Raw genomic sequence first — 222,467 nt, forward strand, 5'->3', positions numbered from 1 at the left:
GCCAGCCGAGGACCCCGGAGCCATACGAAGCGCAGCCCCACCGGGGCGAGCATCGGAATGGCGTAGGGCAGCCTCGGCGGCTAAAGAACTCTGACATCCACAAGCTCGAAGCCTTGCCGTACCGCGCCACCCCAGGAAACTGGATTTACGTCCCACTTCCTGGGGGCGCTTCAATCGGAAGGGTTTTTCGCCCTGAAGCCGCGCGCCCTACAAAAGTTGTCAGGGCTTTCGATAGGATTTATTGCGAATTGTGACGTTATAATTCCCGGCTGCTTGCATGGGGACGTTCCCCAGAAAGGAGCTCCCAGCATGGTAATGATGTTGCCTTTCCTGACTGGCCTGGTCGCAGTGTGGTTCGGAATGCTAGGCAGGCGCCGTCCTTGCGTGACCTTCTGGCTGCTGACGCTGGCGCTGTTTGCCGTCTGGTGCCAGTACCACATGAACAGCCCGCTCGCATTGTCGTTCTGAGGGCGGGGGCGATGATCTTCTCCCGCAATCCCGCGCGCGGCTCGCGCATCCTGAACGGCCTGGCGCTGCTGGGTATCACCGGCGCCCTGGCCATGGCTTTTTTCTGGCAGATCGCCTACGACGAGCTGCCTTGCCCGCTGTGCCTGCTGCAGCGCGTGGCGCTCTTGCTGGCAGGCGTGGGCTTTCTGCTGAACATGCGCCTGGGCCCTTCGCCCATGCACTACGCGATGAGTATCGCGGCCGCGCTGGGCGGCATGCTGGCCTCGGGCCGGCAGGTGCTGCTGCACATCGCGCCCGGAGACCCAGGCTACGGTTCACCGATGCTGGGCCTGCACTTCTACACCTGGGGGTTCATCGCCTTCAGCGCGATCATCGTGTTCTGCACGGCAATGCTGGCCGTCGACCGCAAATGGGGTGACAACATGCTGCGCAAGCCCGTCTCGCTGCTGGGTGTGCTGGTCATGGCCCTGTTTTTCCTGATGGCGCTGGCCAATGTAGGCAGCACCACGCTGGAGTGCGGTTTCGGGCCTTGCCCGGACAATCCCACCAGCTATCAGTGGCTGGATTCCGCCGCCGCTACCTAGGCGTGTTCCGGCGCCGGGTAAAATACCGGGTTTCGCGGCATCCGTCCGCGGTCCTTTGACTCTCCGCGGCGTTGTGCCGCGGTCTCAACTCTTTGACACCGGTTATGACAGCCAAGACTTCCGCAGCGGCAGAGGCCACCCCCGTGGTGGGCGTGATTATGGGTTCTTCCAGCGATTGGGAGGTCATGAAGCACGCGGTCACCATGCTGGAGGAATTTGGCGTTCCCTACGAGGCGCGCGTGATTTCCGCGCACCGCATGCCGCAGGACATGGCTGACTATGGCGCCGCGGCGCATGCCCGCGGCCTGCGCGGCATCATCGCTGGCGCCGGCGGCGCGGCGCACCTGCCGGGCATGATGGCCGCCCTGACCGAAGTGCCGGTGTTCGGCGTGCCGGTGCCCTCCAAATACTTGCGCGGCGAGGACTCGCTGCTGTCCATCGTGCAGATGCCCAAGGGCGTGCCGGTGGCCACTTTCGCGATTGGCGAAGCCGGGGCCGCCAATGCGGCGCTGCACGTGATCGCCACCCTGGCTGGCACGGACGCCGGCTTGCATAAGAAGCTGGTGGCGTTCCGCGCCCGCCAGACGCAAGCCGCGCGCGACATGAAGGTTCCGCCCGAGGCCTGATCAGAATGACTCAATCGACTCCTTTCATGATTGCTCCCGGCGGCTGGCTGGGCCTGCTGGGCGGGGGCCAACTGGGCCGCATGTTCTGCCACGCGGCCCAGAGCCTGGGTTACAAGGTCGCGGTGCTGGATCCGGCCGCCGAATGTCCGGCGGGCATGGTGGCCGACCTGCACATCCAGGCGGCCTATGACGACGAGGCCGGCCTTGAGCGCCTGGCGCATACCTGTCAGGCCGTCACCACCGAATTCGAGAACGTGCCCGCTGACAGCCTGCGCACGCTGGCCACGCGCTGCCGCGTCAGCCCGGCCGGTGATGCCGTGGCCATCGTGCAGGACCGCATCGCCGAAAAGACCTTTATCGCCGCGCAGGGCATCCCCGTGGCGCCGCATGCGGCCATCCGCAGCGAGGCCGATTTGCGCGCCGCGCCGCAGGGCTTGTTCCCCGGCATCCTGAAAGTCGCCCGCCTGGGCTATGACGGCAAGGGCCAGGCCCGCATCAGCACGCGCGAGGAGGCGCTGGCCGCCTTCGCCGAGTTCGGCGGCGTGGCCTGCGTGCTGGAAGCGCTGATGCCGCTGGACTACGAAATCTCCGTGGTCCTGGCACGCGGCTTCGATGGCGCGAGCGTCGTGTTCCCGGTGGCGCGCAACGTGCATCGCGACGGCATCCTGGCAGTATCGACCGCCGCGCCCGTGCAGCAGGACGCGGCCCATGCCGAACGCCAGGCGCGCGCCACGCAGGCCGCCCAAGCCATCGCGCAAGGCCTGGGCTATCACGGCGTGCTGTGCGTGGAGTTCTTCGTGCTCAAGGACGGCAGCCTTATCGTTAACGAGATCGCGCCGCGTCCGCACAATAGCGGCCACTACACCATGGACGCCTGCCTCTCCAGCCAGTTCGAGCAGCAGGCGCGCGCCATGGCCGGCTTGCCGCTGGGCGGTTCCGACCTGCTGGCGCCCGCGGTCATGTTGAACATCCTGGGCGACATCTGGTATCCGTCGGCCACCGCCACGACCCAGCGCGAGCCCGATTGGGCCGCGGCGCTGGCCGTGCCCACGGCCAAGCTGCACCTGTACGGCAAGCGCGAAGCGCGCCGCGGCCGCAAGATGGGCCACATCACCATCGTGGCGCCCACCCTGCAACAGGCTCGCGACGACGCTGCCCGCGTGGCCGCGGCGCTGGGCATGCAGGCTCCGGAGTAGGGCGCCGCGATTCCATGACCTCCTTGTCCCCGTCAGCTTCCGCCAGCGCCGCGGAGATCGCCCACGCCGCGCAGCGCATGCTGGACGGCGAGTTGGCCGCGTTTCCCACCGAGACCGTCTACGGCCTGGGCGCGGACGCGGAGAATCCGCAAGCGGTCGCCAAGATCTATGCGGCCAAGGGCCGGCCGTCCAATCACCCCGTCATCGTGCACATCGCGCCGCAAGGCGACCTGTCGTACTGGGCGGCGGAAGTGCCGCAAGAGGCGCGTCTGCTGATCGACGCGTTCTGGCCAGGTCCGCTGACGCTGATCCTCAAGCGCGCGGCGCATATCGCCGACACGGTCAGCGGCGGCCAGGACAGCATCGGCATCCGCTGCCCCTCGCATCCCGTGGCGCAGGCACTGCTGGCAGCGTTTGCCGCAGGCAAGCCCAACGGGCAGGGCGGCGTCGCCGCGCCCTCGGCCAACAAGTTCGGCCAGGTATCGCCAACGCGCGCCGAACACGTGCGCAGCGAATTCCCCGAAGAAGTCGCGGCCGGCATGCCCGTGCTGGAAGGCGGCGCGTCGGAAGTGGGCATCGAATCCACCATACTCGACCTGTCGCGCCTGGACCGCGGCGCGGGCCCGGTGCTGCTGCGTCCTGGCCACATCAGTGCCGCGCAGATCGAAGCCGTGCTGGGCGTGCAGGTTTTTGCCCCCGACGCAACCGCACCGCGGGCCTCGGGCACGTTGAAGGCGCACTACGCGCCGCGCACGGCGCTGGAACTGGCGAGTGACGCGCGCCTGCGCGACGTGGCGCAAGGACTGGGCTTGCCCGAAGGCAAGGTCGTGGTGGTTGCCTACGGCGATCGGCCGGCTGCGCTGGACGCCCGCGTGCAATGGCAGCCCGTGCCCGCCGATCCGGCGCGCTACGCCCAGGCGCTTTATGGCTTGCTGCGCGATCTGGACAAGCAAGGTTATGCGCGCATCATCGTGCAGGCGCCACCCGCCACCGACGACTGGCACGCCGTCAATGATCGCATCGGCCGCGCCGCCGCGGCCTTCACGCTGGACACGACGGACCTGTAAGTCCAGGGGCGGCGCGCGGGCTTGCCCCGTCCGTGGCCTCAGGCCACCAGGAACTCTCCGATTCTTTCCACGGCCTGCCGCAAGGGCGGCAGGAAGTCTTCCGTCAGGCGGCTCAGCGGCACCCGCGCCGCTTTGACGCTGACATTGACCGCGCCGCAGGCCTTGCCGCTGGCCGAACGCACGGGCACCGAGATGGCACGCACATTCAATTCCAGCTCCTGGTCGACGACCGCGTAGTCCTGTTCGCGGATGCGCGCCAGTTCGGCGCGCAGCTTGTCCTCGGCGATGACGGTGAATTCCGTGTACGGCTGCAGCTCCGTCGCCGCGAAATAGCGTGCCAGCCCCGGCTCCGGCAACTGCGCGAGCAGCACCCGGCCGATGGACGTGCAATAGACGGGCAGCCTGCTGCCCAGCCCCATCGACGTGGCCAGCAGACGGTGGACTTCCGAGCGCGCCAGATAGAGCATCTCGTGGCCTTCCATAATGGCCAGGGCGCAGGTCTCGTTGACCGTTGCGCTCAGCTCCTCCAGCACCGGCTGTGCCAGCGATACGAAGGGCGTGGAGGAGAAGTAGGCGTAGCCCAGGCCGAGGATGCGCGGGGTCAGCACATAGAGCCTGCCGTGCTGCTCGGCAATGCCCAGCAGGATCAGCGTATGCAGGCAGCGCTGCACCACCGCTCGGGGCAGGCCCGCGCGGCGGCTCAGTTCGGCCGCGGTCTGGGGATGGCGGCGCGTGCCGAAGGCGCGGATCACGTGCAGGCCGCGCGCAAGCGTCAGCATGTAGTCCGGATCGCCGCGCAGATGATCGGGATGATCTTCCGCCGCAAGCGGCGCGGCGTAGCCGGGCGGAGGAAGATTGGGCCGCATCAGGCTGCGCGCAATGGCGCGCCGGTGCGCGCCTGGAGGGCTGTCAGGGTCATGCCGTCGATCATATCCCGAACCAGCAGCCCGTCCGGCGTTACCTCGATGACGGCCAGGTCCGTGTAGATGCGATCCACCACGCCGGCGCCTGTCAGCGGATAGGTGCAGCGTTCGACGATCTTGGGTTCGCCGCTCTTGGAAGTGTGCTCCATCATGATGTAGACGCTGCGCGCGCCGACTGCCAGGTCCATTGCGCCGCCCACTGCCGGCGCTTCTCCCGGCTTGGCCAGCGACCAGTTGGCCAGGTCGCCATTGGCGGCGACCTGCATGCCGCCCATGACGCAGATGTCCAGGTGTCCGCCGCGCATCATCGCGAACGAATCCGCGTGATGAAAGTATGCGCCGCCTGCCAGCAGGGTAACGGGCTGCTTGCCTGCATTGATCAGGTCCAGGTTGATATCGGCTTCGGCGGGGGGCGGCCCCATGCCCAGGATGCCGTTTTCGCTGTGCAAGATGATCTCGCGGCCGGCGGGCAGATGGGCGGCCACCAGCACGGGCATGCCGATGCCCAGGTTGACATAGCTGCCGTCGGGAATGTCCTGGGCCAGGCGGCGCGCCATGGCCTCGCGGGTCAGGGGTTGGAACATGTGGACTCCTTCTGGGTTCGGGGGCTGCTAGCTCGAGAACGCCGCGTTGGCCACTTGGGTGACGCGCTGGACGAATATGCCCGGCGTCACGACGGATTCGGGGGATAGCTCGCCCAGCGCCACCTTGGCGCGCACTTGCACGATGGCGGTCTTGGCCGCCATGCACATGACGGGGCCGAAGTTGCGCGCGCTCTTGTTATAGGTGAGGTTGCCCCAGCGGTCGGCCAGGTCCGCCTTGACCAGCGCGAAGTCGCCGTGCAGGGGCTCTTCGAAGACATGGCCGCGGCCACCGATCATGCGGGTTTCCTTGCCGCGCGCGAGTTCGGTGCCGTAGGCCGTGGGGGTGTAGAACCCGCCCAGGCCGGCGCCGGCTGCCCGCAGGCGTTCGGCGATGGTGCCTTGCGGCACGCATTCCAGTTCGATGCGGCCTTGGCGGTAGAGCTCGTCGAAGACCCAGGAGTGCGAGGCCTTGGGAAACGAGCAGATGACCTTGCGCACCCGGCCGGCCTTGACCAGCGCGGCCAGGCCAGTTTCGTGGTTGCCGGCGTTGTTGCTGACCACGGTGAGATCACTTGCGCCTTGCACGATCAGTGCGTGGATCAGTTCCGTGGGCATGCCGGCGCCGCCGAAGCCGCTGATCAGCACGGTGGCGCCGTCGTGGATGTCCGCGACGGCAGACTCGGGCGTGTCGTAGAACTTGTCGATCATGGTTGGGCTCCGCGTTCAGTCCACGCTGATGCGCGCCTGCTTGATGATCTCGGCGTAGCGCGCCGAGTCGGTCTTCATCAGCGCGGCGAATTGCGCGGTGGTGCCGCTGGCCGGCAGGAATCCCGCGTCCAGGAATTTCTGCTTGACGTCGGGCTCCTTGACGATCTCGCTGATCTCGCGCGCCATGCGTTCTATGATCGGCGCGGGCGTGCCCGCCGGCGCCATCAGGCCAGCCCAGGAGCCGGTGACAAAACCGGGCAGGCCGGCTTCTTCCATGGTCGGAATGGAGGGCTCGGTCGGCCAGCGTTGCTTGCCCGTGAACGCCAGTGCCTTCAGCCGGTTCTGTTTCACGTATTGCATGGGAACCAGGATGGGATCGAAGACCATGGAGACTCGCCCGCCCAGCAAATCAGCCAGGATGGGCGCGCTGCCCTTGTAGGCGACGTGGGTCATCGTGATCTTGTTTTGCAGCGCGAAGTCGGCGCCAGTCAGGTGCGCGCTGGATCCGTTGCCGCTGGACGCATAGGTGAGTTTGTCTGGATTCTTGCGCGCATAGTCGACCAGTTCGGCAACCGTTTTCACCGGGATGTCTTCGGCGACGAACAGGAACAGCGGCAGGTCCGCCATCTGCACCACGGGCGTCAGGTCGGCCGGGCGATAGCCCAGCTTGTACAGATGGAAATTGATGATGTAGGCCGGCAGGATGGACAGGAAGGTGTAGCCGTCTGGCTCCGCTTTTGCCGCCACGGCCGAGCCCACGCTGCTGTTGGCGCCGGGCCGGTTCTCGATGATGATGGTTTGCTTCAGGCGCGCGCCCAGCTTGTCCATCACGATGCGGGTGACGATGTCGGTCGACCCGCCGGGCGTATAGGGCACGATGATCTTGATCGGCTTGCTGGGCCAGGCATCAGCGGCATGGCCGGTACCGCTGGCCAGTCCTGCCGCCGCCAGCGCGGCGGCCAGCAGGGTCTTGAAGATATCGCGGCGGGACTGCAAGAGGCTTGCACGGGTCATGGGTGGGTCTCCTCCATGAGTCGGCCGGTATCCACGCCCGGCCGTATTTTTGAGAGATCGCGGCTCCGGCAGCAGTGGGCCCGGAACGCGAAAAAAGTATGGCACGCAAGGCAAGCCCTCATCGGCGGCGGGCGAGAGGATAAAGTTCGTTCACCGGACAACGCCGGCATGGACTGGAAAGCCGCGCCCCGCTCCGGGTTTCCACTAGGCGCCGCCGCGTTGTTCACGCCGTGGACATCGCTTAATCTGGCGGCCGGCCCAGTAAGGCAGGGCTCGGTTTCAAACGCAGCCGGCTTACAAGCCGGCGCGGGCATCCATCTCAGGAGAAGTGATCATGAAGCGGTCCATCTTGTTTGCAGCCAGCGCCATTGCCCTGGCTTGCGCATCCCAGGCGGCGGTGGCGGGGCCCACCCTCGATGCCGTAAAGAAAAAGGGATACGTGCAGTGCGGCCTGACCGACGGCGTATCCGGCTTTTCGGCGACCAACAGCAAGGGCGAATGGGAAGGCATGGACGTGGACATCTGCCGCGCGGTGGCGGCGGCCGTGTTCGGTGATCCGACCAAATTCAAGGGCACGCCGCTGTCCACGCAGCAACGCTTCACCGCGCTGCAATCCGGCGAAGTGGACGTGCTGCTTCGCACCGTTACGCTGACGCAGACTCGCGATACCTCGCTGGGCCTGGCGGCCGTGGCCGCGAGCTTCTACGATGGCCAGGGCATCCTGGTGAACAAGAAGCTGGGCGTGAAAAGCGCCAAGGAACTCAATGGCGCCACCGTTTGCGTGCAGCCCGGCACCACCACCGAGCTCAATCTGGCCGACTGGTTCCGTACCAACAACATCGAGTTCAAGCCGGTGGTGATCGACAAGGTGACCGAAGTCGTGCGGGCCTTCGAGTCGGGACGCTGCGACGCGTTCACCGATGACGCTTCGCAACTGGCCGCGGTCCGCGCGACGCAGGTCGCCAAGCCGGACGACTACGAAATTCTGCCGGAACGCTTCTCCAAGGAGCCGCTGGGCCCGATGGTGCGCCAGGGCGACGAAAACTGGCTCGGGATCGTGCGCTGGACCTTGTTCGCGCTGATGGAGGCCGAGGAATACGGCATCACACAGAAGAACGTGGACGAAATGCTGAAGAGCAACAATCCCAATATTTCCCGCATCCTGGGCGTGACCCCGGGCGCGGGCAAGAACATGGGGCTGGACGAGAAGTGGGCCTACAACGCCATCAAGGCCGTGGGCAACTACAGCGAAGTGTTCGAACGCAACGTCGGCAAGGACAGCAAGCTGGGCTTGCAGCGCGGCACGAACGCGTTGTGGAACAAGGGCGGCGCCATGTATCCCTGGCCGATCCGCTAGAGCCGCACGCCAGTCAAGACGGCCCGGTATGCCGGGTCGTTTTTTGTCGCCGGGCCGCCCCAAGACAAAAAAGCGCGGCATCGCCATGCGATACGTTCGCACCGTAATGCGGTACGCTATGCGCTTTCCATTGGACGCCCCACGCGCCATGACGCAAATCCGAAACGCCGAGGATTCCCCTTTGTTCATTGCCGCGCTGGCGCGCGGCGTTTCCGTGCTCCGAGCCTTCAGCGAGGGCCAGCCTGCCATGACCTTGCCGGAACTGGCCGATGCCACTGGCCTGAGCAAGAGTTCGGTGCAGCGCTTCGCCCATACCTTGTGGACCTTGGGTTATTTGCGCAAGGATCCTCTGAGCAAGAAGTTCTCGCTGGGGCCCTGGTCGCTGGAACTGGGCATGAAGTACGTCCAGACCAGCCCGCTGGTGCTGGGCGGCAATCCGTTCCTGCACTCGCTCAACCGCAACAGCCAGGAAACTTGCAGCCTGGCCGAGCCCGACGGTCTGGACATGGTCTATGTGGCGCGCTTTGCCACCCACAAGGAAATGTTCGTGAACATGCCGGTGGGCATGCGCCTGCCGCTGTATTGCACGGCGGCGGGCCGCGCCGTGCTCGCCAGGCTGGATCCAGGGGTGGCGCGCGACCTGCTGGAGCGCTGTGACCGTAAGTCCTACACCGCCGCCACGATCACCGAAATGGACGCGTTGCTTGCGGAGCTGGACTTCGCGCGGCGCCACGGTTATGCGCGTTCGGACGGCGAGTTCTATCCCGGCGACATCACGGTCAGCGCCGCGGTGCTGGATGCCGGCGGCACGCCGGTGGGGGCGGTCAACGTGTCGGTGCCGTCCAGCCGTTGGTCATTCGAGCAGGCGCAGGCGGTGTTCGGCCCGCAAGTGGTGGAAACGGCGCACGCTATCAGCGCGTCGCGCACGTTGGGACGGTCGCGCCCGTTCTATGAAATGGAGCCGCCGGGCGGCGCCTTGCGCGACGCGATGCCGTTCGCAAGCGACGAGGGTTGATTCGCGGCTGCATTGCCGGGGCATCGCGCGGGCCGCTTTGCGGACTAATTTCATACTAAATAAGTAGGGTATTTATAAATCCGATTAGGGGAAACTCCCTAATTGGCCGGATGCTTGTACGCACGCTACTCTTATTTCGACATGATCATATCGCACAGCGATTTGATCGAATCTAAATAGTGATACAAACCCGGTTCGAGAGGACGGGTCGTCACACAGGAGCCGAGTTGTGCAGCAGCCAGCCGAAGTCTGTTTTCATCCCGTCGCGGGGTTCATGGGCCTGCCTTCCGCCCGCGCTACGGGCACGGGCGCGGCGCGCGCCTGCGTAGTGGGCATTCCGTTCGATTGCGGCACGCACCCGTTCCGTGTCGGTTCGCGCCAGGGACCGGATGCGATCCGCGAGCAATCCCGGCTGCTGCGGCCCATCGACATCTTCCGGCGCCATGGCATCGACAATCCGCCGGACTTCCTGCGTGCCATCGATGTCGGCAACGTGGCCTGCCATCCGGGCGATCCGGATGCCTCCTATCCGCTCATCGAGGCTGGCATCGGCTCCATTCTGGATGCGGGCGCCATTCCGATTTCCATGGGGGGCGATGGCGCGGTCACGCTGCCGCAACTGCGGGCCGTGGCGCGCCGCCATCCTGATTTCGTGGTGCTGCATTTCGATTCGCACACCGACACTTACCCCATACCCGGGTACAACACGGCGACCACGTTCACGCGTGCCGCCGAAGAAGGATTGCTGGACGTTGCGTCCAGCTTCCACGTCGGCACGCGTGGCAGTTCCTTCATGCCGGGCGTGCTGGAGTTCGGCCGCGAGGTCGGCTACACGATCCTGCCCTACGACGATTTCGACCAGGACCAGAAGGGCGCCCTGGCCGAGATCAAGCAGCGCATCGGCCAGCGGCCCGTGTACCTGTGCTTCGATATGGACATCTTCGATCCCTCCTGCGCGCCGGGCGTGTGCACGCCGGAGTGGGGCGGGCTTTCCGCCAAGGAGGGGCTGGCGCTGCTGCGTCAGCTGGCGGGCCTGAACTTCGTGGCGTTCGACGTCAACACAGTGTCGCCGCCGCAAGACGTGCAGGGGGCCACGGCCTTCCTGGCCGCCACCGTCATGCAGGAATTCTGCGCGCTGGCGGCGGTAGCGGTGCAGCAGTATCCGCAGGGGCGTCCGGCCTGAGCCGGCGCAAACCCTCCGATGACTTCATTCAAGGGGAAAACGATGAAACTCAAATCCATTCTGCTGGGTCTGGCCACTGCCGGCCTGCTGGCCCAAGCCGGTGCGCAGGCGCGCACGCTGGAGGAGATCCGCGCGGATCAGAGCCTGAACGTGGTGACCACGGCGTCCGCGCCGCCGCACGGCTTCAAGAATCCGAAGTCGAATCAGCTCGAAGGCATCATGGTGGACGTGGCCGCCGCCGTGGCCAAGCACCTGAAGGTCTCGGACAAACTGTCCGACGTGCCGTTCTCCGGTCTGATTCCCACACTGACCTCGGGGCGAGCCGACGTCATGTCCGCGCCGCTCTTCATCACCGAAGAGCGTGCACGCGCCATCGATTTTTCGGCGCCGGTCTATGAATGGGGCGAGGGCATCGTGGTCAGCGACAAGGCGGACAAGAAGTACGCCAAGTTCGAGGACATGAAGGGCCAGCGCGTCGGCGTGCTGGTGGATTCGGTGCAGTTCAACATGATCAAGGACATGCCCGGCACCAAAGTGTCGACCTACCAGGACTACTCCACGCTGCTGGCCGACGTTCGGGCTGGACGCATCGACCTGGGCATCGTGGATCCGCCCAGCATCATCTACCAGATCAAGACCAAGAACATCCCGGGCGTGAAGCTCGATACGGGCTACCAGCCACAGCGCAAGTGGCAGGTGGGCATGGCCGTGCAAAAGGGCAATGCCGCTTTGCTGGAGGCAGTCAACGGCGCGCTGGCGCAAATGAAGCAGAACGGCGAACTCGCCGCCATCGGGCAGAAGTGGGGTGTTGCCGACCTGATGAGCAAGTGACGCGGCAGCGGCACGGATAAGGAGCACGACGTGGATCTCGAAACCCTGCGCATGTACCTGACCCCTCTGGCCGAGGGCACGGTCTGGACCCTGGCGCTGTTTTTCTGTTCGGCATTCCTGGCGGTGGCCCTGGGCCTGCTCGTCTGTCTGTGCCGCCTGTCGCCGTCGCGGCTGCTCAGCCGGGGCGCCCGCTTCTACATAGATGTGATACGCGGCACGCCGCTACTGCTGCAGCTGTTCTACATCTATTACGGCCTGCCGGAAATGGGCGTGGTCATCAACGGCTTCGTCGCCGGCGTGCTGGGCCTGACGCTGAATTTCGGCGCCTACCTCGCGGAGCTTTTCCGCAGCGGCATCCAGTCGGTGGACTCCGGCCAGTACGAGGCGGCGCGCGCGCTGGGGCTGGGCAAGGTGCAGCGGCTGCGCCGCATCGTGTTGCCCCAGGCATTGCGCACCGTGTTCCCGGCGCTGGGCAACTACGCGTTGGTGCTGATCAAGGAAACGTCGCTGGTTGCCGTCATCAGCGTCTATGAACTGATGCGCGCCGGCGAGATGCTGGCGGGAGCCACCTTCCAGGCGCTGACCGTCTACACCATGGTGGGGATCATCTATTTCGCCATGTGCAGCGTGCTGTCCTACGTGTTCCGCCGTTCCGAAAAACGCCTGACCGTGCCGGGCTATTGGAGCGGCGCGGGCGAAAACCATGACATTTCCAAGGCCTGATGCGATGGATGGATTGAACTACGCCGCCCCTATCATCACGATGCAGGGCGTATGCAAATGGTATGGCGACTTCAAGGTGCTGGACGATCTTGCGCTGGAAGTGCTGCCGGGCGAGAAGCTGATCCTGTGCGGACCGTCAGGTTCCGGCAAGTCCACCACCATCAGGCTCCTGAACCGGCTGGAGGAACACCAGAAAGGGCGCATTGTGGTGGACGGCATCGAGCTGAACGACGATCTGAAGAATATCGAGCGCATCCGCGCCGAGGTCGGCATGGTGTTCCAGCACTTCAACCTGTTCCCGCATCTGACGGTGCTGGAGAACTGCACGCTGGCCCCGATGCTGGTGAAGGGAGTGCCGCGCGAGGAGGCCGAGTCCCGGGCCATGGAATACCTGGAACGCGTAAAGATCCCGCAGCATGCAGCCAAATATCCGGGCCAGTTGTCAGGCGGGCAGAAGCAGCGCGTGGCGATTGCCCGGGCCTTGTGCATGCGGCCGAAGATCATGTTGTTCGATGAGCCCACTTCCGCGCTGGATCCGGAGATGGTCAAGGAAGTGCTGGACACCATGGTGGCGCTCGCCCGCGATGGCATGACCATGGTGTGCGTGACGCACGAAATGGGTTTCGCGCGCGAGGTCGGCGACCGCGTGGTCTTCATGGACCAGGGGGCGATCGTTGAATCCGACACGCCCGACAACTTCTTCCGCGCGCCGCGCACGGAGCGCGCGCAGGCGTTCCTGGGGCAGATCCTGGCCTGAGGCCGCCTGCGAAAATTCCGCGTGGCGGAACCTGTGGAATGGTTCCATGACGGCGCCCTGAAATGGCTCTAGCCGGTTTCGGCTACGCTACCTATCATGCATGTCACGCGGGCGCGCATGCGCCCATGCACCGCCAATGGAAAATGATCAGGGAAAAACGATGAACGGCGCTGATAGTCTTTGCGATACCTTGCTTGCCAACGATGTGGATGTTTGCTTTGCCAACCCCGGCACATCGGAAATGCACTTTGTCGCGGCATTGGATCGCAAGCCCAAAATGCGCTGCGTGCTGGGCCTGTTCGAAGGCGTGGTGACGGGCGCGGCCGACGGCTACGCGCGCATGGCCGACAAGCCCGCCGCCACCTTGTTGCACCTGGGGCCGGGCCTGGGCAACGGCCTGGCCAACCTGCACAACGCCAAGCGCGCCCGCACGCCCATGGTCAACATCGTGGGCGATCATGCTACCTACCACGTCCAATACGACGCACCGCTGACGAGCGACGTGGAGGGCGTTGCACGCCCGATGTCGCACTGGGTCAAGCGCACGATGAAGGCCGCGGACCTGTCCGCGGACGCCGCCGAGGCGGTAGGGGTGGCGCGCCGCTCGCCGGGCAACATCGCCACGCTGATCCTGCCGGCCGACACGGCCTGGACGGAACTGCCCGCCAATGCGAGCGCACCGGTACTCGCCAGGCACGAGGCCTTGACCCAGACCTCGGCCGAAGCGGTGCGCGCGGCGGCTGCCGCGATACGTTCCGGTGAAGTCACGACCTTGATGCTGGGTGGCGCGGCGCTGCGCGAACGCGCGCTCAACGCCGCTGGCCGCATTGCGCGCGCCACCGGCGTGCGCCTGGTGTCGGAAACCTCCAACCGCCGCATCGAACGCGGCGGCTCGCGCACTCCGGTCGACCGCCTGCCGTATCCGATCGACCTGGCAGTGGCCAAGCTGAAGGACGTGCGGCATCTGGTGTTGGTGGGCGCGAAAGCGCCGGTCGGCTTTTTCGCCTATCCCGGCAAGCCCAGCCTGCTGGCGCCCCCGGACGCCAACAAGGTCGTGCTCGCCACGCCCGAGCAGGACCTGGCGCATGCGCTTGAGTGGCTGGCCGACGAACTGGGCATTGCGCCGGACGCCCCGCGCTTGGCTGCGCCGGCCGCCAGCTACGAAGTGCCGCAATCCGGCAAGCTGACCGGCGCCGCCGTCAACATCCTGATCGCGCACCATTTGCCGGAGCAGGCCATCGTCTGCGACGAGTCCATCACCCAGGGCCGCGAATTCCCCATCTATAGCGCCAGCAGCGCGCCCCACGATTGGCTGATGCTGACCGGTGGCGCCATCGGCATCGGCCTGCCCATGGCCACTGGCGCGGCGGTGGCCTGCCCTGACCGCAAGGTCGTCACCTTGCAGGCGGACGGCAGCGGCATGTACACCTTGCAGGCGCTGTGGACGCAGGCGCGCGAGAACCTCGATTGCCTGACGGTGATCCTGGCCAATCGTTCCTACGCCACGCTGCACGGCGAAATGAAGAACGTGGGCGTCATGGAGCCGGGACGCAACGCCCGGCGCATGCTGGATCTACAAGAACCGCACCTCGAATGGACGCATCTGGCGCGCGGCATGGGAGTCGAGGCGGTCAGCGTGGACACCGTGGAAGGATTTGCGCGCGCGCTGCAGGAAGGCCTGAAGCGCCGCGGCCCGTTCCTGATCGAAGCCGTGATCTAAACGCCCAGATAGCGCGTCAGCTGCTCGGGCTGCCGGGCCAGCGACGCGCTGTCGCCGTCTTGCACGATCTGGCCCTTTTCCATCACCAGGCACCGGTCGGTATGTTCCAGCACCGCGCGGTAATTGCGGTCGACGATCAAGGTGGACATGCCGCTGGCGCGGATCTGGCGGATGATCTTCCAGATCTCGGCCACGATCAGCGGCGCCAGGCCCTCGGTGGCCTCGTCCAGGATCAGCAATTCGGGATTGGTCATCAGCGCCCGGCCGATGGCCAGCATCTGCTGTTCACCGCCCGATAGCTGCTGGCCGCCATGGCCCAGGCGCTCCTTCAGCCGCGGAAATACGTCCAGAACCCGGGCATAGCTCCATTCCTGGCGTCCGTCCCTGCCGGCGCGCGCCGCCACTTGCAGGTTCTCGCGCACATTCAGATTGGGAAAAATGCCGCGCCCTTCGGGCACGTAAGCCACGCCCATGCGGGCGATGGCATGCGGCTGTGCGCGGGTGCAGTCGCGGCCATCCACGCGCACGCTGCCCTGGGCGCTCTTGACGTGGCCCATCAGGCTGCGGATCAGCGTGGTCTTGCCCATGCCGTTGCGGCCCACCAGGCCGACGGATTCCCCGGGCGCGATATGCATGTCGACGCCGCGCAGCACGTGGCTGGCGCCGTAATAGACATGCAGGCCGCCGGCTTCGATCAAGGCGTTCATAGGCTGGCTCCATGCGCTTCTTCGCCCAGGTAGGCGGTGCGCACATCGGCATTGGCGCGGATATCGGCGGGCGTGCCGCTGGCGATGGTGGCGCCGTTGACCATGACGGTAAGGGTTTCGGCGACGCGGAAGACTGCGTCCATATCGTGTTCGACCAGCAGGATGGCGTGACCGGGCTTGAGCGTTTCCAACAGTTCCAGGATGCGGTCGGTTTCCTCGGGGCCCATGCCGGCCAGGGGTTCGTCCAGCAGCAGCACCTGCGGCTCGCCCGCCAGGCACATGGCGATCTCCAGCTGCCGCTTGCGGCCGTGCGGCAGCAGGCCGGCCTCGCGCGTGGCCTCGTCCGCCAGACCGGTGCGCTCCAGCGCGTGGCGCGCAAGTTCCGCGCTGTGGCGACATTCCGAGGCGGGGCGCCACCAGTGCCAGAAGCGTTGGCGCCGCGCCTGGGCGGCCAGTCTGCAGTTTTCGAACACGCTCAGCTCGGGAAAGATCGTAGACCGCTGATAGCTGCGGCCCAGGCCCGCGCGCGCCCGGTCGGGCTGGCGCCACGCGGTGATGTCGCGGCCGCCCAGCATGACCTGGCCGCTGCTGGGCGCCAGTTCGCCCGACAGGATGTTGATCAGCGTGGACTTGCCAGCGCCATTGGTGCCGATGACGGCGTGGACCTGGCCGCGCTGCAATTCCAGCGATACGCCATTCACCGCCGTCAGGCCGCCGAAACGGCGCGTGACCGCCTTGGCGGCAAGCAGGATGTCAGACATGCGGTTCTCCCTGGATAGGCAGGCGGGCGGGGGCGGTGCTTGAGGCCGGAGCCGGGGCCCGCCCTGCGCGCCGCTGCCGCAGCTGCGCCGGCAAGCCGGCCAGGCCATTGGGCAACAGGGCCACCAGCGCGATGATGGCCACGCCCAGGGGCAGGTGCCAATGGCGCGCGTATTCGCCGAACAGTTCCTGCGACTGGAACAGCTCCTGCAGCAGCACCAGCGCCACGGTGCCCAGCACCGCGCCGCCCAGGCTGCCCATGCCGCCCAGGATCACCATCAGCAGCACCAGCCCGGACTGTTCCCAGGCCAGCAATTCCGGGGTGACGAAGCCATCCTTCAGGGCGAACAGAAATCCCGCCAGGCTGGCCAGCGTGGCGCCCACCACATAGGCCGCAAGCTTATAGGGATAGGTCGAGTAGCCCGCCGCGCGCATGCGTTGTTCGTTGATGCGTATGCCGGCCAGCGCGGCGCCGAAAGCCGAACGCCGCAACAGCGCCAGAAAGCCCCAGGCCAATGCCAGGCAGGCCAGCACGAAGAAGTAGAATGTCCTGGCGTCGCTCAGGTCGAAAGGCATCCAGCCGCCCACGGACAGCTCTGGGCGAAAGTACAGATAGATGCCATCGCTGCCGCCGCCGATCTTGGTGTCGTGGAACACGTAGTAGGCCATCTGCGAGAAAGCCAGCGTGACCATGATGAAGTACACGCCGCGCGTGCGCAGCGCCAGCGCGCCGGTCAGAAGCGCGTAGGCCGCGGCGGCAAGCAGGGCGGCGGGCAGCAGCCACCAAAGGCCGGCGGCTTCGGATTCGGGCGATAGCAGCGCCGCGGCATAGGCGCCGATGCCGAAGAAGGCGGCGTGGCCCAGGCTGACCAATCCCGCGCCGCCCACCAGCAGTTGCAGGCTGAGCGCGAAGATCGCATAGATCATGATCTTGATCGCCAGGCCGGTGTAGTAGTCGCTGCCGCTCCAGGAAAAGGCCGCCAGGGCCAGCAGCGCCGCAAGGGGCAATAGTCGGTTCAACATGGTCAGCCCTGCTTGAACAGCCCTTCGGGCTTGCAAAGAAGTATGAATGCCATCAGCAGGTAAACCAGCACGCCTGCCGCGGACGGAAACAGCACCTGGCCGAACGTTTCCACCACGCCCACCAGCATTGCGGCCAGGAATGCGCCGCGGATCGAGCCGATGCCGCCGATCACGACCACGACGAAGCAGATGATGAGCACCCCATTGCCCATGCCCGGATAGACGGAAGACACCGGCGCGGCGATGCTGCCCGCCAGGGCTGCCAGCGCCACGCCCGCCGCGAACACCAGGCGGTAGAGTTTGTTGATGTCTATGCCCAGCGAGCCGATCATTTCGCGGTTGCTCGCGCCTGCCCGCAGCATCATGCCCAGCCGTGTGCGCGTGATGACCCAGTACAACAGCAGCGCCACCGCAATGCCCACCGCCGAGATGAACAGCCGGTAGACCGGATAGGTCATCACATCACCCAGCGCGATGCTGCCTTGCAGCCACGCGGGCAGCGGCACACCGTGAACGTCATTGCCAACCAGGATGCTGCGCAGCTCTTCGAAGACCAGGATCAAGCCGTAGGTCATCAGCACCTGCTGCAGGTGGTTGCGCTTGTACAGGTAGCTGAAGAAGGCGGCCTCCAGCAGATAGCCCAACGCGCCGGCCGCCAGCACGCAGACGGCCAGCGTGGCGAGAAAGCCGCCGCCCAGCCAGCGGTCGACGGCCGGGCCCAGGGCGAAGGCCATGTACGCCCCTATCATGTAGAAACTGCCGTGGGCAAGGTTGATGATGCCCATGATGCCGAAGATCAGCGTAAGCCCGCTGGCCACCAGGAACAGCAGCAAGCCGTACTGGAAAGCGTTCAGGCTCTGGATGAGCAGGATGCTGATGTCCATGGGGCCTCCCTGTGGCGGATTGCAGCAGGTGTCAGAGCTTGCAGCCGCGGGCCGGATCGGCCAACTTCTTCACCGCGACGTCCACGACCTTGTTCTCCAGTCCGTCGACGCGGCGCAGATAGATGTCCTGCACGGGATTGCCAGCGCTGGACAGCGTGAAGGGGCCGCGCGGGCTATCCACCGTGGCGCCGCGCATGGCCTTGCGGAAATCCTCTTTCTTGGCGAAATCGCCCTTGACCGCGGTCAGGCCCGATTGCATCAGCTGCGCCGCGTCATAGCCCTGCACCGCATATACGTCGGGCTGCGCCTTGTATGCCTTGCTGTAATCGGCGCGGAAGGCATTGTCACGCGGCGTGTTCAAGCCGTCGGCGTAGTGCAGGGTGGTCAGCAGGCCTTGCGCTGAAGCGCCCTGGGCCTCCAGCGTGCCGTCGGTGAGAAAGCCCGAGCCGTACAGCGGGATGGTCTTGCCCAGGCCGGCCGCATGGTAGTCCTGCACGAACTTCACGGCTCCGCCGCCCGCGAAGAAGGTGAACACCATGTCTGGCTTCAACGCGGCGATCTCGGTCAAAAGCGGCTGGAACTCCACGTTCGGAAACGGCAGGCTCAGTTCCTTCACGACCTTGCCGCCGGCCTTCTCGAAGCCTTCCTTGAAGCCCCCGATGGCCTCGTCGCCGGCCGCATATTTCCAGGTGATGGTGACGGCTGTCTTATGGCCCTTGGCAAAGGCCACCGGACCCATGGCGTAGGCTGGCTGCCAATTGGTGAACGAAGTGCGGAAAATGCCCGGGCCGCACAGCGGACCGGTAATGGCGTTGGCGCCCGCGTTGGTCACGATCAGCGTGGTGTCGGCATCCTTGGCGGCCTTGGCCAGCGCCATCGCCACCCCTGAGTGCACGGTGCCGATCAGCACATCCACCTGGTCTCGTTTGATCAGGCGGTTGGCGTTTTCGGCGGCCTTGGCGGGGTTGGACTCGTCGTCCACCTTGAAGTATTCGATCTCGCGTCCACCCAGCTTTCCGCCTTGCTCGGCGACATACAGTTTGAAGCCGTTCTCGATGGCGTTGCCCAGCGCGGCGTAGGTGCCGCTGTAGGGCAGCATGAAGCCGACCTTGATCTTGTCGGCGGCCTGGGCGCCGGTGGCGGCGAGCGTCAGAGCCGCGGCAAGCGCAGCCCGGGTCAGGGCGTGGTTCATGGTTAGTCTCCGTGCTTGTTATGGGCCGACGCGAGGTCAGCGGGGTTGTGCCAGGCTGCCGACGAAGCCGGCGACGGCCTGGATAACGCGGGCCGGCTGATCCTTGTGCGGCGAATGGCCGCAATCCGGGATCTCCAGCAGTTCGGTCTGAGGCGCGAGCCGGCGGATGCCGCGTATCTGCGCCAACGTGCCGTATTCGTCGTCCAGGCCCTGGATGGCAAGCACCGGACAGGCAATGCGTGACAGGTATTCGTCCAGGTTCCAACGGCGGAAGGCCGGGTCCAGCCAGATGTCGTTCCAGCCCCAGAATGCCGAATCCGGGTTGGCGTGGTAGCGGCCCAGCCTGACGGGCAGGTCTGTCTCCAGATAGGCCTGGCGCGCTTGCGCGATGCTGGCGACCGACACGTCTTCGACCAGGATATGTGGCGCGGCGGCCACCACGCCGGCGACGGCGTCCGGATGCATGGCTGCATAAAGCAGGGCGATCGAGCCCCCGTCGCTGTGGCCGAACAGCACCGGTTTGTCCTGCCTGGCGTCCACCTCCAGGGCGCTCAGCAGCGCGGGCAGCACCTCGCCGGCCTCGCGGTGCATGAAATCCACCGCGCGTTTCTCGTCCGGGCGCAACGGCGTGGACTGTCCGTAGCCTTGGCGAGAATAGACCAACCCGCGGCAGCCGGCGGCTTCGCACACGCGCACGGGCCAGTCCTTCCACATGGACACCGAGCCCAGCCCTTCATGCAGGAACACCATCAGCGCAGCGCCAGGACGGTCGGACCCGATCCATTGGCATTCCAGGCGCAGGTCCCGTCCGCCAGCGTGCAGCTCGGCAAAGACGGTCTCGGCGATGTCGCACGCGCTCATAGCGTCGCCTCTTCCAGCTGGCGCAGGCGAAAGCGCTGAATCTTGCCCGTGGCGGTCTTGGGCAGTTCGTCGGTGAAGTTGATCTGGCGCGGATACTTGAACGGTGCCAGGTGTTGCTTGACGTAGCTTTGCAGCGCGGCTCCGGTCTGCGCGTCGGGTTCGAAGCCTGGGCGCAGCACGACGTAGGCCTTCGTTTTGACCAGGCCGTCATGGTCCGGCACGCCAATCACGGCCGCTTCCAGCACGGCCTCGTGCTGTACCAGGATGTTCTCAACCTCGACGGGCGACACATATTGTCCGCTGACCTTGATCATGTCGTCGCTGCGCCCGGCATACGTGTAATAGCCGTCCGCGTCGCAGATGTATTTGTCGCCGCTCTTGAGCCAGTCGCCCAGGAAGCACTGGCGCGTCTTGTCGCGGTTGTTCCAGTACATCAGGGCGGCGCTCGGCCCCTTGATGTAGAGATCGCCGATGGCGCCGGGCGGCACCAGGGCGCCGCTTTCGTCGCGCAATTGCACTTCGTAGCCCGGCACCGGCTTGCCCGTGGTCCCGTAGCGCAGCTGTCCGGTCTGGTTGGAGATGAAGATATGCAGCATCTCGGTGGAGCCGATGCCGTCCAGGATCTCGCAGCCGAAATGGCGCGTATAGCGTTCGCCGATGTCTCGCGGCAAGGCTTCGCCGGCGGACGTGCAGATCCGCATGGCCACCTGGTCGCGGGAGGGCAGGTCGGGCGAAGCCAGCATGCTGGCGTATAAAGTGGGCACGCCATAGAACACCGTGGGGCGATGCTGGGTAAGGCGCTTGAAGACCGCTTGCGGCGTGGGGCGTTCACCCATCAGGATGACGGTCGCCCCGACCGACAGGGGGAAGGTCAGGCCGTTGCCCAGGCCATAGGCGAAGAACAGCTTGGCGGCGGAGAACACCACGTCATCCTCGCGGATGCCGAGCACCGGCTTGGCATAGAGTTCGGCGGTGTGCCACAGATTGCCGTGGGTATGGACCACGCCTTTGGGCTTGCCGGTGGAGCCGGATGAATACAGCCAGAAGGCGATCTCGTCGGACAGGGTGCGCGCAGCCGGAGCAAGCGGCGCCGCCGCCAGCAAGGATTCGAATTCGCGCGCGGCTTCGGGCAAGGGGCCGGCGGGTTGCGAAACCACCAGATGTTCCACATCGGCGCCGGCTTGCGCGAGCGCTGTCTGCGCCGCGGGCAGCAAGGCGCCCGACACGAACATCGCGCGCACACGGCTGTGGCCGATGATGTATGCATAGTCGTCCGCGGTGAGCAAGGTATTCACGGCTACCGGCACCACGCCCGCGTGCAGCGCGCCCAGGAAGACCACCGGCCAGTCGACGGTGTCCTGCATCAGCAGCAGGATGCGCTCCTCGCGCCGCAGGCCCAGCTGGCGCAGGGCGCCGGCCATGCGGGCCACGCGTTCCGCCAGTTCGCCGTAGCTGATCTGGCGGGTGTCGTCGATGTAGGCCGGCTTGGCGGCGCGCGGCGCATTGAGCGCCGCCAGATGACTGGCAAAGTTGAGTTCGGCGGGACAGGTGTTCACGGTTGTCTCCTGATGTCCTGTGGGTGGGGGCCGCGCTGTGTGTGTTTTTCTGGCGGCGGGGCGGCGCTAGGACCGCGTGAATTCGATGGCGCCGCCCGGCAGCAGGTACAGCACCAGCGCGCGGCCGCCGCTCACGGTCGGGCTGTGCGCGCTGCCGGGGCCGTAGACCAGCCACCCGGCGCCGTGTCCGTCGAAGCGGGCGCCCTCGGTCAGCGGCATGATCATGTCGATCTCGCCATTGGGATGCGCGTGATGGGGGCCGGCCAGATCGTTCATGTCCACGACGTCGACCGAACAGTCCGCCAAGTCCGGCGCGGGCTTGATGACGCGGCCGTAGCGGATGCCGCCGCCTTCCCGGCTGCACATCCAGCCCTCGGTCACGCCTTGCCTACAGGCGGCGTATATCTCCTGGAAGAGGGCGCTGTGCGGTCCGGCTTCGCGATTCAGGCTTTCCTGCAGCGCTGCGTCCAGTGGCTGGCCCGCGGTAAGGCGCGTGACCTCGCGCATCAGGGCATGGAATTGATCGGGCGTGCTCACCTGGCTCCTCCTTTACACTGTCGGCGCTTCAGAATCGATATGAAATCGACTGCTGTTTTTTTGCATATGAGCCGCTTTCGGCTCGCTGAATGGAAAAATAGTGCTTCCATTGATTATGGTCAAGCACTATAGTGCATAAAGCGTGGTAATCAGGGTTTTTGCGGAGTCACGTAAACATGAATCAAGCGCTAGACGCGGCGCCATCCGAACCCAGGCGGGAAGCCTTCCTGGTGGCATTGGGCGAGCGGGTGCGCCGCCTGCGGGCCATACGCGGAATGACCCGCAAGAGCCTGTCGCAGGTAACCGGTGTGTCGGAACGCCACTTGGCCAACCTGGAGCACGGCGTAGGCAATGCCTCCATCCTGGTGTTGCTGCAGATCGCCCGGGCCTTCAACTGCGCGCTGGCCGAACTGGTGGGCGACGTGACCACCGAGTCACCCGATTGGCTGCTGATCCGGGAACTGCTCAGCGGCCGCACGGAATCCGACCTGCAGCGCGCACGCGAGGCCCTGACCCAGTTGTTCGGCGTAGGCGCAGGGGCGCAGCGTCCCAACCGTACCCAGCGCGTGGCGCTCATTGGCCTGCGTGGCGCGGGCAAATCCACGCTGGGCCAGATGCTGGCCGACGACCTCGGCTACCCCTTCGTCGAGCTGAACCGCGAGATCGAACGCGTGGCCGGGTGCAGCATCCTGGAAATCCACAATCTGTACGGTCCCAACGCCTATCGCCGCTACGAACGGCGGGCGCTGGAAGAGGCCGTGCAGATCTACCCGGAAATGGTGCTGGCGACTCCGGGCGGGCTGGTTTCCGAGCCGGCCACCCTGAACCTGTTGCTGGCGCACTGCTATACGGTGTGGCTGCGGGCCACCCCCGAGGAGCATATGGGCCGCGTGATGGCGCAGGGCGACTTCCGCCCCATGTCGGGCAACAACGAGGCCATGGCCGACTTGAAGCGCATCCTGGCCGGCCGCGAGGCCTTTTATGCCAAGGCCGACCTGACCTGGGTTACCAGCAACCTGGACGTGCAGGAAAGCTTTGCGGGCTTGCGGACCCAGGTGCGCAAGGCTTGCGGCCTGCCGCTGTAGGCGGGTTTCGACGCCTGCCAGGCAGGCAATATGCATTTTTGTGCATGCCCCGCTTGACGGGGCTTTTTTTGTCCTCTAATCTGCACAATAATTCATGTAGTGCAGTATTTTTCCTGTTTTGGCAGGCGTACGAGGAGACACACAATGAGCAGCACCCTCAACCGGGTTGATTTCCGGACCGACCCCGAGCAGTACCGCCACTGGCGCCTGAGCTTCGACGGCCCGGTTGCCACGCTGGCCATGGATGTCGCCGAGGACGGCGGCTTGCGTCCGGGCTACAAGCTCAAGCTGAATTCCTACGACCTGGGCGTGGACATCGAACTGCACGACGCCCTGCAGCGCATCCGCTTCGAGCATCCGGAAGTGCGAACCGTTGTCGTGACCAGCATGAAGGACCGGATTTTCTGTTCCGGCGCGAACATCTTCATGCTGGGCCTGTCCTCGCACGCCTGGAAGGTGAACTTCTGCAAATTCACCAACGAAACGCGTAACGGTATCGAGGACTCGAGCCGCCACAGCGGTTTGAAGTTCATCGCCGCGCTCAACGGCGCTTGCGCCGGGGGCGGCTACGAGCTGGCCCTGGCGTGCGACGAGATCATGCTGATCGACGACCGCTCTTCCGCCGTGGCCTTGCCCGAAGTGCCGCTTTTGGGCGTGTTGCCCGGCACCGGCGGACTGACCCGCGTGACCGACAAGCGCCGCGTGCGGCACGACCACGCGGACATCTTCTGCACCCTGGTCGAAGGCGTGCGCGGCCAGCGGGCCAAGGACTGGCGCCTGGTGGATGATGTGGTCAAGCCGGCCCGCTTCGAGGCGGCCGTGCGCGAACGCGCGCAGGCGCTGGCGCAGGGCAGCGACCGCCCGGCAGGCGAGCAGGGCATCGCGTTGACGCCGGTGCAGCGCACGGAAAGCGCCGACGGCCTGTCCTACCGCTATGTGGACATCCAGCTGGACCGCGAGAAGCGCCAAGCCACCTGGACGGTGCGCGCGCCCGAGGGTTCAGTGCAAACCGAACTGCAGGAGATCGTCGCCGCAGGCGCGGCATGGTGGCCGCTGCAGATGGCGCGCGAACTGGACGATGCCATCCTGTCGATGCGCACCAACGAGCTGGACATCGGCACCTGGATCATCAAGACGGAGGGCGATGCCGCGCTGGTGCTGGCCGCCGACGCCGCGCTCCAACAGCATGCGGACCATTGGTTCGTGCGCGAAACCGCCGGCATGCTGCGCCGCACGCTGGCGCGCCTGGACGTTACCTCGCGCAGCCTCTTCGCGCTGATCGAACCGGGCTCCTGCTTTGCCGGCACGCTGCTTGAACTGGCACTGGCCGCCGACCGCAGCTACATGCTGGACAACGAGGACGAATCCGCGCCCGCGCAGATCGTGGTGGGCGAGCGGAATTTCGGCGCCTATCCGCTGGTCAACGGCCAGAGCCGCCTGCAACGCCGCTTCTATGAAGAGGAAGCGCCCCTGGAAGCGGTGCGCGCGCGCGCCGGCCAGCCGCTGTCGGCCACCGACGCGCTGGAGCTGGGCCTGGTCACCTATGCGCCCGACAACATCGATTGGGACGACGAGGTGCGCATGATGCTGGAGGAGCGCCGCGCGCTGTCGCCCGACGCCCTGACCGGACTGGAAGCCAACCTGCGCTTCGGCGGGCAGGAAACGATGGAGACCCGCATCTTCGGGCGCCTGACCGCCTGGCAGAACTGGATCTTCAATCGCCCCAACGCCGCTGGTGACAAGGGCGCGCTCAAGCTCTACGGCAAGGGCGAGCAAGCCGCATTCGACTGGAACAGGGTCTGACGGCCCGGCGACACCGCGCCGCGCACCGCGGCCACCCCCAAGGAACAGGAGCGAGACATGTCTGGCATCAACTACACCGATAAGATTCCCAACAACGTCAATTTGTCCGGCGACCGCACCTTGCAGCGCGCGCTGGAGCACTGGCAGCCCAACTACCTGCAATGGTGGCAGGACATGGGGCCCGACGGCTCCCATGGCTTCGACGTTTATCTGCGCACCGCCGTCAGCGTGCAGCCCGACGGCTGGGCGCACTTCGACCACGTCAAGATGCCGGACTACCGCTGGGGGATTTTCCTGGCCCCGCAGGATGGCCAGCGCAAGATCCACTTCGGCGAGAACATGGGCCGCGACGTCTGGCAGGACGTGCCCGGCGAGCACCGCGCCAACCTGCGCCGCATCATCGTCACGCAAGGCGACACCGAGCCGGCCTCGATCGAGCAGCAGCGCCACCTGGGCTTGACCGCGCCCTCGCAGTACGACCTGCGCAACCTGTTCCAGATCAACGTCGAGGAAGGCCGGCACCTGTGGGCCATGGTCTATCTGCTGCACCGCTATTTCGGCCGCGACGGCCGCGAAGAGGCCGACGCGCTCTTGCAGCGCAGCTCGGGGGACTCCGACAATCCGCGCATCCTGGGCGCGTTCAACGAGAAGACGCCCGATTGGCTGGCTTTCTATATGTTCACGTACTTCACCGACCGCGACGGCAAGTTCCAGCTGTGCGCGTTGGCGGAGTCCAGCTTCGATCCGCTGGCGCGCACCACCAAGTTCATGCTGACCGAGGAAGCGCACCACATGTTCGTGGGCGAATCAGGCATCTCGCGCGTCATCCAGCGTACCTGCGAAGTCATGAACCAGCTCAAGACCGATGACCCGGACTCGGTGCGCGCGGCCGGGGTGATCGACCTGCCCACCATCCAGCGCTACCTGAATTTCCACTACAGCGTCACCATCGACCTGTTCGGCGCGGACCAGTCGTCCAACGCCGCCATCTTTTACGGTTCGGGCCTGAAAGGCCGCTACGAAGAGAGCAAGCGCACCGACGACCATCAATTGAAGAACGACACCTACCGCGTGCTGGCCGTGGAAAACGGCAAGCTCCGCGAGACCGAGGTGCCGATGCTGAACGCCTTGAACGAAGTGCTGCGAGACGATTTCATCCGTGACTCGGTTGCCGGCATAGGCCGTTGGAACAAGGTCATTGAAAAGAGCGGCGTGCCGTTCCGCCTGCAGGTGCCGCACAAGGCATTCAACCGCCAGATCGGCACCTTGGCCGGCATCCGCATGTCGCCCGAAGGCGAGATCCTCTCTGAATCGCAATGGCAGGCCAACAGCCACAAATGGCTGCCCACGCCGGAAGATCGCGCATTTGTCGCGTCGCTGATGGGGCGCGTCACCGAGCCGGGTAAGTTCGCCAACTGGATCGCGCCTCCCGTCATGGGCATCAACCGCCAACCGGTGAATTTCGATTACGTCCGTTTCAACTAAAGCGGGGCGGCGGCCGCGCATGCGGCCGCCTACCGGAGCATGGGGAAGACCGAGATGAACGCTCCCTTACCAGCAGAAGTCCTGAAGCAGCATCTGATCGATCCCGAGATCTGCATCCGATGCAATACTTGCGAAGAAACCTGTCCGATCAAGGCGATCACCCACGATTCGAACAACTACGTGGTGGATCCCGATATCTGCAACGGCTGCATGGCTTGCGTGCCGCCATGCCCGACGGGAGCCATCGATAACTGGCGGCTGATGGTGCGCGCCGAAGCCTATGGTGTGCAGGAGCAGTTGGGCTGGGAGGAATTGCCGGGCGAAAAAGCCTTGCCCGAGACGGCGGCTGCGCTGCCGGCCGACGATGTGCCGGCAGCAACGGACCTGGCCGCGCCGGCGCCATTCAGCGCGCCCGGCGCCACCGTCCCGCCCTGGTCCGCCGCGCATCCCTACGTCAACTTGTACACGCACAAGACGCCGATGACGGCCACCGTGGTCGGCAATTACCGCGTGACGGGCGTCGACACGGAAAGCGACATCCACCATATCGTGCTCGACTTCGGCGAACTGCCATTCCCTGTGCTTGAAGGGCAGTCCATCGGCATCCTGCCGCCGGGCCTGGACGCGCAGGGGCGGCCGCATCACGCGCGCCAGTATTCGCTGGCCAGTCCGCGCGACGGCGAACGTGCCGGCTACAACAATCTTTCCCTGACCGTGAAGCGTGTCACCGAAGACCATGCCGGCGCGGCCGCCCACGGGGTGTGCTCGAATTACCTGTGCGATCTGGCCAAGAACGACAAAGTGCAGGTGATCGGGCCTTTCGGGCATACCTTCCTGATGCCCAACCACCCGCGCGCCAATCTCATCATGATCTGCACCGGCACGGGCTCGGCGCCCATGCGGGCCATGACGGAACGCTACCGCCGCCGCATCGACACCGGCGAAAACGGCCGGCTGCTGCTGTTTTTCGGCGCGCGAACCGAGCGCGAGTTGCCGTACTTCGGGCCGCTGATGAAACTGCCGCGCGACTTCATCGATATCAATCTGGCGCTGTCGCGCGAAACGGGGCAGCCCAAGCGCTACGTGCAGGACCTGATTCGCGAACGCGCGGCCTCGGTACGGGAATTGCTGGCGGATCGCAATACCTGCATTTACGTGTGCGGCCTGAAAGGCATGGAGGTCGGCGTGCTGGACGCTTTGCGCGATGTGACGGTGCAAGGGGGCCAGGATTGGTCTATCCTGCATGATGCGTTGCGCCGCGAAGGGCGCCTGCATTTCGAAACGTACTGAATCCACAAACATGCGTGGCAATCGGCGCGCCGTGGCGCGCCGATTGCATTTGCGGGGGGAATCCACACATGAAGTTCGCCGAGTTCAAGGACGGGATGGTCATCAAGGGCGGTCCGGTCGTCGTGACGGAAGCCGAGATCCTGGAGTTCGCACGCAGGTTCGATCCGCAATGGTTCCACACCGATCCCAAGCGCGCGTCGGAAGGCCGTTGGGGCGGGCTGATCGCCAGCGGCTGGCATACCTGCGCGCTGGCCATGCGCATGGCCGTCGACGCGGCGCTGCACGATTCCGAGTCTTTTGGCTCGCCCGGCCTGGGCGAGGTGCGCTGGCGCACGCCGGTGCGTCCCGGCGATACCCTGCGCCTCGAAGCGCGCGTGCAAGGCGTGCGCCATTCATCGTCGCGCCCGGACCTGGGCATCATCACCTGGGCCTGGACAGTCCTGAACCAGCACGATGAAGGCGTGCTGGAACTGGACGCGACCAGTCTGTTCGATCTCTCAGGCGACAGCTGAAGGCTGGCCGCCAATCAGGCTCTGCACGCTGCCGTGTCAGCCGGCCGTTGGCGCAAGCTTCGCAGAACCAACGCGCCGAGGGCGGTTGCGGTAGCCAACGCGGTGACGCCTGCCCAGCCCCACTGTCCCAGCGCCAAGCTGCCCAGCGCGCCTCCCGCCGCCATGCCGACGAAAACGCTGGTCATGAGCACCGCATTCAGCCGGCTGCGCGCGGCGGGATCAAGACCATACACGATGCTCTGATGGGCGATCAGCGACATCTGGATTCCAAGATCGAAGCCTACGGTGCTGGCGGCAATGAGCCATAGCGCGGCGGACGGGGGCAGCGCGGGCAGCAGCGCCATCGACGCGAACGAAACTGCCGTCAGAGCCGCGCCCTGGCGGGCCAGCGTGACTGGACCATGACGGTCGGCGAGCCGGCCGACAAACGGCGCCGCCAGTGCGCCCACGGCACCCGCCAGGCCGAAGGCGCCCGCGGCGTCCGCGCCTAGATGGAACGGCGCCCCTTGCAACATGACGGCAAGCGTCGACCAGAACGCGCTGAATCCCATGTACAGCAGTCCCTGGGCCATGGCGCTACGACGCAGCTCGGGGTACTGGTGCCACAAGGTGCCCAGCGACCGGAGTAGCGCCCGGTAGGGCAGCCGGCTCGTGGGTGCGAAGGCGGGCAGGCTGCGCCAGAGCGCCAGCGTCAGCAACAGGATCGCCAGCGCCGCGGACCAGAACATCACCCGCCAGCCGAAGTTGGCGGCCACGAATCCGCCGATCACGCGAGACAGCAGGATGCCCAGCAGCAAACCGGTCATCACCGTCCCGACGATGGCGCCGCGCTGTTGTGCGGGAGCCATCGTGGCCGCCGCGGGCACGATGTCCTGCGCCATGGTGGCGGCAAGGCCGACCGTGAAACTGGCGGCCAGCATCGAGCCCATGCCGGGGGCGAAGCCGGCCATCAGCAGGCTGGTGGCAAGCAAGAGAGATTTGATCAGGATGATGCGCTTGCGGTTGTACCGGTCTCCAAGGGGAGCCAGTAGCAATATGCCAAACGCATAACCAAGCTGGGTAAGCGTGGGAATCCAGCCCAGCGAGCTGGGCGTGGCGCCCAGCTCCGCGCCCAGCAGGCCCAGCATCGGCTGGCTGTAGTACAGGGATGCGACCGCCAGGCCGGCGGCGACCGCCAGTAGCGCGATGAGGCCGCGTGCAGGCGCGTTTTCAAGAGTATTCGACGAAGACATGATGGAAGTCCGATGTAGGGTGTGGCGCAGATTGTGGACGTCCCGGGCGCTGTCTGGTAGCCCGTCAGTGGGTAAATCCGTTATACGATGAGCGTATGACCAAGCCCCCATCTCCCGTATCCAGCACCGACCGCGTGCTTCTCATCGAGACGTTCGTGCGTATCGTCGAGGCCGGCAGCCTGTCGGCTGCCGCCGTGCAACTGGGCGGCACACAGCCCACCGTCAGCCGGCGGCTGCAACTGTTGGAGCGCATGCTGGGCGTGCGCTTGCTGCAGCGTTCCACGCACGCCATACGCCTGACCGAGGACGGCCAGCGTTGCTATCAAAGCGCCAAGAATCTCATCGCCGGCTGGGATTCGCTTGAAAGCGAGGTGCGCGGCGGCGGCGAAGAGCCCGCGGGCATGCTGCGCGTGGTTGCCCCTCATGCGTTCGGCCAGCACCAGTTCGTCGAGCCGCTCGCGCGCTATCTGCGGCAGTATCCCCAGATGCAGGTCGAATGGCTGTTGCACGACCGGATGCCTGATTTCATTGCCGAGAACATCGATTGCGCCTTGCGCGTCGGCCCGATCACCGACCCTTCGGTGGTCGCGCTGAAACTGGGCGAGGTGCCGCGCATCGTGGTGGCGGCGCCCGGTGTGCTGCAGTCGATTGAAAGTGCCGATGATCCCAGGCAGCTTGCCGCCTTGCCCTGGGTGGCGCTGCGCACCTTCTATCGCGATGAAGTCGTCCTGACGAATCTGGATACCGGTGAGGTTGCGCGTTTTGGCATCACGCCGCGCTTGTCCACGGACGGGCTGCATGCGTTGCGCCGGGCCGCGGTACTGGGCCTGGGGGCGGGCCTGGGCTCTGCCTGGGCAATGTCCGAGGATATTGCCCAGGGTCGCCTTGTGCACGTGGCACCGCGTTGGCACGCCGAGCCGCTGCCGGTTTATCTCGTCTACCCGCCCTCGCGCTACCAGCCGGTCCGGCTACGGCGCTTCATCGATGTCATGCGCGAATATCTCCCGGCAGAACTACGCATGGCTCAAGGGCCTGCGGACTGATGCATCACGCGGTCCGCGACATTGGCGCCGGCCGCCGTCAGGCGCGTTAGCGTTTGCCTGCCTGCTTCAGGATGGCCGCGGCGTCGGGGCCGGCCGCCGCCTTCCACGCCTTGACGGAATCCGCGGCCGCGTCCTTCAGCGCGCGGCGCACGGGCAGCGGCACCGAGGTATTGATCGCCACGCCGTTCTTGCGCATGTTGGCGTAGTTCTGCTGCAGGCGCCCGTCTATGCGCTTCCATTGCTCGGTCTCGGTCTGGGCTGCCGCCTGGTCGATGGCGCGGCGCGTGCGCGCATCCAGCGCCTGGTAGGCCTGCAGGTTCATGGTCGCCACCGAGATCGGCATGGCGTAGTTGATTTCAGCGAAGTTGGGCAGGTGTTCCCACAACTTGCGGCCCGCGCCGCCGTCGCCCGATGACAGCACCGCGTTCACCTCGCCCGAGGCGATCAGGGGCATCGCGTCCGCGAAGGAGATGTTGCGCGCCTGGGCGCCGGCTTTCTGCATGACGTCCTGCGACGTGGCGTCGTAGGTGCGTATGTTCAGGCGCTTCAGGGCGCCTACGCTGTCCAGCTTCTGCTTGGACCAGATGCCGGATGCCGGCCAGGGCGTGGTGTAGAGCAGTTTTTGTCCATGCGCCGCAAGCAGCTTTTCATACGCAGGCCGGGCCGCCTTGTTCAGGTTGCGGGCCTTGGACAGAGAGTCCGCCAGGAAGGGCAGGGAAGACACGCCGAACAAGGGGTACTTGCTGGCCAGCGCGCCGGCGAAGGCGTCGCCGGCATCTACCTGGCGTGCTTGCACCGCATCTATCATGTCGGCCGACTTGATCCCTTTGGACGCGTCATAGCTGGCATCGATGATCACCTTGCCCGCCGTCTTGGCGCGAACCAGGTCGGCAAAGGTGGACACGCCTTGCCCGGGCATGGATGTGGCCGGGTATTCGGTGGCCATCGTAAGAGTGGTGGCGGCGTACGCGCCGTGGGCGACGAACGCCATGGCGATACCCGCCATCAGGCGGAGGGACGGACAACCTTGCATGCGCGGCTCCTGGTCGAGGGGAAATCCTGGTCTGGACACGCGGAACGGCGCAAGGGGCGCCCGGGCCTGTGCCTGGCCGATGCCGCAAAGCGTACGGCCTGTGCAAGGACTCGCCTATACGGGCTTTCGGCAATGCGCGGACTTTTTTGGGGGGCTGCGGACGCGCGGTATTTACGCGATGGGCAGGCCGTGCATCTTCAGGAAAGACAGCTTGTCCCAGTACCCTCGTTGGAAAACGATCCGGCCGTTGCGCACGGTAAAGAACCCACAGCCGCGCAAGCCCAAGGGATCGCGCCACTCCAATGCTGCGACCTCGCCTGCGTCGTGGATCGTCTCCACGATGCAGGTCATGTCGGCCTGGGCGAACTCCCGTTCGAACATCGCCTTTATGGCATCGCGTCCGACAATCGGTTCCTGGGTGACCTGGTGGTTCACTGCCTTTTCATCGTAAAGCTCGGCCAGGCCGTCGGCGTCGGCGGCATTGAACCGCTCGACCCAAAGTTCGACAAGCTGCCGCGGAGTCATGTGTGTTTCCATTCTGGATAAGCCGGCTGATATTGCGTCGAATGCGGATGGCGCCCACAGGCGCCATGGATGCAGTATCGGGGAAGCCGGCTTGCAAGACCAGCGGAACCGCCAAAAAAAACCGCCCCGAGGGGCGGCTGGCTTTGGCCGGTCAGGCGATCAATAGAACGCCTGGATGCCGGTCTGCGCGCGGCCCAGGATCAGGGCGTGCACGTCGTGGGTGCCTTCATAGGTGTTGACCACTTCCAGGTTCACCAGGTGACGGGCCACGCCGAACTCGTCGGAGATGCCGTTGCCGCCGAGCATGTCGCGAGCCAGGCGGGCGATGTCCAGCGCCTTGCCGCAAGAGTTGCGCTTCATGATCGAGGTGATTTCGACGGCGGCGGTGCCTTCATCCTTCATGCGGCCCAGGCGCAGGCAGCCTTGCAGGGCCAGCGTGATTTCGGTCTGCATGTCGGCCAGCTTCTTCTGGATCAGCTGATTGGCGGCCAGCGGGCGGCCGAACTGCTTGCGGTCCAGGGTGTACTGGCGGGCGGTGTGCCAGCAGGCTTCCGCGGCGCCCACGGCGCCCCAGGCGATGCCGTAGCGGGCCGAGTTGAGGCAGGTGAACGGACCCTTCAGGCCCGACACGCCAGGCATCATCTGGTCGGCGGACACTTCCACTTCGTCCATCACGATTTCGCCGGTGATCGAGGCGCGCAGGCCGACCTTGCCGTGGATGGCCGGAGCCGACAGGCCCTTCATGCCCTTTTCCAGGATGAAGCCGCGGATCTTGCCGTCGAAGTCGCCGCCCACGCACTTGGCCCACACCACGAAGACGTCGGCGATGGGGGAGTTGGTGATCCACATCTTGTTGCCGGTCAGCTTGTAGCCGTCGGCCGTCTTGACGGCGCGGGTTTCCATGCCGCCGGGGTCGGAGCCGTGGTTGGGTTCGGTCAGGCCGAAGCAGCCGATCCATTCGCCGCGGGCCAGCTTGGGCAGGTACTTCTTCTTCTGCTCTTCGCTGCCGAATTCGTTGATGGGCACCATCACCAGCGACGACTGCACGCTCATCATGGAACGGTAGCCGGAGTCGATGCGTTCGACTTCGCGGGCAATCAGGCCGTAGCTGACGTAGTTCAGGCCGGCGCCGCCGTATTCGACGGGGATGGTGGCGCCCAACAGGCCCAGTTCGCCCATTTCGGAGAAGATCGCCGGGTCGGTCTGTTCGTTGCGGAATGCGTTCAGCACGCGCGGGGCGAGCTTGTCCTGCGCATAGGCGTAGGCTGCGTCACGCACCATGCGTTCTTCTTCGGTCAGTTGCTGGTCCAGCAACAGAGGGTCTTGCCAGTGAAAGGAAGGATTCGAGGACATGCTGGGTCTCCGCTATGGATTTCGGAATGCTAGAAAGTTTAAACCTAAAATAATTCGGGCGGCAAGCGGCGGATGGAGCGGCGGGCGCCGCCGCTCCGTCCCGCCTTCAGTGCTGCGCCTTGAGCGCTGCGTCGCGGATTTTCTCCAGGGTCGTGCCCGGGGTGATGGTTTCCGGATCGATGAAGCAGTGCAAGATGGCCGGCTTGCCGCTGGCCATGGCGCGTTCGAAGGCCGGGCCGAATTGTTCGGTGGTCTCGACGCGTTCGCCGTGCCCGCCGAAGGCGCGGGCATAGTCGGCAAAGTCCGGATTCTTCAGCTCGGTCGCGGAAATGCGGCCGGGGTAGTGCTTTTCCTGGTGCATGCGGATCGTGCCGTACATGCCGTTATCCACCAGCACGACGATGATGGGCAGGTCATACTGCACCGCGGTCGCGAATTCCTGGCCGTGCATCAGGAAGCAGCCGTCGCCCGCGAAGCAGATCACGGTCTTGTCGGGCGAGACGCGCTTGGCGCCGACGGCGGCAGGCAGGCCGTAGCCCATGGAACCCGAGGTGGGCGCCAATTGCGTGCCGTAGCGCGTGTAACGGTGGAAACGGTGCAGCCAGGTGGCGTAGTTGCCGGCGCCGTTGGTCATGATGGCATCGGCGGGCAACTTCTTTTCCAGATAGGCCATGACCTGGCCCATCTGCAGCGCGCCGGGCGTCGTGATGGCGCTGGGGTCGCTCCATTTCAGGTAGGACTCGCGCATGACCGGCGTGCCGGCCGCCCAGGCGGGCTGGGCAGGCGCCTTCAGGCCGGCCAATGCCTGCGCGAACGCGGCGGGGGAGGTGTTGATGGCCAGCGTGGGGCGGTAGACGCGCGCCAGTTCGGCGGAATCGGGGTGCACGTGCACCAGCTTCTGCCTGGGCACCGGGATGTCCAGCAGGGTATAGGCCTGGCTGGGGTTTTCCGACATGCGTCCGCCCACGAGCAGGATCAGGTCCGCATCGGCCACGCGCTTGAGCAGCGCCGGATTGATGCCCAGGCCCACGTCGCCGATGAAGCAGGGATGGTCGGCCGGGAACAGCATCTGGCGGCGGAAGGATACGGCCGTGGGCAGCGCGTGGCGCTGCGCGAAATCGGCGAACTGTTGCACCGCGCGGGCGTCCCAGCGCGTGCCGCCCAGGATGGCGACCGGGTTCGTGGCGTCGGCCAGCAGCTTTTCCAGGTCGGCCAGCTGGCCGGCCGTGGGGGCGGAATCGATGACTTCATAGCGGGGCGCGTCGGCCACCTTGGCGGCTTCGACCAGCATGTCTTCCGGCAGCGCGATCACGACCGGGCCGGGGCGGCCCGAAGTGGCGATGTGGAAGGCGCGCGAAACCAGTTCGGGAATGCGTTCGACCTGGTCGATTTCAGTGACCCATTTGGCCTGCGTGCCGAACACGGCGCGGTAGTCCATTTCCTGGAAGGCTTCACGTTCGCGCATGCCGCGCTCGATCTGGCCGACGAAGAGAATCAGGGGAGTGGAGTCCTGCTTGGCGATGTGCACGCCAGCCAGCGCATTGGACGCGCCGGGCCCGCGGGTCACCATGCAGATGCCGGGTTCGCCGGTCAGCTTGCCGTGGGCGTCGGCCATCATGGCCGCGCCGCCTTCCTGGCGGCACACCGTGACCTTGATGTCCGCATCGTGCAGGCCGTCCAGCACTGCCAGATAGCTTTCGCCGGGGACGCAGAAAACATGTTTGACGCCCTGCGCAACCAATTGGTCGACCAGGATGTGTCCGCCAAGGCGGGATTCTTGCTGGGACATGGGGGTGGTAGTCATGATGAGCCGAGGTTAGGACATCCGAGCATAATGTTCCTTGATCGCACAATGCAATTGATAAAATTGCACAATCTATTGACCCACCGGCACGACCTGCCATGCTGCGCCGCGGCAAGAACCGCGCGCCCAGGCGCGGCGGCGCTGCTTGCACCTGGCGGTTCCCGCTCCATGAGAAACGGCATTCCCAACCTGAGCGCCTTGCAGGCGTTTGAAGCTTCGGCCCGCCTGGGCAGCTTTTCCCGCGCGGCCGAGGAACTGTCCCTGACGCACAGCGCCGTCTACCGGCAGGTTGCCAGCCTGGAGGCGCGCCTGGGCGTCCAGCTGTTCACGCGGGTACGGCGGCGCATCGTGTTGACCGACCACGGGGCGGAGTACGCCGGCCGCATCCGTCACCATCTGGACCAGATCGAAAAGGACACCTTCGGCCTGGTCAGCCGCACCGGCATGGGCCGCAGCATCCACATCGCCGTGGTGCCCACGCTGGCCACCACCTGGTTGATACCGCGCCTGGCGGACTTCCAGCGCGAACACGGCGACATCACGGTCAGCCTGTCCGTGCGCACGCTGCCGTTCCAGTTCAAGGACCAGCCCTTCGATGGCGCGCTGTACCACGGGGACGGATTGTGGCCGGGCACGCAGGGCGTGCTGCTGTTTCCCGAACGTGAGCTGGTGCCGGTATGCGCGCCGGAATTGTCGCAGCGCAAGCCGGAACCGGGCGCCAGCGCGCTGGCGGGCATGACGCATCTGCATTTGGCGTCACGGCCGGATGCCTGGCGCCAATGGTATGGGGCTAACAGCCATCTGTACGGTCCTCACGCTGCCGGCGGGCCGCGCTACGAGCTTTTCACCATGGTGATGGCTGCGGTGCAGGCGGGCCTCGGGGTCGGGTTGATGCCGCGCTTCCTGGCCCAGCCTGCGCTGGACCAGGGCACGCTGGTGATGCCTGTGCCGCAATCGCTGTCGGTGAGCCAGGGCTATTACTTCGGCTATCCGCAGCGCAGTGAACGTTCCGAGGCGCTGAAGCTCTTCGAGAGCTGGCTGAAGACCGCCGCCGCGGGCGTGGGCGGACGCTGAGCCGTAGAATCCAGGCATGCCCGAAACCCGTCCGCCGCTTCAATCCCAGGCCGATATCGACGCCTTCATCGATGCCGTATGGCTCGAGGACGGCCTCTCGGCCAATACCCTGGCCGCCTACCGGCGCGACCTGACCGGCTTCGCCCGCTGGCTGGAAGACCCGGAGGCCTACGCGCGCGAAATGGCCGATCGCCATGGCGAGGCCGCGCAGGTTCACGCGCTGCCTGCCGGACCGGCCAAACCCTTGCGCGATGCCGGCAAGGCCGACATCGAAGCCTGGTTCGCCTTCCGCCACGAGGAAACGCGTGCCACCACGGCCAACCGCCGGCTGGCCGCGCTGCGCCGCTTCTATGCCTGGGCCCTGCGGGAGCACCGCGCCGAACGCGATCCCTGCCTGACGCTGATCGCCGCCAAGCAGCCGCCGCGCATGCCCAAGACGCTGTCGGAGCAGCAGGTGGACGCCTTGCTGCGCGCGCCCGACCTGGAGCAGGCCCGCGGCCTGCGCGACCGCGCCATGTTGGAGACGCTTTACGCTACCGGCCTGCGCGTGTCCGAGCTGGTCGGCATGCGCACGCTGGATGTGAGCCTGAACGAGGGCGTGGTGCGGGTGGTGTTGGGCAAGGGCGGCAAGGACAGGCTGGTGCCATTGGGCGCCGAGGCCGCGCATTGGATCGACCGGTACCTGAAGTCTGGACGGCCGGAACTGGCTGCCGGCCGCGTCAGCGACGCGCTGTTCATCACGGGCCGGGCCGAGGCGATGTCCCGCCAGGCGTTCTGGCAACTGGTGAAGAAATACGCCTTGCAGGCCGACGTGCGCGCGCCGCTGTCGCCGCATGTGCTGCGGCACGCCTTTGCCACCCATTTGCTGAACCATGGGGCAGATCTGCGCGTGGTGCAGATGTTGCTGGGCCACGCCGACATCTCCACCACGCAGATCTATACGCACGTCGCGCGCGAACGTCTGAAGGCGCTGCATGCGGCGCATCATCCGCGTGGCTAGCCCCCTGCGACGTTCTCACAATTCTTCTTTCACACATACTCATGAGCAAAGCCCGCCACGTTTCTGAAACCCCCGCCACGCAGTTCCTCAAGCAGAACAAGGTGGCGTACACGGAACACACCTACGATTACGTGGACCACGGCGGCGCGGGCGAAGCCGCCCGTCAATTGGGCCTGGATCCGCATGCGGTGGTAAAGACCCTGGTGATGGAAGACGAGTCCGCCAAGCCCCTGATCGTCGTCATGCACGGCGACCGCGAGGTTTCCACCAAGAACCTGGCGCGCCAGGCAGGCCTGAAGCGGGTCGAGCCCTGCAAGCCCGAGGTGGCGCAACGCCATTCGGGCTACCAGGTGGGCGGCACCTCGCCTTTTGGCACGCGCAAGAAAATGCCGGTGTGGGTCGAGGCTGAAGTACTGGATTACCCCGTGGTCTACATCAACGGCGGCCGGCGCGGTTATCTGATCGGCATCGATCCCAAGGTCCTGGTCAGTCTCCTGGGCGCCAAGGGCGTGTCCGTCGCGCTGGAGTAGCCGCCGACCCGCGTGTTGGCCCTCCGCGTGGTATCCCCATACCACCTCCCAGGCCGGCGGCCGCGCCACAATAGGGGCGTAGATCAAGAACCGGGCCCGGCCACGGGCGCTGAACCGGCTTTCCGCCATCCCTAGGAGACAAACATGAGCAAGCGACTGTTGATGCTGGTCGGCGACTACGCCGAGGATTACGAGACCATGGTGCCGTACCAGACCCTGCTGACGGTGGGGCACACGGTGCACGCGGTATGTCCGGACAAGAAGGCCGGCGACACCATCGCGACCGCGATCCACGATTTCGAGGGCGCGCAGACCTATACCGAAAAGCGCGGCCACAATTTCGCGCTGAACTACGACTTTGATCGCGTCGAGCCGTCGTCGTACGACGGCCTGGTCATCCCGGGCGGCCGCGCGCCGGAGTATCTGCGCCTGAATGAAAAGGTGCTGGACATCGTGCGCGCCTTTGATCAGGCGGGTAAGCCCATCGCGGCGGTCTGCCATGGGGCGCAGCTGTTGGCTGCAGCCGGCATCCTGAAGGGCCGCACCTGCTCCGCGTATCCGGCTTGCGCGCCCGAAGTGCGGCTGGCGGGCGGCACCTACGCCGAAATCGGCATCGATCAGGCCTACACCGACGGCAACCTGGTGACGGCACCGGCCTGGCCCGCGCATCCTGCCTGGATGTCGCAATTCCTGGCGGTGCTGGGCACCAAGATCACGCCCTGATTCTCCAGGAAAAAATGCCCTCGCGCCGTGCGCGATGAGGGCATGCAAAAGCGCCAGGGGCGGCATTTCTGCCGCCCCTGGCGCTTTTGCATCATCGTGTGCCGGTCAAGCGAAGTCGAGCACGACGCGGCCTTCGATCTGGCCGCGGCGCATGCGGTCGAACACGTCGTTGATGTTCTCCAGGCTTTCGGTGGACACGGTGGCGTGGACTTTGCCTTCCTCGGCGAATTGCAGCGACTCCTGCAGGTCCAGGCGCGAACCTACGATGGAGCCGCGGACGGTGACGCCATTAAGCACCATGTCGAAGATCGAGAGCGGGAAGTCTCCCGGGGGCAGTCCGTTGAGCGCCACGGTGCCGCCGCGGCGCACCATGCCCAGCGCCTGTTCGAAGGCCTTGGGAGACACGGCCGTGATCAGCGCGCCGTGCGCGCCGCCGATTTCGCGTTTCAGATAGGCCGCCGGATCGGTGGACTTGGCGTTGACCGTGACCTCGGCGCCCAGGCGGCGGGCGAAGTCCAGCTTGGTGTCGTCGATGTCCACCGCGGCCACGTTCAGTCCCATGGCCTTGGCGTACTGCACCGCCATGTGCCCCAGCCCGCCGATGCCCGAGATGACCACCCAGTTGCCTGGGCGGGTATCCGTCATCTTCAAGCCCTTGTAAACGGTGACGCCAGCGCACAGTACGGGCGCGACCTCGACGAAGCCGACGTTCTTGGGCAGCAGGCCCACATAGTTCGCGTCAGCGAGCGCGTACTCGGCAAAGCCGCCGTTCACGGAGTAGCCCGCGTTCTTTTGCTGTTCACACAGCGTTTCCCAGCCGCCCAGGCAGTGCTCGCAATGCCCGCAGGCAGAGTAAAGCCAGGGGATGCCGACCCGGTCGCCTTCCTTGACATGGGTGACACCGGCGCCCACGGCGACGACGTGGCCGACGCCTTCGTGGCCAGGGATGAAGGGTGGGTTGGGTTTGACGGGCCAGTCGCCTTCGACGGCATGCAGGTCGGTGTGGCATACCCCGCAGGCTTCGATCTTTACCAGCAGTTCGCCCGGACCGGGGCGGGGCACCGCGACTTCTTCGATTGCCAGGGGCTTGCCGAATGCTCGTGCAACCGCCGCTTTCATGGTTTTATCCATCACTGCCTCCGAAGTCTGATCAAGATTCCTTATGCTCGAACGTGGACGCATTCCCGACCATGATTTATATCAACAGGGCCGCTTGCGCATGGGCAGCGGAAACGTGTGGTTTCACAATGAGGCGGCAAGCTGCTGAAGTTCTGGGGCCGTCGCCGCGCCTTGCCGCGGGCGCGTCAACCGGCGTACAGTGAGCCGTAGCTATCCCGGCCCCGTTTCGAGTTCCAGGAGCTCCCATGTGTGAAATCTTCATCCGCGCCAGCGAGCAGTCGTACGCGCCCGAAACCCGTTCGTTGCGGCTGCACGGCGTGGCCACCAGCCTGCGGCTGGAGCGGCTGTTCTGGCAAGTGCTGGAAGAAATCGCGGGCCGCGACGGCATGCGCGTGACGCAGCTGATCGAACGTTTGTACGACGAACTGATCGAGTACCGCGGCGAGGCCGCCAACTTCACTTCTTTCCTGCGCGTGTGTTGCCTGCGCTATCAGTTGCTGCAGGCAGAGGGCCGCATTCCGCGGGATGCCGCTGTGCCGATCCGCTCGCTCAATCCGCAAGCCGTGTTGGAGGGCCTGCCGCCCACGCTGTATGACACGGAGCCGCTGCGTCCCAAGCGCAAGGCGGCATAACCCGCCGGCGGTCATTCCGGGCTGCGCCGGAAAAAGCAAAGGGCCCGACTTGTCGGGCCCTTTTGCCGAGGTCGCCGCCAACGGCGGTGGGCCTTCAGCCTCCGGACTGGATCGATGCCAACGCGACTTCGTTCTGGACGATGCGGCGGATGCGCACCGCATCGCCGATGCGCGACAGCTTGCCTTGCGAATCCAGCAATACGATGGCCAGGTCGCGGCCGTTGATGCGCGCCAGCATGACCAGGCATTCGCCGGCTTCATTGATGTAGCCCGTCTTGGACACCTTGATATCCCAATCGGGCTTGCGCACCAGCAGGTTGGTGTTGCGGAAGGTCTGCGTGCGGTTGTTGACCTCGACTTCGTACTCGGTGTCGGTGGAGTAGCGGTGGATCAGCGGGCGTTGGGATGCTGCGCGCAGCAGGCGGGCCAGGTCGTGCGGCGACGAGACGTTGTCGCTGGACAGGCCGGTGGGTTCGATGAAACGCGTGCTGGTCATGCCCAAGGCTTGCGCCTTGGCGTTCATGGCGGCCACGAAAGCGGGCAAGCCGCCCGGGTAATGGCGGCCGAGCGCGTTGGCGGCGCGATTTTCGGACGACATCAGCGCCAGGTGCAGCATGTCGCCGCGCGACAGCTTGGTGCCCACGCGCAGGCGCGACGTGGTGTGCTTGAGGCCGTCGACGTCTTCGTCGGTGATCTCCAGCATTTCATCCATGGGCAGGTTGGCGTCCACCACCACGACGGCGGTCATCAGCTTCGAGATGGAAGCGATGGGACGCACGACGTTTTCATTCTTGGCGAAGATGACCGTGGAGGTTTCCAGGTCTTGCACGTAGGCGGTGCTGGAGCGCAGCGCGGCGGCTTCGGCGCGCACCGAAGTAGCGGGCGGCGGCATGGCGGCCGAACCCAGCGCGGCGGCGGCAGCGGCGCGCTGCGCGCGGGAGGGCTTGTTCGGCTTGCCATTCTTGCCGGCGGCGGCGCCCTTCTTGGGCGGAGTGCCCTTGGCTGCGACCTGTTTGCCGCCCTTGGGAGCGGCGGCTTTCTTGCCGGAGGAAGATTTGGGGGGAGCCTTTTTGGCGGAGGAGGCGGCTTGTTTGCCCGAGGCGCTCTTGCCGGAGCTGGCCTTGGGGGCCGGAGCCTTCTTGGCTTGTTGCGCCTTGCAGGCCGACGATTTGGCGTTGGTCTTGCAGGGGTCGGTATTCTTTGCTGCTTGCGCGGCGGGGGGCAGGAGCGCGCACACCGCCAGCGCCGCAGGCGCTATCGCGTTCGCAATCGCACGTTTCCAGGAAAATGCCATGGTTTGAGCTGGCTTGTCAGTCTGTCAGTAAATGTTTCTTAAGCCGGCGTTTCGTCGGGCCAGGAAAAGTCCAGATGAATTAGAGGCTTACGCGTCGAATTTAAACAGCAATTTCAAGTCGTGCGCAAGACGATTCGCTATCATCGTCGAAAAAAATATTAGTGACGTATTGACGTCGCTTCAATTCGTCACAAGACAAGTCCGAGAAGCTAACGGCACGCCGCGCGTGAGCGTAGCCCGGATTAACCCTCATCTGGCTGAACGCGCGGCTTTTATCCCTGGGACCGGGACGGACACGCCCGCGGGCGAGGGATGCGCCATACGGGGGCGCGCTGCGTGCGCGGGGAAAAGAAAAGCGCCGGAATCGACGCTGGAGATGGCCTCGCCGGGTGGAATCGAACCACCAATTGACCCTTAGGAGGGGCCGGTTATATCCATTTAACTACGGCGAGACGATGTGGGATCTGGCGGCAGCGCGGGCCACAGGGGCCATGCCTGCTCACTAAGGCCTTGATATCGCTACGAAACTTCCGGGCCTGAGTTTAGCACTGGCGGCGCGGGCTTCGGCGCAGGACGCAAGTCTATCAGCAGGCGGCGCAAGCCCCAAATCCAGAGCCTCGGCTTCGATGCCCGGACCCGACCTTCAATGGGGATATTCCCGGAGTCCGGACGCTATTTGTATATGATGTCCGAGTCCCGCGCTGCGCGCCGGACCGTCCCGAGGAGGGGGCGACGAACCAAAACAACGAAAAACGGGTTTCATGTCTAGCCAAACCGATACGAATTTCATCCGTACCCTGATCGTGGGCACGCTGGTCGTGCTACTCGCCATGGGGGTGCGGGCCACCTTCGGCCTGTTCATGCAACCCATGGGCCTGGCGCAGGGCTGGGGGCGCGAGGTGTTCTCCATGGCCTTCGCGCTGCAGAACCTGGTGTGGGGGGTGGCCTGTATCTTCATGGGCGTCCTGGCCGACCGCTACGGCTCGGGCCGCACCATCGCCCTGGGCGCGCTGCTGTACATGCTGGGCATGATAGGCACGCGCTTCGCTACCGACGAAGCCACGCTCTACCTGACGGCCGGCGTGCTGGTCGGCCTCGGCCAGGCCGGCACGACCTTCCCGGTGATCCTGCCAGTGGTGGCCCGCGCGGTGCCGCCGGCCTACCGCAGCACGGCCATGGGCATCGCCAGCGCCGGAGGGTCCCTGGGCCAGTTCGCCGTGGTGCCCACCGGCCAGGTCCTGATCAGCGGCCTGGACTGGCCGGGCGCATTGTGGGTGCTGTCGCTGTTCGTCGCCTGCGGCGCGCCTCTTGCCTATTTCCTGCGCGGACGTCCCCAAGCCCACACCGGGCCGCAGCAATCGCTGGCCTCGGCGGTCAAGCAGGCGGTGCGCCACCCTTCGTTCCATTTCCTGTTCTGGAGCTATTTCGTCTGCGGTTTCCATACGGCCTTCATCACGCTCCACCTCCCGGCGTACGTCTCCGACGGCGGCCTGAGCGCGGGGCAGGGCGCAACCGCCATCGCGCTGATCGGGCTGTTCAACGTGCTGGGTTCGTTCTATGCCGGCAAGCTGGGTGGCAAGTACAGCAAGAAGCGTCTGCTGGCCGTGGTGTACGGCATGCGCGCTTTCGGCATCCTGCTGTTGCTGTGGCTGCCATTGTCGCCATGGGTGCTGTACGCGTTCGCTGCGTGGATGGGATTGTTCTGGCTGGGGACCGTGCCGCTTACACAGGGTCTGATCGGCCAGATCTACGGATTGCGCTACGCGGCCACCTTGTCGGGCATTGTCTTCCTGGGGCACCAGCTGGGCAGTTTCATCGGCGTATGGCTGGGCGGGTATGCCTACGCCAAGACCGGCAACTACGACGCAGTCTGGTGGCTGGGCGTGGCGCTTGCCATCATTGCCGCGCTGTTGTGCCTGCCGGTGCGTGAACAGCCGGTGGCCCAGCCCGCCGCTGCCTGATTCCAGGATCGCCAATGAAATCCTCCGCGCATTCCGCACCCGCCTCCCGCCGCCATCGCGGCTGGCGGGTCGCGGGCGTGCTTGCGCTGGCCGCCGTCCTGGGCCTGGCGTTCTGGGGCTACACCCTCCCCGAAATGCAGATCCACTGGGAAAACCTGGCCGCGCTCTGCGGCTTCTAGGCGCATTTTCCGATCTGCCTCGCGGTATCCTACGGCGGTATTTCTTCCATCATTGCGCGCCGCTACTCCGCGGCGCTCCGGGTGCCCATGCAGGACTCATCGCCTTCCTATCCCGATCTATCGCTGCCGGCCATCGGCGGCATGTCCGCCGCCGATACGCTCGTGCTGACGGTGAACAACCGGCTGTCGCGCCGCCTGACGCTGGAGCTGGCGGGGCTGCTGCGCCAGGAGCGCCAGGTCAGCGAATTGCCGCGCATCCTGCCCTTGTCCGCATGGCTGGCCGATGCCGCCAACGAACTTGCGTTCGAGGCAGATGACGAAGTGCCTGCTTACCGGCTGGACAGTTTTGCCACGCAATTGGTATGGACCGAGGCAATCCGAGCCGAAGAGGCCGAACGCGTGTTGCTGGATGCCAGCCAGGCCGCGCGCCTGTCCATGGATGCGGACCTGCTCATGGACGAATGGGAACTGCAGGTGCCTTCGGGGGCGGACACCGATGAGTACCGCGGCTTTGCGAAATGGCGCGCGCGCTATCGCCAAGTGCTGGCCGGCATCGATGCCGAGGACGCCAACCAAGGCTACGCGCGCGTGCTGCGGGCGTTGCAGGACGGGCGCCTGCCTATTCCGCAACACTTGGTGCTGGCTGGGTTCACAGACATCTCGCCGCGATTCCGCCGGCTGCTGCGCGCCTTCGAAGAGCAGGGCGCGGCCGTTGTGCAATGGCGGGATGCGCAGCGGATCGAAACGGCGGCGCGCCGGTTCGAAGCGGCGGATCAAGGCGCGGAATGGCGCGCCGCCGCGGCCTGGGCGGCCGAACGCCTGAAGGCGCATCCTCATGGCCGCTATGCCATCGTTTCGCCGCAGCTGGAGGCGGAGTCGCCTTTCGCCCGGCGCGTGCTGAGTCAGGCCCTGGCCGGACGCGGCGGCGAACCCGCCTTTGCGTTCAACGTGGCGGTGGGCCGGCCTTTGAACGAATGGCCCATGGCGCGCGCCGCGCTCGCATGGCTGCGCGCGTTGGCCGAATGCGCGCCAGGCAAGGGCTGCGGCGTCGAGGTGCTGGGCGCGGCGTTGCTGGGCGGACATTGCGCGGGCGATGTGCGCGACCGCGCGCGGCTGGCCTCGATTGATGCGCGCTGGCGGCGTCAGGCGCAGTTGCACGTCAGTCCGCAGGACTGGCGCAGGCTGTTGGCGGACCTGCCGCTGTTGGCGCCGGCCTGGAGCCAGGCCATGGAGATATGGACGCAGGGAGGCCGCCAGGCCACCTGCGATGTGTGGATGCTGCGCATGAAAGCCGCCCTGATGGCGTTGGGCTTTCCCGGCGAGGGCGTGCTGGATAGCGTCGGCTATCAGGTGATGGGCGCGTTGGGCGACGCGCTGGGCAGCTTTTCCGCGCTGGCGCCGGCCGCCGGCCGCCTTGGGGGCGTGGCGGCGGTGAACCTGCTGGAAAGCGTGGCGCGTTCCGCTTCTTTCCAGCCGCAGCGCGACCCGCTGGCGCGCCTGGACGTGCTGGGTTTGCTGGAAGCAGAAGGGGGCTATTGGGACGGCGTCTGGCTATTGGGCCTGACCGACGATGTGCTGCCCGCATCGCCCAAGCCCAATCCGCTCCTGCCGCTGGCCGTGCTGCGCCAGGCCAAGGCGCCGCGCGCCACGCCGGAACGCGAACGCGAATGGGCCGAGGGCATGTACGCCGCGCTCTGCCGATGCGCGCCCGAGATCATCGTCAGCCATGCCCACATGGATGGCGAACGTGAACTGCGCCCGTCGCCATTGATCGCGCTGGCGGAACTGACGGACTGGACGCCCGCTGTGGCGCAAGCCCAGGCCGTCTTGCCGCAAGAATCGCTGGATGACGCCCAAGGCCCGGCGCTGGCTGCCGGCAATCGGGGCGGCGGGGGGCTGGACGTGCTGGACACGCAGGCGCGCAATCCGCTGTGGGCATTCGTGCGGCATCGCCTGGGCGGACGCGAAATGGCGCCTTATGCCGATGCGGCCACCGTCAACGTGCGCGGCCAGTTCCTGCACAAGGCGCTGGAATTGGTGTGGGGCATGATGCCCGACCAGGACGCGCTGCACGAGATCATGGCCACGGGCCGTTTGCCTGCCTTGCTGGAGCAAGCGGTGGCGCAGGCCGCGGACGAAGAGCTGCAAGACTATGCGCCCGCCTTGAAGACGCTGGAATGCCAGCGCGCCCAGGCCGTGCTGGCGTCCTGGCTGGACATGGAGGCGCAGCGTTTGCCCTTCGCGGTGGCGCAGGTAGAAAAGAACCATCAATGGCAACGTGGCGCGCTCAGCCTGAAACTGCGGCTGGACCGCATCGACACACTGGGCGATGGCCGCAATGTCATCGTCGACTACAAGACCGGCGTGGCGGCAGCCAAGCCCGAACCGGACTGGTCGCGCAGCCGCCCCGTGAACGTGCAATTGCCGTTTTATGCGTCGGTGCTGGCGGATGCGGCTGGCGGCGAAGTGGCCGGCCTGGTGCTGGCGCAGATCCATGCGCGCCAGGTGGCCGCGCAAGGCCTGGCCGATGAGGACCTGGGCGTGCCTGGCGTCACGTTGGCAAGCGAGAGCAAGTACTTCGACGGCCTGAGCTGGGTGGAGATACGGCAGCGCTGGCGCACGGCCATCGAAGCCCTGGCCGACGAGTATGCCGCAGGTCATGCGGCCAACGTGGCGTACCGCCGCGACGATCTGAAATACTGCGATGCATTGCCGTTCCTGCGTTTGCATCTGGACGATGAGGACGCATGAGCCATGGCTGAACAAGAACGCTTGCCGCACGACCACGTGGCGCGCGCCGACGCGCTGGATCCGACGCGCTCGTTCCTGGTGCAGGCGCCTGCGGGCTCCGGCAAGACCGAGCTGCTCACGGACCGGATCCTGGCGCTGCTGGCGACAGTGAACCGTCCGGAAGAAATCGTCGCTATCACTTTCACGCGCAAGGCCGCTTCCGAAATGCATGCGCGCGTGCTGAGCAAATTGCGCCGCGGACTGGACGCGCCGCCCGAAGCCATGCACGAGCGCCGCAGCTGGGATCTGGCCCGCGCCGCGCTGGCGCGCAACGAAGCGCAGGGCTGGCATCTGCTGGATCATCCCGCGCGGCTGGCGATACGCACCATCGACTCTTTCTGCGCGGGTTTGGTGCGCAGCATGCCGTGGCTGTCGGAACTGGGCGGCATGCCCGAGATCACCGACGATGCGCGCGCCCATTACGAGGCCGCCGCGCGCGCCACCCTGGATCTCGCCGACGACTACGAAGCCGTGCGCATCCTGCTCAAGCACCTGGACGTGGACGTGCAGGCGGCCAAGGAGGCCATCGCCAGCATGCTGGGGCAGCGCGACCAATGGCTGCCGCTGCTGCGTCACGGATCCGACAGGACAGGCATGGAAGCCATGCTGGCCGAGGCCATCGGGGAAGACCTTGATGCGCTCTGCGAAGCGATGCCTTATGGCTGGGCCGAGGCGCTCTGCGGCCCGGCGCGGCTGGCCGCCACGAGCCTGCAGGATGTCGAAGGCGAAAACAAGCTGCTGGCTTTGCTGGACTGGACCGAAGAACTGCCGCCGGACGCCGACGCGCTTGATCAATGGCAAGCCGTCGCGCATCTGCTGCTGACCGGCACGGGTACCCTGCGCAAGACCGTCAACAAAAACCTGGGCTTCCCGCCCAAGTGCGCGCACAAAGAACCGTTCGTGGCCTGGTTGGAATCCGCCGACCCCGACGCGGCCTGGGTGCGGCGCCTGCATGCGGTGCGCGACGTGCCCATGCCGCATTTCACTGATGCCCAATGGGAAGTGCTGGGCGCGCAGCTCATGACCTTGGCGTTGGCGGTGGCGCAATTGCGGCTGCGTTTTGCCGACACCGGCGAGGTGGATTTCATCGAGATCGCGCAACGCGCGGCGGCCGCGCTCGGCAGCGCCGACGATCCGGGCGAACTGCTGCTGAAGCTGGACGCCTCGATCCGCCATCTGCTTATCGACGAATTCCAGGACACCAGCCAGACCCAGTTGGACCTGCTGCGCACGCTCACCTCGGGCTGGCAGCAGGGCGATGGTCGCAGCCTGTTCCTGGTGGGCGACCCGATGCAGTCCATCTACCGCTTCCGCAAGGCGGAAGTGGGCCTCTTCCTGGAGGTCGCGGACATAGGCGTGGGCGAACTGCAGCCGGATTTCCTTAACCTCACCGACAATTTCCGTTCGCAGGCGGGCATCGTCGAATGGGTAAACCAATCGTTTGCGCAACTGCTGCCGCGGCGCAGCGATGCGGCGGCGGGGGCGATTGCCTACAGTCCGTCCACCGCCTTTCACGAAGCGCTGCCGGAACCGGCAGTGCGTTTCCATCCGGCATGGTCGCGCGAGGGCGCGGCCCCCGCCGACACACAGGCCGAAGATATCGCGGTGGAACTGGTGCGCCAGGCCCTGATCGATCACAAAGGCGCCAAGCATCCCGTCGCCGTGCTGGTGCGGGCTCGCAGCCACCTGGGCAACCTGACCCGGAGGCTGGCCCAGGAAGGAATACGCTGCCGCGCGGTGGACCTGGTGCCGCTGGCGCTCAGGCCCGTGGTGGCCGATCTGGTGCAATTGGTGCGCGCCCTGTCGCACCCGGGCGACCGCCTGGCCTGGCTCTCTGTGCTGCGCGCGCCGTATTGCGGCTTGACGCTGACCTCTTTGCAGCGCCTTTTCGGCGACGATCACATCACGCCGGTGCCGGTGCTGCTGGAGCGCGCGCTGCGCATCCCGCCGCAGACTTCGTCGCAGGCCGCGCCGCCAACAGCCACCAGCGCGCCGCAGGGGTCCTTGTTCGACGCGGCGCCCGAATCGCCCGAATCGCCCGAAGCGCCATCTGCGCAGAGCGTGCTGGGCGCGGATGAATTCGAGCGCCTGCGCCAGGTGGCGGAAATCTTGCTCGACAAGCGCAATGCCTCGGGCGCCATGCCATTCGCGGCCTGGGTGGAATCGCTATGGCGCCGATTGGGCGGCCCGGCGCTATACGCCGGCCTGTCCGTCGCCAACGACGCGGAAAGCCTGTTCCAGCTGGTCGAGCGCCTGGCGCCGCACGGCGCCATCGACGTGGCGGCGCTGGATGCGGGCATCGCGCGCCTGTTCGCCGCGCCGGACGCGGCGGACGAAGACGCGGGCGCGGTCGAGATCATGACCATGCACAAGTCCAAAGGCCTGCAATTCGAAACGGTCATTCTTTACGGCCTGCACCGCGCGCCGCGCGGCGACCAGGCGCCGCTGGTGCGCTTTGAACAGAGCGGCGGCCGCGTGTTGTTCGGTCCGGTCAAGCCGCGCGCCGAGACCGAGGCGGATCCCTTGTCGCGCTACCTGGGGGCGCGCGAAGCGCGCCGCGCGTCATATGAAATCGACCGTCTGCTGTACGTGGCGGCAACGCGGGCGCGCAAGCGCCTGCATCTGGTGGGCCACGTATCGGTGGACGAGGCCAGCGGCCAGGCCAAGACGCCGTCGTCCTCCAGCCTGCTGGGACGCCTGTGGCCTTGCCTGACCGTGCCAGTCCCGCCGCCGCTGGACGGCGTAGCCATTGCGCAAGCGGAAGACGGCCCCGAGTGGCAGGGCGAGCCATTGCGGCGCGTGGACCGCGATGGCCTGGCGCAGCTGGCGCGCTTGGCGGACGTGGCGGTCAGCCCGGGCTTTGGCGCCGCGGCGCGCGGCGTCTGGGGCGAGGGCGGCGAACATCCCGCCTGGCAACTCGAAGCCGGTTACGACGCGGCCATCGGCACCTTGTCGCACGCGTGGCTGGCGCGCATCGGCCAGGACGGCGTGCAGGCCTGGTCCGCGGATGCGCTGGCCCAGCGTCTGCCCGCCATGCGCCGTCAATTGACGCGCGCAGGCATACCCGCCAGCCAGGCGGACGCGGCCTCCGAAGCCGTGCTGGAAACCTTGCAAGCGACCTTGGCGGACGAACGCGGCCTGTGGCTGCTGTCGCAATCCGGCGCGCGCCGTGAATGGCCCCTGATCGACGCCGCGGGCAAAGTGTCCGTGATCGACCTCGCGCTCAGCACCGAGGACGGCTGGCTCATCGTCGACTACAAGACCGGCCGGCCGCATCCAGGCGAGTCACCGGCAGCCTTCGCCGCGCGCATGCGGCAACGGCACGGCGACCAGCTGTTGCGCTATTGCGCGCAGGTCACGGCATTGGATGGCCGCGCCGCGCGGGCTGCGCTGTACTTCCCGCGGGCTCGCGCCTGGATCGACCTGTAGCGATAGAACCAAGCCCGCATAGACAAAGCAAGCAAGGCAAGCAAAGCAAGCAAGGCAAAGCGAAGCGAGCCAAAAGGACCAGCGAAGCGAAGTCCCACCCCCTCCCCCTCGGGGGGAGGGCCGGGGCGGGGGCGCACATATTGCCCCTCGGGGCCCGCCTGCCGAGATTCGAGCAAGCAAGCGAAGCGCAGCTCTGCTAGAATCTCGGCTGGCGGGCCCCTCCGCATGGTTCGGCGGTGAACCTGGTCAGGTCGGGAACGAAGCAGCCATAGTCGTTTAGGGTCAGTGCCGGAGTAAGGCTCGCCAACCGGATTCTTCAAAGCAGCGTGTCATGTCTATCCATGACGTTGCCGCTTTCAAGGGGGACGGGGTTATTTTCCAAGGATACGTTCCACGGGAATAAGCCCGTCCCCTTTGTGTTTCAGGCCGCGCGGAGCATGAATGCCCTGTTCCCGCGCCGAACCCCGGAAGCTGGACCGGCCATTTCGGGCCAGCTTGCGAAACAGGCTCTACAATCCACCCATGACTTATCTGGTACTGGCCCGCAAGTGGCGGCCGCGATCGTTCGATACCCTCGTGGGACAGGATCACGTGGTGCGCGCGCTGACGCATGCGCTCGACACCCAACGCCTGCACCACGCCTGGCTGTTCACCGGGACCCGGGGCGTGGGCAAGACCACGCTTTCGCGCATCCTGGCCAAGTCGCTCAACTGCGAAACAGGCATCACTTCCAAGCCTTGCGGGGTGTGCCGCGCCTGCACGGAAATCGATTCCGGGCGCTTCGTCGATTACCTCGAGCTTGACGCGGCCTCGAACCGCGGCGTCGAGGAAATGACGCAGCTGCTGGAGCAGGCGGTGTACGCGCCGGGCGCCGGACGCTTCAAGGTCTACATGATCGACGAAGTCCACATGCTGACCGGGCATGCGTTCAACGCCATGCTCAAGACGCTGGAAGAGCCGCCGCCCCACGTCAAATTCATACTGGCGACCACCGATCCGCAGAAGATCCCGGTGACGGTGCTGTCGCGCTGCCTGCAGTTCAACCTGAAGCAGATGCCGGCCGACTCCATCGTCGGGCACCTGCAGGCCGTGCTCGGCCAGGAATCGGTGGGATTCGAAGTGCCCGCCCTGCGGCTGATCGGGCAGGCGGCCGCAGGCTCCATGCGCGATGCGCTGTCGCTGACCGATCAGGCCATCGCCTATAGCGCCGGCAACCTGACCGAAGATGCCGTGCGCGGCATGCTCGGCACGATCGACCAGCGCCATCTGGTGCGCCTGCTGGACGCGCTGTCCACGGGCGATGCCAAGGGCGTGCTCGCGGTCGCGGACGAATTGGCGATCCGCGGTCTGTCCTACGCTGGCGCCCTGGCCGATCTGGCGGTGTTGCTGTCGCGCGTGGCCATCGAGCAGCGCGTGCGCGGCGTGACGCCCGCCGAGGATCCTCTTGCCGGCGACATCGCCCGGCTGGCACAGGCGCTGCATCCCGACGCCGTGCAGCTTTTCTATTCCGTGGCGGTGCATAGCCGCAGCGAATTGACCCTGGCGCCCGACGAGTACGCGGGCTTCATCATGGCCTGCCTGCGCATGCTGGCGCTCAATGGCGAAGCCGGTCCGCAGACCGCGTTGGAAGCGCCCGCCGCGCCCGCCCGCCAGACCGCCGATGCGGCTGCGGCATCCGCGCCGGTCACGGCGGCCGCTATTGTCCCCGCGGTTGCCGCAACACCGGCAGCGCCAGCGGCCGCTGCGCCGGTCCCGGCCTCTGCGGTTCAGGCGCCCGCGCCGGCCGAGGCCCCCGCCGCGCCCGTGATCAGCCCCGAGCAGGCGCCTGTACCGGATGTCGTCCCCGCGGCATCTGAACCGGACGCCGCGGCCCCGCAGACCGCCCAGGGCGATAGCGTGCCTCCCTGGGAAGATCTGCCCACCGCGCCGCCCGCGGCTCCCGAGGCCGACGCCGGCAAGGCTGCCGGCACTGCGGCGCTGGCGGTCACGCCGGCTACCGCCGCCGCTATCGCGCCTGCGCCCCAGGCCGACGACGCGGATGGTCCGCCTGCCTGGGTCGACGAAGAAATCCCGTTCGAAGCGGAAGGCGGTTACTCGCCTGACAGCGGCTTCACGTCGGATCCCGACGACGATGGTTTTGAAACCCTGGCCAGCTCGCCTTCGGCTGCGCCGCCGCCCACGGCCCCGGCTCGCCGCGAAGGCCCTCCGTCCGCGCGCAAGCGGCAGTCGCGCGCCCGCATGGCGGACATGACCTCCGACACCTGGCCTGAGTTGGCCGCGCGCCTGCCGGTCACCGGCCTGGCGGCCGAACTGGCGCGCCAAAGCGAATGGGCCGGCGTGCAGGGCGATGCCATCGTCCTGCGCGTCGCCGTCAAAACTTTGGCGGAAAGCGAAAGCCGCGTCCGTCTGCAGACGGTGCTGTGCGAACATTTCGGCCAAGGCATACGGCTGGACGTCGAGGTCGGCGCAACGGGCGAGGCGACGGCGCATGCCGTGGCCCAGGCCGAACGCGCGGCTCGCCAACAGGCCGCCGAGGACGCTGTCGCCGTCGATCCTTTCGTGCAGGCACTGGTTGCCGATTTCGGCGGCCAGGTCGTGCCCGGCTCGATCCGTCACGTCGATTCCCCCGCTGCCGCTGCTTGAAGCGGCGGCCATCTCTCATTCCCCTCATTCAAGGAAGCATCGATCATGATGAAAGGACAACTGGCCGGCCTGATGCGCCAGGCGCAGCAAATGCAGGAAAACATGAAGAAGGCGCAGGACGCGCTGGCCGAGATCCAGGTCGAAGGCGCCTCCGGTGGCGGCCTGGTCAAGGTCACCATGACCTGCCGCCACGACGTCAAGCGCGTTGCCATCGACCCGTCGCTTCTGGGTGACGACAAGGACATGCTGGAAGACCTGGTCGCCGCCGCGTTCAATGACGCACTGCGCAAGGCCGAGGCGACCTCGCAGGAAAAGATGGCGTCGGTTACCGCTGGCATGCCCTTGCCCCCGGGCATGAAGCTGCCTTTCTAAGCGCAGCCCCAAGGCCGCAATGGACCCGCTATTGCCTGAACCCGAGCCGCTCGTCTCGTTGATCGAGGCGCTGCGGCGCCTGCCTGGCGTGGGCGTGCGCTCTGCCCGGCGCATGGCTTATCACTTGCTGCAACATGACCCGCAAGGCGCGGACATGCTGGGACAGGCGTTGGCGGGCGCGGTGCGGGACCTGAAGCATTGCGCACGCTGCAATAGCTTCTCGGAAGAAGCGGTCTGCGGCACCTGCATCAACCCCAAGCGCGATCCCTCTCTGCTGTGCATCGTCGAGACGCCGGCCGACCAGAACATGATCGAGTCCAGTCACGGCTATCGTGGCTTGTACTACGTGCTGATGGGCCGCGTCGCGCCCCTGGAAGGCATCGGCCCGCGCGAACTGGATTTCGAGCGGGTGATCAAGCGCGCCACCGACGGCGTGGTGCAGGAAGTCATCCTGGCCACCAACTTCACGGCCGAAGGCGAGACCACCGCGCATTTCCTGGGCGAGGCGCTCAGCGAACGCGGCCTGCGCGTTACCCGGCTGGCGCGCGGCGTGCCCGCCGGCAGCGAACTCGAATACGTGGACGCCGGCACTATCGCGTGGGCCCTGATGGAGCGCAAGACCACCTGAAGATTACGCCCTCCGCCTGCTCGCCGGCGCGGGCCCCGTCAGTACAAAATCGTGAGCCTTCGGCAACGCATCGAGGGCCGCCTAAGCAAAAGCGAGGAGACAAACGATGTCAGCGCTGACCGGACTGAAGGTCCTGGAACTCGGCACGCTCATTGCCGGCCCGTTCGCCGCGCGCATCTTCGGCGAATTCGGCGCCGACGTCATCAAGGTGGAAACGCCGCATGGGCCTGACGGCTCGGGCGGCGGCGATCCCATTCGCAGCTGGCGCCATCTGCACGAAGGCAACTCCCTCTGGTGGACGGTGCAGGCCCGCAACAAGCAATCCATCGCACTTAACCTCAAGGACCCGCGCGCGCGTGAAATCGCTCGCCAATTGGCGCTGGACGCCGATGTCGTGGTCGAGAACTACCGGCCCGGCGTGCTTGAGAAGTGGGGCCTGGGCTATGAGCAACTGCGTGCCGTCAACCCTGCGCTCATCATGGTGCGCCTGTCTGGCTACGGGCAGACTGGTCCCATGAAAGACCAGCCGGGTTTCGGCGCCATCGGCGAATCCATGGGCGGTCTGCGGTATGTGTCCGGCCATCCGGACCGGCCGCCCCTGCGCGTGGGCATCTCCATCGGCGATTCCATCGCGGCGCTGCACGGCGTGATCGGCGCGATGATGGCGCTGCGCCACCGGGACGCCACGGGCGGGCGCTGGAACGGCAAGCAGGGCGCGGATTGCCAGGCGGGGCAGGGGCAGATGGTGGACGTGGCGCTGTACGAAGCCGTGTTCAACATGATGGAAAGCCTGGTGCCCGAATACGACGTGGCCGGCGTCGTGCGCGAACGCACCGGCGGCGCGCTGCCGGGCATCGTGCCTTCGAATACCTACACCACCCGGGATGGCCAGAACATCGTCATCGCCGGCAACGGCGACGCGATCTTCCACCGGCTGATGCGCGCCATTGGCCGCGACGACCTGGCGACGGACCCCGCGCTGGTGCGCAACGACGGCCGCGCCAGGCGCGTGGAAGAGATCGACGGCGCTATCCAGCAATGGTGCGGCGCGCGCGGCATCGAGGAGGCGCTGGGCATCCTGAAGGGCGCCGACGTGCCCGTGGGCAAGATCTACAGCGTGGCCGACATGTTCAGCGACCCGCAGTTCCTGGCGCGCCGCATGATAGAGCAACATCGCTTCCCCGACGGCACGCCCGTCAAGCTGCCAGCCGTGGTGCCCAAGTTGTCGGAGACGCCCGGAGAGACGCGCTGGGTGGGTCCGAGATTAGGGGAACATACCGAGGAAGTCCTGAAATCGCTGGGGTATGATTCAGCGGCTATAGAAGAGCTGGCGAAGACCGGCGCTATCGGTCTGCCCGACAACTAGGAGACAACCACATGTCAGTCACTCGCCGTGATCTGCTCAAGATGGCCGGCGCCGCCGGCGTCATGGGCATGGCGCCCGCTATCGTGCGCGCGCAGAAGCTGGAGAAGACCAAGGTCCAGATCGCCGTCGGCGGCAAGCCGCTGATCTACTATCTCCCCCTGTCCATCGCGGAAGCCCGCGGCTACTTCAAGGACGAAGGGCTGGACGTCAGCATTGCCGACTTCGCGGGTGGCTCCAAGGCCTTGCAGGCCGTGGTGGGCGGCAGCGCGGACATCGTATCGGGCGCGTTCGAACACACCTTGTCCATGCAGTCCAAGGGCCAGGCCTATCGCGCCTTCGTGCTGCAGGGCCGCGCTCCGATGATCGGCGTGGGCGTGTCGAAGAAGAACCTGCCCAACTACAAGAGCGCCGCCGACCTGAAGGGCAAGAAGATCGGCGTGACCGCGCCGGGCTCATCCACCAACATGGTGGTCAGCTTCTTCCTGGCCAAGCACGGCCTGAAGGCCTCGGACGTTTCCATCATCGGCGTGGGCGCAGGCGCAGGCGCGGTGACCGCCTTGCGTAGCGGCCAGATCGATGCCATTTCCAACACCGACCCGGTGGTGTCGATGCTGGAAATGCCCGGCGACATCCAGATCATCGTGGACACGCGCACGCTCAAGGACACCCAGGACATCTTCGGCGGCAACATGCCGGCGGGCTGCCTGTACGCGCCGCAAGCCTTTATCGACGCCAATCCCAACACCACCCAGGCCCTGGCCAACGCCCTGGTGCGCGCCGACAAGTGGATCCAGAAGGCCGGCGCCGACGAGATCGCCAAGGTTGTCCCGGAAACCTATCTGCTGGGCGATCCCGCCGTCTATAAGGCCGCCATTGCCAAGAGCCTGGAAGGCCTGTCGCCCGATGGCATGATCCCCGAGGACGGCGCGGCCACCGCGCTCAAGGCGCTGGCAGCCTATCAAGCGGACTTCGACGGCGCCAAGATCGATCCGTCCAAGGTCTGGACCAACGACTACGCGCGCCGCGCCAACGAGAAGTACCCCAATGGCTGAAGCCGCGCTGTCGCTGGAAAACATCAGCTGCACCTTTGTCTCCCGCGACGACCGCTCGCAGCGCTACACCGCCGTCAGCGACACTTCCCTGGCCATCGCGCCGGGGGAGTTCGTGTCGGTGGTGGGCCCGACCGGCTGCGGCAAGTCCACGCTGCTCAACGTCAGCGCCGGCCTGCTGGCGCCGTCGTCGGGCCGGGTGCAGGTGTTCGGACAGCCCCTGTCCGGCATCAACGAGCGCGCCGGCTACATGTTCCAGGGCGAGGCCCTGCTGCCTTGGCGCAGCGCGCTGGACAACGTGGTGGCCGGCCTGGACTTTGCCGGCGTGCCGCGTCCGCAAGCGCTCGAGCGCGGCCGCGAATGGATGCGCCGCGTCGGCTTGGGCGGCTTTGAAGGCCGCTATCCGCATCAGATGTCGGGCGGCATGCGCAAGCGCGCGATGCTGGCGCAGACGCTGATCCGCGACCCTGACATCATCCTGATGGACGAGCCGTTCTCGGCTTTGGACATCCAGACCCGCCAGCTCATGGAGAACGAGGTGCTGGATCTCTGGATGGCCAAACGCAAGGCCGTGCTGTTCATCACGCACGACCTGGACGAAGCCATCGCCATGAGCGACCGCGTGGTGGTGCTGTCAGCAGGGCCGGGCACGCATCCCATTGGCGAATTCACCATCGACCTGCCGCGTCCGCGCGACGTGGCCGAAGTGCGCACGCATCCGCGTTTCGTGGAACTGCACGCCGCCATCTGGGGCGTGCTGCGCGAAGAAGTCCTGAAGGGCTACGCCCAACAAAAGCGAGTCTGAGCATGCCCAAGCTGATCAAACCCGGTTCGGCCAGCCTGCGCTTGTGGCAGTTGCTGCTGCTCGTCGTCATTTTGCTGGTGTGGCATGTCGCGTCGCGCGACCCGAAAGTGGCGTTCTTCTTCGGCGAGCCGCTGAAGGTATGGGGGCGCATCTGGGCCTGGTTCGTCACCAACGCGGACATCTATACGCATCTGGGCGTGACGCTGACCGAGACCGTGCTGGCCTTTTTCATCGGCACGATCGCGGGGCTGGGCTTCGGCCTGTGGCTGGGGCTGTCGCCCGGCGCCAGCGCGATCCTGGACCCATACATCAAAGCCGCGAATTCGATGCCGCGCGTGATCCTGGCGCCCATCTTCGGCATGTGGTTCGGCCTGGGCATCTGGTCCAAGGTGGCGCTGGCCGTCACGCTGGTGTTTTTCATCGTGTTCTTCAACGTCTACCAGGGCGTGCGCGAAGTCAGCCCCACCTTGCTCGACAATGCCAGGATGCTGGGTGCGCGGCGGCGCCAGTTGCTGCGGCACGTGTACCTGCCTTCGGCCACCAGCTGGGTGTTCTCCAGCCTGCACACCTCGGTGGGCCTGGCCTTCGTCGGCGCGGTCGTGGGTGAATACCTGGGCTCTGCCAGCGGCGTGGGCTACCTTATCCTGCAAGCGGAAGGCACGTTCGACGTAAACACCGTGTTCGCGGGCATCATTGTGCTGACCGCATTTGCGCTGGTGCTGGACGCCGTGGTCGGCATAGGCGAAAAACGCCTGATGAAATGGCAGCCGAGATCCGGCGAAACCGAAAAGATCTGATTGGAGTTGTCATGGCCCGTCTACCGTACGCCGACCTGGCTCACCCTGAAGCGAAGCCCCTGGTCGATCGCATCGTCGCCGAACGGGGCAGCGTGCTGCACCTGTATCAGATGCTGCTGCACAGCCCCGCCGTGGCGGGCGGGTGGCTCAACTACCTCACCTCGATCCGCCAGCTCAGCACCTTGCCCGGCGACCTTCGCGAACTCGTGATCATGCGGGTGGCGGCCATCAATGGCGCACCGTACGAGGCTGATCAGCATGCGCCTATCGCCCTCAAAGAGGGCGTGTCCCAGGCGCAGCTGGACGCGCTGGACTCCTGGGAAAGCTCAGGCCTCTTCAACGACCGCGAGAAGGCGGTGTTGGCCTATACCGACGCCATGACGCGGCACGTTCAGGTGCCGGAACCGGTGTTCCAGGCGGCCCGGGCCGCCATGGGCTCCGACAAGCTCATGGTCGAACTGACCGCGACGGTGGCTGCCTACAACATGGTGTCGCGCTTCCTGGAAGCGTTGCAGGTGCATTCGCACGACCATCGTTAGGTTCCTCTGCGGGGCGCCAACGCCACCAGCGTCAGGATCTCGAACAGTATTTGCGCGCCCGCCTGGGCCGTAAGCGTGGAAGGATCATAGGCTGGAGATACTTCCACCAGATCGCCTCCGATGACGTCCAGGCCCGCCAGGCCGCGCACCAGCGCCAAGGCTTCACGCATCGTGAGGCCGCCCGCCTCCGGCGTTCCCGTGCCGGGGGCATAGGCCGGGTCCAGGCCGTCGATGTCGAAACTGACGTAGACGGGGGCGTTGCCCACCACCTCGCGGGCACGGCGCACAATGGCTGGAATGCCCAGCGCGCAGACTTCCTCCGCGTGGATCACGGTCATCCCCGAGTCATACGAGAATTCCCACAGGTATTCGGAAGAGCCCCGGATGCCGATCTGGATGGTTTTGATCGGATCCAGCACGCCGTCGAGGACTGCCTGGCGAAAGGGGCCGCCATGATGGAAGCGGCTTTGGTCGAACGGGCCGCCGGTGTCGCAGTGCGCATCGATATGCACCAACGCCACGGGCCGGTGCCGACCCAGGGCCCGCAAAATGGGCAGAGTGATCGAATGATCCCCGCCCGCGGATACCGGTATCACGCCGGCGGCGTGGAGCACGCGATAGGCGGCCTCGATGTCGGCGTGCGACTGCTCAAGGCTGAAGCGGCTGCTCAGAGGAACATCGCCGATGTCCGCCACGCGCAGCGCGCGCGTGGGCGCGATCCGCTGGACGTGGTTGTAGGGGCCGATGCGCTCGATGGCGCGCAGGGCGCGAGGCCCGAAGCGGCAACCGCTGCGGTTGCTGATGCCCAGGTCCATGGGGACGCCCAACAGCGCGGCCTCCAGGTCGCCGAAATCGGGCGCAGCCCAGTCGATGTGGCGGATCGGGGCATCCAGTAGCGTGGGGATACCGGCGTAAGGTGCTTGCCGCACCCCGCTCTCGTCGATGACGTCGCGCGCCACGGCGCGAAAATGTCCGTCGTGGATGACGGATTCATTCTCGCCTCCGTACTTGGCGCGCAAGGCTTGCAGGGCTTCAGGACTGAATGCCATGGATAGGTCTCCTTTTCAGACGGGGGAAATCGCTCAGACGGCACTGGCGTTGGCAGGCGCCGCATCCGGCTTGCCGTACAGGCTGACGGCGACAAAGCCCAGCAGTCCCGCAGCCAGCCCGCCATGGATCGGCCAGTTCGAATCCAGCCCGTCGGCGACCATCAGCACGATGGCCGCCGTGCAGCCCAGCATCATGCTGGCGATGGCGCCACGGGTGGTTGCGCGTTTCCAGTAGATAGCGCCCAGCAACGGGACCAGCATTCCGCCCACCAGCAGGTTGTAGGCGCAGGTGAGGGCGCTGAGCACGTCGTCCACCACCAGCGCAATGCCCAGCACGGCGATGCCCGCCAGCAGCGTATACAACCGGTTGGCGCGCACGTCGTGCGCGGCCGGGCGGCCAAGCATCCAGGGCAGCAGGTCTTCCGTGATGGTGGTCGAGGCCGCCAGCAGGGCGGCGCTTGCCGTGGACATCATGGCAGCCAGCGCGGCCGCGATCAGCAGGCCGCGCATACCGTCGGGCAAGGTGGCCCGCACGATGGCGGCGAAGGCGTTGTTGGCATCGGGCAGTTCGGGCAGCAGGACCCTTGCCGCCATGCCGATCAGCGCCAATGCCAGGCCGTACGCGATGCAGTACACGCCGGCCGCTGTGCCAGCGGCCCGCGCCACCGCGCCGCTGCGGGCCGTGAAGACGCGCTGCCAGATGTCCTGCCCCAGCAGGATGCCGAAAAAGTAGATGACGAAATAGGTGACGATGGTGCCCCAGCCTATCGACGTAAAGCCGAAACCGGAGGCCGGCAGCTTGTCCACCAACGCGTCCCAGCCCCCAGCCTTGAGCATGCACAGGGGAAGCAGGATGAAGATCAGGCCGACGGTCTTGATCAGGAACTGGACGATGTCTGTCAGCGTCAATGACCACATGCCGCCGATGGCCGAATACACCACCACGACGCCGCCACCCAACACGATGGCGATCCAGACCGGCAGGCCGAACAGCACTTGCAGCACGGTGCCGATCGCGATCACCGAAGTGGCGGCCAGCATCAGCGCATACGCCAGCATGACCAGCGCGCTGAAGCGCCGGGTTCGCTGGCTGTAGCGCCGTTCCAGCACCTGGGTGACGGTGTAGACCTTCAGGCGCAGGAGCGGCTTGGCCAGAAACAGGTTCAGCACGATGATGCCCAGGCCCAAGGCGGCGCATAGCCAGAAACCCGAGATGCCGTGCACATATCCCAGCCGCACGGTTCCGACGGTACTGGCGCCGCCCAACACGGTCGCGGCCATCGTGCCCATGTACAAGCCTGGCCCCAGGTTGCGTCCGGCCACCAGAAACTCCTCGCGCGTCTTGGCGCGTTTCATGCCGTGCCAACCCAGCAGCAGCATCGCCGCGGCATACGCAACGACGACAACGATATCCAGAATCATGCTTGTTTCCCCATTTTGTTGGCGGGACCGAGGATGCGCCGGACGCGGACATCGATGTCGCGAAAGCGTAGGCCCCGGTTCAAGTGCTTATCGGTATGGCCCGTGGCGTCACGGCGTCGTTACGCGTTAATCGTTCTTAGATTCGCGGGCGCATGGCGGCGGGCAGGTGCAGATCTTAGGAAAGCCGGTTATATCGATCCATGTTCAATTGGCGGTATGAACATGGGCCGTCGCCGATCTTTACCTTGGGTTTTCCTGCATGCTGACTTCGACCACCGACCTGGACATACGGCTGTTGCGCATCTTCCTTGCCATCGTGGATGCGGGCGGCGTTTCGGCGGCGCAGGGCGCGCTGGGCGTGGGCCAGTCGACAATCAGCGAGCAGTTGGCCACGCTGGAAGTTCGGCTGGGATTCACGCTGTGCGAACGCGGGCGGGGCGGCTTTCGCCTGACGGCAAAGGGCGAGCGCTTTGTGCGGATGGCGCGCGGTCTGCTGAATACGCTCAGCGATTTCAGCGCCGAGGCGCGCAACATGGACAAGCAATTGGTCGGACGCCTGACGCTAGGACTGTGCGGCCATTCCACCATGCAGCAGAACGTGCGCATGGCTCAGGCCATCGAGCGCTTTCGCCAGCGCGACGAAGCCGTGCGGCTGTCACTGCGAGTGTGCGGTCCGCGCGAACTGGAAGGGCTGCTGCTGCAGGGCGAGATCCAGGTAGCAATAGGCTATTTCTGGCATCGCGTCCCGTTCCTGGATTACACGCCCTTGTATGCAGAGCGGCAGGTTGCCTGTTGCGGGCCCTCGCATCCGTTGGCGGCGAGGGCGGGGCGGGCGACTCAGGAAGACGTCGCTCAGTGGGAGTGGGCGTGGCGGACTTATCCCGTGCCGGAGGCCGAATTCCCGGACTGGCAGGCGCGGGTCACGGCGGAGGCCGACAACATGGAAGCGGTGGCGATGCTGGTGCTGTCCGGCGCGCATCTGGGATATCTTCCAGAACACTTCTGCAGGCCGTATATCGAGGCGGGACTGCTCCATGCCCTGAACCCCGAAGTGCTGCACTACGACGTCACTTTCCGGATGGTCACGCGGCGGCGCGCTGCCCTGGACGAAGTAACGCGCGCATTCGTTGCCGACATGCGCGCGGGCGTCTAGCGGCCAGGCCGTCGGCGGCGCCGGCGGCCCGGTTCCGTCTCAGGCGCGTTGCGCCTCGATCAGCGCATCCAGCTTGACCGCGTCCGCCACGAACAGGCGGATGCCTTCCGACAGCTTTTCGCTGGCCATCGCATCGTCGTTGAGCAGGGTGCGGAACGTGACCTCGTCCGCTCCGATGCGCGCAATGTTGGCGGGGACGTCGTCGGCGCGCAGCTGCGCGGGCGCATCGCCCTCGGTGCTTGCCAGTTTGGTCAGCAGTTCAGGGCTGATGGTCAGCAGGTCGCAGCCCGACAGCGCCAGGATCTGGCCGACGTTGCGGAAGCTGGCGCCCATGATTTCGGTGGGAATGCCGAAGTGCTTGTAGTACTGATAGATCCGGGTAACGGACAGCACGCCCGGATCGCGAGCGCCCGCGTTGTCGGCCTCGACCCAGGTGGCGCCGGCGGATTTCTTGTGCCAGTCATAGATGCGGCCGACGAAGGGCGAAATCAGTTGCACGTGCGCATCGGCGCAGGCAACCGCCTGCGGCAGCGAGAACAGCAGGGTCAGGTTGCAGCGCACGCCTTCGGACTGCAACGCGCGGGCCGCCTGTATGCCTTCCCAGGTCGATGCGATCTTGATCAGCACGCGTTCGCGCGGCACGCCGGCGGCTTCGTACAGGGCGATCAGGCTGCGGGCGCGTTCGATGGTGGCGCGGGTGTCGAACGACAGGCGGGCGTCCACCTCGGTGGACACGCGTCCGGGGACGATGTCCAGGATCGCGCGGCCAAAGGCAACCAGCAGGCGGTCCATGAGTTCGGCGGTGGATGCGCCGCGGTGTTCGCGCGCGGTCTTTTCCAGCAGCGGACGATAGGCGTCCTGCTGGACGGCCTTGAGAATAAGGGACGGATTGGTGGTGGCGTCGGTGGGACGCAGCGCCTTCATGGCTTCGAAATCCCCCGTGTCGGCGACGACGGTGGTGTGGTTGCGCAGGGCGTCAAGTTGGCTGGACATGGACGATACGGCTCGCAGCTGGCTAGGGTTGAAGGTGTCCTAGCGTATCACTGAGGCCGTCCTGCCGCTGTCGGCCGGACGAGGGAGGGGGGGCAGCGGGGCGCGGAAAAACAGGCCAAAATGCCGTTTCCGGCCTTATTTGGCGCGGTTCGCCGGGAAAAACGGCCGCTCAAGGTATAATCCGAAGGTTTGATTATCGATTCTAAAACCGGGGTTTACTGTGCTGCCGCAACTCTTTCCCGAGGGGATCAACCGCTTCCCTCCTGCAATTCTGGCTCTGGCGGACGGTACCATTTTTCGAGGCGTGTCGATCGGTGCGCCTGGCCATACCGTCGCCGAAGTGGTGTTCAACACCGCAATGACCGGGTACCAGGAAATTCTCACCGATCCCAGCTACAGCGGCCAGATCGTCACGCTGACCTATCCGCACATCGGCAACACCGGCGTCAACGCCGAGGACGTGGAAGCCAAGCGCGTCTTTGCCGCCGGCCTGGTGGTCCGCGACTGTCCCGCCCGCGTGTCGAACTTCCGTTCCACGCAATCGTTGCCTGAGTACCTCTCCGAGCAAGGCGTCGTCGCCATTTCCGGCATCGACACCCGCAAGCTCACCCGCATCCTCCGCGAGAAGGGCGCCCAGGGCGCCTGCATCTTCGTCGGCACCGACGCAGAGCGCGCCGTCGAACTGGCCCAGGGCTTTGCCGGCATGGCCGGCCAGGACCTGGCCAAGGTCGTGTCGGTCAAGGACCGCGCCGAATGGACCGAAGGCACCTGGCAACTGGGCGAGGGCTTCTCCAAGCCCGACCAGTCCAAGTTCCATGTCGTGGCCTACGACTTCGGCATCAAGACCAACATCCTGCGCCTGCTGGCCGACCGCGGCTGCCGTCTCACGGTGGTGCCGGCCCAGACCAGCGCCGAGGAAGTCCAGAAGCTCAATCCCGACGGCGTGTTCCTGTCCAACGGCCCCGGCGACCCCGAGCCCTGCGACTACGCCATCGAGGCCACGCGCGCCTTCCTGGACAAGAAGCTGCCGGTGTTCGGCATCTGCCTGGGCCACCAGATCATGGGCCTGGCGCTGGGCGGCAAGACGCTCAAGATGAAGACCGGCCACCACGGCGCCAACCACCCCGTGCAGGACCTCCAGTCCAAGCGCGTGTTCATCACCAGTCAGAACCACGGTTTCGCGGTCGACGCAGCCAGCCTGCCGGCCAACGCGCGCGTGACGCATGTCTCGCTGTTCGATGGCACGCTGCAGGGCTTCGAGCTCACCGACCGCCCGGCCTTCTGCTTCCAGGGCCACCCTGAAGCCAGCCCGGGTCCGCACGACATCCTGGAGCTGTTCGACAAGTTCATCAGCCTGATGTCCGGCCAAAAGTAAAGATTGCATCATGCCCAAGCGTACAGACCTAAAAAGCATACTCATCATCGGCGCCGGCCCCATCATCATCGGGCAGGCCTGCGAATTCGACTATTCCGGCGCGCAGGCTTGCAAGGCGCTCAAGGCCGAGGGCTACCGCACCATCCTGGTGAACAGCAACCCCGCCACGATCATGACGGACCCGGAAACGGCCGACGTCACCTACATCGAGCCCATCACCTGGCAAGCCGTCGAAAAGATCATCGAGCGTGAAAAGCCCGATGCGCTGCTGCCCACGATGGGCGGCCAGACCGCGCTGAACTGCGCGCTGGACCTGGCCCACCACGGCGTGCTGAAGAAGCACAACGTGGAACTGATCGGCGCCAACGAGCACGCCATCGAAAAGGCCGAGGACCGCCAGAAGTTCAAGCAGGCCATGACCGACATCGGCCTGGAATCGGCCAAGTCGGGCGTTGCCCACAGCATGGAAGAAGCCTGGGAAGTGCAGCGCCGCATTGCGGCCGAAGTCGGCACCTCCGGCTTCCCCGCCGTGATCCGCCCCAGCTTCACCATGGGTGGCTCGGGCGGCGGCATCGCCTACAACGCCGAAGAATTCGAAACCATCTGCCGCCGTGGCCTGGAAGCTTCGCCCACCAGCGAACTGCTGATCGAAGAGTCGTTGCTGGGCTGGAAGGAATTCGAGATGGAAGTGGTCCGCGACAAGGCGGACAACTGCATCATCGTCTGCTCCATCGAGAACCTGGACCCGATGGGCGTGCACACGGGTGACTCCATCACCGTGGCGCCGGCCCAGACGCTGACCGACAAGGAATACCAGATCATGCGTAATGCATCGATCGCGGTATTGCGCGAGATCGGCGTGGATACGGGCGGCTCGAACGTGCAGTTCGCCGTGAATCCCAAGAACGGCCGCATGATCGTCATTGAGATGAACCCGCGCGTGTCGCGTTCGTCGGCGCTGGCGTCCAAGGCCACCGGCTTCCCGATCGCCAAGGTCGCAGCGCGCCTGGCCGTGGGCTACACGCTGGACGAGCTCAAGAACGAAATCACGGGCGGCGCCACGCCGGCTTCGTTCGAGCCCTCGATCGACTACGTCGTCACCAAGGTGCCGCGTTTCGCCTTCGAGAAATTCCCCACCGCCGACGCGCGCCTGACGACCCAGATGAAGTCCGTGGGCGAAGTCATGGCCATCGGCCGCACCTTCCAGGAATCGTTCCAGAAGGCGCTGCGCGGCCTGGAAGTGGGTGTCGACGGCCTGAACCAGAAGACCACCGACCGCGAGAAGCTGCAGGTCGAATTGGGTGAGCCCGGTCCGGAACGCATCTGGTACGTGGGCGACGCCTTCGCGCAGGGCTTCACGCTGGACGAAGTGCACGCCATCACGCACATCGACCCCTGGTTCCTGTCGCAGATCAAGGAAATCGTCGACATCGAGCTGGCGCTCGAACAGAAGACGCTGGCCGATCTGGACTACGCCACGCTGTGGGAACTCAAGCGCCGCGGTTTCTCCGACCGCCGCCTGGCTTTCCTGCTGGATTCCTCGGAATCCGAGGTCCGCAAGCTGCGCCACCAGCTGAACGTGCGCCCGGTCTACAAGCGCGTGGATACCTGCGCCGCTGAATTTGCCACCCGCACGGCCTACATGTACTCGACCTACGAGGAAGAGTGCGAAGCGGCGCCCACCGACCGCAAGAAGATCGTGGTGCTGGGCGGCGGTCCGAACCGCATCGGCCAGGGCATCGAGTTCGACTACTGCTGCGTGCACGCGGCGCTGGCGCTGCGCGACGACGGGTACGAGACCATCATGGTCAACTGCAACCCGGAAACCGTGTCCACCGACTACGACACCTCGGATCGCCTGTACTTCGAGCCGCTCACGCTCGAAGACGTGCTCGAGATCGTCCACAAGGAAAACCCGGTCGGCATGATCGTCCAGTACGGCGGCCAGACCCCGCTGAAGCTGGCGCGCGCCCTGGAAGCCAACGGCGTGCCCATCATCGGCACCAGCCCCGAATCCATCGACGTGGCCGAAGACCGCGAGCGCTTCCAGAAGCTGCTCAACAAGCTTGGCCTGCGCCAGCCGCCCAACCGCACCGCGCGCACGGAAGGCGAGGCCCTGGCCCACGCCGCTGAAATCGGCTATCCGCTGGTGGTGCGTCCCAGCTACGTGCTGGGCGGCCGCGCCATGGAAATCGTGCACGAGCAGCAGGACCTCGAACGCTACATGCGCGAGGCCGTGAAGGTCAGCAATGACTCGCCCGTGCTGCTGGACCGCTTCCTGAACAACGCCACCGAAGTGGACGTGGACTGCCTGGCAGACGGCGAAACCGTCTTCATCGGCGGCGTCATGGAACACATCGAACAGGCTGGCGTGCACTCGGGCGACTCGGCTTGCAGCCTGCCTCCGTATTCGCTGTCGGCGGAAGTCATCGCCGAGATCAAGCGCCAGACCACGATGATGGCCAAGGCATTGAACGTCAGCGGCCTGATGAACGTACAGTTCGCGATCCAGGGCGGTGACGTCTACGTGCTGGAAGTGAACCCGCGCGCCTCGCGCACGGTGCCCTACGTCTCCAAGGCCACCGGCCTGCAGCTGGCCAAGATCGCCGCGCGCGCCATGGCCGGCCAGACGCTGGCCGCGCAAGGCATCACCAAGGAAGTCGTGCCGCCTTATTTCTCGGTCAAGGAAGCCGTGTTCCCGTTCGTGAAGTTCCCGGGCGTGGATACCATCCTGGGTCCTGAAATGAAGTCGACCGGCGAAGTGATGGGCGTGGGCACCAGCTTCGGCGAAGCCTTCGTGAAGTCGCAATTGGCCGCGGGCGTGCGCCTGCCGGAATCCGGCACGGTGTTCATCAGCGTCAAGAACCAGGACAAACCCCTGGCCGTGGAAGTGGCGCGCGGCCTGCACGCCCTCGGTTTCAAGCTGGTCGCCACGCGCGGCACGGCCGCCGAGATCGAAGCCGCCGGCATCCCGGTGCAATTGGTGAACAAGGTCACCGAAGGCCGTCCGCACATCGTCGACATGGTGAAGAACGGCGAGATCTCGCTGGTCATCAACACCGTCGAAGAGCGTCGCAACGCCATCGCTGATTCGCGCACCATCCGCACCCAGGCGCTGGCCGCCCGCGTGACCTTCTTCACGACCATCGCCGGCGCCCGCGCCGCGGTCGAAGGCATGCAATACCTGCGCCAAGGCCTGGGCCTGCAGGTGTATCCGCTGCAGGAGCTGCACGCTTCCTTGCACGGTTAAGCCGGCTGGCGAACAATAGGGCACGCGAGAGCGTGCCCTATTTTTTTGCAACGCGATTCCGCAACGCCACTACAGGCATCAGGCAAACATGGAAAGAGTCTTCATCACCGGCGCCAGCAGCGGCCTGGGACGCGCCCTGGCGCAGCAGTACGCCTCCACCGGCGCCACCCTGGGCCTGGTGGGCCGGCGCGAGGACGCCCTGCGGGAATTGGCCGACAGCCTGCCCGGCGAGCATCGGTGCTACGCGGTCGACGTGCGCGACCGGCAGGCGCTGCATGCCGCTGCCCTGGATTTCATCGCGTTCTGCCAAGGGCGGGTGGACGTCGTCATTGCCAGCGCCGGCATCAGCGCCGGTACGCTGACCGAGCACGGCGAGGACTACGACGTCTTCAAGGCCATCGTCGATACCAATCTGCTGGCCACCGTGGCGACCTTCGAACCCTTCATTGCGTCCATGCGTGCGGCGGGGTCGGGACGGCTGGTGGGCATCGCCAGCGTGGCGGGAGTCAGGGGATTGCCGGGGGCGGGCGCCTATAGCGCGTCCAAGTCGGCTGTGGTTACCTATTGCGAAAGCCTGCGCCTGGAGCTGGCGGCCGAAGGCATAGACGTGGTGACCATAGCGCCCGGCTACATCAAGACGGCCATGACGGCGCACAACCCGTACTCCATGCCTTTCCTGATGGAAGCGGATGCCTTCGCCCGCCGCGCGCGCAGCGCGATCGAGCGGGGCACTTCCTATGTGGTGATTCCGTGGCAGATGGGCATTGTGGCCAAGCTGATGCGCCTATTGCCCAATGCCGTCTACGACCGGTTGGCGCGCAACGCGCCGCGCAAGCCGCGACGCGAGCGCTGAACGCTCAAGGCACGACGTCGTTGCCGACTTCGTCGGCCACGTGGCCCACGTCGCCCCAGTCCAGTACCTGCCACTTGCGGCCCTGAACGCCGACGCGGTTGATGCTTACGTTCAGCAAAGCGGCGTCGCGCGGGCCGTTCAGCGGCACGCCCGAGGCATGGCGCCAGATGATGTCCAGCACGCCGCCGTGCGTGAACATCAGGATACGTTCGTCGTCGTGCCGGCTGGCGATGTCGTCTACGGTGGAAATCACCCGGGACTGGAACTGGCCCAGGGTTTCGCCGCCGTCCAGCGGACGCAGCGGATCGCGGCTTTTCCAGGCCGCCGCGGCCTCGGGGGCCAGCACGTCGATGCGCTCGTGGTCCAGGCCTTCCAGTACGCCAAAACCGCGCTCGCGGATGCCTGGCTCCACACGGACACGCAGCCCCAGCTGTTCGGACACGGGCAGGGCGGTGGCATGGGCGCGCTGCAGGTCGCTGCTGTAGATGGCGTGGATCGGGGTGCGGCGGGCCTCTTCGCGCATGCGCGCGGCCAGCAGGCTGGCCTGGTTGACGCCGAATTCGTTCAGGGGAATGTCTTGCCAGCCTTGCAGGCGCCGCTGGCGGTTCCAGTCGGTTTCGCCGTGGCGGATGAACCAGATTTCAGTCATTACGATCTTGATGCAGGGATTAAAGCTGGGAGGGCGCGATGGGCGCGCGCGGTTTCCAGATGGTTTGAATGATCGAGCTTAACGCGACCAGCGCGGGCTCGCTAGCGCGCTCGTAGGGCAGGATGAATCCCAGCATGGCGTCCACGCGAGCCTGGCCCCAGACGATGAAGTCGTTCGAGGCCGCGCCCGCGAGCGCCGCTTCCTCGCGCAACAGGGCGCAACCGGCGCCGGCGCGCACCAGCGCGTCCAGGTTGGCCTGGTCGTCGTTCTGCATCACGATGCGTGGCGACAGGCCGTGGCGTTCGAACATGTCGCGCAGCAGCAGGTGCGTGTGGCTGCCGGACGGGCCGTCCAGCCAGGGCAGTTGCGCCACCTCGCGCCAGCCGCCGCGCTTGAGTACCGCGGCGTGCTCCCGCGGCATGGCGATCCTGTAGCGCACGCTGCGCAAGGGTTGCCAAAGCACGCCGCGCGGCGGATTGGCGGCGATGATCAGCGCAGCCGGCAGACGGCCCGTGCTGACCTGTTCCGCCAGCGTGGCGGCGGGCAGGGTCTGGGTCTTCAGTTCGACCAGCGGCAGGCGCTGGGTCACCGCCGACGCCAGCTCGCCCAGGCGCAGGAAATCGGGCTTTTCGCTGGGCACGCCCAGCTCCACCGCGCCATGCAGGCTGCCCTGTAGTTGCTGGGCCTCGGATTTGAACTGTGCACCCAACACCAGAAGCGATTCGGCCGTGGGCAGCAGCACCTCGCCAGCCTTGGCCAGTGTCAGCCGGCCGCCGCTGCGATCGAACAGCGCCACGCCCAGGCTTTGTTCCAGCGCCTTGATCTGCGCCGTCACGGCAGGTTGGGTCAGCGACAGCGCCTCGGCTGCCTTCGTCAGATTGCCCAACCGGGCGACCGTGACGAAGGCGCGGATCTGATAGATTTCCATGGGCCCGAGTTTAGGCCGCCAGCAGCCGTATTTGAGTAGGCTCAAGCCCGATGGAGACCGGAGCGCCGACCGGGAAGGCCGACAGCCCGGCCAGATGCGATTGGTCCGCGGTCAGCCGCTGTTCGCCGATCTGGACCTGGTAGCGCGTGAATTCGCCCAGGAATTCGCTGCTTTCCACGATGCCCGGCAGCCAGACATAGCGCGCGTCGCCCAGTCCGTCCGCCATTTCGATCTGCACCGTGTGGGGGCGGAAGCTGGCTGCCAGCCGCGAGGCATCCGGCGCTTCGCCGGACAGGGGCAGGTGTAAATCGCCCACGCCTTCCACTGCCAGCACCACGCTGCCGCTGGTGCGCTCACGCACTTCACCCTCCAGTACGTTCATCGTGCCCACGAAGTTGGCGACGAAGCGGTTTACCGGATAGTCGAACAAGGTGCTGGGCGCGCCGATCTGCTGGACCACGCCGTGGTCCAGCACCGCCATGCGGTCGGCGGTGGTCATGGCCTCTTCCTGGTCGTGGGTGACGAAGATGGTGGTGATGCCGAGCCGGCGCTGCAGGCTGAGCAGGTCCTGGCGCATTTGCACGCGCAGCTTCTTGTCCAGGTTGGACAGGGGTTCGTCCAGCAGCAGCACCTGCGGTTCGATGACGATGGTGCGGGCCAGGGCCACGCGCTGCTGCTGCCCGCCCGAGAGCTGATTGGGACGGCGCTTGCCATACTGGGACAGGCCCACCAGATCCAGCGCGGCCTCCACCTTGGCGCGGATCTCGGCGCGCGGGAGCTTGCGTTCGACCAGGCCAAAGGCCACGTTGTCCCAGACGGTCATATGCGGCCATAGGGCGTAGTTCTGGAACACCATCCCGATATTGCGGTTCCAGGGTGGCGTGCCGCTGATGTCCTTGCCGTCCACCAGCAGCTGTCCCGCGCTGTGCCGGTTGAAGCCGGCGATCAGCCGCAGCAGTGTGGACTTGCCCGAGCCGGACGGCCCCAGCAGCGCGAAGAACTCACCGGGCTCGATGCTGATGTTGACGTCCTTGAGCACTTCCGTCTTGCCGTAGGACAAGCGGATGTTGCGGCATTCGACGCTGACTTTCTTCATGCGGATTCCCCTTCATTGCGAGCCGGCCGCTGGCGCGCCTGGGCGCGTTCCACCAGCAGGTGCGATACATACGTGCCGATGGCCACCGCGGCCACCGCCAGGACGCCGAGCGCGGCGCCCGGGCCCCGGCCCGCCGCGCTCTGCATGTACAGATAGATGCCGTAGCTCATGGGCGCCTGGCTGTCCTTGGTCACCAGCATGATGGTGGCCGACAATTCCACTGCCGCCGTCACAAAGCTGGTCACGAAGCCCGCCAGCATGCCGCCGGCCATCAGCGGCACCACCACGCGGCGTATCGTGCTCATGCGGGTTGCGCCCAGCGATTGCGCGGCTTCCTCCAGCGAGATGTTGATCTGCTGCAGCGATGCCACGCAAGAGCGCAGGGCGTAGGGCAGCCGCCGCACCGAGTACGCGATCATGATGATGATCCACGACGAGGTGAGCAGGGTGCCCGTGCCGGGCAGTTCGATGCCACGGAAGGTGCGCAGAAAGCCGATGGCCAGCACGATGCCCGGAATCGCCAGCGCAGCCGAGGCCAGGAAGTCCAGCCATTGGCGCGCGGGCAGCCTCGTGCGCAGCATCAGGTAGGCGATGGCGGTGCCCAGGATTACGTCCACGCCCGCGGCCAGGCCGCAATAGAGCAGCGTGTTGGCGATCATGCCCTGGGATTCGGAGAACACCGCCGAGTAATGCGCCAGGGTGTAGCCGTCAGGCAGCGGCGCAAAACTCCAGACGCTGGCCAGCGATAGCAGCAGAACGCCCATGTGCGGCGATAGCACCAGCAGCAGCACCAGGATGATCCAGCCATAGGCCAGCACGCTTTCCATCGGACTCAGCTTGCGCTTCTGGATGGAGCTGCCGCCCTTTTGCAGGGTGGAATAGTCGCGGCCCTTGAGCACGCGCGCCGATAGCCACAACGCCAGGATCGAGAACCCGACCATGATGACGCTGATCACATAGCCCAGCGGATCCTCCAGCCCGACCTGCGTGATGCGCAAGTAGGCCTGCGGCGCCAGCATGTTGGTGGTCCCCAGCACAAGCGGCGTGCCCAGATCGTCGAAGACCTTGACGAACACCAGCGACGCGCCCGCTACATAGCCCGGTAGCGCCAGCGGAAAGATCACACGGCGGAACAGGCGGAACCCGCGCGACCCCAGGTTGAAGGCGGCTTCCTCCATGGCGCCGTCGATATTGCGCAGCGCGACGACCAGGTTCATCAGGATGAAGGGGAAATAGTGCAGCGCCTCCACGAAGATGACGCCATTCAGGCCTTCCATGAAGGGGATGGTGAAACCGAACCAGTCGTTGAGCAGCAGGTTCACGCTGCCGGAGCGCCCGAAGATCAGCTGCATCGCGACCGCGCCCACGAAGGGCGGCATGATCAGCGGCAGCACACCCAACGTCTGTATCAACAGGGCGCCGCGGAAATCGAAGCGCACCGTGAAGTACGCCAGCGGCACGGCGATCAGGGACGCCAACAGGGCCGACCAGCCCGCGACGTAGAGGCTGTTGAAGAAGGCCTCCTTCATCAGCGGCTGGTTGAAGAACGCGCCGAAATGGCCCATGGTGAAGCTGCCGTCGGCGTTCACGAAGGCGCTGTAGAACACCGTGCCCACCGGCACGGCCAGGAACAGCAGCAGAAAACCGAACACCAGTAGCGCCGTCAGCAAGGGGCCGACGGGCAGGCGCGAGTGGCCCGAAGAATTCATCGAGATTCCCGAAATCGTTGCCAGGGGGAAAGTCGCGCCGCGCGGACGGGACTGCTCCCGTCCGCTCAACGCGGGTCCAGCGATCGTCCTAGAGCGCGGCGGCCTGTTTGGCGAGCTTTACGGCTTCTTCGTAGTTCGCCTTGGAACGTCCGTTCCATTCGCCTTCCAGCTGGGTGATCTGCTGGTTCACGGCGGCGTCCTTCTTGTTGCCCGCGAAAATTGCCAGGAAGGCCGGATCGGCCGCCTTCTTGCCGTCCACCAGCGGTGCCCAGGTCAGTTTGCGGGCCTGCGCCAGCAGTTCGGCCGCCTTGCCGCTCTTGGCTTTGTCGCCCAGTTTGGCTTCAGCGTCGTAGATGGCCTTGGTGGCGGCCTGCAGTTCTTTCAGGCGGAAAGTGACCGTCTGGTCGTACAGCGATTGCACGACGTAGTAACGCGACTGCGACAGGTCGGCGTTGAACTGCACTTTGCTGCGCTTGGCGATTTCGGCGGGGTCGGGATAGCCCTGCGGAATCTTGCCGGCAAGGGACGAGTAGGGCAGTACCGGCAGGCGCGATATCTTGGGTTCCAGCAGCAGCTCCTGCCCGGCCTGGCTGAGCGTGAAGGCGATGAACTTCTTGCCTTCCTCGGTGTTCTTGGCACCCTCGATCAGCGCGATATTGGCAGGAACGATCGCAGTTTCCGAGGGGTAGACGAATTCCACCGGGAACTTGGAATATTTGCTGGACAGGCCGAAGAAGTCGATCACCGGTCCGGCGCCGAATTGGCCGTTGTTCACGCCGTCCGGCACGCCGAACGAGCGCTCGGTGACGGCGCTGCTGTTGCCCGACATGCGCAGCAAGGTGCTCCAGCCCTCGTCCCAGCCTTCGCCCTGGAGGATGGTTTCCACCGTCAGGTGCATGGTGCCCGAGCGCGACGGCGAGGTGATGCCGACGTGGCCGAACCACTGTGGCGACAGCAGGTCTTTCCATTCCACGGGCGCCGGGATCTTGTGCGCCGCGATATATCGGGTGTTGTAGATGATGCCGTAGCCGGCCAGCGCCTGTCCCAGGTACATGCCGCCCGGATCGTTGATGGGGTAGTTGCCGATCTTGTCCGGCACCTGTTTGTTCGCTACGTCGGCGGAGCTAGCCAGCAGTTTGTCGCGGCCCAGCACTTCGAAGGCGTCGGGCGCGCTGGCCCAGAACACCTCGGGGCGCTGGCCTGCGGGCGTTTCGCGCACATACGCGATGCCTGACACTGTGTTCTTGTTCAGGATTTCCAGCGTGATGCCGGGGTTGGCCTTTTCGAAGGCCGTCTTGTAGGCCTGGGTCAGGTCTTTGGGGAACGACGTGATCACCGTGACGGTGCCTGCGAGGGCAGGGGCCGCGCAAACGGCCAGTACCGCACCTGCAAGGGCTGTGCGCATTGCATGCATGGTTTGTCTCCGTAGTTTTAGATTTGTCCGGAGACAGTACTGGCCGGCCTGGGCAGCGTCCAATCACAAATTTTGATGCGCGCCATCAATGCGGGCGCCCGGGCCGGGGGGGGGGGGGCGCCGTGTCTTGCCCGCTAGGCCCTGGCGGATACGCCGCCTTGCATGGCCCGGGCCTGCTGCTCCATCACTTCGGTGATCTGCTGCTGGATCTGCATCGCCTGGGCATTGAGCGCCATCAGTTGCTGGGCCTTCATTTCGGCGGGCATGCCGCTGGCCTTGACCTTGGCGATCTGGTCCATCACGCGCTTGAGCTGCTTCTGCAGTTCCTTGATCTGGCGCGTGTATGCATCGTCGTTGCTGGAGTCCTCGGTTTCCTTGGCTGCCTGCGTACTGCCCATTTTCAGGCCGCCGGGGGTGCTGACGCGGATCTTGCCGTCCGCGGACACCGTGCTCGCTTCCGCATCCGAGGCGCTCTTGGCTTCCTTGTTGGCCTGGATCTTCTGGGCCCAGAGGTCGGCCAGGCTGTTGATTCGGGAACTGCCGCTGATGGGGTCGATCGCCATGATTGCTCCTGCCACCTGTGAGGATTTCGGGGTTTTCACTAGTACGGCATTCCGGCAGTGAACTTAAGCATTGCCCCCGGTTTGCGGCCCCCTTTACACTGGCGCCCGCTCACACCCAACACCTACTTTGGGATATCCATGTCCAATTCCTACTTTCCGCGCTGGCGCCTGGCGGATGACGCCGAGCCTGGCGTCATCATCGCGCCCGACGAAAGACTGTCCTGGCCCAAGAACGTGGCCATGGGCGCCCAGCACGTCGTCGCCATGTTCGGCTCCACCGTGCTGGCGCCGCTGCTCATGGGCTTCGATCCGAACGTCGCCATCCTGATGTCAGGCATAGGCACGCTGATCTTCTTCCTGTTCGTGGGAGGCAGGGTTCCTAGCTATCTGGGTTCCAGCTTCGCCTTCATCGGCGGCGTGATCGCGGTGACCGGCTACGCGGGCGGCGGGGCGAACGCCAATATCGGCGTGGCGCTGGGCGCCATCATCGCCTGCGGCCTGGCCTATACGCTGATCGGCCTGGTGGTCTGGTACGCGAACGCGCGCGCCGGGGGCGGCGCGAACTGGATCGATACCTTGATGCCGCCCGTCGTCACGGGCGCGGTGGTTGCGGTCATCGGCCTGAACCTGGCGCCTATCGCCGCCAAGGGTGCGATGGGGGCATCGGGTTTTGACAGCGTGATGTCCATGGTCACCATCCTCTGCGTGGGCGGCATCGCCGTGTTCACCAAGGGCATGGTGCAGCGCCTGCTGATCCTGGTGGGCATGATCCTGGCCTGCGTGGTGTACGGAATCCTCGCCAATGGCATGGGGCTGGGCAAGCCGATCGACTTTTCCGGGCTGTCCGCCGCGGCCTGGTTCGGTCTGCCGCATTTTGCCGCGCCTGTGTTCAAGGCCGAGGCGATGGGCCTGATCGTGCCCGTCGCCATCATCCTGGTGGCAGAGAACCTGGGCCACGTGAAGGCCGTCAGCGCCATGACCGGGCAGGACCTGGACCGCTACCTGGGCCGCGCCTTCGTCGGCGACGGCGTTGCCACCATGGTGTCCGGCGCGGTGGGCGGCACGGGCGTCACCACCTATGCGGAGAACATCGGTGTGATGGCGGTCACGCGCATCTATTCGACGCTAGTGTTCGTGGTGGCCGCGGTGATCGCCATCGTGCTGGGCTTTTCGCCCAAGTTCGGCGCCTTGATCCAGATGATTCCCGCGCCCGTGCTGGGCGGCATGTCGGTGGTGGTGTTCGGCCTGATCGCGATTGCCGGCGCCCGCATCTGGGTGGTCAACCAGGTCGACTTCAGCGACAACCGCAACCTCATCGTGGCCGCGGTCACGCTGGTGCTGGGCGCGGGCGACTTCACGGTCAAGCTGGGCAATTTCACGCTTGGCGGCATCGGTACCGCCACCTTCGGCGCGATCATCCTGTACGCCTTGCTGCGCCGCAGGAAATAGCCGGCGCGGCCATGCGCGGGCGCCGTCGCGCCGCGCATGGAGGCCTGGCGCCCCTAGGTGCGCGCCAATCTCGACGCCGGGGCGGCACGCGGCAGTTCCACTGGCGCCGCTTCGATCACCTGTCCCGATTGCGTCTTGAACACCGCGGTGGCCTCAGCCAGGCGCCGCGCCTGTTCCTCCATCGCGGCCGCTGCGGCGGATGCTTCCTCCACCAAGGCGGCGTTCTGCTGCGTCACTTCGTCCATCTGCGTGATCGCCAGGCTCACCTGGTCGATGCCGCCGGCCTGTTGGGCCGAGGCCGCTGAAATCTCGCCCATGATGGCGGCCACGCGCTGCACCGACTCCACGATTTCCTGCATGGTCTGTCCGGCGGCGGCGACCTGGGCCGAGCCGGCGGCCACGGTTTCCACCGAGGTCTCGATCAACGTCTTGATCTCCTTGGCGGCCTGAGCGGCGCGCTGCGCCAGCGAGCGGACCTCGCCCGCAACCACCGCGAAACCCTTGCCTTGTTCCCCGGCGCGAGCAGCCTCCACGGCGGCGTTCAACGCGAGGATATTGGTCTGGAAGGCGATGCCGTCGATGACCGACACGATGTCCGCAATCCGCCGCGAACTATCCGAGATGCCGTGCATGGTGGCCACCACCTGCTCCACGTTCTGGCCGCCGCGCTGCGCCACGTCCATGCTGACCGCGGCCAACTGATTGGCCTGGGAGGCGTTTTCCGCATTCTGTTTTACGGTGACTGCCAACTCTTCCATGGTGGACGCGGTTTCCTCCAGGGCGGCGGCCTGTTCCTCGGTGCGCACCGACAGGTTGGCATTGCCGGCAGCGATCTCCGCGGCGCCCACGTTGATCTCATCGACCCCCTGGCGCACGGATGTCACGGTGCGGGTCAGGCCTTCCTGCATCCGCTTGAGCGAGGCGAAAAGGACACCGATCTCATTGTTGGAGCGAGCCTCCACGCGTTGAGTCAAATCGCCTGCCGCGATGCGGTCAAAGTGTCTGCCGGCCTCCTGCAGCGGACGCAGCACGGCGCGCCGGATGAAGGTCCAGCACAGCGCCGTCAGCAGCAGGGCGGCAGATATCAGCGCGACCGCCGAGATCCGGGCGGTGGAGTAGGTTTGCTCCGAGCTTGCCAGTACGCCGTCGCTGCGCTCCTGGACCCGGGCCAGGAAGGCTTGCATGTCTTTCATGAAGTAGGCGTCGGCCTGGGGAAGCCGCCCCTCGTCCTGGCGGTACTTGGCGGGCGAGCGTTCCTTGAGGTCGGACTCCAGTGTGTCCAGGATGGCGGCGTATGTGGTGAAGCGCCCCTGCAGCGTCTGGGCCAGCTCCTGACCGCGCGGGCTCTTGGGCACGGCCATATAGCGGGCGAAGCGCTCGCGCGCCTGCTTCAGATGGCTGGCGGCTTCCTCGCCGGCCAGCCCGGCCTGGTCCATGCCGCCAGTCTGCATGGCAGCCATGCCCGCGCCGAGCGCCAGCCGCGCGCGCAGCAGGGCTGCGTTGGCTTCATAGAGCGGGTCGACCTGATGGACCGCGACATTGTTGAGGTCCTTGATCTCGGTCACGCTTTTTTCGGCGTTCATCCAGCCCAAGCCGCAAGCCAGCGCCAGGGCGACGACGAAGCAGCCCAGAACCAACAACATTCCAGTACGGACTTTCAATTTTTCCAGCATGAGAGCTCCTCGTTCTCGAACGCGATCCGCCGCGAGCGGAGGCGGCCAAGCCGCCTGTCCATGCGTGGCGGAACGGCGAACGTCGCGCCGGATGGCTGCGATGCGTTCGCCACCACTGCAAACACCCGTAAAAAGACAAGCCCATTGCGTCCGGCTTTTGCTGGGCATGCCAGCGCCAGCGGGACGATCGTTCATTGAAAACCATCGTGTATTAATTTGTTATCAATGACACAATTTGTTGTTTTATCCTGATTCTGGCTGGTATTTCCAGGCATTTTTTCGAGCCTTACCCGAGCCGCGTTGAAAAAAACTATCTGAAAGTAGTTTTTACGCAACACAGGCCGGAGCCGGTCGCGCAGCCGCAAACCATGCCAATGGCGGCATAGGCTGGCTTCGAAAGAATTTGGAAGAAATGACGGGTTTTAGCGGGTTACGGCAGCGAAATGCGGCGAAAACGGCGTTTTCTCCAGCGGCTTGCAATTCCCGTGGACTTTGCCCACAATATGACCTTGATTGCCCCGGTTCCGACCCGAGCCGGGGTTTTGTTTTGGTCGTTCGAGCCGCCAGTCAGTTTCGCTACATCCGATTGCCTGTGCGCGCCCAGGTAACGACCTTCACCGAGAACGCTCCGTCCGGGGCGTTTTCTACTTTTGTTTGGGAAACGACATGTCTGCCATTCCTTTGACCGTGCGCGGGGCCGAGCGCTTGCAAGAAGAGCTCCAGCGGCTGAAAACCGTGGAACGTCCTGCCGTTATCAACGCGATCGCTGAAGCGCGTGCGCAGGGCGATCTGTCGGAAAATGCCGAGTACGACGCTGCTCGCGAGCGCCAAGGCTTTATCGAGGGCCGCATTGCCGAGCTTGAAGGCACGCTTTCCAATGCCCACCTGATCGATCCTACCGCCCTGGATGCCGAAGGCCGCGCCGTGTTTGGTGCTACCGTCGATATCGAGGACCTGGATTCGGGCGATCGTGTGACGTATCAAATCGTCGGCGACGTTGAAGCCGACATCAAGTCGAACCTGATTTCCGTGTCGAGCCCCGTGGCCCGCGCGTTGATCGGCAAAAGCGAAGGCGACGTGGTCGAGGTCAAGGCCCCGGCTGGCATTCGCGAGTATGAAGTCCTGAGCGTCCGCTACATCTGACGCCAACGTAGTAAGCTGGAAACTGTCAAAACACCATAGTCAGAACCGTGCGTTCGACTGAATTCCGCGGTTTAATGCGGATCGCTATGGTGGACCGGGCGCGTAAAGCGCCCGTTTTTGTGCCTGCGCTTACCTTTTCGTCGTCTTGCGGCTGGTGCCGCTGCGTGCGCCGGCCCGCAGGCTGAGCGCGCTGCCGGCGCGGCGGGGAATGCCGTGACCGCTGGCGGAGGCTTTCTTGGTGCTGGGACGCATGGGCTTGCCGTTCTTGTTGAGCTGGTCCTGGGGCACGAAGCGCGTTTTCGGCTTGGGCTCTTCGGATTCGCTGCGGCGCGGACGCTTGGCGAGGGTCTTGCCTTCGGCGGCCAGCTTCTTGGGCGTATGCGGCTCGGAGGCGCGGCGCTTGGCAGGGCGCTCGGGTTCCATGGCGGCCAGCGCGGCGGGCTTGATATTGCCGGCCAGCGGGCGGAACAGGATCAGGGTTTTGCCCAGGTGGTGCACCGGCGCGCAGGAAAGCGTATCGCAGATGGTCGACAGCATTGCGTCGCGGGCCTCGCGGTCGTCGCCGCCGGCACGCACTTTGATAAGGCCGTGCGAGGTCAGTGCCAGGTCGATTTCCTTGAGCACGGCTTCGGTCAGGCCATTGTCGCCAATCAGGACGACGGGGCGCAGAGGGTGAGCGGCGGACCGAAGGTCGCTGCGCTCACGAGAGGTAAGTTCTAATATAGGCATGCGTGGAATTGTACGGTAATGGCCAAGAATAAATTCTCCAAAGACTGGATTCACCAGCACATCAATGATCCCTATGTGAAGCTGGCGCAACAGAAGGGCTACAGGGCCCGCGCCGCCTTCAAGCTGATCGAGATCCTGGACACCGAGAAGCTGATGCGCCGGGGCGATCTGGTCGTCGACCTGGGGTCGGCGCCGGGCAGCTGGTCCCAGGTCGCGCGCGAGCGCCTGGCGGGGCCGGGCGGGGTCGTGGACGGCCGCATCATTGCGCTGGACCTGCTGCCCATGGAGCCCGTGGCGGGCGTCGAATTCATCCAGGGCGACTTCCGCGAAGATGAAGTCTTGAAACAATTGGAAGACATGGTCGGATCGCGGGCGGTGGACCTTGTTATTTCCGACATGGCCCCCAACTTGTCCGGGGTGGGTATTGCCGATTCCGCGCGCATCCAGCATGTGTGCGAATTGGCGATGGAATTCTCCTGCGCCCACCTGAAGCCCAACGGGGCGCTGATCGTCAAGGCTTTCCACGGCAGCGGCTTTTCGCAGATCGTGGAGTCTTTCAAACAGCGCTTCAAGCGGGTGGTCGAACGCAAGCCGAAGGCATCGCGGGACAAATCCTCCGAAACCTTTCTGGTTGCGCGCGATCTGAAGTAGCCCGGGTTCGGGGCGCGTCGCCCTGAATCCGAAAAACTCACAGCCTGCCGGGATAACGACCAGAAAATTCGCGAATCAGACAAAACTTAGAGGGGCTCAGGGATCCCGGGACGCAATCTGGTCTGACAGGGTAGAATGAGCTATTGACATACTTGTGACTGTGCCATATGCGGGTGCGCGGTCGCCGGTCGGAATCGAAAGCAGGAGATCGACCTTGAATAATTCATTTTCGAAAGTCGCTGTCTGGATGGTGATAGCCCTCGTGCTGTTCACCGTCTTCAAACAGTTCGACGGACGCGCTCAGACCCAGGACGGCGTGACCTACACGCAGTTCATGGACGATGCCAAGGCGGGACGTATCCGCAAGGTCGACGTCCAGGGCGACGTGCTGTACGTCACCCCTGATGCAGGCCGTGCGTATACGCTGACTTCGCCGGGCGACCTCTGGATGGTCTCCGATCTGCTGAAGTACGGCGTCCAGGTTTCGGGCAAGCCGCGTGAAGAGCAATCGCTGCTGATGAGCATCTTCGTCTCGTGGTTCCCCATGCTGCTGCTGATCGGCGTCTGGGTGTTCTTCATGCGCCAGATGCAGGGCGGCGGCAGGGGCGGGGCGTTCAGCTTCGGCAAATCTCGCGCCCGCATGCTCGACGAAAACACCAACCAGATCACCTTCGCCGACGTTGCCGGCTGCGACGAAGCCAAGGAAGACGTCCAGGAACTGGTCGACTTCCTGCGCGACCCTAGCAAGTTCCAGAAGCTGGGCGGACGCATTCCTCGCGGCGTGCTGATGGTCGGTTCCCCCGGTACCGGCAAGACGCTGCTGGCCAAGGCCATCGCGGGCGAAGCCAAGGTGCCGTTCTTCAGCATCTCCGGTTCCGACTTCGTTGAAATGTTCGTCGGCGTGGGCGCGGCCCGCGTGCGCGACATGTTCGAAAACGCCAAGAAGCATGCTCCCTGCATCATCTTCATCGACGAAATCGACGCGGTCGGCCGCCAGCGTGGCGCCGGCTTGGGCGGCGGTAACGACGAACGCGAACAGACGCTGAACCAGATGCTGGTGGAAATGGATGGCTTCGAGTCCGGCCAGGGTGTCATCGTCATCGCCGCGACCAACCGTCCCGACGTGCTGGATCCCGCGCTGCTGCGTCCGGGTCGCTTCGATCGTCAGGTCGTGGTGCCGCTGCCCGATATCCGCGGTCGCGAGCAGATCCTGAAGGTCCACATGCGCAAGGTCCCGCTGTCGCCCAACGTCGACGCGACCGTGCTGGCACGCGGCACGCCGGGCTTCTCCGGCGCCGACCTGGCCAACCTGGTCAACGAAGCCGCGCTGTTTGCCGCGCGCCGCAACGGCCGCACGGTCGACATGTCCGACTTCGAAAAGGCCAAGGACAAGATCATCATGGGCGCGGAACGCCGCTCCATCGTGATGCCCGAAGAGGAACGCAAGAACACGGCGTATCACGAGTCCGGCCACGCGATCGTCGCCCGCATGCTGCCCAAGACCGACCCGGTCCACAAGGTCACCATCATCCCGCGCGGCCGCGCGCTGGGCGTGACCATGCAGCTGCCTGAGACCGACCGCTACAGCATGGACAAGGGCCGTCTGCTGTCCACGATCGCCGTGCTGTTTGGCGGCCGCATCGCCGAAGAACTCTTCATGAACCAGATGACGACCGGCGCCTCCAACGACTTCGAGCGCGCTACCGCCATCGCCCGCGACATCGTCACTCGCTACGGCATGACCGACGAGCTGGGTCCCATGGTCTATGCCGAGAACGAAGGCGAAGTGTTCCTGGGCCGCAGCGTCACCAAGACCACGCACATGTCCGAAGCCACCATGCAGAAGGTGGACACCGAGATCCGCCGCATCATCGACGAGCAGTACGGCGTGGCGCGCAAGATCCTGGAAGACAACCGTGACAAGGTCGAAGTGATGACATCCGCGCTGCTCGAATGGGAAACCATCGACGCGGACCAGATCGACGACATCATCGAGGGCCGTCCCCCGCGTCCCCCGAAGACGCCTCAGGGCCCGTCGGACACGTCCGACACGCCGCCCACGGGCCTGGCGGCAGGTGGCAATACGGCTGCCGCTGTCTGAGGCTGCTCATCCTGAGTTATGGCAAATAACTTCCTTTGCGGGCGCTTCGAGTTTGATCTCGAGCGCCCGCTTGTCATGGGTATCGTCAACGTCACGCCGGACTCTTTTTCCGATGGCGGCCAGCACGACGATACGGATTCCGCGGTAGCGCACGCGCGCCAATTGATTGCCGAAGGCGCCCAGATCCTGGACCTGGGCGGCGAATCGACGCGTCCCGGGGCCGATCCGGTCTCCGTGGCCGACGAACTGGCCCGGCTGCTGCCAGTGGTGGAGGCGCTGCGCGATTGCGGCGTGCCGCTGTCCATCGACACATTCAAACCGGAAGTCATGCGCGCCGTGCTGGACGCCGGCGCGGACATGATCAACGACATCTACGGCTTCAGGCAGCCTGGCGCTGTCGAAGCAGTGGCGCATTCGCGCTGCGGATTGTGCGTGATGCACATGAAGGGCGAGCCCCGCACCATGCAGGCCGCCCCGCCCGAGTACACCGACCTGATCGGTGAAATCGGGCTTTTCCTGGGGGCTCGCGCACATAAGCTGCGCGCGGCCTGGATCGATCCTCGCCGCATCGTGCTTGACCCCGGCTTCGGCTTCGGCAAGACAGGCGACCAGAATTTTCAACTGCTGCGCCGGCTGTCCAGCCTGCGCAGCGCCGGTTATCCATTGCTGATCGGCCTGTCGCGAAAATCCATGATCGGCCAAGCTACCGGCCGGCCCGTGGGCGACAGGTTGCCCGGCAGCATCGCCGCAGCGCTTGCTTGCGTGGCGCGTGGCGCTTCCATTGTGCGTGTGCACGATGTGGCGGCCACGGTTGACGCGCTCAAGGTATGGCACGCGGCAGAACAAGGAGCAATCAGTTCATGATTCGACGCAAATATTTCGGTACCGACGGTGTACGTGGCGAGGTCGGCGGTCCGGTGATCAACGCCGAATTCGCCCTGCGCCTGGGCTACGCGGCCGGCCGCGTGCTGGCGCGCGAGCACGCCGTGCGCGGCGGCAGCCGCCCGCAGGTGGTGATCGGCAAGGACACCCGGATTTCCGGCTATATGCTGGAATCCGCGCTGGAAGCCGGCCTCTCGGCCGCGGGCATCGACGTGCTGCTGGCCGGTCCCGTGCCTACGCCGGCCGTGGCCTACCTGACCCGGGCGCTGCGCCTGGTGGCCGGCATCGTCATCAGCGCTTCGCACAATCCGTACCATGACAACGGCATCAAGTTCTTCTCGGCACAGGGCATGAAGCTGCCCGACGAGATCGAGGCCGCCATCGAAGCCGCCCTGGACGAGCCGCTGGGCTGCGTCGCCTCGGAAGCGCTGGGCCGCGCCCGCCGCATGGGCGACGCGCAGGGCCGATACATCGAGTTCTGCAAGAGCACCTTCCCCAACGATCTGGACCTGAACGGCATGACGATCGTGGTGGACGCCGCCCACGGCGCCGCCTACAACATCGCGCCCCATGTGTTCCGTGAGCTGGGCGCCGAAGTGCACGCCATCGGCGTCAACCCGGATGGTTTCAACATCAACAAGGGCGTGGGCGCGCTGCACCCCGAATTGCTGGCCAAGGAAGTCCACGCCCGCGGCGCCCAATTGGGCATTGCGCTGGATGGCGACGCCGACCGCCTGCAGATGGTGGACGGCGAGGGCCGCATCTACAACGGCGACGAGCTCATGTACGCCATCGTCCGCGAACGCATGCAACGCGGCAAGGTGGACGGCGTGGTCGGCACGCTGATGACCAACTTCGGCTTCGAGCGCGAAATGAAGCGCCTGGGCGTCGGCTTTGAGCGCGCCAACGTGGGCGACCGCTACGTGCTGGAACAAATGCAGGCCCGGGGCTGGCTGTATGGCGGCGAAAGCTCAGGCCATCTGCTGTGCCTGGACTGCCATTCGACCGGCGACGGCATCGTGGCCGCGCTGCAGGTCCTGACCGCGCTGCGCCGCAACTCGGTGGGCCTGTCGGAGTGGGTGAGCGATCTGCGCATGTACCCGCAAAAGATGATCAACGTCCCGCTGACGCCGGGCCAGGATTGGAAGACGCACGAGGGCCTGAGCGCCGCGCGCAAGGCCGTGGAAGCCGAACTGGACGGCCGCGGCCGAATCCTCATCCGCGCGTCGGGCACCGAGCCCAAGCTGCGGCTGATGGTCGAGGCCGAGGACGAGGCGCTTGCCGTGTCCTGCGCCGAGAAGCTTGCGGCCAGCCTGGGGTAAATGCCGACTTTCCAATGCCGAAGCAAGGCCACCCGTCGCGCGACGGGTGGCTTTTGTTTGTTCAAGGTCTGTATATTTTTGTAAAGTTTTGTCGATTTCGGCGGGCGATTGATATGTCTGCCCCGAACTAAACTTCATAGTCACGTAACATATTGGTCAAGTCTTTGACATACAGGGCGTCCACACTGACTGGACTCTCTAGGAGCTTCGCGCAATGCTGGAATTAGCACGCATCAATCCGAGCCGTAATGCCGCAGAACCTTGGACCGGCGCCGCCGCCAAGGTGCTGGTGGTGGGCTTGGCGCGCACCGCTGAAGAAATCGAGCAGATTCAACGCCTGCGCTACGACGTCTTCACCGAGGACATGGGCGCGGTGTTTCCCGATGCGCAGGACGGCATCGAGCACGACCGCTTCGATCCGTTCTGTGAACACCTGATGGTCCGTGAACTGGATACCGGCCGCGTTGTCGGCACCTACCGGATCCTGACGCCGGAAAAGGCGCGGGAGGCGGGCGGATACTACTCGCAGTCCGAGTTCGACCTGTCCGGACTGGGCCCGATCCAGGACGAGCTGGTCGAGGTTGGCCGCTCCTGCACGCACGCGGACTACCGCGGCGGCGGCGTCATCATGCTGTTGTGGTCCGGCTTGGCCGAATACCTGCGCCGTGGCGGCTATCAGTATGTGCTGGGCTGCGCCAGCGTCAGCCTGCGCGACGACGGCGTCACTGCCGCCGAAGTGTGGCGCACCATTTCCAAACAGCTGCCGCAAGGGGACGAACCCTGCGTGACGCCGCTGCATCGCTATCCGGTGGAGAAGCTCAACAGCACCTTGCCGGCTCGTGTGCCGCCGCTGATCAAGGGGTATTTGAAGCTGGGCGCCAAGGTCTGTGGCGAACCCGCTTGGGATCCCGATTTCAATGCCGCGGATTTCCCGGTCCTGCTCAAGATGGACCGCATGGACGAGCGCTACCGCCGTCACTTCGGGCTGGACCAGCCCGCCACCGCCACCGCCCAGCGCTGAGCATCATGCGCCGCCTGTTCCGCCGCATGAAGATCAGGCTGATACGGCGGGCTACGCGGCCCTTGCGCATGGAGCTCAAGCGGCTGGATCGCGAAACCGATCTTTCACCGTTCTAGCGTTTGGCGGCGCCGGCCGAGGCGGCTCAAGGGCCGCCCGGCCTGTTGCTCAGAACTCCAGCAGCTCGAACGAAAACCCTACCTTGTTCCACTCGGCTTCTTCCGCGCGCAGCGTGAAGTCGCTCAGGGGATGCTGCGCCAGCCATTCGCGGTTGACCCGCACCACGATGGAGTTGTCGCGCACCGATGCCGTCAGCGGCAGCGGTTCGATTTCGTTGCGGCGGCGGAACAGCAGCACCGCCAGGCGCAGGCTGAGGATGGCCTTCCATTGCGCGCGCGAGCGCACCAACGGTTCCAGTTTGGTCAGCTTGCCTTGGTGGCCGAGCGCCAGCAGCGCCAGCAGTTGCTGGTCCGCGCGCGAGAAGCCCGGCATGTCGGCGTTTTCCAGAACGTAGGCGGTGTGCTTGTGATACGCGTTGTGGGCGATGGACAGGCCCACTTCGTGCAGATCGGCCGCCCAGCCCAGCGCGGGACGCAGCTCGGCGCGTTCCGGGCCGTCCGGGAACATTGCGTCGAACAGGGTGAGCGCGGCGTGGCGCACGCGCCGCGCCTGGTTCACATCGACGTGGTAGCGCTTCATGAACTGGCGCACCGATTCGTCGCGCTTGTCATGTTCGTCATCCCGGCCCAGCAGGTCGTACAGCACGCCCAGGCGCAGGGCGCCGTCGCCGGTATGCATGACGTCGATGCCAAGTTCGTCGAACAGCGCGCTCATGATGGCCAGCCCGCCGGGCAGCACGTCCGCGCGTTCGATCTTGATGCCGGGCAATTCGGACGGAATCACGCGGCCCGACCGCACGATGCGGTCTTTCAGCTTGTTCAGGCCGGCGCGCGTGATGCCTCGGTCTGAAAAGCGGCATTCGGTCAGGATCGCAAACAGCGCCTTGGCCGTGCCGGAAGAGCCGTAGGCCTCTTTCCAGCCCATCTTGCGGTACTGCTTGGCGATGACTTCGATCTCGCGACGGGCAGCCAGCTCGGCCTGCTTCATCTGGTGGGCATCCACTACGCCGTCGGAGAAGAACTGGCGGCTATAGCTGACGCAGCCCATGTAGAGCGAGGACATCAGGCCGGGCTCATGACCCTTGCCGATGATGACTTCGGTCGAGCCGCCGCCGATGTCGATGACCAGGCGCTTATTGGGCGAAGGGGGCAGGGTGTGGACCACGCCCGAGAAAATCAGGCGCGCCTCTTCGCGGCCGGCGATGACTTCAATGGGAAAGCCCAGGGCGGCTTCAGCTCGCGGCAGGAAGTCGCGGGTGTTGCGGGCGACGCGGAAAGTGTTGGTGGCGACGGCGCGGACCCGGTTGGGGTGGAAGCTGCGCAGGCGGTCGCCGAAGCGTTCCAGCACGGCGATGGCCCGGTCGATGGCGTCATCGCCCAGCCGTTTTTCGGAATCCAGGCCGGCCGCGAGCCGGACGGTTTCCTTGAGGCGGTCGATCTGATAGATCTGGGGCGTACCGTCCTGCTGAACGATGCGTCCGATGGAGAGGCGGAAGCTGTTGGACCCGAGGTCCACCGCGGCCAGAAGTTGATCCATGCGGCTCGTAATATTGTCTGTGAGAGTGGCCCGATTATAGATACCCCATGTGACAGCGCCCGGCGATGCGATTTTTTTCTTACGGAACAGTGGCTTGCAGCGCGCAATGGCCCTGCTATATGTCCCGGTTTTAGCGTACGCTACGTTTTTGGCGTTGTGTCATGGAACCGTCACTTTTTTGCAGTAAAACTCCACGCTCTCCCTACGTATGGAATCCGGTATGCCTTCACGCCCTCCTGCCGAGCCCTTGCTTCTGAACCGCGAGTTGTCGCTGCTGAAATTCAACGAACGCGTGCTGGCGATGGCGGAGAATCCCAAGACGCCCCTGCTGGAACGCCTGCGCTACGTGTGCATCGTCAGTTCCAACCTGGACGAGTTCTTCGAGATCCGGATTTCCAGCCTGAAGGAGCAGCAGCGCCAGTCGCCGAACCTGGTGGGGCCGGACGGCATGACGCCCGACCAGGCGTTCGACAACGTCCAGCATGCGGTGCACGAGCTCGTCAACCGCCAGTACAACCTCCTCAATGACGAGATCCTGCCGGCCATGCACGCCGAGGGTATCTCGCTGCACCACGCATCTGAATGGAACCCGCAGCAGCAGGAATGGGCTCGCGAGGTCTTCAACCGCGATGTGATGCCGCTGCTGACGCCGATCGGGCTGGATCCGGCGCACCCGTTTCCGCGCGTCTACAACAAGAGCCTGAATTTCATTGTGTCGCTGTCGGGCGCCGACGCCTTCGGTCGCCAGGCTTCGATCGCCGTTGTGCAGGCGCCGCGCGCGTTGCCGCGCCTGATCAAGATGCCGCAGGAGCTGTCGGGCCAACCCGAAGGCTACATCCTGCTGACCTCGCTGCTGCGCGCCTTCGTGGGCGAGCTGTTCCCGGGGCTGGAGATGCTGGGGTGCTACCAGTGGCGGGTCACGCGCAACAGCGACCTGTTCGTGGACGAGGAAGAAGTCACCAACCTGCGTCACGCCTTGCAGGGCGAACTGTCGCAGCGCAACTTCGGCGCCGCGGTGCGGCTGGAGATCGACAAGCTGACGCCGGTCGAACTGGAGCACTTCCTGCAGCGCGAGTTCTCGCTCAAGCCCGAGGACACCTACCGCGTGCCGGGCCCGGTGAACCTGTCGCGCCTGATGCAGCTGTGCAATTCGGATTCGCGGCCGGACCTGCTGTTTCCCGATTACCGCGCGCCCGTGCCGGCGCCGTTCGACCGGGTGGGCGACAAGCCGGCTGAATTGTTCGAGGCCGTGGCCGAGCAGGACCGCTTGCTGCACCATCCCTATCAGTCCTTCCAGCCGGTCATCGATTTCCTGACCGCCGCCGCGCTGGATCCGGACGTCATGGCGATCAAGCAGACCATCTACCGCACCGGCGAGGATTCCGAGCTGATGAAAATCCTGCTTGCCGCCGCGCGCGCCGGCAAGGAAGTCACGGTGGTGGTGGAGCTGATGGCCCGCTTTGACGAACAGACCAACATCAACTGGGCCTCCAAGCTGGAAGAAGTGGGGGCGCACGTGGTGTACGGCGTGGTGGCGCACAAGACGCACGCGAAAATGGCTGTGGTGTTGCGCCGCGAGAAAGGGCGCTTGCGCCGCTATGCCCACTTGGGCACCGGCAATTACCACCCGCGCACGGCGCGCCTGTACACGGACTTCGGCCTGCTCACCGCCGATCCGAAGCTGTGCGAAGACATGGACAAGGTATTCGCGCAGCTGACCGGACTGGGCGCGCGCCGTTCCCTCAAGGCGTTGATGCAGTCGCCCTTCACCATGCATGACGGCATGGTGGCGCTGATCCGCGCCGAGGCCCGCGCGGCCAAGGCCGGCAAGCGGTCGCGCATCATGGCCAAGATGAACTCGCTGCTGGAAGAGCAAATCATCGAGGAGCTCTACAAGGCCGGTCAGGCCGGCGTGAAGATCGACCTGATCGTGCGTGGCGTGTGCGCGCTGCGGGCGGGCGTGCCGGGGCTGTCCGAGAACATCCGGGTGCGCTCCATCGTCGGCCGCTTCCTGGAACACTCGCGCGTCTTCTACTTCTACGCCGAAGGCGAGGAAACCGTGTACCTGTCGTCGGCCGACTGGATGGACCGCAACTTCTTCCGTCGCGTCGAGATCGCGTTCCCGATCTACGACAAGACCTTGAAGAAGCGCGTGATCGACGAAGCCTTCACCTATGCGCTGCGAGACAACCAGTTGGCCTGGCAGCAACAGCCCGACGGCGACTACGCCCGAGTCAAGAGCCGTCGCGAGCCCTTCAACGTGCACCAGTACCTGATGCAGAAGCTGGGCGTGTAACCACGCCCGCTGCCCCCTCGCAGGGCGGCGACCTGAAACGGGGCCGCTGCTTCCGGCCCGCTCCGTTCCTTTTTCCAGGGCGGCATCCGAGCCTAAAGCGTCTCCTGGCCCGCCCTGTCCCTCTTTCAAGGCCGAATACGGGGGCAAAGCGCCCCCCAAGTCCATTTCCAGCCGGCATTCGAGCCAAAGCGCCTCGCAAGCGGGGCCGCGCGGATCCGGCGGCGCCGGTCCGCCACCGGCGCCCCCTGGGGGGAGGCGCTTAGCGCCTCGGAGGGGATCATGACTGTCACTATCCTGTCATGTAGGGCTTCTAATATTCGAGGGTCGCTGAAAGACAGGCAGTTTTCCAAGCCTGCCAGACTCCTCCAACGAGCACAGAAGGAACCCAGATGTTCAAACGTGTCTTCAAACAAGTTTCCCTGGGCGTCGCGCTGAGCGCCGCCGTGTTTGCCGTCCAGGCCGCCGACGTGACCGGCGCCGGCGCTTCGTTCCCGTACCCGATCTACGCCAAGTGGGCCTCCGACTACAAGGCCGCCACCAACAGCGCCGTCAACTACCAGTCCATCGGTTCGGGCGGCGGCCAGCAGCAGATCATCGCCAAGACCGTTGACTTCGGCGCCTCGGACGATCCCATGAAGGCAGCCGACCTGGAAAAGAACGGCCTGCTGCAATTCCCGGCCGTCATCGGCGGCACGGTGGCCGTGGTGAATATCGACGGCATCGAACCCGGCAAGCTGAAGCTGTCGGGCAAGGTCCTGGCCGACATCTTCCTGGGCAAGATCAAGAAGTGGGATGACGCCGCCATCAAGGCCCTGAACCCCGACCTCAAGCTGCCGTCGGCCGACATCATCGTCGTGCACCGTTCGGACGGTTCGGGCACCACCTTCGGTTGGACCAACTACCTGTCCAAGGTGTCGCCGGACTGGAAGTCGCAAGTCGGTGAAGGCAAGGCCGTGAAGTGGCCCGTGGGCCAGGGCGGCAAGGGCAACGAAGGCGTCGCCGCCTACGTCGGCCAGCTGAAGAACTCGATCGGCTACGTGGAATACGCCTACGCCAAGCAGAACAAGCTGGCCTGGACGCAGCTGCAGAACAAGGATGGCAAGTTCGTCCAGCCGGAGCAGAAGGCTTTCGCCGCCGCGGCCGCCAACGCCGATTGGAAGAGCGCGCCGGGCATGGGCGTGGTCCTGACCGACGAACCGGGCGCCGATTCGTGGCCCGTCACCGCCGCCACCTTCATCCTGGTCCACAAGTCGCAAGACAAGCCGGCGCAAGGCAAGGCCGTGCTGGAATTCTTCGATTGGGCCTTCAAGAACGGCGCAAAGTCTGCCGAAGCCATGGACTACGTGCCGCTGCCGGAAGCCGTGACCAAGGAAATCCGCGCCGCTTGGGGCGAAGTCAAGTCCGCCGACGGCAAGGCTGTCTGGCAGTAATGGGTTGAGCGTGGGGCGGGCCCGGCAGGGACGCCAGCCTCTCCCGCGCGCAATCATCAGCGGCCGCCGCTGGCGTTCCGGACAAGGAACGATAGTGGCGGCCCGCCGCAAGACCTTCGAAGTTTCTCCCCTGGTTTCCTAAGGAAAGTCCATCCATGAGCGCGGTAATGGATAATAGTGTGCCGCTTTCGCCCAGCGGGGCGGACTCCGTGACTACCGGCACGCCTTCGCCTATGAAGCAAAACAACAACGCGCTGATGGATGCGCTATTCAAGAACCTGACCCGCCTGTTCGCCTTCCTGGTGTTCATTCTGCTGGCGGCTATTCTTGTTTCCCTGATCTACGGCAGCCGAGAATCGCTGGCCAAGTACGGCCTGTCGTTCCTCTGGCTGAATGACTGGGATCCGGTCAATTCGAACTACGGGGCCGTGGTGCCCATCATCGGCACGTTGCTGACCTCGGCCATCGCCCTGATCATCGCCGTGCCGGTGTCCTTCGGCATCGCCATCTTCCTGACCGAACTCTCACCGACCTGGCTGCGCCGTCCGCTGGGCACCGCGGTCGAAATGCTGGCGGCGATTCCGTCCATCATCTATGGCATGTGGGGCCTGTTCGTTTTCGTGCCGGTGTTCCAGCAGTACGTGCAGCCCTTCCTGATCGCCACCCTGGGCAGCCTGCCCGTGATCGGCGGTATCTTCGCCGGTCCGCCCTTCGGTATCGGCATTTTCACGGCAGGCCTGATCCTGTCGATCATGATCATCCCGTTCATCGCCGCCGTCATGCGCGACGTGTTCGAGCTGGTGCCGGCGATGCTCAAGGAGTCGGCCTACGGCCTGGGAAGCACGACCTGGGAAGTGATGTGGCGCGTGGTGCTGCCCTACACCAAGTCGGGCGTCATCGGCGGCATCATGCTGGGCCTGGGCCGCGCCCTGGGCGAAACCATGGCCGTCACCTTCGTCATCGGCAATGCGTTCAAGTGGTCCGGCTCGCTGTTCTCGCCGGGCAACTCGATCGCCTCCGCGCTGGCCAATGAATTCAATGAAGCGGGCGGCATACAGAAGTCGGCGCTGCTGGAGCTGGGCTTGATCCTGTTCCTGATCACGACCATCGTGCTCGCCCTGGCCAAGATGCTGCTGGTCCGCCTGTCCGCCAGCGAAGGCAAGAAAACCTGACGCGCCGCGAGCACAAGGAAAAGATCATGGCTGTATCCGTACTCAATATGCAGAACGGCACCTATCGCCGGCGCCGCGTCATCAATCGCGTCATGCTGACCGTGTCGCTGGGCACGCTGTTGTTCGGCTTGTTCTGGCTGTTCTGGATCATTCTGACGCTGCTGCTCAAGGGCGCGCCGGCGTTGTCGTACACGCTCTTCACCGAGATCACGCCGCCGCCGGGGCAGACCGGCGGCCTGATCAACGCCATCTTCGGCAGTGTGATGATGGCCGGCGTGGGCACGCTGATCGGCACCCCCGTGGGCATTCTTGCTGGCACCTACCTGGCCGAATATGGCCAGCGCGGCTGGCTGGCGCCCGCCACGCGCTTCCTGAACGACGTGCTGTTGTCGGCGCCGTCGATCATCATCGGCTTGTTCATCTACGCCGTGTACGTGGCCCAGGTCGGGCATTACTCGGGTTGGGCCGGCGCCATCGCGCTGTCCATCCTGGTGATACCGGTCGTGGTGCGTACCACCGACAACATGCTGCTGCTGGTGCCCAATAGTCTGCGCGAGGCCGCTGCCGCGCTGGGTTGCCCCAAGTGGCGCATGATCACCATGGTGTGCTATCGCGCAGCGAAGACCGGCATCATCACCGGCGTGCTGCTGGCCATCGCCCGGATCTCCGGCGAAACCGCGCCGCTGCTGTTCACGGCGCTGTCGAACCAGTTCATGTCCTGGAACATGAACGGCCCGATGGCCAACCTGCCAGTCGTGATCTACCAGTACGCCGCCAGCCCCTTCAAGGACTGGAACAACCTGGCATGGGCCGGCGCCACGCTGATTACGCTGCTGGTGCTGGGCATCAACATCATCGCCCGCAACATGTTCCGCAAGTAAAGATCGCTTTGCCGGCGCGCAGGGCGCGCCGCAGCCTAGGGAAACCAAATGGAAAACACCGCTACCGCCGTCAAGAACAAGATCGAGGTCAAGAACCTGAACTTCTACTACGGCAAGTTCCACGCGATCCGCAATGTGAACATGTCGATCCAGGAGAAGAAGGTCACGGCCTTCATCGGCCCGTCGGGCTGCGGCAAGTCGACGCTGCTGCGCACTTTCAACCGCATGTTCGAGCTGTACCCCGGCCAGCGCGCCGAGGGTGAGATCATCCTGGACGGCGAAAACCTGCTGACGGCCAAGACCGACATTTCGCTGATCCGCGCCAAGGTCGGCATGGTGTTCCAGAAGCCCACGCCGTTTCCCATGAGCATCTACGACAACATCGCCTTCGGCGTGCGCCTGTTCGAGCGCCTGTCCAAGGGCGAAATGGACGAGCGCGTGGAATGGGCCCTGAGCAAGGCCGCCCTGTGGAACGAAGTCAAGGATAAGCTGCACCAGAGCGGCAACAGTCTATCGGGCGGCCAGCAGCAGCGTCTGTGCATCGCGCGCGGCGTGGCCATCAAGCCGGAAGTGTTGCTGCTGGACGAGCCGTGCTCGGCCCTCGATCCGATCTCGACCGCCAAGATCGAAGAACTGATCGCGGAACTGAAGAACGACTACACCGTCGTCATCGTGACGCACAACATGCAGCAGGCCGCGCGCTGCTCGGACTTCACCGCCTATATGTACCTGGGCGAACTGATGGAATTCGGCCAGACCGACCAGATCTTCGTAAAGCCCGCGCGCAAGGAAACGGAAGACTACATCACGGGCCGTTTCGGCTGATCGCCGGAATTCTGCCGTCCGTCAGAGGGCGCATGACGCGCGGAAAGCGTCATTTGCAGGCTGGCCATAGGCTGCGCGCCCGGTATCTGGTATAGTTGCCACCCTTCGGGGCGTAGCGCAGCCTGGTAGCGCATCTGCTTTGGGAGCAGAGGGTCGTGAGTTCGAATCCCACCGCCCCGACCAAGAAATGAAAGGCCGTTAGTGATAGTACTCACTAACGGCCTTTGTCATTTTCGCCGCCGTGGGGCAACTCATGGGGCAACCATCTCATCCTGCGTGCAAACCGTGCGTTCTGCAGTTGTTTCAACGTTTAGTTACACTGAGCGAAAATTCGATCTTCGGCCCTGATCGGCCGGACGGTCATTATCAAAACGGACGCTGGTGTGCGCGCCGGCATGAACGCGCCGATTGCAGGGTGGACATAAGATGAAGCTAAAGTACTACGCCTATTACTTCGAGGACCTGGCGGGACGACAGAGGATACGAATGTCGCTGCGCCAATTCTTCACGCAGTTTTGCGAGTTTGAGCACTCTGAATTCAAGAAGGGGTTCTCGCACAATGAGGAACGCGTCTTTCTCCTCCCAGTGGACGGGAATTTCTTCTTGTTCGTGAAGGCGAAGGACACGGAGATCGTCAAAGCGATTGATGTCTCCGCAATCGCCTCTAAGGACATATCTGAACGGTTGATGGAGAACGAGAGCCTTGGGTTCTCATCCTATGTCTTTGTCGCCGATAGCTACCTCGCGTTCGCCGCGACGCAGCTCGCACCTACAGTTTCGGCATTCGCGACGTTCGTCAATGAGCTACTCTATAAGATCGGATGTAGAGACCATAAATTCTGCGTGACGGCTTTCACCGAAACTGTAAGCAGAGATGATGCTCTTCGGATGAGCTTCATCGGTGCGACATCGATACGGGTCACTAGGAATAGCGGACTTTTTGAGCAGCTAGGCGGAGTATTTGGCAAGGATATTGACGATCTTGATGCGCTGGGAGCTTTTGAAGTTACGCTTAAGCCAAAGCCGCGAAAGGACATAAAAGCTGTCAGCAAGGCAATTATCGGTGGAAACGTTCAGGGCATCGAGAGGATCGCCATTAGAGCTCGAGCTGAGCTTAATGATCGTTTGACTGACTTCCGCGTGGACGGCCTCGGTGCCATCCACGATGCGGTGTCTCCTCGTGTTGGCCAATCGATACTCGAATCAATTTTTGAGCTGATTCAAGCTAACGATGTTGTTGCTGCGAAGGTGAGAGTCCATGAACAAGATGACGAATTTCAGGCGCGCCGGATTGATGCTATTGCTGAATTCGATAGCGCCGATCATTGGCGTGCTAAGTTGGGTGATCTATAAGTTTGTCGCACGCCAAAGTTGGTTCGTACCTCTGTCCTTGGGACACAAGAAGCTCGAAATATCGACAATGGTTTCGGGCTTTTCGTACACGACATTAGGCTTGCTGGCAGCGGTAATTGCTATTCTGTTCTCCTTTGTTGATCGGCGAACGTTCAAGCGCTACAAGAATCACGGCTTCTTAAGCATTTTCATGTCTCTGTACCTTGTGACGATACTGAGTTTGGTTGCTACTGCCTTTCTCGCGCTATACAACTACTCACCGAGAGAGACTGGGGCAGTTTTTAACCTGATGCTCGTTTTTTTTGCTACTAATGTCATGCAAGCGCTGTTCGTGATAGTGATCATTTTCACCCTAACGTACAAGGCGCTTTCCGACGAAACCCCCAGATCTGCTCCCGTTGGGGCGGGTTGTTGAATGCAACGGGGCTGCTATTGAGCAGCCCCATTCTCACTTTTCCCGTGGCTCCCGTCAGAGGAAGGCTGGGGGATTCTAAGGGTCAGTCTAAGGATGCTCCCTTGATCGTTTGATGGCCTGCGCTATCCACGCTTCGACTTCCGAAGCAAGCCAGACCGACGTCCGCCCGTTCTTGATGCACTTCGGGAATTCTCCAACCTTGATCTGCTCGTAGATCTTGGTCTTACCCATTCCAACCCGACTTTTAACCGCGCTCAGAGGCAGAAGAGATTCGCCATGCTCACGCATCGCTACCTCCTTCGTCTTCGAACAGTGCTTCCAAATTGGAGCGGGCCCGGCGCGCTGCAGCTGGATCCCTTCGGCCGGGTGGGCGATTGGCCGGGTGGCCGTAGGCCGTTTGGGGCAAGGCGGCCGGGATGTCGCTGCCTTCGAGAGGGCTGGCTGCCGCCACGACGCGCCGAGCATCGTCCATAGCGGCATTCCATCCACGCACGTATACGCGGATTTCGGCATCCACATGCTTCGGCAGCAGCAGGCTCCAGACCACATCGTCCTGCTTGGTGAGCTGGTTGCGCTTCGTATGCGCACCGCAGCCTGGCCACTGGCGTTCGAGCTCTTGAATCAGAAGTGCGCGGCGCCTTTGGTTGAGGAGTTCAATGATGGTGATCACCTCGTCCCCTCCATGACGGGGGCGCGTCCCGCAGTGTTCAACAGGTTGCGCGCCGCGGTGGCACTGGCTTTCAGGTGTGGATCAGCCGAGGCCTCGAGGATGCTGGTCGTGATCTCCAGCGCGCTTGCGAGAGTCGCGCATCGCTCGCGCATCGATGCCGCCTCGCCCTTGGCCTCGGACAGTTCGGCCGTGGCCTTGTCGTACAGACGGACGTAGAGCGCCCGGCCGCGGACGGCTGCCGCCAATTGCTCGGTGGGGGTGCGGTGCTTATGCATGGCGCGCCTCCACAATGATCGACAGATGGTTGGCGAGGTCGCGCGCCTTGGCGCTGCCGATCTGGGCAAGCGCGTGGAGCGACACGCCCTCCGCTTTGTCGAGCGGCATGAGCTCGTCCAGAGCGTCAAGCAGAGCTTTGACCTCCCAGGCCATGCCGACTAGATCTGGCGACACGTTCGGTTTGCGTTGATGCGTCATGCTCCACCTCCGGCCTTCAGGGCGTCCAGATTGCTGTCGACCTCCTCAAGGTGATGGCCCAGCAGATCGCGGGTGGCGTCGATGAGGATGTCAAGGTCGGCAATGTCGTTGATGGGCAGCTTGTCGGCCGCATCCAGAATGGCGAGGGCGTGCAGAATGCCCTGGCGAGCCCGATTCAGGTAAGCGATGCCTTTGGGGGTGCTCATGCTTCACCTCCGGCGGCGAGAAGTTCTTCGCGCTCGAGGTCCTCGGGGCCGGCGCGCAAAGGCCTTAGTGTCACGTCCGCGCATGCGAGACGATGAGTCACGAAGGTCTCGCCGTCGCGATAAGTGACCTCAGGAGCCCCATGGAAATCCACAATCCAGTCGCGTCGTTGGGCCTCGGCCAGATCGTCGGGATGCGAAAGCGCGCTCGCCAGCGCGCTGGTGGTGCTGCAGACAATGACTCCGATGCGACCAACGCGTGCGGCGACATTGCTTCGCACGAGCATCACTAGGTCGCCGACTTGGCAGCGATGGGAAGCGTTCATTCTTCACCTCGCTCAGTGCGATGGCGCAAATACACCGCATGCTCAAGAAGCTGTCCGGCTTCCGCTGCGATTGCGCCTAGAGCCGACACGAAGTCGCCCATGACGTCGGCCGGGATCGGCTCCATGCCATCAGCCGGGATGAAGCCAAATGGCGCAGCCAGATCCTTAATGCGTGCAACGCGGTCCGTAGCGGCCGAAATCAAGACCGCCGGCGGGGCAAGGGGATTTGCGGCCAAGGCGTCAGCGGCGTCAATGTCATTGGGGCCGGCGCCCACGCAAAACCGCACGTCACGGCCTTCACTGCGAATGATCAGAGGGGCATTCATGCTGCACCTCCGTTGCCCAGCAGACGACCGGTGACGATCCGATGCAGCTCGGCGAACCGTTCCACGTACCAGTGCGGCTGGGTTTCCCGGGGCGATGCGGGGTTGGTCAGGTTCTTGCCGTAGGCGAGACCCTTCTCGGTGATCACCCAGAAGTGCTTCTTGCCATTCGGAGCGGACGTACTCTTGCGAGTGCGCTCCTCCAGCATGCACGCATCGCGCAGCAAGACGTTGTACGCCGCCACGTTCGTCGTGATGCCGTGTTCCTTGAGCAGGGCCGTCAGGGATGCGGTGGGCATGCTGCTGCCCGCCGGCCCATCGTCCGCAGCATCCACCACGTAGGCAGGGAGGAATGCGCTGCTCAGTCCGTTGTCGCGGGCGATCTGTTCGAGCATGGCGACTTGAGACGACGGAGCGGGGCGCAGGAGGCGAACATAGCATTCCATGATTGCGAGCTCGCCGGGTAGCTTCTCTGTGGCCTTGCTCTGGTAGCCGCCGGTCTTGCGGATGGATGGGAGGACTTCGCCAGCGACCCACTTCTGCATGGGCAACGCCTTGGGCTTGTCGGAACGGTTCAAGAAGAAGTACAGGCCTTGTTCACTGAGAACCGACATTTGCTGGAAGCCGCCAGGGGTGTGAATCCGTTTCACCCCCTTCCATTCGTCCGGGACCTTGTCGATAAGGCGGGCGTTCCATTCATAGCCCAGAGCCTCGGCTACATCTTTGGCGACAACCTTGGCACCATCAGCTTCCTCTACAACCCGAATGGGCGACTTTTCGAAGATGAACGGGATGAGGTGGTTCATTGAGCACCTCCTGCTTGCGAGCGGTACGGGGTGGCGAACTCTTCGAACCGCTCGCGGCCGCAATTTGCGCCGTTGGCTATATCCGAGGCAACATACGCGCCCATAGCGGCCAGCTTGGCAATCCTGTTTAGCTTTATCAGGGGAGTCAAATGCTCCTGTTCCTGGGTGATCCCCTGAATCGCTTTGAGCAATTCCTCAAGCTGTACCAGCGTGTCGACGCAAGTGCCAGTCCATCCCACGAGGTCGCTATCGACAGCGAGCAGTAGCGTTGACAGGTCAATTTGGTTGACAAGGAGTTGACCGTCAACTAAGGTTGCAGGCGTAGAAATCCCCTCCACCCCGGTGGGGCGGATACTTTGCTTGGACATGGATCCCTCCAGTTAGTAGTCCAGGTTCGGGGCGTTGCGGTTGCAGCCGCATGGCCCCAAATTAAGCCCCTGGTGAAAGCCAGGGGCTTTGCTTTTTGAGCACTAGCTTACAAAGCTTAGCTAATGGCTAAGCATTCGTCAACATGTGTCGAAGCTTGGGCTACATAATCACTGAGGCGGGATATCTCCGAAAGCTCCCCAGGGCGGCTCGGTGGGCACCTAGCGCGCGAAGTGAGTTCCTTACTTGTTGCGTGCTCACTGAGCTGGCTGAGTACTATTCCTGATCCCACTGTCGCGTCCAATCCTCAATTTTCTTCGAACTTTGAAGATGGGAGCATTTCGTGAGCATGTCTCGTGCGAACGCGGCTTTACTTGCATACCTCGATGGATCGTTCTTCCATTCGCGCCAGCAATCCTTGATGAATTGCTTCTCCCGTTGTCTTGGGTCGTTTTGAAGGCGGGATAGCGCCCCCTGCAATGCTATTTGCCGGCGAGCTTCCTGCATTCTGTCGGTACGGTTCGCGATTGTTTCCGCGTTGAAAATCGCTTCTGCTGCAGCCAAGGCGGATGAGACCGCATCCCGGCCGTCAAAGAACATTCCTATGTAAGCATTTTCGATTTCGATCAGGGCCGCAAGGCAAAAGGATGTTCTAAACATATCTGCCAGGAACTCGTCACTGATCGGGCCTTTAGCCGTTCCCATGCCCCAGCACATATCCAAGATTTGAGACTCAGGGAGATCTTTGATCCAGTCTGGATTCGCGTCACCTCCATCGGGTGTTACTGCGTGAATTGTGCCTCCGACTATGGATGCATAGATTCCACGCCGTGCATCATCCAGAAAGGCGTTAAATTCCGCTAACTCAGCGTCAAATTGGTCGACAGAAGCCATTGGTTGTAGCAGTGAATACGCACGTTCGCCCAGGCGCCAAAGGGCCGCTGTGTCCGGATTGTCTCCATGAGGTCGACCAACTTGTTGGGCTTCCTTACCTCCGCGGGCCTTAAAGATGCGACCTTCATTCGGCTGCCCGTATGTATAAAACGGGTGGAGCGTTAGGAACTGATATTTCGAAGCTGGGACTGGATTGTCATTCATCCTTGCTGTGCTCCCATTCTTCAATTAGTGCAAGGATTCGTTCTTCGACTCGCCCCTTTATCCGGTCAGGAAGGAGATCGAACCGCTGTTGCGAGATGCTCGTGAATGGCCAAGTTGAGGGGGGCACGTCGGGAGGGGTGTCCATCCAGCCTTGTGGCTTACCCAGGACAGCTTCAATCTTACGGGCCATGGTGGGGCCCATTTCTTTTGGTCGTCCCGTCGCGGAACTTAGAGACCCGTTCAGTATTTGAGAGTACGTGGAGTCGCGCTCCTGTTTGCCAGTGGCGCGATTCAGCGCGGCGATAGATCCGAACTCCTTGACCAACATGCGAAGGCGTTCGAGACGGACTTGAGCGGCAGTTTTCATGCATAAATTATAGCTGCCAGCTAAAGAGTTTAGTCAATAGCTATTGACTAAAAGCTTAGTCTACAGCTAAGCTTTGATTATGAAATTAGCTCAGCTCTACCCCATGCTTACGTCTACGGAGCGCATAGCCCTCGCTTCGGCTGCTCGTTTAGGAAACGGCTACCTGTGGCAGATCGCAACGCATTGGCGGGGCAAACGCCCAAGCCTCGATGCGATGGTCAGGCTAGCCGACGCTGATCCCAGACTCACCCTGCAAGACCTGGCTGAAGAATTTTCAAAAGGGCCTCAGCGAGCGACTCGCGAGGCCGCTCATGCCTAACGCCGATTCCACCCACATCGGTCCCGGCGAGTCGTGTGTCGCGCAGGCGCCGTGCGGCCTTGAAGCTGCCGCAGGCGTTCGTGAACTCGAACGGGTATGTGACGAACTCGCGCAGGCGTTACTTGAAGATTTTCCCGAAGCTTCGTTTGAGCTGATCCGCGATTTGCTTCTTCGCGCTCTCGATAGCGGAGCCATATGTGCCGGAAGCGCCACAGCCCTTGCAGGTAATGGTGTCGCTGGGCTTGAGATTCGCCTGGACACCGCTTGGGTAGTCGAATTCCTTGCTTCCGCACTTCGCGCAGGACAGGGTAATCGTGTCGCTCATGGTCAGCTCCTTTCGGAAACGGTTGATGTTGATGAGCGCCAATCATATCCGGCTGGGGCCGACCGCCAATTTGACGGAGAGGGCAATGTCTGACGCCTGCTCTCCTCACTACGTCAAAGCTGAGCGTAGACCCGTCGCATGGTTTCGTCTGCTGGTCCGTAGCCCTGGCGCGGGCCAGGGAACGTTTTCTGCCTCTCAACGGCCTGGGCAATTTTCCCAACCTCGAACAGCCGGAATGCTGGCCGATCCATTGGCTTACGCGCATTCGATTGCTGCCAGGCGCGCAATACCAGATTCCCTGCAGTACTCACCCCGTAGCGGTGGGGTTCGATTAGGCGCGGGCCTGTCCCGTCGTACCAAATCTCCAGAACACGGCGGTCTCTAATGGCATTGCGAATCAAATCGTCCCATCTCATGGCCTGCCCCCTTCCGAATGTCGGTGAACTTGAGAGCACCCATTCTAAAGCGCTGGGGGCTGACGACAGCAGCTTGCCTGGACACATCGCGCACATCCCAGGCGACACCATGACCCCGCCGGCGCCAGACGCCATTCCCATTGGCCCGGTGGACTGCTGACATGGCCGCCTTCGACTTCCTCATTCTTGCGCTGGTGCTGGCTGTGCTGGCGCTGGGCAACTGGCCGCCGACGATATGAGCACCGCTATTTCTATCCTGATCTTGGTCGCGTCCTTCACGTGGCTGCTGATGCTGATAACTGGCTGCTGCGTAGTGGGCTGGCTGCTGTGGCGCCGCCGCGGCATGCGGAAGTGGATAGCAGATTTCGAACGCGGCCTGGAGCGCGAAGAACGCGCGCGGGTCAATTTTCAGCGCCGCCACCGGTTCAGACCGTAGGCGGATAGCGGTGTGCACGCGCCCGGGTAGCTCCCGCAAGCCGGACTCCTCCACCCGGCCCGGCGCTGTGCCTTTTTTTGTGGAGTGTTGGAGGCAAAATGCCCGAGCAATTCCTTTTCGACTTCGCCGAACTCGATGGCGGTCGTCTGTCTGTTTATCTTCGGACCCATGAAGACAGGGAACCCTGGATCGTTGTTCGCGACGAGCAACGCCGCCCAGTGCTGGATTTCAGCGCCGCAGCATTGTTCCGGATCCAGATCGCCGGCGAGCAGGTGCGCCAATGCATCGGTGACGGCCCCGAGATTGCCACGCTGTCCGGCAGTCGGGCGTATCAAGCCGCTGAATTGGCCCTTGAGAAGCTCGCCGATTCCCGTAAAGGGGTGTTCCAGGTCGTCTGGGTACCTCACGGTTCTGCGCCGTTTTGAGAGACGCGAATGGCAACTGATGCGCGTCTTGCCGTGGGCTTGGCCACGCACCCGAAGACCAAGAAGCTGGTTCGCCGCCTGGGCGGGGAGGGCGCGTGGCGCCTGGTCTGCCTCTTCCTCTGGTGTGCCGCCAATAGGCCCAATGGGAATCTGGCGGGCCTATCCGATGAGGACATCGAGCTTGCCGTCGACTGGACCGGGGGCGAGGGAGAACTCGTCGCCACGTTGTGCGATGTCGGCTTTCTGGATGGCGATGAATTCCGCCGGACGCTGCACGATTGGGAGGAGCACAACCCGTGGGTAGCCGGCTCCGAGGCGCGAAGCGATAAGGCGCGTTGGGCTGCCCTATGCAAGAAGCATGGCCGAAATGAGGCCGCTCGTCGCATGCCAGAGTATGCCGAACGCATCGGGGTGGCAGGCGGCAAGCATGCACCGGAGTGCCCGGCGCACACTGTTAGCGCGGATCCCGCAGTGCTAGAAAGTGCTAGTAGCACACCTGTAGCAGCGCCAGATAGTGCCAGCAGCATGCCACTAGCGGAATCTAGCACTGCCCCGTCTCTGTCTCCGTCTCCGTCTCCAAATACAAAAGATAAAACCACTTCGTCGGCTGGCGCCGACCTGCCAGCCCGTTTCTCGGAGTTCTGGGCAGCTTGGCCGAACACCGACCGCAAGGTGGCGAAGGCAAAGTGCGCGGAGAAATGGCGCAAGGCCAGGCTGGGCGAAGAGGCTGATTCCATCCTGGCGCACATCCGCCAGGAAAAGGCGAACAACCGGCAATGGCTTGACGGCTTTGAGCCAGCACCGCTGACGTACCTGAACCAGCGCCGCTGGGGGGATCGCTCCCTCGCGGGAGATAGCACCGCACCGGGCGAAGAGGCCGATGCATGGGACGTGCTTGCCGCATTGCGCAGCAGGTTTCCCGGCGCCGAAGTCAAGCTGCTTGGCGACGGTCGCTACCGGGTCGGAAATCGCTTTTTCGGTCCCGACGGCAACCCGGAGCCAGTCCTGTGAAGACCTTCAACGACTTTGGCATCGATCTGCGTGGCCGTACTGGCGTGGAGTTGAAGACCACATGCCCCAAATGCTCGCCGTCGCGTCGGAAAAAGAACTATCCCTGCCTGTCCGTCAACACCGAGAAGGGCCTGTGGAACTGCCATCACTGCGGCTGGGGTGGATCCTTGGGTCACGGCGAAGAGCGCCGGCCCGAGGCCCCGAAGATCTACCGCAAGCCGGAGTATGTGCTAAATCGCACCGACCTGCCCCAGGCAGTCGTGGACTACTTCGCGGGTCGAGGCATCAGCCAGGGCACGCTACTGCGCAACTGCATCGGCTACGGCTCGCAATACTTCCCCCAGGTCGAGGAAGAGCGCACTTGCGTCATGTTCCCGTACCTGGACGGCGACGAGGTGATCAACGTCAAGTACCGCACCGGCGACAAGATGTTCCGGCTGGTGTCGGGGGCGAAACGGGTGTTGTACGGCCTGAACGACGTCGACGCGGTGCTGATCTGGGTCGAAGGTGAAATGGACAAGCTGTCGGTGGAAGAGGGCGGCTTCAAGAATTGCGTTTCGGTGCCCGACGGTGCGCCCACGCCGGACACGAAGAACTACGACAGCAAATTCGATTTCCTGGATTGCGAGCAGTTGGCCAACGTTCGCGAGCACATCATCGCCGTGGACGACGATGCCCCGGGCCGTCGCCTGCAAGATGAACTCATCCGCCGTCTTGGCCGTGACAAGTGCTTGATCGTGACTTGGCCGAGCGGCTGCAAAGATGCCAATGACGTGCTGATCAAGCTCGGGCCTGATGCCTTGCAAAAGTGCATCGAAGATGCGCAGCCGGTGCCGATCGAGGGTACGTACTCGGTGATGGACTTCCGCTCGGAGATTCTGCGCCGCTACGAAGGCGAGACGAGGCGCGGAGTATCCACGGGCTGGGAGTGCATGGACGGGCATTACACCGTGTTGGAGGGCGAATGGACTTTGGTGACAGGCATCCCCGGGCACGGCAAGTCCGAATGGCTCGATGCGCTGGCCGTCCACCTTGCGCAGCATCATGGCTGGAATTTCGGGGTTTTCTCGCCTGAGAACTTTCCGGCCGACTATCACAGCGAGAAGCTGATGGAAAAGTACATCGGCAAGGCGTTCGCCGCCGGCCAGAATGAGCGCATGGATGTGGCTGAGTTGGATATGGCCATGGATTTCCTCGCCGACCACTTCACTTTCATGATGCCCGAGTCGCCGAGTTTGGACGCCCTACTGGAGCAGGCCAGTAGATTGGTGACTCGCAAGGGCATCCGGGGATTGATCATGGACCCGTGGAACGAGATCGAGCACGGGCGAGCCGCAGGCCAAACGGAGACCGACTACATCTCGTTGGCCCTGTCCAAGATTCGGAAGTTCTGCTGGGCACATGGGGTCCACGCCTGGGTGGTGGCCCACCCCGCCAAGCTCTACAAGGACAAGGATTCTGGCGACTACCCCATCCCTACGCCGTATGACGTCTCGGGGTCTGCCCACTGGCGCAATAAGGCTGACAACTGCATCACGGTGTACCGGCACGTCAAGGACGAGAACAAGCCAGTCGAAATCCACGTGCAGAAGATCCGCAAGAAGTTTGTCGGGCGCGTGGGTATGGTCGAACTGCACTATGACCGGGTGACAGGCCGATATCAGGATTACGCGCACTTCACGCGTGCGCCTATCTATTCAATGCAAAAGCGAGAGGCGGCTTAATGGCAACCCGTGCTGTTCGAGTGTCGGCGGAGAAGAAACTCGCCGGGCGCATTCCCAAGGCTCCCAGCGCGCTGGAGGAGCGCTTCGCGCGTGACTTGCGCGCTTTGAAGGTGCTTGAGGCGCAGCGCGAGTACCGGTTCGCGCCCCCGCGCATGTGGCGCTTTGATTTTGCTTGGCCCGAACAGCGGTTCGCGGTCGAGATTGAAGGCGGAGTTTGGACGAACGGGCGCCACACCAGGGGCTCCGGTTTCGTCGCTGACACCGAGAAGTACAACGCCGCGGCCCTTGCGGGCTGGAAGGTGTTGCGCTTTACCGAGAAGTCCGTCCGAGACGGCTCTGCGGTTGAGCTGGTCGCGCAAGTGTTGCGCGTCCCTCCCTACAACCCTGGAATCGTTTGAGGAACTGATCATGCTCGATCAACAAACTGAAGAAGTCTGGACCGAACTATCGCACCAGCTGCCCGCTGTCGCACAGAGAAACGCAGGTTTCGAGCGACCGCGTGCGCTCGACAGCGCGCGCCCCGCCGCATACGGGTGCCAGTGCTGGCGGTGCCAAGGCGGTTGGATCGCCCTGGCCGACCGGCCGGTATTGGACAAGATCCTGGCTAAGCACCTGATGCGCATGAGCGAGTCCGAGCGGGGCGAATGGATGGTCAACTGGGCGGCACAGCCCAAGCATCGGAAGGTGGATCAGGACCAGCTGAACGCCTGGCTGCGCATTGTTGGCGGCAGCGATGAGCCGGCGCCCGTGTATCCGGTCTACTCGGTTCCGGGGGCGGCATGACGGAGCGGACGACACCATTTCCCCGCCTTGCGGTGGCGCTGGCCTACGCCTTCAGCGACGAGCGGCACACCACCAGCCGGCCAGCGATGGCCCGCGCCGCGGACGCGCGGCTGGGTGAGCCTGGGCCGCTGGCCGGCATCGATGGCGCCGCCGAGATTGCCAAGCTCAGGCAATTTTTGGAGCGTGGCCTGAATCCGCTGCACCTAGCGGTGCTGTATGCCCGCTACGGCCAGCGCAAGGCCTACTGCAAGTGCTGCGGTAGCGAGGGGGACCACCCGGACTGGTCGGGGGCGCTCCATCGCATTGCGGGGGCGCTGGGTGCGTATCTTTCGATGCGGACCGCCCATAGCGCACTGCTGTATGCCTTGGTGCGCCGTCATTACGACACGGGCGGAATGCGAACGCTCCAGTCTCTGGCCGATGAATACGGGTGCAAGGTCCGCAGCGTAGAGCGGGCGAGCGCTAGGGCAGGGGACTGGCTGCGGGGCACCCGGGAGAAGAAGGGCGCGGAACCAATCTACGGCGTCGAGCAGGCCGCACACTCTGCAGCGGAGAAACTGCTGCGGGAGGCCGGATTCATCCCGTAGGGTGTTCCTCGTGTTAAAACGAGCCCGCAGGATTAATTGCCATTCCACGGAGTCTGAAAGATGAAAATGTACGAGGTCGAGGTTTCCATCACGGACGGAAATATTTACATCACGCAGCAAGACAACACCAAGGACGAGCCAAATGCTGTGCTGATCACATCGGATCAAGCAGACATGGTTGCTGAGTGGATCAAGGACGCGGCCGCCTCTTTGCGGAAGTCGGAGAATATTCGCCCGCTGTAGTCTTGACTATGCGGAAGTTCGCCGCCATAATCAGCGATAACGGATTTCCTCAGAAGTCCGCCCCAAGAAACCCGCCACGCGAAAGCCGGCGGGTTTTTGCTTTGTGCGATGCCTGAGTGGCCGAAAAGGTGGCTCCAAGATTGCGCAAAGCCTGTTGGGTACAGCGTGGACTCTCGCTACACTTGGAAAAGTTCAAGAGGAAAGGTTCCAGAGTTATGGCGCAGCGGCTGCTGTACTCCGAGTTGTCAGCTAAAGATAGGAAAGTGATAGATCGAGTCATTCGATCTCACGACTACCTCAGGGGGCCAACAGTGAAGCGGGAGCTTTCTGAGCTTGGAATCGAAATCCCGCTTTGGACCCTGTATCGCCGAATGGTTCAGTTGCGGGATATGGATGCTGCGGCGCCTATGGAGTCCGGCGCCATAGTGCAAATCATTGACCGAAAGATGGGCACGATGAAAATCATTGAGGTTGATGTGGCTGCCTCGCGTGTGGAGACCGCCGTGCTTCGCTTGGAGCGTCACGCGAAAGCTGGAAGGTAGCGATTCGATGTACGCATGCCAGAGCCGGGCAAGCCAAACCCGCCACGCGAAAGCCGACGGGTTTTTGCATTTTGCGGGCGTTGGCGCGCTAACTAAATGTGCCGCGTGGATGGCATTGGCAAGCCCTCTGCTGCTGCGAGCTTTTCCATAGCGACCTCCAAGATGGCACGTGCCTGGCCTGCGGCTCGCTGCAAATCGCTGTGCAACTGAGCATCGTCCGCACTGCGAGATGCACATTGGGCGCTGTAGCGTTCAAAGCTTCCCACCATCATCAAAAGGTCCGCCAGATGTTTTGGGCATTCACAAGCCAAGCCACTGCCGGACGCCATGATGGTAAGAAGTGCACTCTCGTCAAACCGGATGTCGGGCATTGGGTACTGTTGGTGTGGAGGAAGACGTTCTCCTGTAAGGGCTGACTGGCACAAGAGCACGAGCTCGTTTACATCGGCTGGAACGCGCGCCACTAAGCAGTCCAGGGCGCGGAGGGCTCGAATAGTCGCGCTGGCGCAGAAGCGATAGAGAACTACAACAGCGACTGCGCCCCAAATATTCTTGACTTTAGCGATCAGCGGGACCGCACTGTCGTGCAATTCTGATTGCTCGATGACTAGAACCTCCACGCCGGCATTTGGCGGCTCCTGCACTGCTTGCTCAAGCTGAGAGCAGCTGTATTCCAGCACCAGATCCGCTTTATCGCGTGCGCTGCCAGAAATGCGCTTCGCAAGGTTGCTGCCAATTACCCCGATTCGAATTGGTCCGACTGTATCAGGTTGCGTGTAGCCAGCATTAGCGAGCTCTTGAAGTTGGCTATCAGGCATCAGGGCGAGCACGCCAATAGCATGTCCCTGATCCACCAATTGCTTCAACATGCTCAATTTGCGGACCTGTTCTGCGGAATACAAGCGTTGTCCTCGCTCGGAGCGCTCAGTATTGGAAAGGTTGTACCTGCGCTCCCAAACACGCAGTGTTTCTGGGGAAAGTCCCGCCAGACGGGCGGCCGCGCCGCTGCGATAGGTCACGTGCTGCTGTTCTGAAGAAGTCTGATGTCCCATATCTACGTTACCCTTTGTTGACCCGATATTGACCCGCTTTGTTTGTATTTTAGCGGGTCATTTTGTGGACTGTAGAGGTTTTGACGCGTAAATTCATCTCCAAGCGGTTCAAGTAACTCACTCGATACCGCGTACCGGGGGGCACCGACTTCATTGTGCAGCCCCCTCATCAATTCAAGGAGTCGATTATGAAGCGCGTCCTGACCACCCTAACGTTCGCTCTGGCACTTGGCACTGCGCAAGCTGCCGACATCGTGGATACAGCGAAGTCTGCGGGTTCCTTCAATACGTTGGTTACTGCGGTACAAGCCGCGGGACTGGTCGACACACTCAAGGGGCCTGGTCCGTTCACCGTGTTTGCGCCGACCGATGACGCATTCGCCAAGATTCCCAAAGACAAACTCGACGCACTGCTGAAAGATAAAGCGGCATTGACCAAGGTTCTTACTTACCATGTCGTGCCCGGAAAAGTGATGGCCAAGGACATCAAGGCGGGCCCAGTGAAGACTGTCGAAGGCGATTCGTTGACAGTGGCTGTGAATGGGGGGCAAGTTAGTGTCGACAATGCCAAGGTAGTGAAGGCGGACGTGGCAGCGGACAACGGAGTGATTCACGTAATCGACACGGTTGTGATGCCCAAGTGACGCGCTTCTAGCTTTGGTGGTCATTGCCCCGAACTCCGCAGCTGTATGTCGGAGCCCGTCAAGCTAAGCGGTAAGCCGTATTTGTGTCCCTGAACGCTGGTTGTTTTTTGCCCTGTGCGAGAAATCGCACGGGGCCTTTTTATTTCCCCTCCCGCTACCGAGGGCCGCACGCCGGGCATGGCGTGTGGGGGTTGGGTCATCGCGCCGGGCGGTGTGCAGTAGGTAGCACCCGGCACCAATTCAAAGAGGTCAACTATGGCACGAGTTCCCGAAAGCACGCCGCCAGCGCCGCCGCCCAGGCTGCGCCAGAAACCGCGCTATGCCATCTCGCATCATGGTGGGCGCACGTCAGTAGAGGTGGACGGTGTACCCGTTCGCCATTTGGTTGCCGTGAATGTGGAATTCGAACAGCAGGCCTTGCCCAGGTTGGACCTGACCTTGTCTCCACTGGGTGGCGTAATCGCCTTGGATGACGCGCAGCTCGCAGTCGATGTGGTGGACCTGCCGGAGCCGGTAGCGCGGGCGCTGTATGAGCATTTGCGCGCCAAGTATCAGCGGGTCCATGATGACGCGGCGCTGCTGCACCCGCGCGAGAAGAAGTAGGAGCACGGCCAATGTACGGCAAGACCGGCAGGATCCGGCAGCGAGGTGGCAGTGCATTCGCGCACCTGTATGGTACGGCGCGCTGGCAGCGGACGCGTAAGGCGCAACTGGACCGCGAGCCTTTGTGCTTGTTCTGCGAGCGGCGCGGCCTGGTGGTCCTGGCCAGCGTGTGCAACCACGCCAACGGGCACCCTGCGGGCGAGACCGAACAGCAGTTCTGGGAAGGCCCATTCAACAGCCTTTGCGCTGACTGCCACAACTCCGATCAGGCCAGGCTTGAGCGCGGAGCGAAGCAGATACGGGGATGCGACGAGGGCGGCTGGCCTGTGCCGTGATTGGGGGTGTAGCCGCCTTTTCCCGGCTCTAGAGCGCGCCCAGAGCCGCGGAAATGCGGCCGCAGAGGCATCGCCCCCCCGGGGGGGGGGCAAAAACATAGGGGCGGCGTCGGCCTAGACCGACCGTTCCCGAAAACACGCGCATCCACAATTCGCCGGACGACCCTAAACGCTCCGGCTTTGATCAACAAATGAGCAGATAAATGGCCCGTTCCCGACTTCCTGTCGACAAGGCTGCGGTGTCCGGCGCAGCAGTGAAAAATCCTGGCCGGCACGCCGGTCGGACCAAGCCGAAAGGCACTCGTCCGCTTGGAGTTCCCTACAAACAGATGACCGCCACGCAGAAGAAGGCGTGGAAGGATTTCGCTGCGGAGATGCCGTGGCTGAACTCCTCGCACCGGGTGCTACTGCGACTCGCCTGCATATGGGTGGCTCGGATGGATGATCCGGACGCTGAGTTCGGCGTGTCGGCAACCCAAGCCCTGAGTTCGATTCTTTCCAAGTTGGGGGCGACCCCGGTAGACGAATCCAAGGTAGCGCATGACCCAGGCGGAGACGAAGACCCGGACGAGGCGTTCTTCAAGCGAAAGTGATCGAACCAAGGCGTACGCCGAGGCGGTCGTAGCTGGAGAGATAGTGGCCGGGCCGCACGTGCGTAATGCGTGCAGGCGCCACCTTCTTGACCTGGAAAGAGGGCACGAACGCGGCCTGTACTTTGACCAGGACGCCGCGGACTACGCATTCCGGTTTTTCGAAGGCGTTCTGCGGCTGTCCGAAGGTCAGTTCGACGGCCGGAAGTTCGAGCTGCAGCCGTCGCAGGCATTCATAGTGGGATCGCTCTTCGGCTGGATGCAGGAGGATGGCACGCGCCGATTCCGGCGGGCCTATGTCGAGCAGGGAAAGGGCAACGGAAAGAGCCCGCTGGCCGGCGGCCTTGGGCTGCTCGGCATGACTGCTGACGACGAGGCCGGCGCGCAGATCTATTCCGCCGCGGCGAAGAAGGACCAGGCGGGCATTCTGTTCGCCGATGCCGTCAAGATGGTCAAGCAGTCGCCGGCGCTAGCTAAGCGCGTGGCGTTCTCGGGAGGCGAGGGCCGAGAATTCAACATGGCGCACCACGCCAGCGGCAGCTTCTTCCGGCCGGTGTCGCGTGACACGGGTCGCACCGGATCTGGGCCGCGTCCGTACTTCGTTCTGGTGGACGAGGTGCACGAGCTGCCCGACCGCAAGATTATCGAAATGCTGGAGCGTGGCTTCAAGTTTCGCCGCGCGCCGTTGCTGTTCATGATCACCAATTCTGGCAGCGACCGCACGTCGGTGTGCTGGGAAGAGCATGAGCATGCTGTGAAGGTGGCCGCCGGCCATACCGAAGCGGTGAACGATCCTACATTTGTCGGCAGCGTCATTGATGACCGCACGTTCAGCTACGTGTGTGCATTGGATGAAGGTGACGATCCGCTGGAGGATCCATCCTGCTGGATCAAGGCCAATCCGCTGTTGGGAGTGACTATCTCCGAATCGTATCTGGCTGACGTGGTAGCGCAGGCAAAGGCGTTGCCCGGCGCGCTGAACGGAATTTTGCGTCTGCACTTCTGTGTGTGGACTGATGCGGAGACGGCCTGGATGACGCGCAGCACCCTTGAACCGGCCCTGGCCGACTTCGATTTGGCAGATCATCACGGCGCCAACATTTTCCTTGGCCTGGATCTGTCGCAGACCCGAGATATCACGGCGCTTGGCGCAGTCGTGAAAACAGGTTCCGTCGATGTCGAAGTGGAAGTAGACGGCGAACGCATGGTCATCGGCAAGCCGACCTACGATGCTTGGGTTGAGGCTTGGACGCCAGGAGATACCGTGGCTGCCCGCGAACTACGTGACAAGCTGCCATACGCGGTCTGGATCCGCCAGGGGCACCTGCATGCACCAATGGGGCAGACGGTCAGCTATCGCCATGTAGCACAGACGCTTGCCGAATACGACAGAGATTTCGTGGTGCGTCTGGTGGCCTACGACCGCTACGCCTTCAAGAAATTCGAGGAAGACGTGGCGGCGCTGGGTCTATCGATTCCCTTCGCGGAGCATCCGCAGGGCGGTTTGAAGAAGGGTAAGCCGCTGGAGGCGGCGGTGAAGGCCGCCGAGCAAGCCGGTCGGGAGCCGCCGGAGGGCATGTGGATGCCAGGTTCGGTGCGGATCCTGGAAGAGGCGCTGCTGGAAGGGCGCATACGCATCCGCAATAACCCGGTGCTGGTATCCGCAATGATGTCGGCGGTAGCTGAGCAGGATAAATGGGGAAACCACTGGCTATCCAAGCTGCGTTCGGTCAACAAGATCGATGCGGCGGTGGCTCTCGCGATGGCCTTGGGCGCCGCGAATGCACTTGTGGAGGATACCGCCGGACTGGATGACTACCTTGAAAACGGATTTTTTGGGCTGATCGGGTAATGACTACATTTCGTTGGTACAACCCGCTGACCTGGCGCATGTTCGGCTACACGGACCCGAAAACGGGCGATTACGTGGAAGTGGATATGTCTGTCGGAGGGAAGCGGACGCAATCCGGCGAGCGGATCACGCCCAAAAAGGCGATGACGGTTCCAATCATCTGGACTTGCGCCAAGATCTTGAGCGAGTCGGTGGGCGGTCTTCCGGCCCCACTGTATGTCGAGGGGACGGGTTTGAAGGCCGCGGGCGAGACCGCGGCAGTGCGGCGCGCGCTGCGCCTGCTGCGTAAGCCCAATCCGTATATGACGCGGCTGACATTCCTAAAAACAGCCGTCGTCAACATGGCGTTGGTCGGCAATTCGTACAACCTCATTGAGCGCAATGCTCAAGGGGATTGGCTGGGACTTACCCCCTTGCCGTGGGATGCGGTCGAGATCGATACCGAGACGGCCGACCTTCTGTACTGGGTCACGCTCAAGGGGCAGCGGTTCCCGGTTTCACCCGAGAACATGTTGCATTTCAAGCTATTCAGCGCGGACGGCATCTGCGGCCTGTCGCCGGTGGAGTTTCAGGCGGAGTCCATGGGCCTGGCCAAAGCGGGACAAAACTGGTCAGCCCGCTTCATGCGCAAGGGCGGATTCACCGGCGGGTACGTGATCTACGAGCAGTTCCTCACGAAGGAACAGCAGGCGCAGGTGATGGCACGTTTCCCGGACGTACGTCAGGGCGATGCCGCCGATATCGGCAAGATGGCAGTCCTGCAAGGGAATCCCAAGATCGTGCCGGCGGGGCTCAGCCAGAAGGACAGCCAGTTCATTGAATCGCAGCAGTTCCAAGAGGAGGCCCTGGCTGGAATCTGGGGCGTGCCGCTATGGCTCGCGAATCGCGCCAGCAAGACTTCGATCATGGGGTCGAACCTGGAACAGCAAAAAGGCGCATTCGTCACATTCGGCCTCAAGCCATACATCGATGCCATTGAGGACGAGATCAACGAAAAGTTGCTTTCCAAGTTGGGTCTGTTTCTGGAATTCGTGGTCGAGGGGTTGCTGCGGGCAGATAGCTCGGGGCGTGCCCAGTACTACCAGGCGGCACTGGGCGGCTCGAACGGCTCTGGCTGGATGTCCGTCAATGAGGTCCGGTGCAAAGAGAACTTGGAGCCTCTCGTCGGTGATGAATACAACCGGGTCACCCGGTGGGAGATGAGTGCAAATGCTCAGCAAACTTGAATGCCCGTTTGAAGTCAAGGCAGTAGATGATCAGGGCAACTTCGAAGGGTACGCCTCGGTTTTCAACAATGTGGACCTCGGTGACGACATCATCCTTCCGGGGGCGTTCATCAAGGTCAAGACCACCCGCGCGGGCCAGCTCAAGCTGGCCCTTTTTCATGACCTGCGCAAGCTCGTCGGCACGGCGGATTTCACCCAGGATTCGCACGGCCTGCACCTCAAGGGCCGAGTGAATCTGAACGTCAGCTACGCAAAAGACGCCTATGAACTGATGCGCGATGGAGGTCCCCTCGACTCCATGTCGATCGGATTCAACACCATCACCGCGGCCTACGAAGAACGCTCGGGCCGCACCGTCCGGGTGATCAAGGAAGCGGAATTGTGGGAAGCCTCCCTCGTGCCGTTCGGCATGAATCCAGAAGCGCAGATCATCAGTGTGAAGTCGGATATCCGGCTTTTTGAATCCGCCCTGCGTGATCGCATGGGCCTTTCCCAAAAGGAGGCGGCAGCCGTCGCCTCCCTCGGCTTTCCCGCCATCCGCCGCGACGGCGCGCCGGCGGCCACGGAGATCGTGGACGAGCTGAAGTCTCTCTCTCAAACCTTTCAAGACATATTTGGAGCGTCGAAATGACCGATGTGAAAGAACTGCGTGATTCGCTGGAAAAGCAGCTGAAGGACGGCTTCGCCAGCCTTCAGCAAAAGTACGACAAGGCGTCGGAATCCATCCAGAAGGGGGAATCCGTCACGGCCGAACTGAAGAGCGCCATCGAGAACCAGAAGGGCGAACTGCAAAAGATCGTCGACAAGGTTCTGGAAATGGAAGAAAAGGGCGTGCAGCTGCGCGGCCGCCAGCCCGAAAAGAAGGGCTTCATCGACTTCGTGAAGGATCACGGCGAATACAAGGCCCTGCGCGAGAACGGCAAGGCTGCCGCCGAGATCGAGGTTTCCAAGGGCGACCTGGCCGCCATGCAGGAAACCAAGGTCACCAGCGCCGGCTTGGTCGTGCCTCAGTTCGACCCCACCATCCAGGCCAACCCTCGCCAGGAACTGCGCATCCGCGACCTGATTCCCTCGGTGCCCGTGACCGGCCAGAGCTACACCTATTTCAAGGAACTGCTGCACACCCGCGGTGCTGCGCCGGTAGGCGAAGGCGCGACCAAGCCGCAAAGCAACGTCACCTTCGAACAGAAGACGGACCTGGTCAAGAAGATCGCAGTCTGGATCCCGGTGTCCGATGAGGCCCTGGACGACGTGCCGCAACTGTTCGGCTACCTCCAGCAGCTGCTGCGCTACGACCTGAAGCTGGAAGAAGAAGAACAGATCCTCAAGGGCGACGGCACGGGCAACAACCTGCCCGGCATCATGACCCAGGCCACCGCGTTCAGCGCCTCGCTGTCCAAGGCCGGCGACACGTCGATCGACACGGTGCGCCGAGCCATCTATCAGGTGCGCAAGCAGGCCAAGCTGGCAGCCGATGCCACGGTCATGACCGAACTGGACTGGATGGACATCGAACTGCAGAAGGATTCGCAGAATCGTTACCTGTTCGCCAACCTGCAGGGCTTCGTGACCCCGATCCTGTGGGGCCGTCCGGTCATCACGTCCGACAGCATGGACGAAGGCAACGGGACGGACACCGGTGGCGAATTCCTGGTCGGCAACTTCCAGCGCGGCGCGACCATCTATGACCGCATGTCCTTCCTGTTCAAGGTGGGCATGATCAATGACGACTTCATCAAGAACCAGCGCGCGCTGCTGGTGGAAGAACGTCTGGGCCTGGCGGTGCGTCGCAACTACGCCTTCGTGAAGGGCCGCTTCGCGGCCTAAGCCACTACCGGCGGGGGGGCGCACTCAGTGTGGCCCCCGCCGCGGATCTATGGAGAGAACATGAAAATCAAGGCACTGTGGGGCTTTCGTGGAGATCCCGCGAAACTCGGCAAAGGCGATGGCCGCGTCCGCGCCGGCGAAATCTTCGACTACGTGAACCCCGAGTATGGCCATGCGCTGGTCGGCAAGGGTTTGGTCGAAGAACTGGACGGTGGCAAGGTTTCGCCGCAGGCGTCCGACCGCATGACACCCGCGCAGCTGAAGAAGGCGTTGACCGAGAAGAACATCGCCATCCCCGAAGGCGCGACCAAAGAGCAACTGGTGGCCCTGCTCGTCGGCGCGGAGGCGCAGTAATGGATATGGACCAGGTGAAGGCGCACCTTCGCCTGGATCCGGGGTTCACTGATGACGATGCGCTCATTCAGGGCTACATCGACGGCGCTGTGGCGCACGTGGAGCAGCACTGCGACAGGAAGATCGTCACGGGGGATCCCTCCGGGCCCGGCGAGATGGCAATGACCAAGGACGTCGAGCAGGCTGTCCTGCTGCTGGTGGGCCATTGGTACTCCAACCGCGAAGGCGTTGTGGTCGGTGCGGTGGCGAACCAGGTGCAGCTTGGCGTCGAACGGCTCCTCTGGTACCGCAAACAGTTCTAAGGGAGGCACCATGCTCCAAGCAGGAAGCTTGAACTGCCGCATCGTCATCTTTCGACGCGACAAGGTGCGGTCCCCTGGTGGGCAGGTCGTTGACGAATGGGTGGAGCACGCTCGCGTCTGGGCGAATGTGGCGAAGCTGACGGGGCTGGGAACGATCAAAGCAGAAGGCGATGTGTCGCTTGTGAAGGCGAGCTATCGCGTCCGGTACCGGCGCGACGTGACCGCGGCGATGCGGCTGGCCCACGATGGCGCGATTTACGACATTAAGGCGGTCCTTCCCGATCACGCACGGCGGGAGTACGTGGACCTAGTGTGTCAGTCCATTCCAGGCGAGACGGCATGAAAATTTCCACCACGATGACGGGCGACATAGAAGGCAGTCTGATGGCGCTGGCCGAATCGCTGGAGCAGCGTGTCGTGCGGCCGGCGGCGCATGCGGGGGCGCTGGTCTTCTACGACCGCGCCCGAGAACTGGCGCCGCTGTATGTCGGCCCGGAAAAAAAGGGGATTAAGCCAGGGCAGTTGAGGGGGGCGATCTACCGAGTGTTCTCGGAAGATCGCTCATCCGACGACCTGAAGGTTTACCAAATCAGCTGGAACCATACCAAGGCCCCTCACGGCTACTGGATGGAGTACGGCAACAGCCGGCACGGTCCTAAGGCCTTTATCCGGCCAGCTTTCGATTTCTACGAAAGAGCGCTGGACGCCTCTCGCATGCGGGCGCGCGAACTGACGGCGGAAATCATCGCGGAGCATTCCCATGGTTGAAGAAGACATTTTCGCGGTACTGGGGCCGCTCGTGAGCGACGAGGTATATCCGGGAGTTGCGCCGCCCGAGGCAAAGTCGCCTCGGATCACGTACCACTGGATAGGCGGGAAGCCGCTGAACTTCCTGGCGGGCGTTCCCGACAAGCGCAATGGCCGGTTGCAGGTTGATGTCTGGGCAAAGCTGGACACCGAGGCGGCCAGGCTCATCCGCCTGGCGGAAGACGCCATCCGTCTGGATCCGCGTCTGCTCGGAATGTCGGAGTCGGGCGCGCAATCCGATCACGAGCCCGACACGGGCCTCTACGCACGCAAACAGACTTTTTCCATCTGGTTCAAAGACTAGCCCGCCCTGGGCTTTCAACACAGCCGCCTCCGGGCGGCTTTTTCTTTTTCAGGAGGCCCAAATGGGCGTGAAACTTCCCAACGGCGCAATCTTCTCGGTTGCGAAGACCTATGCCGCGGTTGCTGGGGTGACTGCGGTGACCAACGCGGTACCGGCGGTTGTGACGGCGGCAGGCCATGGCGCGGCTGATGGTGACATCGTTGAAATGGTGTCCGGCTGGACGGCGCTTGATGGCCGTGTCGCTCGAGCTGATGCCGTGGCGGCCGATAGCCTCGCACTGGAAGGCATCGACACGACGGACACCAAGCGCTATCCCGCTGGCACGGGCGGCGGCAGTGTGCGGCGCGTCATCGACTGGACCCAGATTTCGCAGGTGATGGAGTCGGCGAGCCAGGGCGGCGAACAGCAGTTCTACAACTACTCCTTCCTGGAAGATACCGGCGACGAGCGCCAGATTCCGACCACCCGTAGCGCGCGGTCGATCACCCTCACGATTGCCGACGACGACACGCTGCCGCACTACGCGGTTCTGAAGGCCGCAAACGACGACCGCGAACCGCGCGCGATCCGGTTCCAGCTGCCCAACGGCTCGGTCATTTACTTCCGCGCATATGTCTCGTTCAGCGAGATGCCCACTACCACCAAGAACGAAGCCATGACGCTCCAGGTCACCCTGGCGCTGACCGGCGCCCCGACCCGCTACGCGGCGTAAGGACCAGCTATGTCGAAACAGACCAATGAGCAAGTTTTTTCCCTGGACGCGCCGAAGACTTTTTCGGCCGTCGTAGACATTCCGCGTCCTGGCGCGGAGCCCGCGCCTTTGCGACTGGTATTCCGTCATCTGACCGGCGAGGGGCTGAACGCCTGGCTCACCGGCTCCAAGGAAGCGAAAAGCGATGCCGAATGGCTGGCGGGCATCGTCGAGGGTTGGGAGGGGGTGAGCGCAGAGTTTTCCGTCGACGCGCTGGCGAAGCTGGTCAACAACTACCACGCGCCGGCCGTCACCGCCATCGTGGACAAGTACCTGGCCGAATTGACGGAGGTGCGGCGGGGAAACTGATCGCGGCGGCCCAGCGGCGGTATTGGCGTCCGCCGCCGCCAGAGGAGTACGCGTGGCTGGGATTGACGCTCCAGGACATCGAGCCGGTGCCGATAGCGCTGCTGCCGGAAAACCGCCTGCCGTTTGATGTGTTCTGCGCCTTGGACACGCAGTGGCGTGTAGGCCCTAGCGGGGCATCCGGTTTGGACTACGGCGTACTGCCTACCGTGTTGCGGCTTCTGGGCGTCAAGCGGTCGCAATGGCCGGAAGTGTGGGACTCGGTGCGCGTGATGGAGCGCGCTGCCCTGGAAGAAATGCACAAGGATTGACATGTCAGACGTTGTAGGCAAAGCCACCCTGGAATTTGGTGCGGACAACAGTGGCGTCAAATCCGCGGTGCAGGAGGTCGGCCGCGAGGTTAGCGGCATGGCGTCCGTCGCTGCCGCTGCTGCTGTTAAGGCGTCGGGCAGTCTCAAGGGCATCGGAGTGGCGGGCGAGGGGGCCGCGCAGAAGCTGAGTTCGGCGCAGCAGCGTGCGCGGCAGTCGTTGGAGCGCTTGGCGAACACCTTGGGCCGCTCTCGCGCGGAGGTGGCCGAGTATCGCGCGCAGGCGGCAGGGCTGCCGCGGGATGTGTATGAGCCACTGGTGGCCAAGATCCGCGAAGCGGAAGCGGCGATGGGCGGCCTTAGTGCCGGTCAGCGTGCCGTGGCGGCTAGTGGGGCCCAGGCAGCTCAGTCGGAGGCTCAGACGGCCGCGCGATACCGGGATATCGGCCAGGCCGCAGTGGAGCGCGCCGCCGCTTTGCAGCGCCAGGTCGAACACGCTCGCGCTGCGGCTGTCGCCGAGCGGGAACTGTCGGCCGCCACATCTGGGGCGCCGCGTGGCCACGGGGCGGGCGCCCTCGCCGGCCAGAATCGCGGCTTCCAGGAACTTACCCGCGATATCAATGAGGTCAATGCCGCGTTGGCCGCTATTGAGCGCGGAGCGGGCTCGCAGGCCGCGATCCAGGCCCAGACCGACAAGCTGGTGTCCCTTTGGAACCAGGGCCGAATCACGGCGGAACAGTATGGCGCCGCCGTGAAGCGCTTGGACGCCTCGGAAGCTGCCTTGGCGCGTTCCAGTGCCCAGGCTGCGGCACAGGGCGATAGATTCATCGCGGGCTTGCGTGAGCAAGCGGAAACCGCCGGCATGACGGCCCGGCAGCTGCTGGAGTACCGCGCCGCTCAGCTGGGCGTGGGCGACCGCGCAGGCCCGTTGATTGCGCGGCTTGCGCAGGTCAACAAGGACCTGGACGGCACCGGCATTTCCGCCCGCCAAACGGCTGCCGCTATGCGGATGGTGCCGGCGCAGATGACCGACATCGCGACCCAACTGGCAGGCGGACAAAATCCGTTCCTGATCATGATCCAGCAGGGTGGCCAGCTGAAAGACAGTTTCGGTGGGCTCGTCCCGATGTTCCGGGCGTTGCTGGGAATGGTTACGCCATTCTCGCTCGCCGTGGGTGGAGTGGGGGCGGCGCTGGCTCTAATGGGCACAGCGTTCTACAAGGGGTCGAGCGAGGTCCGAGATTACGGCAATTCGCTGATCCTTACGGGCAACTACGCGGGACAGACCGCGCAGAGCCTCGTTGACATGTCCCGGCGCGTCGGCGAGGCTCGCAGCACGGTCGGCCGTTCGGCTGACGTGTTGAACCGGTTGGTAGCCTCGGGCCGTGTGGCTGGCAGTTCGTTGGAAATGGTGGCCAGCTCCATCGTCAATATGAGCGAGACAGGCGCCCGGTCAGTGGATGACCTGGTGGCCGAATTCATGCGCTTGGGCGAAAGCCCGAGCCAAGCGGTCGCCAAGATCAACGAGTCCATGCATTTTCTGGACGCTGCCACCTATGACCGTATCCGGGCGCTGGAGCAACAAGGGCAGAAGGAGCAGGCGGTTGCGCTGGCCCAGGCAACTTTGGCCGACGCGACCAACCGGGCTGCCGACCGCGTGCGTGCCAGCGCCGGTACGCTGGAGCGCGGTTGGCACAGCCTGGGCCTGGCCGCGCGCCAGGCTTGGGACGCGATGCTTAACGTTGGCCGACCCACGCCCATAGGCGAATTGCGCAAGCAGCTTGCCGAGCTGGAGCGCCAGGCGGAAGGTCTTCAGAATAACCAGGGCTTCCATACAACCGATGGGGGCGCCGCAGTCGGCGCAGGCAGGAATCGCTCCGCGCAGCAGTTGAAGCGACTGCAAGCTGATATCGCGCTCCGAAGGCTGGAGCTTGAGCGCCAGGAGAGGGCCGAGGCGGTCGCGCGCGGCGAAGCGCTGCGTGGCCATGCCATGCAGGAGGAGATCGCTGCGGGCGACCGTCTGCGCGAATTGATGAAGTCGACCCGTGATCGCGCGCAGATCCGTGCCGACGAGATCAAGCAGATGCAGGACGACGCCAAAAAGGCGAATTGGTCCGCTCAGCAGATAGCCGAGGCCGAGAAGCGCATCAACGAAAAGTACAAGGACCCGAAGGGAGCCGGGGGCGCGTACAAGGACGATGCGGCTACGCGCCGGCTGGCGCAGCTGCGGGAGCAAGAAGCCTCATTGGCCGCGCAGTTGGCCGGAGAGCGAAAGCTGACCGACGCCGGGAAGGCGCGCGCCCAGTTTGAGCAGGAGATTGCCGACCTCAAGGGTAAGTCGATCCTGACGGCTGAACAGCGGAGTCTGCTGGCGAATCAGGACGCTATTCGAGCCCAGTTGGAGAAGAACGAGGGCCTGGCGAAAGAGCTTGTTGCAAAGCAGGAGATAGTCAGGCTGGAGGAACGTTCGGCTCAGATTCAGCAGGCCATGGCGTCCGCTGGAGAGTCGCGCCGCGAGCAGTATGAACGGCAGTTGTCTACGGTTGGTATGGGCCAGCAGGCCCGTGAACGAGCCGAGGCGGAGCGGTCTGTTCGTCAGGAGTTTCGGCGCTACGAAGACCAATTGGCGAAGGCGACGCCCAAGGATCAGCTTGGTTCCGAGCAGTACCGCGAGGCGCAGTTGAAAATCCGCGAAGCCCTACAGGGTGCGCTGGAGGATCAGCGGGCCTACTACGCGCAACTCGATTCTCTGAACGGCAATTGGCGGGCAGGGTACTCGGAAGCGTGGGCGGACTATCAGGATCAGGTTCGTAACGTTGCCCAGCAGTCGCAAAGCGTGTTTGCCAATGCATTTAAAGGGATGGAAGACGCGCTGGTGAACTTCGCAATGACTGGCAAGCTCAAGTTTCGGGAGTTCGCATCGTCCGTCATCGCCGACCTCGCGCGGATCGCTGCGCGCCAGGCAGTGATCGGCTTGGTAGGCAGCTTAGTTGGTGCGCTGGGCGGCGGATTTTCTTCGGCCAAGGTCGGCGGCTCAATGACTGGCAACTTGTCAGGCATGAGCGGGAGTACATGGAACGCAGGGACAGCTGTCCTTGGCGGGCGTGCTATTGGCGGCCCAGTATCCGCCCGCGGGATGTACGAAATCAATGAACGGGGCCGCCCTGAAACGCTGAACTCCGGGGGCAAGCAGTTCCTGCTGATGGGATCACAGTCCGGATTCGTATCGCCGTTGGCTCCGGTATCGGCGGGATCCTCCGCAGGCGGGGAGGGTGTGGCGCCCGTAATCAATGTGAGTGTGACGGTCGCTAGCGACGGTCGAGACTCCAGCGTATCCAGCAATGAAGATATGGGCAGGTCCCTAGGCGATGCCATCGCGGCAACGGTACGGGACCAGATCCATCAGTCCTGGCGCCCTGGTGGGCTGTCCCACAAGCATGCAACCGCGTTGGCTGCCCGGAGGTAATGCATGGCCTTTCAAACATTCACGTGGCGTGTCGTTGGAGACGCGATGGGCACATACACGCCTGCCATCCTCTCTGCGCAGTTCGGGGATGGACTGGAGGCAACGGCGCTTGATGGCCCGCGCCTTCAGGCGCTACGCACTCGCTGGCCGATTACTGTGGTTGGAAGCAGAGACGAGGTGCAGCGCGTCCATGACTTCCTCGCGGACAACATGGCACGCCGATTCATCTGGACCGACCCATTTACCGGCAAGCGGCGCCTCTGGCGCTGTAAGTCTTGGTCGGCCGCCCACAAGGGTGGCCCTACCTGGACTCTGGCCGGCGAGTTCGCCTATGCCGGAGAGCTTCCGGCTTAATCATCCTGGCGCCACTCTTACCGGTGGGCGCCAGCCCCATTCTGGAGCTTTCAATGTCCAAACTCTATGCGCAGGTACAGAAACTTGACGTTGGAGAGCTGGTAGACCTGTACGAAATCGACCTGACGCCGCTGGGCGGCGAGTTGCTGCTGTTCCACGGCTATATGCAGATCGGGCCTATCCTCTTCGCGGGCAAGGAGTACCAAGCCTGGCCAATCGTTATTGAGGGCGTCGAGCAAACGTCCGAAGGTCCCCAACCATCCCCCACGCTGGCTGTGTCCAATATTGGCTCGGACGTGAACGGCGATGCGCTACCTGGCATCGTGTCGGCGCTCTGTATCCAGTATCAAGACATGGTTGGCGCATTCGTCACCATGCGCCGCACGCTGGGGCGCTTCCTGGACGCCGCCAATTTCCCCCAGGGGAACCCTGAAGCTGACCCCTCGCAGCAGTATCCCGCGCAGCGCTGGCGCATCGAGCAGAAGCTGTCTGAAGACAGCAGCGTGGTTACCCTGCAACTCGCCAACGCATTGGACGCTGAGGGGCGGCGCATCCCGGACCTAACGGTCCAGGTGAGCGTGTGCGCCTGGACGCGCAAGGGCGGTTATCGCGGCCCGTACTGTGGCTATGCGGGCGCAGCCATGTTCGACATGGATGACAACCCGACCACCGACCCTGCTAAAGACAAATGCCCCGGCCTGCTCAGCTCCTGCCGCCTTCGTCAGTCCGGATTCCTGGATGGTGTGCTCAATTTTATGGCCTGCCCAGCGGCAGATCGGATTACCTCATGATCACCAAGATAGCCCTTCGTGCCATGCGCGCCCACGCCGAGGCTGAGTACCCGAAGGAAGCCTGCGGATTCCTTGTGCGCGGCGTTGACATGGAAGTCACGTACCGCCCGGCGAAGAATGTCAGTCCTACGCCTGAAGCCAAATTCGAGGTGGACCCGCTTGAAGCCTTCGCCGTGGAGGGCGAGGGCGAGGTTTTGGCCATTGTCCATTCGCACCCTGAAGGCCCTGATGGTCCATCAACCGCTGACCGCGTGGCATGCGACATGGGGTCGATCCCGTGGTACATCGTGCCGGTTTACCTGCGTGGCGGCTCGCCGCGCGCCGATGCTGCAATCGGCATTGCCCCGTCAGAGACGCGCGCACCGCTCATGGTGCGCCCCTTCGTGCACGGCGTCTTGGACTGCTACACGCTAGTGCGGGACTGGTTCAAGCGTGAGCGTGGTGTTGAGCTGCCAGACCACCCGCGCTCTGACGAATGGTGGTTAAAGGGCGGAAACCTCTACGTGGATAACCTGGCCGCTGACGGCTGGCGCGTGTTGGATGAGAGCGAAGCGCTCAAGCCGGGAGACATGATCCTCATGCAGATCGGCTCGCCCGTCCCGAACCACGCCGCTCTCTACTTGGACGATGAGCAGCTGTCCGAAGGGGGATATATGCATCCCATGAAGGGCGCCATGATCCACCACATGCATGGTCGCCCGTCCGAGCGCGCCCTTTACGGCGGAATGTACAAGTACTGCACGGCGCTAGTTGCGCGGCATAAATCGCAGGAGTAACGCTATGGCCATGCTGGCACAAGAAACCATCCACACTATTCGCCTTTACGGCGAAATGGGCAGACTGTTTGGCCGCGTGCATGAGCTGGCTGTGTCGAGCGTGGGCGAGGCGCTACACGCGCTTTGCCAGATGATCGATGGGTTCCAGGCGTATCTGACGAAGGCAGCGGCTGCTAAACAAGAATTTGCCTGCCTATACGGTGAGCGCCGCATTGGCCAGGACGCGATGCGCGAGCATCTGACCGGAGACCTGGATATCAGAATTGCTCCGATTATCCGCGGTCACAAGCGCGGCGGTTTGTTCCAGATCGTGCTGGGCGTGGTCATGGTGGCTGCTGCTGTCTTCACAGCGGGCACGGCCGCGGCTGCGTTCGCTGCGTCTGGCTGGGTCGGCACCGCCGCTTGGATGGGCTCCGCCATGGTCTTGAGCGGCATTGCCGCAGCGATATCACCAACACCGGCCGGCCTCAGTGGTGGTGACAAGGTGGAAAACGGTACCTCCTACGCATTTAACGGACCGGTGAACGGGCTGGCCCAGGGAAACCCTTTCCCGATCGGGTATTCGGATAACGACGGTTTTTTTTGGGCGGGTAGCGCCGTCATGGCACAGGCCATCTATTCTGAGGACACGCAGTAATGACCGAAAAATCCATGCATGCCTATGTGCTGCGAGGTGAGGGTGGAAAGGGCGGCGGTGGCGGCCGCGTGGCCAAGGAGGCGCCTGACAGCCTGCACAGCACGCAGTGGGCGCGCATCCAGGAAGCCATTAACATCGGTCCTACGGGCGGCCTGTATTCCGGCCCTGGAGCCGAGGGGCGCGACGTTTTTCTAAATGGCACGCCGATCATTGGAGAGGACGGCACGGTTAACTGGCCTGATGTTGAGGTCCACTTTCGCCCTGGGACGCAGAACCAAGATCCCATTCCTGGATTCCCAGGTTCCGAGTCGACGACGGCCGTGGGCTTTGATTTGAAGTTCGGCACGCCGTGGACCCAGCTGATTACGGGCGATGATTATGATGCCGTGCGTATCACGCTCTCCACTGACCGGCTGACCGAGCAGAACACCAAAAACGGCGACCTGAACGGCTATTTCATCGACTACGAGATCCAGCGCCAGCAGGCCGGTGGCGCTTGGGAATCCGTCATGACCAGCTCCATGCGGGGCAAGGCCACCAAGCGCTACACACGCACGCACCGCATAGAGCTGCCGCTGCGCACCGGACCCTGGAGTATCCGCGTGCGCCGCACATCGCCGGACTCCACTGGATCCCACATTTCTAGCAAGCTATTCGTTGACGCCTTCACTGTGGTGACGGACCAGCGCATGCGGTTCCCCAACATTGCCATGATGGGGTACAAGATCCCGGCAACGCTATTCTCGTCCCCTCCGGTGCGCGCTGTCCGCGCCCGTGGCCGCGAGATTCGCGTTCCTTCTAACTACGATGCGCGCACTCGAACCTATAGTGGCGCGTGGAACGGCACGTTCAAACTGGCCGTTTCCTCGAATCCGGCTTGGGTATGGATGGACATCGTTCTGTCCGATATTTTTGGGCTTGGAGATCGGATCACGATTAACGAAATCGACCGCTGGAGCCTGTACCGCATCGCGCAATATTGCGATGAGCTGGTGCCGGACGGTCTGGGCGGTATGGAACCGCGATTTCGCGCCGTTGGTCAGATCGGCAGCGCGCAGGAAGCCATCAAGGTTCTGCAGGATATCTCCACCATTTTCCGTGGGGCGACGTTCGCAGGAAACGGGACGGTGCTAACTACGGCGGATATGCCCGCGTCACCGGTTTACACGTACAGCCGCGCCAATGTTCTGGGTGAGTTCCAATACTCCAGCTCCGGCCTGAATACCCGTTACACGACCGCCCAGGTCTCGTATAGCAATATGGATGACTTCGGTCGCCAGAAGGTCGAGCCCGTGGAAGACCCTGTAGGTCTTTATCGTTACGGAGTGCGCCCCACGTCCACTACCGCATTCCTATGTGTCAGCCGCGGTCAAGCGCACCGAATGGGCAAATGGACGCTTCTGACTTCGACGGAGCAGACCCGCGCTGTCACCTTCAAGGTGGGTCTGGACTACGCTGTAGTAATGCCTGGCGCTGTGATAGAGATTGCCGATAACGTGCTTGCTGGCGCGATGATTGGCGGCCGTATTGCGTCCGTGCAGAGTGCTAACGGGTTGACGCTCGATCGCCGCGCACGCGTCAAGCCTGGGGACTTCATCACGGTAAACATGCCCTCCGGATTGTGCGAGACCCAGCGCATCCTGTCCGTTGCCTATGGTGAGGAAACCATCCAACTGACCACCACGCCGTTCAGCGAGCCGCCGCACGCTGAAAGTGGGTGGAGCGTTTCATCTGATGACTTGAAGCCCATGCTCTTCCGCGTCACGAAAGTGGCGCAAACTGGGAAAATGGAAGTCACGATTTCGGCCGTGATCGAGCGCGTAGGCAAGCATGCTAACGTGGACTACGGCACGAAGCTGGATCCGCTGCCTATCACGATTATCCCGAGTTTGCAGATGGCGCCGCCCACTAATCTGCGCGTGGTGAACAACACCAGCACCGACCAGGGCGCGGCCACGAATACTCTGCGAGCGGAATGGGACGGTTCCAAGGAAGCACGCGGCTACTCGGTTCAGTGGCGGCGGGGGAACGGCGACTGGATCGGATTGCCCGATACCACACTCGAATCTGTTGAGATTCCGGGAATTCGTACCGGTGTCTACCAGGTCCGCGTGCAGGCGTTCAGCGCGCTCGAAGTACGCTCTGCTTGGGTTGTATCGGATGCGACAAGCCTCGAAGGAACCCTAGAGCCGCCACCTGTTGTTACGCGGCTGGCGACCACTTCTCGCCTTTACGGTATTGGCGTTGAGTGGGACTTTCCGGAGACCATTAGCCCGCTGCGCGCCACTGAAATCTATTGGTCCGCGGCGCCGGATTTCACTCAGGCGACCTTGCTGTCTGAAGTCTCGTACCCTATCCGTACTCTGGAGCTGCCTGGCCTCAAGGCCGGCACGCAGTTCTGGTTCTGGGCGCGGCTGGTGGATAGTTTGGGCGAGAAGGGAGACCTTCACCCCATAGGCGAGGGGGTGCACGGCATTACGCTGACTGATCCGATCGAATATCTTGAGGCCATCAAGGATCAAGTTGTTGGCAGCGAAGTTGGCAAGCAAATGCTCCAGGATATTGAGCAGCTTGGCCGAAGCATCGCCGAGATTGACTCGGATTTGGTCGCCCAGGGTCAGACCATGAGTGAGCAAGCGCAGAAGCTGATTGAGCTGACGGAAGAGCTGCGGCTTGAAGCGGTTGCGCGGTCCCAGGGTGATCAGGCGAACGCTATGGCCATCAGCGCCGAGTCGGCCGAGCGTAAGCTTCAGGCTGACGCAGCCGCCGCCGCGCTGGGCGCTCGAATTGACGCCCTGCAAGCGGAGGTGGCGAGCCTGGTGGGCACTCCGGCCTGGGAGGATGGCAAGGTATACCCGGAAGGGTTCGTTGTCTCTTGGCAAGGTGGCCTGTATCGCGCCAAGCAGCAAGTGCCGGCCGGCGTGGACCCTCGCTACTCCGGATACTGGGACAAGATCGGCAATTATGACTCTCTTGCGGAAGCGGTCGGCGATCTGACTGGACGCATGGCCACCGTGGAAGTTGTCACCGCGGGCAATGTGCAGAAGCTCAGCCAACTGGAAATTGTGCAGGGCGAGCAGGCAACTGCCATAACGGATGTCCAGCAGGTCCAGGCTGGCCAGGCCACGCGAATGGCGACTGTCGAGGCCAAACAGGGCGAGCAGGCGTCTAAGATCCAGAGCCTGGAGACTGTGACGGCAGACACGGCACAGATCCTGGATAACGTGGTTGTGCAGCAGGGTGACATGCAGAGCGCGATCAGCAGCCTGCAAACCATCACCGCCAACACCACCACCAGGTTGGATACCCTCAGCACGAAGGTGGACGGCCAAGCCAGCAGCATCAGCACGCTGCAATCAACCCAGGTCGGGCATGCGCAGCGCCTGACGACGCTGGAAAGCACGCAGGCCGACCAGGCATCGAAAATCGAGCTGCTGGAGGATGTGCAGGACGGCCAGGCGCTGAGAATGTCTACGCTCGAAACGAAGCAAGGGCAAAACAGCAGCAAGATCCAGGGCTTGGAAAGCACCACCGCGAACCTGGCCAGCCGCACGTCCACACTGGAGACAAAGCAGGGCGAGCAGGCCAGCAGCATCACCACCATCCAGCAAACGCAGGCTGGTCAGGCTACGCAGATAAACACCCTGCGGACGGACGTAAGCGGCAACGCAAGTGAGATTTCCTCACTCAAGACCACCACGGCCGGCCTGGTTCAGCAAAGCAGCTCCATGGCCACGACCATTGGCGAAAACGCCGCCGCCATCCGTGCCGAGGAACAGGCCCGCGCCAGTGCCGATGACGCTCTAACGCTGCGCATCAACCAGACCAACACCACCGTTGGCCAGAACACGGCGCGCATCGCAGCTGAGGAGCAAACCCGCGCCGCCGATGGCGCGGCCCTATCTCAACGTATCACCCGGATGGAGGCCGGGCAGAAGGAAAGCTTCGAGACTGAACGGTCCTGGAACTTCAACGCCGGAGCGGAGGGCTGGAAGGCATACAGCCAGGCCGCCGTGGAATGGGTCAACGAGCCGCCGTATCTCGTCCGAGCTACCTCCACTGGCACCGGGATTGGCCGCGTCGAATTGGACATTGCCACGGTGGCGGATCGCTACGATCCGCACCTATGGCCACTAGTTCGGGCCCGCGTGCGTTTTATCAACGGGTCCAACACGGACACGATGACCTGCTATGTCTCGGTGAATGGCGCTTCCACTCTGGCGCAGTTTACGACCGGCTCAATACTCAGGGGATCTACGGATTGGCAGATAGTCGAGTTCAACCTGCTGGCGATGCCGAGCGTAGCGGATCCTTCCGTCACGAATATCCGGCGCATTGTCTTTGGTGACGTGCGGGCCGGAGGCAACGGCCCGTTTGAAGTGGACTATGTGGCTATAGGCCGCTACGGTGCGCCGCTTTCGAACGCGTTGCTGCAACAGGAGCAGCGCGCCCGCATAGCTGGTGATGATGCCCTGTCCCAGCAGATCGCCACGCTGCGAACGACCACCGAGACCGAGGCCGCCCGGTTGGATGCTGCGATCCGCGCGGAGGAAACTACACGCACTACCGCCGATACGGCGCTGGCGCAAAGCATCACACAGCTAACCGCACAGTACAACGCGGCTCCTGGCGGCGGCAACCTGTATCCGGATCCGTACTACAACTTGCCGGGCAATTGGGCTGGATCGCTGAAGTCGCTCACCAAGCGAGGTGTGCCGACGACAATGCAGACCCGATCCGGGAACCCTTTCCCATTCATCGCGTCGTTTGACGCTGCTGCTGGGGCTGAGGATGTCCAGGTGGGCGATCTGACCATGGATGCTGGCGGTGGTAACGGATTTCCCGTTATCGGTGGCCGCCGGTATATGTTCCGTGGCAAGGCCATGCAAGCGCACACGACATCCAAGGGTGTTGGCGCCATCTACACCATCTGGATGGACCGAGCCGGAACCTGGCTATCGACTCCAGCGGTTGCTGTTTGGGACTTTGCCGCGGCCGCCCAGCACGAGTTCACCGGCTTGCTTGCCGCCCCGGCGACCGCAGCGTACGCAAAGTTCCTTTTCTACGCGATTCGCGGCAAGGGGGCCAATAACAATGTGGCGCTTCGCAACTTCGCCCTGGTTAACCTCTCGATGGAGTTGGAAACCGCATTCGAGGACCAGAACGCGGCCAGCATCGTGACGGAGCAAGCCGTCCGCGCCAGTGCGGATAGCGCGCTTGGTACGCGCATTGACCAGGTGACGGCGCGGGTTGGCAATACCGAATCGGCGGTGCAGACCCAGGCGAACGCCATTGCGACGTTGGACGGCAAGGTCGCCTCAAACTGGAACGTGAGGGTGTCCACGAACGTCAACGGGATCGTGCATCTGGCTGGGATGGGGGTCGGGGTTGAGGTGAATCCGAACACCGGGCTGATGACCAGCAACATTGTGATGGTTGCAGATCAGCTCCTGCTGCTGCATGGCAAGAACGGCGCGTATTCCGCCCCGTTCTCGGTTTCTGGAGGGCAGACCTTCATTGCGGATGCATATATCCGGGATGCCTCCATTACCAGCGCCAAGATTGGGGCTGCGGCGATCACAAACGCCCACCTTGGTAATGCCATCATCGGCACGGTCAACATAGCGGATGGAGCCATTACCAGCACGAAGATCGGGTATGCCCAGATCCATACTGCGAACATCAACGTCGCGCAGATTGACACCCTGCGCCTGGCTGGTGGCTCGGTTACGGTCGGTATCTCCGATTCGTTTAGTTGGACGTTTGGGAAAGACTGGGGCACGTCTGATCGATATATCCAGGTCTATATGCCTTATGGGGGGACTTGCATCGCGTTCGTTCAGTTCGACGTTGACCACGGAGACTCTACATATCCGACCACGACGGGTACGCCGGGTTACGTTGAGGCGGTGGGTAGCGACGGCGCGGTGTTTTTCCAGCGCCCGGCTAATGATGTTGTGTGGACCGGGAGCAGCCCGCGATATTCCTGGAAGGGAACCGGCAGCTATATCAGCCCGGCTTACTCTGCCGGATTTGCCTGGGGCTTCACTGCGCGGTGCGCACGTCCGAGCGCTGGAACCATGCGCATTAGCGGGCGAATGGCCATCATCTCGTTCCAACGATAAAGGAGAAACATGCAAGACGATCCCGATCAGGATCCTGGCGCCGACCCGGCGCCGGGCCTGGAGGGCGAGGCGGAAGCGCCCACTATTGAAAGCCCAGCCGAACGGGTCTTCACCAACATATTTATGCCCACGACGGAGGGGTGGATAAACGGCAATACGTCTGTTGACGAGGTTCAGTTACCTCACATGCTGGCCATCGGCTATCGCATTGGTTCCGCCCGTATCGATCTGGATTGGTTCGACTGGTCCGACGAGACGGTAAAGCCCAGGGAGGCCAACCCAGCATATGCAGATGGGCTGACGCTGCATGATGTGCCAGTCGGCTGCGTCATCGTCATCAACAAAACCGACTATCGCGTAACCGAGGCCGGTCCGGTGGAACTGGAATTCGATGTTCCTGGCCCTTATCGAATTCTCGTGGCAGGCCTGGCGAGCTACCTTGAAAAGGAAATCATCATTCCATGAAGATCAGTGTTCAAACTTGCCCCTACCAGAGGCGGCGTGGACAGTATCCGCCGATTGGTGACCAGTTGGACGCCATGGTCAAGCTAGCTGCTCACTTACGAGAGCAAGGCGTTCAGTTGCCGGCCGCCGTGTGCGACTGGGTCGACAAATGCTTAGACGTGAAACGCCGAAATCCGGTCAAACCTGAAGACAACCAGCCCGCCTAGCGCGGGCTTTTTTTCGTCCATACATACGGGAGGGCAGAGATGCGAACCCAAAGGAGCATTTCAATGGAACCGAGTTCTACGGGGCTGGGAGGCCTCGCGGCCTTGAAGGTCGCAATGGCATACGGCATTCCTGCGGCGATTGCGGCGATTCTCGGGCTGCTGATCATGCCGCCGCGGACTGCGCGCGAGTTCACTGTCCGCAGCATTTCGACCGTCTCATGTTCTTTCCTATTTGGCCCTGCCGTGGCGGCGGCCGTGATCGCCTGGAAGCCCAGCCTGATGGAGGCTATGACCTGGCTCGCCCAGCATGGTGCTGGCAGTGATGACGCGCTGCTGGCGAAGTTTTATGTATTGGGTCCGAGCATGTTGATCGCGGGCCTGCCGGCCTGGTGGGTCTTGGGCGCCTACGTGCGGTGGATGGCGAGTATGCGCCAGAAGGGGCTGCTCGAATGGGTGGCCGAGGCTCGCGCCAAGCTGTTTGGCGTGCGGCCTGGTGGGGAGGGCTGATCGTGGACTTGAAGACGATCATTCTGACGGCGGTTAATCCCGCGCTCGCGCTGTTGCCGGCCAAGATGGACACGGCTGCGGCGCGTGTCCAGATGCTGGCCATCGGCCTGCAGGAAAGTCGCTTTCTCCATCGGCGACAGCTTGGCAATGGACCGGCTCGCGGACTGTGGCAGTTTGAGCGCGGGGGTGGGGTGCGTGGGGTGCTGACCCATCCTGCCAGCCGCGAGCTTGCATACAGGACCTGCGGCCTGCGCGGCGTGGCACCGGTCGCGGCCGCCGTTCATCCGGCGCTGGAGACTGACGACGTGCTGGCGGCAGTCTTCGCACGCCTGCTCATGTGGACGGACGCCTGGCGCCTGCCCGCCGTGGGTGACGTGCAGGGGGCATGGGACATGTACATCCGCACATGGCGGCCCGGGAAGCCGCACCCGCAGACCTGGGGCGGGCTTTACGCCCAGGCAGTAGCAGAGGTGGGGGGTGGAAATGCCGCAGTGGCTTGAACGTATCAAGGGCTGGCTCCTGTTGGTCGGCCTGGCGCTGGCTGCGCTGGCCAGCGTCTTCTACCGGGGATGCGCCACCGGGCGTCAGGCAGAGCGGCAGGAGAGGCAGGACCAAATCAATGAACAGGCGGCGAAGGCCCGCCAGGAGGTGCGCGATGTGCAGCTTGAAACGGCTCGGATGGATGATGGCGCTGTCGCTGATGAGCTTGAGCGTGATTGGGTGCGCGGCTCCGGCCCGCGTGGGCGTTGAGTATTGCGATCACGCGCAGCCAATTTACTTTGAGTCCCAGGAACAAGTTCGGGCTACTCCGCCGCCGATTCGAAGGCAAGCTTTGGAGGAAAACAAGAAGTGGGCTCGTCTTTGCGAGACCTCGCGGCTGTAGCCTTTGGTTGGGGGTGATTTAGGCACGGCACATGCGGACCGCAATCGGCATGTACCGCGGCACGGGACCGCGACAGACGGGGACTACGATGGAACGCGACGAGCTTTTGGTGCAGATGATTAGCAGGTCGGCGGACCTTAGGAATTTCGGGGACTGGGTGGATATCCTGGGGAAGTACGCCGACTGCCTTGCTCAGGTTGGTACAAAGTTGACGCCTGACGAAGTGGAGCAATTTCTGGAGGTCGGAGCGGTTTTTTACCGCACATTGGCACGCGCGGAGGATTATCGCCAAAACTTTCGGTCGGAAATGAAAGATTAGGAGAGTCTAGCGTCGCCTTCATCCCCTAAGCCCGCGAACCACTCCGTTCGCCGCGACCTTGCAAGCGTAGGTGAGGTTGTCTATCCAGCCTGTTTCATCGAGACGTCGGCGTGCATGCCGCGATCCAGATCGATTCCTGGCTCGGCCGCGCATTCTTGAAGGGCCAGTAGTTCGCCGGCAATTTCACCGCTCTCAATCCGACGAATGATGTCATCAAGTAGTAGCGTGCGGGAAGCGAACCCTAGGCCTGTGAGACCTCGCACGACCAGCTGATAGGCTAAGTTCGGCTCGGCTCCCTTCATAACGCCGAAGTAAAAAATCCTGCCTTGCTCATTCCTAAGCAACAGGTGTCCTGGGCGAGCGTAGATTCTGTATACGCGCCAAGGCGAGAGCATTGCAGCGTCCGGGGTTGAGGGCTGTGCTGGGGAGGAATCGAGATGCTTGAACGACGTCCCGAATGAGACGAATTTCCGGCAAGCAGTAATGACGCGTAAAAATGACTTAGCTAAGAGCTTCATGATCGGGTCGGCCTAAATGAATCGAAGCGCGATACGGCCGCGATAAATGGCGAAGCAGTCGATCAAATCGAAGTTCTAATTTGGGGACCGGTCGGCCTGTACCGTGGCCTTTGAATAGCGCAGAAATATCGTGGGTCGAGATCGAATCACGACAACGCTGGCTCTCGCAATCGCGCGACGAGTCAGCGCCTGCTCACAAGCTTTCAGCCATCCATCCGCAGCTAGGCAGCTGCGTACTCCGTGGATTTAGGCCGAACGCGTGCGATACGCCTACTGAGGGGTGCGCTGCTTTAGCGGATCATTTTGCGCTTGTTTACGCGCGGCTTCTTCTTTTTGCTCCTGACTTTGCTGCTCTTGCTGCTTGTTGGGCTGGTCGTCTTGACCAGGTTGAGTGGGGGGGCCAGCTGCGCTGAAGCGGGTGGGAAATGTCATGATGTGTACCTCTTTAGTTGTCGTGGCGAGTGCCACGTATTCACAGTACGCTCAATGGCACGTAGGACCTACGACTGAATTGAAACAAGCGTAAGACCTGTGGAGGTACCTGCTCTACACTGATTTCATGCAACCGTCTAGGAGGCTGCCATGTCACAGTCAATGGGTGTGAAAGCACTGGAGCGGTGGGACGATGAGGGGGGATCGCAGCTTGCCTCTCTTGCCAACTCGTTTGCTATCGAGGAGTTCGAGGCGTCTGAGTGTCGGATTTTGGCCTTCCTGGGGGCGTCCGTTTTGAGCCTGTGGGACGACCTTCCAGTTGATGCGCGCCAGCGGATGCTAAATCGTGAGATTGCTCAGGCAGCGTTCGACAAGTCGGTACTAAAAGTAAAGATTGCGCGTCTTGCTGCGGGAGATTTTTTTTCAGGGGATAGACATGAACCACGATCATGATGACTCTGAGATTGAGCGCTGGCTCAATGAAGGAGGGGTGCAATTTCCCACATTCGTTGAGTTGCTGGATCCAGGGGTGCTTGACGAAGGCGAGCGGCGAGTCATTGCGTGCCTTGGGGCAGCAATTTTGAGCATCTGGCACGAAGTGCCGACCGACATTCGAAGAATGGTGTTGCAGGGCGCGCTCAGCACCGCTACGTATGATGCTGCGTTGTTGAAGGGGAAGGTCGCGATGTTCTTGCGAGGGAGGCAAGGCTCGTTAAATTGAGCTCGGCGCCATCGCTCGCATTCAGGGAAATGCGGCACAACACATACGCACCTCCGGCAGGAAGGGGAAGGGCCAGTATAGGGTCAGCCGGGCGCCGGGCGCATGCCGTTCAGGCGCTGCAATTGGATCTCGGCCAGGTAGGCCTGCGCGATAGCTTCCAGCACCTGGCGCTCTGCTTCTGTCAGGGCGTCAATATGCTCGGAGGGGATGGTGTCGAAGGGCCACGGTTCCATGGCTGGCACTCTACGCGGCGAGGGCGAGCTGTGGGAGCAATGATGAGGGATGTAGGACCAACTAACCATATTCAGAGGTTTAGCGCCCCCGATAGTGAGCGCGCATGGGGCCTGCCGTTGGTATGGCCCGCGTAAGGCGGGCCAGCCAAGACACGTTCAACATGGCGAGAGAAAGTGTGCGGGTGCGCCCTTGATGTAGGCTTAGGATACGCATAAAAAGCCATCAGCATATCGATTGGAGCTGACATGAGGATATCCAAGTACGCATGGGCCCAATCTGTTGAAACATTGACAGAGTCGGAGCGGGCGACGCTGGCTCGGCTAGTTGAGGCGGAATCTTTAGTTGGACCTTACACGCGCGGGGCGCGGAAGACTCGGCACGTGGCGTTGCGAGAACTGCAAGGCGTTATTCAAGAGCCAGTCACGGAGCTGCACAAAGCCCAAGCCGCTTACTTGAGCGGGGAACGGCGACGTCGGTCGAAAGAGCCGGCACTAGCGCTCGGTCGCACCTGGCGGGCGGCAGTGCGGGAAGGCCTGTTGCTTTTCCCGAAACACAAGACAAGCGCCTTGCGCGTCACGCTTCAGGGATGGGAAAGAGCACTGAACATCGCCGACGACTTGTTTTCTATGGCGGCAATGCGCGGCTATGAGGTTGTTCCGTGGACGAAGGGGGATAAAACTCTCAACATCCGGGCCGTGGGCGCAGAACTCGAGTTCAGGATCATGGAGAAGCTGGCTCGAGTGCAGGACGACGCGAAGGGCTCCGCGACTGGCTCCCCCTACGAAAACTACTTCGTGACTACGGGCGCGCTGTCGATTCATCTCAATCGTTTTGGGGGTAGGATACAGGTGGTTGACGAAGACCGGAAACCTCTGGAAAGCCAACTAGAAGAACTATTTGATCGGATCCCGCGCGAGTTCGTCCTCGACCTGGCGCAGAATCGGCAGCGGCAACGAGATGAAGAAGCTTCCGCACAAGCTCGTGAAGAAAAATTAGAGCGGGAACGGCTGAGAGAGCTGGAGGCGGCACGGCGAAAAAAACTGGAGCATGAAGTGCAGAGTTGGCATCGTGCGCTCATGATTCGGCAGTACGCAGAAGCGGTACAGCGGGCCTTGTTTCCCGAGATAGGGGATCCGGCGGAAGAATGGTTGAAGTGGGTGCATGCAGTTGCTGATGAAGTCGACCCAACCCCGAGACGTTGCCATCAATTGAGGCATACGGCCGCAAGCACGACGTCTCAGGAGGACATAGAGGATGCCGATGCGTCGAACGATACAACGCGCAGAGCTATACGAGCGGGTTTGGAAGGTCCCAATTTCGAAGTTGTGCCAGCAGTATGGCCTCTCAGACAATGGCCTACGTAAAGTCTGCCGGAGGTTGGGAGTGCCCGTTCCAGAAAGAGGGTACTGGGCAAAGCAGGCTGCTGGAAAGGCGCGTGCGCGACCGAAGCTTCCTGCTCTGGCGGGAAAGCCCGCTTCGGAGACCGTGACCACTAGGGATGAGACTACACCCTCTCGCGTTGTGAGGCCCGAGACGAAGGCAATTTTGGAAAGGGATCTGGTATTCGAGCGGGATCCAAGCAACCGCGTGGAAGTCCGCGATCTGCCTATGCACAAAGCAATATTGTCAGTGCAGCAGCGACTCGCTCGCCGAGTGAAAGAGTGGCAGAAGGCTCGCAAGGATCACGAAGCTGCGCTGCAGAGAACCAAGAACAGGCCTTGGGAGCCGAATTGGTCCGCGTTGAACTCCGGACTAAGGTGGCCCAAATTTGATGAAAACGGCGGCTACCTGTTTTTGAAGAACGAACGATGCGTGGCAAGGGTGACCGAAGAACAGATAGGCCGTGCGGTGGCCATTTTGAATGCAGTCGCCCATGCGGCTTCCAACCGCGGGTACACGCTTTTGGTGCCGGACGCTGGGGCCGGAGCCCTAACTCTAAGACGTAGAGGTGTCGACACGCTCCTGCGCTTGACCGAGCATGCGACGGTCAAAGAGGTAAAGGATAAAAGTATCTTCTACGCGCACCTAGGCGGTGTACGGAAACAGCCTCAATCGACGGGGAAGTTACGGATTCATTTTAGGATATCGACACGCCCTGAGAAGCTCGTGTCCGATGAAGAGGGGCCGCTGGAAGAGCAGCTAAGCGACCTCTTCGCAAGACTCGCTAAGGCCGAAGCTGCCTATGCTGAACATCTTCATCGTGAGGCCGTCCAAGCAAAATTACGGGAGGAGGCGCAGGCCCGATGGCTGGAAAGGCAGCAGCAACTAGAGGAAGAGCGCAGAGAAAGGCAGATCATTGAGCAGCAGCGACAGCGAGAAAAGGAGGAGCGGGATAGCTTTCTGCGCGATTTGTGCGAAGAGGCTGATGCTTGGCGAAAATCACAATCAGTGGAGCAGTATTTGAGACATCTTCGCAAGCTATCGGGCGGATCCGTTTCACACGAGTTGCGCGAATGGATCTCGCGGGCGGAAGAATTGCTGCGGGAGCTTGACCCCACTAGCCGACGATTGGGCAGCTAGCCAGTCTATGCAAATGACAGCGTCTACTGTGCTAACTGCACGCAGAGGGCGCGGCGGAGAGCGCCTTTTCTAAGGCAGAGCCGAGGGCCGTCCAAGCTGTACGCATTTGGTTTGAGTGATCGCTGTGCAGGTAGTGTCGGCGAATCTTAGCATTGCCGGTATGAATCACATGGTTCTGGCAAAGATCGATGACTTTGTCTTCAATGCCGATCGTTTCCATTAGGGTCGCTCCGGTGCGACGTAAATCGTGTGCGGTCCAGTTGCCTTTCCTACCGCCAGCGAGCACTAGGCTATTGTCGTTGCGCCGCCCTTTGAGAGGTTTGCGCTCCATGAACATCGTTTGCCGATCTCCGATTTGCTTGCCTACCGTTGATTCTGAGACGTGGTCGTCCTCTCGCTGTCGTGCTGGAAAGCACCACTTCCCGGTGCCTGTCTTCGCATGTAGACGTTCGAACTGCTGAGTGGCGAAGTCGGATAGAAAAATTGTCAGAGCTCGTTGACCTGCCTTGGTCTTCTTGACGTTCTCCTTCGGGATGTACCAGGTGCGGGCCTTGAGATCTACATGCTCCCAACGCGCCTTTAGGGTCTCACCTATTCTCGTCAACGTGGATAGGCACAGCCATATTGCCACCTGAGTTTCCAGGGCAATAGGGCGTGTGGCGCGCCGTTTGTCTGAAGACGCTGCATAGTCGCGCTCCATCCGCGCAAAGATGTCTCTAAGCTCGCGTATTTCCTCCGGCGAAAGCACTCTTTCGCGGACGTTGGCCAGGTCGTAGTCCTTGTCCACGATTTTGCCAATCTCGACAAGATCGGTAGGATTCCCTTCAATCAGTAGGGGGCGCCACGGCTTTCGTTTCTCCCCCCATGCCAACATTTGCCGTATCGCGGTGAATATGACCACGGCCAAGCGGTTGGCTCCCCTAGCGACGACTTTCCGAAGCATGGCCCGGACATCATGTTCACTGAGATTTCGAAGCGCTAGCCTCCCTAAGTCGGTTAGAACATCTTTTTCGAAGATTCGCTTCAGTTCAACGTTGTCATCGGACCGGCGTACTCCGTCTGCAATCCATGCGTCATAGAGGTCGGCAAAGGTCAGGTCTTCCGCTTGTCTGCGAACGTTTTCGGCGAGAGTGGCTTCGACCTTTCGCTGGGCGTCAATGCGGACGGCTCGCTTCTGATCGTTGGGATTGATTCCGCCTTTTACCCACTCCCGGGCTTGGTCCCTGTTGGCTCGAACCTGCTCGAGGGATAGCGTGGGCCACGTCCCGCAGTAATAACGCTTAGTCTTGCCGCCCCATTTATACGCATATCGCCAGGCGACGGATGCATTGGCTTCGTTGACGCGGACGTCACCCTGCAAGCCATCGCCGTCAGCAAGCGTGTCGCCTTTCCATGTTGGCCCTATGGCTTCGAGTTCCTTGACGGTCCATCGAAAGCCTTTGCCGCGCTTTGGGTATCTGTTCATTAGCAGAGGGTCGTTGATTGGTTGCCATGGGGCAACCCATGGGGCAACTTTTTGCTGGATGGCAGCGTACATTAGCGGACGATCCCGAACAAGCCATAAACGGTAGTTCCAATAAAAACAAAAGGTTAGGAGTTCGCTGGCGTTCGCTCTGGTTCGCCATTATCTAATTTGGGAGCAGAGGGTCGTGAGTTCGAATCCCACCGCCCCGACCAATAAAATCAAAGGGTTAGCTCAATGTTGTTGAGCTAACCCTTTTTCTTTGCCTGGCAAATCAATGCTGGATCCTCGTGGACACGTCCACGTGCGTGCCGCGATCCAGGTCCGCTCCGGGCGTTTTTCCCCACTCCGGCAGGGTAAGCAATTCATTTCCGACTTCTCCGGCCTGGATGCGGCGGGCGATGTCGTCCAGCAATTGAGTGCGGTTCTTGAAGCCCTTGCCTTGCAGGCCGCGGACAAAGAGCCGGTACGTCAGGCTGGGCGCTTGTCCCTTCATGACTCCCAGGTCCAGGATCTGGCCTTGCTCGTTTCGGATCAGCAGGTGTCCGGGGCGCGCATAGATGCGATAAACACGCCATGGCGACGAAATGGCGGCATGTGCGGGAGCGCTTCGTGTACTCGGGCCTTTCCCGGCCATGCGTGGCGCCGCGGGCGGAAGAAGCCTGGCAAAGGCATGCGCGAATCTGGCGATGGACCTTCTGAGCGTTCTCACGTAGCTGCCGTTGGTGGCGCAAGCGCGAGCGTCGCGGCGTGCATATCGAGCAAGGCGGGCGCAACGTCGTTGCATTGAATCTGGTGCATGGTCGCACTCCCATATGGCGATACGGCGAGGTGACGCGCGTTCAAGCACCATCCGCGCAGCATACGCGACTCATTGCTGGCGCATCGGCATAAGGTGAGACCGTTACACAATGACGCGCGTTGTGTTCCGTTCGCCTGGCCGCCGCGGCCGCGTGTCTCGGGCTTGCCGTCAAAGGTGCTAATTGGAAACGTCGATTGACTTTCAGATCACGCGCGCCCATAGTGGGCTAGCGGCTTTTCGAGCATCGCGATTTTCGTCCGGTTTTGCGCCTTCCTGGTGCTTCATTGTTCGCAGTCCTTTCCTTGACTAGCTCCCTTTCGGGCAATGCCCGCTATTCAAGGAGTAAACGCATGGAAACCGGAATTGTTAAGTGGTTCAACGACGCCAAGGGCTTTGGATTCATCATGCCCGAGAACGGCGGCAAAGACCTGTTCGCCCATTTCTCTGAAATCGTCAGCGGCGACGGCCACAAGGTCCTGGTCGAAAACCAACGTGTCAGCTATGTCACGGCGCAAGGGGCCAAAGGTCCGCAGGCGACGCAGATTCGCGCCCTGTGAATAGAGCGCCCGCATGGGCGCACGGACAGGAGGGCTCATGTTCCATAACAACATGGTCTACAAGGGCTATCGGCTGACGGCCAATGTCTCCCGCATATCCGTCGGAGGCAGTGGTCGGCCCGCTTTTACCGCGACGGTCGCATTGGACGCGGTGGCGGATCAGTTCGAGTCGAATGAACCGCAAGCCGTGCCATTTTTTGCTTCAGGCGGGTTTGTTGCCAGCCCGGTGATGGCGGTAGATGCCGCCATCCATCATGGGCGTTGCCTGGTCGATGCCCATCGGCGGTCTACCTGAGTAACGGGCGCCGCCCGCGCGGCGGGCTGCTGTCTTACGCTGACCAGTCCGCTACGAACTCGTCCCGGAACCGCCGTATCCAGTCCATCCGGGACCGCGCCAGCACGCGCCCGCCTTCGGTCTGCATCGAACCGGCGATGCGGGCGAGCTTCAATTCGATGTGGTCCAGCGTATAGGCGCTGTCGTCCAGTTCCCGCTGCCGTCCTAGCGGATCGGATGGATGGGCCAGCGCGCGTCCCAATTGCCCGCCGACGTGGAACATGCGAGCCAGTCCCACGGGGCCAAGCGCGTCCAGGCGGTCGGCGTCCTGCACGATGCGGGCCTCGATCGACCGGGGCGGTATGTTGGCGGAGTAACTGTGGGCTTCGATGGCGTGACGCACGCCATCGAGCTTGGCGGATGGAAAGCCGATGGCCTGGAGCGCATGCGCCGCCTGGCTGGCGGCCAGCGTCGAGGCACGCGCCCGGTCGGGGTGGTCCTTGGGCAGGTTGACGAGATCGTGCAGGTAGCTGGCGGCCATGACTATCATGGCGTCGGCTTCGGGATGGTGGGCCAGCATGCCGCTGGCCGCCTTCCATACGCGTTCCAGATGGCTCAGGTCATGAGCGCCATCGCCGGTGTCGGCCGCCGTGGCGATCTGTATGAGCTGGAGCCGCAGGGCTGCCAGATCGACGCGCATGTTCTTCACTCCCGACAGTTTTTCAGCTAGCGGAGAGTTTACACAGCGCGCGATGGGGCTACGCCCGCTTGCCAGGATGTATGCCCATGGTCTTGGCGATGACCTCCAGCATGATCTCGTTGGCGCCGCCACCGATGGCCGTCTGGCGCAGGTCGCGGTAGGCGCGCGAGATCCAGTTCTCGTTCATGACTCCCTGGCCGCCCCAGAATTGCAGGCATTCGTTGGGGATCTTCATGGACAGCTTGCCGGCGTAGTACTTCGCCATCGACGCCAACTGGGCGATGTCCTGGCCGTCCATGTATTGTTCGATGGCGCGGTACAGCAGCGAACGCAGGGCCTGGATCTCGGTCTGCATTTCCGCCAGCTTGTGGTAGACGACCTGGTTGGACAGGATGGTGCCGCCGAATACCTGCCTTTGGCCTGCGTATTCGATGGTCTCTTCGATGGCGCGTTCCATCGACCGCATGCTGCGCGCCGCGACGAACATGCGCTCTTCCTGGAACTGCTCCATCTGGTAGATAAAGCCCATGTTTTCTTCGCCGATGCGGTTGCTTGCCGGCACGCGCACGTCGTCGAAGAACAGCTCGGCGGTATCGGATGCGCGCAGGACCAGTTTGTCGAGCTTGCGCGAGACGCTGACGCCAGGCGATTTCAGCGGCACGATGATGAGCGACTTGTTCTTGTGCGGGCCGCCTTCCTGCGAGGTATTGCAAAGCAGGCAGATCCAGTCGCCTTGCACCCCATTGGTGATCCACATCTTCGAGCCGTTGATGATGTAGTCATCGCCGTCGCGGCGTGCCCAGGTCTTGATCTGCGATACGTCCGAACCCGCCGAGGCTTCGCTCACGCCTATGCAGCCGACCAGGTCTCCCGCGATGGTGGGCGCCAGGTATTCGCGCTTGAGGGCGTCGCTGCCATGGTGAGCCAAGGCCGGGGTGCACATGGTGCTTTGTACGCCGATGGCCGAGGTCAGTCCGCTGGAGCGGACTTCGCCCAGGGTCTCGGCGAAGACCATTTCATAGCTGAAGTCCAGTTCCATGCCGCCGTACTCCGCCGCCTTGCCTATGCCCAGCAGCCCCGCAGCGCCCAGGGCTTTCATGACGCGGTGAGCGGGAAACATCTGCTCGGCCTCCCATTCGTCCAGGTAGGGGTCGATATGTTCGGCGATGATGCGGCGGGTGGTCCGTTCGAGTTCGCGATGTTCGTGAGTGAAGTGCATGGCGGTTCCGGGTGGGTTCAGTGGGTTACCGGGGGGCTGCCCGCATTGGCGAGCGTTACCTCGCCGGCAATCAGCGTGGTGCCGGCGGCGTCTCTTACCCATACCTCGTAGCGCCCCGGAACATCCGCCAGGAGGGTGCCGCCGGCGGTAATCACGCCGCCGGCATACAGAGGCTTGAGAAAGCGAATGTCCAGGTCGAAGCGCTCCAATGCCGTGGCGCCGACGGTGCGCGCCAGCGATTGCCAGATCAGATTGACGGAGAGCGTGCCGTGGGCAATGGTGCCGCCCATGGGCGTGGCGGCGGCGAACTCCGGGTCCACATGCAGAGGGTTGAAGTCATTGGTCAGCTCGGCGTAGAGATCGATGTCCGCCTGCGTGACCGACATGGAGACTTCTTCAAGAGTAGGCGTCATTGGCGTGTCCTAGGCGGCCCAGATGAGGTTCATGCGGCCGGTATAGAGAGGGCGTCCACCGGCGCCTTCGCCGGCGACTTCCAGCTGGAGGTAGCGGCGTTCGCCCCGCATTTCCTTGCTCACGCAGCGCACCGTGGAGCAAACGCGTTCACCGGAACGCGGCAGGCCGTGGACCGAAAGCGCCTGCCGCGCATGGATGTTGCCGGGCGGGCGCGGCGTCACCACGTTGAGGTAGGCACGCATCATCAGGGCGACGGCCAAGCCGGCCTGCCGGGCGGGCGCGTCCTGCGCCTGCGCGCCGAACAAGCGTTCCCAAAGCGCCAGCAACCCGGGGTCCAGCGGTTCTTCCCAGTGGCCCAGCACACGGTCGGGCGTGAAACTGTCATAGGTGTACAGCGCGGTCATGGCTCCTCCGGTTCCGCGATCGGCAGCAGGTAATCGCCGCGGGGCTCGAATCCGATCCGCACTCGTTGGCCTATGGTGAGCGGCGCGTTGGCGCCGCCGCGTGTATTGACCATCAGTCGGAACCCTTCGTCCAGGTCGACCAATGCAATCACATAGGGCGTTTCCCCCTTGAAGGCGGGCGTCGGGGCGCGATGCACCGTGGTGTGGCTGAGCACGGTGCCCAGCCCGGCGGAATCGTTCCATGCCAGATGCGGGCCGTGGCAGTGGGGGCAGACGCTGCGCGGTATGCGCGGTACCGCGCCGCAATCCGAGCAGGTCTGATAGCGCAGTTTGCCGTGGCGGCAGCCCTCCCAGAAGGGCTGGCTTTCCGCGGTGGGGCGTATGGAGGGTTTTTCCATGTCAGGCGGCTCCCAGGACGAGTGAGCAATGGGCGGACAGGATGCCGCCGTCTCCGTGCACGAAAGCCAGCCTGGCGCCATCCACTTGCCGTACGTCCGCCTGGCCGCGCAGTTGATGGACCGCTTCCACCGCGTGGAACATGCCGCCCGCCGCGCCAGAGTGGCCATAGGACAGCAGGCCGCCGTGCGTATTGCACGGCAGGGCGCCGCCCAGGCCGAGCGCGCCTTGCAGGGCCGCCGGACCGGCTTCGCCGCGGGCGAAGAACCCGATGGATTCGAGCTCCACCAGCAGCGTGATGGTGAAAGAGTCGTAGATGAGCGCGACGTCGATGTCGGCGGGCATCAAGCCTGCCGCCGCGAAGGCTTGCGCGGAGGATGCTTTGCAGCCGAAGTCGACCAGGCTGGGCGCGGCCACGATATGTTCATGCGTGTGGCCCTGGCCGGCCCCAAGAATCTCCACGGCGGGGCGGCTGCGGTCGCCTGCGGGACGGCGGCTGATTACGAGCGCCGCGCCTCCGTCCGAGACCAGGCAGCAGTCGAGCATGCGCAGCGGCGAACTGATGACGCGTGAGTTCAGGACATCGTCGATGGAGATCGGCTCGCGCTTGTGCGCCTTGGGATGCCGCCCGGCGTGGCGCCGGTGCTCTACGGCGATGGCGGCCAACTGCTCGGATGTCACGCCGTAATCATGCATGTAGCGCTGCGCCACCAGCGCGTAGGAAGCAGGCACGCTGATGCCGAAGGGCCGCTCGAATTGTGGATGGCCGACTTCGGCCAGCGCTGCCACCGCGCCATCGCGCGACAGCCCGGTCAGGCGGTTGTCGCCCGCGACGACCAGTACGTGGCTGCATTGGCCGCTGGCCACCAGCGCCGCCGCCTGCATGACCATGATGCAGGCGCTGGCGCCGCCGGCCTGGATGGCCGCGCAGAACTTCGGGCTCAGCCCCGCGTACTCGCAGAACACCGAGGCCAGCATCAGGTGCGGTTCAGTGAAGGAGTAGGCGCACAGCACGCCGTCGATGTCGCCGGCTTCCAGCCCCGCGTCGCGGATTGCGCCGAATGCCGCTTCCGCATGCAGGCCCATGCAGCTTGAGCCCGGCAGCTCGCCGACGCGCGTGTCGCACGCTCCGGTGATGTAGGCGTTCATGCTCATGCGGCGCCGTCCTTGCCAGGTTTGGCGGACCAGTTGAACGCAAGCGGCTGCTTGTCCAGGAAGCGGCTCACTGCGTCGTCATGGTAGGAGGTGTGCAGCGCCAGCGCCTGCGCATGGGCTTCCAGTTCGGCCAGTGTATTCTGGTCGAGGTTGAAAGAGCGGTTAAGGATGTTCTTGGACATGCCCAGCGCCTCGGTCGATGCCGCATGGAAGCGCGCGGCAAGCGCCAGGGCCTCCTCCAGCAGGGATGGCGCCGGAACGATGCGGTACAGGATGCCAAGCGCGCGCGCTTCTTCGGCGTCCACTTCACGCGCCGAGAACACCAGCTCCTTGGCGCGCTGCAGTCCGACGATGCGGGGCAGCAAGAAGAATCCCCCCAGGTCGGGCACCAGGCCGATGCGGCCGAATACCGCGCAAAAACGCGCCGCGGGCGTGCCGAGTATGAAATCGCAGGCCAGCGCCAGATTGAAGCCTGCGCCAAAGGCTGGCCCATCCACGGCGGCGATGACGGGCTTTTCCAGATTGACCAGTTCGTGGAACCAGGTGTGCAGCCTGCGTATGCGGTCCCGATCCTTGTAGACCGGCCGCTTGGCTTCGGACAGCGATTTCAGGTCGCCGCCCGCGCAGAACACGCCCTGGGCGCCGGTGATGACGAGGGCCTTTACCGCGTCGTCGTCGCGCGCTTCGAGCACGGCCTCGGCCAGGCTCTGCCGCACCTCCAGGTCGAAGGCATTGCGCCGTTCGGGGCGGTTGAGAGTGATGATGAGCGTTGCGCCGCGGCGCTCGCGCAGGACGAAGTCGTTCATGGCTTGAACCCCAGGCTGTTGGCGATGATGTTCTTCTGGATTTCGCTGGTGCCCTCGCCGATGATGTAGACGAGCGCGTCGCGGTGGATGCGGCCCACGGGGTACTCGCGCATGATGCCGGCGCCGCCGAAGATGCGGATGGCCTGCTCGCTCACCGATACGGCGGTTTCGCTGGCCACCAGCTTGACGCGCGCCGCCGTGGCCGCGTCCAGCGTGCCCTGATCCACGCGCCAGGCGCCGTAATAGACCAGCCAGCGGGCGGCTTCGATCTGCGCCGACATTTCCGCGAGCTTGTGGCCGATGGCCTGGTACTGGCCGATGCGTTTGCCGGCCACCAGCCGGTCATTGGCATAGGCGGTGGCGGCGTCGAAGGCGGCGCGCGCCATGCCCAACGCATTGGCTGCCACGCCCACACGGTTTTCGCTCAGGGATTCCAGGATCAGCGGATAAGTGCCTTCGATCTCTCCCAACAGGCAATCGTGCGGAACGAATGCGTTGTCGATGTGGATCAAGGCCGTTTCCGAGGCGCGTATCCCTTCCTTCTTGAGCTTGGCGATCTCGAATCCCGGGTTGGGCAGTTCGACAATGAACAGGCTGATCGATTCCGGACGGAGTTCCGCGCTGGTCCGCGCGGCTACCAGCAGGAAATCGGCGAATGGGGCATTGGTGATGTACAGCTTGCTGCCATGCAGGCGCCAGCCGCCTTCGACACGTTCCGCGCGCGTCTTCATGGCGCGCACGTTGGAGCCTCCGTCGGGTTCGCTCAGGCCGAATCCCGCCACTTTCCGGCCGGCCAGCGCGGGCGCGAGAAAGCGGGCTTTCTGCGCGGGCGTGCCGGCTTTCCAGATGGGCCAGATGCCCAGGTGGGTATGCGCCGACCAGGTCGAGGCGAACGCCTGGGACAGATAGCTCAGCTCTTCGCGCACGATGCAATCGCTGATCTTGTCCAGGCCGCTGCCGCCATCGGCTTCCGGATAGCGCACGCCCAGCAAGCCGAGTTCTCCCCAGCGTTCAAAGATGTGCTTGGGGAAGGACTCCTGTTCTTCGGCCTCGAATACCAGGGGGGCGAGTTCTTCCTGGCAAAGCCGCCGTACGGTGTCGCGCACGGCCTCATGCTCATTGGAGAAGGCAAAGCTCAAGCTCACGGATATGCTCCTTTTGTCTCAGCTGGCGACGCCCGTTCCGGGTCTGTTCCAGACGGCAGATTATTCTTTATAGAGAAAAATATTCTCGTTAAAAAATATAATAGCGAGCGTTCATTGATGCGTCAATCATCGGACCGCGAGGGGTTTTGTTCTTGACAAGCCGGAAGGGCACTCCTAGACTTTATTCGCTATAAAGATAAATATTCGCTATACAGAATAAAGGAGACAACATGAAGACCGGAGTACCCCTGCTTCAATCCTCATTCTCATCGCGGGTGGCCAGTGCGGCGGTGGCCGCCTTTATGGCTTTGGGCAGCGCGCCGGCACACGCCGATCCTGCCTATCCCTCCAAACCGATCGAGGTGATCGTGGCCTCGTCCGCCGGAGGCATCCTGGACACCATCGCGCGCACCGCGGCACACGGGATCGAACGCCTGGGCCAGCCCGCGGTGGTCAAAAACCTGCCGGGCGGCGGCGGCACCATCGGCACGCAGGCGGTGGCGCGCGCGCCGGGCGACGGCTACACCTTGGGGGCTGTGGCCACCAGCCATGCCATCAACCCCAGCATGTATGCCAAGCTGCAGTACGACACGGCGCGCGGCTTCAGCAACATTACACAGATGGTGGAACTGACCAACTTCCTGGTCGCCAATCCGGCGGTTCCCGCGTCCAATCTCAAAGAATTCATCGCGCTGGCGAAGTCCAAGCCAAGCACCCTGACCTATGGGTCTGCCGGCGTCGGCCAATCCAATCATCTATCCGGCGAATTGCTGCAGCAGGCGGCAGGCATCAAGCTGGTGCACGTGCCATACCGGGGCAGCGTGCAGGCGCTGACGGACTTGCTCGGTGGGTCGTTGTCGGTGATGTTCGTGGACGCGCTGTCGGCGGAACCCTATGTAAAGTCGGGGAAACTGAAGCTGATCGCGGTCACCGGGCTGGAGCGGTCGCCGGCCTATCCGGACTATCCCACGCTGAATGAATCGGGCCTGCCGGGATTCAATGGCAACACCTGGCTGGGCCTGGTTGCGCCGGCCGGGGTACCCAAGGCCATCGTCGACAAGTTGCAGGGGGCGGTGCGCGCGGAGTTCGAGGATCCCGCCGTGCGCAAGCGCTTGCTGGGGCAGGGCGTGATCCCGGTTGCATCGTCGCCGCAGAACTTCAGCGAGTTCCTGGACGGCGAAATGAAACGCTGGTCCCAGGTCATCAAAACGGCAGGCATCGATGCGAACTGAAATGGTGGATGAGATGAATAGCGCGGGTAGCGCGGTGAGCGCGCCGTCCTTGGCGCCGGAGGGGGCCGCGCGCGCGGCGGCGGTGCTGGAGGCGCGCAGCGTGGCCATCGTGGGTGCTTCGGCGGACCCGGGCAAGATCGCGGGTCGTCCCCTGGCCTACATGCTGTCGCGCGGCTTCGTCGGCAAGCTGTTCCCGGTCAATCCGACGCGTGAGCAGGTGCAAGGCCTCAAGAGCTATGCCTCGCTGGCCGCGATCGGAGAGCCGGTGGATCTGGCGATCGTCGGCACGCCGGCGGGCTCGGTCGAAGACGTGATCCGCGAAGGCGCGGCCGCGGGCGTCAAGGCGTTCGTGGTGTTCTCGTCGGGCTTTTCCGAAACGGGCGAGGAGGGCGCCGCGCTGCAGCGCCGGCTGGGTGAGCTTGCGCGCGCTGAAGGCGTCACGATACTGGGGCCCAACTGTCTGGGCGTGGCCAACAGTGCCACCGGACTCATTGCTTCCTTTACCACCGCGCTGGAAGAAACGCCGATCCGGCAGGGCGGTTTTGCTTTCGTCAGCCAAAGCGGCGCGCTGGGCGCCTACTGGATGGACATCTGCCTGCGGTCGGGCCTGGGGTTCAGCAAATGGATCACCACCGGCAACGAATGCGATATGGATGCCGCCTCGGCCATCGCATATCTGGCGGACGATCCCCAAACGCGGGTCATCGGACTCTACGTCGAGGACATCCGGGATGCCGAGGCGTTTCGGCGGGCCCTGCTGCGCGCGGCGGCGGCAGGCAAGCCGGTCATCGCTATCAAGGCCGGCCGCTCGCGGGCGGGCGCGGCGGCGGCGGCCTCCCACACTGGCGCGTTGGCCGGCGACGACACGCTCTATGACGCCTGCCTGCGCCAGCAGGGCGCGCTGCGGGTGGATTCGCTGGGCCAGATGATGGACGTGGCCCGGCTGTTCCTGTTCGATAGCGTGCCACAAGGCCCGCGGCTTGCCGTCATGTCCGTGTCGGGAGGGGCGGGGGTGCTGATCGCCGACGAGGCAGAACGCTGGGAGCTGGAGCTGCCGGCGCTGGCACCGCAGACGGCGGATGCGCTCAAGCCGGTGCTGCCTTCCTTTGTCAAGGCGGCCAACCCGCTGGACCTGACCGGCAACGTGGTGCAGGACACGGCCAGCATCTCGCGGGCGCTGGAGGCCGTGGCGCGTGACCCGGGCAACGACGCCATCGTGCTCTTCGTGGGCTTGATGCACAGCATCGCCACGGCGTTCACCGATGCGATCGCCCAGGCGCGCCAGCGGACCCACCGCCCCATCGTCGTCATCTGGATCGGCGCCAAGGAAGAGTCGGTGGCCGTGTTGGAGCAGGCGCGCATTCCGGTTTTTCGCGACATCCCGCCGGCGGTCGCGGCCCTGGGGGGCGCGGTGCGCCTGAACGGCCTGCGCCTTGCGGCGCTGACGGCGCCGCCCCTGCCGAAGCGCGGGCGAGCCCCCGCGGCGGCAACGAAGACCGCATTCCTGGCGGAATGGGATAGCAAGAAGCTGTTGCGCGAACTCGGCGTCGCCGGCATTCCCGACGGGGTGCTGGTGGAGGGTGAACTGTCCGGGGGCCTGCCAGCGTCCTTGTCCTATCCGGTCGTCGCGAAACTGCAAGCCGATGACGTGCTGCACAAGAGCGACATCGGCGGCGTGGTGCTCGGCATTGCGGACGACGCGCAGTTGCACGCTGCGCTCAAGCACCTGCGTGGCATCGTTCGCGACCGCGGCATCGTTGCAAAGGGCGTCCTGCTGGAATCCATGCAGCGCTTTGACCACGAGTTGCTGCTGGGGCTGCGCCGCGACGGCAGGTTTGGCCCCACGCTGACGCTGGGCCGCGGCGGGGTGGAAGTAGAGCTGGATCCCGACGTGGTCAGCCGCCTGCTGCCATTGGATGCGCCACGCATCCGGGAAATGATCGAAGGCCTGCGTTTCGCCAAGCTGATGCAAGGCTTCCGCGGTCGCGACGCGGTGGATCTGTCCGGCCTGGCGCAACAGATCGCGAGCTTGTGCGACGCCTTCCTGGCGCGGCCCGATCTGGCGGAAATCGAGATCAATCCGTTGGCTGTGGGCAAGGGACGGGCGTGGGTGCTCGATGCCGTGGTCAGCAGGTTCCTATGACGGCCCCCTCGTCCTATGTGCTGGTCGACGACGAGGGCGGCGTTCGCACGCTTACCTTGAACCGCCCGGCCAAGGCCAACGCGCTGAATGCGGACATGCTCTCGGCCCTGCGGCGCGCGATCGACAGCGCGCCGCAGGACGGCATTGGCCTGATCGTGCTGCGCAGCGCATCGCCGTCCTTGTTCTGCGCCGGCGGCGACATCGAGGAATTCGTCCGCAGCGCGGCGCTGCTGGAAGCGCAGGGCGTAGGGTTGCGGGAATTGATGGCGGCCATGGCGCGCTGTCCGGCGGTCATCCTGGCGATTGCCCGGGGCAGGGCGGCGGGGGCCGGCGTCATCCTGCTGGCCATGACCGATATCGTCATCGCCGGGACTGACCTGGCGCTTGCCTGCCCGGAGATCGCCTTCAACATGTATCCCGTCATGGTCCAGGCGGCGTTGGAAACGAAGATCAGCGCCGCGCGGGCCCGGCAGCTATGCCTCAGCGGCCAGGTGCTGAACGCCGAGCCGGCCCGTGAACTGGGTTTGGTGACCGATGTGTTGCCCGTGGCGGACTTCGAGCGGCTGTCCGCTGACCGCCTGGAGTTCTACCTCGCGCGCAGGGAAGCCCTGGCCATCGCCCGCAAAGCGCGCTTGCTGCTGGAGCCCCCCGATCCCGTCCTTGGGCGTCTCGAAGCGCTCGAACCACTTATGCACGAGAACTTCAGCAGGCCCGGCGTGCAGGAGTCCATACGTGCCTACCTTGATGGCATGCGCGCCCGGCGTGCGGGCTGAAACGCCGGCCGGGTTTGTGCCAGTTGGGGCTCTATGCCACAATTTTTGCTCTTTTCTATCCAGAGAATTTCTCTGTCTTCAGAATGACGACCGAACAACCGGAAAAACTCGTGGGCGCTCTCGTGGGCGGGCTGCGCGTCCTGCGCTACCTGAGCGCTGCCCCCTCGGGCGTGGGGGTCACCCGGGTGGCGCGTGACCTCCAACTCAACTCCAGCACTTGCTACAACTTTCTCAAGACGCTGGTGTACGAAGGCCTGGTGTCGTTCGACGAAGCCACCAAAACCTATTCCATTGCGCTGGGCATGGTCGAACTCGCCAAGGGCGTGCTGGAGCAGGGGTCCTACGTGCGGCTGATCCATCCGCATCTGCGCGACATCGCGCGCGGACACGGTGTTACCGCGACGCTCTGGCAGCGTACGTCGAACGAACGTGTAGTGCTGGTGGATCGCGCCGATACCGATAGCTCCGTGCGGGTGCACATGAGCGTGGGCCAGCGCTTGCCGATGTATATCGCGGCGTTGGGCCGCTGTATGGCGGCTCATTCCGGGCTGGATGACAAGGAATTGCGCCAGCGTTTCGACAACCTGCGATGGGACGACAAGCCGCCTTTCCAGGACTATCTGGAAGGTGTGCGCGAGGCTCGCGAAAAGGGCTACGCGGTGGATGCCGGCAATTATGTGAAAGGCGTAAGCACCGTCTCTGCCGCGGTGCTCGACGAATTCGGCAAACCCGCCATGGCCGTCAGCGCGGTCGGCTTCAGCGCGCAGTTCTCGGGCGATGCCCTGGAGCGCCTGGGCGCCGATCTGCGCGACCGCGCCGCCCTGATCACGCGAGCCTTGTCCGGCGGCCGCGCCTGACTTCCCGCCACTCATGCGCCGCCGCCCCTGTTGGTGAAGTTCATGCAACAGGCCAGGAACCGAAACCTGCGCAACGCGGCGGTTGCTGACCGCCCCCTTAATAGGCTTATTAGCGAAACTAATAAATTGGTTTGTAGATTCTGGGCGGAATTCCGATATAAATAGGTGCTTAACGCGTGTCTGAGGCAAGGCACGGCCCTTCCTGCCCCTATCCCAAGGATTCCGCTATGACCCAGATCCAAATCAACGGCCAGGCAAAGAACGTCGACGTTCCGGGCGAAACGCCCTTGCTCTGGACCTTGAGAGATGAGCTCGGCATGACCGGCACCAAATTCGGATGCGGCATGGCGCTGTGCGGCGCCTGTACCGTGCACATGGACGGCGCGCCAATCCGTTCTTGCGTTACCCCCCTCTCAGCGGTGGCGGGCCACCATATCACCACGATCGAAGGGATGGAGGCCGATGCCGTCGGCCAGGCGGTGCAGCAAGCCTGGATCGAGCAGAATGTGGCTCAATGTGGCTACTGCCAGGCGGGCCAGATCATGACCGCGGTCAGCCTGCTCAAAGCCGCTCCCCAGCCTACGGACCAAGATATCGAAGACGCCATGAGCGGCAATATCTGCCGCTGCGGCACCTACCCCCGCATTCGCGCCGCCATCCAGCAGGCGGCCAAGCGCCTGGCCCAGGGAGGCAAGCAATGATGCTCACCGCTCAACTTTCCCGGCGCGGTTTTTTGCAGGGCGGCCTGGGCGCGCTTACGCTGGCTATCACAGCGAAAGGACTCATCACGACAGTCTGGGCAGCGGAACCCGCCACCCAGAAGTATGGCGCCGACAGCATGCCCGGCGGCACTGTCGACGACCCGCTGGTTTTCGTCAGCATTGCCGCGGACGGCACCGTTACCATCGTTGCGCATCGCGCTGAAATGGGCACGGGAGTCCGCACCAGCCTGCCCATGGTGGTAGCCGACGAGATGGAAGCGCGCTGGGACCGCGTAAAGGTCATACAGGCGCAGGCCGATGAAGTGCGCTACGGCAACCAGAACGTGGATGGGTCGCGAAGTGTGCGCCACTTCCTGATGCCCATGCGGCGCGTCGGCGCCGCGGCCCGGCAGATGCTGGAGGCAGCGGCGGCGGCGCGGTGGTCCGTTCCGCTCGCCGAAGTCAAGGCGGTTCAGCATGAGGTGCTGCACCAGGCGTCTGGGCGCCGTCTGGCTTATGGCGAGCTTGCCGCCGACGCGGCCAGGCAGCCGGTTCCCACGGGAGACGCGCTCAAACTCAAGGATCGCAGTGAGTTCCGCTACATCGGGAAAGACCAGGTCCGGCTCGTGGACCTGGAAGCCATCGGGAAAGGCCAGGCCAGCTACGGCATGGATATGCGCCTGCCCGGCATGGTCTATGCCGTCGTGGCACGCCCGCCGGTCGTCGGGGGCAAGCTGCGTCGCTTCGACAGTGCTCGGGCGCTGACCGTTCCCGGCGTGCTGAAGGTCGTGGAAATTCCCCCGATGCAGGGCGCGCCGGCATTCCAGCCTTTGGGCGGCGTCGCCGTCGTCGCGCGCAACACCTGGGCAGCCCGCCAGGGCCGCGACGCACTGGACATCGAATGGGACGACGGACCCAACGGCAGCTACGACTCGGTCGCTTATCACCAGGCGCTGGAATCGGCTGCGCGCAAACCCGGCAAGGCGATACGCAATCAAGGCGACGTGGCGCAAGTCTGGGCTAAGGCACCCGAAGCCGGGCGCCTGGCCGCGGAATACTACGTCCCGCACCTGGCCCATGCGTCGATGGAGCCGCCGGTGGCAACCGTCCAGATCAAAGGCGGCAACGCCGAAGTCTGGACCTCTATTCAGAACCCCGTCGCGGCGCGAGATGCGGTAGCGGCCCGACTGAAGCTGGACCCTGCCAAAGTCAAGGTGAATGTCCTGCTGCTGGGAGGAGGGTTTGGCCGCAAGTCCAAGCCCGACTTCGTGGACGAGGCCGCTATTGTTGCGCAGGCCATGCCGGAAGGCACGCCGGTCAAGCTGGTGTGGACGCGTGAAGACGACATTCACCATGACTATCTGCACACCGTGTCGGTCGAGCGCCTGGAGGCAGTCCTGGACACAAGCGGACAAGTCCAATCGTGGCTGCACCGCAGCGCCGCTCCCACCATCGCCTCTCTCTTCTCCGAGGGAGCCAAGGGCCAGCAGATGTTCGAGTCGGCAATGTCGGCCATCAACATGCCGTACCGCATTCCGCACGTCCGGGTGGAAACAGCCGAAGTAGAAGCCCATGCCCGCATCGGATGGTTCCGCTCGGTCGCCAACATCCCCCATGCGTTCGCGGCGCAATGCTTCATTGCCGAACTGGCCGAGCGCGCGGGCAAGGACCCCAAGGATTTCGCGCTTGACCTTATCGGTCCGGCGCGTCGAATCGATCCGGGCACCTTGGCCGATACCTGGAATTACTCGGAATCGCCAGAACGCTACCCTTACGACACGGGCCGCCTGCGCGGCGTGATCGAAGCGGCCTGCAAAGGAGCTGAATGGGGCCGGACATTGCCCAAGGGCCATGGCCTGGGCTTGGCATTCTGTTATAGCTTCATGAGTTACACCGCCACCGTAGTCGAGGTGGCCGTAGACGAGAAGGGCGAGGTACGCATCGTTGCCGTGGACATGGCGATGGACTGCGGCCCGCAGATCAACCCCGAACGCATACGCGCGCAAATGGAAGGCGGCGCCGTCATGGGCCTGAGCCTTGCGCTCACCAGCGAAATCACCTTCGAGAAAGGCCGCGTGAAGCAAAGCAATTTCCACGACTACGAAGTGCTGCGCCACAATGCGTCGCCGCGCGTGATCCGGACGCATCTGGTCAACGACGACCACACTCTGCCCCCTGGCGGCGTGGGAGAACCGCCGGTTCCGCCCGTAGCGCCTGCGCTATGTAATGCCATATTTGCCGCCACCGGAAAGCGGATTCGCAATCTGCCCGTGCGCAGAGTCGCCTGACACCACGCGCGGGGAACCGCCCACTGTCATCGGTTTGGCCGCTGGCCGCTGGCCGGTGCAGCGCTTCAACCCGCCCGGCGGCAGGATTCAAATAGTCGTGGCGCCTGGCGGCGGCTTGGGCGCGGCTCCCGCGCGCCCAAGCCATGCTCCCCCAGGGCTGAGATCCTTGCGGTCAAGAACGGCGTAGCTCCGCCGGCGATCTCTGTCGAGCTGGCAACGCGCCTGCTGACAACAGCTGTCGCCATGATGCATGGCATGGCCGCGCCCAGTCGCTGCTACCGAACAGTCCTCCGGCCTCGCAGCCGCGTGCACGAAAACCTTGTGCACGCTTAGGCGGTTGCGCCGTTTCTCCCACCCTGAAAAACCTGATTGACGTTCACGAGAACCTTTGCTTATGATTCATCTAACCGTCCGGTTAGTAAATTAACTGACCGGTAACTTATAAATGGCACAGCGGCCGCAGACAGGCCGCGTCGAATCAGAGAGCGGTTGTTACGAGGAGGCAATGGTGGCTAGCGCCAACAAAGAGCAGTTGCTGGACGCGTATCGGCGCATGTTGCGCATCCGATTGGCGGAGCTTCGGCTCGGACGCCTGTTCGCGGATGGGGAGGTACCCGGTTTCATACACCTGAGCATCGGCCAGGAGGCCGTGGCGGCTGCGATGGGCATGGTGCTGCGGCCGGACGACACCGTGGCTTCGACCCATCGCGGCCATGGCCACGCCCTGGCCAAAGGGATCGATATCGAGGATTTCTTCCTGGAACTGATGGCGCGCGAGGAAGGCATATGCAAAGGACGCGGCGGTTCCATGCACGTGGCCAATCTGTCGATCGGCATGCTGGGCGCCAATGCCATTGTCGGCGCCAGCATACCGATAGCCCTGGGCAGCGCGTTGGCCCATCAGGTCCGGAAGAAGGACTGCGTGGCCGTGGCCTTCTTTGGCGATGGCGCGATGGCCGAGGGCGTACTGCACGAAAGCCTCAACCTCGCCGCGCTATGGCGCCTGCCGCTGCTGTTTCTGTGTGAAAACAATGGCTGGGCCGAGTTCTCCCCGACGCACAAGCAGTTCGTGGCACCCCTGGACAAACTGTCGGCTGCCTTTTCCATACCCCACGAGAAAATCGACGGCAACGACGTGCTGCGGGTGACGGATGCCGCGAGTGCGGCCGTCGCGAGCATACGGGCTGGCGAGGGGCCGAGGGTGCTGGAATGCATGACTCATCGTTGGCGCGGCCATTACGAAGGCGACCCCCAGAAGTACCGCCCTACGGAAGAGATCGAGGGCTTGGGCGAGCATGACCCGGTAGCGCGTTTCGAAGCGGTGCTGGAGAAGAAAGGGGTGGCCAAGGCGTTGCGCGAACAGGCTTTCGAGGAGGCCCAGGCGCAGGTTGAACGCGCGGTCGAGCGCGCGCGGCTGGGCCGCCCGCCGGTCTGGCAAGCGGCCCGCAATGATGTCTACACCACTACCGAGGCGAACTGAGATGGCCGAATTGCGTTTTGCCCATGCCATCAACCGCGCGTTGGCCGAGTGCATGGAAGAAGATTCCACGGTGTTCCTGTTCGGCGAAGATATCGCCGAGGCCGGCGGCCCGTTCGGCGTGACGCGCGGATTGCATGCACGGTTCGGTCCGGACCGCATCCGCGATACGCCGATCTCCGAAGCCGCCATGGCCAATGCCGCCGTGGGGGCGGCCCTGTCAGGGCTGCGGCCGGTGCTGGAGATCATGTTCATGGACTTCATGACCCTGACCATGGATGCCTTGGTCAACCAGGCGGCCAAGGCCCGCTTCATGTTCGGCGGCCAGGCCAGCGTGCCCATGGTGGTGCGCACGCCGCATGGCGGCGGCATCAGCGCCGGGCCGCAGCATTCCCAATGCCTGGAAGCCTGGTTTGCCCATGTTCCGGGCCTGAAAGTCGTGTGCCCCAGCAATCCTGCCGATGCCTACGGCCTGCTGAAGTCGGCGATCCGCGACCCGGACCCCGTCGTGTTCGTGGAGAACAAGGCGTTGTACGCCCTGAAGGGCGAGGTGGCCGACGATGCGGGACCGATACCGCTCGGCCAGGCGCGCGTGGCGCGCCAGGGCCGTGACCTGACCGTCGTGAGCTACGGCGCCGCCGTGCACAAGGCGTTGCGCGCGGCGCAGGCGCTGGCTGCCGACGGCATCGAAGCCGAGGTGCTGGACCTGCGCTGTATCCAACCCTGGGACGAGCAGGCAGTGCTGGATTCGCTCAAACGCACCCATCGCCTGCTCATCGTGCACGAGGCCGTCGAGGCATTCGGCGTCGGCGCCGAGATCGCGGCGCGCATGGCCGACATCGGGTTCGATGAACTCGACGCGCCCATCGCGCGTGTCGCTGCGCCCTTTGTTCCCGTGCCATTCGCGCCGTCGCTCGAAACGCAATACCAGCCCCAAGAAGCCGATGTCATCGCCGCGGCGCGCAAGCTCTGCGCCTGATACCAGGAGACAGCATGAACGAACCCAGCATTCTTACCGACGTCCGCAACCGCGTCGGCATCATCACGATCAACCGTCCCAAAGTGCACAACGCGTTGGACATCCCCACGCTGATCGAACTGGAACGGGCATTCGCCTCCCTGGAAGCCAGTGACGAGTGCCGCGTCATCGTCATCACTGGAGCGGGAGAAAAGTCTTTTGTGGCCGGGGGCGATCTGGCCGACTTGAACTCCCGCCAGGGCCTGGCGCACTACCAGGAGTTCGCCGAAGACATCCACCGCGTGTTCCGCCGCATCGAAGTCAGCGACAAACCCACGATCGCCGCAGTCAATGGCTGGGCACTGGGCGGCGGCACTGAATTGCTGTTGGCCATGGACCTGCGGATCCTGGCTGACAGCGCAATGATTGCGCTGACCGAGATCAATCTCGGCCTCTTCCCCGGCGCGGGCGGCACGCAGCGCATTATCCGACAGCTTGCTCCCTGCCTGGCCAAGGAACTCATGTTCACCGGGGGGCGTATCAGCGCCGACGAAGCGGTGCGCATCGGCCTGGCCAACCGGGCGGTGCCGAAAGACCAGCTCATGGCGCAGGCCTTGGCGCTGGCGGAACAGATCGCCGGCAAGTCGCCGTTGGTCCTCAAGCTGCTCAAGCGCACGCTGCGCGATGGCGCCGACATGCCGCTGGCCAATGCACTTGCGCACGAGCAGGCCATGATCGGCCTGGTGCTGGACACGCGCGACGCCCATGAAGGCATCGGCGCGTTTCTTGAAAAGCGCGACGCGCGCTTTGCGGGGCAATAGCCCATGGGCGCGCTGAACGACCTGCTCATGCCCAAGCTCGGCCTGACCATGACCGAGGGCATGCTGATCGAATGGAGCGTGGCCGCCGGCGACGAGGTCAAGGCCGGCGACCCGCTATTCGTCGTGGAAACCGACAAGGTCGCCAACGAAATCTCGGCAGAGGCGGATGGCCTGATCGGCGAGATCCTGGTGCAGGCTGGCGAAACGGTGCCTGTCGGTGCCGTGGTTGCGCGATGGACGGGGCCTGGGCAGAGCGCGGACCTGGAATCCAACGTGGTGGCCGAAGACAAGACGGCCAGCGCGCCCGTCCAGTCAGGAGCGACGCTCGCGGAGCCGGCATCAGGCGGCGGCCGTATTGTCGCGACACCGCTGGCACGCCGCCTTGCGCGCGAACTGGAAGTGGATCTGGCAAGCGTGGGCGGCACCGGCCCCGGCGGGCGCATCAAGGCCGCGGACGTGCGGCATGCCGGAGAGCTGGCGCCGACGGCCCAGCGCGTGGACGCGGCCAAGCCTGCCAAGCCCGCCGGGCCTGCGCAGGACGCCGGGCGGCGTGTCACCGCCAGCGGGCTCGTGCAATCCATGGCCCGGCGCATGACGCAGGCCAAGCAGGTGCCTCATTTCTACCTGGCGGCCGAGGCCGAAGTCAGCGAACTGCTTGCCCTGCGCCGCCGGCTGAATGCCCAGTCCGACGCGCCCAGGCTCACACTGAATCACTTCGTCATCGCCGCCGTAGCGAGGGCGCTGGTTGCGCTGCCGGCGCAGAACCGAATCTGGAACGACGACCACATCGTGCAGTTCCAGGATATCGACGTCGGCGTGGCGGTCACCACCGAGCGGGGGCTGATGGCGCCCGTGCTGCACGGTTTGGACGGAGCGACGCTGGACGGCATCGCGCGGCAGTCGGATGCCTTGCTGGAGCGCGTGCGCTCGGGCAATGCCGCGCGCGACGACATGAGCGGCGGAGCCATTTCGATCTCCAATGCCGGCATGTTCAACGTTACGTACATGACGCCCATCATCAATCCGCCGCAGTCGGCGATCCTGGGCGTGGGCAGTATCCGCGAGATTTTCCGGCCCGACGCACAAGGCGCGCCGACGTTGCGGCGCGAAATGGGCCTGGTGCTGGCGGCGGATCACCGTCTGCATGATGGCGCCAGCGCGCTGAAATTCCTCAATTGCGTCATCGAGTTGCTGCAGGACCCATACCGGCTGCTGCGCACCCATATCCAAGGATAGATCACATGGACTTTTCGCTTTCGGACGAGCAGAAGCTGATCGTCGAGACCGCGCGCCGCATCGGTGAAACGTATGGCGTGGACTATTGGTACGAACAGGACCGCAAGAACGCCTTCCCGCAGGAGTGCTGGCAGGCAATCTGCGAGGCCGGCCTGGCGGGCGCGGCCCTGCCCGAGGAGCATGGCGGGTCGGGCTTGGGCATGGTGGAACTGGCGCTGATCGTAGAGGAGCTTTCCGCCGGCGGCGGTGGCTCGACGCTGGGCCAGCTGTTCATGATCAACCCGATTTTCGGCGGTGTGCCGATCTCCAGGTTCGGCAGCGAACAGATGAAGCGGGACCTGCTGCCGGGGCTGACCAGCGGCAAGATCAATTTCTGCATGGCGCTTACCGAACCCGACGCCGGCACCAACACCTTGGCGATGAAGAGTTTCGCCGCCGCGCAGCCTGATGGCAGCTGGCGGTTGGACGGACGCAAGATCTGGATCACCGCGGTGGACGCCGCGCAGAAGATGCTGGTGGTGGCGCGCACCGCCAAACCCGTTGAAGGGGCGCGGCCCACCGATGGGATCTCCATGTTCATGGTGGACGTCGAGCGCGAGGGCCTGACCTACTCGGCCATCGAAAAGGTGGGCACGCAGACCCTGAGCGCGTGCTCGGTGTTTTTCGATAACGTGCGCATTGAACCGCACGAGCTGGTGGGCACGCTGGACAAGGGCTTTCGCGAGTTGCTGGACGTGCTCAACACCGAACGCATTGTGACCACGGCCAGCCTGGTCGGCGCCGGCCGCCTGGCCGAGCGTCTGGCGGTGCAATATGCGAATGATCGCAAGGTATTCGGCGGCAAGCCGATAAGCGCGTACCAGGGCCTGCAGTTTCCGTTGGCGCAATCGCACGCGGAGCTGCAGTGCGCCCGTCTCATGAACTTGAACGCAGCGTGGCTGTGCGATCAGGGCTTGCCCTATGGCACGGAGGCGAACGTTGCCAAGCTGATAGGATCGCAAGCCGCCAGCCATGCCATCGAGCGCAGCATGCAGACCATGGGTGGCATGGGATACGCGCGCGAATTCCATGTCGAGCGCCTCTGGCGCGATGCGCGGCTGTTCAAGTTTGCGCCGGTGTCGGAAGAAATGATCCTGAACTACATCGCCATACACGATCTCGGCATGCCGAAATCCTACTGAAGCGCCAGAATCGAGTAGCGGGACCGGCCCAGGCCGCAACCCGCGCCGAGCCGCCATCCAAGGGAGACCTTCCATGTTCAATCTGAGTGCAGCCATCGCCTATCACGCCCGGCGCGCACCCGACCGCGCAGCCATCGTCTACCGCGATGAGGCGATCAGCTATGCCGATTTCCATGAGCGCATTCGCCAGGCGGCGGCAATGCTCCAGTCGCATGGCATCGGCCGCAATGACGTGGTGGCCTTGTTCATGAAGAACAGCGCTGCATTCCTGGAACTGGCGTTCGCGGCCAGTTACCTGGGCGCGGTGTTCCTGCCGATCAACTATCGGCTGGCGGCGCCAGAGGCCGGCTACATTCTTGCCGACGCACGCGCCAAGCTGTTGTTCGTGGACGAGGAGTTCGCGGAGGTAGCCGCGCTCGAGGTTCCCAAGGTGGTGCTCGGCACGGAGGCGCAGGCCGACTCTCGCCGCCTTGGCGGACAGGGATTGGCCGTTCCGGAGCAAGCCGCCACGGCGCAGGACGACCTGGTACGGCTGATGTATACCTCCGGCACCACCTCGCGGCCTAAGGGCGTGATGCACACCTACGGCAACATCCACTGGAAGTCGATCGACCATGTGATCGCGCTGGGCCTGACGCATCAAGAGCGCTTGCTGGTGGTGGGCCCGCTGTATCACGTCGGAGCGTTCGACTTGCCCGGCATCGCGGTGCTGTGGGTGGGCGGCACCTTGTGCGTACACCGGGAATTCGATCCGGAAGCGGTGCTGGCCTCCATCGAACGGCACCGCCTCACCTGCGGCTGGATGGCGCCCGTCATGCTCAGCCGCGTGCTGGCCGTGCCGAACCCCGAACGGTACTCCCTAGACAGCTTCGGTTGGTGCATTGCGGGCGGCGAGAAGACTCCCGAATCGCGCATACGTGATTTCACGCGCGTGTTCACCCGGGGCCGCTTCATCGACGGCTTCGGCATGACGGAGACTTGCAGCGGCGACACGCTTATGGAGCCAGGCCGCGAGATCGAGAAGATCGGCTCTACCGGGCGCGCGCTGCCGCACGTCGAGATCCGCATTGCCGACGACCAAGGCCGCTGGCTGCCCGCCGGCCAGAAGGGCGAGATCTGCGTGCGCGGGCCAAAGGTGACCAAGGGCTACTGGAACGCGCCCGAGAAAACCGCCGAAGCCTTCTTCGGCGACTGGCTGCGCAGCGGCGACGTCGGCTATCTGGATGACGAAGGATTCCTGTTCGTCACCGACCGGACCAAGGACATGATCCTGACCGGCGCGGAAAACGTGGCTTCCAGCGAAGTCGAAGCAGTGCTCTACGAAATGCCCCAGATCGCCGAGGCCGCGGTCATCGGCGTGCAGGACGAAACGTGGGGCGAACGCATCATGGCCGTGGTGGTGCTCAATCCCGGGCAGACGCTGACATTGGAAGAGCTGGCCAGCCATTGCCGCAAGCGCGTGGCCAATTTCAAGGTGCCGCGCGAACTGAAAGTGGTGGAGGAACTACCGCGCAATCCATCGGGCAAGGTCCTCAAGCGGGTATTGCGGGACCGCTACAACGCCTGACGCAGCAGCAACAGGACAGCACAAGAAAACAGGGGGTGACAACATGAATCTGGCCACACAATTCGCGACATTCTCGGCGGGCCTGACCATCGGCAATCTTCCCGAGCCGGTGATCGAAAAGGCCCGCGCCTGCGTGCTTAATGGCTATGGCATTGCATTGGGCTCGCACCCCACGCCGTTCTTTGGCGTGGCCGAAGAGGCCGCCCTGGCCATGGATGGCGAGCGTCCGGACGGCGCCACGCTGTTGGGCAGCGGCCGTCGCAGCACGGTCGCGGGGGCAGCGCTGGCCAATGCGGCCCTGTTCCATGGAAGGGCGCAAGAGGATACCTGCGGGGTGGCTCACTTCGGCGCGATCCTGCTGCCGCTCTTGACCGCGTTGCTGGAGCAGGGCGAGGGCAGCATGGAGGACTTCGTGCCGGCGCTGGTGGCCGGTTATGAAATCGGCGGCGCGCTGGAAACCGCCTTCTCCGCCCGGACCACCGCGGCGGGGCTGCGCGCCTCGCCGCTGTATGGCACGATCGCCGCGGCGGCGGCCGTCGCCCGCCTGTGGCGGTTGCCGGTGGACCGCTGCGCCGCGGCCCTGTCCAACGCCGCTTCTTTCACGGGCGGCATCCTGCAATCCTTCGGTGATGGCACGGACGAATGGCGCTACCAGGTCGGCATGGCCGGGCGCAACGGGCTGGCAGCGGCGACGCTGGCAGCCAAGGGCTCGGTCTCCGCGCAGGGAGCGTTCGAGGGCAAGTCGGGCTTTGTCCGTGGCTTCGTCCGGGCGGAGTGCGACGTCGATGCCATCGGCGGCCGGCTTGGCCAGGACTGGTCGCTGCTCAAGGTGACGTTCAAGCCCTATCCGGTCTGCGCGCTGAACCAGACGCCGGTCCGCGCCTGCCTCCAGTTGCGCGAACTGCTGGGCGCGCGCGCCGCGGCCGTGCGAGCCCTGCGCGTGCACCTCAATCCCACCGTCGTGGGCTACGCGGGCATGGACAAGGAGGGCCCGTTCCAAAGTATTTCCGGGACGCTGATGAGTACCCAGTTCTGCGTGGCCACGACCTTGCTCCACGGAACACCCACCATCGCGCGCATGGCGCAATTCGACGATGCGGCCGTTGCGGGACTGATTCCGCGGATCCGGCTGCACGCCGATGAGACGCTGGGGTTGCTCGCCTGCCGGATAGAGGCGGATCTGGAGAACGCGGACGAACCCATGGTCGTGCGCATGGACACGGACCACACCGAATACAGCTATGACCGCGCGCGCGTGTCGGCGCTGGTGCGCGGCATCGGCGAGGAGACCGGCGTGGCGCAACAGGCCTACGACCATCTCGAGCGATTCGCGGCCGCGCTGCCGCATGCCGACCTGGGCGACGTCCTCGCCGCTTTCAAAGAGATCCAGACGGCCCGCTGAGAGGCCGGCGGATGGCGCTCCGCAACCTCGGAGCGCGTCACTACAACGTGCAAGAACCTAGGAGGAGACAACATGTCCTGGTACAGGAAATCCACGCCTGCGTGGCTGGCGGTCGCGGTGGCTGCATTGGTTTCGGGATCCGCTTTGGCGGCAGATACCATCAAGATCGGCATGACGTCGGCGCTGACCGGCCCCTACAGCGAATTCGGCGAGGGCAATCGCCGGGCCGTCGAACTGGCGGTCGAGCAATGGAATGCCAAAGGCGGCATCAATGGCAAGAAGATCGAGATCGCGATGTTGCTGGACGACCAGTTGAATCCGGACCGCGCCGTGCAGAACATGCGCGCCATCCTGGACAACAAGGAGATCGTCGGCATCATCGGTCCGGCCGGCAGCGGCCCGACGCTGGCCGTGATCGACATGGCCCAGGCCGATGGCCGGCCCTACATGAATCCCATCGCGCAGACACCCGTCGTGACCTATGCGGGCGAGAAGACGGGCGAGAAGCCGCGCCCCAATGTCTTCTCGTTCGCGCTGCAGAATGACATCGAGGCCGTGGCGATGGGCGAGTACCTGGCCAAGCGCTTCAAGCGCATCGGCATCGTGCATGAAAGCACCGCCTACGGCGTGACGGGGGTCGATTACCTGTCCGCTTCCATCGGCAAGAATGGCGGCGCCAAGCCGGTCGCGACCGACTCCTACAACCAGGGCGCGCAGGACATGACTGCGCAGGTCGCGCGCATGAAGCGCGCCAACGTCGACGCCATTGCCGCCATTGGACTGGGCAAGGACCTGGCCGTTCTGCGCCGGACGATGGCCCGGCTCAACGTGAACGTGCCGCTGGTTGCTTCCAACGGCGCCCTGGGGCAACCCTATCAGGAAGGCGCGGGCGACCTGACGCTGGGCACCTTGGGCACGATGATAGGCGCGTTCGGCAATCCCATGCGTCCTGCCGCGGCGGACTTCGCCAAGGCCTATAAGGCGAAGTACGGCGCGGACCGCTGGTGGGGCAACGATCCGGAGAATCCGCAGCTGTTCATGGCGATCTCCGTGTCCAACGGCTACGACGCCGCCAATGTCCTGTTCGAGGGTATCCGCCAGGCCAATTCCACCGACCCCAAAGCCGTCATCGCGGCGATCGAGTCGATCAAGGACTTCCCGGGCGTCAACACCACCTACAACTTCTCGAAGGATCGCCACCACGGAATCGAGACGGACGGCGTCAAGGTGTTCGAGTACGTGAAGAAGGACGACAAGGTCCGGCTGCAGCCGGTCGCCCAGTAATCGGCGCGGCGAGCGTTCGGCGCCAGGCGGCGCCGGACCGCGCCTGCCTGCATGGATGATGGTGATATGGATTTCTTTATCCAAATGATCGTGTCGGGACTGAGCGTGGGCGCCGCCTATGCGCTGATCGGCCTGGGCCTGAACCTGACGTTCTGGACCACGCGCGTGCTCAATTTTGGGCAAGGGTCGGTGTTGATGGCCGGAGCGATGCTCACAGCCGTCATGGTCGGCGCGGGGGTCAACGTGTTCCTGGCGGTGGGCGTGTCGCTGCTGGCCACGGCCTTCATCCTGTGGGTAGTAGAGGTCGTCGGCGTGCGGCCTACGCGGCGCATCGCCGGCAGCATGGGGTGGGTGGTATCCACCCTGGGCATAGGCATTTTCCTGCAGGGCGTGGCGAGCTGGTTGTTCGGCACCCAGGCCGTGGCGTTTCCGGACGTGCTTTTCAGCAGCACGGACACGGTGGAGTTCATGGGCGCCTACATCTCCCTGCAATACATCGCGGTGTTTGTCATCAGCGTGATGATCGTCGGTCTGATGGAACTGTTTCTGCGCCATTCCATCTGGGGCTACGGCGTGCGCGCGGTCGCCCACGATCGCGACCTGGCGGCGTTGATGGGCATACCGGTTTACCGGGTGGTGGTCTTCTCGTTCCTGGTGAGCGGCGTGCTGGCGGGCATCGCCGGCATTCTGGTGTCACAGGTATCGGGCACCGTGGATCCGAACTTCGGCCTGCACCTGCTGATCCTGGCGTTTGTCGCGGCCGTCATGGGCGGCATGGGCAGCGCATTCGGCTCGCTGGTGGGCGGGCTGATTCTTGGCATTCTGGAAAAGCTGGTGGGCGGCTATGTCTCGCCTGCGGCGGCCGAGGTCGTCGCGTTTGTGCTCTTGATCGGTGTGTTGACGATCCGGCCTCAGGGCCTGTTCGGCAAGCGCGAAACAGTGAAGGTGTGAGGACGATGAAACAGCTAGGGAACATTCTGTCGAACTCCTGGACGCTGGGCGCGTTGGCCGTGGCGCTGGCAGTGGGCGCCGGCCATGTTGCCACCGGCACGGTCCAGATGTGGAGCTTCGTCATCATCAACATCCTGCTTGCGCAGGGCATCAATATGCTGACCGGCATAAGCGGCCAGATTTCGCTGGGCCACGCGGGCTTCTTCGCCATCGGTGCCTATGCCAGCGCGATCGCAATGAAGTCCTGGGGCGTGCCGTTTCCGGTGGCGCTGGTGCTGGCCACCTTTGGCGCAGCCGCGGTGGGGTTGCTGCTGGCAGGCCCGGCAGGCCGCGTGCGCGAGTTTTATCTGGCGATGATGTCGCTGGGCTTCGGCCTGATTGTCTATGAACTGGCGCGCGAATTGCGCGGCGTGACGGGCGGGGTAATGGGCATGCGGGGCATCCCCTCGTCGCAGATCGGCACTTTGCAGATCTTCGGCTGGAGCATCGATACCGTCGCGTACTTCCGCATCCTGCTGGTGGTGCTGCTGGTAGTCATGCTGATGTTGCGCAACTTCGTCAAAAGCCACTTCGGCAGAGCGTTCTACGCCGTGCACGTCAGCGAAATCGCCGCCGGTTCGCTCGGCATATCGCAGGCAGCCGTCAAGCGCGCGGCCTACGCCATCAGTGGTGGACTCGCGGGGCTGGCGGGCGGCTTTTATGCGCACATGATCGGCTACCTGACACCGGAAAGCTTCGGCCTCATGCGGTCCATCGAGATCCTGGTCATGTCCATCGTGGGCGGACTGGGGTCGCTGGCAGGGCAAGTCTACGGCGCGGTGCTGTTCACCTACCTGCCGCAGAAGTTGCAGGCCTTCAATGACTATCAGTACATCGTGTACGGGCTGATCCTGGTGTTCATCTTTACCTTGCTGCCCAAGGGCCTGGCCGGTTTGCTGCGCACGCAGACGCGCTACAGCAAATTCGACCAGTTGCGTCCCGCAGCATCCGGGGCGGCGGAACCCCCGCTGTCGCGGCGCGAATCCGCGGCGCGGGCCGAGGGGGCTCAGGCACTGGTGCGCGTCGAGGACGTGGTCATGGAGTTCTCGGGCCTGCGCGCGCTTGCAGGCGTTTCGCTTGAGTTGCGCGCCGGCAGCATCACGGCCCTTGTCGGCCCCAATGGCTCGGGCAAGAGCACCCTGGTCAATGTGATCAGCGGCATCTACGCGCCAACCGCGGGACGCATTTTGTACAAGGGCCAGGACATCGCGGGGTGGCCCTCCCACAAAGTGGCGCAGGCCGGCATTACGCGCACTTTTCAGGACCCGCGCAACGTGCCCAGCTTCACTGTGCGGGAAAACATCCTGATGGGAGCCCATCGCCGCTACCGGCATGGCGCCCTGGCCGCGGCGTTCAACACGCCGGGCGCCAGGCGCGAGGAGGGCGCGTTGCTGCGCCAGGTCGAAGCCTTGATGCAGGCCGCCGGGCTGGCCGGTCACGCGGACGCCATCATGAGCGAACTGCCGTATGGCATCCAGCGCCTGGCCGAGGTCGCCCGTGCCCTGGCCAGCGATCCGGAATTGCTGTTGCTGGACGAGCCGGCCGCGGGCCTGTCCGAGCTGGAATCGGAGCACCTCATCCGGCTGGTCCGCCTGGCGCGGGACCATGGCGTAGCCATCATGATCATCGATCACCACATGGATTTCCTGGCCGAACTGGTGGAGGAAGTCGTGGTGTTCGAAGCCGGCGAGGAAATCTATCGGGGCGACATGGACGGCATGCGCGCCGACCCGGCGGTGATACAGGCCTATCTTGGCGTCGAGGAGCCCGCCCATGCTTGAAGTCCGCAATCTGCAGGTCAGCTACGGCGCGATCGACGCCGTGCGCGGCGTCAGCCTGACCGCGCGCCCCGATGGCATCACGGCGTTGATCGGCGCCAATGGAGCCGGCAAATCGTCGCTGATGCGAGCCATATCTGGAGTCACCCCCATCAAGGGCGGGCAGATTCTGCTGGATGGTGAAGACATATCCCGTTTGCCGCCCCACGAGCGCGCGCGGCGCGGCTTGGCGCACGCGATGGAGGGGCGACGCATCTTCCATCAGCACACGGTTGAGGAAAACCTGATCACCGCCTGGCATTTTCGCAAGCCCAAGGGCAACTTCAAGACTGCCCTGGAGCAGGTGTACGGCAACTTTCCGGTGCTGGCGCAACGGCGCGCGGCAAAGGCCGGGACCTTGAGCGGCGGCCAGCAGCAGATGCTGATCCTGTCCATGGCTACGCTGCACGAGCCGCGCTGCGTGCTGCTGGACGAGCCTTCCCTGGGGCTGGCGCCGATCGTGGTCGCGCAGATATTCGACTTCATCAAGCAATATTGCGCGCAGGGCGGCCGGGTTGTGCTGCTGAGCGAACAAATGGCCAGCCTGGCGCTCAGGGTGGCCGATTTCGGCTATGTGCTCAAGCACGGCAAGACGGTCTTCGAGGGCACGCGCGACGTGCTGACGAGCAACGCGGGCGCGGAGCTTTCCCGCGCCTATCTGGGCGCGGGCAGAACGGAATAGGCAGACATGCAGATGGATCAAAAAAAAGGACCTCCCTTGGACGAGAGCATGGATGCGGATCTGCTGGTGCTGGGCGGAGGGCCGGGCGGCTATACAGCGGCGTTCCGCGCCGCCGATCTGGGAATGTCGGTGACGCTGGTCGAGGATCGTCCGGCTTTGGGGGGCGTATGCCTGAACGTGGGCTGCATCCCCTCCAAGGCGCTGCTGCATGCGGCTGGCGCGCTGGAAGAGACGCGCGGCCTGCACGAGCTGGGTATCGAATTCGGCGAGCCGCGCATCCGCCTGGACAAGCTGCGGCAATGGAAGGAGGCGCTGGTCGCCAAATTGAACGGCGGACTGGCTGGCCTCGCGCGGCGGCGCAATGTGCGTGTCGTGCACGGCGTGGGGCAGTTCACCGGCCCCCACACCCTTGCGGTCGCTGGCGGCCCGGCCGTGCGCTTCAAGCAGGCGGTCATTGCCGTGGGTTCGCACCCCGTGCGTCTGGCGGACCTGCCGGAAGATCCGCGCGTCATGGATTCCAGTGGCGCCCTGGCGCTCAAGGAAGTGCCCCGGCGCCTGCTCGTCGTGGGCGGCGGCATCATTGGCATGGAGTTGGCCGCGGTCTACGCGGCGCTGGGCGCCCGCGTGACGGTAGTTGAGTTGACGGAGGGCTTGTTGCCCGGATGCGATCGCGATCTGGTGAAGCCGCTGGAGCAACGGGTGGCCAGCCGTTACGAGGCAATCTTGACGGGCACGCGGGTGGTCTCGGCCAGCGCCCAGGAGGATGGGGTGCACGTCGTGTTCGACAGGCCGCAAGGCGCCGGACCCCAGGTGTATGATGCCGTCTTGGTTGCGGCCGGCCGCCGGCCCAACGGGGCCAGGATCGGCGCGGATCGCGCCGGAGTCCATGTGGATGAACGCGGTTTCATCCCCGTGGACCAGCGCCAGCGCACCAATGTTGCCCACATTTTTGCCATCGGCGATGTCGTCGGTGAACCGATGTTGGCGCACAAGGCGGCCTACGAAGGCAAGGTGGCAGCCGAAGTGGCTGCGGGCAGAAAGGCAGGCAACGACGCCAAGGTCATTCCGGCGGTCGCTTATACGGATCCGGAAGTGGCGTGGGTGGGCTTGACCGAGACGGTCGCGCGCCGGGACGGCGTGGCGTTTGAATCGGCCAGCTTCCCGTGGGCGGCCAGCGGCCGCGCGCTGAGCCTGGGACGCGGCGAGGGACTGACCAAGATCCTGGTCGACCCGCAGACCGGTGCCTTGCTGGGGGTGGGCATGGTGGGGCCGCAGGCGGGTGACCTGATCGCCGAGGCGGCGTTGGCCATCGAAATGGGCGCGGAGCCCGGCGACATCGCGCTCACCATACACCCGCACCCGAGCCTGTCCGAGACGCTGGCGTTTGCTGCCGAGGCGTACGAGGGAACGCTCACCGAGTTGTTCCTCTCAGGGAAAAAAAGTTAAATATGCGGCCGGTCCACGCAATTCACCGGGAGGGTTTGATCAGTGGCAACATGGAATAATTCGGTGCCGACGCACAAGGCGATGCACCAATTGAAGCGCGAAGCGCTGCTGCGCCAAGCGATTGCCGCGTTCAACCAGAAGGGGTTCCACGCGACTTCGCTGGGAGACATCGCGACCAGCCTGGGCGTCACCAAGGCAGCCCTGTACCACTATTTTCCGAACAAGCATGCCCTGCTGTACGAGGCGTTTGCCGAGGCGCTACGGGTGGGGTTCGAGGCAATCGAAGAGGCAGAACGCCATGGCGGTACCGGCCTGGAAAAGCTGCAACTCGCGCTGCGCCTGTATCTGCAGGTGACGCTCAGTGAAATGAGCCGCTGCGTCATCATCACCGAGGAACATGCGCTGGAGCCGGCCGACCGCGCCGAGATCGTCAAGCAGCGCGACCGTTTCGAAGCCAAGCTGCGCAATTTCGTGCGCATAGGCATCGAGGACGGCAGCATCATCGAGTGCGATCCCAAGCTGGCCATCTTTTCCATTTTTGGCGCCGTGAACTGGGTGCCGAAGTGGTACTCGGACGCGGGCGAATGGAACAACAAGCAATTGGCCAAGGGGATGTCCGAGCTGCTGTGCCGCTCCATCGCCAAGCATCCACCCCAGGCGTTTGCGCCCGACATTGGCAAGATGCAGGTGGAGTAAGCGCCCCGCGGCAGGGCAATTTGCGTTCTAATCTCGGCCTATCAAGAATACGCAAACAGGCTGGCCGCCAGGCGCGGCCCGCCAGACCGGGGAGACAGAATGAGAACGTCCGTGCTTTTCATGGCCGCCATCGTGACGGGGTGCGCTAGCCCTTCCGGCGACCTGCTGACCGAAGCCAAGGTCCAGGACATCAAGCTTAACGTCACCACCTATGAGGAAATGGTCCGGGACTATGGCCCGCCGCGTTCCCAAAGCGTGGATCGCGAGGGGCGGACGACGGCCGCCTGGTTCTATTTCAACAATAGCGCCTATGGTGCGATGGACAACCAGCAGACGTTGACGGTGATCTTCAACAAGGACCGCACGGTGAAGGACTACATGAATGCCTCAGCCGGGGCGGGCAGGAGCCAGTAGCCGCTGGGCCGTGGCCCGCCCACTTCAGCGCACCAATTGCAGGCCGATCACGAACATGGCCGTGGCGACGCAGGCGTCCAGGACACGCCACGCGGCGGGATTGGCGAACACGGGCCGCAGCAGGCGTGCACCGAAGCCCAACGCGAAGAAAAAGGTAAACGAGGCCGAAATCGCGCCTAACGCGAAGGCGGTCTTGTGGCCGTCGTACTGGCTGGACACCGAGCCGAGCAAGACCACGGTATCCAGGTACACGTGCGGATTGAGCCAGGTCAGGGCCAGGCAGGTCGCCAGTGCGGCGTACCGTCCCGCAGTCTGCCCGGACGAAGGTGTCAGATTGTCGTGGCGGGCGCGCAGCGCCGACTTCAGGCTGCGCGCGGCGTAGACAAACAGGAATAGCGCGCCGCCGTAGCGCATCGCGGGCTCCAGCCAGGGCAGGGCGCCAACGGCGATGCCGAAGCCGGCCACGCCGGCACCGATCAGGATGGCGTCCGAGAGGGCGCAGGTCAGGCAGACGGCAAACACATGTTCCTGGCGCAGGCCTTGGCGCAATACAAAAGCGTTCTGCGCGCCGATTGCCATGATCAGGCTCAGGCCGAGCAGGAATCCAGGAATGTAGGCGGTGGTCATCATTACCCTTCAGAGAAGGGCGACAGCCTAGCCTGCTGGGAAAGATTAGGACAACTAATTATCCTAATCCATATTCAGTTTTTCTAATTAGTCTTGCGAGTTGCGCGGTCCGGCGGAGAAACCGCCGATGGCGGCACGGAACCGACGCGGTCCGATGCCGCCTGTAACAATTGGGGGGCTCAGCTGCCGCCCTGGTCGGCAGCGCGCAGGATGCTGTACAGCTTGTCCTTCAGGTGCAGCTTTTCCTTCTTGAGCACTTCGACCTCGTTGCCCGACGCAGGCTGGATGCCGGCCTCCATGTTCTTGATTTCCTGGTCCAGGTCGTTGTGACGCTGGAACAGCGCCGAGAAATGCGCGTTCTCGGATTTCAGTTGGGTAATGAGGTGGCGGTATTCAGGGAACATAGGGGCCTCTTTAAAGAACCGGTTGATGGGCACTGCGGGAAACCGGGGAACCTGATGATCCATAGAGCTTTCGATTCCATGACACGCCAACCCCGGGCTGTTGTCAACCGCCTGGGGGGCTGCCGCCCCCCCGGCGGATTGATACGGCGCAAGCCTGGGTGGCACTGATTCTGTCGTGGCTGATCACGTTTGCTTACATGAACATCCGTCCCCGGCGATACACTCGCTTCCCCGTGGTCTGCCATAAATTTGAAATGAATCAACGCGCGTCCATCCTTCGCCAAGTCTTACAGCTTTTCAAGCAGGACGGGAGGATCCATCCGGGTACGGGCATGATGAGCGGCGTGATTGCGCTGTTCCTGGCGATCCTGGCGGTCCTGGGCGTCCTGGCGTTCCACTTCCCCGCCTACCTGACCACCCCGGAGCTCCGCAGCTTCTACAATGTGGACGCGATGCGGGCCCTGCTGTTCACCGCGTTGCTGATTTCGGGCACCATCGCGCTGGCCAACACCGTGCTGGGCCGCCAGCGCTGGCTGAACATCGCGGCTTTCGTGCTCGTGTGCGGGGCGGTGGCCGCAGGGGGCAGCAACGTGGTGGTGACCACGTCCAATACGGGCAACCACCCCTATCTGGGGCTGGACTGGTTCATCCTGGACCTGCTGGCTTCCAGCACGGTGTTCATCATTTTCGAGAAGCTGTTTCCGCTATATCCCGGCCAGCCGGTATTCCGCGGCGAATGGCAGGTGGACATGAAGCACTTCCTGTTCAACCACCTGTCCGTGGGCGCGGTGCTGCTGTGCATCAACTTTTTCGTGCACCGGCTGTTTTCGTGGGCAGCCTATGAACCGCTGCAGCAGGCGATCGTGTCGCTGCCCTATCTGGTGGAACTGTTCCTGGCCGTGCTGGTGGCGGACCTGGTGCAGTACGCCGCGCACCGCGCCTACCACGAGGTTCCGTTCCTGTGGCGCATTCACGCCGTGCATCACAGCACTCGCACGCTGGACTGGCTGGCCGGTTCGCGGTTGCACATCGTGGAATTGCTGATCACCCGGGTGGCGGTGCTAGGCGTCTTGTTCGCGCTGGGCTTTTCCAAGCCGGTGCTGGACGCCTACATCATCATCGTGGGCTTCCAGGCAGTGCTGATCCATTCCAACGTCAGGCTGCCTTGGGGCTGGCTGCGCTACATCATCGTGACGCCGGATTTCCACCATTGGCACCATTCGTCGGACACCGAGGCAATCGACCGCAACTATGCCGCCCATTTTTCGTTCATCGATTACGCGTTCGGCACCGCGGTGCGGGGCGTGAGCAAGCGCCTGCCCGAGAACTACGGCATCCTGGACAACGACATGCCGGGCACTTTCCTGGCGCAGCAGGCCTATCCGTTCGCCCGCAAGAAATAGAACGGCGGCGCGCATCGGGCGCGCCGCCGTTCAATAGGCCGCAAGCCGGCTTAGCGCCCGGGCATGGCCGGGCGCCACATCACTTGCTTCCCTTGACGGTGGAATAGGCGGCCATCAGGTTGCGGTAGTCCGGGATGTGGTTGGAGAACAGCGTGCCCAGGCCCTCGATGTCGTTGCGCCAGTCGCGATGCAGTTCGCAGGCCACGCCGAACCAGCTCATCAATTGCGCGCCGGCCTGCTCCATGCGGCTCCAGGCGGCGTTGCGGGTCACTTCATTGAAGGTGCCGGACGCGTCGGTGACGACGAACACGTCGAAGCCTTCTTCCAGGGCCGACAGCGCCGGGAAGGCGACGCAGACTTCGGTGACGACGCCGGCGATGATCAACTGCTTCTTGCCAGTGGCCTTGACGGCCTTGACGAAGTCTTCATTGTCCCAGGCATTGATGTTGCCCGGACGGGCAATGTAGGGCGCCTCGGGGAACTGATCCTTCAGTTCCCGCACCAGTGGACCATTGGGGCCATCCTCGAAGCTGGTGGTGAGGATCGTGGGCAGCTTGAAATATTTGGCCAGGTCCGCCAGGGCCAGGACGTTGTTCTTGAATTGATCGGGCTGGAAGTCCCGGACCAGGGACAGCAGGCCCACCTGGTGGTCGACCAGCAGTACCGCTGCCTGGGTCTTGTCGAGTTTTACGTAGGGCTTGGACATTGCGTGCTCCATGAGAGGCAGGGGTGCGCGCCTTGCGGCTCGCGGGAAAAAAAACGGCGAGTCTCAGCGTTGGGAGTCGAGCATTTCGCCATTCTTGATGACATCCTGGGCCTTACCGTAGCTTTCTATCAGCAGCTGGTACGCCGGGAAGATCTTGGTGTAGACCTCGGCCCATTTCGCGGCGTCTTCACGGTGCCAGGTCCGTTGCAGTTCGGAGGCGACTGCGCCGGTGTCCATGGGGACCACCCCGGCCTGGACCACGCGCGCCAGCGTGATTTCCTGCGCCATCTTGCTGTACGTGCCCGAGGCGTCGACCACAGCAAAGACCTTGTAGCCGTCGGCGACTGCGCTGATGGCGGGAAAGGCCATGCATACGCTCGTGATGGTGCCGGCGATGATCAGAGTCTTGCGTCCGGTGGCTTTTACGGCGGCGACGAATTCAGGGTTGTCCCATGCGTTGATCTCGCCCTTGCGGGCCACGTATTTCGCATGCGGGGCGTTTTCGTGGATTTCGGGGATCAGCGGGCCGTTGGGACCTTGGGGCACCGAGGCAGTGGTGATGACGGGCAGTTTCGACAGCGTGGCCATGGTAGCCAGCGCAGCGGCGCGCGATCTCAGTTCGGTCATCGGCATGTCGCCGATCGTCTGGAACAGCCCGCTTTGGTGGTCGATCAGCAGCATGGCGGCGTCATCGGGGTCGATGACGGGGCGTTGGCCATTGAAGTTGGCGGGGACGCTCATGGGATGCTCCTGTTGATGTGGGGCTAACCATGCTAGGAGCAACTCGGCCGGCTGGGTAGGCAGGAAAAATGGGTTTCTGCGTCCCACATGTCGAACGCTGCGGATCCCCGGAGCTACTTCAAGGTGGGCACCTTGTGGCGTACCTGCGTATCGTGTTCGCGCCTGGCGACCTCCTGGTATTCCGAGCTCAGGAAGTCCAGCAGTTCACGCACGCCGGGCAGCAGGCCGCGGCGCGAGGGGAAGATGGCGTGGACGCTGCCCGCCTCCGGCTGCCAGGGAGCGCCGATGTCCACCAGCGTGCCCGCATCCAGCTCTTCGCGGATCATCAACAGGGGCAGGGCGACGACGCCTACGCCGCGCAAGGCCGCCTGCTTCAGCGCCAGCATGTCGTCCGTCACGAGGCGTGGCGTGAACGGCACGACGATGCGGGCGCCGTCCGGTCCGTCCAGCCGCCAATGGGATTCACGCTGCTCGGTGCCAAGCGCCAGCGTGGGCAGCTGGCTCAGCGCGTGGGGATCGGCGGGCAGCGAGATCCCGCGGGCCAGCGCCGGACTGGCCACTAGGCATTGGCAGCTCATGCCCAGGGGCTTCATGATGAGGTCGCTGCTCTCGATGGGGCCGAAGCGCACGCGCACCGCGATGTCGAAGCCTTCGCGCAGCACGTCCACCGGCCGGCTGAAGCTCTTCAGGTAGACGTGGACTTTGGGACACCGGACCATGAAGCGGGCGACCAGATCGCCCAGGAAGTAGTAGATCAGCGCGGGCGGCGCGCTCATGCGTATCGTGCCCTGCGGTTCGGCGCGGGTGCGGTCGATGACCTCCTGGGCGGCTTCCGCGCCAGCCAGCATCGACAGGCATTGCTCGTAATATTCCTGACCCAGTTCCGTCACGGCGAAGCTGCGCGTGGAACGCTGGATGAGTCGCACGCCCAGCCGGTCTTCGAGCAGCGCGATGCGCCGGCTGAGGCGGGATTTGGGGATGTCCAGCGCGCGTCCCGCAGGCGCGAATCCGCCATTCTTGACGACCTGGACGAAGTAATAAAGGTCATTCAAGTCATGCATGTCGCTTCCCCGCTGTTCTGAAAATAGGACGTCAGGGGAGCATATACCGGTTGCGGTACTGCGCGGGCGCGTTTTCTTTTACATTTGAGCGTACCTTCAGGAGCCACCATGCCCGCTTCCGACGCTGCGGTGCTTGCCCGCGAAGTCAAGGCGGCGCAGGACCATGCTTCCTACATTGCGCCGCTCACAACAAGGCGGCCGCGTTTCGACCTGGACGCGGCCTATGACGTGGCTGCGCGGATTCACCAGGCGAGGCTGGCCGAGGGCGCGCTTCTGGTCGGCCGCAAGATCGGATTCACCAATCCCGCGATGTGGGCGGCGCTGGGCGTGGACTTTCCCGTGTGGGGGCGCGTCTATGAACACAGCGCCTTCTACGACGATACCGGAGAAGTCCATTGCCGCCTGGGCCGCTATGTCGAACCGCGCATCGAGCCTGAAATCGTGCTGCATTTCCATTCCGCGCCACCGGCAACGCGGGATCCCGCCACCCTATTGGCCTGCGTGGACTGGATCGCCCACGGTTTTGAGCTGGTGCAATCGCACTATCCCGCGTGGCAGTTCCAGGCGGCCGACACCGTGGCGGACAACGCCTTGCATGGCGCGCTTTTTGTCGGGCCGCTGATGGAGGCTACCGATCTAGGGCCGGGGCTGATCGGACGGTTGGCGGACTTCCGGATAGACCTTTCCTGCAACGGCATTCATCGGGAAACCGGCTACGGTTCCAATGTGCTTGGCAGTCCGCTGGCGGCGTTGGCCCATCTGCTGGCTGTGCTCGCGGAGCGGCCGGCCGACGAGGCGATCCAGGCAGGCGAGCTGGTCACGACGGGAACGCTGACCCAGGCCCACCCGGTACACGCGGGCGAAACGTGGAGCACCGCGCTGGAGGGCATAGGCTTGCCTGGCCTGCGTATCGTGTTCGACGAATGACCCCGTGCCCCGCCTGGAGGCAGCTGCGGGGTCTAGGCGCTGGCGCGCTGATTGAGCGTCAGTGGAAACACTTCCTGGCGCGCTGCCGGCGTCCCGCCGTTCAGGCGTTGCAGCAGCAGTTCCCCGGCGCGCGCGCCCAGCTTGCGGCTGTCCACGCCGATGGTGGTCAGGCCGGGTTCGATCTCATTGGCGATGTCGGTATCGCCGAAGCCCAGGATGGCAATGTCGCGCGGGATGGCGAGCTTGCGGTCGCGGGCTTCGAAAAGCGCGCCCACCGCCAGCAGATCGTTGGCACAGAAGACCGCGTCGAAGGCCTGGCCCATGCCCAGCAGACGGGTCAAGGCCGCTCGCCCGTCGGCGATGGTCTGGGCATTGTCCACGGCCAGCTCCGCCACCACTTGCAGGCCAAGCTCGGCCGAGGCGGCGTTGAAGCCCTGGCGGCGCAGTTCGCCGCGCCCGCCCTGGCGCGCCACGAAGGCGACGCGCCGATAGCCGCGTTCCGCCAGATGGCGCGCGGCCATGACGCCGCCGTCGTAATTGGAGAACCCCACCAGCATGTCGATGGGGTCGCGCGGATAGGCCCAGGTTTCCATGATGGGAATGCCCAGTTCGCGCAGCGATTGGCGGTTTTCTTCGAGTTCGATGACGCCGGTGAACAACACCGCCGCCGGGCGCAGGGCGCGCAGCGACGCAATCATGCTGGTTTCCTTGGCGTAGGAATACGAAGTCTGTCCCACCATCAGTTGGTAGCCCTGCGGCTCCAGCACCTCTGCACAGCCCTGCACGGCCAGCGCGAATTGCTGGCTCAGGATGTTGGACACGAAAGCCGCCACCACACTGGATTGCCCCGAACGCAAGGCCCGCGCATGCGGATTGGAGGCATACCCGGTCTGCGCCACGATTTGCAGGATGCGGTCGCGCTTTTCCTGCGCCACTTTCTCGGGATGGCGCAGGGCGCGCGATACCGTGATGGGGGACACGCCCGCAAGCCTGGCCACTTCCTCGATGCGCGGCGGCTTGGCGGGGGCGGCCGCGCGCGCGGGGGCGGTGGCGCCTTCGGGACGCACGCGCAGCACGTCGTCGTAGGTGGGAAGGGAGGAGGGCGCGGGCCGGTGGGTCATGCGATTTCTTTTGATTGTTCCGGGATCAGGCGACAGGCGTCAGGATATCAGCCTGGCCGGCCGGACGGGCAACCTGGATCAGGCTGTCGCCAGACTCGCAGTCGGTGTGCAGCCGCCGGGAAATCACGATACCCGATACCCGGAAGCGCAAGATCTCCTCTGGCGCGTCCAGCTGATTGAGATCGTGGTAATAACCCGCAATATCGCCGGCGCGAACGGTTGCGCCGATGTCCACCGCGGGTTCGAACCAGCCACGGCGAGTGGCGAAGATGTTCTGTTCGTGGCTGTCCAGTTCCAGCAACTGCATGGCAGGGGCGCCGGGCGCGTGCGGGCCGAGCAGCGGCGCGTCCGTCACGCCAAGTTTCTGCAGCAGATTGTCGATGGCGCGCTGGGTGGCGGCCAGGGTTGCCGGGGTCAGCGTGCCGCCGCCGCCGAATTCGCCACTGATGCCGATTGCGCCCGCGCGCGCCGCCGCCGCCATCGAGGTTGGGGCATCGCGGCCATTGGCTGCGACGAAGGCGTGGCCCATGCCCAGCGACGCCATCAGATCCAGCGCGCGCGCCATGCGCTCGGGAGACGCCTGCCGTTCGATCAGGGCGGTGGGCAGATGCGCCATCGAGGTGCCCCCGGAGTGGATGTCGAACACGACATCGTGGCGGGGGAACAGTTCGTGTTCCAGGAAGTGTGCCAGGCGCTCCGTGGGAGTGCCGCCGGGCGCGCCTGGAAAGGCACGGTTGAGATTGCCGTTGTCCAGCGGAGAGCGCCGGCGCGCCGCCATTACGGCGGGCAGGTTGGCCAGCGGCAGGATCGTGACCTCGCCGCGCACGTGGGATGGCTCGATGCGGCGGATCAGGCGGCCCAGGGCGACTTCGCCCTCGTATTCATCGCCGTGGTTGCCGGCCATGAGCAGCACGCGCGGGCCGCTGCCGTTGCGGATGCGGCAGATGGGCGTCTTGATCTGGTAGTAGGGCGAACGGTCCACCGAATAGGGGGTGCCCAGGAAGCTGAGCGCCTTGCCGTCGGCGTCGAAGTCTATCTCGTGAAACAGGCCGGTGTGCATGTAGGGATACAACAGCGCCGCGCGAAGCGGCGCGAAAAGGGATCGGAAGGCCGCAGCGCCGCGCTTTCAGCGCAGCGCGGCAACCGCGGTCATCTCGACGCGCAGGTCGGGGTCCGCCAGGCGAGCCTCGACGCAGGCGCGGGCGGGCGGGTTGGACGGGTCGATCCAGGCGTCGTAGACGCGGTTCATGGCATCGAAATCGCCGATGGCGGGCAGGAACACGTCCACGGCCAGCAGGTGCGACTTGTCGCTGCCGGCCTCGGCCAGCAGCGCTTCGATCTTGGCCAGCACTTCGCGGGTCTGGGATTCGAGCGAGCCCTGGCGGTTGTCGGCCACCTGGCCGGCGATGAACACGAAGCCGTTGTACGAAACGGCCTGGCTCATGCGCGAGCCGGATTTGTAGCGTTTGATCATGCGAGTCCTTGGTGATGAGGCGGTTTACATCTGCGGCAGCGTCTGGGCTTCCTTGAACCACTTTTCCTGCAGGGCCGGCAGCTTGCCGTTCAGGCGATTGGTGAAGAGGAAGGTATTGATCCAGTTCAGCAGGTTCTGCTGGCCTTGCTGCACGGCGGCGTGGGCGGGCGATTGGCGGATCAGGAACTTGAGCTGGGGCGCCTTCGCGGGATTGTCTTCAGACACCTTGAGCGCGATGGCGCTGTTTTCGGCGAAGGATTCCGACTGCCCGGCCAGATAGGCGGCCACGGCCGAAGGCGTGTCCTCGAAGCGCACCAGTTTTGCGCCCGGCGCGTTGTCGGTAAGCCAGATGTCCAGCGTGGAACCCTTGGCGACCGCGATGCTGTGATTCTTCAGTTCTTCCACGGTCTTGGCCTGTTGCATGCTCTCGCCACCGTAGACGCCCAGGTTCACGGCGGCATACGGCTGCGAGAACATGACCTGTTGGGCGCGTTCCGGCGTGGCGCCGGCGGCCGCGATCAGCACGTCGACCTTGCCGGCCAGCAGGCTGGGAATACGGCTGGCGCCAGTCACCTGCACCAGCTCCAGCTTCACGCCCATGTCAGCGGCCATCAACCTTGCCAGGTCTATGTCCAGGCCGGCAGCTTCGCCCTTGGCGTCTTTGAAGCCCCATGGCGCGGCATCCATCAGCACGCCCACGCGCAGCTTGCCCGCGCCCAGCACGTCCTGCAGTTTGTCGGCGGCCGAGGCGGGGGCGGCCAGGGAGAGACAGACGGCCGCGGCGGCGGCCAGCTTGGCGAACAGTTTCATGCGATGACTCCAGTGGTGGATGCCTTAATGAGTGGCGGGCGCGGCCGTGCCGATGAACTGGCGCAGCTCGGGGGTTTGGGGATTGGAGAAGAGTTCGGCGGGCGGGCCCTGTTCCCAGACGCGGCCCTGGTGCATGAAGATCACCTTGGACGCGACGTTGCGCGCAAAGGCCATTTCGTGTGTCACCAGCACCATGGTCATGCCCTGGCGCGCCATGTCTTCCATGACCTTCAGCACTTCGCCCACCAGCTCCGGGTCCAGCGCCGAGGTGACCTCGTCGAACAGCATCAGCTGCGGCGCCATGGCCAGGCAGCGGGCGATCGCCACGCGCTGTTGCTGGCCTCCCGACAGCACGGCCGGGTAGGCGTCGATCTTTTCGGCCAGGCCGACGCGGCGCAGCACGTCCAGCGCCAGCGCGCGGCCCTGCGATTTGGAGATCTTGCCGTTGAGCGTCGGCGCCAGCGTAATGTTGCGTTCGACGTTCAGGTGAGGAAACAGGTTGAACTGCTGGAACACGATGCCCACGCGCTGGCGGAACTGGCGCAGGCCGGGCATGGCGGCATGGACCCGTTCCCCGCCGATGCGGATGTCGCCATCGTCCACCGTTTCCAACGCGTTCAGGCAGCGCAACAGCGTCGATTTGCCCGAGCCGGAGCGGCCGATGATGGTGACGATCTCGCCCTCGTTGATGTCGAGCGAGACGCCATTGAGCACCGCGTTGGCGCCAAAGCGTTTGTGGATGTTGGAGACTTCAACGAGCGCCATGGAAGCGGCCCTCCAGGTTACGGGCCCACATCGTCAGGGGCAGGCACGCCGCGAAGTACAGCAACGCGACGCAGGAATAGACCAGCAGGGGCTGGAAGGTGGCGGCGCTGGCGATCTGCCCGGCGCGCGCCAGTTCGACGAAACCCACCACGGAAGCCAGCGATGTGCCCTTGATCAACTGCACCAGGAATCCCACGGTGGGCGGCAGCGACAGGCGGAATGCCTGCGGCGCGATCACGTGGCGGAACTGGTGCCACTTGGACAGGCCCAGGCAGGCGGCCGCTTCCCATTGCTCATGCTTCACGGCCTGGATGCCGCCATACCAGATCTGCCCAAGAAAGGCCGCCGTGTAGATGATGAAGGCGACACTGACGGCGGTCAGCGCGGGCACCTCGATGCCCAGGAACACCGGCATGCCGAAGTAGAAGAACATCAGCAAGCCCAGCAAGGGAACGCCCTGGACCAGCTGTTGCAGGGCCGCGGCCAGCCAGCGCAGCGGCGCCGCGCGATGGCCGCGCAGCAGCGCCAGGCCCAGGCCCAGCGGCGCGCCGATAGCCAGGGCGATCAGCACCAGGGCCACCGTCCATTGCAGTGCGCTGAGCAGGGAGGCGAAATCGCTGAGAGTGAACGTACGCATGCTTGCGGCTCCCTGACTTAGCGGCGCACGGGCCAGGTGAAGGCCAGGCTGCCGGCCAGGGCCAGCAAGGCCTTGGTGGTCAGGACCAGCGTGAAATAGATGCCGCAGATCACCGCATAGACTTCGAAGCTGCGGTAGGTGCGGCTTTCGATGAAGCTGCCGGCATGAAAGAGGTCTTCGGCCGATACCTGCGAGGCCAGCGAGGTACCCAGCAGCAGGATGACCAGTTGCGTGCCCAGGGCGGGATAGACGTTGCGCAGGGCGGGCGCCAGCACGATGTGGCGGTACACCTGCCAAGTGCTCAGGCCCAGGCAGTGGCCGGCCTCGATCTGGCTGCGCGGAATGGAGTCCAGGCCGGCCCGCAGGATCTCGATGGCATAGGCGCCGAAGTACAGGCTCAGCGCCAGCGCTGCAGCCACGAAGGGCGGCATGCGCAGGCCCAGCCCCGGCAGGATGAAGAACACCACGAACAGCTGGATCAGCGATGGCGTGTTGCGGAACACTTCGACATAGGCGCGCAGCGCCAGCTTGACCGGTTTGGCGCCGTGGCGTGTCAGCAGGGCGCCGGCCAGTCCGATGGCCAGGCCCGCCACCACGGCGATGACGGTCAGCTCCAGCGTGACCTGGATGCCGTCCCAGAGCTGTTCGCGATAGCGCCAGATCTGTTGGAAATTCAGCTGTTGCATGGCTTATCCGAAGAACGTGCGGTAGGCCGACTGCACGCGGCCGTCGGCATCCAGGCCGAAGAAGACGCGCCAGCGGTCCAGACAGGTGCAGGGGTGGGAAATGCCGAACTCGATCACGTCGCCCGGTGCCAGTTCGCTGTCCGGCGCAATGGCCAGGAACGCATGTTGGTCGTTGAGACGGGTGACGCGTGCCTGCGCGTCCCAGCCGGACAGCGCCGTGCCCTCGCGATAGGCCGCCAGCGCTACGGGCAGGTCCTGGTCGTAGGAGACGTCGCGCATGCCGAAGCCGCAGATCGCCAACCCGGGCTCGGGACGGGACAGGACTTCGCCCCACAAGCGCAGGGCGGGCCGGAAGCCCGTGGCTGCCGCGCGAGCCAGACCGTCGACCTGGAAGCCCGAGCGGGCGTCCATGGCTTGCAGCGCGCGCTGATAGGTCCCATGGTCGTGGAAGAAAATGGCGCCGCTGCGCAGCACCAACAGGGCATTGCCGTCCGCGGCCAGCCAAGGTTGCGCGGCCTGCGTCACTTGGTCGAAGAAGGCAGAGCCGCCCGCGGTGAAGACCAGGGGGGCGCGCGGCGCCAGGGCGCGCACCTGCTTGAAGACGCGCGCCGCGCGCTCCATCAGCGCGGCGATGTTGCTGGCGGTGAGCGCCGCATCCGACGAAGCGACGGCGCCTTCGTACGTGGCCACGCCCGCCAGCGCCAGCTTGTCGCCTTGCTCGCGGATCGCGCCCAGGATGGCGTCGACCGCGGCATCGTCCCGCGCGCCGGCGCGGCCGCCGCCGACTTCCACCAGGACTTCCACGGGCCGGCCGGCTTCCACGGCCGCCGCGGCCAGCGACCGCACGGTGTGGGCGGAATCCGCGAACGCCAGCAGACGCGCATCAGGATAGGCGGCAAGCAGCTTGCCCAGGCGCGCGCCGCTGGCCAGGCCGCCGATTTCGTTGCCCAGCATCAGCCGAGACACGCCGGCGCGCAGCAGCACGGCGGCCTGCTGCAGGTTGGCTACCGTCGCGCCCCAGGCGCCGGCATCCAGCAGGCGCTGCACGATCTGCGGCGACATCGGCGTCTTGGCGTGCGGGGCCAGCGCCGCGCCATGGCTGCGCGCGTACTGGAATATCTGGTCCACGTTGTGAGCGAAGGCGGCTTCGTCCAGAGTCAGGACGGGCAGGGCCATGTCGCCCTTCCTGGGTTGCCAGCCTCGGGTTGCCACGGCGCGCAGCGCAATTGCGGGCTCGCCCGGGGGAATGCCCCGGTACGTGTCGTCCAAGGGAGTATCGAGCAGGGTTTCCAGGAAGGGATTCATGCGGCCGCCGAAGAAAAATCCAGGGTTATGACAACGTTGTCATTTCGTGGCGGCAGTCTAATGGTAACGTTGTCAGATTAGGATTAGGGCAATCCCTAGGGAAGTGGAAGCTGGACGCTTTAGGCGGGCGCCAGCGCGGTTTCGTCCTTCCAGCGCTGCTTGTCGCGCAGGGGCGGAGAACCGAACAAGCGGCTGTACTCCCGGCTGAACTGCGACGAGCTTTCATAGCCCACGGCGTGAGCGGCAAGCGCTACGCCTGCGTCGTTGGTCAGCATCAGCCGTCGCGCTTCCTGCAGGCGGAGATGCTTCTGGTATTGCAGCGGGCTCATGGCCGTGGCTTGCTTGAAATGATGATGCAGCGAGGAAACGCTCATGTGCACGTCGCGCGCGATCTCTTCCACGCGCAGCGGTTGCGCGTAGTTGTCGCGCAGGATGCGGATGGCCTTGGCCACGCGATTGAGTTGGCTGTCCTGCAGCACTGACTGGCGCAGCACTGCGCCCTGGCCGTTCATCAGCAGGCGGTATAGAAGCTCGCGCTTGACCAGCGGCGCCAGGATGGGAATGTCGCGCGGCGTGTCCAGCAGGCGCAAGAGGCGCAGCACGGCGTCTAGAAGGGAGCCGCCCAGCGGATTGACGCAGAGCGCGCGCACGGCCTCCGCCGGCGGCTGCGGCGGCAGGTTCTCGTCGCTGATCAATGCGGTGATTTCCTCGCCGTTCAAATCCAGGCGCAGCCCCAGGTAGGGCAGGGTCGGGCTGGCGACGGATACCTTGGCCACGACCGGCAGATCCACCGAAGAGATCAGATAGTGAAAGGGGTCGTACTCGTAGGCTTCGTCGCCGATGAGCAGGCGCTTGGAACCCTGTGCGATGACGCCCAGCGCGGCCTTCTGCAGCCCGGGCTTCGCGCCGGTGGGTTGCGAAATGCGGTGCAGGAACAGACCCTCGATAGGCGTGTCCAGCGAGCCCTCCAGGTCTCCGGTCATGCGTTCCAGCGTGCAGAGCAGCTCGCGCCGCGCCGGTTCATACGCGGCGTCCAGTACGGGGCCGGCGGCGCCGGCGGCAATTGCGGTGGTCATGGTCTGGTGGGCTCCCTTGGCGCGCCGTGCCGCAGGCTAGGGCGCGGCGGAAAATCGGAGGATCAGGTGGCTTTTAGTGTATGCCCAAGTGGGGCGGCTTCTTTGGCGTGGCGCGCATCATGGAGAAATGGGCATAAAACTCGGAGGAATGAGCGCCCGCGCGCCGCGGGTCCGGCAGCGCCGCAGGATTGGGCAAAAAAAGGGCAGGATCAAGCAGCGTCCCGCCTCCTTGCCGGACGCATACTGCCTGCATCCCGGCAGGCGGGCTGCAGGCGTTCCATCCCGGGGCGCTAGTCCCCGCCGCGTCCTTGTAGGAGTGCAATCATGCGGTACAAAAAATTCGGAAGCACTGGCTTGTTCGTGTCGGAGCTTTGCCTGGGCACCATGACCTTTGGCGGCGAAGGCGAGTTGTGGAGCAAGATCGGCAGCCTGCAGCAGGAAGAGGCCAACCGGCTCGTTGGCCGGGCGCTTGATGCCGGCGTCAATTTCATAGACACGGCGGACGTGTATTCCGAGGGCCGCTCCGAGGTCATTACCGGACAGGCGCTGCGTGACCTGAAGGTGGCTCGCGAAGACGTCATCATCGCGACCAAGGTATTCGGCCAGACGGGCGCCGGCGTGAATGCTCGCGGCAATTCTCGCGCGCACATCATGGACGGCGTCAAGAAAAGCCTGTCGCGCCTGCAGCTGGACCACATCGATCTCTACCAGATCCACGGGTTCGATCCCGCCACGCCGGTCGAGGAAACGGTCCGGGCGCTGGACAACCTGGTGCAGCATGGCCACGTGCGCTATGTGGGGGTGTCCAACTGGGCTGCGTGGCAGATCATGAAGGCGCTGGGCATCGCGGAACGCCTGGGCCTGGCGCGCTTCGAATCGCTGCAGGCCTACTACACCATCGCAGGCCGCGACCTGGAACGCGAGATCGTCCCCATGCTGCAAAGCGAAGGGGTGGGCCTGATGGTATGGAGCCCGCTGGCCGGCGGCCTGCTCAGCGGCAAGTACGCGCGCGACGGCCAGGCCGAAGCAGGCAGCCGCCGGGCCCTCTTCGACTTTCCCCCGGTCAACCAGGAGCGTGCCTACGACAGCATCGACGCGCTCAGACGCGTCGCGGGCGCGCGCGGCGTTTCCGTGGCGCAGGTGGCGCTCGCTTGGCTGCTGCACCAGCGGGCCGTGACCAGCGTGATCATCGGCGCCAAGCGCGTGGACCAGCTCGACGACAACCTCGCGGCCACCGGCATTCAGCTTACGGCGCAAGAACTGGCTGAGCTGGATCAGGTCAGCGCCTTGCCGCCGGAGTACCCGGGCTGGATGCATGTGCGCCAGGGCGAATACCGGCGCAAGCAGCTGAGCGACGCCGGGGCGGAGTGACCCGGGCGCCCGCCTCGACGACTAGAATGTCATGCACGTTGCAGTGCATGCATTCTTGTCTTCGAGGACGCGCGTGGCCATTCCGTATTTACGCCGCCTGACGGCTGTCAGCCGCAGCCCCCAGGCCAACAGGCACCTGGCTTACTTCCTGACCTTCACCGCCGGCGCCGTCAACGCCGGCGGTTTCCTGGCCGTGCAGCAATACACCTCGCACATGTCGGGCATCGTTTCCATGATGGCCGACAACCTGGCGCTGGGCGGCATGATCTTAGTGCTGCAAGGACTGGCCGCGTTGTTGTCCTTTCTTGCCGGCGCTGCCGGTTCGGCCTTCCTGATCAACTTCGGACGCCGTTCCCACCTGGCCAGCGAGTATGCGCTGCCCCTGCTGTTCGAAGCCGCGCTGCTGCTGGGCTTCGGCCTTCTGGGCGCCAACCTGGAAACGCTGCGCTGGTTCTACGTGCCTGGCACGGTCATGCTGCTTTGCTACATCATGGGCCTGCAGAACGCCATGATCACCAAGCTGTCGCGCTCCGAGATCCGCACCACGCACATCACGGGCATGGTCACGGACATTGGCATAGAGCTGGGCAAGCTGTTCTACTGGAACGCAGCCAAGGGCAATGCGGATGCCAGGCAGCCGGTGCGGGCGGACCGCGCCAAACTGATCGTGCTCACGACCCTGGTATCGCTCTTTTTCGTGGGCGGCGTGACCGGCGCCTATTCCTTTTTCACCTTTGGCTTCATCTCGACCGTGCCTTTGGCGCTGACGCTGATGCTGCTGGCCGTGGTGCCCATCGTGGATGACCTGCGCAGTTTCTTGCTGCGCGCCTAGGCGGTCCCGGTATCCGCGGCCAGGGGGAACTACAATGCCTCGCACCGATACATAGGAGGCAGACCGGGCATGGACGCGGAATTCTGGCTGGAGCGGTGGCGCGAAGGGCGCACGCATTTTCATCAAACGCGGGTCACCCCGCTGCTGCAGAAGTACTGGCCGACGCTGGGCGTGCCTAAAGACGGCAGGGTGCTCGTGCCGCTTTGCGGCAAGTCCCTGGACATGGTGTGGATCGCGGCACAAGGGCATTCCGTGCTGGGCGTCGAGCTGTCGCAGCTCGCGGTCGAACAGTTCTTCGAAGAAAACGAACTCAAGCCGCTCACGCACGTGTCCGTCTATGGCAAGCACTATGTGGCGGGCAGCATCGAAATCATCTGCGGCGACATCTTCAAGCTGGACGCGCAACTGCTGTCGCATTGCGTCGGCGCCTATGACCGCGCCGCGCTGGTGGCGTTGCCCGAAGCGATGCGCGCCGATTACGTGCGCCACGTCTACGGCAATCTTTCGCCCACCTATCAGGGGTTGCTGATTACCCTGGACTATCCCCAGGAAGAAATGCCGGGGCCGCCGTTTTCGGTCGTGGACAGCGAAGTGCAGGCAATCTATGCAGGCGTGTCGCCAGCCAGGATCATCGACCGCCGCGATATCCTGGAAAAAGAGCCCAAATTCCTGGCAGCCGGGGTCAGCCGGCTGGATACGGTGGTCTACCACCTGGGCACGCAGGCCTGATCGCGCGGAGGCCCCCCGCCGCGGCAGGGGGGCGCTGTCGCCTCCAGGTCAGGTCATGAGCCAGCCACCGGCCACGTCCAGCACCTGGCCGGTCACGAAGCGGGCTTGATCCGACGCAAAGAACAGGCAGGCGTCCGCCACTTCCTCGGGCGTGCCCAGGCGGCGCAGCGCGGTCACCTGCGCCACGGCGTCGTTGATCTCCTTGGGCACGGTCTTCAGCAAGGGCGTGCTGATCCGTCCCGGTGCCAGGGCGTTGACCGTGACCTGGTGCTCGCCCAGCTCGGCGGCCCAGTGGCGCGTCAGGCCGATCAGGCCAGCCTTGGTGGCTGCGTAGTGCGCGGCCACGATGTCGCAATAGGCCCGGCCGGCCACCGATGACATATTGATCACACGGCCCTGGCGTTCGCGCACCATGTGCGGCGTGGCCAGATGCGTCATGTAGAACACGCTGTTCAGATTGACGGCGACCACGTTCTCCCATTCCCTGGGCGGCATCTCCCAGACCTTCAGCGCGCGGCCGTCCGTCTTCGGCGAAATACCGACGTTATTGACCAGGATGGTGGCGGCGCCCAGCTCGCGGCTGATACGCTCATAGGCAGCCTGGCATTCCTCGAAGCGCGCAACGTCCGCGTGCACGAAGCAGACTTCGTGGCCGTGCTTGCGCAGTTCTTTCTCGTAGGCCTGGCCGCCCTGCGAATTGAAATCGATCAGTCCCACGCGACCGCCTTCGGCCAGGAAACCCTCGACGATGGCCGAGCCGATGCCGCCGACCGCGCCGGTCACGATGGCGACCTGATCCTTGAAACGCGCGCTCATGCGGCCACCTTCAGCATGATCTTGCCGATGTGCCTGCTGCTCTCCATCAGCGCATGCGCCTGGGCTGCCTCGGCCAGCGGGAACACCTGATGTATCCGCGGCAGGCATTGCCCCTGCTCCATCAAGGGCAGCACCTTCTCCGCCAGCGCGCGGGCGATCGCACCCTTGTCTTCATCGGAGCGGGGACGCAGGGTGGACCCGGTGAACTGCAGGCGCTTGATCATGATGGGCATGGCATCGATCTCGGCCTTGCTGCCCTCCAGGAAAGCGATCTGCACCAAGCGGCCGTTGACCGCCAGCAGCCGCAGATTCTTGTTGATGTAAGCGCCGCCCACCATGTCCAGGATCACGTCCACCCCCGGGCCGCCGCTGCCCTGGCGCACCTCGGCCTCGAAGTCGGTGTCACGGTACAGCACGGCGTGGTGCGCGCCGGCGGCCAGGCAGGCCTGGGCCTTTTCCTGGTTGCCCACGGTGGTCCAGACTTCGGCGCCGAAGGCGCGCGCCAGCTGGATTGCCGTCAGCCCGATGCCGCTGGAGCCACCGTGCACCAGGAACCGCTCGCCCGCTGCCAGCCGGGCGCGGTCGAACACGTTGGTCCAGACCGTGAAGTAGTTCTCGGGGATGGCGGCGGCCGTCAGCAGGTCCAGGCCGCGCGGCACCGGCAGGCAATGGCGTTCGTCGGCCAGGCAGTATTGCGCATAGCCGCCGCCTGGGGTCAACGCGCAGACTTGGTCGCCGACCTTCCAGAGGCTGGCTTCGGGGCCCGTGGCGATGACGGTGCCGGACACCTCCAGCCCGAGGTAGGGCGAGGCCCCCGGTGGCGGCGGATACGAGCCGGAGCGTTGCAGCACGTCGGGCCGGTTGACGCCCGCGTAAGCGACTTCAATCAGCACCTGCCGGCCGGCGGGCGTCTCCATATCGCGTTCAGCCAGGCGCATGCAATCGGGCGCGCCGCCCTGGCCATGGTCGATGAATTTGCAGCGTAAAGACATAAAAAATGGATCCTCGGTATCAGTGGCCCAGGTAGGCCTTCTTTACATGCGGGTCGCTCAGCAATTCCGCGCCGGTGCCGGTGCGCACGATCGCTCCGTTCTCCAGCACATAGCCCCGGTCCGCCAGCCGCAGGGTGCGGAACACGTTCTGTTCTACCAGTAGCACGGTCACGCCATGCGCGGTGACGCCGCGAATGATGTCGAACATCTGCTGCACCAGCAGCGGCGACAGTCCTAGCGAAGGCTCGTCGAACACCAGCAGCTTGGGGTCGGCCATCATGCCGCGCGCAATTGCGACCATCTGTTGTTCGCCGCCCGAGAGCGAGCCGGCATACTGGTTCAACCGTTCCTTCACCCGCGGGAAGATGCCCAGCACCTCGTCCAGTTTGCGTTGCACGATGGGACGCGCGGCGCGCTTGTATGAACCCATCAGCAGGTTGTCGCGCACGGTGAAGTGCGGGAACAACTGGCGACCTTCGGGAATCATCGTGATGCCCGCGTCCACGATGTCATAGGGCTTGCGGTTGGTCAGGTCCTGGCCTTCGAACTCGACCTTGCCTTCCATTGCGCCGATGACCCCGCACAGGGTCTTGAGCGTGGTGGTCTTGCCGGCGCCGTTGGCCCCGATCAGCGTGACGATCTCGCCCGCGTTCACTTCGAAATTCAGGCCGGTCAGGACCTGGCTCTTGCCGTAGCCGGAGGACAGATTCGAAACCTTAAGCATCCTGGTACTCCTTGCCCAAATAGGCTTCGATGACGGCTGGGTTCTCGACCACGTCCTTGGGCGCGCCGCTGACCAGCACCGCGCCTTCATTCAGCACGATGATGCGGTCGGACAGCGCCATGGTGGCCTGCATCATGTGTTCGATCAGCAGCACCGACACGCCCGAATCGCGGATGCGCCGGATCATCTGGATCGACTTTTCGATGTCGGTGGGGTTCAGGCCCGCCATGACCTCGTCCAGCAGCAGGATGCGCGGCTTGATCGCCAGCGCGCGCGCAACCTCCAGGCGCTTCATGCCGCCTACGGTCAAGTTGCGCGCCTCGATGCCCAGGTACTTCACCAGATCGGTCTGTTCGGCAACCTTCAATGCGATCTGCTCGGCTTCGTCCCGGTTCGACGTCCGGATGAAGGCGCCCAGCATGATGTTCTCCAGCACCGTCAGGCCGGTGAACGGCTTGGCGATCTGGAAGGTGCGACCCAGTCCCTGGTGCGCGAACTCATCGGGCGTCTTGCAGGTAACCCACTTGCCGTGCGCATCCAGCATGCTGATGCCGCCCTTGTCCGGAGACAGGAAGCCAGACAGCAAGTTGAACACCGTGGTCTTGCCCGCGCCGTTCGGGCCTATCATGCCCAGGATCTCGTTCTGGTTCAGCGTGAGCGACACGTCGTTGGTGGCGCGCAGCCCGCCGAAGCTCTTGAACAGCTTGTCGGCCTTGAGCACCGGTTGCTCCGAACGTTCGGCGCTGTGCAGCCGCAGCTCGTCGGCCAGCTTGAGCTTGGCGCGGGGCGTGCCCAGATAGGGCAGGCGCGACAGCCAGCGCTCGATGGCGGGACCGAAGGCGCCGGCCAGGCCGCGGGGAATGGTCAGCACCACCGCCACCAGGATCAGGCCGTAGATCAGTCCGTGCATGCCGTTGCCCACGCTGCTGAGCCAGCCGCGCGCCAATTCGGCAATAGGCAGCACCAGGAAGGTGCCGGCGATGGGGCCGGCCACGGTGCCCAGGCCGCCGATCAAGGCGAACATGGCGACCTGGATCGACAGTTCCAGCGAAAACGCCGAGCTGGGATCCACGAAGGTCAGATAGGTGATGTGGAACGTGCCGATGATGCTCGTCAGCATGGCCGACACCACCGCCGCGATGATCTTCATGCGCACCGTATGGATGCCGACGGCCAGCGCCGCGTCCTCGCGTTCGCGGATCGCGATCAGGTAGTGGCCGATGCGCGACTTGCGGATGTACCACGATACCCAGGTCACCAGCAGGAACAGGGCGAACGCGATGATCACGTAATTGACCTTCTCGCGGAACACGATCCAGGTCCAGCCTATGTTCAGCGGCAGGCTGATGCCGCTGGAGCCGCCGGTCCAGCTTTCTTCGTGGATGACCAGCAGGCGCACCACCTCCAGGATTGCGATGGTGGCCAGCGCGAAGAACGGACCGCGCAAACGCAGGGTGGGGTAGCTGATCAGGATGGCGACCGCTCCGGAGATCGCCGCGCCGGCCAGCATGCCGAACCAGGGGGAAATACCGAAGTTCTGCGTCAGCAGGGTCGCGGTATAGCCGCCGATGCCATAGAACACCGCATGGCCCAGGGACAGTTGGCCGGCATAGCCGCCCACGATGTTCCAGGCCACCGAGAGGGCCGAAAACACGAACAGCAGCACGAACAGATTGGTCCAGAAGGGCGTGCCCATGATCACGGGCAAGAGGAACATCGCGATCAGCAGGATGAGGCTGACGTAAGTCTTGGGGTGTCGAATATCGGGAAACACGTCTCGCTCCTTGTTGCTCTGATCACTCTGTGCCGACGCCGAACAGGCCGTTCGGGCGCAGCACCAGGATCAAGAGGAAGATCCCGAAATAAACGACCTCTTTCAGGTCGGGGGCGATGTAGAAGCCGGCCAGCGTGTCCACGATGCCGATGATCATGGAGCCGGCCACGGCGCCGTACAGACTGCCCAGTCCGCCCAGCACCACGATCACGAATGCCGTCAGCACGAAGTATGTGCCCACGGTGGGAAACACCGGATACTGCGGTGCCAGCAAACCGGCGGCAATGCCGACGAACGCCGTGCCCAGCCCGAATGCGATGGCATAGACGTTGTTGACGTTCACGCCCATCAGCGTGGCGGCGTAACGGTGCTGGGCCACGGCGCGCAACGCGCGGCCCAGGTAGGTACGGTGCATGAACAGGTGCAGCAGCACCGCCAGGCTCAGGCCGATCACGAACGTGACGAGTTGCCCGGTCACCATCGAAAAGGGGCCGACGTCGATGGCGCTGGTGCCCAGTTCGACCGGCGCGCGATAGACGTTGGCGCCGAAGATCACCAGGGCAAGATTCAGGAGGATGGTGGACACGCCCACCGTGGCGAAAATCTGGATGTGCTGGTCGGCGTTGAGCAGCGGCTGGATGATGCCCTTTTGCGTCAGCGCGCCCAGCGCGAACAGGATGATGGCGACCGGCACCAGGCCGGCGTAGGGATGCACCCCGAATTGCGCCGCGATCAGATAGACCATGTACATGCCTATCATGAGGAATTCGCCGTGCGCGAAGTTCACGACCCGCACCACGCCGAAAATCAGCGTCAGCCCTAGGCTGATGATGGTGTATGCGCCGCCCAGCAACAGGCCGTTGATGACCAGTTGAATGAATAGTTCCATGTTGCAACCTCTTAGCTGCGGCCCGGGCCCGGCCGTGAATTCGGCCGGACCCGGGCGCGCGGACTCCGGGAATCATCAGGCGCCCCCGAGCGCCTGAGCACTGGCTAGGCGTTTATTTCTTGAAAATGGGCTTGCCGAGTGCGAGGTTGCCGGGTGCGATGGTGACGAGCTTGCCGTCCTGCCACTGCATCACGTAGAACGTGGATGCATTGTTCTGCCCGTCTTCGCCGAAGTCGAAGGCCCAGCCGTTGGCAGTCTGGCCGGCCGGCTTCTTGTAGGCCAGCACCGCCGCGCGGATCTTGTCCTTGTCCGTGGACTTGGCATTGCCGATGGCTTCGAAGAAGGCCTTGGCGCCGACGTAGTTGGTCAGGCTGTGGCCGGACTGCGGGTCGCTCTTGTAGGTGGACTTGTAGGCTTCAAGGAACTTGTCCAGGCCTGGCGCGCCAGCCGGGTTGATGGAAGCCTGGGGGAAGTCCAGGTCGAACACGCCATTCATGTCGGCGCCCACGGCCTTGGCCGTGTCGGCCAACGAATAGCCGCCGCCCGCGCCGATCACGACCTTGGGCTTGAAGCCCGCGGCACGCGCCTGGCTGAAGAACAGGATGGCATCGTTCTGGTAGGCGGTCTGCAGCACCACGTCGACCTTGGCTCCCTTCAGGCGCAGGATCAGCGAGGACAGATCGACGGTCTTGGCCGAATACGGGAGCACTTCCGCAACCGTGTAGCCCAGTTCCTGGGCGCGCTTTTTCTCCGTGGCGGCCACGTCGGTGCCGTAGGGACCGTCCTCGTGGATGATGCCGATCTTGATGTCCTTCGGGTTCAGTCCCATGCCCGGCGCGATGGTGTCGTGCAGCGCATTGACCACCGACACCCCGTACAGCGCGGTGTTGGGGTTGCTGCGGAACAGATACTTGTAGCCACGGGTGGTGATCTTGTGCGCAGTGGCGCCCAGCTCGAAGTAGGGCACGCCGGCCAATTCCGTGACGGGCGAGGCCGCGTAGGAAATGCCGGAAGCGTAGCTGCCGAACACGCCGACCACGTTGGAGGAAATCAGGCGCTTGGTTTCCGACACGGCTTGGGTCGGGTCGACCGCGTCGGCCTTGATGATCTCGATCTTTTCGCCGTTGACGCCACCCGCTGCATTGATTTCATTGACGGCCAGCTCCAGGCCGCGATAGCTCTCCTGCCCCAGGAGCGCGAGCGCGCCGCTGAACGGGAAGAGGGCGCCCACCTTCATGTCGGCTGCTGCGGTGCCGCTTGCCAGCGCGCCGCACAGGCCCAGCGCCAAAGCAATTTTGTTGAACTTGAACACTGTCTACGCTCCTTTGTCGGTATGGGATGCGGACTTTCTTGGTTGGTCCGTCTTTTTTTGAATATATGATATATCTGCCGGCCGGGTAGAAAACCCCGCCTTGGATTCTAGTTGGGGTCGTAACCCGCCGAATCGGGGAATTCCCTAAAGCCGCATGAATAAAGACTTAGCGGGATGATCCTGCGCAAATTCATGGGTTTACCCTGCTTCTGGATGACACGGTTTGGCGGATGTTACGGCGAGAGGAAACATCCGGAAGTAGCGGTTTTTTTCATATATCGTATATCATCAATCGGCCGCTTTTACATAAAAATCTAGGAGACAGAGGCATGTTCGAGGAAGTGGATTTCGCCGGGAAAAGGGTGCTGATCACCGCCGGCGCGGACGGGCTGGGCCTGGAGATGGCGAAGGTGTTCCGCCATGCTGGCGCCTCCGTATTCGTGTGCGATGTGAACCAGGAACGCCTGGCTGCGCTGCCGGCCGAACTGCCCGGCGTGCACGCCGCGCTGGCCGACGTCTCGGACGAGGACAGCGTTGCCGCGCTTTTTGATCAGGTGCGCGCCAAACTTGGTGGCCTGGACATCCTGGTGAACAACGCGGGCGTGGCCGGGCCCACCGGCTATGTGGAAACCCTGTCCAAGGCAGATTGGGACCGGACGCTGGCCGTGAACATCACCGGGCAATTCCTATGCGCCCGCCAGGCGATCCCCTTGCTCAAGGAGTCCAGGGCCGGCGTGATGATCAACCTGTCCTCCGCGGCCGGCCACCTGGGTTTCGCCGGACGCTCCGTCTATTCGGCCTCGAAGTGGGCGGTGATCGGATTCACCAAGTCCCTGGCCATCGAGCTGGGGCCGCATGGCATCCGCGTCAACGCCATTCTGCCGGGCGCGGTCGAGGGGCCGCGCATACGCGCGGTCATCGCGGCCAAGGCGGATACGCTGGGCCGTCCGGTGGAAGAGATCGCCGCGCAATACGAGAACCAGGCGGCGCTGGGCCGCATGGTCACGGCGCGCGATATCGCCAACATGGTGCTGTTCAACGCCAGCGAGGCCGCCCGCAGTGTCACCGGGCAGGCCATCGTGGTGGACGGCTTCACGCAGAAGCTCTACTGATGGACGCCGCGACGACAGCGCGGCGTGCCGCCATTGTCGGGACAGGACTGATCGGCCAGGGCTGGGCCATTGTGTTCGCCCGCATGGGTTGGGAAGTGCGCCTCTACGACGTCAACGCCGCCATGCTGGCGGAGGCTCGCGGACTGATCCTGCAGCAGCTGCGCGAACTGGAGTCCCAGGGGCTGCTCGCGCATGTCGAGGCCATCGGCGACCGCGTCCAGGTGGCAAGCAGTCTGGCCGATGCCTTGAAGGGCGCCAGCTACGTCCAGGAGAATTCTCCGGAAAACGTGGAGATCAAGCGGGCGCTCTTCACCGAACTGGACGCCGCCGCGGAACCGGACGCCATCATTGGCAGTTCCACATCCAGCATACCCGCCAGCGAATTCACCGCGCACCTGGCGGGCCGGCACCGCTGCCTGGTGGTGCATCCGGTAAATCCGCCCTACCTGATCCCGGTGGTGGAATTGTGCCCCGCGCCCTGGACCCGTCCCGAAGCGGTCGCAGCCGCCCGCGCCGTGATGGCCGGCATCGGGCAAAAGCCCGTGCTGGTGCGGCGCGAGATCGAAGGCTTCATCCTGAACCGCCTGCAGGGCGCGTTGCTGCACGAGGCATTCCGTCTGGCGAGTGCAGGAATCGCCAGCGCCGAGGACATCGACACTACGGTGAAGGACGGCCTGGGCCTGCGCTGGTCGTTCATGGGACCGTTCGAAACCATAGACCTCAACGCGCCCGGCGGCATTGCCGATTACTGCGCGCGCTACGGCGGGCTGTACCAGTCCATCGGCGCGACCCAGGGCGAGCCGGTCGCCTGGGAGGGCGCGCTGGTCGATGCCCTGTCGGAGGAACGCCGCGGCCTGTTGCCGCGGGAAGATCTTGCCAAGCGCCGCTTCTGGCGCGATGAAAAACTGATGCGCCTCATGCGCCACAAGCAGGACAACGGAGACAACAATGGCTAAGCCCAAGCAGAAAGTCATCATCACTTGCGCCGTGACGGGTGCGATCCACACGCCCAGCATGTCGCCTCACTTGCCGGTCACCGCCGACGAGATCGCGGAAGCGGCCATCGGCGCGGCCAAGGCGGGCGCGGCGGTCCTGCACCTGCATGCGCGCGATCCGCAGACCGGCAAGCCGTCGCAGGACCCGGCGCTGTTCAAGCCCTTCCTGGAGCGGATCAAGCAGGAAACGGACGCCATCATCAATATCACCACGGGCGGCAGTCCCCACATGACCGTGGAAGAACGCATGCGCCCGGCCACCACCTTCAAGCCGGAGCTGGCGTCGCTGAACATGGGGTCCATGAACTTCGGCCTGTATCCGATGCTGGGTCGATTCAAGGAATTCAAGCACGACTGGGAGCGCGAACACCTGGAGAACAGCCGTTCGCTGGTTTTCCGCAATACCTACCAGGACATTGAATCCATACTCACGCTGGGCAACGCCAACGGCACCCGCTTCGAGTTCGAGTGCTACGACATCAGCCATCTGTACAACCTGGCGCATTTCGTGGACCGCGGCCTGGTCAAGTCGCCGCCCTTCATCCAGTCGGTATTCGGCATCCTGGGCGGCATCGGTCCGCATCCCGAAGACCTCATGCACATGAAGCGCACCGCTGACCGTTTGTTCGGCAACGACTATGAGTGGTCGATCCTTGGGGCAGGTCGGGGCCAGATGCCGCTGGCTACCATCGGTGCGGCGATGGGGTCGAACGTGCGGGTGGGACTGGAGGATTCGCTGTGGATCGGCCCGGGCGAAATGGCGAAATCCAATCAGGTCCAGGTGGAGCGTATCCGCACCATCCTGGAGGCGCTCAACCTGGAAATCGCCACGCCTGAGGAAGCGCGCGCCAAACTGGATTTGAAGGGCAAGGACAACGTCGCGTTCTGATGTCCAAGGGGGCCGGCCTGGCCGGCCTCCGCGATATCAGGCGCGGCGGCGCAACGCGGCGGCCAGGGTGTCCGTATCCAGCTCGCGATCGAAGTTGGCGGCGTGGCGGGCCTTCAGGCTCAGTTCCGCCGCCAGCTTCAATTCCGCGTCGGACGGCGCTTCGGCCGCGCCCAGTTCGCGCAAGCTCGTGGGCAAGCCTACCTGGGCGTACCAGCGGGTCAATTCGGCCAGCATGCCGTCCGCCCGGTTCTCCAGGTCCAGTTGCACCAGCAGGCCGACGGCCACCTGCAGGCCGTGCGGGGCGGCGGCAACGCCGCTGATCTTCGGCAGTCCGCGTGTCAACGCATGGGCGATGGAAAGGCCGCCGCTTTCGAAACCGAGGCCGCTCATGAGGATCATTGCTTCCACCACGCGTTCGAACGCCGGCGTGGGCTGGCCGCTGCCGGCGACGGCCACGGCTTCGGCGCCGTCGGCCAGCAGGGTGCGCAGGCAGCCGTCGGCGATGTACTGCGCGGTAAGCGGAGGCGCGGCGTCGTACATGTTCCGGCCGCCATTGCGGCCGCATTGTTCGGCTTCGAACTTCTTGGAGACTGCGTCGCCCAGGCCGGCTCGGAAGAAGTGCGCGGGGGCGGTCGCGATGACCGCGGTGTCCACCAGCACGATCGTGGGATTGAACAGCATGTGCTCCACCGCCAGGAGATTGTGATGGGCGTCGTACAGAACGTAATTCTTGCTCGTCGGCGCGTCGTTGGATGCGACGGTGGGCACGGTGATGAGATGGCAGTGCGAGGATTTGGCCACTGCCTTGCCGGCGTCCAGCGATTTGCCACCGCCCACCGCGATCACCATGTCGATACCGGCAGGCGCCGCCTGCGCCCTCAATTGCGTGATCACGTCCGGCGTCAGGTCGCCCTCGACGATGAGCGGCACCAGCGATACCTGCTGCGCCGCGCAAAGGGCTTCGATTCTTGGCCCCAGCACGCCGTGCACATAGCTGTCGATGACCAGGGCCGCCCGGCGGCCGAACAGGGCTGCGTACTGTCCCAGGGTGTCCAGGGCGCCGGCGCCCTGGATGTAGCGGCTGGGTGCGCCAAAAATCTTCAGCATGGGAGATTCCTTCGGGTTTGCCTATTTACGGGCTGCGGGAGGACGGTAGTCGAGTTCCTTTTCGCGCTCGACCAGCCAGTCGATCATGATCTTGCCGCCCCAGACCAGATCGGCCTGGATGGCTTGCCGGGCCGCCTCGGAGTCGCGGGCTTCCAGGGCTTCCAGCACGGCCTCATGGCGGTGTTCATTCTGCGAATAGTCCAGCCCCGACGTCTTGACGTGGAACACCTTGAGGATGGGGCCGGTGATCACCCAGAACGATTCCACCGTGGCGCGCAGGATGGGTTTGTTGCTGGCTTCCAGGATGGCGAAGTGGAACTTGCGGTTCAGGTAGCTGGCCCGCTTGGGGTCACTGGAGGTGCAGGAGATGAAGTCCCGTTGCAGCGCGATCAGGTTGTCCAGCTGCTTGCGCGTGATGTGCTGGGCGGCCTCGGCCGCGCCCATGCCTTCCAGGTGGAAACGGATCTGCTGGATTTCGCGCAGTTTTTCAGAATTGACGTAGGGCACGTAGACCGCGGTGGCCGCCTGCATCTCCAGGCCTTGTTCGCTGATCAGCCGGAAGATTGCCTCGCGCACGGGCGTGATGGAGACGCCCATTTCCTGGGCCAATTCGCCGATGATCAGGCGCTCGCCGGGTTCGTACTGCCCGTTGATCAGGGCATTGCGGATTTCGTTGTAGACCCTGACGGACAGGTTCTCTTTCTTTACCGGTTTCAGGCTGGACATGACAGGCTCAGGCTTGCTGTATTGATGGGGCGGGTGGATTCGGGGTGAATTCTATCCCGCCATGGCCAATTCGAGCTCAATGGGTATATTATATATCATATATCCTAACAGCGAAAAGGAAGCGCCATGAGGAGTGACAGGGAGGCCCCCACAGAAGGGGAAATCGGAATGTTGCGGGAAAAGGCCCGCCACATCCGGTTGGAGACAATCAGACTGATCGAAATCGCCAAGGTCGGGCACTACAGTTCGGTGTTCTCGTGCGCGGAAATCTTCGCCGCGTTGTACTACGACGTGATGCGCCTGCGGCCGGGCGAGCCTCAGTGGCCTGACCGGGACCGCTTCCTGATGGGCAAAGGCCATGCGGCGGTGGGCCTCTTTCCGGTGTTGGCCGATCACGGCTTCATCGACCGCGAACTGCTCGATGGATACACCCGGCTGGGCAGCCCTTTGGGCGACCACCCCGACATGAGCAAGGTGCCGGGGGTGGATTTCAGCTCGGGCTCCATTGGCCACGCGCTGTCCAACGGCGTGGGCATGGCGGTGGGCGGGCGCATGAACGGCCGCGATTTCAATGTCTTCGTGCTGTTGGGCGACGGCGAAATGCAGGAAGGGCAGGTCTGGGAGGCGGCGCTCTTCGCCGCGCATAACCGCCTGTCGCGCCTGATCGCCATCGTCGACCGCAACGGCTACCAGCTGGACGGCAAGGTCGACGACGTCATGGGCGTGGAGTCGCTGAAAGACAAGTGGCAGGCCTTCGGTTGGGAAGTGCACGAAGTGGACGGCCACAATCTGTCGGAACTGACCGCCCTGCTGCGGCGCCTGCGCGCGGATCAGGCGCGTGGCAAGCCCGCCTGCGTCATCGCCCGGACCGTCAAGGGCAAAGGCGTGTCCTACATGGAAACGGAGCCCGGCTGGCACCTGGGCTATCTGGCGCCGCAAGACGCGCAAAGCGCCGTCGACGAAATTCTTTCCCGCGAGATCTGAATGGCACAGGCACAAGTCCTCTCTCCCGACTCCTGGCAATACCGCGCCCTGAATGCGGTGAATCCCGGGCTGTCCTATCTGTCCGACGCGTTGATCGACTTGGCGCAGGCCGGGCATCCGGTGGTGGCTGGCTCGGCCGACCTGCAGTACTCCAATGGCCTGAATCGCTTTGCGCAGGCCTATCCCGATCGCTATGTCCAATTCGGCATTTCCGAGCAGAACATGGTGTCGGCGGCGGCAGGCCTGGCGACGACAGGCATGATGCCCTTCGTCGCAACCTTCGCTTCCTTCCTGGGCCTGCTGTGCTGCGAGCAGATCCGCATGGATGTTGCCTATACCAAGCTGCCCGTGCGCCTGATCGGCCACCATACCGGCATCAGCCTGGGCTTTTACGGCACCTCGCACCATGCCACTGAAGATATTTCGACGATGCGCGCGCTGGCGGGCCTGACCGTGGTCTCGCCCGCCGACGGCCCGCAGCTCGCGTCGGCCATCAAGGCATCGGTGGATTGGCCCGAGCCGATCTACTTCCGCATCGGCCGCGGCCGCGACCCGCAGGTTTATGAAGACGGCGTGCCATTCGAGTTCGGCCGCGCCATCGTGCATTCCAGCGGGACGGACCTGAACATCATTGCCTGCGGCATCACCGTGCACGCAGCCCTGGCGGCGGCCGAGCAGTTGCGGGGCGAAGGCCTGTCGGTCGGCGTGATCGACATGCCCACCATCAAACCGCTGGACCGCGATGCCGTGCTGGCTGCTGCGGGCAAATCCCGCTTGCTCATGACAGTGGAAGAGCACAACGTGCTGGGCGGACTGGGCTCGGCCGTGGCCGAGGTCCTGGCGGACGCGGGCACGGGCACGCGTCTGCGCCGCCATGGCATTTACGATGAATACAGCCTGATCGCGCCGCCCACCACCCTGTATGCCCACTACAAGCTGGACGCCGCCGGCATCGCCGAAGTCGCGCGCGCATCGCTGCAGCCCTGAGCCTCGGAGAAGACCATGAAGGAAATTACCGGAACCACGCGCCTGTTCGGCATCCTGGCCGACCCCATCCACCACGTGAAGACGCCGCAGCGCATGAATGAGCATTTCGCCGCCATCGGCTTTGATGGCGTGTGCGTGCCGTTTCACGCCAGGCCGGACAACCTGGCGCAAGTGGTCGCCGGCCTGCGGCGCCTGGAGAACCTCGGCGGCGTCATCATTACCGTTCCGCACAAGACCGCCATCCTGGAACTGGTCGACGACGCCACGCCGGTGGCGCGCAAGATCGGCGCGGCCAACGTGGTGCGCCGGGAGGCGGACGGCAAGCTGATGGCGCACATGCTGGACGGCGAGGGATTCGTGCGCGGACTGCAAAGCGCGGGCGTGTCGCCGCAGAGCAAGAGCGCCTATCTGGCGGGGGCGGGCGGCGCAGCCAATGCAATCGGCTTCGCCTTGGTCCAGGCAGGCGTGTCGCGGCTGACCATCGCCAACCGCACGACGGCCAAGGCCGAGGACCTGAAGGCGCGCATCCTGTCGCTGCATCCCGGTGCCCGGATCGACGTGGGCACGGCCGATCCCTCGGGGCACGACCTGGTGGTCAACGGCACCTCGCTGGGCATGAAGCCCGACGATGCCTTGCCGCTGGATGCCAGCCGCCTGACGCCGGAACAACTGGTCTGCGAAGTCATCATGCAACCCAAGGACACGGCCTTGCTGCTGGCGGCGCAGGCCCGCGGCTGCAAGGTGCACTATGGGGCGCCGATGCTGGCATGCCAGATCGAACTGATGGCGCAGATGCTGGGCGTGGACGCAGCCAAGTAGGCCGACACAGGATACGGACCCGAATGAGCGATTACGACTTCATCATCGCCGGGGGCGGCACGGCGGGCTGCATCCTGGCCAACCGCCTGAGCGCCGACGGCAAGTACCGCGTGCTGATGCTGGAGGCCGGGCATGAAGCCCGCAGCATGTGGATCTCGATACCGGCGGGCTTTTCCAAGCTGCTGGTGAACCCGGAATACAACTGGCGCTTCGCCACCGAACCAGAGGACAACGTCCACGGCAGGACCATCGCCGTGCCGCGCGGCAAAGGCGTGGGCGGTTCGACACTCATCAACGGCATGATCTACGTCCGCGGCCAGCCGCAGGACTATGACGGCTGGGAGGCGGCCGGCGCCACCGGCTGGGGCTACCAGCAGGCCGAGCGCATCTTCCGCAAGATCGAATGCTACGAACCCGGCGATGCCAGCCGCGGCAAGAGGGGCCCGATGCATCTGGAAGAGGTGTCCGAACGCTTTCCCATATCGGATGCCTTTCTGCAGGCGGCGCAAGAAGACGGCCAGCCCTTGAATCCCGACTACAACGGCGGCAGCCAGGAAGGCGTGGGCTACTACCAGGTGCTGCAGCATCGGGGCAGGCGCTGGAGCGTGGTGGACGGCTACCTGAAACCCGCTTCCGGCCGCAAGAACCTCACGGTGGAATGCGGCGCGCACGTGACGCGGCTGGTGTTCGAAGGCAAACGCTGCGTGGGCGTGGCCTATCGCAAGAACGGACAGGAGCACATCGTGCGCGCGCGGCGCGAGACGCTGTTGTGCATGGGCGCGGTGCAGTCGCCGCAGCTGCTCGAACTGTCCGGCGTCGGCAATCCCGCCTTGCTGCAGTCGTTCGGCATCGCGCCGGTGCTGGCGCAGCCGCAGGTGGGCGAAAACTACATCGACCACTTCGCTACCCGCATGAACTGGCGGGTGAAGGGCACGGTAACGCTCAACGAGATGTCGCGCGGTTGGCGGCTGGCGCAACAGGTGGCGCGCTACTACGCCAGCCACAAGGGCATTCTGACCTTGGGCACGGGTCTGGTGCACGGCTTCGTGAAAAGCGCGCCGGACCTGCCGGCGCCCGACGTGCAGTACTTCTTCGTGCACGCCAGCTACGCCAATGCGGCCGAACGCATCCTGGACCGTCATCCAGGCATGACGATAGGCGTGGCGCAGTTGCGGCCCGAGTCGGTCGGATCCATCCACATCAAGTCGGCGGATCCGCAGTCCGGGCCGGCGATCCGGCCCAACTTCCTGTCGGCCCAGGTGGACCGCGACAGCCTGGTGGGCGGCATGCAGGTGGCACGGCGCATCGTCGGCCAGCCGGCCATGCGGCGCTACATCGAATCGGAGATCAGCCCCGGCGCGGCGGTGGACAGCTACGACGAATGGCTGGACTTCGCGCGGCGCAACGGCCAGACCATCTACCACCCCATAGGCACCTGCCGCATGGGTTCCGACGCCGCCGCCGTCACCGACGTGCGCTTGCGGGTGAACGGCCTGTCCGGCCTGCGCGTGGTGGATGCCTCGGTGATGCCGAAGATGGTGTCCGGCAACACGCAGGGCGCTGTCATGATGGTGGCCGAGCGAGGGGCGGAGATGATCCTGGAGGATGCCGCTCGGGAATAGGCAAGCCCCCCTTGGGGGCGCCGCTAGCGCACGAAGTGCGCGCGGCGTGGGGGGCCTTTCCCCGCCGGGCCGCCCCAAGGCGAAAGGGCCCCCCTTGGGGGGCCGCTAGCGCACGAAGTACGTGCGGCGTGGGGGGCCTTTCGCCGCCGGGCCGCCCCAAGGCGAAAGAGCCCCCCTTGGGGGGGCAGCTAGCGCACGAAGTGCGCGCGGCGTGGGGGGCCTTTCGCCGCCGGGCCGCCCCAAGGCGAAAGAGCCCCCCTTGGGGGGGCAGCTAGCGCACGAAGTGCGCGCGGCGTGGGGGGCCTTTCGCCGCCGGGCCGCCCCAAGGCGAAAGAGCCCCCCTTGGGGGGGCAGCTAGCGCACGAAGTGCGCGCGGCGTGGGGGGCAACACCTCAGCGGATAAGGAACCCGGCGCCCACGGGGTCGTTCTTATCGATCACCCAACGCGCCGTGCCCAGGATGCTGGCGGTGCCCTTCACCGTGGGGCGCACGGCGCGGGTGCCGTTCAGGTCCACCTCGCCCAGCAGGCAGCCTTCGAAAACGCCGCTGCCCAGCAGGCCTTCCGACTTGATCGGCTGGTTCAGTCCCATCTTGCCGCGCGCCTCGAACATCGCCATCATCGCGCTGGTGCCGGTGCCGCCGGGCGAGCGGTCCAGTTGGCCGGCGCTGAATACGTGCACGTTCTTGTAGAACGCGCCCTCGATGGTCGGCTGGTGCCAGAAGGTGATGAAGTTCAGGTTGTTGATGTGCGCTTCGGTCGGATGCTGGATGCGGTGGCGGGCGTTGAGCTGTTCGCGCACGATCAGGCCCATGCGCGACAGTTCCGTGCCGTTGTCGGGCGATATCCGCAGGTCGCAGCCAGACAGGTCCACGATGCCGAAGTAGTTGCCGCCCCAGACGATGTCCGCGGACAGCTTGCCGTAGCCCGGCAGTTCCACCGGGATGTCCTGCGCGGCCACGTAGGCGGGCACGTTCTCGAATCGCGTCCACAGGACGTTGTCGCCCTCGGACGCCACTTCGGCCACCACCAGCCCGGCGGTGGTCTCGAAGCGGATCTTGGTGATGCCATCCTTGCCGCGCGCGACCAGGCCGTGCGCCACCATGGCCATGCTGACCGCGATGGTGCCGTGGCCGCACATGTGCGAATACTCGGTGCCGTCGATGTAGATCAGGCCGGCGTCGTACTCGGGGCTGGAGGGCGGCGTGAGGAACACGCCGAACATGTCCTTGTGGCCGCGGGGCTCGCGCATCAGGGCCTTGCGCAGCCAGTCGTAGTTCTGTTCCAGAAAGGCGCGCTTTTCCAGGATGGTGGAGCCGGCGGGGTAGGGGATGCCGCTGTGCACGATGCACAGGGGCTCGCCTTCGGTATGGGTATAGATGACATCGAACGCGTCTTGCTTGCGCATGACTGTGGCTCCAGACAGTAAGGTAGGGAAGAAAAGTTATTTGCCGCGTTCGGACAGCATGTCCAGCCCGACGGTCAAATCCAGGATGACGATGGCGATCACCGCAACCACGATCGTGGCGCCCGACACGGCTGCGATGGTCGGATCTATCGTGTACTGCACGTAGTTGAAGAGCTTTACGGGGATGGTGTTCAAGTCCGCCGTGGTGTTGAAAATGGATAGCTCGACGTTGATCCACGAAGAAATGAACGCGAAGATCGAGCCGGTGACGATGCCTGGCCGGATCTGCGGCAGGACCACCAGGAAGAATGTCGTCCAGGGATTCGCGCCCAGGTCGGCCGACGCTTCTTCCAGCGCCCGCTGCTCAGGCGTCAACAAGGTCAGCGTGGACCGCAGCACGAAGGGGGCAATGATGACGATGTGCCCGATCAACAAGGACAGGAAGCTGCGCGTCAGGCCGAAGTACGCGCCGTACTGCAGCAGCGCCGCGCCCAGCACGATGTGGGGCAGCACCAGCGGCGACATCAGCACCGAGGTCAACGCGGCCTTGCCCGGGAACTCGTAGCGCGCCACCGCCAGCGCCGCAGGTACGGTCAACAGCACGGCTGCCACCGTGGCCGCCAGCGCCAGCACCGTGCTGGTGGTGAATGCAGCGACATAGCCCGCTTCGATCAGCAGCGTGCGATACCAATCCAGCGTGAATCCCTTGGGCGGAAACGCCAGATAGGGCGTAGCCGTGAACGAAGAGCCCAGGATGACCACCAGCGGCAATGCCAGATAGGCCAGCACACCCAGGGCGATCAGTCGGATCAGATTGCGGGCGATCATCGCGCGGCTCCCGGCAGGACGGCGGCGCGGTTGGCCAGCGCCACGAGAATCAGGGTGAACACCAGCAACACCATGCTCAGCGCACCGCCGTAATGGAAGTCGAACACTGTGCTGTACTGCTGGAAGATCAGCATGGACAGCACCGATACGCGGCCGCCCGACAGCAGGGCCGGCGTCACGTAGGCACTGACTGCCAGGGTGAAGACCATGATGGCGCCGGACACCACGCCGGGCAGGGTCAGCGGCCAGGTGATGTGGAAGAAGGTGGCCGCGGGGCTGGCGCCCAGGTCGGCCGATGCCTGCTCGCAGGCCGGATCGACCCGCGCCAGCGCATTTCCCACCGCCAGCACCACGAAGGGCAGCAGCACGTAGACCATGCCGATCAGGATGCCCAGCTCGGTGCCGATGAAACGCACGGGTCGGTCTGCAACACCCGCGCCCACCAGAGCCTGATTGACCAGCCCGTTGCGGCCCAGCAGCACCATCCAGCCGAATGCCCGCACGATGTTGCTGGTGAATAGCGGCACCACCAGAAGGATGACGCAGAAGCGCCGCCAGGCCCGCCAACGCACAACGCGCACCAGGTACCAGGCCAGCGGATAACCCAGGACCACGCAGGCGACCGTGGTGAAGATCGCCAGCCGGAAGGTCACCAGGATCACGTCCCAGTGGTACTGGTCGCCCAACACGCGCAGATACTGCTGCGGGGTAAGGGTCAGTCCGTCGGGCCCGCCGGTGATGCTGGCCAGCGCCACTACTGCCAACGGCGCCAGGAAGAACGCCGCAAAAAACAGGACGGGAGCCGCCAGCAGCAGGCAGGGCGAACGCCAGGCACGCGAGCTCATGGCTGTTCACCGATCAGGTGCAAGTGCTCCGGCGCAAATGCCAGGCGCACCGTGGCGCCCGCGCCGAGGCCGGATGGTGCGATGCCGCCGTGGCGAGCCACCAGCACCTGTCCGCCGATATCCACGTGGATCATGCAGTGACTGCCCACGTTGATGACGTCAGTGACCGTACCCGTGAGCGCATGGGCCGCCGATTCATCGGCCAGGCGCAGATCCTCGGGCCGCAGCACGGCGGTGCCGCGCGCGGGTATCGCCTTGTCCGGAAGCGGCACGCGGAGCCCTTGCGCGTCCAATTGCAGCACGCCGTCGCCGCTCGCGGTGTAAGGCATGAAGTTGGCATCGCCGATGAACTCCGCCACGAAGCGGGTAGCGGGATGTCGGTAGATTTCGGTTCCGCCTCCCACCTGCTCGATCTTTCCCGCGTGCATGACGACCACGCGGTCGGCCATGGTCATGGCTTCTTCCTGGTCGTGCGTGACGAAGATGAACGTGATGCCCAGCCTGGCCTGCAGGTGCTTGAGCTCCAGTTGCATGCGCTTGCGCAGTTTGAGATCCAGCGCCGATAACGGCTCGTCCAGCAACAGCAGCTTCGGTTGATTCACGATGGCGCGCGCCAATGCAACGCGCTGCTGCTGGCCGCCGGACATTTCGCGCGGATAGCGCGGGCCGAAGTCCGCCAGCCCCACCATGTCCAGCGCCGCGCGGGCGCGTTCGGCCGCCGCCTGCCGCGAAGCGCCCTGGCGCCGCGGGCCGTAGGCCACGTTTTCCAGCACGCTCATGTGTGGAAACAGCGCGTAGTTCTGGAACACGGTATTGAGCGGACGGTGGTGCGCTGCCAGGCGGCTGATGTCCTGGCCTTCGATCAGGATGCGGCCGGATTCAGGCCTGAGGAATCCGGCGATCGAACGCAGCAAGGTGGTCTTGCCGCAACCGCTGGGACCGAGCAGGGCGACGAACTCTCCCTGCCGGATTTCCAGATTGATGCGATCCAGCGCCTGGTAGGCGCCGAAGCGCATCGATACGCCTTCGATGGTGAGCAAAGCGGACATGTTCGATCCCGGCCTAGCGCTTGCGGGCAACCTGGCGGTTCCAGGCGTCGGTGACCTCGGCGCGGCGGCTGTTGATGAGGTTCCAATCGAACAGGCTCAGGTTTTTGACCGAGCCGTCTGCGCCCCAAGGCAGTTTGCGCGCGACGTCTTGCGGCACTTGCACATCCTTGACGGCAGGGCCCAGATACAGGCGTGTGGCCAGGCAGGCCGCCGCGTCGGGCGTGAGTGCGGTGTCGATGAATTTCTGTGCGGCAGCCTTGTTCGGCGCGTTCTTCACCAGGTGCAGGCGCGCATCGGTGGCCCAGGCGCCTTCCTTGGGTACGGCAAAGCCGATGGGCAGGCCTTTATCGATCAGGTCCCAGGCGCCGACGTTGAAATGCGCGCCGATGATGGCTTCGCCGCTCTGGTAGGCATTGGTGGCCGCGCCGGAGCTGTCGAAGAACAGCGCGGTGTCCAGCGAGGCCAGCTTGGCGTATAGCGGCGCCAGATTGGACGGATCGACGGCGAACACCCGCGCCAGGAAGAAAACGAACGGCACGCCGGACGAATTCGCGGGCGAGGGAATGGCCACGGCGCCGGCATACTCGGGCTTCCACAGATCCTTCCAGCTGGCCGGCGCTTGCGTCACCTCTTTGGTGTTGTACGCGATGCCCAGCGAGTAATAACCGGTGCTGACCGCATAGGCGGCATCGCCGTTGCGGTACACGCCCTGGTCGATGACGTTCTTCAGGTTGGGAATGCCCGCGGCATCCAGCGGGTCCAGTACGCCTGCTTCGGCGGCCAGTTCGCTGATGCCGCCGTCCATCCAGGCCACGTCTATGGTGGGCGCGCCTTTCTGCTGTTGCAGCTTGGCCAGCGTGGTGGTGGACGTGCCCACTTCGGGCACTACGGTCACGCCGGTAGCCTTGGTATAGGGATCGGCCACGCAGGCGCGGAACGCATCGCCCCAGTTGCCGCCGTACCAGGCGACGGTGATCTTTTGCTGGGCCAGAGCCTGGCCGGCGGCCAATAGGCCGGCTCCCAGCAAGGCGGCGCGGAGCGCGCGGCGGGTAGGTGTTGCCATGTCGGATTCCCCTTGTCGATTTATCGGCCCGCTTTCGCTGCGCCGACAAGCGCGGCAGGACGGAGCCATAGATGAATCTTGGGCGATCCCCGGGAAAACCAGCTTGAAGGCCTGGGACAAAAACTTGAATAATTGCGACATGGACACCGCTACGCCCGCCCCAGTTCCGTCTTTCTCCTATGACGACGAGCTCGGCGGCCTGCCTCAGGGGAAACCCGCACTGACCATAGGCATCGTGCTGCTGGACCAGTTCACGCTGGCGGCCTTTGCTGGATTGGTGGACGTGTTGCGGCTGGCGGGCGACCACGGCGGCCGCAGCCGCCAGATCCATACCGCGTGGCGCGTCATGAGCTGGGACGGCAAGCCGCGCTGTTCCAGTGCAGGCCTGACCATAGATGTGGCCGACGGCTTGCCGGACGATCCGACGCAGTTCGACTACGTGGCGGTATGCGGCGGAAACGACTACTTCAATGGCCGTCTGCCTGAGCCTCTGCGGGACTGGCTGCGGTTGGCGGCCGCGCAGCGCGTGCGGCTCCTGGGCATCTGCACGGGCACCTTTGCGCTGGCTCAGGCGGACGTCATCGGGCCGCGTACCGTGTGCGTGCACTGGAATGTGCTCGACACCTTCCGCGAGCGCTTTCCGCAGGCCCGGGCGGTGGTGGACCGCTTGTTCGTGGACGAAGGCGACCTGATTTCCTGCGCGGGTTCCACGGCCGCAATCGACCTGGCCTTGTACCTGGTGGCGCGCCATTGTGGGCGCGACAAGGCGCAGCAGGCCATGCGACACATGATGCTGCAGGGGGTGCGTCCGGGGCGCGTGCCGCAGGCCCACTTCCACACGGACCTCTCTGGTATCCAGGACCTGCGCGTGCGCCAGGCAGCGCATTTCATCGAGCAGCGCATCGACAATCCGCCGCCCTTGGACGCGATTGCGCGCTATGTCGGCGTGGGGCGCAGGCAGCTGGAGCGCGCGTTCCGCGTGGCCACGGGCATGTCGCCCATGGCGTTCCAGCGGCAGTTGCGGCTGGAGTACGGCAGCTGGCTGCTATTGAATAATCCCAGCAGCATCACGCAGATCGCGCTGGATTGCGGATTTGCGGACGGCGCGCATTTTTCGCGCGATTTCCGCGCGCATTTCGGGCAGTCGCCGCGGCAGTATCAGCAGGCTGCCGGCCGCGACGTCGGAGTCCGCGTGTTCCCTGCCTAGGACTTGCGCGCGGCTCGTACCGATGCGAGTGGGCCCTGGGCCAATCAACGGAAGGAGACGGCATGACCTATGACCTTTGGTATTGGGACGGCATCCCCGGACGCGGCGAATTCGTGCGCCTGGCCCTGGAGGCCGGCGGCATCCCTTATCGCGAATGCGCGCGTCAGCCGGGCGCGGACGAGGGCGCGCTGGTGGCGGACTTGAGCTCGGCGCGCAAGCATCCGCCGTTCGCGCCGCCGTATCTGGTCGCGGGAAAGATGACGCTGGCGCAGACGGCCAACATCCTGCTGTTTCTGGGCGAAAAGCACGGTCTTGCACCGGACTCGCTCGAAGGGCGGCTTTGGGTGAATCAGTTGCAGCTCACCATTGCGGATGTGGTGGCTGAAGCGCACGACACGCATCATCCGATTTCCGCCAGCGAATATTACGAAGACCAGAAAGTCGAGGCCGCGCGGCGCGCGCGCTGCTTCCGTGAAGAGCGCATGCCCAAATTCCTGGGCTATTTCGAACGCGTGCTGGAAGGACCGCAGGCATGGCTGGCGGGCGGCAAACGCTGGACTTATGTGGACCTGTCCCTATTCCACCTCGTCGACGGCCTGCTGTATGCCTTTCCGAAACGCATGGCCACCTTGGCCGTGCATTATCCGAAGGTCATGGCGCTGCATGCGCGCGTGGCAGCGCTTGCGGAGCTGCAACCTTACTTTGAAAGCGGCAGGCGCCTGCCATTCGGGGAGGGCATTTTCCGCCAGTATCGCGAATTGGACGCCGCCTGAGTCGGGATTAACCCTGTGTTGCGGAATGCCGATTTCTCTTCGGCGGATCCAGGCTTTCCTTGAGTCCGCTCACTTTTAGGATTAAATTCTTTCGAATTGTTAAGTAAATATATCCATTTGTCTCAAGGCGGGTGGGCCGGACGCCGTCTGGCTGCCCTGGTTCCGGGTGGGAGACGTCGCGATGAAATGGATCAACCTAAGCCAGCTGCTGCGCATAGACCGCGGCATGCGCAAGGCAGACATGCTCGGGCAGATCGCAGCGATCAATAACGCCCAGGCGGTCGTCGAGTTCGACCTGGACGGCCATGTCCTGGCGGCCAATTCGAATTTCCTGGGCGCCATGGGTTATGCCCTGGACGAGATCGTGGGGCAGCACCATCGCCTCTTTGTCGATCCGGCGGAGCGTGGATCGGCTGCCTACGCGGAGTTCTGGCGCCGCTTGCATCAAGGCAATCGGAACGCGGGGCGCTACCGCCGGATTCGCAAGAATGGCAGCGACGTCTGGCTGCAAGCTTCCTACAACCCGATTTTCGACCGCCATGGGCGCCTGATCAAAGTGGTCAAGTACGCCGTCGACATCACAGCGCAGCAGCAGCGGCAAGCCGACGTGGAAGGCCAGCTGGCGGCGATTTCCAAAGTGCAGGCCATCATCGAGTTCGAGCTGGACGGCACCATCATCCGTGCCAATGACCTGTTCCTGGATGCCGTGGGCTACCGCGCCGACGAAATCCAGGGGCGTCACCACAGCATGTTCGTCCCGCCGCAAGAGGCGCGCGGCGCGGCGTATCAGGAGTTCTGGCGCAGGCTGCGCAACGGCGAACATGACACGGGACAGTATCTGCGCATCGGCAAGGGCGGCCGCCAGGTCTGGATCGAAGCCAGCTACAACCCGATCTTCGATGCGCAGGGTCGTCCGGTCAAAGTCGTGAAGTACGCGACCGACATCACGCGGCGCTTCACCGCAGCGCAGACCTTGCGCGTCGCGGTCCAGGGCCTGACCGAAAACGCCGAGCGCGCGGGCCAGGCCAACACCTTGGCGCTGGACGCCTGTCGGGTGGCCGAGCAGGGCGGCAACACGGTGCAGGAAGTAGTGCGGACCATGGGCGGCATTACCCAGAGCTCGCGGCGCATTTCCGAGATCATCGGGGTCATGGACGGCATCGCGTTCCAGACCAACATCCTGGCGCTGAACGCCGCGGTCGAAGCCGCGCGCGCCGGATCGCATGGCAAGGGGTTTGCCGTGGTGGCGGCGGAGGTGCGCAGCCTGGCGCAGAACAGTGCCGCCGCGGCCAAGGAAATCAAGGACTTGATCACATCCTCGGTGCAGCAGGTCGAAAGTGGCGCGCGGCAAGTCCAGTCGGCAGGCGCCACCATGGACGATATCGTTGCATCGTCCCGCCGCGTCACCGAGATCATGGCGGAGGTGGTGGAGGTGTCGTTGGCCCAGTCCGCCAAGCTTGGCGAGGTGACCGAGGACATCACGCAGCGAGCCGGCGAGCCGGCCCGATGCGCTATAAAGACGGTATTGATCTGAACCCGCAGGCCCGGGCAGGAGCCATTCCGCCCGGGCCGCGCCATTTGCAGCGACCGTCCATGACCGAATCCGAAGCGCTGGCTATTGCCTCGCACCGCCATTACAAGGGCGGGCTCTATCTTTATCTGGGCACCGCCCGCCACTCCGAAACCGAGGAGTCCATGGTCGTCTACGAACATCTGTGGCCGCACGAGCGTGGCTTGTGGGTGCGTCCTGCGGACATGTTCTTCGGCCAGTTGTCCGACGGCGCTCCCCGTTTCGCGCCTTTGCGGCCGGCGGAGTAAGGCCGTGGCGTTCTATTACCGGCGGCCGCGCACGAACGGCGCTCCGTCTGTCGGCGGCCCGTCTGTCCGCGCAGCGGGCGGCAAGGCGGGGGCAGCGACCCTGGCCGCGGCGCTCCAGGCGTTGCGCGGTCCCTTCATCGTGGCCGACCTGGAAACCACGGGCCTGTCCACGGCGACCTGCGAGATCCTGGAGTTCGCGGCGGTCCGCGTGGGCGCCGCAGGGGCGCTGGAGCGCGAGTACACGCAAGTGGTGCGCACGCGCGGTCCTGTCCCACCCTTCATCAGCCGGCTGACCGGCATTACGCAGGCGGAAGTCGACCGCGACGGCGTGCCGGTGGCGCAGGCGTTTTCTTCATTCCTGGATTTCGTGGAAGACCTGCCGGTGTTCTTCCACAATGCCTCGTTCGATCGGCGCTTCCTGGGCGCGGCGGCGGACCAGACGGGCCTGCCGTTCGCCAACTCCACCCACTGTACGCTGGCGTTGGCGCGCCGCGCATGGCCGGAGCTGCCCTCGCACAAGCTGGAAATCCTGGCGCGCCATGTCGGCGCTTCCAATCCCACCCACCGCGCGCTTGCCGACGTGCGCACGACCGTGGCCGTGGCGCTGGCGGCAGGTTCCCGCCTTGCCGCAGGCTGAGGCCCGGCGTTCGGCCTAGGAGTTTCGATGTCCGACCTGGAACAGATCAGGCTTGCCGTGCGCCGATTTACGGAAGAGCGGGACTGGCAGCCATTTCATTCGCCCAAGAATCTCGCGATGGCGCTTGCCGGAGAGGCGGGCGAGCTCGTGTCCCTGTTCCAATGGCTGAGCGAAGAGGAGTCGCGCAAGATGCCGCCGGAGCGGCTGGCCGACGCCGCTGACGAAATCGCCGATGTGCAGATGTACCTGGTTGCCCTGGCGGACCAGCTCGGCATTGATATCGCCGGCGCGGTCGCGGGCAAAATGGTCAAAAACGCGCAGAAATACCCGGCGGATCGTTTTCGCGGCAGTGCGCGCAAGTACGACGATCCGCCCGAACTATCCTGATGCCAAGGCGTGGCCGGGGTCGCGTCAGATCACTTTTTGCTCGTGATGCACCTGGGGCGGTTCGACGAAGAAGCCCGCCACCAGCTTGCGCCATTCCTGGAAATCGCTGGATTCGCGGAAATCCACCATGTGGTTCTCGACGGTTTCCCAGTCCACGACCAGCGTGTAGCGCTGCGGCTGTTCGATGCTGCGATACAGCTCCATGCCGTGGCAGCCGCGGGCCCGCAAGAACAGCGGTTTCGCCTGTGCGACACCGGCTTCGAACAACGCTTCCTGCCCTTCGCGGACATGGATGCTGGCAATCTCCTGGATCATGGTCCTGTCTCCAAACAGAGGAAGCCGGGTAGCGCCCGGCTGGCCGCCGTAGTATCGCTGAAAATTCCGGCCGGGGCGCGCATCGGTCGGTGTGCTTCGGTTATGCGCGCTAGGGAACATGCCCGAGTCGGTCTCTCCCCCATCCCGTCCATAGAGCTGAATCCGCGCACTGCGGGCGCGGACGCGCGGAGTTTCTCCTCGTGCATACGCATGGGCGCCGCGCAAGATTGCCGCAAATCTGGCTGATTGTTTTACAGCACTGGATTGGTTGTCGGAACTCGGTCGCCCGTTTAGCCGATATCGACTTGCCTAGGACGGCGCAATCATTCCGTACCAATACGAAAGTCCCACGCCTTTCGTCATTGACCGGGCGTGGCGCTGAGCGGTAACGGTCCGCGCCGGTCGGTTGCCGGTAATCGTGAATCCGTGCATGCACGGAGCAGGAGGAGCTGAAATGAAAAAGCTCGCAGCAGTCGCCGGCTTGTCCCTGGCCGCCGTCTCGGCCCATGCCGCAGGCCAGTTCGGCGGATCCGTGACCGGCCACGCCGGCGCAATCAATGGCACCGCATCGTCCGTCTCCACAGGCAGTTCCGTGGCCGCGACACAGATCAACGGTTATGGCTCTTCGACACAAGTGTCGTTCGGCATGACGGGCGGCGTGGCGGAAGTGGGCGGCACCTTCAGCCACGACGGCACGCAGGTGGTCACCAGTACCCGCCAATACGCCAACAGCGACTCGTACGGTCAAGTGTCGGGCAACGCGCCCATCATGGTGGGCGACAGCATCGCCAACGGCGGCGCCACGTTTGCCAAGACGGATACCAGCGCTTCGGCGACGGGTTCCTTCCATGCGGTGAATGTGGGCGCGTTTGGGTCGATACACGGCATTGGTCCAGTGGGCCATGTCGGTGGTTTCAATCACTGACCCAGTTATCCGGACGGCTTCGGCCGTCCGGGCGAGGGGACATCATGAAGACCATAGTGCTTGCCATTTCCCTGTCGCTGGCGGCGGTTTCCGCCAGCGCCCAGACCAGCAGTTCCAGCGCGACGACTTCGGCGTCGTCCGGTTCGACCAACGCCGGGAACAATCAGGGCATTACCTTCAACTCCGACAACGGCGGGTCCAGCACCGTGCGTAGCGTGCCGCCCTTGGGCGGGCAGAGCTTTTACGGTTCCTTTTCGTCCGACAGCTGCATGGTCTCGGCGGGAGGAGGCGGCGCCGTGGTCGGCTTCGGCATGAACGTCGCGATCCCGATCGAGGATCAGAAGTGCAGCTTGCGGCGCAATTTCGAACGGACCATGCAGGCCGCTGCCTCGACCAAGGATGCGGACCGTTCGCGCCGGCTGGAAACCGCGGCCATCGACATCCTGTGCCAGACTGACGACCGTACCAAGGCGGCGCTGGTGGCGCAGGGGTTATGCACCAATCCTGCCCTGACGACGGCGGATCATCGTTTCGACAGTAATGCGGTGGCGCAGGTGGCGCCGCCTTCAGGCCCGGTCGTGGCTGACCGGCCGGCACCGCAATTGCCGCCGGCGCCCGAAGCACGGGCCTATCCGGTGCGTAGCGTGCAAAGCGCTGCGCTGGCGTCGCCGCCGCTGCGCAATCGCACCTATACCGAGCTATACACGCCGGGCTGAGATGGGCGTCCTGTCCGTCCCGGCCGGGGCCGAGACCGGGACGAGCACGGGATTCCGTGGATCAGGACTGGGCGGGCGGCGGAACGGCCAGGGGCGCCGCCGCCGGCTGCGGCGCGGAGGCCAGCAGCATGGTGGGCGGCGAGGACACTTCCAGGCCTGCGTCGTGCAGGCGCTTGAGCAGGGTGAACAGCAAGGCGCTGCGCACCCCGTAAGCCGCGCGGGGCGACGACACGTAGCCCTTGGCATTGAAGATCAGATGGCCGCCGTCGATGCCATCCAGGAAAACATTCGGCGCCGGCGTGTCCAGCACGTCTTCATGGTCTGCAAAAGCCTGCAGAATCAATTCGCGCACCTGCTCGGCGTCGGTGGACAGCGGTAAGGGCAGCTTGATCTGCACCAGTCCAAGCGGGTTCGATCGGGTCACGTTGCGCACGGTCTTGGTGACGAACTCCGAGTTGGGGACGATCACCGTGGAGCGGTCGCCCATCTGGATTTCCGTGGCGCGCACATTGATGCGCAGGATGTCGCCCTCCACACCGCCCAGCGATACCCAGTCTCCCACCTTGACCGGGCGTTCGGCCAGCAGGATCAGGCCGGACACGAAGTTCTGCACCACCGCTTGCAAGCCAAAACCGATACCCACGGACAGGGCGCTCGCGATCCATGCCACGCGCTCCAGGCCGATGCCAGCGGCCGACAGCGACAGCGCCACCGCGAGCACGAAACCGGCATAGCCGAACAGCGTGGCTGCGGACAGCTGCATGCCCGGATCCAGTTCGGTTGTCGGCAGGTAGCGGTTGGACAGCCAGCGCTTGAGCATCTTCACGGCCAGCAGCGACAGCCCCAGCACCAGTAGCGCCTGCAGGACGGCTCCCGGACGGATCTGCGCCTCGCCAATGGCGAGCCCCTTGCGCAACTGGTCGAAGCGCTGCAGCAGGTCCATGGGCGCTTCGCCGAAGGGGGCCAGCAGCAAGGTCACGGCCAGCAGGCCGACCGCCACGCGGCCGACGCCCGACAGCAGCACGGCCGCCTGGTCGCGCATGCTGGGCGCTTCGTGTTCGCCGCCGTCGCGGTGCGTGGTTCCCAGCAGCGTGCTGAAGCCGTCTTCGATCAGCGTGGACAGCAGATACGCGGAGGCCAGGATGATCAGCACCCACAGCACCTGCTTGACCATGAAGCTGCCGAACGCCACGTAGCCGGCCAGCATGCTGGCCAGGCTCAGGATCAGAACGGTCCACACCGAAGTCAGCAGCAGCGAGACCCAGAACGGGATGGGCGCATCGTTCTCCTGCATGGCCTGGCGCCGCAGCCGGCGGCTGATGGCCAGCACCGCCCCTATCGTCGCCATGGTCAGGACGGCGACAATGCCGGTGAGCGTAATGGTGGTGGTCAGGCTGGCGTTCAGCAACACCGGCAGCCGCTCGGCTAGCCATATCATTACCACCAGCACGCCCAGCACGCCGGGCAGCCAGCGCAGCCGCGTCGCCACGGCATCGCTGATGGGGGGCAGGCGCCACGACGGTCGGTTCGTAGACAGCAGCGCATAGCCCAGGCCCGACACGTAGCCGCCGAAGCAGACTGTGGCCACCAGGTTCGCGAGCAGGGACGATGTGTTGTCGCTCAGTTGCGAATCCCAATCCAGGCCCATGTGGATCAACAGGGCGATAACCCCGGGCGTGGCCACGGCCAGCACCAGGTGCGCAACGGCAAGAAAGGAACGGCGCAGGCGCCCCGGCGGCACGCGCGTGGCGGTAATCCGCAGCAGCAGCCGGCCGATGGCGACGCGCAAGACGATCGTGAGCGCGATCGCCGCGCCCAGCAGTAGCCAGCCCCACTTCGGCGTCTGGCCGACCGCAGTCGCGAGGTCGTCGCGCAGGACCTCCAGGCGCTCCAGGTCGCGCGGGAACTCTTCGCGGAACTCGGTCCAGAACTGGCCGGACAGGAATGAGTCGCGCCGCTCGCCCAGGCGCGCCTGGAATTGCGTGCGGCGCTGGGCGGATATCTGCTCCGCCGTTTGTCCGGCGTCCACCGACAGTAGCCTGGCCAGCTTGATCTGCGCGTCCAACGCGCGGCTGTTCTTCTCCAGCTGCATGCGCTGCGCGGCAACGTCGGGCGCTTCCTTGGCGCCTTCGGGCGGCGTGCCCAGTTCGCTCAGCCGGGCCGTCACACTGGCCAGTTGCGGTGTCAGGGCTTCGGCCGCGGCATCGGCCTTGGATTGGATATCCAGCGCATCGCCGCGTTGCTTGACCAAGGTGGCATCATCGGTCTCGTCGGCGACCCGCTTGCGGATGTCGTCGATCTGCTTGCGGGCGGTTGCCAGCGCCGCTTCCGTGTCGGCTGGGGTGGGCGGTGCCGCCGCGTGGGCCGGCATCAGGAAAAGCACCAGCAGCAGCGCTGCCATCAGCGCCACGAAAGCAGGGTAGCGGGCGCGATGAGGGCGCGCGCGCAGGGAAGGGAAAGTGTGTGTCATGTTCTTGGGCGAGTCGCTCGCATCGAGGCGGGAGCATAGCAAGCCGGCGCCCCGTCCGTTGCAACAAAAACGAGCGCTGCGGCCCTATTTTTAAAGGCGAGTCAAACGGGTGGAATGACGGCTTGAGCGGGGCGTAAAAACAGGGTCGGATAGGCTGCCCGGTACCCCGCCCAGCTCGGGCACGGGCGTTTGCGGCAAAGCATGTTTACGAGGCCAACGTTTGGATTCAACTCAGGCTGGCAAGTTGCCGCGTGCAATGCCTTTTTTGGGTTTGCCGAGCACGGCGTCGCATACCTCCAGCCAGGCGCGGGCGGCATAGGATAGATAGCCGGACTGCTGCCAGATATGGCCGACCTCCCATTGCATGCCCGATTTGGCCAACTTTGCCGTACTGAGGCCGCGGGTTTTCATGCGTTGCATCAGGGGCTCGGGCAGCAGGGCCACGCCCAGGCCCGCGGAGGCCATCGCCACCAGGAAATCCCAATGCGCGCTTTGCGCCGCGATGCCGGGCTGAAAGCCGGCATCGGCAAACGCCTGCCGCAAGCGGCGGGTGATGGCGAAGTCGTCCGTGGGTATCAGCAGGCGTGCGTCCCGCAGGGCAGCGAGCGGCAGCGACGTCTTGCCAGCCCAGGGGGCGTCGGGCGGGCCTATCACCCAGATCGGGTAACTGCCGAAAGGCTGGGCGGCCAAGCCGCCCTCCGGGGCAATCGGCAGGATGGTCGCGCCGACCTCCAGTTCGCCGTTTGCGACCAGGCTTTCGACGGCCTGCCCGGTGCCTTCGCGCAAGGTCACGTGTATGCCGGGATGCAGGTCGCGGAAGCGCTTGACCACCGGCGTGAACAGCAGGTTGATCATGGGCGGGATGCCGACCTCCAGCGCACCGCGGCGCAGGTCCGCGGTCTGGCGCAATTCCTCGGACAACTGGCGCATTGTTTCCAGCACCTGCAGGCCGCGCTGGTACATGACCCGGCCGGTGTCGGTGGGACGGGCGGTATGGCCGTCGCGGATCAGCAGCGGCGTGCCAGCCTCTTCTTCCAGTTGGCGGATCATTTTGCTCACCGTCGACTGTGTCACGAACAGCACCTTGGCGGCCTGCGTGAAGCTGGCGTGCCTGACGGTTTCAACGAAGTACCGCAATGCGCGCACGTCCATGGAGCGGGATTCCTTAGCGCGTTGCGCGCAAAACTCTTCAAACAATGAAAAAAACGACTTATTTGGATGATTTTAAGTCATTACGAGATTTGAGCCGGCCTTCCTATACTGCCGAAAATTCGTTCCTGGACTGCCTCTGGCTGGCCCAGGAACCTCGGGAAACGCCGCGTCAGACGGCGCCTGGGCGCCAGCGGCAACGCCGCGCCCCGCCGCACGTAGGCCCTTGAATCTGGAGACACCATGCATCTCGACCGTATCCGCCACCCTGGGCTGCGCGCCAAGATTACTTCCGCCGATCAGGCGGCCTTGCTGGTTCAGGACGGCATGACCGTCGGAATGAGCGGCTTCACCCGCGCTGGCGACTGTAAATCCGTGCCGGCGGCATTGGCGGCCCGCGCCGAGCGTGAGCCGTTCTCCATCACCTTGATCACGGGCGCTTCGCTGGGCCACGACACGGACAAAATGCTGGCGCAGGCCAACGCCCTCGCTCGCCGCTTGCCGTTCCAGGTCGACACGACCTTGCGCCGCAAAATCAACCAGGGCGAGATCGCTTTCATCGACCAGCATCTGTCCGAAACCGTCGAGCAGTTGCGCGCGGGCCATATCGGCCCCATCAACGTGGCCATCATCGAGGCCGCCGTCATCACCGAAACCGGCTCCATCGTGCCGACGATGTCGGTAGGAAACTCGGCCTCCTTCGCGCAGCAGGCCGACAAGATCATCATCGAACTGAACATGAGCGTGCCCGCCGCTATCGAAGGGCTGCACGACATTTACGTGCCGGCGGACCGGCCGGCGCGCAAGCCCATGGGCCTGATCGCCGCGGATCAGCGGATCGGTCAGACGTTCATCGAAGTGGATCCGTCCAAAATCGCAGCCATCGTCATCACGCAAGAGCCGGATAGTCCATCCAACGCCTTGCCGCCGGATGAAGAGACCAATGCCATCGCCGGCCACATCAACGCCTTCCTGCGCCGCGAGGTCGACGCCGGCCGCCTGACGAACGAACTGCTGCCTCTGCAGGCCGGCATTGGCACGATCGCCAACGCGGTACTGCATGGCTTTGAGTCGTCCAGCTTCGAAAACCTGACGATGTACTCCGAAGTGCTGCAGGACAGCGCCATCGAACTGCTGGACCAGGGCAAGCTGGCCTTCGCGTCGGCCTCCTCCATCACCGTGTCCAAGCCCGTCTATGAAAAGATCCTGGCCAACATGGAGCACTACCGCGAGCGCATCGTGCTGCGCCCGCAGGAGATCAGCAACGCGCCCGAGATCGTCCGCCGTCTGGGCATCATCGCCATCAACACGGCGTTGGAGTTCGACATCTACGGCAACGTGAATTCCACGCACGTGGGCGGCACCCACATGATGAATGGCATCGGCGGGTCGGGCGACTTTGCGCGCAATGCGCATCTGGCGATCTTCGTTTCCAAGTCCATGGCCAAGAATGGCGACATCTCCAGCGTGGTGCCCATGGTGTCCCATGTGGACCATACCGAGCACGACGTCGACGTGCTGGTCACGGAATGCGGCCTGGCGGACCTGCGCGGCCTGGCGCCTCGCGAACGCGCGCGCGCGGTCATCCAGAACTGCGTGCACCCGTCCTACCGGGACGCCTTGCAGGACTATTTCGACCGCGCCTGCGAGCGCGGCGGCCAGACCCCGCACGTGCTCGAGGAAGCATTCTCCTGGCACCAGCGCTTCAATGAAACCGATACGATGCGGCCGGCCAAGCCGGCTGCGCGCAAAGTCGCCTGAGGTCCACCCTGAGCAATGACTGCCGCCGCCGCGGCGCCTGCCGGTTCATTCGCGTAGCGAATCCGGTTCGCGGATCATGGTTTCCGCCTAGCGCCGCGATTTGGTAGAGGTAAAGAAGCGTACGCTGCTTTACCTTTTTTTTGCCTGGCGTTTCTTGCCGGAATCGGACTTCGGTGCCGTCAGGTTTTCGCGCGACATCTGCAGTTCGTCGCGCAGCCACTGTTTCAGCTCTACGAGCGGCGCCCAGTCGCGAAGACTGGGCCGATAGACCAGATGATAGGTCTGCGCCTGCTCATACTCGATACTGATGGGCGATATTTGCACCAGCCTGCCTGCGCACAAGGCGTCGGCGGCCAGCAGCTCGCGTCCCAGCGTAATGCCCAACCCTTGTTCGGCGGCCTGCATCATCATGCCGGCGTCGTTGAAGGAAGCCACGGGCGTGACGGGCGTGTTCAATCCCGCCGCGTTGAACCAGGTTTGCCAGAGCTCTCGCTCACCCAGCAAGGGTTGGCGCGCCAATGTGGCGGGCGTATGGTCGGGGAGCGCCGCCGCGGTTTCGGGCGAGGCCAGGACAATCAAGGGCAGGGGGGTATCGAACAAAGGCTCCGATTCCACGCCTGCCCAAGGGCCGCGCCCGAAGCGCAGCGCCGCGTGAAAGCCGTCGCGCAGTAGATCCACCACTTGCTGGGAAGTCTCGATTTCCAGTGTCAGGCCAGGATTGCGCGCGCGCCACCGCGCCATGCGCGGCAATAGCCAGCGTTGCGCGAAAGAAGGCAGCACGGACACGCGCAAGCGCTGTTCACTGCCCGAGGCCGCGGCCGACGCGGCCAGCGTTCCTTCATCCAGCAGGGCCATTGCGCCTTGCACACTGCACAAGAGGGCAGCGCCCGCCGTATTCAGCACGATGCCGCGGCCGCTGCGCTCGAACAAGGGAAAGCCCAGTTGGGTTTCCAAAACCTTGATCTGTTGGCTGACGGCACTGTGGGTCAGGTGCAGGCGTTCCGCCGCCGCGCGCAGATTCTGCAGCTCGGCCACGGCACGGAAGGCGGGGAGGGTGCTCAGTGGCAGGCGCATGGCAAAGGCCGAAGGGGTAGAGATTGGTCATCATAGCTTACCGATAACCCCAAAACAATTCGATTTTCAGTGAGGCATTGGGCGACTACGCTTACCAAAGTGCATAAACACCTGGAGCCCATCATGTCTGCACAGCTTTGCACCCCGTCTTCCCCGGCCCTGGCCTCCGTTTCCAGGGATCGTGCGCCGTCGATACCGATGCCGGGGGCGGCGCCCTCCGTTGAACCCGCGGCGCTTCGTTCCGGCTTCTTCGCGAAGCTGATCGCTGCTTTTCGCAAGCGGCGCAACGAAGCGCGCCTGCGTCGGCTGGCTGCCGACCTCGACGAGCACATGCTGAAGGACCTCGGTGCGCCCAGATGGTTGATGAACGAAGCCGCCGTCAAGCGCGACCTTGCCAGACTTCGGGACGCCGACTATCTGCGCTGGTAGGCGGAGCTTCGCCCGCCGCCGGCGTTTCCCTGCTCCACGCGGGCCGCTTCCCTTCTCCGTGCCGAGTGTCCTCCATGACCGGCCCCGTTCTTCTATCTATATAGAAGGCGGGGCGATCGGCCTTGGGTGGGGCGCATCTTCATGATCCATATAGAGGATGGCCCTGGCGGCGCCAGCTGAATCGCAATCGGCTAGAGAGGCATTTGAATAAAGTCTGCCCTCAGCTCGTGACAAACCCAAAACTTGTGCTATAGTCCCGCTCCTTCGCAGTTCGGGCAGTTCTGAGCGGCGAAGCCAAGCAAGCACAACGGATCGGGCACGAGAAATCAGCCGGGTCTGCCGCCAGGCGGTCAGTAATGAAAGCCAAGCGGTTATTGCAAGGACTGCAGCAAGTTAGGCAAAAGCCAGTTGCGC

At 64.2% G+C, this 222,467-nt stretch carries 222 protein-coding genes, 2 tRNA genes and 1 other RNA gene; 137 read left to right on the plus strand and 88 right to left on the minus strand.

Annotated features, from left to right (window positions below; translation table 11 throughout):
• The first annotated feature begins 309 nt into the window (after positions 1 to 309).
• The 5 genes from VCS63_RS22985 to VCS63_RS23005 all read left to right on the plus strand — a co-directional run bounded on the left by VCS63_RS22985 (position 310) and on the right by VCS63_RS23005 (position 3,941).
• Entirely contained in the window at positions 310 to 468 is a 159-nt protein-coding gene (locus tag VCS63_RS22985) for a DUF5993 family protein (RefSeq protein WP_222931592.1), read from the plus strand.
• Positions 469 to 479: 11 nt separating this feature from the next.
• Positions 480 to 1,052: a disulfide bond formation protein B gene (locus VCS63_RS22990; protein WP_042794757.1), complete on the plus strand. Its 573-nt coding sequence runs from the start codon at positions 480 to 482 to the stop codon at positions 1,050 to 1,052.
• Between the two features lie 104 nt (positions 1,053 to 1,156).
• Positions 1,157 to 1,678, plus strand: a complete 522-nt coding sequence (gene purE / locus VCS63_RS22995; RefSeq protein WP_042794756.1) for a 5-(carboxyamino)imidazole ribonucleotide mutase — start codon at positions 1,157 to 1,159, stop codon at positions 1,676 to 1,678.
• A 5-nt stretch (positions 1,679 to 1,683) separates the two neighbouring features.
• A complete protein-coding gene (locus VCS63_RS23000) occupies positions 1,684 to 2,874 on the plus strand; it encodes a 5-(carboxyamino)imidazole ribonucleotide synthase (protein ID WP_042794754.1) in 1,191 nt (396 codons plus the stop codon).
• Between the two features lie 14 nt (positions 2,875 to 2,888).
• A complete protein-coding gene (locus VCS63_RS23005; RefSeq protein ID WP_063961740.1) occupies positions 2,889 to 3,941 on the plus strand; it encodes an L-threonylcarbamoyladenylate synthase in 1,053 nt (350 codons plus the stop codon).
• Positions 3,942 to 3,979: 38 nt separating this feature from the next.
• Here VCS63_RS23005 and VCS63_RS23010 read toward each other — a convergent pair whose 3' ends face one another.
• The 4 genes from VCS63_RS23010 to VCS63_RS23025 are packed head-to-tail and all read right to left on the minus strand — an operon-like array spanning position 3,980 to position 7,170.
• Positions 3,980 to 4,807, minus strand: a complete 828-nt coding sequence (locus VCS63_RS23010) for an IclR family transcriptional regulator domain-containing protein (protein ID WP_323881091.1) — start codon at positions 4,805 to 4,807, stop codon at positions 3,980 to 3,982.
• Entirely contained in the window at positions 4,807 to 5,448 is a 642-nt protein-coding gene (locus VCS63_RS23015; protein ID WP_042794751.1) for a 3-oxoacid CoA-transferase subunit B, read from the minus strand. The genes VCS63_RS23010 and VCS63_RS23015 overlap by 1 nt, the downstream gene beginning before the upstream one ends.
• Positions 5,449 to 5,475: 27 nt before the next feature.
• Positions 5,476 to 6,156 (minus strand): 3-oxoacid CoA-transferase subunit A, encoded by a 681-nt coding sequence (locus VCS63_RS23020; RefSeq protein WP_323881092.1) that lies wholly within the window; start codon positions 6,154 to 6,156, stop codon positions 5,476 to 5,478.
• 15 nt (positions 6,157 to 6,171) lie between these two features.
• Positions 6,172 to 7,170, minus strand: a complete 999-nt coding sequence (locus tag VCS63_RS23025) for a Bug family tripartite tricarboxylate transporter substrate binding protein (protein ID WP_063643254.1) — start codon at positions 7,168 to 7,170, stop codon at positions 6,172 to 6,174.
• Positions 7,171 to 7,504: 334 nt separating this feature from the next.
• On the opposite strand from VCS63_RS23025, the gene VCS63_RS23030 reads away from it, so the two are divergent.
• The 7 genes from VCS63_RS23030 to VCS63_RS23060 all read left to right on the plus strand — a co-directional run bounded on the left by VCS63_RS23030 (position 7,505) and on the right by VCS63_RS23060 (position 14,756).
• A complete protein-coding gene (locus tag VCS63_RS23030) occupies positions 7,505 to 8,527 on the plus strand; it encodes an amino acid ABC transporter substrate-binding protein (RefSeq protein ID WP_063643251.1) in 1,023 nt (340 codons plus the stop codon).
• A 148-nt stretch (positions 8,528 to 8,675) separates the two neighbouring features.
• Positions 8,676 to 9,542 (plus strand): IclR family transcriptional regulator, encoded by an 867-nt coding sequence (locus tag VCS63_RS23035; RefSeq protein WP_063643488.1) that lies wholly within the window; start codon positions 8,676 to 8,678, stop codon positions 9,540 to 9,542.
• Between the two features lie 274 nt (positions 9,543 to 9,816).
• Positions 9,817 to 10,725 (plus strand): arginase family protein, encoded by a 909-nt coding sequence (locus VCS63_RS23040; RefSeq protein ID WP_323881170.1) that lies wholly within the window; start codon positions 9,817 to 9,819, stop codon positions 10,723 to 10,725.
• 42 nt (positions 10,726 to 10,767) lie between these two features.
• Positions 10,768 to 11,556, plus strand: coding sequence for an ABC transporter substrate-binding protein (locus tag VCS63_RS23045; protein WP_042794747.1), 789 nt, complete (start codon positions 10,768 to 10,770; stop codon positions 11,554 to 11,556).
• Between the two features lie 30 nt (positions 11,557 to 11,586).
• Entirely contained in the window at positions 11,587 to 12,279 is a 693-nt protein-coding gene (locus tag VCS63_RS23050; RefSeq protein WP_042794746.1) for an amino acid ABC transporter permease, read from the plus strand.
• A 4-nt stretch (positions 12,280 to 12,283) separates the two neighbouring features.
• Positions 12,284 to 13,036, plus strand: a complete 753-nt coding sequence (locus VCS63_RS23055; RefSeq protein ID WP_042794745.1) for an amino acid ABC transporter ATP-binding protein — start codon at positions 12,284 to 12,286, stop codon at positions 13,034 to 13,036.
• Between the two features lie 160 nt (positions 13,037 to 13,196).
• Complete coding sequence (locus VCS63_RS23060; RefSeq protein WP_063643248.1) at positions 13,197 to 14,756, plus strand: acetolactate synthase large subunit; 1,560 nt, start codon at positions 13,197 to 13,199, stop codon at positions 14,754 to 14,756.
• Here VCS63_RS23060 and VCS63_RS23065 read toward each other — a convergent pair.
• From VCS63_RS23065 to VCS63_RS23100, 8 genes are all read right to left on the minus strand, one after another.
• Positions 14,753 to 15,463 carry an ABC transporter ATP-binding protein gene (locus tag VCS63_RS23065; RefSeq protein ID WP_042794744.1) on the minus strand — a complete coding sequence of 237 codons (711 nt, stop codon included), beginning with the start codon at positions 15,461 to 15,463 and terminating at the stop codon, positions 14,753 to 14,755. The genes VCS63_RS23060 and VCS63_RS23065 overlap by 4 nt on opposite strands.
• Positions 15,460 to 16,224, minus strand: coding sequence for an ABC transporter ATP-binding protein (locus VCS63_RS23070; protein WP_042794743.1), 765 nt, complete (start codon positions 16,222 to 16,224; stop codon positions 15,460 to 15,462). The genes VCS63_RS23065 and VCS63_RS23070 overlap by 4 nt, the downstream gene beginning before the upstream one ends.
• Positions 16,217 to 17,245: a branched-chain amino acid ABC transporter permease gene (locus VCS63_RS23075; protein ID WP_063643235.1), complete on the minus strand. Its 1,029-nt coding sequence runs from the start codon at positions 17,243 to 17,245 to the stop codon at positions 16,217 to 16,219. Before VCS63_RS23075 ends, VCS63_RS23070 begins: the two co-directional genes overlap by 8 nt.
• 2 nt (positions 17,246 to 17,247) lie before the next feature.
• On the minus strand, positions 17,248 to 18,129 hold the full coding sequence (locus VCS63_RS23080; protein WP_042794742.1) for a branched-chain amino acid ABC transporter permease: 882 nt from the start codon (positions 18,127 to 18,129) through the stop codon (positions 17,248 to 17,250).
• A 31-nt stretch (positions 18,130 to 18,160) separates the two neighbouring features.
• Entirely contained in the window at positions 18,161 to 19,321 is a 1,161-nt protein-coding gene (locus tag VCS63_RS23085; RefSeq protein ID WP_042794741.1) for an ABC transporter substrate-binding protein, read from the minus strand.
• Positions 19,322 to 19,357: 36 nt separating this feature from the next.
• Positions 19,358 to 20,182 carry an alpha/beta fold hydrolase gene (locus VCS63_RS23090; RefSeq protein ID WP_149063983.1) on the minus strand — a complete coding sequence of 275 codons (825 nt, stop codon included), beginning with the start codon at positions 20,180 to 20,182 and terminating at the stop codon, positions 19,358 to 19,360.
• Positions 20,179 to 21,738 (minus strand): benzoate-CoA ligase family protein, encoded by a 1,560-nt coding sequence (locus tag VCS63_RS23095; RefSeq protein ID WP_149063984.1) that lies wholly within the window; start codon positions 21,736 to 21,738, stop codon positions 20,179 to 20,181. The genes VCS63_RS23090 and VCS63_RS23095 overlap by 4 nt, the downstream gene beginning before the upstream one ends.
• Before the next feature lie 66 nt (positions 21,739 to 21,804).
• Complete coding sequence (locus VCS63_RS23100) at positions 21,805 to 22,275, minus strand: DUF4863 family protein (protein WP_063961745.1); 471 nt, start codon at positions 22,273 to 22,275, stop codon at positions 21,805 to 21,807.
• 176 nt (positions 22,276 to 22,451) lie between these two features.
• Between VCS63_RS23100 and VCS63_RS23105 the strand changes: the two genes are divergently transcribed.
• The 5 genes from VCS63_RS23105 to VCS63_RS23125 all read left to right on the plus strand — a co-directional run bounded on the left by VCS63_RS23105 (position 22,452) and on the right by VCS63_RS23125 (position 28,450).
• Positions 22,452 to 23,360 carry a helix-turn-helix transcriptional regulator gene (locus VCS63_RS23105; protein WP_042794737.1) on the plus strand — a complete coding sequence of 303 codons (909 nt, stop codon included), beginning with the start codon at positions 22,452 to 22,454 and terminating at the stop codon, positions 23,358 to 23,360.
• A 144-nt stretch (positions 23,361 to 23,504) separates the two neighbouring features.
• Positions 23,505 to 25,163, plus strand: a complete 1,659-nt coding sequence (boxC, locus tag VCS63_RS23110; RefSeq protein WP_164793195.1) for a 2,3-epoxybenzoyl-CoA dihydrolase — start codon at positions 23,505 to 23,507, stop codon at positions 25,161 to 25,163.
• 57 nt (positions 25,164 to 25,220) lie between these two features.
• On the plus strand, positions 25,221 to 26,648 hold the full coding sequence (boxB, locus tag VCS63_RS23115; RefSeq protein ID WP_042794736.1) for a benzoyl-CoA 2,3-epoxidase subunit BoxB: 1,428 nt from the start codon (positions 25,221 to 25,223) through the stop codon (positions 26,646 to 26,648).
• 54 nt (positions 26,649 to 26,702) lie between these two features.
• Positions 26,703 to 27,938: a benzoyl-CoA 2,3-epoxidase subunit BoxA gene (gene boxA, locus VCS63_RS23120; RefSeq protein ID WP_323881093.1), complete on the plus strand. Its 1,236-nt coding sequence runs from the start codon at positions 26,703 to 26,705 to the stop codon at positions 27,936 to 27,938.
• Between the two features lie 68 nt (positions 27,939 to 28,006).
• Complete coding sequence (locus VCS63_RS23125; RefSeq protein ID WP_042794735.1) at positions 28,007 to 28,450, plus strand: MaoC family dehydratase; 444 nt, start codon at positions 28,007 to 28,009, stop codon at positions 28,448 to 28,450.
• Positions 28,451 to 28,464: 14 nt separating this feature from the next.
• Here the strand turns inward: VCS63_RS23125 and VCS63_RS23130 are convergent, their stop codons facing one another.
• Positions 28,465 to 29,682 (minus strand): MFS transporter, encoded by a 1,218-nt coding sequence (locus VCS63_RS23130; RefSeq protein WP_063643218.1) that lies wholly within the window; start codon positions 29,680 to 29,682, stop codon positions 28,465 to 28,467.
• Between the two features lie 95 nt (positions 29,683 to 29,777).
• Between VCS63_RS23130 and VCS63_RS23135 the strand changes: the two genes are divergently transcribed.
• Positions 29,778 to 30,725, plus strand: a complete 948-nt coding sequence (locus VCS63_RS23135) for a LysR family transcriptional regulator (RefSeq protein ID WP_063643215.1) — start codon at positions 29,778 to 29,780, stop codon at positions 30,723 to 30,725.
• A gap of 46 nt (positions 30,726 to 30,771) precedes the next feature.
• Here the strand turns inward: VCS63_RS23135 and VCS63_RS23140 are convergent, their stop codons facing one another.
• The 4 genes from VCS63_RS23140 to VCS63_RS23155 all read right to left on the minus strand — a co-directional run bounded on the left by VCS63_RS23140 (position 30,772) and on the right by VCS63_RS23155 (position 35,425).
• Positions 30,772 to 31,758: a TRAP transporter substrate-binding protein gene (locus VCS63_RS23140; RefSeq protein WP_063643210.1), complete on the minus strand. Its 987-nt coding sequence runs from the start codon at positions 31,756 to 31,758 to the stop codon at positions 30,772 to 30,774.
• A 171-nt stretch (positions 31,759 to 31,929) separates the two neighbouring features.
• Positions 31,930 to 32,283, minus strand: coding sequence for a nuclear transport factor 2 family protein (locus VCS63_RS23145; protein ID WP_042794732.1), 354 nt, complete (start codon positions 32,281 to 32,283; stop codon positions 31,930 to 31,932).
• Positions 32,284 to 32,442: 159 nt separating this feature from the next.
• On the minus strand, positions 32,443 to 33,636 hold the full coding sequence (locus tag VCS63_RS23150) for an acyl-CoA dehydrogenase (RefSeq protein WP_042794731.1): 1,194 nt from the start codon (positions 33,634 to 33,636) through the stop codon (positions 32,443 to 32,445).
• Positions 33,637 to 33,742: 106 nt separating this feature from the next.
• Positions 33,743 to 35,425, minus strand: a complete 1,683-nt coding sequence (locus tag VCS63_RS23155; RefSeq protein ID WP_323881171.1) for a thiamine pyrophosphate-binding protein — start codon at positions 35,423 to 35,425, stop codon at positions 33,743 to 33,745.
• 183 nt (positions 35,426 to 35,608) lie between these two features.
• On the opposite strand from VCS63_RS23155, the gene VCS63_RS23160 reads away from it, so the two are divergent.
• The 4 genes from VCS63_RS23160 (at position 35,609) to VCS63_RS23175 (ending at position 38,767) form a co-directional block, all read left to right on the plus strand.
• Complete coding sequence (locus tag VCS63_RS23160) at positions 35,609 to 36,514, plus strand: LysR substrate-binding domain-containing protein (protein ID WP_063962216.1); 906 nt, start codon at positions 35,609 to 35,611, stop codon at positions 36,512 to 36,514.
• Between the two features lie 16 nt (positions 36,515 to 36,530).
• Positions 36,531 to 37,514 carry a site-specific tyrosine recombinase XerD gene (xerD, locus tag VCS63_RS23165; RefSeq protein ID WP_149063988.1) on the plus strand — a complete coding sequence of 328 codons (984 nt, stop codon included), beginning with the start codon at positions 36,531 to 36,533 and terminating at the stop codon, positions 37,512 to 37,514.
• Positions 37,515 to 37,555: 41 nt separating this feature from the next.
• Entirely contained in the window at positions 37,556 to 38,044 is a 489-nt protein-coding gene (gene ybaK, locus VCS63_RS23170) for a Cys-tRNA(Pro) deacylase (RefSeq protein ID WP_042794728.1), read from the plus strand.
• A gap of 144 nt (positions 38,045 to 38,188) precedes the next feature.
• The gene (locus tag VCS63_RS23175; RefSeq protein WP_042794727.1) at positions 38,189 to 38,767 is read left to right on the plus strand and encodes a DJ-1/PfpI family protein; all 579 of its coding nucleotides are present in this window, start codon (positions 38,189 to 38,191) and stop codon (positions 38,765 to 38,767) included.
• Between the two features lie 105 nt (positions 38,768 to 38,872).
• On the opposite strand, the gene adhP is transcribed toward VCS63_RS23175, so the two are convergent.
• Positions 38,873 to 39,898 carry an alcohol dehydrogenase AdhP gene (gene adhP, locus VCS63_RS23180; protein WP_063643201.1) on the minus strand — a complete coding sequence of 342 codons (1,026 nt, stop codon included), beginning with the start codon at positions 39,896 to 39,898 and terminating at the stop codon, positions 38,873 to 38,875.
• Positions 39,899 to 40,131: 233 nt separating this feature from the next.
• On the opposite strand from adhP, the gene VCS63_RS23185 reads away from it, so the two are divergent.
• Positions 40,132 to 40,518 (plus strand): ribbon-helix-helix domain-containing protein, encoded by a 387-nt coding sequence (locus VCS63_RS23185; RefSeq protein WP_042794724.1) that lies wholly within the window; start codon positions 40,132 to 40,134, stop codon positions 40,516 to 40,518.
• A gap of 94 nt (positions 40,519 to 40,612) precedes the next feature.
• Here the strand turns inward: VCS63_RS23185 and pbpG are convergent, their stop codons facing one another.
• Entirely contained in the window at positions 40,613 to 41,812 is a 1,200-nt protein-coding gene (gene pbpG, locus VCS63_RS23190; protein ID WP_063643197.1) for a D-alanyl-D-alanine endopeptidase, read from the minus strand.
• Positions 41,813 to 42,189: 377 nt separating this feature from the next.
• Positions 42,190 to 42,264: transfer RNA gene (locus VCS63_RS23195), tRNA-Arg, on the minus strand.
• A gap of 309 nt (positions 42,265 to 42,573) precedes the next feature.
• Between VCS63_RS23195 and VCS63_RS23200 the strand changes: the two genes are divergently transcribed.
• The 13 genes from VCS63_RS23200 to VCS63_RS23260 all read left to right on the plus strand — a co-directional run bounded on the left by VCS63_RS23200 (position 42,574) and on the right by VCS63_RS23260 (position 58,370).
• Entirely contained in the window at positions 42,574 to 43,773 is a 1,200-nt protein-coding gene (locus VCS63_RS23200; RefSeq protein ID WP_063643193.1) for an MFS transporter, read from the plus strand.
• Between the two features lie 14 nt (positions 43,774 to 43,787).
• On the plus strand, positions 43,788 to 43,952 hold the full coding sequence (locus VCS63_RS23205; RefSeq protein ID WP_164793197.1) for a hypothetical protein: 165 nt from the start codon (positions 43,788 to 43,790) through the stop codon (positions 43,950 to 43,952).
• Positions 43,953 to 44,039: 87 nt separating this feature from the next.
• On the plus strand, positions 44,040 to 46,703 hold the full coding sequence (locus tag VCS63_RS23210; RefSeq protein ID WP_063962213.1) for a PD-(D/E)XK nuclease family protein: 2,664 nt from the start codon (positions 44,040 to 44,042) through the stop codon (positions 46,701 to 46,703).
• 3 nt (positions 46,704 to 46,706) lie between these two features.
• Complete coding sequence (locus VCS63_RS23215; protein WP_323881094.1) at positions 46,707 to 50,171, plus strand: UvrD-helicase domain-containing protein; 3,465 nt, start codon at positions 46,707 to 46,709, stop codon at positions 50,169 to 50,171.
• A 210-nt stretch (positions 50,172 to 50,381) separates the two neighbouring features.
• An RNA gene (gene ffs, locus VCS63_RS23220) (signal recognition particle sRNA small type) lies at positions 50,382 to 50,479 on the plus strand.
• Positions 50,480 to 50,693: 214 nt separating this feature from the next.
• A complete protein-coding gene (locus VCS63_RS23225; protein WP_323881095.1) occupies positions 50,694 to 52,814 on the plus strand; it encodes a DNA polymerase III subunit gamma/tau in 2,121 nt (706 codons plus the stop codon).
• A gap of 45 nt (positions 52,815 to 52,859) precedes the next feature.
• On the plus strand, positions 52,860 to 53,186 hold the full coding sequence (locus VCS63_RS23230) for a YbaB/EbfC family nucleoid-associated protein (RefSeq protein WP_042794716.1): 327 nt from the start codon (positions 52,860 to 52,862) through the stop codon (positions 53,184 to 53,186).
• Between the two features lie 19 nt (positions 53,187 to 53,205).
• A complete protein-coding gene (recR, locus tag VCS63_RS23235; RefSeq protein WP_063643141.1) occupies positions 53,206 to 53,814 on the plus strand; it encodes a recombination mediator RecR in 609 nt (202 codons plus the stop codon).
• Between the two features lie 106 nt (positions 53,815 to 53,920).
• Complete coding sequence (locus tag VCS63_RS23240; protein WP_063643139.1) at positions 53,921 to 55,180, plus strand: CaiB/BaiF CoA transferase family protein; 1,260 nt, start codon at positions 53,921 to 53,923, stop codon at positions 55,178 to 55,180.
• Positions 55,181 to 55,191: 11 nt separating this feature from the next.
• Positions 55,192 to 56,232, plus strand: coding sequence for an ABC transporter substrate-binding protein (locus VCS63_RS23245; RefSeq protein ID WP_042794712.1), 1,041 nt, complete (start codon positions 55,192 to 55,194; stop codon positions 56,230 to 56,232).
• Positions 56,225 to 57,034, plus strand: coding sequence for an ABC transporter ATP-binding protein (locus tag VCS63_RS23250; protein WP_042794711.1), 810 nt, complete (start codon positions 56,225 to 56,227; stop codon positions 57,032 to 57,034). Before VCS63_RS23245 ends, VCS63_RS23250 begins: the two co-directional genes overlap by 8 nt.
• Before the next feature lie 2 nt (positions 57,035 to 57,036).
• Entirely contained in the window at positions 57,037 to 57,831 is a 795-nt protein-coding gene (locus VCS63_RS23255; protein ID WP_042794710.1) for an ABC transporter permease, read from the plus strand.
• Positions 57,832 to 57,842: 11 nt separating this feature from the next.
• On the plus strand, positions 57,843 to 58,370 hold the full coding sequence (locus tag VCS63_RS23260; RefSeq protein ID WP_323881096.1) for a carboxymuconolactone decarboxylase family protein: 528 nt from the start codon (positions 57,843 to 57,845) through the stop codon (positions 58,368 to 58,370).
• Here the strand turns inward: VCS63_RS23260 and speB are convergent.
• Together speB and VCS63_RS23270 are read right to left on the minus strand one after the other, a co-directional pair.
• Positions 58,367 to 59,419: an agmatinase gene (gene speB, locus VCS63_RS23265; protein ID WP_063643133.1), complete on the minus strand. Its 1,053-nt coding sequence runs from the start codon at positions 59,417 to 59,419 to the stop codon at positions 58,367 to 58,369. The genes VCS63_RS23260 and speB overlap by 4 nt on opposite strands.
• A 33-nt stretch (positions 59,420 to 59,452) precedes the next feature.
• A complete protein-coding gene (locus VCS63_RS23270) occupies positions 59,453 to 60,841 on the minus strand; it encodes a sodium:solute symporter (protein ID WP_076815036.1) in 1,389 nt (462 codons plus the stop codon).
• A 259-nt stretch (positions 60,842 to 61,100) separates the two neighbouring features.
• Here VCS63_RS23270 and VCS63_RS23275 point away from each other — a divergent pair, with 259 nt between their 5' ends.
• Entirely contained in the window at positions 61,101 to 61,994 is an 894-nt protein-coding gene (locus tag VCS63_RS23275) for a LysR family transcriptional regulator (protein ID WP_063643126.1), read from the plus strand.
• 39 nt (positions 61,995 to 62,033) lie between these two features.
• On the opposite strand, the gene tal is transcribed toward VCS63_RS23275, so the two are convergent.
• Entirely contained in the window at positions 62,034 to 62,987 is a 954-nt protein-coding gene (gene tal, locus VCS63_RS23280) for a transaldolase (RefSeq protein WP_042794706.1), read from the minus strand.
• Between the two features lie 220 nt (positions 62,988 to 63,207).
• Here tal and carA point away from each other — a divergent pair, with 220 nt between their 5' ends.
• The 3 genes from carA (at position 63,208) to VCS63_RS23295 (ending at position 68,465) form a co-directional block, all read left to right on the plus strand.
• Positions 63,208 to 64,362 carry a glutamine-hydrolyzing carbamoyl-phosphate synthase small subunit gene (carA, locus tag VCS63_RS23285; protein WP_042794705.1) on the plus strand — a complete coding sequence of 385 codons (1,155 nt, stop codon included), beginning with the start codon at positions 63,208 to 63,210 and terminating at the stop codon, positions 64,360 to 64,362.
• 10 nt (positions 64,363 to 64,372) lie between these two features.
• Positions 64,373 to 67,612 carry a carbamoyl-phosphate synthase large subunit gene (gene carB / locus VCS63_RS23290; RefSeq protein ID WP_063643124.1) on the plus strand — a complete coding sequence of 1,080 codons (3,240 nt, stop codon included), beginning with the start codon at positions 64,373 to 64,375 and terminating at the stop codon, positions 67,610 to 67,612.
• A gap of 88 nt (positions 67,613 to 67,700) precedes the next feature.
• The gene (locus VCS63_RS23295) at positions 67,701 to 68,465 is read left to right on the plus strand and encodes an SDR family oxidoreductase (protein ID WP_175200829.1); all 765 of its coding nucleotides are present in this window, start codon (positions 67,701 to 67,703) and stop codon (positions 68,463 to 68,465) included.
• A 4-nt stretch (positions 68,466 to 68,469) separates the two neighbouring features.
• Here the strand turns inward: VCS63_RS23295 and VCS63_RS23300 are convergent, their stop codons facing one another.
• From VCS63_RS23300 to VCS63_RS23325, 6 genes are all read right to left on the minus strand, one after another.
• A complete protein-coding gene (locus VCS63_RS23300; protein ID WP_063643119.1) occupies positions 68,470 to 69,114 on the minus strand; it encodes a histidine phosphatase family protein in 645 nt (214 codons plus the stop codon).
• Between the two features lie 19 nt (positions 69,115 to 69,133).
• Positions 69,134 to 70,042, minus strand: coding sequence for a LysR family transcriptional regulator (locus tag VCS63_RS23305; RefSeq protein ID WP_042794700.1), 909 nt, complete (start codon positions 70,040 to 70,042; stop codon positions 69,134 to 69,136).
• A 10-nt stretch (positions 70,043 to 70,052) separates the two neighbouring features.
• Positions 70,053 to 71,138 (minus strand): ABC transporter ATP-binding protein, encoded by a 1,086-nt coding sequence (locus VCS63_RS23310; protein WP_063643116.1) that lies wholly within the window; start codon positions 71,136 to 71,138, stop codon positions 70,053 to 70,055.
• On the minus strand, positions 71,135 to 72,847 hold the full coding sequence (locus VCS63_RS23315; protein ID WP_076815031.1) for an ABC transporter permease: 1,713 nt from the start codon (positions 72,845 to 72,847) through the stop codon (positions 71,135 to 71,137). Before VCS63_RS23315 ends, VCS63_RS23310 begins: the two co-directional genes overlap by 4 nt.
• 88 nt (positions 72,848 to 72,935) lie before the next feature.
• Entirely contained in the window at positions 72,936 to 74,261 is a 1,326-nt protein-coding gene (locus VCS63_RS23320; RefSeq protein WP_063643109.1) for an ABC transporter substrate-binding protein, read from the minus strand.
• 134 nt (positions 74,262 to 74,395) lie between these two features.
• Positions 74,396 to 74,824 carry a hypothetical protein gene (locus tag VCS63_RS23325; RefSeq protein WP_323881097.1) on the minus strand — a complete coding sequence of 143 codons (429 nt, stop codon included), beginning with the start codon at positions 74,822 to 74,824 and terminating at the stop codon, positions 74,396 to 74,398.
• Between the two features lie 138 nt (positions 74,825 to 74,962).
• On the opposite strand from VCS63_RS23325, the gene VCS63_RS23330 reads away from it, so the two are divergent.
• Complete coding sequence (locus VCS63_RS23330) at positions 74,963 to 76,273, plus strand: solute carrier family 23 protein (RefSeq protein WP_063643103.1); 1,311 nt, start codon at positions 74,963 to 74,965, stop codon at positions 76,271 to 76,273.
• A gap of 53 nt (positions 76,274 to 76,326) precedes the next feature.
• On the opposite strand, the gene VCS63_RS23335 is transcribed toward VCS63_RS23330, so the two are convergent.
• A complete protein-coding gene (locus tag VCS63_RS23335) occupies positions 76,327 to 77,946 on the minus strand; it encodes a methyl-accepting chemotaxis protein (protein ID WP_063643100.1) in 1,620 nt (539 codons plus the stop codon).
• 666 nt (positions 77,947 to 78,612) lie between these two features.
• Here VCS63_RS23335 and greA point away from each other — a divergent pair.
• Positions 78,613 to 79,089, plus strand: a complete 477-nt coding sequence (gene greA / locus VCS63_RS23340) for a transcription elongation factor GreA (protein WP_042794696.1) — start codon at positions 78,613 to 78,615, stop codon at positions 79,087 to 79,089.
• 129 nt (positions 79,090 to 79,218) lie between these two features.
• Here the strand turns inward: greA and VCS63_RS23345 are convergent, their stop codons facing one another.
• A complete protein-coding gene (locus tag VCS63_RS23345) occupies positions 79,219 to 79,818 on the minus strand; it encodes a YhbY family RNA-binding protein (RefSeq protein ID WP_042794695.1) in 600 nt (199 codons plus the stop codon).
• A gap of 18 nt (positions 79,819 to 79,836) precedes the next feature.
• Here VCS63_RS23345 and VCS63_RS23350 point away from each other — a divergent pair, with 18 nt between their 5' ends.
• From VCS63_RS23350 to VCS63_RS23370, 5 genes are all read left to right on the plus strand, one after another.
• Positions 79,837 to 80,469: an RlmE family RNA methyltransferase gene (locus VCS63_RS23350; RefSeq protein WP_063643097.1), complete on the plus strand. Its 633-nt coding sequence runs from the start codon at positions 79,837 to 79,839 to the stop codon at positions 80,467 to 80,469.
• A 214-nt stretch (positions 80,470 to 80,683) separates the two neighbouring features.
• The gene (gene ftsH / locus VCS63_RS23355; protein WP_042794694.1) at positions 80,684 to 82,570 is read left to right on the plus strand and encodes an ATP-dependent zinc metalloprotease FtsH; all 1,887 of its coding nucleotides are present in this window, start codon (positions 80,684 to 80,686) and stop codon (positions 82,568 to 82,570) included.
• 18 nt (positions 82,571 to 82,588) lie between these two features.
• The gene (gene folP, locus VCS63_RS23360; RefSeq protein ID WP_042794693.1) at positions 82,589 to 83,434 is read left to right on the plus strand and encodes a dihydropteroate synthase; all 846 of its coding nucleotides are present in this window, start codon (positions 82,589 to 82,591) and stop codon (positions 83,432 to 83,434) included.
• Positions 83,431 to 84,774 carry a phosphoglucosamine mutase gene (gene glmM, locus VCS63_RS23365; protein WP_042794692.1) on the plus strand — a complete coding sequence of 448 codons (1,344 nt, stop codon included), beginning with the start codon at positions 83,431 to 83,433 and terminating at the stop codon, positions 84,772 to 84,774. Before folP ends, glmM begins: the two co-directional genes overlap by 4 nt.
• Before the next feature lie 214 nt (positions 84,775 to 84,988).
• A complete protein-coding gene (locus VCS63_RS23370) occupies positions 84,989 to 85,795 on the plus strand; it encodes a GNAT family N-acetyltransferase (protein WP_042794691.1) in 807 nt (268 codons plus the stop codon).
• Positions 85,796 to 85,960: 165 nt separating this feature from the next.
• On the opposite strand, the gene ppx is transcribed toward VCS63_RS23370, so the two are convergent.
• Positions 85,961 to 87,448, minus strand: a complete 1,488-nt coding sequence (ppx, locus tag VCS63_RS23375; protein WP_042794690.1) for an exopolyphosphatase — start codon at positions 87,446 to 87,448, stop codon at positions 85,961 to 85,963.
• Between the two features lie 220 nt (positions 87,449 to 87,668).
• On the opposite strand from ppx, the gene ppk1 reads away from it, so the two are divergent.
• From ppk1 to VCS63_RS23410, 7 genes are all read left to right on the plus strand, one after another.
• On the plus strand, positions 87,669 to 89,744 hold the full coding sequence (ppk1, locus tag VCS63_RS23380) for a polyphosphate kinase 1 (protein WP_042794688.1): 2,076 nt from the start codon (positions 87,669 to 87,671) through the stop codon (positions 89,742 to 89,744).
• A 389-nt stretch (positions 89,745 to 90,133) separates the two neighbouring features.
• On the plus strand, positions 90,134 to 91,174 hold the full coding sequence (gene pstS / locus VCS63_RS23385) for a phosphate ABC transporter substrate-binding protein PstS (RefSeq protein ID WP_042794687.1): 1,041 nt from the start codon (positions 90,134 to 90,136) through the stop codon (positions 91,172 to 91,174).
• A gap of 155 nt (positions 91,175 to 91,329) precedes the next feature.
• Positions 91,330 to 92,346: a phosphate ABC transporter permease subunit PstC gene (gene pstC / locus VCS63_RS23390; RefSeq protein ID WP_042794686.1), complete on the plus strand. Its 1,017-nt coding sequence runs from the start codon at positions 91,330 to 91,332 to the stop codon at positions 92,344 to 92,346.
• A 26-nt stretch (positions 92,347 to 92,372) separates the two neighbouring features.
• Positions 92,373 to 93,227 (plus strand): phosphate ABC transporter permease PstA, encoded by an 855-nt coding sequence (pstA, locus tag VCS63_RS23395; protein WP_076815027.1) that lies wholly within the window; start codon positions 92,373 to 92,375, stop codon positions 93,225 to 93,227.
• Between the two features lie 48 nt (positions 93,228 to 93,275).
• Positions 93,276 to 94,052 (plus strand): phosphate ABC transporter ATP-binding protein PstB, encoded by a 777-nt coding sequence (pstB, locus tag VCS63_RS23400; RefSeq protein WP_042794684.1) that lies wholly within the window; start codon positions 93,276 to 93,278, stop codon positions 94,050 to 94,052.
• A gap of 106 nt (positions 94,053 to 94,158) precedes the next feature.
• A tRNA-Pro gene (locus tag VCS63_RS23405) sits at positions 94,159 to 94,235 on the plus strand.
• A 243-nt stretch (positions 94,236 to 94,478) separates the two neighbouring features.
• Positions 94,479 to 95,405 carry a hypothetical protein gene (locus tag VCS63_RS23410; RefSeq protein ID WP_323881098.1) on the plus strand — a complete coding sequence of 309 codons (927 nt, stop codon included), beginning with the start codon at positions 94,479 to 94,481 and terminating at the stop codon, positions 95,403 to 95,405.
• Between the two features lie 502 nt (positions 95,406 to 95,907).
• Here the strand turns inward: VCS63_RS23410 and VCS63_RS23415 are convergent.
• The 11 genes from VCS63_RS23415 to VCS63_RS23465 all read right to left on the minus strand — a co-directional run bounded on the left by VCS63_RS23415 (position 95,908) and on the right by VCS63_RS23465 (position 101,097).
• Entirely contained in the window at positions 95,908 to 96,108 is a 201-nt protein-coding gene (locus tag VCS63_RS23415; RefSeq protein WP_323881099.1) for a helix-turn-helix transcriptional regulator, read from the minus strand.
• Positions 96,101 to 96,490: a hypothetical protein gene (locus VCS63_RS23420; RefSeq protein ID WP_323881100.1), complete on the minus strand. Its 390-nt coding sequence runs from the start codon at positions 96,488 to 96,490 to the stop codon at positions 96,101 to 96,103. The genes VCS63_RS23415 and VCS63_RS23420 overlap by 8 nt, the downstream gene beginning before the upstream one ends.
• Positions 96,487 to 96,765: a hypothetical protein gene (locus VCS63_RS23425; protein ID WP_323881101.1), complete on the minus strand. Its 279-nt coding sequence runs from the start codon at positions 96,763 to 96,765 to the stop codon at positions 96,487 to 96,489. Before VCS63_RS23425 ends, VCS63_RS23420 begins: the two co-directional genes overlap by 4 nt.
• Positions 96,758 to 96,964, minus strand: a complete 207-nt coding sequence (locus VCS63_RS23430; RefSeq protein WP_323881102.1) for a hypothetical protein — start codon at positions 96,962 to 96,964, stop codon at positions 96,758 to 96,760. Before VCS63_RS23430 ends, VCS63_RS23425 begins: the two co-directional genes overlap by 8 nt.
• Entirely contained in the window at positions 96,961 to 97,170 is a 210-nt protein-coding gene (locus tag VCS63_RS23435) for a hypothetical protein (RefSeq protein WP_323881103.1), read from the minus strand. Before VCS63_RS23435 ends, VCS63_RS23430 begins: the two co-directional genes overlap by 4 nt.
• Positions 97,167 to 97,493: a hypothetical protein gene (locus tag VCS63_RS23440; RefSeq protein ID WP_323881104.1), complete on the minus strand. Its 327-nt coding sequence runs from the start codon at positions 97,491 to 97,493 to the stop codon at positions 97,167 to 97,169. Before VCS63_RS23440 ends, VCS63_RS23435 begins: the two co-directional genes overlap by 4 nt.
• Positions 97,490 to 97,819 (minus strand): hypothetical protein, encoded by a 330-nt coding sequence (locus tag VCS63_RS23445; RefSeq protein WP_323881105.1) that lies wholly within the window; start codon positions 97,817 to 97,819, stop codon positions 97,490 to 97,492. Before VCS63_RS23445 ends, VCS63_RS23440 begins: the two co-directional genes overlap by 4 nt.
• The gene (locus VCS63_RS23450) at positions 97,816 to 98,622 is read right to left on the minus strand and encodes a Bro-N domain-containing protein (RefSeq protein WP_323881106.1); all 807 of its coding nucleotides are present in this window, start codon (positions 98,620 to 98,622) and stop codon (positions 97,816 to 97,818) included. Before VCS63_RS23450 ends, VCS63_RS23445 begins: the two co-directional genes overlap by 4 nt.
• Positions 98,619 to 98,990 carry a hypothetical protein gene (locus VCS63_RS23455; RefSeq protein WP_323881107.1) on the minus strand — a complete coding sequence of 124 codons (372 nt, stop codon included), beginning with the start codon at positions 98,988 to 98,990 and terminating at the stop codon, positions 98,619 to 98,621. The genes VCS63_RS23450 and VCS63_RS23455 overlap by 4 nt, the downstream gene beginning before the upstream one ends.
• Before the next feature lie 274 nt (positions 98,991 to 99,264).
• Entirely contained in the window at positions 99,265 to 100,086 is an 822-nt protein-coding gene (locus tag VCS63_RS23460) for a hypothetical protein (RefSeq protein ID WP_323881108.1), read from the minus strand.
• Between the two features lie 804 nt (positions 100,087 to 100,890).
• A complete protein-coding gene (locus VCS63_RS23465) occupies positions 100,891 to 101,097 on the minus strand; it encodes an ECs_2282 family putative zinc-binding protein (protein ID WP_323881109.1) in 207 nt (68 codons plus the stop codon).
• A gap of 651 nt (positions 101,098 to 101,748) precedes the next feature.
• Here VCS63_RS23465 and VCS63_RS23470 point away from each other — a divergent pair.
• From VCS63_RS23470 to VCS63_RS23505, 8 genes are all read left to right on the plus strand, one after another.
• Positions 101,749 to 101,949, plus strand: a complete 201-nt coding sequence (locus tag VCS63_RS23470) for a hypothetical protein (protein ID WP_323881110.1) — start codon at positions 101,749 to 101,751, stop codon at positions 101,947 to 101,949.
• Between the two features lie 98 nt (positions 101,950 to 102,047).
• A complete protein-coding gene (locus tag VCS63_RS23475; RefSeq protein WP_323881111.1) occupies positions 102,048 to 102,374 on the plus strand; it encodes a hypothetical protein in 327 nt (108 codons plus the stop codon).
• Between the two features lie 9 nt (positions 102,375 to 102,383).
• Positions 102,384 to 103,385, plus strand: a complete 1,002-nt coding sequence (locus VCS63_RS23480) for a hypothetical protein (protein ID WP_323881112.1) — start codon at positions 102,384 to 102,386, stop codon at positions 103,383 to 103,385.
• On the plus strand, positions 103,382 to 105,109 hold the full coding sequence (locus VCS63_RS23485) for a toprim domain-containing protein (RefSeq protein ID WP_323881113.1): 1,728 nt from the start codon (positions 103,382 to 103,384) through the stop codon (positions 105,107 to 105,109). The genes VCS63_RS23480 and VCS63_RS23485 overlap by 4 nt, the downstream gene beginning before the upstream one ends.
• Positions 105,109 to 105,507 (plus strand): hypothetical protein, encoded by a 399-nt coding sequence (locus VCS63_RS23490; protein WP_323881114.1) that lies wholly within the window; start codon positions 105,109 to 105,111, stop codon positions 105,505 to 105,507. The genes VCS63_RS23485 and VCS63_RS23490 overlap by 1 nt, the downstream gene beginning before the upstream one ends.
• Before the next feature lie 10 nt (positions 105,508 to 105,517).
• The gene (locus VCS63_RS23495) at positions 105,518 to 105,892 is read left to right on the plus strand and encodes a hypothetical protein (protein ID WP_323881115.1); all 375 of its coding nucleotides are present in this window, start codon (positions 105,518 to 105,520) and stop codon (positions 105,890 to 105,892) included.
• Positions 105,889 to 106,479, plus strand: coding sequence for a hypothetical protein (locus VCS63_RS23500; protein WP_323881116.1), 591 nt, complete (start codon positions 105,889 to 105,891; stop codon positions 106,477 to 106,479). The genes VCS63_RS23495 and VCS63_RS23500 overlap by 4 nt, the downstream gene beginning before the upstream one ends.
• Positions 106,480 to 106,539: 60 nt before the next feature.
• Positions 106,540 to 106,722 carry a hypothetical protein gene (locus VCS63_RS23505; protein ID WP_323881117.1) on the plus strand — a complete coding sequence of 61 codons (183 nt, stop codon included), beginning with the start codon at positions 106,540 to 106,542 and terminating at the stop codon, positions 106,720 to 106,722.
• A 634-nt stretch (positions 106,723 to 107,356) separates the two neighbouring features.
• On the opposite strand, the gene VCS63_RS23510 is transcribed toward VCS63_RS23505, so the two are convergent.
• Positions 107,357 to 108,316 (minus strand): MerR family transcriptional regulator, encoded by a 960-nt coding sequence (locus VCS63_RS23510; RefSeq protein ID WP_323881118.1) that lies wholly within the window; start codon positions 108,314 to 108,316, stop codon positions 107,357 to 107,359.
• Between the two features lie 188 nt (positions 108,317 to 108,504).
• Here VCS63_RS23510 and VCS63_RS23515 point away from each other — a divergent pair, with 188 nt between their 5' ends.
• From VCS63_RS23515 to VCS63_RS23640, 27 genes are all read left to right on the plus strand, one after another.
• On the plus strand, positions 108,505 to 108,960 hold the full coding sequence (locus tag VCS63_RS23515) for a fasciclin domain-containing protein (protein ID WP_323881119.1): 456 nt from the start codon (positions 108,505 to 108,507) through the stop codon (positions 108,958 to 108,960).
• 255 nt (positions 108,961 to 109,215) lie between these two features.
• Positions 109,216 to 109,563, plus strand: a complete 348-nt coding sequence (locus tag VCS63_RS23520; protein ID WP_323881120.1) for a hypothetical protein — start codon at positions 109,216 to 109,218, stop codon at positions 109,561 to 109,563.
• Between the two features lie 11 nt (positions 109,564 to 109,574).
• Positions 109,575 to 109,898: a hypothetical protein gene (locus VCS63_RS23525; RefSeq protein WP_323881121.1), complete on the plus strand. Its 324-nt coding sequence runs from the start codon at positions 109,575 to 109,577 to the stop codon at positions 109,896 to 109,898.
• A 203-nt stretch (positions 109,899 to 110,101) separates the two neighbouring features.
• Entirely contained in the window at positions 110,102 to 110,491 is a 390-nt protein-coding gene (locus VCS63_RS23530; RefSeq protein ID WP_323881122.1) for a hypothetical protein, read from the plus strand.
• A 43-nt stretch (positions 110,492 to 110,534) separates the two neighbouring features.
• Positions 110,535 to 112,340 (plus strand): terminase large subunit, encoded by a 1,806-nt coding sequence (locus VCS63_RS23535; protein WP_323881123.1) that lies wholly within the window; start codon positions 110,535 to 110,537, stop codon positions 112,338 to 112,340.
• Complete coding sequence (locus VCS63_RS23540) at positions 112,340 to 113,566, plus strand: phage portal protein (RefSeq protein ID WP_323881124.1); 1,227 nt, start codon at positions 112,340 to 112,342, stop codon at positions 113,564 to 113,566. Before VCS63_RS23535 ends, VCS63_RS23540 begins: the two co-directional genes overlap by 1 nt.
• A complete protein-coding gene (locus tag VCS63_RS23545; RefSeq protein ID WP_323881125.1) occupies positions 113,550 to 114,197 on the plus strand; it encodes an HK97 family phage prohead protease in 648 nt (215 codons plus the stop codon). The genes VCS63_RS23540 and VCS63_RS23545 overlap by 17 nt, the downstream gene beginning before the upstream one ends.
• Positions 114,194 to 115,393, plus strand: a complete 1,200-nt coding sequence (locus tag VCS63_RS23550; RefSeq protein WP_323881126.1) for a phage major capsid protein — start codon at positions 114,194 to 114,196, stop codon at positions 115,391 to 115,393. Before VCS63_RS23545 ends, VCS63_RS23550 begins: the two co-directional genes overlap by 4 nt.
• Before the next feature lie 60 nt (positions 115,394 to 115,453).
• Positions 115,454 to 115,747, plus strand: a complete 294-nt coding sequence (locus tag VCS63_RS23555) for a hypothetical protein (RefSeq protein WP_323881127.1) — start codon at positions 115,454 to 115,456, stop codon at positions 115,745 to 115,747.
• Positions 115,747 to 116,049: a head-tail connector protein gene (locus VCS63_RS23560; RefSeq protein ID WP_323881128.1), complete on the plus strand. Its 303-nt coding sequence runs from the start codon at positions 115,747 to 115,749 to the stop codon at positions 116,047 to 116,049. The genes VCS63_RS23555 and VCS63_RS23560 overlap by 1 nt, the downstream gene beginning before the upstream one ends.
• 10 nt (positions 116,050 to 116,059) lie before the next feature.
• Complete coding sequence (locus tag VCS63_RS23565) at positions 116,060 to 116,392, plus strand: phage head closure protein (protein WP_323881129.1); 333 nt, start codon at positions 116,060 to 116,062, stop codon at positions 116,390 to 116,392.
• A complete protein-coding gene (locus VCS63_RS23570) occupies positions 116,389 to 116,817 on the plus strand; it encodes an HK97 gp10 family phage protein (protein ID WP_323881130.1) in 429 nt (142 codons plus the stop codon). The genes VCS63_RS23565 and VCS63_RS23570 overlap by 4 nt, the downstream gene beginning before the upstream one ends.
• On the plus strand, positions 116,810 to 117,160 hold the full coding sequence (locus VCS63_RS23575) for a DUF3168 domain-containing protein (protein WP_323881131.1): 351 nt from the start codon (positions 116,810 to 116,812) through the stop codon (positions 117,158 to 117,160). The genes VCS63_RS23570 and VCS63_RS23575 overlap by 8 nt, the downstream gene beginning before the upstream one ends.
• A 61-nt stretch (positions 117,161 to 117,221) precedes the next feature.
• Positions 117,222 to 117,872 (plus strand): phage tail protein, encoded by a 651-nt coding sequence (locus tag VCS63_RS23580; protein WP_323881132.1) that lies wholly within the window; start codon positions 117,222 to 117,224, stop codon positions 117,870 to 117,872.
• Positions 117,873 to 117,881: 9 nt separating this feature from the next.
• Positions 117,882 to 118,220, plus strand: coding sequence for a phage tail assembly chaperone (locus VCS63_RS23585; protein WP_323881133.1), 339 nt, complete (start codon positions 117,882 to 117,884; stop codon positions 118,218 to 118,220).
• A 62-nt stretch (positions 118,221 to 118,282) separates the two neighbouring features.
• Positions 118,283 to 118,528: a DUF1799 domain-containing protein gene (locus VCS63_RS23590; RefSeq protein ID WP_323881134.1), complete on the plus strand. Its 246-nt coding sequence runs from the start codon at positions 118,283 to 118,285 to the stop codon at positions 118,526 to 118,528.
• A 1-nt stretch (position 118,529) separates the two neighbouring features.
• The gene (locus tag VCS63_RS23595) at positions 118,530 to 121,991 is read left to right on the plus strand and encodes a phage tail tape measure protein (protein ID WP_323881135.1); all 3,462 of its coding nucleotides are present in this window, start codon (positions 118,530 to 118,532) and stop codon (positions 121,989 to 121,991) included.
• 3 nt (positions 121,992 to 121,994) lie between these two features.
• Positions 121,995 to 122,345 (plus strand): phage tail protein, encoded by a 351-nt coding sequence (locus VCS63_RS29775; protein WP_416379208.1) that lies wholly within the window; start codon positions 121,995 to 121,997, stop codon positions 122,343 to 122,345.
• A gap of 53 nt (positions 122,346 to 122,398) precedes the next feature.
• Positions 122,399 to 123,136, plus strand: coding sequence for a phage minor tail protein L (locus tag VCS63_RS23600; protein ID WP_323881136.1), 738 nt, complete (start codon positions 122,399 to 122,401; stop codon positions 123,134 to 123,136).
• Positions 123,133 to 123,912, plus strand: a complete 780-nt coding sequence (locus VCS63_RS23605; protein WP_323881137.1) for a C40 family peptidase — start codon at positions 123,133 to 123,135, stop codon at positions 123,910 to 123,912. Before VCS63_RS23600 ends, VCS63_RS23605 begins: the two co-directional genes overlap by 4 nt.
• Positions 123,913 to 123,916: 4 nt before the next feature.
• Positions 123,917 to 124,549, plus strand: coding sequence for a tail assembly protein (locus VCS63_RS23610; RefSeq protein WP_323881138.1), 633 nt, complete (start codon positions 123,917 to 123,919; stop codon positions 124,547 to 124,549).
• The gene (locus VCS63_RS23615) at positions 124,549 to 130,674 is read left to right on the plus strand and encodes a phage tail tip fiber protein (RefSeq protein WP_323881139.1); all 6,126 of its coding nucleotides are present in this window, start codon (positions 124,549 to 124,551) and stop codon (positions 130,672 to 130,674) included. Before VCS63_RS23610 ends, VCS63_RS23615 begins: the two co-directional genes overlap by 1 nt.
• A gap of 9 nt (positions 130,675 to 130,683) precedes the next feature.
• On the plus strand, positions 130,684 to 131,139 hold the full coding sequence (locus tag VCS63_RS23620; RefSeq protein WP_323881140.1) for a hypothetical protein: 456 nt from the start codon (positions 130,684 to 130,686) through the stop codon (positions 131,137 to 131,139).
• 269 nt (positions 131,140 to 131,408) lie between these two features.
• Positions 131,409 to 131,852: a hypothetical protein gene (locus VCS63_RS23625; RefSeq protein WP_149064096.1), complete on the plus strand. Its 444-nt coding sequence runs from the start codon at positions 131,409 to 131,411 to the stop codon at positions 131,850 to 131,852.
• Between the two features lie 2 nt (positions 131,853 to 131,854).
• Positions 131,855 to 132,352 (plus strand): hypothetical protein, encoded by a 498-nt coding sequence (locus tag VCS63_RS23630; RefSeq protein WP_323881141.1) that lies wholly within the window; start codon positions 131,855 to 131,857, stop codon positions 132,350 to 132,352.
• Positions 132,336 to 132,602, plus strand: a complete 267-nt coding sequence (locus tag VCS63_RS23635; protein ID WP_323881142.1) for a hypothetical protein — start codon at positions 132,336 to 132,338, stop codon at positions 132,600 to 132,602. Before VCS63_RS23630 ends, VCS63_RS23635 begins: the two co-directional genes overlap by 17 nt.
• 221 nt (positions 132,603 to 132,823) lie before the next feature.
• Complete coding sequence (locus tag VCS63_RS23640; protein WP_175179283.1) at positions 132,824 to 133,054, plus strand: DNA-3-methyladenine glycosylase; 231 nt, start codon at positions 132,824 to 132,826, stop codon at positions 133,052 to 133,054.
• 80 nt (positions 133,055 to 133,134) lie between these two features.
• Here VCS63_RS23640 and VCS63_RS23645 read toward each other — a convergent pair whose 3' ends face one another.
• Together VCS63_RS23645 and VCS63_RS23650 are read right to left on the minus strand one after the other, a co-directional pair.
• On the minus strand, positions 133,135 to 133,572 hold the full coding sequence (locus VCS63_RS23645) for a hypothetical protein (RefSeq protein ID WP_323881143.1): 438 nt from the start codon (positions 133,570 to 133,572) through the stop codon (positions 133,135 to 133,137).
• A gap of 270 nt (positions 133,573 to 133,842) precedes the next feature.
• A complete protein-coding gene (locus tag VCS63_RS23650) occupies positions 133,843 to 134,004 on the minus strand; it encodes a hypothetical protein (RefSeq protein ID WP_167555690.1) in 162 nt (53 codons plus the stop codon).
• A gap of 150 nt (positions 134,005 to 134,154) precedes the next feature.
• On the opposite strand from VCS63_RS23650, the gene VCS63_RS23655 reads away from it, so the two are divergent.
• The gene (locus VCS63_RS23655) at positions 134,155 to 134,457 is read left to right on the plus strand and encodes a hypothetical protein (RefSeq protein ID WP_080551133.1); all 303 of its coding nucleotides are present in this window, start codon (positions 134,155 to 134,157) and stop codon (positions 134,455 to 134,457) included.
• On the plus strand, positions 134,441 to 134,725 hold the full coding sequence (locus VCS63_RS23660) for a hypothetical protein (protein ID WP_192353438.1): 285 nt from the start codon (positions 134,441 to 134,443) through the stop codon (positions 134,723 to 134,725). The genes VCS63_RS23655 and VCS63_RS23660 overlap by 17 nt, the downstream gene beginning before the upstream one ends.
• An 83-nt stretch (positions 134,726 to 134,808) precedes the next feature.
• Here VCS63_RS23660 and VCS63_RS23665 read toward each other — a convergent pair whose 3' ends face one another.
• The gene (locus tag VCS63_RS23665) at positions 134,809 to 134,958 is read right to left on the minus strand and encodes a hypothetical protein (protein ID WP_323881144.1); all 150 of its coding nucleotides are present in this window, start codon (positions 134,956 to 134,958) and stop codon (positions 134,809 to 134,811) included.
• Positions 134,959 to 135,204: 246 nt separating this feature from the next.
• On the opposite strand from VCS63_RS23665, the gene VCS63_RS23670 reads away from it, so the two are divergent.
• Positions 135,205 to 136,323, plus strand: a complete 1,119-nt coding sequence (locus VCS63_RS23670; RefSeq protein WP_323881145.1) for a hypothetical protein — start codon at positions 135,205 to 135,207, stop codon at positions 136,321 to 136,323.
• 223 nt (positions 136,324 to 136,546) lie between these two features.
• Positions 136,547 to 137,479, plus strand: a complete 933-nt coding sequence (locus VCS63_RS23675) for a hypothetical protein (protein ID WP_323881146.1) — start codon at positions 136,547 to 136,549, stop codon at positions 137,477 to 137,479.
• A 31-nt stretch (positions 137,480 to 137,510) separates the two neighbouring features.
• Here the strand turns inward: VCS63_RS23675 and VCS63_RS23680 are convergent, their stop codons facing one another.
• Both VCS63_RS23680 and VCS63_RS23685 read right to left on the minus strand, forming a co-directional pair.
• The gene (locus VCS63_RS23680) at positions 137,511 to 139,016 is read right to left on the minus strand and encodes a tyrosine-type recombinase/integrase (protein ID WP_323881147.1); all 1,506 of its coding nucleotides are present in this window, start codon (positions 139,014 to 139,016) and stop codon (positions 137,511 to 137,513) included.
• A gap of 199 nt (positions 139,017 to 139,215) precedes the next feature.
• The gene (locus tag VCS63_RS23685; protein WP_042794683.1) at positions 139,216 to 139,653 is read right to left on the minus strand and encodes a hypothetical protein; all 438 of its coding nucleotides are present in this window, start codon (positions 139,651 to 139,653) and stop codon (positions 139,216 to 139,218) included.
• A 440-nt stretch (positions 139,654 to 140,093) separates the two neighbouring features.
• Between VCS63_RS23685 and VCS63_RS23690 the strand changes: the two genes are divergently transcribed.
• Positions 140,094 to 140,300 carry a cold-shock protein gene (locus VCS63_RS23690; protein ID WP_042794682.1) on the plus strand — a complete coding sequence of 69 codons (207 nt, stop codon included), beginning with the start codon at positions 140,094 to 140,096 and terminating at the stop codon, positions 140,298 to 140,300.
• A 37-nt stretch (positions 140,301 to 140,337) separates the two neighbouring features.
• Positions 140,338 to 140,595, plus strand: a complete 258-nt coding sequence (locus tag VCS63_RS23695) for a hypothetical protein (RefSeq protein WP_042794681.1) — start codon at positions 140,338 to 140,340, stop codon at positions 140,593 to 140,595.
• Between the two features lie 34 nt (positions 140,596 to 140,629).
• On the opposite strand, the gene VCS63_RS23700 is transcribed toward VCS63_RS23695, so the two are convergent.
• The 8 genes from VCS63_RS23700 to VCS63_RS23735 are packed head-to-tail and all read right to left on the minus strand — an operon-like array spanning position 140,630 to position 146,813.
• The gene (locus VCS63_RS23700; protein ID WP_323881148.1) at positions 140,630 to 141,274 is read right to left on the minus strand and encodes an HD domain-containing protein; all 645 of its coding nucleotides are present in this window, start codon (positions 141,272 to 141,274) and stop codon (positions 140,630 to 140,632) included.
• Between the two features lie 58 nt (positions 141,275 to 141,332).
• Positions 141,333 to 142,493, minus strand: coding sequence for an acyl-CoA dehydrogenase family protein (locus VCS63_RS23705; RefSeq protein ID WP_042794680.1), 1,161 nt, complete (start codon positions 142,491 to 142,493; stop codon positions 141,333 to 141,335).
• A gap of 17 nt (positions 142,494 to 142,510) precedes the next feature.
• Complete coding sequence (locus tag VCS63_RS23710) at positions 142,511 to 142,906, minus strand: MaoC family dehydratase (protein ID WP_175200850.1); 396 nt, start codon at positions 142,904 to 142,906, stop codon at positions 142,511 to 142,513.
• A 9-nt stretch (positions 142,907 to 142,915) separates the two neighbouring features.
• Entirely contained in the window at positions 142,916 to 143,311 is a 396-nt protein-coding gene (locus VCS63_RS23715; protein WP_164793208.1) for a hypothetical protein, read from the minus strand.
• Complete coding sequence (locus tag VCS63_RS23720) at positions 143,308 to 143,709, minus strand: Zn-ribbon domain-containing OB-fold protein (protein ID WP_323881149.1); 402 nt, start codon at positions 143,707 to 143,709, stop codon at positions 143,308 to 143,310. The genes VCS63_RS23715 and VCS63_RS23720 overlap by 4 nt, the downstream gene beginning before the upstream one ends.
• A gap of 1 nt (position 143,710) precedes the next feature.
• Entirely contained in the window at positions 143,711 to 144,862 is a 1,152-nt protein-coding gene (locus tag VCS63_RS23725) for a thiolase family protein (protein ID WP_063643058.1), read from the minus strand.
• A complete protein-coding gene (locus VCS63_RS23730; protein WP_323881150.1) occupies positions 144,859 to 145,668 on the minus strand; it encodes an enoyl-CoA hydratase/isomerase family protein in 810 nt (269 codons plus the stop codon). Before VCS63_RS23730 ends, VCS63_RS23725 begins: the two co-directional genes overlap by 4 nt.
• Positions 145,665 to 146,813, minus strand: coding sequence for an acyl-CoA dehydrogenase family protein (locus VCS63_RS23735; RefSeq protein ID WP_323881151.1), 1,149 nt, complete (start codon positions 146,811 to 146,813; stop codon positions 145,665 to 145,667). The genes VCS63_RS23730 and VCS63_RS23735 overlap by 4 nt, the downstream gene beginning before the upstream one ends.
• A gap of 230 nt (positions 146,814 to 147,043) precedes the next feature.
• Here VCS63_RS23735 and VCS63_RS23740 point away from each other — a divergent pair, with 230 nt between their 5' ends.
• From VCS63_RS23740 to VCS63_RS23835, 20 genes are all read left to right on the plus strand, one after another.
• Positions 147,044 to 148,045, plus strand: coding sequence for a tripartite tricarboxylate transporter substrate binding protein (locus tag VCS63_RS23740; RefSeq protein WP_323881152.1), 1,002 nt, complete (start codon positions 147,044 to 147,046; stop codon positions 148,043 to 148,045).
• A 13-nt stretch (positions 148,046 to 148,058) separates the two neighbouring features.
• A complete protein-coding gene (locus tag VCS63_RS23745; RefSeq protein WP_323881173.1) occupies positions 148,059 to 150,188 on the plus strand; it encodes an acetate--CoA ligase family protein in 2,130 nt (709 codons plus the stop codon).
• Complete coding sequence (locus VCS63_RS23750; RefSeq protein WP_323881153.1) at positions 150,185 to 150,961, plus strand: enoyl-CoA hydratase/isomerase family protein; 777 nt, start codon at positions 150,185 to 150,187, stop codon at positions 150,959 to 150,961. The genes VCS63_RS23745 and VCS63_RS23750 overlap by 4 nt, the downstream gene beginning before the upstream one ends.
• Before the next feature lie 83 nt (positions 150,962 to 151,044).
• The gene (locus VCS63_RS23755) at positions 151,045 to 151,818 is read left to right on the plus strand and encodes an IclR family transcriptional regulator (protein ID WP_042794672.1); all 774 of its coding nucleotides are present in this window, start codon (positions 151,045 to 151,047) and stop codon (positions 151,816 to 151,818) included.
• Positions 151,819 to 152,045: 227 nt separating this feature from the next.
• Complete coding sequence (locus VCS63_RS23760; RefSeq protein ID WP_042794671.1) at positions 152,046 to 152,519, plus strand: (2Fe-2S)-binding protein; 474 nt, start codon at positions 152,046 to 152,048, stop codon at positions 152,517 to 152,519.
• Positions 152,516 to 154,807, plus strand: a complete 2,292-nt coding sequence (locus tag VCS63_RS23765) for a xanthine dehydrogenase family protein molybdopterin-binding subunit (RefSeq protein WP_323881154.1) — start codon at positions 152,516 to 152,518, stop codon at positions 154,805 to 154,807. Before VCS63_RS23760 ends, VCS63_RS23765 begins: the two co-directional genes overlap by 4 nt.
• Before the next feature lie 508 nt (positions 154,808 to 155,315).
• Positions 155,316 to 156,287, plus strand: coding sequence for a thiamine pyrophosphate-dependent dehydrogenase E1 component subunit alpha (locus VCS63_RS23770; RefSeq protein WP_323881175.1), 972 nt, complete (start codon positions 155,316 to 155,318; stop codon positions 156,285 to 156,287).
• 1 nt (position 156,288) lies between these two features.
• Positions 156,289 to 157,263 (plus strand): alpha-ketoacid dehydrogenase subunit beta, encoded by a 975-nt coding sequence (locus VCS63_RS23775; protein ID WP_175200858.1) that lies wholly within the window; start codon positions 156,289 to 156,291, stop codon positions 157,261 to 157,263.
• A 14-nt stretch (positions 157,264 to 157,277) separates the two neighbouring features.
• Positions 157,278 to 158,063: an enoyl-CoA hydratase/isomerase family protein gene (locus VCS63_RS23780; RefSeq protein ID WP_278486827.1), complete on the plus strand. Its 786-nt coding sequence runs from the start codon at positions 157,278 to 157,280 to the stop codon at positions 158,061 to 158,063.
• A 3-nt stretch (positions 158,064 to 158,066) separates the two neighbouring features.
• Positions 158,067 to 159,299, plus strand: a complete 1,233-nt coding sequence (locus tag VCS63_RS23785) for a dihydrolipoamide acetyltransferase family protein (protein ID WP_323881155.1) — start codon at positions 158,067 to 158,069, stop codon at positions 159,297 to 159,299.
• Positions 159,300 to 159,304: 5 nt separating this feature from the next.
• A complete protein-coding gene (locus VCS63_RS23790; RefSeq protein ID WP_042794667.1) occupies positions 159,305 to 160,480 on the plus strand; it encodes an acyl-CoA dehydrogenase family protein in 1,176 nt (391 codons plus the stop codon).
• Between the two features lie 73 nt (positions 160,481 to 160,553).
• Positions 160,554 to 162,047 carry a long-chain-fatty-acid--CoA ligase gene (locus VCS63_RS23795; protein WP_323881156.1) on the plus strand — a complete coding sequence of 498 codons (1,494 nt, stop codon included), beginning with the start codon at positions 160,554 to 160,556 and terminating at the stop codon, positions 162,045 to 162,047.
• A 43-nt stretch (positions 162,048 to 162,090) separates the two neighbouring features.
• Positions 162,091 to 163,449, plus strand: a complete 1,359-nt coding sequence (locus VCS63_RS23800) for an MmgE/PrpD family protein (RefSeq protein WP_082884778.1) — start codon at positions 162,091 to 162,093, stop codon at positions 163,447 to 163,449.
• Between the two features lie 72 nt (positions 163,450 to 163,521).
• Entirely contained in the window at positions 163,522 to 164,733 is a 1,212-nt protein-coding gene (locus VCS63_RS23805) for an ABC transporter substrate-binding protein (RefSeq protein ID WP_063643020.1), read from the plus strand.
• Positions 164,734 to 164,799: 66 nt separating this feature from the next.
• Complete coding sequence (locus tag VCS63_RS23810) at positions 164,800 to 165,684, plus strand: branched-chain amino acid ABC transporter permease (RefSeq protein ID WP_042794665.1); 885 nt, start codon at positions 164,800 to 164,802, stop codon at positions 165,682 to 165,684.
• 5 nt (positions 165,685 to 165,689) lie between these two features.
• Entirely contained in the window at positions 165,690 to 167,504 is a 1,815-nt protein-coding gene (locus VCS63_RS23815; protein ID WP_187639867.1) for an ABC transporter permease subunit, read from the plus strand.
• Positions 167,497 to 168,222, plus strand: coding sequence for an ABC transporter ATP-binding protein (locus tag VCS63_RS23820; protein ID WP_042794663.1), 726 nt, complete (start codon positions 167,497 to 167,499; stop codon positions 168,220 to 168,222). The genes VCS63_RS23815 and VCS63_RS23820 overlap by 8 nt, the downstream gene beginning before the upstream one ends.
• 48 nt (positions 168,223 to 168,270) lie before the next feature.
• Positions 168,271 to 169,668 (plus strand): dihydrolipoyl dehydrogenase, encoded by a 1,398-nt coding sequence (lpdA, locus tag VCS63_RS23825; RefSeq protein ID WP_377837461.1) that lies wholly within the window; start codon positions 168,271 to 168,273, stop codon positions 169,666 to 169,668.
• Between the two features lie 42 nt (positions 169,669 to 169,710).
• A complete protein-coding gene (locus tag VCS63_RS23830) occupies positions 169,711 to 170,364 on the plus strand; it encodes a TetR/AcrR family transcriptional regulator (RefSeq protein ID WP_042794662.1) in 654 nt (217 codons plus the stop codon).
• 99 nt (positions 170,365 to 170,463) lie between these two features.
• On the plus strand, positions 170,464 to 170,778 hold the full coding sequence (locus VCS63_RS23835) for a hypothetical protein (protein WP_323881158.1): 315 nt from the start codon (positions 170,464 to 170,466) through the stop codon (positions 170,776 to 170,778).
• Positions 170,779 to 170,802: 24 nt separating this feature from the next.
• Here VCS63_RS23835 and VCS63_RS23840 read toward each other — a convergent pair whose 3' ends face one another.
• Positions 170,803 to 171,405, minus strand: a complete 603-nt coding sequence (locus tag VCS63_RS23840) for a LysE/ArgO family amino acid transporter (protein WP_042797261.1) — start codon at positions 171,403 to 171,405, stop codon at positions 170,803 to 170,805.
• Positions 171,406 to 171,584: 179 nt separating this feature from the next.
• Positions 171,585 to 171,809 carry a YdcH family protein gene (locus tag VCS63_RS23845; RefSeq protein ID WP_042794661.1) on the minus strand — a complete coding sequence of 75 codons (225 nt, stop codon included), beginning with the start codon at positions 171,807 to 171,809 and terminating at the stop codon, positions 171,585 to 171,587.
• Between the two features lie 254 nt (positions 171,810 to 172,063).
• On the opposite strand from VCS63_RS23845, the gene VCS63_RS23850 reads away from it, so the two are divergent.
• A complete protein-coding gene (locus VCS63_RS23850; RefSeq protein ID WP_063642998.1) occupies positions 172,064 to 173,212 on the plus strand; it encodes a sterol desaturase family protein in 1,149 nt (382 codons plus the stop codon).
• A gap of 79 nt (positions 173,213 to 173,291) precedes the next feature.
• Here VCS63_RS23850 and ycaC read toward each other — a convergent pair whose 3' ends face one another.
• From ycaC to VCS63_RS23865, 3 genes are all read right to left on the minus strand, one after another.
• Positions 173,292 to 173,918 (minus strand): isochorismate family cysteine hydrolase YcaC, encoded by a 627-nt coding sequence (gene ycaC / locus VCS63_RS23855; RefSeq protein WP_042794660.1) that lies wholly within the window; start codon positions 173,916 to 173,918, stop codon positions 173,292 to 173,294.
• A gap of 63 nt (positions 173,919 to 173,981) precedes the next feature.
• On the minus strand, positions 173,982 to 174,659 hold the full coding sequence (locus VCS63_RS23860) for an isochorismatase family protein (protein ID WP_063642995.1): 678 nt from the start codon (positions 174,657 to 174,659) through the stop codon (positions 173,982 to 173,984).
• A gap of 113 nt (positions 174,660 to 174,772) precedes the next feature.
• Positions 174,773 to 175,720, minus strand: coding sequence for a LysR substrate-binding domain-containing protein (locus VCS63_RS23865; protein ID WP_042794659.1), 948 nt, complete (start codon positions 175,718 to 175,720; stop codon positions 174,773 to 174,775).
• 108 nt (positions 175,721 to 175,828) lie between these two features.
• Between VCS63_RS23865 and VCS63_RS23870 the strand changes: the two genes are divergently transcribed.
• Positions 175,829 to 176,647, plus strand: coding sequence for a 2-keto-4-pentenoate hydratase (locus tag VCS63_RS23870; RefSeq protein WP_076814976.1), 819 nt, complete (start codon positions 175,829 to 175,831; stop codon positions 176,645 to 176,647).
• 32 nt (positions 176,648 to 176,679) lie between these two features.
• Here the strand turns inward: VCS63_RS23870 and VCS63_RS23875 are convergent, their stop codons facing one another.
• From VCS63_RS23875 to VCS63_RS23915, 9 genes are all read right to left on the minus strand, one after another.
• Positions 176,680 to 177,768 carry a LacI family DNA-binding transcriptional regulator gene (locus VCS63_RS23875; RefSeq protein WP_063642985.1) on the minus strand — a complete coding sequence of 363 codons (1,089 nt, stop codon included), beginning with the start codon at positions 177,766 to 177,768 and terminating at the stop codon, positions 176,680 to 176,682.
• A gap of 25 nt (positions 177,769 to 177,793) precedes the next feature.
• Complete coding sequence (locus tag VCS63_RS23880) at positions 177,794 to 178,828, minus strand: succinylglutamate desuccinylase/aspartoacylase domain-containing protein (protein WP_063643483.1); 1,035 nt, start codon at positions 178,826 to 178,828, stop codon at positions 177,794 to 177,796.
• Between the two features lie 66 nt (positions 178,829 to 178,894).
• The gene (locus tag VCS63_RS23885) at positions 178,895 to 179,242 is read right to left on the minus strand and encodes a RidA family protein (protein WP_042794656.1); all 348 of its coding nucleotides are present in this window, start codon (positions 179,240 to 179,242) and stop codon (positions 178,895 to 178,897) included.
• A 24-nt stretch (positions 179,243 to 179,266) separates the two neighbouring features.
• Positions 179,267 to 180,052, minus strand: coding sequence for a transporter substrate-binding domain-containing protein (locus VCS63_RS23890; RefSeq protein ID WP_042794655.1), 786 nt, complete (start codon positions 180,050 to 180,052; stop codon positions 179,267 to 179,269).
• Between the two features lie 24 nt (positions 180,053 to 180,076).
• Positions 180,077 to 180,817 carry an amino acid ABC transporter ATP-binding protein gene (locus tag VCS63_RS23895; protein ID WP_042794654.1) on the minus strand — a complete coding sequence of 247 codons (741 nt, stop codon included), beginning with the start codon at positions 180,815 to 180,817 and terminating at the stop codon, positions 180,077 to 180,079.
• Positions 180,804 to 181,454, minus strand: a complete 651-nt coding sequence (locus VCS63_RS23900) for an amino acid ABC transporter permease (protein WP_042794653.1) — start codon at positions 181,452 to 181,454, stop codon at positions 180,804 to 180,806. The genes VCS63_RS23895 and VCS63_RS23900 overlap by 14 nt, the downstream gene beginning before the upstream one ends.
• A gap of 17 nt (positions 181,455 to 181,471) precedes the next feature.
• Complete coding sequence (locus VCS63_RS23905; RefSeq protein WP_088607800.1) at positions 181,472 to 182,140, minus strand: amino acid ABC transporter permease; 669 nt, start codon at positions 182,138 to 182,140, stop codon at positions 181,472 to 181,474.
• A 3-nt stretch (positions 182,141 to 182,143) separates the two neighbouring features.
• Positions 182,144 to 183,445, minus strand: coding sequence for an alanine racemase (locus VCS63_RS23910; protein WP_063642982.1), 1,302 nt, complete (start codon positions 183,443 to 183,445; stop codon positions 182,144 to 182,146).
• A gap of 119 nt (positions 183,446 to 183,564) precedes the next feature.
• Positions 183,565 to 184,521, minus strand: coding sequence for an AraC family transcriptional regulator (locus tag VCS63_RS23915; protein ID WP_063642974.1), 957 nt, complete (start codon positions 184,519 to 184,521; stop codon positions 183,565 to 183,567).
• A 324-nt stretch (positions 184,522 to 184,845) separates the two neighbouring features.
• Between VCS63_RS23915 and VCS63_RS23920 the strand changes: the two genes are divergently transcribed.
• The 3 genes from VCS63_RS23920 to VCS63_RS23930 all read left to right on the plus strand — a co-directional run bounded on the left by VCS63_RS23920 (position 184,846) and on the right by VCS63_RS23930 (position 187,453).
• Complete coding sequence (locus tag VCS63_RS23920) at positions 184,846 to 185,892, plus strand: aldo/keto reductase (RefSeq protein ID WP_063961106.1); 1,047 nt, start codon at positions 184,846 to 184,848, stop codon at positions 185,890 to 185,892.
• Positions 185,893 to 185,965: 73 nt separating this feature from the next.
• A complete protein-coding gene (locus tag VCS63_RS23925) occupies positions 185,966 to 186,724 on the plus strand; it encodes a YoaK family protein (protein WP_063643482.1) in 759 nt (252 codons plus the stop codon).
• Between the two features lie 69 nt (positions 186,725 to 186,793).
• Positions 186,794 to 187,453 (plus strand): thiopurine S-methyltransferase, encoded by a 660-nt coding sequence (locus VCS63_RS23930; protein ID WP_042794650.1) that lies wholly within the window; start codon positions 186,794 to 186,796, stop codon positions 187,451 to 187,453.
• 48 nt (positions 187,454 to 187,501) lie between these two features.
• Here VCS63_RS23930 and VCS63_RS23935 read toward each other — a convergent pair whose 3' ends face one another.
• The 6 genes from VCS63_RS23935 to VCS63_RS23960 all read right to left on the minus strand — a co-directional run bounded on the left by VCS63_RS23935 (position 187,502) and on the right by VCS63_RS23960 (position 193,960).
• Positions 187,502 to 188,269: an SDR family oxidoreductase gene (locus VCS63_RS23935; RefSeq protein ID WP_042794649.1), complete on the minus strand. Its 768-nt coding sequence runs from the start codon at positions 188,267 to 188,269 to the stop codon at positions 187,502 to 187,504.
• Positions 188,266 to 189,261 carry an NAD(P)H-quinone oxidoreductase gene (locus tag VCS63_RS23940; protein ID WP_042794648.1) on the minus strand — a complete coding sequence of 332 codons (996 nt, stop codon included), beginning with the start codon at positions 189,259 to 189,261 and terminating at the stop codon, positions 188,266 to 188,268. The genes VCS63_RS23935 and VCS63_RS23940 overlap by 4 nt, the downstream gene beginning before the upstream one ends.
• Positions 189,262 to 189,280: 19 nt before the next feature.
• Entirely contained in the window at positions 189,281 to 189,985 is a 705-nt protein-coding gene (locus VCS63_RS23945; protein ID WP_042794647.1) for an ABC transporter ATP-binding protein, read from the minus strand.
• The gene (locus tag VCS63_RS23950; RefSeq protein WP_042794646.1) at positions 189,978 to 191,759 is read right to left on the minus strand and encodes an ABC transporter permease subunit; all 1,782 of its coding nucleotides are present in this window, start codon (positions 191,757 to 191,759) and stop codon (positions 189,978 to 189,980) included. The genes VCS63_RS23945 and VCS63_RS23950 overlap by 8 nt, the downstream gene beginning before the upstream one ends.
• Positions 191,760 to 191,781: 22 nt before the next feature.
• Complete coding sequence (locus VCS63_RS23955; RefSeq protein ID WP_042794645.1) at positions 191,782 to 192,648, minus strand: branched-chain amino acid ABC transporter permease; 867 nt, start codon at positions 192,646 to 192,648, stop codon at positions 191,782 to 191,784.
• Between the two features lie 112 nt (positions 192,649 to 192,760).
• On the minus strand, positions 192,761 to 193,960 hold the full coding sequence (locus VCS63_RS23960; protein WP_042794644.1) for an ABC transporter substrate-binding protein: 1,200 nt from the start codon (positions 193,958 to 193,960) through the stop codon (positions 192,761 to 192,763).
• Between the two features lie 329 nt (positions 193,961 to 194,289).
• On the opposite strand from VCS63_RS23960, the gene VCS63_RS23965 reads away from it, so the two are divergent.
• Genes VCS63_RS23965 through VCS63_RS23975 form a run of 3 tightly spaced genes read left to right on the plus strand, consistent with a single transcriptional unit; the run spans position 194,290 to position 196,956 of the window.
• Positions 194,290 to 195,072: an SDR family oxidoreductase gene (locus VCS63_RS23965; protein WP_149064014.1), complete on the plus strand. Its 783-nt coding sequence runs from the start codon at positions 194,290 to 194,292 to the stop codon at positions 195,070 to 195,072.
• Positions 195,072 to 196,028, plus strand: a complete 957-nt coding sequence (locus VCS63_RS23970) for a 3-hydroxyacyl-CoA dehydrogenase (protein WP_323881159.1) — start codon at positions 195,072 to 195,074, stop codon at positions 196,026 to 196,028. The genes VCS63_RS23965 and VCS63_RS23970 overlap by 1 nt, the downstream gene beginning before the upstream one ends.
• Complete coding sequence (locus VCS63_RS23975) at positions 196,021 to 196,956, plus strand: 3-keto-5-aminohexanoate cleavage protein (RefSeq protein WP_042794642.1); 936 nt, start codon at positions 196,021 to 196,023, stop codon at positions 196,954 to 196,956. Before VCS63_RS23970 ends, VCS63_RS23975 begins: the two co-directional genes overlap by 8 nt.
• A gap of 36 nt (positions 196,957 to 196,992) precedes the next feature.
• Here the strand turns inward: VCS63_RS23975 and VCS63_RS23980 are convergent, their stop codons facing one another.
• Together VCS63_RS23980 and VCS63_RS23985 are read right to left on the minus strand one after the other, a co-directional pair.
• Entirely contained in the window at positions 196,993 to 198,063 is a 1,071-nt protein-coding gene (locus VCS63_RS23980) for a glycerol dehydrogenase (protein WP_112966064.1), read from the minus strand.
• Positions 198,064 to 198,084: 21 nt separating this feature from the next.
• Positions 198,085 to 198,789 carry a GntR family transcriptional regulator gene (locus VCS63_RS23985; RefSeq protein ID WP_042794640.1) on the minus strand — a complete coding sequence of 235 codons (705 nt, stop codon included), beginning with the start codon at positions 198,787 to 198,789 and terminating at the stop codon, positions 198,085 to 198,087.
• A gap of 168 nt (positions 198,790 to 198,957) precedes the next feature.
• Here VCS63_RS23985 and VCS63_RS23990 point away from each other — a divergent pair, with 168 nt between their 5' ends.
• The 4 genes from VCS63_RS23990 to VCS63_RS24005 are packed head-to-tail and all read left to right on the plus strand — an operon-like array spanning position 198,958 to position 203,201.
• On the plus strand, positions 198,958 to 199,773 hold the full coding sequence (locus tag VCS63_RS23990; RefSeq protein WP_204361144.1) for a transketolase: 816 nt from the start codon (positions 198,958 to 198,960) through the stop codon (positions 199,771 to 199,773).
• Positions 199,774 to 200,760, plus strand: coding sequence for a transketolase family protein (locus VCS63_RS23995; protein ID WP_063642959.1), 987 nt, complete (start codon positions 199,774 to 199,776; stop codon positions 200,758 to 200,760).
• A gap of 15 nt (positions 200,761 to 200,775) precedes the next feature.
• On the plus strand, positions 200,776 to 201,579 hold the full coding sequence (locus VCS63_RS24000; protein ID WP_323881160.1) for a shikimate dehydrogenase: 804 nt from the start codon (positions 200,776 to 200,778) through the stop codon (positions 201,577 to 201,579).
• 23 nt (positions 201,580 to 201,602) lie between these two features.
• A complete protein-coding gene (locus tag VCS63_RS24005; protein ID WP_063961126.1) occupies positions 201,603 to 203,201 on the plus strand; it encodes a GMC family oxidoreductase in 1,599 nt (532 codons plus the stop codon).
• 392 nt (positions 203,202 to 203,593) lie between these two features.
• On the opposite strand, the gene VCS63_RS24010 is transcribed toward VCS63_RS24005, so the two are convergent.
• Genes VCS63_RS24010 through VCS63_RS24030 form a run of 5 tightly spaced genes read right to left on the minus strand, consistent with a single transcriptional unit; the run spans position 203,594 to position 208,392 of the window.
• Positions 203,594 to 204,607: a proline racemase family protein gene (locus VCS63_RS24010; RefSeq protein WP_042794636.1), complete on the minus strand. Its 1,014-nt coding sequence runs from the start codon at positions 204,605 to 204,607 to the stop codon at positions 203,594 to 203,596.
• A gap of 36 nt (positions 204,608 to 204,643) precedes the next feature.
• Entirely contained in the window at positions 204,644 to 205,435 is a 792-nt protein-coding gene (locus VCS63_RS24015; protein WP_164793222.1) for an ABC transporter permease, read from the minus strand.
• Entirely contained in the window at positions 205,432 to 206,280 is an 849-nt protein-coding gene (locus VCS63_RS24020; RefSeq protein ID WP_323881161.1) for an ABC transporter permease, read from the minus strand. Before VCS63_RS24020 ends, VCS63_RS24015 begins: the two co-directional genes overlap by 4 nt.
• Positions 206,277 to 207,329 carry an ABC transporter ATP-binding protein gene (locus VCS63_RS24025; protein WP_164793224.1) on the minus strand — a complete coding sequence of 351 codons (1,053 nt, stop codon included), beginning with the start codon at positions 207,327 to 207,329 and terminating at the stop codon, positions 206,277 to 206,279. Before VCS63_RS24025 ends, VCS63_RS24020 begins: the two co-directional genes overlap by 4 nt.
• A 13-nt stretch (positions 207,330 to 207,342) precedes the next feature.
• Complete coding sequence (locus VCS63_RS24030; protein WP_042794633.1) at positions 207,343 to 208,392, minus strand: ABC transporter substrate-binding protein; 1,050 nt, start codon at positions 208,390 to 208,392, stop codon at positions 207,343 to 207,345.
• A 139-nt stretch (positions 208,393 to 208,531) separates the two neighbouring features.
• On the opposite strand from VCS63_RS24030, the gene VCS63_RS24035 reads away from it, so the two are divergent.
• The 6 genes from VCS63_RS24035 (at position 208,532) to VCS63_RS24060 (ending at position 213,214) form a co-directional block, all read left to right on the plus strand.
• A complete protein-coding gene (locus VCS63_RS24035; RefSeq protein ID WP_323881162.1) occupies positions 208,532 to 209,599 on the plus strand; it encodes a GlxA family transcriptional regulator in 1,068 nt (355 codons plus the stop codon).
• Positions 209,600 to 209,661: 62 nt separating this feature from the next.
• Entirely contained in the window at positions 209,662 to 210,372 is a 711-nt protein-coding gene (locus tag VCS63_RS24040; protein ID WP_042794632.1) for a glutathione S-transferase, read from the plus strand.
• A 181-nt stretch (positions 210,373 to 210,553) separates the two neighbouring features.
• Complete coding sequence (locus VCS63_RS24045) at positions 210,554 to 211,906, plus strand: methyl-accepting chemotaxis protein (RefSeq protein ID WP_063642941.1); 1,353 nt, start codon at positions 210,554 to 210,556, stop codon at positions 211,904 to 211,906.
• A 59-nt stretch (positions 211,907 to 211,965) separates the two neighbouring features.
• A complete protein-coding gene (locus tag VCS63_RS24050; RefSeq protein WP_323881164.1) occupies positions 211,966 to 212,190 on the plus strand; it encodes a DUF1653 domain-containing protein in 225 nt (74 codons plus the stop codon).
• A 4-nt stretch (positions 212,191 to 212,194) separates the two neighbouring features.
• Positions 212,195 to 212,827, plus strand: coding sequence for a PolC-type DNA polymerase III (locus VCS63_RS24055; RefSeq protein WP_082900625.1), 633 nt, complete (start codon positions 212,195 to 212,197; stop codon positions 212,825 to 212,827).
• A 27-nt stretch (positions 212,828 to 212,854) separates the two neighbouring features.
• A complete protein-coding gene (locus tag VCS63_RS24060; protein WP_076814952.1) occupies positions 212,855 to 213,214 on the plus strand; it encodes a nucleotide pyrophosphohydrolase in 360 nt (119 codons plus the stop codon).
• Positions 213,215 to 213,238: 24 nt separating this feature from the next.
• On the opposite strand, the gene VCS63_RS24065 is transcribed toward VCS63_RS24060, so the two are convergent.
• Positions 213,239 to 213,529 carry an antibiotic biosynthesis monooxygenase family protein gene (locus VCS63_RS24065; RefSeq protein ID WP_042794630.1) on the minus strand — a complete coding sequence of 97 codons (291 nt, stop codon included), beginning with the start codon at positions 213,527 to 213,529 and terminating at the stop codon, positions 213,239 to 213,241.
• Positions 213,530 to 213,983: 454 nt separating this feature from the next.
• Between VCS63_RS24065 and VCS63_RS24070 the strand changes: the two genes are divergently transcribed.
• Together VCS63_RS24070 and VCS63_RS24075 are read left to right on the plus strand one after the other, a co-directional pair.
• On the plus strand, positions 213,984 to 214,454 hold the full coding sequence (locus tag VCS63_RS24070; protein WP_323881168.1) for a hypothetical protein: 471 nt from the start codon (positions 213,984 to 213,986) through the stop codon (positions 214,452 to 214,454).
• Between the two features lie 44 nt (positions 214,455 to 214,498).
• Positions 214,499 to 215,170: a hypothetical protein gene (locus tag VCS63_RS24075; protein WP_063642937.1), complete on the plus strand. Its 672-nt coding sequence runs from the start codon at positions 214,499 to 214,501 to the stop codon at positions 215,168 to 215,170.
• Between the two features lie 61 nt (positions 215,171 to 215,231).
• Here the strand turns inward: VCS63_RS24075 and VCS63_RS24080 are convergent, their stop codons facing one another.
• Both VCS63_RS24080 and VCS63_RS24085 read right to left on the minus strand, forming a co-directional pair.
• On the minus strand, positions 215,232 to 217,640 hold the full coding sequence (locus tag VCS63_RS24080; RefSeq protein WP_042794627.1) for a DUF3772 domain-containing protein: 2,409 nt from the start codon (positions 217,638 to 217,640) through the stop codon (positions 215,232 to 215,234).
• A 231-nt stretch (positions 217,641 to 217,871) separates the two neighbouring features.
• Positions 217,872 to 218,792: a LysR family transcriptional regulator gene (locus VCS63_RS24085; protein ID WP_253636809.1), complete on the minus strand. Its 921-nt coding sequence runs from the start codon at positions 218,790 to 218,792 to the stop codon at positions 217,872 to 217,874.
• A gap of 240 nt (positions 218,793 to 219,032) precedes the next feature.
• On the opposite strand from VCS63_RS24085, the gene VCS63_RS24090 reads away from it, so the two are divergent.
• The gene (locus VCS63_RS24090) at positions 219,033 to 220,550 is read left to right on the plus strand and encodes an acetyl-CoA hydrolase/transferase family protein (protein ID WP_042794625.1); all 1,518 of its coding nucleotides are present in this window, start codon (positions 219,033 to 219,035) and stop codon (positions 220,548 to 220,550) included.
• Between the two features lie 129 nt (positions 220,551 to 220,679).
• On the opposite strand, the gene VCS63_RS24095 is transcribed toward VCS63_RS24090, so the two are convergent.
• Positions 220,680 to 221,624: a LysR substrate-binding domain-containing protein gene (locus VCS63_RS24095; RefSeq protein WP_042794623.1), complete on the minus strand. Its 945-nt coding sequence runs from the start codon at positions 221,622 to 221,624 to the stop codon at positions 220,680 to 220,682.
• A 123-nt stretch (positions 221,625 to 221,747) separates the two neighbouring features.
• Between VCS63_RS24095 and VCS63_RS24100 the strand changes: the two genes are divergently transcribed.
• Entirely contained in the window at positions 221,748 to 222,053 is a 306-nt protein-coding gene (locus VCS63_RS24100) for a hypothetical protein (protein WP_278486757.1), read from the plus strand.
• Positions 222,054 to 222,467 lie beyond the last annotated feature (414 nt).

It is taken from the genome of Achromobacter sp. D10 (assembly GCF_035282245.1).
GTDB lineage: Bacteria > Pseudomonadota > Gammaproteobacteria > Burkholderiales > Burkholderiaceae_B > Achromobacter > Achromobacter insolitus.

Bases quoted from the DNA above. Each gene is read 5' to 3' on its own strand.
- VCS63_RS23445 (WP_323881105.1), bottom strand. From the start codon at position 97,819: ATGAATGCCCCTCTGATCATTCGCAGTGAAGGCCGTGACGTGCGGTTT.
- VCS63_RS24005 (WP_063961126.1), top strand. From the start codon at position 201,603: ATGAGCGATTACGACTTCATCATCGCCGGGGGCGGCACGGCGGGCTGC.
- VCS63_RS23750 (WP_323881153.1), top strand. From the start codon at position 150,185: ATGACGGCCCCCTCGTCCTATGTGCTGGTCGACGACGAGGGCGGCGTT.
- VCS63_RS23495 (WP_323881115.1), top strand. From the start codon at position 105,518: ATGCTCGATCAACAAACTGAAGAAGTCTGGACCGAACTATCGCACCAG.
- boxA (WP_323881093.1), top strand. From the start codon at position 26,703: ATGAACGCTCCCTTACCAGCAGAAGTCCTGAAGCAGCATCTGATCGAT.
- VCS63_RS23670 (WP_323881145.1), top strand. From the start codon at position 135,205: ATGAGGATATCCAAGTACGCATGGGCCCAATCTGTTGAAACATTGACA.
- VCS63_RS23175 (WP_042794727.1), top strand. From the start codon at position 38,189: ATGAGCAAGCGACTGTTGATGCTGGTCGGCGACTACGCCGAGGATTAC.
- VCS63_RS23795 (WP_323881156.1), top strand. From the start codon at position 160,554: ATGTTCAATCTGAGTGCAGCCATCGCCTATCACGCCCGGCGCGCACCC.
- VCS63_RS23965 (WP_149064014.1), top strand. From the start codon at position 194,290: ATGTTCGAGGAAGTGGATTTCGCCGGGAAAAGGGTGCTGATCACCGCC.
- VCS63_RS23840 (WP_042797261.1), bottom strand. From the start codon at position 171,405: ATGACCACCGCCTACATTCCTGGATTCCTGCTCGGCCTGAGCCTGATC.
- VCS63_RS23555 (WP_323881127.1), top strand. From the start codon at position 115,454: ATGAAAATCAAGGCACTGTGGGGCTTTCGTGGAGATCCCGCGAAACTC.
- VCS63_RS23745 (WP_323881173.1), top strand. From the start codon at position 148,059: ATGAATAGCGCGGGTAGCGCGGTGAGCGCGCCGTCCTTGGCGCCGGAG.
- VCS63_RS24080 (WP_042794627.1), bottom strand. From the start codon at position 217,640: ATGACACACACTTTCCCTTCCCTGCGCGCGCGCCCTCATCGCGCCCGC.
- VCS63_RS23870 (WP_076814976.1), top strand. From the start codon at position 175,829: ATGCCCGCTTCCGACGCTGCGGTGCTTGCCCGCGAAGTCAAGGCGGCG.
- VCS63_RS24000 (WP_323881160.1), top strand. From the start codon at position 200,776: ATGAAGGAAATTACCGGAACCACGCGCCTGTTCGGCATCCTGGCCGAC.
- VCS63_RS23480 (WP_323881112.1), top strand. From the start codon at position 102,384: ATGGCAACTGATGCGCGTCTTGCCGTGGGCTTGGCCACGCACCCGAAG.
- VCS63_RS24075 (WP_063642937.1), top strand. From the start codon at position 214,499: ATGAAGACCATAGTGCTTGCCATTTCCCTGTCGCTGGCGGCGGTTTCC.
- VCS63_RS23410 (WP_323881098.1), top strand. From the start codon at position 94,479: ATGAAGCTAAAGTACTACGCCTATTACTTCGAGGACCTGGCGGGACGA.
- VCS63_RS23785 (WP_323881155.1), top strand. From the start codon at position 158,067: ATGGGCGCGCTGAACGACCTGCTCATGCCCAAGCTCGGCCTGACCATG.
- VCS63_RS24015 (WP_164793222.1), bottom strand. From the start codon at position 205,435: ATGATCGCCCGCAATCTGATCCGACTGATCGCCCTGGGTGTGCTGGCC.
- VCS63_RS23970 (WP_323881159.1), top strand. From the start codon at position 195,072: ATGGACGCCGCGACGACAGCGCGGCGTGCCGCCATTGTCGGGACAGGA.
- VCS63_RS23935 (WP_042794649.1), bottom strand. From the start codon at position 188,269: ATGAGCGCGCGTTTCAAGGATCAGGTCGCCATCGTGACCGGCGCGGTC.
- VCS63_RS23820 (WP_042794663.1), top strand. From the start codon at position 167,497: ATGCTTGAAGTCCGCAATCTGCAGGTCAGCTACGGCGCGATCGACGCC.
- VCS63_RS23125 (WP_042794735.1), top strand. From the start codon at position 28,007: ATGAAGTTCGCCGAGTTCAAGGACGGGATGGTCATCAAGGGCGGTCCG.
- VCS63_RS23595 (WP_323881135.1), top strand. From the start codon at position 118,530: ATGTCAGACGTTGTAGGCAAAGCCACCCTGGAATTTGGTGCGGACAAC.
- VCS63_RS23425 (WP_323881101.1), bottom strand. From the start codon at position 96,765: ATGCATAAGCACCGCACCCCCACCGAGCAATTGGCGGCAGCCGTCCGC.
- VCS63_RS23080 (WP_042794742.1), bottom strand. From the start codon at position 18,129: ATGGACATCAGCATCCTGCTCATCCAGAGCCTGAACGCTTTCCAGTAC.
- VCS63_RS23105 (WP_042794737.1), top strand. From the start codon at position 22,452: ATGAATCAAGCGCTAGACGCGGCGCCATCCGAACCCAGGCGGGAAGCC.
- VCS63_RS23560 (WP_323881128.1), top strand. From the start codon at position 115,747: ATGGATATGGACCAGGTGAAGGCGCACCTTCGCCTGGATCCGGGGTTC.
- VCS63_RS23015 (WP_042794751.1), bottom strand. From the start codon at position 5,448: ATGTTCCAACCCCTGACCCGCGAGGCCATGGCGCGCCGCCTGGCCCAG.
- VCS63_RS23255 (WP_042794710.1), top strand. From the start codon at position 57,037: ATGCCCAAGCTGATCAAACCCGGTTCGGCCAGCCTGCGCTTGTGGCAG.
- ycaC (WP_042794660.1), bottom strand. From the start codon at position 173,918: ATGTCCAAGCCCTACGTAAAACTCGACAAGACCCAGGCAGCGGTACTG.
- VCS63_RS24030 (WP_042794633.1), bottom strand. From the start codon at position 208,392: ATGGCAACACCTACCCGCCGCGCGCTCCGCGCCGCCTTGCTGGGAGCC.
- pstC (WP_042794686.1), top strand. From the start codon at position 91,330: ATGAGCGCGGTAATGGATAATAGTGTGCCGCTTTCGCCCAGCGGGGCG.
- VCS63_RS23615 (WP_323881139.1), top strand. From the start codon at position 124,549: ATGACCGAAAAATCCATGCATGCCTATGTGCTGCGAGGTGAGGGTGGA.
- VCS63_RS23570 (WP_323881130.1), top strand. From the start codon at position 116,389: ATGAAAATTTCCACCACGATGACGGGCGACATAGAAGGCAGTCTGATG.
- VCS63_RS23945 (WP_042794647.1), bottom strand. From the start codon at position 189,985: ATGCTTAAGGTTTCGAATCTGTCCTCCGGCTACGGCAAGAGCCAGGTC.
- VCS63_RS23550 (WP_323881126.1), top strand. From the start codon at position 114,194: ATGACCGATGTGAAAGAACTGCGTGATTCGCTGGAAAAGCAGCTGAAG.
- ybaK (WP_042794728.1), top strand. From the start codon at position 37,556: ATGAGCAAAGCCCGCCACGTTTCTGAAACCCCCGCCACGCAGTTCCTC.
- boxB (WP_042794736.1), top strand. From the start codon at position 25,221: ATGTCTGGCATCAACTACACCGATAAGATTCCCAACAACGTCAATTTG.
- VCS63_RS23700 (WP_323881148.1), bottom strand. From the start codon at position 141,274: ATGCGCGTCGATCTGGCAGCCCTGCGGCTCCAGCTCATACAGATCGCC.
- VCS63_RS23955 (WP_042794645.1), bottom strand. From the start codon at position 192,648: ATGGAACTATTCATTCAACTGGTCATCAACGGCCTGTTGCTGGGCGGC.
- VCS63_RS23520 (WP_323881120.1), top strand. From the start codon at position 109,216: ATGGCACGAGTTCCCGAAAGCACGCCGCCAGCGCCGCCGCCCAGGCTG.
- VCS63_RS24100 (WP_278486757.1), top strand. From the start codon at position 221,748: ATGTCTGCACAGCTTTGCACCCCGTCTTCCCCGGCCCTGGCCTCCGTT.
- folP (WP_042794693.1), top strand. From the start codon at position 82,589: ATGGCAAATAACTTCCTTTGCGGGCGCTTCGAGTTTGATCTCGAGCGC.
- VCS63_RS23565 (WP_323881129.1), top strand. From the start codon at position 116,060: ATGCTCCAAGCAGGAAGCTTGAACTGCCGCATCGTCATCTTTCGACGC.
- VCS63_RS23455 (WP_323881107.1), bottom strand. From the start codon at position 98,990: ATGTCCAAGCAAAGTATCCGCCCCACCGGGGTGGAGGGGATTTCTACG.
- VCS63_RS23845 (WP_042794661.1), bottom strand. From the start codon at position 171,809: ATGTTCCCTGAATACCGCCACCTCATTACCCAACTGAAATCCGAGAAC.
- VCS63_RS23645 (WP_323881143.1), bottom strand. From the start codon at position 133,572: ATGAAGCTCTTAGCTAAGTCATTTTTACGCGTCATTACTGCTTGCCGG.
- VCS63_RS23040 (WP_323881170.1), top strand. From the start codon at position 9,817: ATGGGCCTGCCTTCCGCCCGCGCTACGGGCACGGGCGCGGCGCGCGCC.
- VCS63_RS29775 (WP_416379208.1), top strand. From the start codon at position 121,995: ATGGCCTTTCAAACATTCACGTGGCGTGTCGTTGGAGACGCGATGGGC.
- VCS63_RS23575 (WP_323881131.1), top strand. From the start codon at position 116,810: ATGGTTGAAGAAGACATTTTCGCGGTACTGGGGCCGCTCGTGAGCGAC.
- VCS63_RS23415 (WP_323881099.1), bottom strand. From the start codon at position 96,108: ATGCGTGAGCATGGCGAATCTCTTCTGCCTCTGAGCGCGGTTAAAAGT.
- VCS63_RS23210 (WP_063962213.1), top strand. From the start codon at position 44,040: ATGCAGGACTCATCGCCTTCCTATCCCGATCTATCGCTGCCGGCCATC.
- VCS63_RS23635 (WP_323881142.1), top strand. From the start codon at position 132,336: ATGCCGCAGTGGCTTGAACGTATCAAGGGCTGGCTCCTGTTGGTCGGC.
- VCS63_RS23690 (WP_042794682.1), top strand. From the start codon at position 140,094: ATGGAAACCGGAATTGTTAAGTGGTTCAACGACGCCAAGGGCTTTGGA.
- VCS63_RS23885 (WP_042794656.1), bottom strand. From the start codon at position 179,242: ATGATCAAACGCTACAAATCCGGCTCGCGCATGAGCCAGGCCGTTTCG.
- speB (WP_063643133.1), bottom strand. From the start codon at position 59,419: ATGGCATTCAGTCCTGAAGCCCTGCAAGCCTTGCGCGCCAAGTACGGA.
- VCS63_RS23515 (WP_323881119.1), top strand. From the start codon at position 108,505: ATGAAGCGCGTCCTGACCACCCTAACGTTCGCTCTGGCACTTGGCACT.
- VCS63_RS23875 (WP_063642985.1), bottom strand. From the start codon at position 177,768: ATGACCCACCGGCCCGCGCCCTCCTCCCTTCCCACCTACGACGACGTG.
- VCS63_RS23250 (WP_042794711.1), top strand. From the start codon at position 56,225: ATGGCTGAAGCCGCGCTGTCGCTGGAAAACATCAGCTGCACCTTTGTC.
- VCS63_RS23005 (WP_063961740.1), top strand. From the start codon at position 2,889: ATGACCTCCTTGTCCCCGTCAGCTTCCGCCAGCGCCGCGGAGATCGCC.
- VCS63_RS23600 (WP_323881136.1), top strand. From the start codon at position 122,399: ATGTCCAAACTCTATGCGCAGGTACAGAAACTTGACGTTGGAGAGCTG.
- greA (WP_042794696.1), top strand. From the start codon at position 78,613: ATGTCTGCCATTCCTTTGACCGTGCGCGGGGCCGAGCGCTTGCAAGAA.
- VCS63_RS23370 (WP_042794691.1), top strand. From the start codon at position 84,989: ATGCTGGAATTAGCACGCATCAATCCGAGCCGTAATGCCGCAGAACCT.
- VCS63_RS23850 (WP_063642998.1), top strand. From the start codon at position 172,064: ATGAATCAACGCGCGTCCATCCTTCGCCAAGTCTTACAGCTTTTCAAG.
- VCS63_RS23245 (WP_042794712.1), top strand. From the start codon at position 55,192: ATGTCAGTCACTCGCCGTGATCTGCTCAAGATGGCCGGCGCCGCCGGC.
- VCS63_RS23325 (WP_323881097.1), bottom strand. From the start codon at position 74,824: ATGGCGATCGACCCCATCAGCGGCAGTTCCCGAATCAACAGCCTGGCC.
- VCS63_RS23725 (WP_063643058.1), bottom strand. From the start codon at position 144,862: ATGAGCATGAACGCCTACATCACCGGAGCGTGCGACACGCGCGTCGGC.
- VCS63_RS23240 (WP_063643139.1), top strand. From the start codon at position 53,921: ATGTCAGCGCTGACCGGACTGAAGGTCCTGGAACTCGGCACGCTCATT.
- VCS63_RS23035 (WP_063643488.1), top strand. From the start codon at position 8,676: ATGACGCAAATCCGAAACGCCGAGGATTCCCCTTTGTTCATTGCCGCG.
- VCS63_RS23075 (WP_063643235.1), bottom strand. From the start codon at position 17,245: ATGTTGAACCGACTATTGCCCCTTGCGGCGCTGCTGGCCCTGGCGGCC.
- VCS63_RS23905 (WP_088607800.1), bottom strand. From the start codon at position 182,140: ATGCAACAGCTGAATTTCCAACAGATCTGGCGCTATCGCGAACAGCTC.
- VCS63_RS23730 (WP_323881150.1), bottom strand. From the start codon at position 145,668: ATGAACGACTTCGTCCTGCGCGAGCGCCGCGGCGCAACGCTCATCATC.
- pstS (WP_042794687.1), top strand. From the start codon at position 90,134: ATGTTCAAACGTGTCTTCAAACAAGTTTCCCTGGGCGTCGCGCTGAGC.
- pbpG (WP_063643197.1), bottom strand. From the start codon at position 41,812: ATGGCATTTTCCTGGAAACGTGCGATTGCGAACGCGATAGCGCCTGCG.
- VCS63_RS23800 (WP_082884778.1), top strand. From the start codon at position 162,091: ATGAATCTGGCCACACAATTCGCGACATTCTCGGCGGGCCTGACCATC.
- VCS63_RS23775 (WP_175200858.1), top strand. From the start codon at position 156,289: ATGGCCGAATTGCGTTTTGCCCATGCCATCAACCGCGCGTTGGCCGAG.
- VCS63_RS23435 (WP_323881103.1), bottom strand. From the start codon at position 97,170: ATGAGCACCCCCAAAGGCATCGCTTACCTGAATCGGGCTCGCCAGGGC.
- VCS63_RS23305 (WP_042794700.1), bottom strand. From the start codon at position 70,042: ATGGAAATCTATCAGATCCGCGCCTTCGTCACGGTCGCCCGGTTGGGC.
- VCS63_RS23525 (WP_323881121.1), top strand. From the start codon at position 109,575: ATGTACGGCAAGACCGGCAGGATCCGGCAGCGAGGTGGCAGTGCATTC.
- boxC (WP_164793195.1), top strand. From the start codon at position 23,505: ATGAGCAGCACCCTCAACCGGGTTGATTTCCGGACCGACCCCGAGCAG.
- VCS63_RS23330 (WP_063643103.1), top strand. From the start codon at position 74,963: ATGTCCAATTCCTACTTTCCGCGCTGGCGCCTGGCGGATGACGCCGAG.
- VCS63_RS23000 (WP_042794754.1), top strand. From the start codon at position 1,684: ATGACTCAATCGACTCCTTTCATGATTGCTCCCGGCGGCTGGCTGGGC.
- VCS63_RS23835 (WP_323881158.1), top strand. From the start codon at position 170,464: ATGAGAACGTCCGTGCTTTTCATGGCCGCCATCGTGACGGGGTGCGCT.
- VCS63_RS23155 (WP_323881171.1), bottom strand. From the start codon at position 35,425: ATGTCCCAGCAAGAATCCCGCCTTGGCGGACACATCCTGGTCGACCAA.
- adhP (WP_063643201.1), bottom strand. From the start codon at position 39,898: ATGGATAAAACCATGAAAGCGGCGGTTGCACGAGCATTCGGCAAGCCC.
- lpdA (WP_377837461.1), top strand. From the start codon at position 168,271: ATGGATGCGGATCTGCTGGTGCTGGGCGGAGGGCCGGGCGGCTATACA.
- VCS63_RS24045 (WP_063642941.1), top strand. From the start codon at position 210,554: ATGAAATGGATCAACCTAAGCCAGCTGCTGCGCATAGACCGCGGCATG.
- VCS63_RS23350 (WP_063643097.1), top strand. From the start codon at position 79,837: ATGGCCAAGAATAAATTCTCCAAAGACTGGATTCACCAGCACATCAAT.
- VCS63_RS23300 (WP_063643119.1), bottom strand. From the start codon at position 69,114: ATGACTGAAATCTGGTTCATCCGCCACGGCGAAACCGACTGGAACCGC.
- VCS63_RS23580 (WP_323881132.1), top strand. From the start codon at position 117,222: ATGGGCGTGAAACTTCCCAACGGCGCAATCTTCTCGGTTGCGAAGACC.
- VCS63_RS23275 (WP_063643126.1), top strand. From the start codon at position 61,101: ATGCTGACTTCGACCACCGACCTGGACATACGGCTGTTGCGCATCTTC.
- VCS63_RS23530 (WP_323881122.1), top strand. From the start codon at position 110,102: ATGGCCCGTTCCCGACTTCCTGTCGACAAGGCTGCGGTGTCCGGCGCA.
- VCS63_RS23475 (WP_323881111.1), top strand. From the start codon at position 102,048: ATGCCCGAGCAATTCCTTTTCGACTTCGCCGAACTCGATGGCGGTCGT.
- VCS63_RS23345 (WP_042794695.1), bottom strand. From the start codon at position 79,818: ATGCCTATATTAGAACTTACCTCTCGTGAGCGCAGCGACCTTCGGTCC.
- VCS63_RS23055 (WP_042794745.1), top strand. From the start codon at position 12,284: ATGGATGGATTGAACTACGCCGCCCCTATCATCACGATGCAGGGCGTA.
- VCS63_RS23900 (WP_042794653.1), bottom strand. From the start codon at position 181,454: ATGCGTACGTTCACTCTCAGCGATTTCGCCTCCCTGCTCAGCGCACTG.
- VCS63_RS23320 (WP_063643109.1), bottom strand. From the start codon at position 74,261: ATGCATGCAATGCGCACAGCCCTTGCAGGTGCGGTACTGGCCGTTTGC.
- VCS63_RS23145 (WP_042794732.1), bottom strand. From the start codon at position 32,283: ATGACTCCGCGGCAGCTTGTCGAACTTTGGGTCGAGCGGTTCAATGCC.
- VCS63_RS24025 (WP_164793224.1), bottom strand. From the start codon at position 207,329: ATGTCCGCTTTGCTCACCATCGAAGGCGTATCGATGCGCTTCGGCGCC.
- VCS63_RS23085 (WP_042794741.1), bottom strand. From the start codon at position 19,321: ATGAACCACGCCCTGACCCGGGCTGCGCTTGCCGCGGCTCTGACGCTC.
- VCS63_RS23270 (WP_076815036.1), bottom strand. From the start codon at position 60,841: ATGATTCTGGATATCGTTGTCGTCGTTGCGTATGCCGCGGCGATGCTG.
- VCS63_RS23135 (WP_063643215.1), top strand. From the start codon at position 29,778: ATGACCAAGCCCCCATCTCCCGTATCCAGCACCGACCGCGTGCTTCTC.
- VCS63_RS23640 (WP_175179283.1), top strand. From the start codon at position 132,824: ATGGAACGCGACGAGCTTTTGGTGCAGATGATTAGCAGGTCGGCGGAC.
- VCS63_RS23260 (WP_323881096.1), top strand. From the start codon at position 57,843: ATGGCCCGTCTACCGTACGCCGACCTGGCTCACCCTGAAGCGAAGCCC.
- VCS63_RS23605 (WP_323881137.1), top strand. From the start codon at position 123,133: ATGATCACCAAGATAGCCCTTCGTGCCATGCGCGCCCACGCCGAGGCT.
- VCS63_RS23805 (WP_063643020.1), top strand. From the start codon at position 163,522: ATGTCCTGGTACAGGAAATCCACGCCTGCGTGGCTGGCGGTCGCGGTG.
- VCS63_RS23185 (WP_042794724.1), top strand. From the start codon at position 40,132: ATGTGTGAAATCTTCATCCGCGCCAGCGAGCAGTCGTACGCGCCCGAA.
- VCS63_RS23315 (WP_076815031.1), bottom strand. From the start codon at position 72,847: ATGAATTCTTCGGGCCACTCGCGCCTGCCCGTCGGCCCCTTGCTGACG.
- VCS63_RS23610 (WP_323881138.1), top strand. From the start codon at position 123,917: ATGGCCATGCTGGCACAAGAAACCATCCACACTATTCGCCTTTACGGC.
- xerD (WP_149063988.1), top strand. From the start codon at position 36,531: ATGCCCGAAACCCGTCCGCCGCTTCAATCCCAGGCCGATATCGACGCC.
- VCS63_RS23755 (WP_042794672.1), top strand. From the start codon at position 151,045: ATGACGACCGAACAACCGGAAAAACTCGTGGGCGCTCTCGTGGGCGGG.
- VCS63_RS23020 (WP_323881092.1), bottom strand. From the start codon at position 6,156: ATGATCGACAAGTTCTACGACACGCCCGAGTCTGCCGTCGCGGACATC.
- VCS63_RS23545 (WP_323881125.1), top strand. From the start codon at position 113,550: ATGCTCAGCAAACTTGAATGCCCGTTTGAAGTCAAGGCAGTAGATGAT.
- VCS63_RS23650 (WP_167555690.1), bottom strand. From the start codon at position 134,004: ATGACATTTCCCACCCGCTTCAGCGCAGCTGGCCCCCCCACTCAACCT.
- VCS63_RS23130 (WP_063643218.1), bottom strand. From the start codon at position 29,682: ATGTCTTCGTCGAATACTCTTGAAAACGCGCCTGCACGCGGCCTCATC.
- VCS63_RS23985 (WP_042794640.1), bottom strand. From the start codon at position 198,789: ATGTCCAGCCTGAAACCGGTAAAGAAAGAGAACCTGTCCGTCAGGGTC.
- VCS63_RS24085 (WP_253636809.1), bottom strand. From the start codon at position 218,792: ATGGACGTGCGCGCATTGCGGTACTTCGTTGAAACCGTCAGGCACGCC.
- VCS63_RS23070 (WP_042794743.1), bottom strand. From the start codon at position 16,224: ATGTCTGACATCCTGCTTGCCGCCAAGGCGGTCACGCGCCGTTTCGGC.
- VCS63_RS23150 (WP_042794731.1), bottom strand. From the start codon at position 33,636: ATGTCCTCGAATCCTTCCTTTCACTGGCAAGACCCTCTGTTGCTGGAC.
- VCS63_RS23490 (WP_323881114.1), top strand. From the start codon at position 105,109: ATGGCAACCCGTGCTGTTCGAGTGTCGGCGGAGAAGAAACTCGCCGGG.
- VCS63_RS23915 (WP_063642974.1), bottom strand. From the start codon at position 184,521: ATGACCACCGCAATTGCCGCCGGCGCCGCCGGCCCCGTACTGGACGCC.
- VCS63_RS23625 (WP_149064096.1), top strand. From the start codon at position 131,409: ATGGAACCGAGTTCTACGGGGCTGGGAGGCCTCGCGGCCTTGAAGGTC.
- VCS63_RS23665 (WP_323881144.1), bottom strand. From the start codon at position 134,958: ATGGAACCGTGGCCCTTCGACACCATCCCCTCCGAGCATATTGACGCC.
- VCS63_RS23890 (WP_042794655.1), bottom strand. From the start codon at position 180,052: ATGAAACTGTTCGCCAAGCTGGCCGCCGCCGCGGCCGTCTGTCTCTCC.
- VCS63_RS24010 (WP_042794636.1), bottom strand. From the start codon at position 204,607: ATGCGCAAGCAAGACGCGTTCGATGTCATCTATACCCATACCGAAGGC.
- VCS63_RS23010 (WP_323881091.1), bottom strand. From the start codon at position 4,807: ATGCGGCCCAATCTTCCTCCGCCCGGCTACGCCGCGCCGCTTGCGGCG.
- VCS63_RS23065 (WP_042794744.1), bottom strand. From the start codon at position 15,463: ATGAACGCCTTGATCGAAGCCGGCGGCCTGCATGTCTATTACGGCGCC.
- VCS63_RS23585 (WP_323881133.1), top strand. From the start codon at position 117,882: ATGTCGAAACAGACCAATGAGCAAGTTTTTTCCCTGGACGCGCCGAAG.
- VCS63_RS23660 (WP_192353438.1), top strand. From the start codon at position 134,441: ATGAACCACGATCATGATGACTCTGAGATTGAGCGCTGGCTCAATGAA.
- VCS63_RS23215 (WP_323881094.1), top strand. From the start codon at position 46,707: ATGGCTGAACAAGAACGCTTGCCGCACGACCACGTGGCGCGCGCCGAC.
- VCS63_RS24040 (WP_042794632.1), top strand. From the start codon at position 209,662: ATGACCTATGACCTTTGGTATTGGGACGGCATCCCCGGACGCGGCGAA.
- VCS63_RS23930 (WP_042794650.1), top strand. From the start codon at position 186,794: ATGGACGCGGAATTCTGGCTGGAGCGGTGGCGCGAAGGGCGCACGCAT.
- VCS63_RS24060 (WP_076814952.1), top strand. From the start codon at position 212,855: ATGTCCGACCTGGAACAGATCAGGCTTGCCGTGCGCCGATTTACGGAA.
- VCS63_RS23430 (WP_323881102.1), bottom strand. From the start codon at position 96,964: ATGACGCATCAACGCAAACCGAACGTGTCGCCAGATCTAGTCGGCATG.
- glmM (WP_042794692.1), top strand. From the start codon at position 83,431: ATGATTCGACGCAAATATTTCGGTACCGACGGTGTACGTGGCGAGGTC.
- VCS63_RS23500 (WP_323881116.1), top strand. From the start codon at position 105,889: ATGACGGAGCGGACGACACCATTTCCCCGCCTTGCGGTGGCGCTGGCC.
- VCS63_RS23765 (WP_323881154.1), top strand. From the start codon at position 152,516: ATGATGCTCACCGCTCAACTTTCCCGGCGCGGTTTTTTGCAGGGCGGC.
- VCS63_RS23335 (WP_063643100.1), bottom strand. From the start codon at position 77,946: ATGCTGGAAAAATTGAAAGTCCGTACTGGAATGTTGTTGGTTCTGGGC.
- VCS63_RS23815 (WP_187639867.1), top strand. From the start codon at position 165,690: ATGAAACAGCTAGGGAACATTCTGTCGAACTCCTGGACGCTGGGCGCG.
- ppx (WP_042794690.1), bottom strand. From the start codon at position 87,448: ATGGATCAACTTCTGGCCGCGGTGGACCTCGGGTCCAACAGCTTCCGC.
- VCS63_RS23990 (WP_204361144.1), top strand. From the start codon at position 198,958: ATGTTGCGGGAAAAGGCCCGCCACATCCGGTTGGAGACAATCAGACTG.
- VCS63_RS23680 (WP_323881147.1), bottom strand. From the start codon at position 139,016: ATGTACGCTGCCATCCAGCAAAAAGTTGCCCCATGGGTTGCCCCATGG.
- carB (WP_063643124.1), top strand. From the start codon at position 64,373: ATGCCCAAGCGTACAGACCTAAAAAGCATACTCATCATCGGCGCCGGC.
- VCS63_RS22985 (WP_222931592.1), top strand. From the start codon at position 310: ATGGTAATGATGTTGCCTTTCCTGACTGGCCTGGTCGCAGTGTGGTTC.
- purE (WP_042794756.1), top strand. From the start codon at position 1,157: ATGACAGCCAAGACTTCCGCAGCGGCAGAGGCCACCCCCGTGGTGGGC.
- VCS63_RS23090 (WP_149063983.1), bottom strand. From the start codon at position 20,182: ATGAGCGCGTGCGACATCGCCGAGACCGTCTTTGCCGAGCTGCACGCT.
- VCS63_RS23450 (WP_323881106.1), bottom strand. From the start codon at position 98,622: ATGAACCACCTCATCCCGTTCATCTTCGAAAAGTCGCCCATTCGGGTT.
- VCS63_RS23655 (WP_080551133.1), top strand. From the start codon at position 134,155: ATGTCACAGTCAATGGGTGTGAAAGCACTGGAGCGGTGGGACGATGAG.
- VCS63_RS23720 (WP_323881149.1), bottom strand. From the start codon at position 143,709: ATGGAAAAACCCTCCATACGCCCCACCGCGGAAAGCCAGCCCTTCTGG.
- VCS63_RS23975 (WP_042794642.1), top strand. From the start codon at position 196,021: ATGGCTAAGCCCAAGCAGAAAGTCATCATCACTTGCGCCGTGACGGGT.
- VCS63_RS23160 (WP_063962216.1), top strand. From the start codon at position 35,609: ATGAGAAACGGCATTCCCAACCTGAGCGCCTTGCAGGCGTTTGAAGCT.
- VCS63_RS23465 (WP_323881109.1), bottom strand. From the start codon at position 101,097: ATGAGCGACACGATTACCCTGTCCTGCGCGAAGTGCGGAAGCAAGGAA.
- VCS63_RS23865 (WP_042794659.1), bottom strand. From the start codon at position 175,720: ATGCATGACTTGAATGACCTTTATTACTTCGTCCAGGTCGTCAAGAAT.
- VCS63_RS23200 (WP_063643193.1), top strand. From the start codon at position 42,574: ATGTCTAGCCAAACCGATACGAATTTCATCCGTACCCTGATCGTGGGC.
- VCS63_RS23740 (WP_323881152.1), top strand. From the start codon at position 147,044: ATGAAGACCGGAGTACCCCTGCTTCAATCCTCATTCTCATCGCGGGTG.
- tal (WP_042794706.1), bottom strand. From the start codon at position 62,987: ATGTCCAGCCAACTTGACGCCCTGCGCAACCACACCACCGTCGTCGCC.
- pstA (WP_076815027.1), top strand. From the start codon at position 92,373: ATGGCTGTATCCGTACTCAATATGCAGAACGGCACCTATCGCCGGCGC.
- VCS63_RS23045 (WP_042794747.1), top strand. From the start codon at position 10,768: ATGAAACTCAAATCCATTCTGCTGGGTCTGGCCACTGCCGGCCTGCTG.
- VCS63_RS23780 (WP_278486827.1), top strand. From the start codon at position 157,278: ATGAACGAACCCAGCATTCTTACCGACGTCCGCAACCGCGTCGGCATC.
- VCS63_RS23060 (WP_063643248.1), top strand. From the start codon at position 13,197: ATGAACGGCGCTGATAGTCTTTGCGATACCTTGCTTGCCAACGATGTG.
- VCS63_RS23440 (WP_323881104.1), bottom strand. From the start codon at position 97,493: ATGAACGCTTCCCATCGCTGCCAAGTCGGCGACCTAGTGATGCTCGTG.
- VCS63_RS23860 (WP_063642995.1), bottom strand. From the start codon at position 174,659: ATGAGCGTCCCCGCCAACTTCAATGGCCAACGCCCCGTCATCGACCCC.
- VCS63_RS23620 (WP_323881140.1), top strand. From the start codon at position 130,684: ATGCAAGACGATCCCGATCAGGATCCTGGCGCCGACCCGGCGCCGGGC.
- ppk1 (WP_042794688.1), top strand. From the start codon at position 87,669: ATGCCTTCACGCCCTCCTGCCGAGCCCTTGCTTCTGAACCGCGAGTTG.
- VCS63_RS24065 (WP_042794630.1), bottom strand. From the start codon at position 213,529: ATGATCCAGGAGATTGCCAGCATCCATGTCCGCGAAGGGCAGGAAGCG.
- VCS63_RS23230 (WP_042794716.1), top strand. From the start codon at position 52,860: ATGATGAAAGGACAACTGGCCGGCCTGATGCGCCAGGCGCAGCAAATG.
- VCS63_RS23910 (WP_063642982.1), bottom strand. From the start codon at position 183,445: ATGAATCCCTTCCTGGAAACCCTGCTCGATACTCCCTTGGACGACACG.
- VCS63_RS23225 (WP_323881095.1), top strand. From the start codon at position 50,694: ATGACTTATCTGGTACTGGCCCGCAAGTGGCGGCCGCGATCGTTCGAT.
- VCS63_RS23540 (WP_323881124.1), top strand. From the start codon at position 112,340: ATGACTACATTTCGTTGGTACAACCCGCTGACCTGGCGCATGTTCGGC.
- recR (WP_063643141.1), top strand. From the start codon at position 53,206: ATGGACCCGCTATTGCCTGAACCCGAGCCGCTCGTCTCGTTGATCGAG.
- VCS63_RS23980 (WP_112966064.1), bottom strand. From the start codon at position 198,063: ATGCTGAAGATTTTTGGCGCACCCAGCCGCTACATCCAGGGCGCCGGC.
- VCS63_RS23995 (WP_063642959.1), top strand. From the start codon at position 199,774: ATGGCACAGGCACAAGTCCTCTCTCCCGACTCCTGGCAATACCGCGCC.
- VCS63_RS24020 (WP_323881161.1), bottom strand. From the start codon at position 206,280: ATGAGCTCGCGTGCCTGGCGTTCGCCCTGCCTGCTGCTGGCGGCTCCC.
- VCS63_RS23790 (WP_042794667.1), top strand. From the start codon at position 159,305: ATGGACTTTTCGCTTTCGGACGAGCAGAAGCTGATCGTCGAGACCGCG.
- VCS63_RS22990 (WP_042794757.1), top strand. From the start codon at position 480: ATGATCTTCTCCCGCAATCCCGCGCGCGGCTCGCGCATCCTGAACGGC.
- VCS63_RS23295 (WP_175200829.1), top strand. From the start codon at position 67,701: ATGGAAAGAGTCTTCATCACCGGCGCCAGCAGCGGCCTGGGACGCGCC.
- VCS63_RS24050 (WP_323881164.1), top strand. From the start codon at position 211,966: ATGACCGAATCCGAAGCGCTGGCTATTGCCTCGCACCGCCATTACAAG.
- VCS63_RS23695 (WP_042794681.1), top strand. From the start codon at position 140,338: ATGTTCCATAACAACATGGTCTACAAGGGCTATCGGCTGACGGCCAAT.
- VCS63_RS23505 (WP_323881117.1), top strand. From the start codon at position 106,540: ATGAAAATGTACGAGGTCGAGGTTTCCATCACGGACGGAAATATTTAC.
- VCS63_RS23920 (WP_063961106.1), top strand. From the start codon at position 184,846: ATGCGGTACAAAAAATTCGGAAGCACTGGCTTGTTCGTGTCGGAGCTT.
- VCS63_RS23025 (WP_063643254.1), bottom strand. From the start codon at position 7,170: ATGACCCGTGCAAGCCTCTTGCAGTCCCGCCGCGATATCTTCAAGACC.
- VCS63_RS23140 (WP_063643210.1), bottom strand. From the start codon at position 31,758: ATGCAAGGTTGTCCGTCCCTCCGCCTGATGGCGGGTATCGCCATGGCG.
- VCS63_RS23710 (WP_175200850.1), bottom strand. From the start codon at position 142,906: ATGACGCCTACTCTTGAAGAAGTCTCCATGTCGGTCACGCAGGCGGAC.
- VCS63_RS23760 (WP_042794671.1), top strand. From the start codon at position 152,046: ATGACCCAGATCCAAATCAACGGCCAGGCAAAGAACGTCGACGTTCCG.
- VCS63_RS23470 (WP_323881110.1), top strand. From the start codon at position 101,749: ATGAGCACCGCTATTTCTATCCTGATCTTGGTCGCGTCCTTCACGTGG.
- pstB (WP_042794684.1), top strand. From the start codon at position 93,276: ATGGAAAACACCGCTACCGCCGTCAAGAACAAGATCGAGGTCAAGAAC.
- VCS63_RS24035 (WP_323881162.1), top strand. From the start codon at position 208,532: ATGGACACCGCTACGCCCGCCCCAGTTCCGTCTTTCTCCTATGACGAC.
- VCS63_RS23460 (WP_323881108.1), bottom strand. From the start codon at position 100,086: ATGAATGACAATCCAGTCCCAGCTTCGAAATATCAGTTCCTAACGCTC.
- VCS63_RS23810 (WP_042794665.1), top strand. From the start codon at position 164,800: ATGGATTTCTTTATCCAAATGATCGTGTCGGGACTGAGCGTGGGCGCC.
- VCS63_RS23705 (WP_042794680.1), bottom strand. From the start codon at position 142,493: ATGCACTTCACTCACGAACATCGCGAACTCGAACGGACCACCCGCCGC.
- VCS63_RS23940 (WP_042794648.1), bottom strand. From the start codon at position 189,261: ATGTCTTTACGCTGCAAATTCATCGACCATGGCCAGGGCGGCGCGCCC.
- VCS63_RS23715 (WP_164793208.1), bottom strand. From the start codon at position 143,311: ATGACCGCGCTGTACACCTATGACAGTTTCACGCCCGACCGTGTGCTG.
- VCS63_RS23510 (WP_323881118.1), bottom strand. From the start codon at position 108,316: ATGGGACATCAGACTTCTTCAGAACAGCAGCACGTGACCTATCGCAGC.
- VCS63_RS23030 (WP_063643251.1), top strand. From the start codon at position 7,505: ATGAAGCGGTCCATCTTGTTTGCAGCCAGCGCCATTGCCCTGGCTTGC.
- VCS63_RS24095 (WP_042794623.1), bottom strand. From the start codon at position 221,624: ATGCGCCTGCCACTGAGCACCCTCCCCGCCTTCCGTGCCGTGGCCGAG.
- VCS63_RS24070 (WP_323881168.1), top strand. From the start codon at position 213,984: ATGAAAAAGCTCGCAGCAGTCGCCGGCTTGTCCCTGGCCGCCGTCTCG.
- VCS63_RS23895 (WP_042794654.1), bottom strand. From the start codon at position 180,817: ATGGCGCTCGTTGAAGTCTCCAACATCCACAAACGCTTTGGCGCCAAC.
- VCS63_RS24090 (WP_042794625.1), top strand. From the start codon at position 219,033: ATGCATCTCGACCGTATCCGCCACCCTGGGCTGCGCGCCAAGATTACT.
- VCS63_RS23205 (WP_164793197.1), top strand. From the start codon at position 43,788: ATGAAATCCTCCGCGCATTCCGCACCCGCCTCCCGCCGCCATCGCGGC.
- VCS63_RS23880 (WP_063643483.1), bottom strand. From the start codon at position 178,828: ATGCACACCGGCCTGTTTCACGAGATAGACTTCGACGCCGACGGCAAG.
- VCS63_RS23310 (WP_063643116.1), bottom strand. From the start codon at position 71,138: ATGAAGAAAGTCAGCGTCGAATGCCGCAACATCCGCTTGTCCTACGGC.